This is a genomic window from Alteromonas sp. ABM1_013 (genome assembly GCF_056160505.1).
In genome coordinates, this window is the sequence record NZ_JBSWXH010000001.1 from 634,385 (window position 1) to 865,070 (window position 230,686).

188 protein-coding genes, 5 tRNA genes, 1 other RNA gene and 1 riboswitch (1 of these 195 only partly in view) are annotated in these 230,686 nt (G+C 44.7%); of the genes, 143 read left to right on the plus strand and 51 right to left on the minus strand.

Annotation, left to right across the window (positions count from 1 at the left end; genetic code table 11):
- Positions 1–373 precede the first annotated feature (373 nt).
- Positions 374–739 carry a DUF3192 domain-containing protein gene (locus ACXAGK_RS02710; protein WP_474808349.1) on the plus strand — a complete coding sequence of 122 codons (366 nt, stop codon included), beginning with the start codon at positions 374–376 and terminating at the stop codon, positions 737–739.
- A 215-nt stretch (positions 740–954) separates the two neighbouring features.
- Complete coding sequence (locus ACXAGK_RS02715) at positions 955–1,602, plus strand: GNAT family N-acetyltransferase (protein WP_474808347.1); 648 nt, start codon at positions 955–957, stop codon at positions 1,600–1,602.
- Between the two features lie 981 nt (positions 1,603–2,583).
- Here the strand turns inward: ACXAGK_RS02715 and ACXAGK_RS02720 are convergent.
- Both ACXAGK_RS02720 and ACXAGK_RS02725 read right to left on the minus strand, forming a co-directional pair.
- Positions 2,584–2,886, minus strand: a complete 303-nt coding sequence (locus tag ACXAGK_RS02720) for a DUF3301 domain-containing protein (protein ID WP_474808346.1) — start codon at positions 2,884–2,886, stop codon at positions 2,584–2,586.
- Positions 2,887–3,936: a DUF3549 family protein gene (locus ACXAGK_RS02725; protein ID WP_474853951.1), complete on the minus strand. Its 1,050-nt coding sequence runs from the start codon at positions 3,934–3,936 to the stop codon at positions 2,887–2,889.
- Positions 3,937–4,174: 238 nt separating this feature from the next.
- Between ACXAGK_RS02725 and ACXAGK_RS02730 the strand changes: the two genes are divergently transcribed.
- Genes ACXAGK_RS02730 through ACXAGK_RS02740 form a run of 3 tightly spaced genes read left to right on the plus strand, consistent with a single transcriptional unit; the run spans position 4,175 to position 5,876 of the window.
- Positions 4,175–4,540 carry a YqcC family protein gene (locus ACXAGK_RS02730; protein WP_474853953.1) on the plus strand — a complete coding sequence of 122 codons (366 nt, stop codon included), beginning with the start codon at positions 4,175–4,177 and terminating at the stop codon, positions 4,538–4,540.
- The gene (truC, locus tag ACXAGK_RS02735; protein WP_474853954.1) at positions 4,537–5,373 is read left to right on the plus strand and encodes a tRNA pseudouridine(65) synthase TruC; all 837 of its coding nucleotides are present in this window, start codon (positions 4,537–4,539) and stop codon (positions 5,371–5,373) included. Before ACXAGK_RS02730 ends, truC begins: the two co-directional genes overlap by 4 nt.
- 53 nt (positions 5,374–5,426) lie before the next feature.
- Positions 5,427–5,876 (plus strand): flavodoxin domain-containing protein, encoded by a 450-nt coding sequence (locus tag ACXAGK_RS02740; protein ID WP_474808340.1) that lies wholly within the window; start codon positions 5,427–5,429, stop codon positions 5,874–5,876.
- Between the two features lie 96 nt (positions 5,877–5,972).
- On the opposite strand, the gene dapD is transcribed toward ACXAGK_RS02740, so the two are convergent.
- From dapD to map, 3 genes are all read right to left on the minus strand, one after another.
- Positions 5,973–6,797: a 2,3,4,5-tetrahydropyridine-2,6-dicarboxylate N-succinyltransferase gene (gene dapD / locus ACXAGK_RS02745; RefSeq protein WP_474808338.1), complete on the minus strand. Its 825-nt coding sequence runs from the start codon at positions 6,795–6,797 to the stop codon at positions 5,973–5,975.
- Positions 6,794–9,445: a [protein-PII] uridylyltransferase gene (gene glnD / locus ACXAGK_RS02750; protein ID WP_474853957.1), complete on the minus strand. Its 2,652-nt coding sequence runs from the start codon at positions 9,443–9,445 to the stop codon at positions 6,794–6,796. Before glnD ends, dapD begins: the two co-directional genes overlap by 4 nt.
- 248 nt (positions 9,446–9,693) lie before the next feature.
- A complete protein-coding gene (gene map, locus ACXAGK_RS02755; RefSeq protein ID WP_179982597.1) occupies positions 9,694–10,488 on the minus strand; it encodes a type I methionyl aminopeptidase in 795 nt (264 codons plus the stop codon).
- Between the two features lie 411 nt (positions 10,489–10,899).
- Here map and rpsB point away from each other — a divergent pair, with 411 nt between their 5' ends.
- The 17 genes from rpsB (at position 10,900) to tilS (ending at position 30,784) form a co-directional block, all read left to right on the plus strand.
- A complete protein-coding gene (gene rpsB / locus ACXAGK_RS02760; protein ID WP_015066407.1) occupies positions 10,900–11,631 on the plus strand; it encodes a 30S ribosomal protein S2 in 732 nt (243 codons plus the stop codon).
- Positions 11,632–11,752: 121 nt separating this feature from the next.
- Positions 11,753–12,625, plus strand: coding sequence for a translation elongation factor Ts (tsf, locus tag ACXAGK_RS02765; protein ID WP_012517564.1), 873 nt, complete (start codon positions 11,753–11,755; stop codon positions 12,623–12,625).
- Between the two features lie 238 nt (positions 12,626–12,863).
- Positions 12,864–13,601 carry a UMP kinase gene (gene pyrH, locus ACXAGK_RS02770; protein WP_069943865.1) on the plus strand — a complete coding sequence of 246 codons (738 nt, stop codon included), beginning with the start codon at positions 12,864–12,866 and terminating at the stop codon, positions 13,599–13,601.
- Positions 13,602–13,624: 23 nt separating this feature from the next.
- Positions 13,625–14,182, plus strand: a complete 558-nt coding sequence (gene frr / locus ACXAGK_RS02775; RefSeq protein WP_014948555.1) for a ribosome recycling factor — start codon at positions 13,625–13,627, stop codon at positions 14,180–14,182.
- A 9-nt stretch (positions 14,183–14,191) separates the two neighbouring features.
- Positions 14,192–14,974: a polyprenyl diphosphate synthase gene (gene uppS, locus ACXAGK_RS02780; RefSeq protein ID WP_474830419.1), complete on the plus strand. Its 783-nt coding sequence runs from the start codon at positions 14,192–14,194 to the stop codon at positions 14,972–14,974.
- A 54-nt stretch (positions 14,975–15,028) separates the two neighbouring features.
- The gene (locus ACXAGK_RS02785; protein ID WP_179982600.1) at positions 15,029–15,892 is read left to right on the plus strand and encodes a phosphatidate cytidylyltransferase; all 864 of its coding nucleotides are present in this window, start codon (positions 15,029–15,031) and stop codon (positions 15,890–15,892) included.
- Complete coding sequence (ispC, locus tag ACXAGK_RS02790) at positions 15,892–17,079, plus strand: 1-deoxy-D-xylulose-5-phosphate reductoisomerase (protein WP_474853959.1); 1,188 nt, start codon at positions 15,892–15,894, stop codon at positions 17,077–17,079. Before ACXAGK_RS02785 ends, ispC begins: the two co-directional genes overlap by 1 nt.
- Positions 17,073–18,425: a sigma E protease regulator RseP gene (gene rseP / locus ACXAGK_RS02795; RefSeq protein WP_474853961.1), complete on the plus strand. Its 1,353-nt coding sequence runs from the start codon at positions 17,073–17,075 to the stop codon at positions 18,423–18,425. Before ispC ends, rseP begins: the two co-directional genes overlap by 7 nt.
- Positions 18,426–18,483: 58 nt before the next feature.
- Entirely contained in the window at positions 18,484–20,961 is a 2,478-nt protein-coding gene (gene bamA / locus ACXAGK_RS02800; protein WP_474808324.1) for an outer membrane protein assembly factor BamA, read from the plus strand.
- A 61-nt stretch (positions 20,962–21,022) separates the two neighbouring features.
- On the plus strand, positions 21,023–21,538 hold the full coding sequence (locus ACXAGK_RS02805) for an OmpH family outer membrane protein (RefSeq protein WP_474808322.1): 516 nt from the start codon (positions 21,023–21,025) through the stop codon (positions 21,536–21,538).
- 235 nt (positions 21,539–21,773) lie between these two features.
- Positions 21,774–22,223: a 3-hydroxyacyl-ACP dehydratase FabZ gene (fabZ, locus tag ACXAGK_RS02810; RefSeq protein ID WP_118490056.1), complete on the plus strand. Its 450-nt coding sequence runs from the start codon at positions 21,774–21,776 to the stop codon at positions 22,221–22,223.
- Position 22,224: 1 nt separating this feature from the next.
- Entirely contained in the window at positions 22,225–22,995 is a 771-nt protein-coding gene (gene lpxA / locus ACXAGK_RS02815) for an acyl-ACP--UDP-N-acetylglucosamine O-acyltransferase (RefSeq protein WP_269915916.1), read from the plus strand.
- Between the two features lie 2 nt (positions 22,996–22,997).
- On the plus strand, positions 22,998–24,146 hold the full coding sequence (lpxB, locus tag ACXAGK_RS02820; protein WP_474853964.1) for a lipid-A-disaccharide synthase: 1,149 nt from the start codon (positions 22,998–23,000) through the stop codon (positions 24,144–24,146).
- A complete protein-coding gene (rnhB, locus tag ACXAGK_RS02825) occupies positions 24,139–24,711 on the plus strand; it encodes a ribonuclease HII (RefSeq protein ID WP_474830434.1) in 573 nt (190 codons plus the stop codon). The genes lpxB and rnhB overlap by 8 nt, the downstream gene beginning before the upstream one ends.
- A 4-nt stretch (positions 24,712–24,715) precedes the next feature.
- Positions 24,716–28,180 (plus strand): DNA polymerase III subunit alpha, encoded by a 3,465-nt coding sequence (gene dnaE / locus ACXAGK_RS02830; protein WP_474853966.1) that lies wholly within the window; start codon positions 24,716–24,718, stop codon positions 28,178–28,180.
- A gap of 68 nt (positions 28,181–28,248) precedes the next feature.
- A complete protein-coding gene (gene accA, locus ACXAGK_RS02835) occupies positions 28,249–29,205 on the plus strand; it encodes an acetyl-CoA carboxylase carboxyl transferase subunit alpha (RefSeq protein ID WP_012517579.1) in 957 nt (318 codons plus the stop codon).
- 253 nt (positions 29,206–29,458) lie between these two features.
- Entirely contained in the window at positions 29,459–30,784 is a 1,326-nt protein-coding gene (tilS, locus tag ACXAGK_RS02840; RefSeq protein ID WP_474853968.1) for a tRNA lysidine(34) synthetase TilS, read from the plus strand.
- A 169-nt stretch (positions 30,785–30,953) separates the two neighbouring features.
- Here the strand turns inward: tilS and ACXAGK_RS02845 are convergent, their stop codons facing one another.
- Positions 30,954–31,853 carry a GGDEF domain-containing protein gene (locus ACXAGK_RS02845; protein ID WP_474808311.1) on the minus strand — a complete coding sequence of 300 codons (900 nt, stop codon included), beginning with the start codon at positions 31,851–31,853 and terminating at the stop codon, positions 30,954–30,956.
- A 268-nt stretch (positions 31,854–32,121) separates the two neighbouring features.
- Here ACXAGK_RS02845 and ACXAGK_RS02850 point away from each other — a divergent pair, with 268 nt between their 5' ends.
- On the plus strand, positions 32,122–34,089 hold the full coding sequence (locus ACXAGK_RS02850) for a monovalent cation:proton antiporter family protein (protein ID WP_474853970.1): 1,968 nt from the start codon (positions 32,122–32,124) through the stop codon (positions 34,087–34,089).
- A 70-nt stretch (positions 34,090–34,159) separates the two neighbouring features.
- Here ACXAGK_RS02850 and ACXAGK_RS02855 read toward each other — a convergent pair whose 3' ends face one another.
- Positions 34,160–34,387 carry a hypothetical protein gene (locus tag ACXAGK_RS02855; protein WP_474809319.1) on the minus strand — a complete coding sequence of 76 codons (228 nt, stop codon included), beginning with the start codon at positions 34,385–34,387 and terminating at the stop codon, positions 34,160–34,162.
- A 550-nt stretch (positions 34,388–34,937) separates the two neighbouring features.
- On the opposite strand from ACXAGK_RS02855, the gene tadA reads away from it, so the two are divergent.
- Positions 34,938–35,477, plus strand: coding sequence for a tRNA adenosine(34) deaminase TadA (tadA, locus tag ACXAGK_RS02860; protein WP_474854474.1), 540 nt, complete (start codon positions 34,938–34,940; stop codon positions 35,475–35,477).
- Positions 35,478–36,002: 525 nt separating this feature from the next.
- Here the strand turns inward: tadA and mltF are convergent.
- Positions 36,003–37,406: a membrane-bound lytic murein transglycosylase MltF gene (gene mltF / locus ACXAGK_RS02865; RefSeq protein WP_474808307.1), complete on the minus strand. Its 1,404-nt coding sequence runs from the start codon at positions 37,404–37,406 to the stop codon at positions 36,003–36,005.
- Between the two features lie 176 nt (positions 37,407–37,582).
- On the opposite strand from mltF, the gene purL reads away from it, so the two are divergent.
- Both purL and ACXAGK_RS02875 read left to right on the plus strand, forming a co-directional pair.
- Positions 37,583–41,470, plus strand: coding sequence for a phosphoribosylformylglycinamidine synthase (gene purL / locus ACXAGK_RS02870; RefSeq protein ID WP_474853972.1), 3,888 nt, complete (start codon positions 37,583–37,585; stop codon positions 41,468–41,470).
- Between the two features lie 257 nt (positions 41,471–41,727).
- Positions 41,728–41,868 carry a hypothetical protein gene (locus ACXAGK_RS02875; protein WP_162889815.1) on the plus strand — a complete coding sequence of 47 codons (141 nt, stop codon included), beginning with the start codon at positions 41,728–41,730 and terminating at the stop codon, positions 41,866–41,868.
- Positions 41,869–42,038: 170 nt separating this feature from the next.
- On the opposite strand, the gene smrA is transcribed toward ACXAGK_RS02875, so the two are convergent.
- From smrA to ACXAGK_RS02895, 4 genes are all read right to left on the minus strand, one after another.
- Positions 42,039–42,626 (minus strand): DNA endonuclease SmrA, encoded by a 588-nt coding sequence (gene smrA, locus ACXAGK_RS02880; RefSeq protein WP_334048257.1) that lies wholly within the window; start codon positions 42,624–42,626, stop codon positions 42,039–42,041.
- A gap of 159 nt (positions 42,627–42,785) precedes the next feature.
- Positions 42,786–42,911 (minus strand): hypothetical protein, encoded by a 126-nt coding sequence (locus tag ACXAGK_RS02885; RefSeq protein WP_474853974.1) that lies wholly within the window; start codon positions 42,909–42,911, stop codon positions 42,786–42,788.
- 132 nt (positions 42,912–43,043) lie between these two features.
- Positions 43,044–43,118 (minus strand) — tRNA-Arg (locus ACXAGK_RS02890).
- 192 nt (positions 43,119–43,310) lie between these two features.
- Positions 43,311–63,248 carry a BapA/Bap/LapF family large adhesin gene (locus tag ACXAGK_RS02895; RefSeq protein WP_474853976.1) on the minus strand — a complete coding sequence of 6,646 codons (19,938 nt, stop codon included), beginning with the start codon at positions 63,246–63,248 and terminating at the stop codon, positions 43,311–43,313.
- Positions 63,249–63,495: 247 nt separating this feature from the next.
- Between ACXAGK_RS02895 and ACXAGK_RS02900 the strand changes: the two genes are divergently transcribed.
- From ACXAGK_RS02900 to ACXAGK_RS02915, 4 genes are all read left to right on the plus strand, one after another.
- Positions 63,496–65,442 carry a TolC family outer membrane protein gene (locus ACXAGK_RS02900; protein ID WP_474853978.1) on the plus strand — a complete coding sequence of 649 codons (1,947 nt, stop codon included), beginning with the start codon at positions 63,496–63,498 and terminating at the stop codon, positions 65,440–65,442.
- A gap of 77 nt (positions 65,443–65,519) precedes the next feature.
- Entirely contained in the window at positions 65,520–67,619 is a 2,100-nt protein-coding gene (locus tag ACXAGK_RS02905; protein ID WP_474854476.1) for a type I secretion system permease/ATPase, read from the plus strand.
- The gene (locus ACXAGK_RS02910) at positions 67,616–68,983 is read left to right on the plus strand and encodes an HlyD family type I secretion periplasmic adaptor subunit (protein WP_474853980.1); all 1,368 of its coding nucleotides are present in this window, start codon (positions 67,616–67,618) and stop codon (positions 68,981–68,983) included. The genes ACXAGK_RS02905 and ACXAGK_RS02910 overlap by 4 nt, the downstream gene beginning before the upstream one ends.
- Positions 68,983–69,579 carry a helix-turn-helix transcriptional regulator gene (locus tag ACXAGK_RS02915; protein WP_474808294.1) on the plus strand — a complete coding sequence of 199 codons (597 nt, stop codon included), beginning with the start codon at positions 68,983–68,985 and terminating at the stop codon, positions 69,577–69,579. The genes ACXAGK_RS02910 and ACXAGK_RS02915 overlap by 1 nt, the downstream gene beginning before the upstream one ends.
- Here the strand turns inward: ACXAGK_RS02915 and ACXAGK_RS02920 are convergent.
- The 3 genes from ACXAGK_RS02920 to ACXAGK_RS02930 all read right to left on the minus strand — a co-directional run bounded on the left by ACXAGK_RS02920 (position 69,554) and on the right by ACXAGK_RS02930 (position 73,523).
- Positions 69,554–71,488 carry a bifunctional diguanylate cyclase/phosphodiesterase gene (locus ACXAGK_RS02920; protein WP_474853982.1) on the minus strand — a complete coding sequence of 645 codons (1,935 nt, stop codon included), beginning with the start codon at positions 71,486–71,488 and terminating at the stop codon, positions 69,554–69,556. The genes ACXAGK_RS02915 and ACXAGK_RS02920 overlap by 26 nt on opposite strands.
- 6 nt (positions 71,489–71,494) lie before the next feature.
- Entirely contained in the window at positions 71,495–72,175 is a 681-nt protein-coding gene (locus ACXAGK_RS02925; RefSeq protein ID WP_179982619.1) for a transglutaminase-like cysteine peptidase, read from the minus strand.
- Positions 72,176–72,341: 166 nt separating this feature from the next.
- Positions 72,342–73,523, minus strand: a complete 1,182-nt coding sequence (locus ACXAGK_RS02930; RefSeq protein WP_474853984.1) for a flagellar assembly protein T N-terminal domain-containing protein — start codon at positions 73,521–73,523, stop codon at positions 72,342–72,344.
- A 295-nt stretch (positions 73,524–73,818) separates the two neighbouring features.
- Here ACXAGK_RS02930 and ACXAGK_RS02935 point away from each other — a divergent pair, with 295 nt between their 5' ends.
- On the plus strand, positions 73,819–74,304 hold the full coding sequence (locus tag ACXAGK_RS02935) for an LPP20 family lipoprotein (RefSeq protein ID WP_474808289.1): 486 nt from the start codon (positions 73,819–73,821) through the stop codon (positions 74,302–74,304).
- Between the two features lie 141 nt (positions 74,305–74,445).
- Here ACXAGK_RS02935 and flgN read toward each other — a convergent pair whose 3' ends face one another.
- The 3 genes from flgN to flgA form a co-directional block, all read right to left on the minus strand.
- Positions 74,446–74,877: a flagellar export chaperone FlgN gene (gene flgN / locus ACXAGK_RS02940; RefSeq protein WP_474808288.1), complete on the minus strand. Its 432-nt coding sequence runs from the start codon at positions 74,875–74,877 to the stop codon at positions 74,446–74,448.
- Positions 74,878–74,948: 71 nt separating this feature from the next.
- Positions 74,949–75,278, minus strand: coding sequence for a flagellar biosynthesis anti-sigma factor FlgM (gene flgM / locus ACXAGK_RS02945; RefSeq protein ID WP_474808286.1), 330 nt, complete (start codon positions 75,276–75,278; stop codon positions 74,949–74,951).
- Positions 75,279–75,381: 103 nt separating this feature from the next.
- Complete coding sequence (gene flgA, locus ACXAGK_RS02950; protein ID WP_474853987.1) at positions 75,382–76,113, minus strand: flagellar basal body P-ring formation chaperone FlgA; 732 nt, start codon at positions 76,111–76,113, stop codon at positions 75,382–75,384.
- Positions 76,114–76,382: 269 nt separating this feature from the next.
- Between flgA and ACXAGK_RS02955 the strand changes: the two genes are divergently transcribed.
- From ACXAGK_RS02955 to flgL, 13 genes are all read left to right on the plus strand, one after another.
- Positions 76,383–77,312: a chemotaxis protein CheV gene (locus ACXAGK_RS02955; RefSeq protein WP_179982624.1), complete on the plus strand. Its 930-nt coding sequence runs from the start codon at positions 76,383–76,385 to the stop codon at positions 77,310–77,312.
- Between the two features lie 15 nt (positions 77,313–77,327).
- Complete coding sequence (locus ACXAGK_RS02960; protein WP_179982625.1) at positions 77,328–78,158, plus strand: CheR family methyltransferase; 831 nt, start codon at positions 77,328–77,330, stop codon at positions 78,156–78,158.
- A gap of 203 nt (positions 78,159–78,361) precedes the next feature.
- Positions 78,362–78,796: a flagellar basal body rod protein FlgB gene (flgB, locus tag ACXAGK_RS02965; RefSeq protein ID WP_474808281.1), complete on the plus strand. Its 435-nt coding sequence runs from the start codon at positions 78,362–78,364 to the stop codon at positions 78,794–78,796.
- A gap of 2 nt (positions 78,797–78,798) precedes the next feature.
- Positions 78,799–79,221 (plus strand): flagellar basal body rod protein FlgC, encoded by a 423-nt coding sequence (gene flgC, locus ACXAGK_RS02970; protein WP_118490030.1) that lies wholly within the window; start codon positions 78,799–78,801, stop codon positions 79,219–79,221.
- Positions 79,222–79,252: 31 nt separating this feature from the next.
- Entirely contained in the window at positions 79,253–79,939 is a 687-nt protein-coding gene (locus ACXAGK_RS02975; protein ID WP_474853989.1) for a flagellar hook assembly protein FlgD, read from the plus strand.
- Between the two features lie 14 nt (positions 79,940–79,953).
- Positions 79,954–81,339, plus strand: coding sequence for a flagellar hook protein FlgE (gene flgE, locus ACXAGK_RS02980; RefSeq protein WP_474853991.1), 1,386 nt, complete (start codon positions 79,954–79,956; stop codon positions 81,337–81,339).
- Positions 81,340–81,564: 225 nt separating this feature from the next.
- The gene (locus ACXAGK_RS02985) at positions 81,565–82,308 is read left to right on the plus strand and encodes a flagellar basal body rod protein FlgF (RefSeq protein WP_474853993.1); all 744 of its coding nucleotides are present in this window, start codon (positions 81,565–81,567) and stop codon (positions 82,306–82,308) included.
- 46 nt (positions 82,309–82,354) lie between these two features.
- Entirely contained in the window at positions 82,355–83,143 is a 789-nt protein-coding gene (gene flgG, locus ACXAGK_RS02990; RefSeq protein ID WP_039223165.1) for a flagellar basal-body rod protein FlgG, read from the plus strand.
- Between the two features lie 11 nt (positions 83,144–83,154).
- Complete coding sequence (flgH, locus tag ACXAGK_RS02995) at positions 83,155–83,835, plus strand: flagellar basal body L-ring protein FlgH (RefSeq protein ID WP_474808273.1); 681 nt, start codon at positions 83,155–83,157, stop codon at positions 83,833–83,835.
- 20 nt (positions 83,836–83,855) lie between these two features.
- Positions 83,856–84,968, plus strand: coding sequence for a flagellar basal body P-ring protein FlgI (locus tag ACXAGK_RS03000; RefSeq protein ID WP_474808271.1), 1,113 nt, complete (start codon positions 83,856–83,858; stop codon positions 84,966–84,968).
- Between the two features lie 60 nt (positions 84,969–85,028).
- On the plus strand, positions 85,029–85,979 hold the full coding sequence (gene flgJ, locus ACXAGK_RS03005; RefSeq protein ID WP_474808269.1) for a flagellar assembly peptidoglycan hydrolase FlgJ: 951 nt from the start codon (positions 85,029–85,031) through the stop codon (positions 85,977–85,979).
- Between the two features lie 40 nt (positions 85,980–86,019).
- Entirely contained in the window at positions 86,020–88,062 is a 2,043-nt protein-coding gene (gene flgK, locus ACXAGK_RS03010; protein ID WP_474853997.1) for a flagellar hook-associated protein FlgK, read from the plus strand.
- 7 nt (positions 88,063–88,069) lie between these two features.
- Positions 88,070–89,293, plus strand: a complete 1,224-nt coding sequence (gene flgL, locus ACXAGK_RS03015) for a flagellar hook-associated protein FlgL (RefSeq protein WP_474853999.1) — start codon at positions 88,070–88,072, stop codon at positions 89,291–89,293.
- Positions 89,294–89,307: 14 nt separating this feature from the next.
- Here the strand turns inward: flgL and ACXAGK_RS03020 are convergent, their stop codons facing one another.
- Positions 89,308–90,276 carry a hypothetical protein gene (locus tag ACXAGK_RS03020; protein ID WP_474854000.1) on the minus strand — a complete coding sequence of 323 codons (969 nt, stop codon included), beginning with the start codon at positions 90,274–90,276 and terminating at the stop codon, positions 89,308–89,310.
- A gap of 239 nt (positions 90,277–90,515) precedes the next feature.
- Between ACXAGK_RS03020 and ACXAGK_RS03025 the strand changes: the two genes are divergently transcribed.
- The 17 genes from ACXAGK_RS03025 (at position 90,516) to ACXAGK_RS03105 (ending at position 109,095) form a co-directional block, all read left to right on the plus strand.
- Positions 90,516–91,367, plus strand: a complete 852-nt coding sequence (locus tag ACXAGK_RS03025; RefSeq protein ID WP_474854002.1) for a flagellin N-terminal helical domain-containing protein — start codon at positions 90,516–90,518, stop codon at positions 91,365–91,367.
- Between the two features lie 775 nt (positions 91,368–92,142).
- Positions 92,143–92,988, plus strand: coding sequence for a flagellin N-terminal helical domain-containing protein (locus ACXAGK_RS03030; RefSeq protein WP_071950965.1), 846 nt, complete (start codon positions 92,143–92,145; stop codon positions 92,986–92,988).
- A gap of 710 nt (positions 92,989–93,698) precedes the next feature.
- Positions 93,699–94,538 (plus strand): flagellin N-terminal helical domain-containing protein, encoded by an 840-nt coding sequence (locus tag ACXAGK_RS03035; protein ID WP_474808262.1) that lies wholly within the window; start codon positions 93,699–93,701, stop codon positions 94,536–94,538.
- Between the two features lie 98 nt (positions 94,539–94,636).
- Positions 94,637–95,122 (plus strand): flagellar protein FlaG, encoded by a 486-nt coding sequence (locus ACXAGK_RS03040; RefSeq protein WP_474854004.1) that lies wholly within the window; start codon positions 94,637–94,639, stop codon positions 95,120–95,122.
- Between the two features lie 11 nt (positions 95,123–95,133).
- On the plus strand, positions 95,134–96,564 hold the full coding sequence (gene fliD, locus ACXAGK_RS03045; RefSeq protein WP_474854006.1) for a flagellar filament capping protein FliD: 1,431 nt from the start codon (positions 95,134–95,136) through the stop codon (positions 96,562–96,564).
- Between the two features lie 22 nt (positions 96,565–96,586).
- A complete protein-coding gene (fliS, locus tag ACXAGK_RS03050) occupies positions 96,587–97,015 on the plus strand; it encodes a flagellar export chaperone FliS (RefSeq protein ID WP_474808258.1) in 429 nt (142 codons plus the stop codon).
- Positions 97,012–97,326 (plus strand): hypothetical protein, encoded by a 315-nt coding sequence (locus ACXAGK_RS03055; RefSeq protein ID WP_474854008.1) that lies wholly within the window; start codon positions 97,012–97,014, stop codon positions 97,324–97,326. The genes fliS and ACXAGK_RS03055 overlap by 4 nt, the downstream gene beginning before the upstream one ends.
- Positions 97,327–97,328: 2 nt before the next feature.
- Complete coding sequence (locus tag ACXAGK_RS03060; RefSeq protein ID WP_474854010.1) at positions 97,329–100,715, plus strand: motility associated factor glycosyltransferase family protein; 3,387 nt, start codon at positions 97,329–97,331, stop codon at positions 100,713–100,715.
- Between the two features lie 95 nt (positions 100,716–100,810).
- The gene (locus ACXAGK_RS03065; RefSeq protein WP_474854012.1) at positions 100,811–101,875 is read left to right on the plus strand and encodes a hypothetical protein; all 1,065 of its coding nucleotides are present in this window, start codon (positions 100,811–100,813) and stop codon (positions 101,873–101,875) included.
- A 14-nt stretch (positions 101,876–101,889) separates the two neighbouring features.
- A complete protein-coding gene (gmd, locus tag ACXAGK_RS03070) occupies positions 101,890–103,017 on the plus strand; it encodes a GDP-mannose 4,6-dehydratase (RefSeq protein ID WP_474854014.1) in 1,128 nt (375 codons plus the stop codon).
- Positions 103,010–104,137, plus strand: coding sequence for a DegT/DnrJ/EryC1/StrS family aminotransferase (locus tag ACXAGK_RS03075; RefSeq protein ID WP_474854016.1), 1,128 nt, complete (start codon positions 103,010–103,012; stop codon positions 104,135–104,137). The genes gmd and ACXAGK_RS03075 overlap by 8 nt, the downstream gene beginning before the upstream one ends.
- A 2-nt stretch (positions 104,138–104,139) precedes the next feature.
- A complete protein-coding gene (locus ACXAGK_RS03080) occupies positions 104,140–105,195 on the plus strand; it encodes an N-acetylneuraminate synthase family protein (RefSeq protein ID WP_474854018.1) in 1,056 nt (351 codons plus the stop codon).
- The gene (locus ACXAGK_RS03085; protein ID WP_474854020.1) at positions 105,182–105,805 is read left to right on the plus strand and encodes a NeuD/PglB/VioB family sugar acetyltransferase; all 624 of its coding nucleotides are present in this window, start codon (positions 105,182–105,184) and stop codon (positions 105,803–105,805) included. The genes ACXAGK_RS03080 and ACXAGK_RS03085 overlap by 14 nt, the downstream gene beginning before the upstream one ends.
- Positions 105,795–106,658 (plus strand): sugar phosphate isomerase/epimerase family protein, encoded by an 864-nt coding sequence (locus ACXAGK_RS03090; protein ID WP_474854022.1) that lies wholly within the window; start codon positions 105,795–105,797, stop codon positions 106,656–106,658. Before ACXAGK_RS03085 ends, ACXAGK_RS03090 begins: the two co-directional genes overlap by 11 nt.
- A gap of 10 nt (positions 106,659–106,668) precedes the next feature.
- Positions 106,669–107,373 (plus strand): acylneuraminate cytidylyltransferase family protein, encoded by a 705-nt coding sequence (locus ACXAGK_RS03095; RefSeq protein WP_474854024.1) that lies wholly within the window; start codon positions 106,669–106,671, stop codon positions 107,371–107,373.
- A gap of 170 nt (positions 107,374–107,543) precedes the next feature.
- Positions 107,544–108,368 (plus strand): FkbM family methyltransferase, encoded by an 825-nt coding sequence (locus tag ACXAGK_RS03100; protein WP_474854026.1) that lies wholly within the window; start codon positions 107,544–107,546, stop codon positions 108,366–108,368.
- On the plus strand, positions 108,361–109,095 hold the full coding sequence (locus ACXAGK_RS03105; protein WP_474854028.1) for a phytanoyl-CoA dioxygenase family protein: 735 nt from the start codon (positions 108,361–108,363) through the stop codon (positions 109,093–109,095). The genes ACXAGK_RS03100 and ACXAGK_RS03105 overlap by 8 nt, the downstream gene beginning before the upstream one ends.
- On the opposite strand, the gene ACXAGK_RS03110 is transcribed toward ACXAGK_RS03105, so the two are convergent.
- A complete protein-coding gene (locus ACXAGK_RS03110) occupies positions 109,092–110,135 on the minus strand; it encodes a glycosyltransferase family 2 protein (RefSeq protein WP_474854030.1) in 1,044 nt (347 codons plus the stop codon). The two genes, ACXAGK_RS03105 and ACXAGK_RS03110, sit on opposite strands and share 4 nt — an antisense overlap.
- A gap of 313 nt (positions 110,136–110,448) precedes the next feature.
- Here ACXAGK_RS03110 and ACXAGK_RS03115 point away from each other — a divergent pair, with 313 nt between their 5' ends.
- Positions 110,449–111,477 (plus strand): glycosyltransferase family 2 protein, encoded by a 1,029-nt coding sequence (locus tag ACXAGK_RS03115; protein WP_474854032.1) that lies wholly within the window; start codon positions 110,449–110,451, stop codon positions 111,475–111,477.
- 10 nt (positions 111,478–111,487) lie between these two features.
- Here the strand turns inward: ACXAGK_RS03115 and pseC are convergent, their stop codons facing one another.
- The 10 genes from pseC to ACXAGK_RS03165 all read right to left on the minus strand — a co-directional run bounded on the left by pseC (position 111,488) and on the right by ACXAGK_RS03165 (position 120,875).
- The gene (gene pseC, locus ACXAGK_RS03120; protein WP_474854033.1) at positions 111,488–112,651 is read right to left on the minus strand and encodes a UDP-4-amino-4,6-dideoxy-N-acetyl-beta-L-altrosamine transaminase; all 1,164 of its coding nucleotides are present in this window, start codon (positions 112,649–112,651) and stop codon (positions 111,488–111,490) included.
- A complete protein-coding gene (gene pseB, locus ACXAGK_RS03125) occupies positions 112,651–113,649 on the minus strand; it encodes a UDP-N-acetylglucosamine 4,6-dehydratase (inverting) (protein ID WP_076011762.1) in 999 nt (332 codons plus the stop codon). The genes pseC and pseB overlap by 1 nt, the downstream gene beginning before the upstream one ends.
- A gap of 211 nt (positions 113,650–113,860) precedes the next feature.
- Positions 113,861–114,517 (minus strand): HAD family hydrolase, encoded by a 657-nt coding sequence (locus ACXAGK_RS03130; RefSeq protein ID WP_474854035.1) that lies wholly within the window; start codon positions 114,515–114,517, stop codon positions 113,861–113,863.
- The gene (locus tag ACXAGK_RS03135; protein ID WP_474854036.1) at positions 114,514–115,464 is read right to left on the minus strand and encodes an ATP-grasp domain-containing protein; all 951 of its coding nucleotides are present in this window, start codon (positions 115,462–115,464) and stop codon (positions 114,514–114,516) included. Before ACXAGK_RS03135 ends, ACXAGK_RS03130 begins: the two co-directional genes overlap by 4 nt.
- Before the next feature lie 27 nt (positions 115,465–115,491).
- Positions 115,492–116,400 carry a LicD family protein gene (locus ACXAGK_RS03140; RefSeq protein ID WP_474854038.1) on the minus strand — a complete coding sequence of 303 codons (909 nt, stop codon included), beginning with the start codon at positions 116,398–116,400 and terminating at the stop codon, positions 115,492–115,494.
- A 1-nt stretch (position 116,401) separates the two neighbouring features.
- The gene (pseI, locus tag ACXAGK_RS03145) at positions 116,402–117,451 is read right to left on the minus strand and encodes a pseudaminic acid synthase (RefSeq protein WP_474854040.1); all 1,050 of its coding nucleotides are present in this window, start codon (positions 117,449–117,451) and stop codon (positions 116,402–116,404) included.
- A gap of 2 nt (positions 117,452–117,453) precedes the next feature.
- Positions 117,454–118,536 (minus strand): UDP-2,4-diacetamido-2,4,6-trideoxy-beta-L-altropyranose hydrolase, encoded by a 1,083-nt coding sequence (pseG, locus tag ACXAGK_RS03150; protein WP_474854042.1) that lies wholly within the window; start codon positions 118,534–118,536, stop codon positions 117,454–117,456.
- Positions 118,533–119,237, minus strand: coding sequence for a pseudaminic acid cytidylyltransferase (gene pseF / locus ACXAGK_RS03155; protein WP_474854044.1), 705 nt, complete (start codon positions 119,235–119,237; stop codon positions 118,533–118,535). Before pseF ends, pseG begins: the two co-directional genes overlap by 4 nt.
- Positions 119,238–119,259: 22 nt before the next feature.
- Positions 119,260–120,354 carry a hypothetical protein gene (locus ACXAGK_RS03160; protein ID WP_474854046.1) on the minus strand — a complete coding sequence of 365 codons (1,095 nt, stop codon included), beginning with the start codon at positions 120,352–120,354 and terminating at the stop codon, positions 119,260–119,262.
- Positions 120,355–120,419: 65 nt separating this feature from the next.
- Entirely contained in the window at positions 120,420–120,875 is a 456-nt protein-coding gene (locus tag ACXAGK_RS03165) for an FAD synthase family protein (protein WP_474854047.1), read from the minus strand.
- Positions 120,876–121,049: 174 nt separating this feature from the next.
- Here ACXAGK_RS03165 and ACXAGK_RS03170 point away from each other — a divergent pair, with 174 nt between their 5' ends.
- From ACXAGK_RS03170 to ppnP, 36 genes are all read left to right on the plus strand, one after another.
- Positions 121,050–121,844: a flagellin N-terminal helical domain-containing protein gene (locus ACXAGK_RS03170; RefSeq protein WP_474854049.1), complete on the plus strand. Its 795-nt coding sequence runs from the start codon at positions 121,050–121,052 to the stop codon at positions 121,842–121,844.
- Positions 121,845–122,007: 163 nt separating this feature from the next.
- Entirely contained in the window at positions 122,008–123,471 is a 1,464-nt protein-coding gene (locus ACXAGK_RS03175) for a sigma-54 dependent transcriptional regulator (protein WP_474854050.1), read from the plus strand.
- A gap of 136 nt (positions 123,472–123,607) precedes the next feature.
- Positions 123,608–124,747 (plus strand): sensor histidine kinase, encoded by a 1,140-nt coding sequence (locus ACXAGK_RS03180; protein WP_474854052.1) that lies wholly within the window; start codon positions 123,608–123,610, stop codon positions 124,745–124,747.
- 16 nt (positions 124,748–124,763) lie between these two features.
- Positions 124,764–126,101 carry a sigma-54-dependent transcriptional regulator gene (locus ACXAGK_RS03185; RefSeq protein ID WP_474854054.1) on the plus strand — a complete coding sequence of 446 codons (1,338 nt, stop codon included), beginning with the start codon at positions 124,764–124,766 and terminating at the stop codon, positions 126,099–126,101.
- Positions 126,102–126,344: 243 nt separating this feature from the next.
- Entirely contained in the window at positions 126,345–126,680 is a 336-nt protein-coding gene (fliE, locus tag ACXAGK_RS03190) for a flagellar hook-basal body complex protein FliE (protein WP_474808213.1), read from the plus strand.
- A gap of 12 nt (positions 126,681–126,692) precedes the next feature.
- Complete coding sequence (fliF, locus tag ACXAGK_RS03195; protein WP_474854057.1) at positions 126,693–128,387, plus strand: flagellar basal-body MS-ring/collar protein FliF; 1,695 nt, start codon at positions 126,693–126,695, stop codon at positions 128,385–128,387.
- 12 nt (positions 128,388–128,399) lie between these two features.
- Positions 128,400–129,440 (plus strand): flagellar motor switch protein FliG, encoded by a 1,041-nt coding sequence (gene fliG / locus ACXAGK_RS03200; RefSeq protein WP_025254367.1) that lies wholly within the window; start codon positions 128,400–128,402, stop codon positions 129,438–129,440.
- A 117-nt stretch (positions 129,441–129,557) separates the two neighbouring features.
- Positions 129,558–130,340, plus strand: a complete 783-nt coding sequence (gene fliH, locus ACXAGK_RS03205; RefSeq protein ID WP_474854059.1) for a flagellar assembly protein FliH — start codon at positions 129,558–129,560, stop codon at positions 130,338–130,340.
- A complete protein-coding gene (gene fliI, locus ACXAGK_RS03210) occupies positions 130,333–131,667 on the plus strand; it encodes a flagellar protein export ATPase FliI (protein WP_474835006.1) in 1,335 nt (444 codons plus the stop codon). The genes fliH and fliI overlap by 8 nt, the downstream gene beginning before the upstream one ends.
- Positions 131,668–131,739: 72 nt before the next feature.
- Positions 131,740–132,186, plus strand: a complete 447-nt coding sequence (fliJ, locus tag ACXAGK_RS03215; RefSeq protein WP_474831522.1) for a flagellar export protein FliJ — start codon at positions 131,740–131,742, stop codon at positions 132,184–132,186.
- 350 nt (positions 132,187–132,536) lie between these two features.
- Positions 132,537–134,852 (plus strand): flagellar hook-length control protein FliK, encoded by a 2,316-nt coding sequence (locus ACXAGK_RS03220; protein WP_474854061.1) that lies wholly within the window; start codon positions 132,537–132,539, stop codon positions 134,850–134,852.
- A gap of 227 nt (positions 134,853–135,079) precedes the next feature.
- Positions 135,080–135,619 carry a flagellar basal body-associated protein FliL gene (gene fliL / locus ACXAGK_RS03225; RefSeq protein WP_474854063.1) on the plus strand — a complete coding sequence of 180 codons (540 nt, stop codon included), beginning with the start codon at positions 135,080–135,082 and terminating at the stop codon, positions 135,617–135,619.
- A gap of 27 nt (positions 135,620–135,646) precedes the next feature.
- Positions 135,647–136,705, plus strand: a complete 1,059-nt coding sequence (gene fliM, locus ACXAGK_RS03230; protein WP_014948638.1) for a flagellar motor switch protein FliM — start codon at positions 135,647–135,649, stop codon at positions 136,703–136,705.
- 17 nt (positions 136,706–136,722) lie between these two features.
- Positions 136,723–137,130 carry a flagellar motor switch protein FliN gene (fliN, locus tag ACXAGK_RS03235; RefSeq protein ID WP_014948639.1) on the plus strand — a complete coding sequence of 136 codons (408 nt, stop codon included), beginning with the start codon at positions 136,723–136,725 and terminating at the stop codon, positions 137,128–137,130.
- A 28-nt stretch (positions 137,131–137,158) separates the two neighbouring features.
- A complete protein-coding gene (gene fliO / locus ACXAGK_RS03240) occupies positions 137,159–137,608 on the plus strand; it encodes a flagellar biosynthetic protein FliO (RefSeq protein WP_474854065.1) in 450 nt (149 codons plus the stop codon).
- Positions 137,601–138,356: a flagellar type III secretion system pore protein FliP gene (gene fliP, locus ACXAGK_RS03245; RefSeq protein WP_474854067.1), complete on the plus strand. Its 756-nt coding sequence runs from the start codon at positions 137,601–137,603 to the stop codon at positions 138,354–138,356. Before fliO ends, fliP begins: the two co-directional genes overlap by 8 nt.
- Positions 138,357–138,364: 8 nt before the next feature.
- Positions 138,365–138,634 carry a flagellar biosynthesis protein FliQ gene (gene fliQ, locus ACXAGK_RS03250; protein ID WP_474809266.1) on the plus strand — a complete coding sequence of 90 codons (270 nt, stop codon included), beginning with the start codon at positions 138,365–138,367 and terminating at the stop codon, positions 138,632–138,634.
- Positions 138,635–138,646: 12 nt separating this feature from the next.
- A complete protein-coding gene (gene fliR, locus ACXAGK_RS03255; protein ID WP_474854069.1) occupies positions 138,647–139,426 on the plus strand; it encodes a flagellar biosynthetic protein FliR in 780 nt (259 codons plus the stop codon).
- A gap of 6 nt (positions 139,427–139,432) precedes the next feature.
- Positions 139,433–140,557, plus strand: a complete 1,125-nt coding sequence (gene flhB / locus ACXAGK_RS03260; protein WP_474854071.1) for a flagellar biosynthesis protein FlhB — start codon at positions 139,433–139,435, stop codon at positions 140,555–140,557.
- 166 nt (positions 140,558–140,723) lie between these two features.
- Complete coding sequence (gene flhA, locus ACXAGK_RS03265; protein WP_474854073.1) at positions 140,724–142,823, plus strand: flagellar biosynthesis protein FlhA; 2,100 nt, start codon at positions 140,724–140,726, stop codon at positions 142,821–142,823.
- A gap of 29 nt (positions 142,824–142,852) precedes the next feature.
- On the plus strand, positions 142,853–144,262 hold the full coding sequence (gene flhF / locus ACXAGK_RS03270; protein WP_474854075.1) for a flagellar biosynthesis protein FlhF: 1,410 nt from the start codon (positions 142,853–142,855) through the stop codon (positions 144,260–144,262).
- Between the two features lie 5 nt (positions 144,263–144,267).
- Complete coding sequence (locus ACXAGK_RS03275; RefSeq protein WP_118489983.1) at positions 144,268–145,134, plus strand: MinD/ParA family protein; 867 nt, start codon at positions 144,268–144,270, stop codon at positions 145,132–145,134.
- The gene (locus tag ACXAGK_RS03280; RefSeq protein ID WP_118489982.1) at positions 145,131–145,862 is read left to right on the plus strand and encodes an RNA polymerase sigma factor FliA; all 732 of its coding nucleotides are present in this window, start codon (positions 145,131–145,133) and stop codon (positions 145,860–145,862) included. Before ACXAGK_RS03275 ends, ACXAGK_RS03280 begins: the two co-directional genes overlap by 4 nt.
- Positions 145,863–145,898: 36 nt before the next feature.
- On the plus strand, positions 145,899–146,282 hold the full coding sequence (gene cheY / locus ACXAGK_RS03285; RefSeq protein WP_025254383.1) for a chemotaxis response regulator CheY: 384 nt from the start codon (positions 145,899–145,901) through the stop codon (positions 146,280–146,282).
- Positions 146,283–146,316: 34 nt separating this feature from the next.
- The gene (locus ACXAGK_RS03290; RefSeq protein ID WP_474854077.1) at positions 146,317–147,072 is read left to right on the plus strand and encodes a protein phosphatase CheZ; all 756 of its coding nucleotides are present in this window, start codon (positions 146,317–146,319) and stop codon (positions 147,070–147,072) included.
- Between the two features lie 12 nt (positions 147,073–147,084).
- Positions 147,085–149,361: a chemotaxis protein CheA gene (locus ACXAGK_RS03295; protein ID WP_474854079.1), complete on the plus strand. Its 2,277-nt coding sequence runs from the start codon at positions 147,085–147,087 to the stop codon at positions 149,359–149,361.
- A 28-nt stretch (positions 149,362–149,389) separates the two neighbouring features.
- On the plus strand, positions 149,390–150,520 hold the full coding sequence (locus ACXAGK_RS03300; RefSeq protein ID WP_474854081.1) for a protein-glutamate methylesterase/protein-glutamine glutaminase: 1,131 nt from the start codon (positions 149,390–149,392) through the stop codon (positions 150,518–150,520).
- 28 nt (positions 150,521–150,548) lie between these two features.
- The gene (locus ACXAGK_RS03305; RefSeq protein ID WP_474808183.1) at positions 150,549–151,313 is read left to right on the plus strand and encodes a ParA family protein; all 765 of its coding nucleotides are present in this window, start codon (positions 150,549–150,551) and stop codon (positions 151,311–151,313) included.
- 7 nt (positions 151,314–151,320) lie between these two features.
- A complete protein-coding gene (locus ACXAGK_RS03310; protein WP_474854083.1) occupies positions 151,321–152,127 on the plus strand; it encodes a chemotaxis protein CheW in 807 nt (268 codons plus the stop codon).
- Positions 152,128–152,144: 17 nt separating this feature from the next.
- Positions 152,145–152,636 carry a chemotaxis protein CheW gene (locus ACXAGK_RS03315; protein ID WP_136780770.1) on the plus strand — a complete coding sequence of 164 codons (492 nt, stop codon included), beginning with the start codon at positions 152,145–152,147 and terminating at the stop codon, positions 152,634–152,636.
- A gap of 59 nt (positions 152,637–152,695) precedes the next feature.
- Entirely contained in the window at positions 152,696–153,130 is a 435-nt protein-coding gene (locus ACXAGK_RS03320; RefSeq protein WP_474854085.1) for a DUF2802 domain-containing protein, read from the plus strand.
- Between the two features lie 120 nt (positions 153,131–153,250).
- Positions 153,251–154,189 carry a homoserine O-succinyltransferase MetA gene (gene metA / locus ACXAGK_RS03325; protein ID WP_474854086.1) on the plus strand — a complete coding sequence of 313 codons (939 nt, stop codon included), beginning with the start codon at positions 153,251–153,253 and terminating at the stop codon, positions 154,187–154,189.
- Between the two features lie 3 nt (positions 154,190–154,192).
- Positions 154,193–155,260, plus strand: a complete 1,068-nt coding sequence (locus ACXAGK_RS03330) for a homocysteine S-methyltransferase family protein (protein ID WP_474854088.1) — start codon at positions 154,193–154,195, stop codon at positions 155,258–155,260.
- A 9-nt stretch (positions 155,261–155,269) separates the two neighbouring features.
- Complete coding sequence (gene metH / locus ACXAGK_RS03335; protein ID WP_474854090.1) at positions 155,270–157,894, plus strand: methionine synthase; 2,625 nt, start codon at positions 155,270–155,272, stop codon at positions 157,892–157,894.
- Positions 157,895–157,917: 23 nt separating this feature from the next.
- The gene (locus tag ACXAGK_RS03340; protein ID WP_474854092.1) at positions 157,918–158,508 is read left to right on the plus strand and encodes a DUF938 domain-containing protein; all 591 of its coding nucleotides are present in this window, start codon (positions 157,918–157,920) and stop codon (positions 158,506–158,508) included.
- An 85-nt stretch (positions 158,509–158,593) separates the two neighbouring features.
- Positions 158,594–158,878, plus strand: a complete 285-nt coding sequence (gene ppnP / locus ACXAGK_RS03345) for a pyrimidine/purine nucleoside phosphorylase (RefSeq protein WP_474854094.1) — start codon at positions 158,594–158,596, stop codon at positions 158,876–158,878.
- Between the two features lie 104 nt (positions 158,879–158,982).
- Here the strand turns inward: ppnP and ACXAGK_RS03350 are convergent, their stop codons facing one another.
- A complete protein-coding gene (locus ACXAGK_RS03350; RefSeq protein WP_474854095.1) occupies positions 158,983–159,879 on the minus strand; it encodes a LysR family transcriptional regulator in 897 nt (298 codons plus the stop codon).
- 16 nt (positions 159,880–159,895) lie between these two features.
- On the minus strand, positions 159,896–160,864 hold the full coding sequence (locus tag ACXAGK_RS03355) for a hydrogen peroxide-inducible genes activator (RefSeq protein ID WP_474808162.1): 969 nt from the start codon (positions 160,862–160,864) through the stop codon (positions 159,896–159,898).
- 159 nt (positions 160,865–161,023) lie between these two features.
- Between ACXAGK_RS03355 and ACXAGK_RS03360 the strand changes: the two genes are divergently transcribed.
- From ACXAGK_RS03360 to betI, 4 genes are all read left to right on the plus strand, one after another.
- On the plus strand, positions 161,024–161,677 hold the full coding sequence (locus ACXAGK_RS03360; protein WP_474808160.1) for a carbonic anhydrase: 654 nt from the start codon (positions 161,024–161,026) through the stop codon (positions 161,675–161,677).
- Between the two features lie 11 nt (positions 161,678–161,688).
- Positions 161,689–163,323 carry a SulP family inorganic anion transporter gene (locus ACXAGK_RS03365; RefSeq protein WP_474808159.1) on the plus strand — a complete coding sequence of 545 codons (1,635 nt, stop codon included), beginning with the start codon at positions 161,689–161,691 and terminating at the stop codon, positions 163,321–163,323.
- Between the two features lie 256 nt (positions 163,324–163,579).
- Positions 163,580–166,003, plus strand: coding sequence for a TonB-dependent receptor domain-containing protein (locus ACXAGK_RS03370; protein WP_474854098.1), 2,424 nt, complete (start codon positions 163,580–163,582; stop codon positions 166,001–166,003).
- Positions 166,004–166,075: 72 nt separating this feature from the next.
- Complete coding sequence (gene betI, locus ACXAGK_RS03375; protein ID WP_474808155.1) at positions 166,076–166,651, plus strand: transcriptional regulator BetI; 576 nt, start codon at positions 166,076–166,078, stop codon at positions 166,649–166,651.
- 240 nt (positions 166,652–166,891) lie between these two features.
- On the opposite strand, the gene ACXAGK_RS03380 is transcribed toward betI, so the two are convergent.
- Together ACXAGK_RS03380 and ACXAGK_RS03385 are read right to left on the minus strand one after the other, a co-directional pair.
- Positions 166,892–168,964, minus strand: coding sequence for a M13 family metallopeptidase (locus ACXAGK_RS03380; protein WP_474854478.1), 2,073 nt, complete (start codon positions 168,962–168,964; stop codon positions 166,892–166,894).
- Positions 168,954–170,243, minus strand: coding sequence for a GNAT family N-acetyltransferase (locus tag ACXAGK_RS03385; RefSeq protein ID WP_474854099.1), 1,290 nt, complete (start codon positions 170,241–170,243; stop codon positions 168,954–168,956). Before ACXAGK_RS03385 ends, ACXAGK_RS03380 begins: the two co-directional genes overlap by 11 nt.
- Before the next feature lie 119 nt (positions 170,244–170,362).
- Here ACXAGK_RS03385 and ACXAGK_RS03390 point away from each other — a divergent pair, with 119 nt between their 5' ends.
- The 9 genes from ACXAGK_RS03390 to ACXAGK_RS03430 all read left to right on the plus strand — a co-directional run bounded on the left by ACXAGK_RS03390 (position 170,363) and on the right by ACXAGK_RS03430 (position 178,431).
- A complete protein-coding gene (locus ACXAGK_RS03390; protein WP_474854101.1) occupies positions 170,363–170,812 on the plus strand; it encodes a regulatory protein RecX in 450 nt (149 codons plus the stop codon).
- A gap of 300 nt (positions 170,813–171,112) precedes the next feature.
- On the plus strand, positions 171,113–173,710 hold the full coding sequence (alaS, locus tag ACXAGK_RS03395; RefSeq protein WP_474854103.1) for an alanine--tRNA ligase: 2,598 nt from the start codon (positions 171,113–171,115) through the stop codon (positions 173,708–173,710).
- A 134-nt stretch (positions 173,711–173,844) separates the two neighbouring features.
- Complete coding sequence (gene csrA / locus ACXAGK_RS03400; protein WP_012517705.1) at positions 173,845–174,036, plus strand: carbon storage regulator CsrA; 192 nt, start codon at positions 173,845–173,847, stop codon at positions 174,034–174,036.
- Between the two features lie 556 nt (positions 174,037–174,592).
- Positions 174,593–174,684: transfer RNA gene (locus ACXAGK_RS03405), tRNA-Ser, on the plus strand.
- Between the two features lie 37 nt (positions 174,685–174,721).
- A tRNA-Arg gene (locus tag ACXAGK_RS03410) sits at positions 174,722–174,798 on the plus strand.
- Positions 174,799–174,851: 53 nt separating this feature from the next.
- Positions 174,852–174,928: transfer RNA gene (locus ACXAGK_RS03415), tRNA-Arg, on the plus strand.
- Between the two features lie 260 nt (positions 174,929–175,188).
- A complete protein-coding gene (locus tag ACXAGK_RS03420) occupies positions 175,189–175,464 on the plus strand; it encodes an OadG family protein (protein WP_474808148.1) in 276 nt (91 codons plus the stop codon).
- A gap of 18 nt (positions 175,465–175,482) precedes the next feature.
- Positions 175,483–177,297, plus strand: a complete 1,815-nt coding sequence (gene oadA / locus ACXAGK_RS03425) for a sodium-extruding oxaloacetate decarboxylase subunit alpha (protein ID WP_474854104.1) — start codon at positions 175,483–175,485, stop codon at positions 177,295–177,297.
- 3 nt (positions 177,298–177,300) lie between these two features.
- On the plus strand, positions 177,301–178,431 hold the full coding sequence (locus ACXAGK_RS03430) for a sodium ion-translocating decarboxylase subunit beta (protein WP_214993825.1): 1,131 nt from the start codon (positions 177,301–177,303) through the stop codon (positions 178,429–178,431).
- A gap of 52 nt (positions 178,432–178,483) precedes the next feature.
- On the opposite strand, the gene ACXAGK_RS03435 is transcribed toward ACXAGK_RS03430, so the two are convergent.
- Genes ACXAGK_RS03435 through pspF form a run of 6 tightly spaced genes read right to left on the minus strand, consistent with a single transcriptional unit; the run spans position 178,484 to position 185,020 of the window.
- Positions 178,484–179,287: an ATP-binding cassette domain-containing protein gene (locus tag ACXAGK_RS03435; protein WP_474854106.1), complete on the minus strand. Its 804-nt coding sequence runs from the start codon at positions 179,285–179,287 to the stop codon at positions 178,484–178,486.
- On the minus strand, positions 179,287–180,282 hold the full coding sequence (locus ACXAGK_RS03440; protein ID WP_179982689.1) for a peptide ABC transporter ATP-binding protein: 996 nt from the start codon (positions 180,280–180,282) through the stop codon (positions 179,287–179,289). The genes ACXAGK_RS03435 and ACXAGK_RS03440 overlap by 1 nt, the downstream gene beginning before the upstream one ends.
- Before the next feature lies 1 nt (position 180,283).
- Complete coding sequence (locus tag ACXAGK_RS03445; RefSeq protein ID WP_474854108.1) at positions 180,284–181,177, minus strand: ABC transporter permease subunit; 894 nt, start codon at positions 181,175–181,177, stop codon at positions 180,284–180,286.
- Positions 181,164–182,195, minus strand: a complete 1,032-nt coding sequence (locus tag ACXAGK_RS03450) for an ABC transporter permease subunit (protein WP_474854110.1) — start codon at positions 182,193–182,195, stop codon at positions 181,164–181,166. Before ACXAGK_RS03450 ends, ACXAGK_RS03445 begins: the two co-directional genes overlap by 14 nt.
- Positions 182,192–183,895 (minus strand): ABC transporter substrate-binding protein, encoded by a 1,704-nt coding sequence (locus tag ACXAGK_RS03455; RefSeq protein WP_474854112.1) that lies wholly within the window; start codon positions 183,893–183,895, stop codon positions 182,192–182,194. Before ACXAGK_RS03455 ends, ACXAGK_RS03450 begins: the two co-directional genes overlap by 4 nt.
- Before the next feature lie 3 nt (positions 183,896–183,898).
- The gene (gene pspF, locus ACXAGK_RS03460; RefSeq protein ID WP_474854113.1) at positions 183,899–185,020 is read right to left on the minus strand and encodes a phage shock protein operon transcriptional activator; all 1,122 of its coding nucleotides are present in this window, start codon (positions 185,018–185,020) and stop codon (positions 183,899–183,901) included.
- Positions 185,021–185,241: 221 nt separating this feature from the next.
- Here pspF and pspA point away from each other — a divergent pair, with 221 nt between their 5' ends.
- The 7 genes from pspA (at position 185,242) to maiA (ending at position 191,645) form a co-directional block, all read left to right on the plus strand.
- The gene (gene pspA / locus ACXAGK_RS03465; protein ID WP_474808134.1) at positions 185,242–185,925 is read left to right on the plus strand and encodes a phage shock protein PspA; all 684 of its coding nucleotides are present in this window, start codon (positions 185,242–185,244) and stop codon (positions 185,923–185,925) included.
- 75 nt (positions 185,926–186,000) lie between these two features.
- Entirely contained in the window at positions 186,001–186,240 is a 240-nt protein-coding gene (gene pspB / locus ACXAGK_RS03470) for an envelope stress response membrane protein PspB (RefSeq protein WP_025254416.1), read from the plus strand.
- Positions 186,237–186,683 carry an envelope stress response membrane protein PspC gene (gene pspC / locus ACXAGK_RS03475; protein ID WP_474808132.1) on the plus strand — a complete coding sequence of 149 codons (447 nt, stop codon included), beginning with the start codon at positions 186,237–186,239 and terminating at the stop codon, positions 186,681–186,683. Before pspB ends, pspC begins: the two co-directional genes overlap by 4 nt.
- Before the next feature lie 203 nt (positions 186,684–186,886).
- Complete coding sequence (gene phhA / locus ACXAGK_RS03480) at positions 186,887–187,687, plus strand: phenylalanine 4-monooxygenase (protein ID WP_474831407.1); 801 nt, start codon at positions 186,887–186,889, stop codon at positions 187,685–187,687.
- Between the two features lie 214 nt (positions 187,688–187,901).
- The gene (tyrR, locus tag ACXAGK_RS03485) at positions 187,902–189,458 is read left to right on the plus strand and encodes a transcriptional regulator TyrR (protein WP_474808129.1); all 1,557 of its coding nucleotides are present in this window, start codon (positions 187,902–187,904) and stop codon (positions 189,456–189,458) included.
- Positions 189,459–189,806: 348 nt separating this feature from the next.
- The gene (locus ACXAGK_RS03490; RefSeq protein ID WP_474854115.1) at positions 189,807–190,817 is read left to right on the plus strand and encodes a fumarylacetoacetate hydrolase family protein; all 1,011 of its coding nucleotides are present in this window, start codon (positions 189,807–189,809) and stop codon (positions 190,815–190,817) included.
- Between the two features lie 174 nt (positions 190,818–190,991).
- Positions 190,992–191,645 (plus strand): maleylacetoacetate isomerase, encoded by a 654-nt coding sequence (gene maiA / locus ACXAGK_RS03495; RefSeq protein WP_474854117.1) that lies wholly within the window; start codon positions 190,992–190,994, stop codon positions 191,643–191,645.
- 44 nt (positions 191,646–191,689) lie between these two features.
- On the opposite strand, the gene ACXAGK_RS03500 is transcribed toward maiA, so the two are convergent.
- Complete coding sequence (locus ACXAGK_RS03500; RefSeq protein WP_014948689.1) at positions 191,690–192,157, minus strand: Lrp/AsnC family transcriptional regulator; 468 nt, start codon at positions 192,155–192,157, stop codon at positions 191,690–191,692.
- Between the two features lie 319 nt (positions 192,158–192,476).
- On the opposite strand from ACXAGK_RS03500, the gene ACXAGK_RS03505 reads away from it, so the two are divergent.
- Together ACXAGK_RS03505 and ffs are read left to right on the plus strand one after the other, a co-directional pair.
- A complete protein-coding gene (locus ACXAGK_RS03505; protein ID WP_474854119.1) occupies positions 192,477–193,535 on the plus strand; it encodes a Glu/Leu/Phe/Val dehydrogenase dimerization domain-containing protein in 1,059 nt (352 codons plus the stop codon).
- A gap of 86 nt (positions 193,536–193,621) precedes the next feature.
- An RNA gene (gene ffs, locus ACXAGK_RS03510) (signal recognition particle sRNA small type) lies at positions 193,622–193,718 on the plus strand.
- Between the two features lie 15 nt (positions 193,719–193,733).
- Here ffs and ACXAGK_RS03515 read toward each other — a convergent pair.
- Positions 193,734–194,039 carry a late competence development ComFB family protein gene (locus ACXAGK_RS03515; RefSeq protein ID WP_179982700.1) on the minus strand — a complete coding sequence of 102 codons (306 nt, stop codon included), beginning with the start codon at positions 194,037–194,039 and terminating at the stop codon, positions 193,734–193,736.
- A 323-nt stretch (positions 194,040–194,362) separates the two neighbouring features.
- Here ACXAGK_RS03515 and ACXAGK_RS03520 point away from each other — a divergent pair, with 323 nt between their 5' ends.
- The 9 genes from ACXAGK_RS03520 to ACXAGK_RS03560 all read left to right on the plus strand — a co-directional run bounded on the left by ACXAGK_RS03520 (position 194,363) and on the right by ACXAGK_RS03560 (position 204,879).
- Positions 194,363–195,454 carry a tryptophan 2,3-dioxygenase family protein gene (locus ACXAGK_RS03520; RefSeq protein WP_474854120.1) on the plus strand — a complete coding sequence of 364 codons (1,092 nt, stop codon included), beginning with the start codon at positions 194,363–194,365 and terminating at the stop codon, positions 195,452–195,454.
- Positions 195,455–195,951: 497 nt separating this feature from the next.
- Positions 195,952–198,594, plus strand: coding sequence for a TonB-dependent receptor domain-containing protein (locus ACXAGK_RS03525; protein ID WP_474854122.1), 2,643 nt, complete (start codon positions 195,952–195,954; stop codon positions 198,592–198,594).
- A 104-nt stretch (positions 198,595–198,698) separates the two neighbouring features.
- Positions 198,699–199,613 (plus strand): class I SAM-dependent methyltransferase, encoded by a 915-nt coding sequence (locus ACXAGK_RS03530; RefSeq protein ID WP_474854123.1) that lies wholly within the window; start codon positions 198,699–198,701, stop codon positions 199,611–199,613.
- Between the two features lie 322 nt (positions 199,614–199,935).
- Entirely contained in the window at positions 199,936–200,697 is a 762-nt protein-coding gene (locus ACXAGK_RS03535) for a DUF3450 domain-containing protein (protein WP_118489934.1), read from the plus strand.
- 6 nt (positions 200,698–200,703) lie between these two features.
- Positions 200,704–202,062, plus strand: a complete 1,359-nt coding sequence (locus tag ACXAGK_RS03540; protein ID WP_474808117.1) for a MotA/TolQ/ExbB proton channel family protein — start codon at positions 200,704–200,706, stop codon at positions 202,060–202,062.
- A 1-nt stretch (position 202,063) separates the two neighbouring features.
- Positions 202,064–202,588: a MotA/TolQ/ExbB proton channel family protein gene (locus tag ACXAGK_RS03545; protein WP_012517736.1), complete on the plus strand. Its 525-nt coding sequence runs from the start codon at positions 202,064–202,066 to the stop codon at positions 202,586–202,588.
- A gap of 11 nt (positions 202,589–202,599) precedes the next feature.
- Positions 202,600–202,998, plus strand: a complete 399-nt coding sequence (locus ACXAGK_RS03550) for an ExbD/TolR family protein (protein ID WP_012517737.1) — start codon at positions 202,600–202,602, stop codon at positions 202,996–202,998.
- A 1-nt stretch (position 202,999) separates the two neighbouring features.
- Complete coding sequence (locus tag ACXAGK_RS03555; protein WP_474808114.1) at positions 203,000–203,611, plus strand: energy transducer TonB; 612 nt, start codon at positions 203,000–203,002, stop codon at positions 203,609–203,611.
- A 2-nt stretch (positions 203,612–203,613) separates the two neighbouring features.
- The gene (locus ACXAGK_RS03560; RefSeq protein ID WP_474854126.1) at positions 203,614–204,879 is read left to right on the plus strand and encodes a tetratricopeptide repeat protein; all 1,266 of its coding nucleotides are present in this window, start codon (positions 203,614–203,616) and stop codon (positions 204,877–204,879) included.
- A 153-nt stretch (positions 204,880–205,032) separates the two neighbouring features.
- Here the strand turns inward: ACXAGK_RS03560 and ACXAGK_RS03565 are convergent, their stop codons facing one another.
- Positions 205,033–207,309 carry a GNAT family N-acetyltransferase gene (locus ACXAGK_RS03565; RefSeq protein ID WP_474854128.1) on the minus strand — a complete coding sequence of 759 codons (2,277 nt, stop codon included), beginning with the start codon at positions 207,307–207,309 and terminating at the stop codon, positions 205,033–205,035.
- A gap of 59 nt (positions 207,310–207,368) precedes the next feature.
- On the opposite strand from ACXAGK_RS03565, the gene ACXAGK_RS03570 reads away from it, so the two are divergent.
- The 10 genes from ACXAGK_RS03570 (at position 207,369) to ACXAGK_RS03615 (ending at position 215,305) form a co-directional block, all read left to right on the plus strand.
- Positions 207,369–207,794 (plus strand): acyl-CoA thioesterase, encoded by a 426-nt coding sequence (locus ACXAGK_RS03570; RefSeq protein ID WP_474854129.1) that lies wholly within the window; start codon positions 207,369–207,371, stop codon positions 207,792–207,794.
- Between the two features lie 129 nt (positions 207,795–207,923).
- Positions 207,924–208,027, plus strand: a riboswitch (TPP riboswitch).
- A gap of 55 nt (positions 208,028–208,082) precedes the next feature.
- Complete coding sequence (locus tag ACXAGK_RS03575; RefSeq protein WP_474854130.1) at positions 208,083–210,173, plus strand: TonB-dependent receptor; 2,091 nt, start codon at positions 208,083–208,085, stop codon at positions 210,171–210,173.
- 14 nt (positions 210,174–210,187) lie between these two features.
- A complete protein-coding gene (locus ACXAGK_RS03580; RefSeq protein ID WP_474854132.1) occupies positions 210,188–210,451 on the plus strand; it encodes a hypothetical protein in 264 nt (87 codons plus the stop codon).
- Complete coding sequence (gene pnuC / locus ACXAGK_RS03585) at positions 210,451–211,095, plus strand: nicotinamide riboside transporter PnuC (RefSeq protein ID WP_474854134.1); 645 nt, start codon at positions 210,451–210,453, stop codon at positions 211,093–211,095. The genes ACXAGK_RS03580 and pnuC overlap by 1 nt, the downstream gene beginning before the upstream one ends.
- Complete coding sequence (locus tag ACXAGK_RS03590; RefSeq protein ID WP_474854135.1) at positions 211,061–211,921, plus strand: phosphotransferase; 861 nt, start codon at positions 211,061–211,063, stop codon at positions 211,919–211,921. Before pnuC ends, ACXAGK_RS03590 begins: the two co-directional genes overlap by 35 nt.
- A gap of 184 nt (positions 211,922–212,105) precedes the next feature.
- Positions 212,106–212,182: transfer RNA gene (locus ACXAGK_RS03595), tRNA-Trp, on the plus strand.
- 356 nt (positions 212,183–212,538) lie between these two features.
- A complete protein-coding gene (locus ACXAGK_RS03600; RefSeq protein WP_474854137.1) occupies positions 212,539–213,207 on the plus strand; it encodes an alanine acetyltransferase in 669 nt (222 codons plus the stop codon).
- Between the two features lie 9 nt (positions 213,208–213,216).
- A complete protein-coding gene (gene rimI / locus ACXAGK_RS03605) occupies positions 213,217–213,717 on the plus strand; it encodes a ribosomal protein S18-alanine N-acetyltransferase (RefSeq protein ID WP_474854139.1) in 501 nt (166 codons plus the stop codon).
- Positions 213,718–213,850: 133 nt separating this feature from the next.
- A complete protein-coding gene (locus ACXAGK_RS03610) occupies positions 213,851–214,147 on the plus strand; it encodes a 2OG-Fe(II) oxygenase (RefSeq protein ID WP_474854141.1) in 297 nt (98 codons plus the stop codon).
- Between the two features lie 228 nt (positions 214,148–214,375).
- A complete protein-coding gene (locus ACXAGK_RS03615) occupies positions 214,376–215,305 on the plus strand; it encodes a DMT family transporter (RefSeq protein WP_474854143.1) in 930 nt (309 codons plus the stop codon).
- Positions 215,306–215,312: 7 nt separating this feature from the next.
- On the opposite strand, the gene ACXAGK_RS03620 is transcribed toward ACXAGK_RS03615, so the two are convergent.
- Positions 215,313–216,209, minus strand: coding sequence for a LysR family transcriptional regulator (locus ACXAGK_RS03620; RefSeq protein WP_474854145.1), 897 nt, complete (start codon positions 216,207–216,209; stop codon positions 215,313–215,315).
- Between the two features lie 192 nt (positions 216,210–216,401).
- On the opposite strand from ACXAGK_RS03620, the gene ACXAGK_RS03625 reads away from it, so the two are divergent.
- The 4 genes from ACXAGK_RS03625 to ACXAGK_RS03640 are packed head-to-tail and all read left to right on the plus strand — an operon-like array spanning position 216,402 to position 220,344.
- On the plus strand, positions 216,402–217,601 hold the full coding sequence (locus ACXAGK_RS03625; protein WP_474854147.1) for an MFS transporter: 1,200 nt from the start codon (positions 216,402–216,404) through the stop codon (positions 217,599–217,601).
- A gap of 10 nt (positions 217,602–217,611) precedes the next feature.
- Positions 217,612–218,520 (plus strand): TIGR03571 family LLM class oxidoreductase, encoded by a 909-nt coding sequence (locus ACXAGK_RS03630; RefSeq protein WP_474854149.1) that lies wholly within the window; start codon positions 217,612–217,614, stop codon positions 218,518–218,520.
- Between the two features lie 21 nt (positions 218,521–218,541).
- On the plus strand, positions 218,542–219,378 hold the full coding sequence (gene dkgB, locus ACXAGK_RS03635; RefSeq protein WP_474854151.1) for a 2,5-didehydrogluconate reductase DkgB: 837 nt from the start codon (positions 218,542–218,544) through the stop codon (positions 219,376–219,378).
- Between the two features lie 30 nt (positions 219,379–219,408).
- A complete protein-coding gene (locus tag ACXAGK_RS03640) occupies positions 219,409–220,344 on the plus strand; it encodes an alcohol dehydrogenase catalytic domain-containing protein (protein WP_474854153.1) in 936 nt (311 codons plus the stop codon).
- Here ACXAGK_RS03640 and ACXAGK_RS03645 read toward each other — a convergent pair.
- From ACXAGK_RS03645 to ACXAGK_RS03675, 7 genes are all read right to left on the minus strand, one after another.
- Entirely contained in the window at positions 220,339–222,096 is a 1,758-nt protein-coding gene (locus tag ACXAGK_RS03645; protein WP_474854154.1) for a diguanylate cyclase, read from the minus strand. The two genes, ACXAGK_RS03640 and ACXAGK_RS03645, sit on opposite strands and share 6 nt — an antisense overlap.
- A 162-nt stretch (positions 222,097–222,258) precedes the next feature.
- Positions 222,259–223,290, minus strand: coding sequence for a DUF2955 domain-containing protein (locus ACXAGK_RS03650; RefSeq protein ID WP_474854156.1), 1,032 nt, complete (start codon positions 223,288–223,290; stop codon positions 222,259–222,261).
- A gap of 30 nt (positions 223,291–223,320) precedes the next feature.
- The gene (locus ACXAGK_RS03655; protein WP_474854158.1) at positions 223,321–224,394 is read right to left on the minus strand and encodes an HlyD family secretion protein; all 1,074 of its coding nucleotides are present in this window, start codon (positions 224,392–224,394) and stop codon (positions 223,321–223,323) included.
- On the minus strand, positions 224,391–224,846 hold the full coding sequence (locus ACXAGK_RS03660) for a MarR family winged helix-turn-helix transcriptional regulator (protein ID WP_474854160.1): 456 nt from the start codon (positions 224,844–224,846) through the stop codon (positions 224,391–224,393). The genes ACXAGK_RS03655 and ACXAGK_RS03660 overlap by 4 nt, the downstream gene beginning before the upstream one ends.
- Positions 224,847–225,130: 284 nt before the next feature.
- Positions 225,131–228,115 (minus strand): TonB-dependent receptor plug domain-containing protein, encoded by a 2,985-nt coding sequence (locus tag ACXAGK_RS03665; RefSeq protein ID WP_474854162.1) that lies wholly within the window; start codon positions 228,113–228,115, stop codon positions 225,131–225,133.
- A 527-nt stretch (positions 228,116–228,642) separates the two neighbouring features.
- A complete protein-coding gene (btsR, locus tag ACXAGK_RS03670) occupies positions 228,643–229,371 on the minus strand; it encodes a two-component system response regulator BtsR (RefSeq protein WP_474854163.1) in 729 nt (242 codons plus the stop codon).
- 2 nt (positions 229,372–229,373) lie between these two features.
- A protein-coding gene (locus tag ACXAGK_RS03675; protein ID WP_474854165.1) for a LytS/YhcK type 5TM receptor domain-containing protein crosses the window boundary here: on the minus strand, positions 229,374–230,686 show its 3' portion. The gene runs 376 nt beyond the window's last position; 1,313 of the gene's 1,689 nt are visible here — the last part of the coding sequence; its start codon lies beyond the right edge, outside the window — the gene reads right to left on this strand; its stop codon occupies positions 229,374–229,376.

The following is a 230,686-nucleotide window of genomic DNA, read 5'->3' on the forward strand; positions in this document are numbered from 1 at the left end:
AAGAGTAAAGAGTTTTTAAATCGCGAATATAGCTAGTGTAGCTTGTTCACATAGTCAATTTCACTAATAAGTTGCTGATTTCACTATTTTTCAAATGTGCAAAAGTTGAGTGGTAAATAAAGTTTATAAAAATCAAAAGGATATGCTTTTGGTACTATTCTTGTTTACTTAGTTTTGAACCACGTTTGTTTACACCATTAAGTGGATGAAACATAGACAGAGCATTGCATTCAGTGTCGATTCACATAGTAGGCGTAATACTCTGCATGGTTATATGTTTCGACAATGTTTGCATTTGTAAGGTTTGCAACTGAAAGGCCATCAGGCTCTTAATTTAAAAATAAAAAACAACACACATATTTAAGGAATTCACATGAAAACGGTTCTTCTTTCTGTAGCTTTAGCATCTTCTGTTTTGCTTTCTGGCTGTGTCGTATCTGTAGGGGGCGGGTCAGATAGCCACTATGGCGCAGATTGGGAAGATAGAGAGTTTAATAATCGCAAACATATCGCAAATCTTGAGACGGGCACGAGCTATGAAAGTGTTTTAAGAAAAATGGGCGTTGCAGACTTTAACGAATTGTTTGAAAAGCAAGACGGTACATATCGCGTACTGTATTACCGCACCCAAAAAACAATGGGCGATGGTATAACGACGAAAGATGAGTGTACGCCTCTTGTTTTTAGAAATAGCAGCTTAGTAGGGTGGGGCGATAGCGCATACAGCCTGATGAATTAATTTAATGTGTGATCTGGCAAATGTATAGCGATGGATAATTTGTCAAAAAGCTAAATGTTAATTAAAAGTTAACATGATAGGGGTTTTCAAGTAGGCTAAAGTTTAGACAGGGTGTGTGGGGCGCGAAAATAAAGCGAGTGCCCCACTGCCCACTTTTTCTTATTTTACCGTACTAGGTATGAGTAACTAAACAGCTTTGCGTACATGGAGCCCCTATGAACACCGATGCCCACAACAACGCGTTAGCCCCCTTGCAAGACACTGTCAAAGCGATTTACCTTTCAGTCGACGATCTCAAAGTTGCCGCATCTATACTTTACAATGCGTATGTAGATGACCCCCTATTCATCGATATCTTTCAGGCGGAAAAAGAAGGTTATGAAAGTCGCCTTCGGTCAGCCATTCGCGAGGAACTTAACGCATTTTGGGTAGCAGAGCAGCCCATGATTGGTTTATTTGACGACGATAGATTGATTGCGGTGGCATGCCTTACCGCACCGGATGCGGCTTTTGGTGCAGGGCGTTACTGGCACTGGCGATTGAGAATGCTGCTAACCGCAGGTTTGTTCGGCACCAAACAAATGCTGGAAAAAGAAGAGAAAGTAAGAGCGCTAGTACCTGCAGATAATTTCCATATGCTGAGTTTCATTGCGGTGCATCCTGATTATCAACACCACGGTCTCGGGCATATATTGCTAGGCGCCATCGATAGTGTTGTCGAAGAAGACGACAAAAGCGAAGGCGTTTCGGTATTTGTGACTGTAGATAAACATCGTACTTTTTTTAACGATGATAACTATCAGGTTGTCGGACAACTAAGCCTTTCCCATGTTCAGGGGGAAGTCATGTTCAGACAGAAGTGACGCTTTTTTATTCAAAAAAATGTACCTATCAGAACATCGCCAAAAACAGTTCCAATCTTTACGCCAAATTTACTACAGCGCTTGTAAGACATGTCCTACAAATGCTGTGAGTGATCTTACCTAAATTCTGAAAGAATTAGTCATACTAAAGTATACGACCTTTGTTTTTTAAGGATTTTTTCTTGTTAGCCAAAAGTCGTACAAAAACTTTTCTTAAATCTCTGTAATTCAATATGGCGGTAATATTTGGAAGGGATACTATGAACATGTCACAAGGAAACACGACGAGTCACGGATTGAGTCAGGAATTCATTAAAGGAATGAATTAGGACAACTTAAGGAAGAGATTCTCATAAGGTTGTGAGTAAAAGGAAGGGACGCAGTAGGGAATTGCGAAACAAGGAAGTGACAAAGGACTGAAGGGAACGAACGGATTTCATGGATGGCACGTGTGATAGGAATGTCACAGACAAGACGTAGCATGGATAAGGACAAAGCTAGCAGGGAGCTAGTGGCAAGGAGCCAAGGGCAAGGCGGCCTTTAAGGAATTTCTAGTTTGCATGGACGAGCAAACCAGGGATGAAAGAGGGACATGCTGAAGGATTAGCAAAGCTGTAGCAGGATGTGCAGCGAACAAAGGACGAAGGAAGGGAAGGTCAGCGGAGACTGACAAGGACAGCCTCAGGATGAGGAACACTGCATGAAGGATGTGCAGTAATAAAGGAAAAAAGGAAAGGGACCTACGCATGGAAGTGTAGCTCGCACAGGAAGTCGCGAGAGTAGATGGAAAGGGGTGTATACGGATTTTAATCGGGAAGATTTTAGTCGCAAAGGATCGCGGAGAAGGATACTCAAAATTCCAGGAAAAAGGGGAGCCGTCAGGTTCCCCTTTTTTTTGGTGGTTTTGGGGAACCTAATTTTCAGCTTTCTCAGAATTATTTCTTAGTACTAAAAAGCCTGTAAAACCCCGGGCGTAAGCATTTACACCCTATGCGGCGGCACTTCGGTTCGCATAACTCTCACGCCTATCAACTCGACTTCGCCGGTATACCTGTCTTCACCATTACTTGAAAACTCAAAATTAAATAAGCTGTGCCAGTCCGGTTTGCCAAACTTAAATGAGAACCGAGTTTTTGCCCTAGCCACACTTAACAGCTGCAAACCATGCTTATCGCAATATTGCTTTAGATAAGCGTTTGTTCGTTCTGAAATAGCCCGAATACGCCAAAATTGATAGCCGGTAAAACCAATCGTTAACCATATGACTAATTCAAGTAACGTCATCTACTTTCTCGCCTGCGCAAATAATCGCTGAAATGCCTTGCTGAGAATATCCGAGTTAGCATCCGAGTGCAGCAGCGTAAGTACTTGTCTCCGCAACTTCGGGATTTGGACTAAATCAGAAAAGAAACCAGCAAATAAGGCACCCTGATGACCTTCTTTTTCATCAACTTTTGCAGCTTGTTCTAAAAAGATGCTCAGCAATAGCGGTTCCATTTGCTCGAAATGCCGTGCCGCAATAACACTTAAAATATCGAGGCGCTGCGTTTTCTCATCGTTCAATAAGTCTAGTAGCTGACTATTTATCGTTGGGTTGAAGTTTCCTTCAGAGGAGCCCCTCAAAGCTGCGAGATTGATGTCGTCTCCATCATCAATTTTGCTCAAATATATCGCTAATAAGTTATCTGACAGAGAAACGCTTTCGCTTGTCTCCATTAGCGTATTAACAAACACATCTGAGTAAAGTGCTAAATTGGCTTTAATTGCTTCTTCTAACACATCTCGCTTTGGGTGCATGCTGAAACCATGTATAAAATCGGCCACGCTTTGCATAGATATTTGTTGCCAATCCACAAGCTGCGGGGCTTGAATGTAAGCTTCAACTTTCTGCGCTTCTTCGCTTAAGGGGTGGTTTAAGGTGCTTTTAACTAGCGCATTAAACTGAGCAAGTTGCGATTGGTTCGGAACGAAGGAGTAAGGGTTGTCGGGCAATTGCTGTGCATTTTCGGTATCTTCAGCAATCGACTTCCCTAATGCATCCACAATAATCTCTAGAAAATGATTTCTAGCAGCGGCAACAACCAAGCCTTGCTCATCAAGTGGCAGCTTTACAAACCAAATATAGTGTTGCGAAGATGCATTTTTGTTCCAAAAAACAATACCGAACCACGCATGTTGTTGACGAGGGTAGGGCGCGTAAGCACTGCCATTTTCTATTTCTAGAAACGTTTGATTATCTGTGGGTTCAATACGTCGACCTAAATCAAAAACATGATATTCAGTGCCTGCGTGTAACAAAAACTCACTGATAGAATTGATACTGTTAGCGCTCATAACTCGTTCCAAAATACTGCTTTAATTAAATGTTGCTAGGCCCGTCGGCCGTCGATGTTCAGCAAAGATCAACCGCATTTAAGGTGTACTTATATTTGCTCTGTGCCATCAGCAAACCTCATTAATGGTATCACAGCAGAAGAATTTCAACGATACAACACATTGACTTATGTTGACCTTAAGCCCCTGATATACTGCGCGCTTCAAAATTAAAGCGTTTGTGAATTGGGAAGAGGATGTGATTAAAACGAATAGCACTCATCACATAGCATTAAGTAAAGCATTGTTACAATTAGAAACAGACATGTATCAGGATGGCATTTGGCCAAATGAAGAGCCTGCGGAACACGACCTAAAAAATGCTATGGAAAGTGCGGTTCCTTTTGCGGTCGACTGTTTAGCGTTTGAGAGTTGGTTGGCTTTTATTTTTATTCCAAAAATGCGCGTTTTGTTGACACAGGAACAGCCTCTACCGCCTATGCAAATTACGCCTGCAGCAGAAATATACCTATCATCAGCGAATCAGCGCACCCTGTCTCAGCTACAAAGAATTGATAACATTGCCAGTGGAAACATTGGGTGGGCAAAATACAACGCACTATGAAGAACGATTTAAAAGGCCAATTAACTGTGCATTCAGATGAGCAAATAATAGGAAAGGTAGACATTGGTGAGGAAGACAGTGTTGAGGAAGATAGCGTTAACGCTCTTCATTTACCTGTGTTGTACCAAGATGAACACATTATTGCGATTGAGAAGCCGCCAGGCCTATTAGTGCATAGAAGCCCGATTGATAGACACGAAACTGTGTTTGCGGTGCAGACTCTTCGAGATCAAATAGGTCAGCACGTTTACCCAGCTCACCGATTAGACCGACCCACATCAGGTGTGCTGGTGTTTAGCTTTAGCTCAGAAATTGCAGCAAAGCTTGGCCAGCAGATGATGGACAAGCAGGTGGTTAAGGGTTATCACGCTGTGGTTAGAGGCTTCGTCAACCATACCGGCTTTATTGATTATGCCCTTAAATATCGTTATGACAAAATTGCAGACAAACACAAAAGGCCACAGCAAGCACCTCAGCCAGCGTCCACCATGTATGAGTCGCTCGCAAAGTTTGAAGTGCCCGAGCCTGTAGGTAGATACCAAAGTGCTAGATATTCGTTAGTAAAACTATCTCCCAGCACTGGGCGTAAGCACCAGCTTCGAAGACACATGGTACACATTCGTCACCCCATTATTGGCGATACAACTCACGGTGATGGGAAGCAAAACAAATTCGCTAAGCAGCACTTTAATTTTAATAATTTGGCCTTAAGTTGTACCCATATGGGCTTTTCTCATCCTGTTAGCGGTAAATGGATAACGATTAATGGTGAGATGCACAATGAAATGAAACAATTCGTAAACAGGTTAAAACCGTTTAGTTTGATAAGATAGAAATACTTTCCGCCTGTCGACATGGGCGACGATCATTGGTTTAAGAGGTAAAAATGGCAACATTGAAAATTATTGCGGGTACAGTATACGGTAACGCACAACACGTAGCTGAGCAGGTGGAAGAAAATTTAGCTGAGCAGGGAGTTGATTGCTCACTGGAAAGCGACCCTTCAGTAGCCGATTTTACTGATGCTGACGCACTGTTAATTATTACCTCAACGACAGGTCAGGGCGATGTTCCACCTAACCTAGAGTTTGTGTTTTCAGATTTAAAAGACGAATCACCTATGCTAACGGGCAAGCCGTTCGCTGTTGCAGCGCTAGGTGATAGCAGCTATGGAGAAAGCTTTTGTGGTGCTGGTAAACAATTTCAAGAATTACTTGCTGAACTGCAAGGTAACGCGGTTGCTGATATGTTAGAAGTTGATGCTATTGAAACCCTAGAGCCAGAAAAAGACGTGGTGGAGTGGGTTAACACCATCAAGGACAAGCTTTTGTCTTAAGCGTTGATGGCTTATGGGTTAAAAATGAAAAGAGGCGCTAAGGCGCCTCTTTTTTTATATGCGAACGTCGTTAATTACCTAACGACGCATAAGTTATTACTCAACGCCGCGAAGTAGAGCGTTAATACCTACTTTAGCGCGGGTTTTTGCATCAACTTTTTTCACGATGATTGCTGCGTATAGGCTGTACTTACCATCTGCGCTAGGCAGGTTACCCGCAACAACTACAGAGCCCGCTGGAACGCGGCCGTAGTGAACTTCACCGGTCTCACGGTCATAGATACGCGTGCTCTGACCGATATAAACGCCCATTGAAATTACTGAGCCTTCTTCAACAATGACACCTTCTACGATTTCAGAACGGGCACCGATAAAGCAGTTGTCTTCAATAATGGTGGGGTTTGCTTGAAGTGGCTCTAATACGCCACCGATGCCTACACCACCAGAAAGGTGAACATTTTTACCAATCTGCGCACACGAGCCTACTGTAGCCCACGTATCAACCATAGTGCCTTCATCAACAAATGCACCAATGTTTACGTAAGAAGGCATAACAACTGCGTTTTTGCCCACAAAAGTACCTGTGCGTACTGCTGCAGGAGGAACAATACGAGCGCCATCCGCTGCAAACTGCTCAGCCGTGTAGTCAGTATATTTCAATGGTACTTTGTCATAAAATTTGCTCTCTGCGCCTTCAATAACGTCGTTGTTGTGAAGACGGAAGAAAAGTAGAACCGCTTTTTTCAGCCACTGGTGTACTACCCATTCGCCAGCAATTTTTTCTGCAACGCGGCCTTTTCCACTATTAAGTAAGTCGATAGCTTGCGCTACTGCATCTCTTACTTCATCAGGTGCTGATGACGGGCTAATGCTGTCGCGATTTTCGAAGGCGTCTTCAATAATGGCTTTCAATTCATTCATGGTATTGTGATATCTTCAAGTTGGTCGAGTTTAAACAGGATACGCTTTTTAAGGTTTACCTGTTGTTCTTGGGTTAATGCGATGCCAGCCTCATTGCTGACGATAAAAATATCTTCGGCTCGCTCGCCAATGGTGGCAATTTTTGCAAGCTTTAGTGTCATATTAGTATCAACGAATGCATGACCAATTTTAGCTAAAATGCCCGGTGCGTCTAGGGCTTCTAACTCGATAAGCGTGGCTTCATCGTTGATATTGAAAAAACGAACCTTGGTGGGCACGTCTAACTGTTTCATTTGGCGCGGTAACTTTCGTTTGTTTTCGTGAGAGCGTCCCGGCTTTTCTAATTGGGCAGAAATAGCATTCTCAATAGAAGCAATGCGCGACTCTGAGCTAATACGACTGCCGTCATTTTCAAGAATAAGCATACTGTCAAACACATAGCTATCTTTAGTGACAGTAACGTGGGCGTCGTGAATTGAACAATTACGGCTATCCAGTACAGATGCGACTTGAGCAAACAGGGCTTTTCTATCTTTGCCATATACAAAGACTTCAGTGCCGCCTTTAGCGCTGTTGTCGTTTGCCTTCACTAATAGACCATCGTGTTCTGGCGTAAGCCACTCATCTTGGGCTTTAATAATTTCATCGGTATGCCATGCAATTTGCGTAGGCTTAAAGCGAACAAAGTAATCATCATCAAGTCTTGCCCACAGCGCATCGATGGCAATAGGGTCTATAGCACGCTCTTGCAGGATCTGTCTTGCCTGGTGTTTGTGAGTGGTTACTCGCTCATTGAGTGTAACTTGACACTGTAGTCCATTGTCTAAGGCTTTTTGCGTCATTAAATACAGTTCGCGAAGCAAAGACGCTTTCCAATCATTCCAGAGGTTATCGTTGGTGGCGCGAATATCGGCAAGGGTCAGTGTATAAAGTAAATTAAGGTGATTATGGCTTCTTACCGCACCAGCAAACTCACTAATTACATCAGGATCGTAAATGTCGCGGCGTTGGGCAACCACTGACATAAGCAGGTGGTTTTCTACTAGCCATGCAATCAGTTCTGCATCTTTACTAGGTACGTCGTGTTGTGCACAGAAGTTGGCGACATCTTGCGCGCCTAGGGTTGAGTGGTCGCCATTACGACCTTTCGCGATGTCATGGAAAATTGCAGCAATGTAAAGTATTTCGGGTTTGTCTAGGTTTCGACAAATTCTGCCACAGCGTGGAAAATCTTTGTTCTCTTTCGAGAAAAAGTAGTTTACATGCTTTACTAACCGGTGAGTGTGTTCGTCCACAGTGTAGGCATGAAACAAGTCAAATTGCATCATACCTACAATGGTATCCCATTCTGGAAGGTAGGCTTGTAAAATACCGTACTGGTGCATAATGTCCCAACCAAAATCGAAAAATTCAGGCTGCTTCATTAATCGCATAAATTTATCGCGGCATAGAGGACGTTCTACGTAATATTCGGCCTCAAAGGCCCGGTGCGCGTTACGCAATTGTCGAATACAGATAGTGCTTAAGCCTTTTACTTCTGGCGTGTTTGCCACCAAATGTAAAAAGTCTAAAATTGCCTCTGGTGATGAAAATACGGTTTCGTGACGTGGCGAAATCATATTGTCGAGCAGTTCAAAATCTTCGTTTATGATTACGCTTTTTTGCACGCTTTGATTCAGCATGTCGTACTTGAAGCGCTGAAGCAGCATTTGGTTCAGTTCAGAGACGCGCGCTACGGTGCGGAAAAAGTCACGCATCATTTTTTCCACAGACGCTTTACCTTCTTCACCGTATCCCATCATTTGTGCGACATCCGGTTGATAGTCGAAAAGCAGTCGGTTTTCGCTTCTGCCAGCAACCAAGTGCAGCGCACAACGCATTTTCCACAGGTGCATACGACAGGCGATTAACTCACTGTGTTCTTGCTCGGTGAAGTAACCATGACCCACCAAGTTCCATCCGTCATACTCTTTAAAGTGCTTTTTCGCTACCCAACCGATAGATTGAATGTCTCGCAAACATCCTGGGTTTTCTTTAATGTTTGGTTCAAGGTTGTAAGCGGTGCCGTTAAACTTGGCGTGGCGCTTCTTTTGCTCGTCATATTTAGCCGAGAAGAAAGATTTACTCGACCATGAATTGCGACCGTTTACTTCATCCCACAGTTTGTCGAATGTAGTTTCACTTCCACAAAGCAGACGGCTTTCAACGAGATTCGTCGCAATAGTAATATCGTCTTTCGCCAGTTTAACCGTTTCTTTAATGGTGCGTACCGACTGTCCAACATCTAGCTTGATATCCCATAAAAGGGTGATGAACATGCCAATTTTTTCTTGCACTTCAGGCTTTAGCTTCTTCTTACTGACAATGAGCAAATCGATGTCTGAGTGGGGTTGTAAATGGCCGCGACCGTATCCGCCCACCGCACAAAGAGAAAGCTCGTCCACGGTATCTAAGCCGTAAAGTTGCCAAAGGTGACAAAGTAATGCGTCGACAAACTGTGCACGACCGGTAACGAGCTGATTAACTGGCGTAGCGTCGAAAGACTCTGTTATCCAAGTGTAACTGGCTTCCACGCATGATTTAATGACGGGGATTTCATCAACAGAGTTAATTGTGTCGATATTCTTTATCAGTGATTGCAGCGTCAAAATGCACCTTTGAAATAGACTTCTATTAAAACGCTAAGAACAATAGCATGAATTGATAGTAGTTCGCAGTAGCAAATTTATGCATAAGTTAGGTTGAATTGTGAATATTTATGGTTTTTTGTTATAGGTGTGTAGCCGTTGAATAGGCTGATTGAATGCGGATAAAGAATAAATATTTAGTATGCGGTTTTGAATTAGAAAAAGGGGCAATCAAAGCGGCTGTAAGCTTAACAGCCGCAATATGAAAATTATCCGTGTGAAATAACACGCTCTAAGCTTTCTTCCTCGCGAAGCGTTAGAATTTCAACACCGGTCTCAGTAACTAAAAGAGTGTGCTCCCATTGCGCACTTAAACTTCTGTCTTTAGTCACAACAGTCCATTGATCTGGCAAAACTTTTGAGTAACGTTTGCCTGCGTTAACCATAGGTTCGATGGTAAAGCACATCCCAGGCTCTAAAACGTCGCCTGTACCTGGCTTTCCATAGTGAACAATTTGCGGCTCTTCGTGGAAGCTTGCACCAATGCCGTGACCGCAGTATTCACGTACTATTGAATAGTTATGCGCTTCAGCATGGGTTTGACAAATATGACCAATGTCGCCAAGACGCATACCCGGCTTCACTTGTTCAATCGCTTTATATAGGCACTCTTGAGTAACGCGAATAAGGCGCTCGGCAAGAATAGATGGCTTACCTACAACGAACATCTTCGAAGTATCACCGTGATAACCGTCTTTTATAACAGTTACATCAATGTTGATGATGTCACCGTCTTTTAGCTTCTTGTCAGAAGGAATGCCGTGACATATACAATGGTTCACCGAAGTACAAATAGACTTTGGAAATGGTGGGTGACCATAGTTTAGCGGAGCGGGCACTGCCTTTTGCTCGTTTACTATATAGTCGTGACAAATAGTATTCAGTTCATCGGTGGTTACGCCTTTTTTCACATAAGGCCCGATCATAGTAAGTACTTCGGCAGCCAGTTTACCGGCTACGCGCATTTTTTCGATTTCTTCTGGGGTTTTGATAATAGCTGTCACAGCGCCTCTCAAATCGTTTGAAACTAGTTTGGTGAAGAATTTAAATTACTTACGCAGTATAACACTATTCAGGTCATTCTTAGTAAGGTGCTGATATTCATGGTTTTTAATTGGTGATTTCCAAGGCTGATAGCAATGGGGTGGGTCGTTTTAATAAAGGTTGGCAAAAATACTTAAAAGCCTGGCTTTTTAACGCTAAAACTTGAGGCTGTGGTGGTATTGTGATATAAAGCGCGCGCCCTGACGGAAAGCTCATTTTGCTATGTGCAACAAGCACCGTTTTAGAGGGTAAATTTATTTTATTAAAACACACATATACCGACACTTCGTATCGGGGTGTTCAGTTCAACGTAGGTTGGCCTGAATCGATACAAGGGGTATATGGAGGCCTAACCCCAAGAGGAAAATAAAATGGCTAATGTTTCTATGCGTGACATGCTGAAAGCAGGTGTGCATTTCGGTCACCAAACTCGTTACTGGAACCCAAAGATGAAGCCTTTCATCTTCGGTGCTCGTAATAAAGTTCATATCATCAACCTTGAAAAAACGGTTCCACTTTTCAACAACGCACTTAACTACCTTTCAGGTGTTGCGTCTAAGAAAGGTAAAATCCTTTTCGTTGGTACTAAGCGCGCCGCTGGCGAAGCAGTAAAAGATGCTGCTCTTAAGTGCGACCAGTACTACGTAAACAAGCGTTGGTTAGGTGGTATGCTGACTAACTGGAAAACAGTACGTCAGTCAATCAAGCGTCTTAAAGATCTAGAGCAACAAGCTCAAGACGGTACGTTTGAGAAGCTAACTAAGAAAGAAGCACTTATGCTTCAGCGCGAAATGGACAAGCTTGAAAACAGCCTTGGCGGTATCAAAGACATGGGCGGTCTTCCAGACGCAATCTTTGTTATCGACGCAGATCACGAGCACATTGCTGTAACAGAAGCTCGTAACCTAGGTATTCCTGTTGTTGGTGTTGTTGATACTAACTCTAACCCAGACGGTGTTGATTACATCATCCCTGGTAACGACGATGCTATCCGCGCTATCCAACTTTACTTGGATGCTGCTGCAAACGCTATCAACTCAGGTCGCGAAAGCAACCTTGAAGTACAAGCTGAGCAAGACGACTTCGTAGAAGCGGCAGAGTAATTCTGATTGCTTACTGTCATATCTAGATAATATGGCGGTACTACAATACGAAACGTATTGAGAGGGGCGATATCGCCCCTTTTACCTAACGAATTTATATTTAATGCTGAGGAATTGAAAAATGGCAGTGACTGCAGCACTAGTTAAAGAACTGCGCGAACGTACTGGCGCAGGTATGCTGGATTGTAAAAAAGCCCTGGTTGAAACGGATGGTGACATTGAGTTAGCCATTGAAAATATGCGTAAATCAGGCCAAGCGAAAGCGGCTAAAAAAGCAGGTCGTATCGCAGCTGAAGGTGTTATCCTTACTAAAGTTGAAGGTGGTCGCGCGACCATGCTTGAACTAAACTGTGAAACTGACTTCGTAGCACGTGACGAAGGTTTCCTTAAGTTCGGTAACGAGCTTCTAGAAGTAGCAGCGGCTAACAACATCAACGACATCGACGCACTTAACGATGCAGAACTTAACGGTTCTAAAGTAAGCGAAGTTCGTGACGCACTTGTTGCTAAAATCGGTGAAAACATCTCTCCTCGTCGCGTTATCAACGTTGAAGGCGACACGCTAGGTGCATACGTACACGGCGGCCGTATTGGTGTTATCTCTATCCTTACTGGTGGCGACGAAGAGCTAGCAAAAGACGTAGCAATGCACGTTGCAGCTGCTAGCCCGCAGTTTGTTAAGCCAGAGAATGTTCCGGCTGAAGTTGTAGAGAAAGAGAAAGAAATCCAAATCGAAATCGCTATTCAGTCTGGTAAGCCAGCTGAAATTGCTGAGAAAATGGTTGCAGGCCGCATGAAGAAGTTCACTGGCGAAGTGAGCTTGACTGGTCAGCCTTTCGTTAAAGATCCTTCAATCTCTGTAGCTGAGCTTCTTAAGAACAACAGCGCAGACGTAATCAACTTCGTACGTTTCGAAGTTGGCGAAGGTATCGAGAAGAAGACTGAAGACTTCGCTGCTGAAGTAGCTGCTCAAATGGAAGCTGCTAAGAAATAATTGAGCGTTTATCTTTTGCATTACGCAATAGTTAGATAAACTACAAAGCACCTCTTAGGAGGTGCTTTTTTATAGCTGCATATCTTTAGTATTGCTAATGCAGTGCGCAAGTGTGAAGCTGGGCGAGTTACAAGCGTGCGCCTGCCAAACAAACGAAAGCGCTTTGTCCTATGTTTTTTACGTCAATGCTTTATTGAAAGACATAGGACAAAACGGGTTTACGAGGACAATTCAAACTATGAGTATCACACCAAAATCAGCATATCGACGCATTCTGTTAAAGCTTAGTGGTGAAGCCCTAATGGGCGAAGAAGGCTTTGGCATAGACCCTAAAGTGCTAGATAGAATGGCACAAGAAATAAAAGAGCTGGTTGAACTTGGTGTTCAAGTTGGTCTTGTTATCGGTGGTGGTAACTTGTTCCGTGGCGAAGGCCTAGCAAAAGCGGGAATGAACCGTGTTGTTGGCGACCACATGGGCATGTTGGCTACGGTAATGAACGGCCTAGCTATGCGCGACGCGCTTCATCGTGCATTTGTAAACGCGCGTATGATGTCTGCTATCCCATTAAACGGCGTGTGCGATGCTTACAACTGGGCAGAAGCTATTAGCCTTCTTAAGTCGGGCCGCGTTGTTATCTTTTCTGCCGGTACTGGCAACCCTTTCTTCACTACCGACTCAGCGGCATGCTTACGGGGTATCGAAATTGAAGCCGATGCTGTGCTTAAAGCCACTAAAGTAGACGGCGTATACAGTGATGACCCAGTAAAAAATCCTGAAGCGACATTGTATGATCAATTGTCTTACCAGGAAGTTCTGGAAAAAGAATTAAAAGTAATGGACTTGTCAGCTTTCACTTTAGCACGAGATCACAGCTTACCAATTCGCGTATTCAACATGAATAAGCCGGGTTGCCTTAAGCGTGTTGTGATGGGTGAAAAAGAAGGTACCGTCATTTGCCACGCTGACAACGATTAATTAAGAACAATAGGATACAAAACGTGATTGATGAAATTGAATTAGATGCGCAAGAGCGCATGGAAAAAAGCCTAGTTTCTCTAAAAGGCCAATTCAGCAAAATCCGCACTGGTCGTGCGCATCCAAGCCTTCTAGATGGCATCATGGTACCTTATTACGGTGTAGACACGCCGCTAAAGCAAGTCGCTAACGTCGTTGCGGAAGACAGCCGTACTCTAGCGTTAACTGTTTTCGATAAAAGCGCTATCCAAGCAGTTGAAAAGGCGATTATGCAGTCTGACCTAGGGTTGAACCCAATGAGTGCGGGCGGTTCAATTCGCATTCCTCTTCCGCCGCTTACAGAAGAGCGTCGTAAAGACCTTATCCGCGTTGTACGCAACGAAGCGGAAGGTGGTCGTGTTGCTATCCGCAATATTCGTCGCGACGCTAACGGTGACATCAAAGATCTTCTAAAAGAAAAAGAAATCAGTGAAGATGAGAGCCGCGCAGCGGAAGAGAACATTCAATCTATTACTAACGATTTCATTAAGAAAGTTGACAGCATGCTTGCTGACAAAGAAAAAGAACTAATGGAAGTATAAGTAAGTATTATGATTGGAAAGCGTTTAAGCGCAGCCAAATCGAAAAAAGCCGAGGTGCCAGCAGAGTCTGCTGGCCCGAAGCATGTTGCAATCATTATGGATGGCAATGGTCGATGGGCGCAAAAGAAAGGGAAAATTCGTACCTTCGGTCACAAAGCCGGGGTAGAGTCTGTACGTTCTGTTGTGCGCTTTGCACGTCAAAACGGTATCGAATCACTAACGCTATTCGCGTTTTCAAGTGAAAACTGGAAACGTCCTGAGGAAGAAGTCAGCGTCCTTATGGAGTTGTTTAATCTCGTCCTCAATAGTGAAGCAAAACGCTTACACAAAAATGGTGTACGCTTGCAGGTTATTGGTGATGTTGAGGCTTTCGACGCCAAGCTAGTCGAAAAAATTCGCAAAGCCGAAGACATGACTAAAGACAACAAAGATTTGGTCTTAAATATCGCAGCAAACTATGGCGGTAGATGGGACATCGTAAATGCGGCCAAGCAACTCGCATCGCAGGTGAAAAGCGGCGAGCTTGATGTAGATAACATCAGTGAAGAAGCTCTTGGTTCGCACATTTCTACAGCTAACCTTCCAGAGTTAGATCTTCTTATTCGCACTGGTGGCGAGCACCGAATTAGTAATTTCTTACTATGGCAGTGTGCTTATGCCGAATTGTATTTCACCGATGTACTATGGCCCGACTTCAATGAAGACGTGTTTCAATTAGCCGTAGATGATTTCAATGTTCGTCAACGAAGATTCGGTCTAACCGGTGAACAGGTAGTCACAGCCGATGGTTAATACCATGCAGGCAATTATCAGGCTAGCCCTGGTAACCAAAGCCAAGGGCAAATTATGCTAAAACAACGGATAATAACTGCATTAATTCTCGCGCCGCTGGCGCTCTACGCTATTCTTTTTCTTCCTATTTTCTGGTTTGAAATAGCCATAGCCGGTGTTGTCGGCATTGGTGCCTATGAGTGGGCGAATATGTCAGGCGTGTGCGAGCGTCCTAAAAAACTTATTTACATGGCGGGAGCCTTTGCAATATGTATTGCTCTATCGCTTACCGTTGATGCCAGCACCATTTGGTATCAGGGCCAATTGCATGGCCTGTATCGTGCAATTTTAACCATCGCTGTGTTGTGGTGGATAGCCTCTTTATTTATGGTGCTTGCCTATCCGAAATACTCACGATTCTGGAAAGACAGTCGCAGTGTAAGAACCGTATTTGGCGCACTTACGCTTATACCAACATGGGTAGCCGTAGTTGCACTTCGCACTAGCCTGCATGATGTTGATCCATTTTATGGCGCATCGCTGATTTTTTATGTATTGGGTATCGTTTGGGCGGCTGATATAGGCGCATTCTTCGTAGGCGTTAAATTTGGTCGACACAAGTTACGCCCTAACGTATCGCCAGGTAAAAGTTTAGAAGGTTTGTTAGGCGGTATTGCTGCCTCATTCGCTATTATCGCTTTTGCTGCACTGCACTATCAGGTTGAGCCGTCGCGCATTTGGCTACACCTTGCAATTGGCGGTATAACCGTTGCTGTTTCTGCGCTTGGTGATTTGAACGAGAGCATGCTGAAGCGATGCGCTGGCATTAAAGACAGTGGTAAGATACTGCCTGGCCATGGTGGTGTGCTAGATAGAATTGATAGCCTAACTGCAGCATTTCCAGTATTTGCCTTCTGCTATGTAACTTGGATGGCGTAATGCAAACAGTAACAGTGTTAGGGGCCACAGGCTCCATTGGTTGTAATACACTCGACGTAATAAATCGCCACCCAGACAAATACCGCGTTTTTGCTATTACTGGTAACTCTCAGCTTGAACTGCTTATGGAGCAAGCGCAAAAATGCGCGCCCCGTTATGTAGTGATCGCCAACGATGCTCACTATAAAGCCGCCTGCGAGTTAGCTTCTCAATACGGTGTAGATGCTGAAATTCTTTCAGGCACCAAAGCATTGGAAGAGGTATCAAGCGCACCTGAAGTTGACGCTGTCATGGCTGCAATTGTAGGGGCAGCAGGTCTTTTGCCTACAATGGCGGCGGTAAAAGCAGGGAAACGAGTTTTGCTCGCTAATAAAGAAGCCTTGGTCATGTCTGGCGCTTTATTTATCGAGGCTGCAAACCAAAGCGGCGCTGAAATCCTTCCAATCGACAGCGAACACAATGCCATATTCCAGTGTCTCCCGCACGATTACGAATATGGTAACTTTGCTGCTTCAGGTATTCGCAAAGTCTTATTAACGGGTTCTGGTGGCCCCTTCAGAGAAAGGCCACTTAATAGCTTTTCGTCAATTACCATTGATGAGGCCAGTACTCACCCTAACTGGTCAATGGGCCGAAAAATAACAATCGATTCGGCAACTATGATGAACAAGGGGTTGGAGTTCATAGAAGCATGTTGGCTATTCGGTGCCGGCGCAGAAGACATTGATGTTGTCATCCACCCACAAAGCATAATCCATTCTATGGTGCAGTACATTGATGGCTCTGTAATAGCGCAAATGGGTAACCCAGATATGCGAACACCTATTGCATATGGTTTGGCTCACCCAGATCGTATTGAAGCAGGTGTGAAACCCCTCGACTTTTCGGATATAGCTAATTTCAGTTTCCAGACTCCTTGTTTTGAGCGTTACCCTAATTTGAAGTTGGCTATTGATGCATGTAAGGAAGGGCAATGCGCAACGACAAGAGTCAATGCGTCAAATGAAGTGGCGGTAGACGCTTTCTTAGAGGGCAAAATTCAGTTTTGTGATATTGCTAAAGTAAACGACGCTACGCTCAATGCTATGCCGCACGTATCGGTAAGTTCTATTCAACAAATATTAGAACAAGACGCACTAGCAAGAACCAAAGCTAACGAGATTATTCGAGGTAAATTTCAGTGCTAGCATTTTTATGGAGCCTTGGAGCATTTATTGTCGCCTTAGGTATTTTGGTAGCCGTACACGAATGGGGGCACTTTTATGTTGCTCGCAAATGCGGTGTACAGGTAGAGCGTTTTTCAATTGGATTTGGCAAGCCAATTTGGCGCAAGTTAAGTAAGTCCGGTACAGAATATGTTATCGCTATGATTCCTCTTGGTGGTTACGTTCGCATGCTCGATGGGCGTATTGATGACGTACCGCCTGACTTAGAAGATAAAGCCTTCAATAAAAAACCTGTATTGCAGCGCATGGCGGTAATTGCAGCGGGCCCTGGCGTAAACTTCATATTCGCATTTTTTGCTCTTTGGCTAATGTACCTCGTCGGTTTAGAAACCGTTAAACCTGTTGTTAAAGCTGTCGAGCCACAAAGTGTTGCAGCTGTAGCAGGCGTTCAACCTGGTGATGAAATCATTAAGGTCGGCGACAGAATTACACCGGACTGGGAAGCGGTTAATTTAGAAGTTGTCTCTAACATAGGGTCAGAAAAAACCACTGTTACGGTTAAAAATACATCAAATATCGAAAAAGAACTGACATTTACACTGGGTTCTTGGAACTTTGACCCAGATAGTGAGTCTCCATTAAGCAGCTTAGGCCTAACCCCATACCGACCGGATGCAACGTTAACTGTTGGGTTTGTTGGCGAGGGAAGTGCGGCGCAGGAAGCAGGGTTGAAACCCGGTGATGAACTTGTCGCACTAAATGGCTCTAAGTTGACGTCGTGGGAAGGTTTGGTTGACGTTATCGTTGAAAGCCCCGGTGAAAGTATCTCTCTTGATATACAAAGGGATGGACAGCAACTAACGTTAAATGCCACGATAGCGCGCCGCGATACACCACAAGGGCAAAGTGGTTATTTAGGTGTGAGCCCAACATTCGAGCCTTGGCCTGAAGGGTATGTGTTTACTCATCAATATGGCATTATAGAGGCTATTGGGAAGGCGCTAGACAAAACGTGGCGTCTAATGACACTGAGTGTCGAAATGATAGGAAAGCTTATCACCGGCGATGTATCGGTGAAGAATTTGAGCGGTCCTATCTCAATTGCTCAAGGTGCGGGAACAAGTGCTGGGTATGGACTTGCGTACTTTTTGAGTTTTCTTGCCTTAATAAGCGTAAATTTAGGCATAATAAATTTATTACCCTTGCCCATGCTTGACGGTGGCCACCTCATGTTTTTCATTGTGGAGTGGATCACTGGTAAGCCTGTGCCTGAAGCGGTGCAAGAATGGGGTTACAGAATAGGTGGCGTGCTTCTGTTTATGATCATGGGTATCGCAATTTTTAACGATATCGCTCGCATAACCTGATACAAATCAGGAAGTACAAAACAGCTAATACAAAACGCGGCCAGGAAAAGAAAAATAGATGAAGTTAAAACAGTTAGTAGCAGCCGGAGCCATTTTTTCCAGTGCTAGCTTTGCCAATGCTGCGGCGCAAGACAGTGAATTTGTTGTTGAAGACATTCGCGTAGAGGGTTTGCAACGTGTTGCACTTGGTGCAGCCTTAACCTACTTGCCCGTTCAAGTTGGCGACGAGCTTAATACATTCAGGGTAACGCAGCTTATTCGCTCGCTTTACTCTTCAACTCACTTTGAAAATGTAGAAATTCTTCGCGACGGCAACACCCTTGTGGTTCGTGTGGCGGAGCGTCCAACCATCAGTAATATTATTTTTGACGGCAATGACGATATTAAAGATGAGCAGCTTCAAGAAAGTTTGGATGGCAATGGTGTTCGCATCGGTGAGCCACTTGATAAGACCGTACTAACCTCTATTGAGAATGGCCTTAAAGACTTCTTTTACAGCATAGGTAAGTACAATGCTGACGTAACGGCTATTATTACGCCGTTACCGCGTAACCGTGTCGATTTGAAGCTACTTTTTGAAGAAGGCGATGCCGCTGAAATCGAGCAAATTAATATTGTAGGTAACGAAATCTTCTCAGACGAAGAGCTGATGGAAGCGTTTGAGCTACAATACGATACGCCTTGGTGGGACTTTCTATCAGAGACTCGCTATCAGCAACAAACGTTACAAGGTGACATGGAAACCTTGCGTAACCACTATTTAAATCGTGGTTACCTACGATTTAACGTTGACTCTACTCAAGTGTCGATGACCCCTGAAAAGTCCGGTATCTACATTGCTATGAACGTATCAGAAGGTGAGCAATACACCATTTCTGAAGTAGAACTCGTAGGTGATGTACTTGGCCATGAAGAATACATCGAGCGCGTACTGCCGCTAACAGAAGGCGAGCTATACAACCAAGCGGAAGTCACCTACACAGAAGAGTTTATTAGTAAATATCTAGGTCGCTTCGGCTATGCTTATCCAACGGTAACCACAGTACCTGAAATTAATGACGAAGATAAAACGGTTAAGCTGACGCTATCTGTAGACCCGGGTAAGCGTATTTACGTTAACCGTATTAAGTTTAACGGTAACGTGGTAACCGCCGACAGTGTACTTCGTCAAAACGTAAGTCAGATGGAAGGCACCTGGTTGTCTAATAATTTGCTAGAGTCTTCAAAAAATCAGCTTTCTCGTCTTACCTACATGGAAGAAGTAGAGTTTGAAACTGTACGTATTCCAGGCTCTGAAGATAAGGTTGATGTTAACTATAATGTTAAAGAGCAGCCTTCGGGCTCGTTTAACGCAGGTATCGGTTACGGTGACAGAACCAAGTTAAGCTTACAGGCGGGTATCCAACAAGATAATTTCTTGGGTACAGGTAAACGCGTTGGTCTTAACCTAAGTACGGTTTCGTATCAGCGCAGTGCGCAAATCACCTATAACGACCCTTACTTTACTATTGATGGTATCAGCTTGGGTGGAAGCATTGGTTATAGCGAGTTCGACGGCTCTGACTTTAATGTAATCCAGTACAACTCTAAACGTTGGTCAATTGGTGCGAACATTGGTTACCCAATTAACGAGTTTAATCGTATCAACTTCGGTTTAACCTATAGCAATGTAGAGCTATTTAACCGTGGTTATTATGAGCAAACAGAGCAGTTCTATAACCAGTTTACCAATGGCGAAGATCCGGATGCGGCTATTAAATACGATAGCTATCTAGCAAGCGTAAGCTGGAGTAGAAGCACGCTAAACCGTGGTCTATTCCCTACGGCGGGCTCGTCTCAACGTGCATCCTTTAGCATTACTACGCCAAACTCAGACGTTAACTACTTTAAAACTGTATTCGATGGTAAATGGTATTTCCCATTATCACGTGATCAACGCTGGTCGTTCCTAACACGAATTCGTCTCGGATACGGTAACGGTTACGGTGATATCGATGGCAACGAACAAATATTGCCGTTCACTGAGAACTTTACCGCAGGTGGTTCAGATTCACTGCGTGGATTTGAGAATAATACGGTTGGTCCTCGAGGTATTTTCCTCGGTAACACTGGCACCATTTCTGGTCCTGATGGGGAAGTATTCCCGGCGGACCCAGCTGACGCTGCACTTTCTTGGTCGACGCGAAGCCTAGGTGGTAACGCTATGGCACTCGGTGGTATTGAGCTAATCGTGCCTACGCCGTTTGTTGAAGAAGAAATGGATAACTCTGTTCGCACAAGTTTGTTTGTGGATGTGGGTAACGTATGGGATACTGAGTTTGATTATGACTACTACCGTCAGTTTGATATAGCATCTACTCAAAATGGTGAGCTATTGGACTATTCTGACTGGAGTCTGTATCGTAGTTCGGCAGGTATATCGGTCCAGTGGATTTCACCAATGGGGCCGATGGTATTTAGCTTCTCGAAAGCGATACAGCAACGTGATGGTGATGATGCTAGATTCTTCACTTTCAATATTGGTCAAACTTTCTAAGACATTAAAACGAGCGCGTTTTAATCGCGCTCTATAATAAGATTCACAAAAGGAGTTCCCTTTGAAACAGTTGGTTAAACATATCGTTGCAGGAGCAATGTTGGGTAGCGCTTTAGTAAGTACATCTGTAATGGCAGAACAGAAAGTGGCTGTTGTTGACGTGCAAGGTATTTTTCAAGCGATGCCTCAAGCGGCTGAGATTCAAAATGCTATTCAAGCTGAGTTTAAAGACCAGCTTGAAGAAGTGAATCAACTGCAGCGTGACGGTCAGTTCTACGCAGAGCGTCTTCAGCGTGATGCAGCTACAATGAGCGATACCGAGAAGAAAGAACTAGAACAAAAAATCTTGTCAGTTCGTGAAGAGCTATCTAAGAAAGGTCAGCCTTTACAACAAAACATTCAGCGTCGTAGCAACGAAGAGCGTAACAAACTGCTTGGCCTTATCAAGCAAGCTATCGACTCTGTTGCATCAAAGCAAGGTTACGACTTAGTACTTAATGCGGGTGCAGTTGCTTTTGCTAAAGAAGAGCACGACTTATCTGAGCAGGTACTTCAGCAAGTAAGCAAAACTAACTAATTAACTTAAGACCTGTCGGCCTTCGCTGTTCATCAAAGTTCAGCAGGCGCTGGTCAGTTATAAAATTTGTCAGACCAACCCCTCTAAAGGTGTTGGTCTGATTTGTTTTTCGCGCTTAACAGCGTATGGTTGCCGCCGTTTTTAGTTTTTACGGCGAGTTTGACCCAAGTACCAATGTATCATCTGTATTGGTATGAAATAGCTAAAGGTCATGCTTGTATACAGGAGAAAGTTTTTGGCCAATTCACTAAATACCATCGAAATCCAGGAAATATTGGAACTGCTACCACACAGATATCCTTTCCTACTTGTTGATCGTGTTACTGATTATGTTCTGGGTGAGTCTGTAAAGGCTTACAAAAATATTACGATCAATGAGCCATGTTTCATGGGGCATTTCCCTGGACAGCCAATTTTTCCGGGTGTTTTAATTCTAGAAGCCATGGCGCAAGCTGCCGGTGTTTTAGGTTTTAAGACCATGGGCAACAATGATAAGTTATACTTGTATGCAGGGATTGATAACGCACGCTTTAAACGTCCAGTTGTTCCGGGTGATAAGCTTGAGTTTGATGTTGCTCTGGTAAAAGAGCGCAGAGGGATTTGGAAATTTAAAGGTACTGCAAGTGTCGATGGCGATATTGCTTGTAGTGCAGAGTTTATGTGTGCGATGAGAGAGATAGCGTAACGTGATCCATCCTACTGCGGTAATTTCAGAAAGTGCAACGATTGGTGAAAATGTCACCATAGGTCCATTTTGTGTGGTAGACGACAACGTCACCATAGGCGACGGCTGTATTCTGAAATCACATGTGGTGGTACGCGGCCCGACGCGTATCGGTAAAAACAACAAGTTTTATCAGTTTTCTTCAATTGGTGAAGACTGCCAAGATAAAAAATATGCTGGCGAACCTACTGAACTTGTTATCGGCGATGATAACGAGTTTAGAGAAGGGGTTACCGTTCATCGTGGCACAGTCCAAGACAACGGCATAACGATTATCGGTTCTCGTGGTCTATTTATGGCTAATGCACACGTTGCCCACGACTGCGTTCTTGGCGATGACATCATAATTGCCAACAATGTGGCTGTGGCCGGCCATGTTCATATTGATGATTTCGTTATTATTGGCGGCGCTACAGGCATTCATCAGTTCTGTAAAATCGGCGCTCATGCATTTTTAGGGGCAGGAGGTATTATTCTGCGCGACGTCCCGCCTTTTGTTATGGTGAGTGGTCAGAAGAATATTCCTCAGGGGATCAACTCTGAAGGCTTGAAACGCCGTGGTTTCTCAAAAGAAGAAGTGCTTGAAATCAAGCGCGCCTATAAAGCGATTTATCGTGAAGGTAATACTATTGACGAAGCAGTGGACAAGCTTGCTGAACCAGCACAAAAGTTTGATGGTGTGGCGCTAATGGTTCAATTCTTACAAGACTCCAAGCGAGGCATTATTCGCTAATTATGTCTAAACCAATTCGTATCGGCATGGTTGCCGGAGAGCCCTCTGGTGACATCCTTGCCGCCGGAATGGTCGCAGAGCTAAAACGCCAATATCCTGATGCAATTATTGAAGGTATTGGCGGTCCAAACATGATAAACGCAGGTTTCCACAGTCTCTTTGATATGGAAACCTTGTCGGTTATGGGGCTTGTTGAAGTCCTATCTCACCTTCCTGCCATCTTGAAAGTTAAAAAGCAGCTTCTTACTCACTTTGAGCAAAACCCGCCAGATATTTTTGTAGGCATTGATGCACCTGATTTTAATCTTCGCGTAGAAAAAGCCCTTAAAGCTCGCGGCATTAAAACTATGCACTATGTTAGCCCTACCGTGTGGGCGTGGCGTGAAAAGCGCATCCATAAAATAGCGAAAGCGGCTAATCGCGTATTGGGCTTATTTCCTTTCGAGCAACAGGTATACGACAAATATAACGTTCCCTATACGTTTGTGGGGCATACCATGGCTGACGCTATAGCCATTGAGCCCGACCAAAATGCGGCAAGGCAGGCATTAGGTGTAGATAGCAATGCTCCCATATTGGCTGTACTACCCGGCTCAAGAAGAGGCGAAGTGGATACGTTGCTTCCCGTGTTTCTGAAGACCATAGAAGCAATTCATGCTAAACGCAGCGACATTCAATTTCTTATCCCTGCGGCAAATGAGCATCGCCTTGCGCAAATTAAAGCACTCTTGCTTGAAGCTGATAATGCTGAAGCACGCTTACCCATTCAGGTCACTCAAGGCACTTCTCGTGATGCTATGATAGCAAGCGATGTTATCTTGCTCGCATCAGGTACAGCGACGTTAGAAGCTATGTTGTGTAAGCGCCCAATGGTAGCTGCTTATTTACTCGCGCCGCTTACCTACAAAATCATGCAGCGCTTGTACAAAGCGCCTTACTTTACGTTGCCAAACCTCTTGGCTAACGAGGCAATTATTCCTGAGTTACTCCAAGAAGAGGTAAACGCAGAGAATATGAGCAATCAGCTACTTAACTTCTTCGAAAGTGATAATTCAGCGCTTATTTCCCGTTTCACCGATCTCCACCATACGCTAAAATGCAATGCTGATAAAACAGCAGCAAAAGCTGTCGTGGAGGAATTGTTTGCATAAGTTAATTGCCGGTGTTGATGAAGTAGGGCGTGGCCCTTTAGTTGGAGATGTGGTTACTGCTGCGGTTATACTAGACCCAGAAAACCCCATTGAAGGACTAACCGACTCTAAAAAGTTGAGTGAAAAGAAACGTGTAGCCCTCGCGCAAGAGATTCGTGAGAAGGCGCTTTACTGGAATATCGGTAGAGCAAGCCCTGAAGAAATAGACAAGCTTAATATACTGCACGCTACCATGCTCGCTATGATACGCGCAGTAGAAGGTTTACCTGTAAAACCTGACTTTGTGCGTGTAGACGGCAACCGCGTCCCAGCTTGGAATTTTGACTCTGAAGCGGTAGTGAAAGGTGACAGCCTACACGCTGAAATTTCAGCAGCATCAATCATTGCCAAAGTAGAGCGAGATAACGATATGATTTCGTTGCATGAGGCCTACCCACAATATAACTTTGCCGGGCACAAAGGTTACCCTACAAAAGCACATTTTGAAGCTATCGCCGAATATGGCATCTTAGATTGCTATCGCAAAAGTTTTAAACCCGTAAAAGCGCTACTCGAAGAGAAATAACATCATGTCATCGCCATTTATTCATTTACGTGTTCACAGCGACTTTTCGATGATGGACGGCCTGAATAAGGTTAAGCCTATTTTAGGTAAAGTGGCCGCGCTTGGCATGCCTGCCGTGGCAATCACAGATCAAATGAATATGTGTGGCTTGGTAAAATTCTATTCGGAGGCACATAATTTAGGTATCAAGCCCATAATTGGCACCGATTTTTGGGTGACTAATGAAGCTTTTGGCGATGAACCTTTCAGACTTACCCTCATTGCAATGAACAACGAAGGGTATAAGAATATTACTATTCTTATCTCCAAGGCTTACCTTCGCGGACACTTGGCGCACCGCGCAGTCATTGATCAAGCATGGTTAGCAGAGCATAGCGAAGGCGTTATTGTTTTATCGGGCGCACAGCACGGCGATATCGGCGTAGGTTTAATGAAAAATAACGCCAAGCTTCTTGAAGATGCGCTTGAGTTTTATCAAACCCATTTTCCCGACCGTTTTTATTTAGAGCTGATTAGAACCGGTAGACAAGGCGAAGAAGATTATTTACACCATGCCGTAGAGCTTGCTGAGCAGCGCGGTTTACCCGTGGTTGCCACTAATGAAGTATGCTTTATTGACCGAGAGGGTTTCGACGCGCACGAAATTCGAGTGTGTATTCACGATGGCTATACCTTAGATGATAACCGTCGCCCTAAGCGCTACAGCGACCAGCAATATCTGCGCACAGCAGAGGAAATGGTCGAGCTATTTAGCGATATTCCAGAAGCCATAGAAAATACGGTTGAAATTGCCAAGCGCTGTAACGTTACTGTCCGGCTAAATGAATATTTCTTGCCACAGTTTCCAACCGGCGGTATGACCACCGAAGACTTCTTGGTTAAGGTGTCTGAGGAAGGCTTGGAAGAACGTCTAGAATTTCTATTCCCTGATGAAGAAGTGCGCAAGGCAAAACGCCCAGAGTACGATGACCGACTTCGCATTGAGCTTGAAGTTATCAATCAAATGGGGTTCCCGGGCTATTTCCTTATCGTTATGGAGTTTATCCAGTGGAGTAAAGATAACGGAATTCCGGTAGGGCCAGGGCGTGGTTCAGGTGCGGGCTCATTAGTGGCCTATGCCTTAAAAATTACCGACCTAGACCCGCTAGAATTCGACTTGCTATTCGAACGTTTCTTGAACCCAGAGCGTGTATCTATGCCCGACTTCGACGTCGACTTCTGCATGGATAGACGAGATGAGGTAATTGATCACGTTGCAGAGCTCTACGGGCGACAAGCGGTATCTCAGATCATTACCTTCGGAACTATGGCGGCAAAAGCGGTAGTACGTGATGTGGGTCGAGTACTTGGTCACCCCTACGGTTTTGTAGACAGAATTTCAAAGCTAATACCACCTGACCCTGGCATGACGTTAGAAAAGGCGTTTAAAGCCGAACCTCAGCTGCCAGAAGTTTATGAAAGCGATGAGGAAGTGAAAGACCTTATCGATATGGCGCGTATTCTTGAAGGGGTCACCCGAAACGCGGGTAAACACGCCGGTGGTGTTGTTATTGCGCCAACCACTATTACTGATTTCTCGCCTTTGTATTGTGACGACGAAGGAAATAACCCGGTAACCCAGTTTGACAAAAACGACGTTGAAACCGCTGGGCTTGTAAAATTTGACTTCCTAGGTCTTCGTACGCTGACGATCATTCAGTGGGCGATAGATATGATCAAGGAAGGGAAGAACGTTGATGTCGATATCAGCGCTATTCCTCTTGAAGATCCTAAGAGTTTCAGAACCCTTCAAAACGCCGAGACAACTGCTGTATTTCAGCTGGAATCTCGGGGTATGAAAGAGCTAATTAAGCGCCTTAAACCTGACTGCTTCGAAGATATTATCGCACTGGTGGCCCTGTTCCGTCCGGGCCCGTTGCAATCAGGCATGGTAGATAACTTTATTGATCGTAAGCACGGACGTGAAGAAATTTCCTACCCCGATGCCGAATATCAGCACGAGTGCTTGAAAGAAATTCTAGAGCCTACCTATGGCATTATCTTGTATCAGGAACAGGTAATGCAGATAGCCCAGGAAATGGCGGGCTACTCACTGGGCGGCGCTGACTTGCTTCGTCGTGCTATGGGTAAGAAAAAGCCTGAAGAAATGGCGAAGCAGCGCGGTACCTTTGCTGAGGGTGCGAAGGGCAATAATATTGACCCAGACCTGGCGATGAAAATCTTCGATTTGGTGGAAAAGTTCGCAGGCTACGGCTTTAACAAATCTCACTCGGCAGCCTATGCCTTGGTGTCTTACCAAACCCTTTGGCTGAAAGTACATTATCCAGCGGAATTCATGGCTGCGGTAATGTCGGCGGATATGGACAACACCGATAAAATCGTAACGCTTGTCGATGAATGTGAGCGCATGGGCATTGAAATACTGCCACCAGATTTGAACGCAGGTAAGTATAAGTTTACCGTCGATAGCGAAGGTCGCATTGTTTATGGTATCGGTGCAATTAAAGGGGTAGGTGAAGGCCCGATTGAAGCGATTATTGAAGCGCGGGAAACCCAGGGTGCATTTAAAGATCTTTTTGATTTCTGCGCCAAGATAGACATTAAGCGCGTAAACAAACGGGTACTTGAAAAGCTAGTGTTAGCGGGTGCAATGGATAACTTAGGTCCGCATCGCGCTAGTCTTATGGCGAGCTTACCTGAAGCCCTTGCCGCCGCTGGGCAGCACGCAAAAGCCGAGTCGTTTGGTCAATCTGATATGTTCGGGTTACTGACTACCGAGCCAGAAGACGTGAAGCAAGCGTTTGCTGACGTGCCTGAATGGCCCGAAAAAGTATGGCTAGAAGGTGAAAAAGATACCCTAGGTTTGTATTTAACCGGCCACCCCATCAATCAGTATGCGGAAGAACTGCGTTATTACACAGATGGACGTTTAGTAGATCTAAAACCAACGAACAAAGACCAAATGGCCAGTGCAGTAGGATTGGTACTTGGCGTGCGTGTTATGACTAACAAACGGGGTCGTCGTTGGGCAATAGTGACACTGGATGATAAGAGTGCCAGAATAGACGTACGTTTCTTCCCCGATATGTACGAACAGTTCGAAAGTGTGTTAGAAACTGACAGAATATTGCTTATAAAGGGACAGGTCAGCTTTGATGATTTCTCTGGGGGCAATACAATCACCGCCCGTGATGTAATGGACATTGTTCAGGCACGAGAGAAAAACGCGAGAGCGCTGGCACTTAATATTGATACCCAGTTGCTTGAACCGAAAAAAATGAGTCAGATGCAATCTATCCTGCAGGCATTTAACGGTGGAAGTTGTCCTGTTAAGTTAGCGGTAACTCATCCAGACGCTGAAGTAACCTTGGCGTGTGGCGCAAGATGGTACGTTACCCCTGAAGACCAACTTTTACACGATCTCAAGCAATGTTTGGGAGACAAAGCCGTTTCAATTCTCTACCATTAGGGTTAAGAGTTCGATAGATTGGACATCTCGCGTTTGCATAGACGAGCGTAGTACGAATAGGACATGAAATGAGTATACAGTTTTTGGACTTTGAACAGCCAATAGCCGAACTAGAAGCAAAAATTGAAGAGCTTAGGTTGGTGAATCAAGGTGGCGAGTTTGACGTTGGTATTGAAGAAGAAATCAATAAGCTTCGCGGCAAAAGCGCGGAGCTAACTAAAAAGATCTTTTCTGATCTTGGCGCATGGCAAGTTTCTCAACTTGCACGTCACCCAATGCGTCCATACACGCTAGATTACATTCCTCGTATTTTTACAGAATTCGACGAGCTTGCTGGCGACCGCGCGTTTGCAGACGATAAAGCGATTGTTGGTGGCCCAGCAATGCTAGATGACCAGCCTGTGATGATTATAGGTCATCAAAAAGGCCGTGACACAAACGAAAAAATTAAGCGTAACTTCGGTATGCCTAAACCTGAAGGCTACCGTAAAGCATTACGTCTTATGAAGATGGCTGAGCGCTTTAACATGCCTATTATTACCTTCATCGACACGCCAGGGGCATACCCAGGTGTGGGCGCTGAAGAGCGCGGCCAAAGTGAAGCAATCGCGAAAAATTTATTCGAAATGGCTGAGCTTACTGTTCCAATCGTGTGTACCGTAATTGGTGAAGGTGGTTCAGGTGGTGCATTAGCTATTGGTGTTGGCGACCGCGTTAATATGCTTCAATATTCTACCTACTCGGTTATTTCACCGGAAGGTTGTGCGTCTATTTTGTGGAAAAGTGCAGAAAAAGCACCATTAGCTGCTGAAGCCATGGGTGTAAGTGCGCCACAAATTAAAGAACTGGGTCTAATTAACAGCATTGTTGAAGAGCCATTAGGCGGTGCGCATCGCGATCACAATGGCATGGCGGCTAATTTGAAGGCCGTTATTAAGCAGCAGCTTAATCAACTTAAAGAGCTTGATAAAACAAAGCTAATGGAAGAACGCTACGAGCGTTTAATGTCGTTCGGGTATTGCTAATTCTAGTTAGGGCTACGAGTTCTAAAACTGCGAATAGTCACGTTTTGATGCGAAGCGGTGTACGATTAGCAAAAATGCTTGTTGTAAACGTCTATTAAGTCTTCGCTTAGTGCATGTCGATTCAGATTAGTTCAAGGGGGTTGTTTACCATTGGTAACCAACCCTTTTGCGTTATTAGAAAGCAAGTAATTAGCAGATACAAAGCTGAACCCTAATAAAACATAAAGTTGAAACAATAAGGTATTACTGGTCTGTGACCCCTCTACAATCCCCCACTATTGAACATATCGTTAACCGCATAGCCACGTCACTGACTAATGTAAAGCGACCACTTCAAACGCCACTCGTCGTTGCTTACAGCGGTGGTGTGGACTCCACCGTACTGCTTCAAGCCGTCGTCGCGTATAGGGAGCAGTTTGATAGCCCGATACATGCTGTACATGTACATCACGGTTTAAGTGAAAATGCGGATGACTGGGCCCGCCACTGTGAACTGCAGTGCCGTCTTGAAGATGTTGAGTTTCATCAATATCGTGTTGCCGTTGATACCAGCTCTAGAAAGAGCTTAGAAGCTGAGGCGCGTAAAGTTCGATACAGCGCACTATTAGAAGTGTGCGAACAAATTGGCGGTGTACTGCTTTTGGGGCAACATGCCGAAGATCAGCTTGAAACTGTATTGCTTCAGCTCAAACGCGGTGCTGGCCCTCAGGGATTAGCGGGTATGGGCGAAGTGCAGTACCGCGGCGATACGTTAATAATGCGACCTATGCTAGCTCTTGAGAAAAGCGACATTATCGCTTATGCCGAAGAGGAAATGTTGCAGTGGGTCGAGGATGAATCTAACCAGCAAAACAGCTTTGACAGGAATTTCTTGAGAAACGAGATAATACCTCATTTACTTGAGCGGTGGCCCCAGTTAACTAAGACAGTGGGGCGAAGCGCTGAGCTTTGTGCAGAGCAAAGTGAGCTAGTCAGCGAATCTGCACAGCAATACTTTGAAGACTGTAAACGTGCTGATATCAGGTTAGATGGACAAAAGCTTGCTGCATTGTCTATCCCTTGGCAGGCTATGGTAATTCGCGCTTGGTTTAAAGCGCAGGGGCAGCTTGCACCTTCAAAAGCGCAGACAGACCAAGTACTTGCTATGCTGGGGGCGAAACATGATGCTACCCCTGAAGTAAACTTTAAGTGGGGCAGGGTTATACGTTTTGACCACGACCTTTACTGGGTTGTTAATGATACGTGCGAGATTCCAGAGCGTGTTGCGTTAGTGTTAGACCAGTACAATTCTCTTCCTTGGTTACACGGGCAGGTGAGGGTAACAGTAACGAAAGAAGAAAATAACGATACAGTCTCTTTGCAAACCAATGCGCGTAATTTGCGAATGAAACCTGAAGGCGCCAATGTATCAAAGCTATTGAAAGAGTGGTTTAAAGTATGGCGTGTACCTAGATGGAAACGAAATGGCGTACCTACTATCTTTTTAAATGAAACACCTGTGGCAATCATCATTGATGAGAAAGTTGTTTATCTACAACCAAAAGTTGAGCGTATCAATATAGCCTTTAAACCAATTTAATCGCTAATTAGCCTTACCATTACTATGTACAAGATTTAAAGTGCCAAAAACACTTTATCAGTCGGCGTAGAAAAGCCAGTCATTAGAGTTTTCAATTTTTTTCGGCAGAATGTATTGATAAAGCGGCATCGAATTGCCGCTTTTTTTGGAAACAAGTAAAAGGGATTAGTTAGGCAGCGTCATAGCTGTTTTTGCCTGAGTTTTTCACCCGATATAGCGCGTTATCAGCGCGGTTAAATAAACTATCAACACTGTCACCGTCTCGATAAATCGCGCCACCGAGACTTGCCGATACACCTAATCGTGATAAGTAGGCAGAGCTATTTATACTCATCTGAATTCGCTGAGCAGCACATGCTAATTGCTGCTGTGTTTGGCAGTCTAATAAACAGCAGAATTCATCTCCGCCATAGCGAAATGCTTCGTCTTCATCGCGCAGTACATTTTCAAGATGTGTTGCCACGTGAACCAGTACTTTGTCGCCCTCACCGTGCCCAAAGTTATCGTTCACATATTTGAAGTTGTCTAGGTCGATAACTAAAAGTGCAAATGGTTCATCGTGTCGTTGCGCCCACCCCAGTTGTCTTGTCATAGACTGCTGAAATCCCGCACGATTGCCTAAACTCGTCAACACGTCTTTGGTTGCCATTTGCTGAACACGCATTAAAGATAACGCGTGTTTTACTTGTTTTCCAAATAAATCATGAAGTTGGAATAGGCTCTCCCGTTGCGATAACGACAAGGGTGAACTAATGTAATAATAGACATGGGCTTGCTCGCCATTAACAGAGCGCGCCCCTTGTAGTGGTAAATCAATCAGCGTTGACGATATCTTTGCGTTACCGTAGACCCAACGAGAGTCGAAGTCAGATAAACTGAATCCGACAACAGGCAATAGCATATTAAGCTGCTGAAAATACACGCCTCCTAACTCTTGAAGTTCAAGCGTAGTCAGGAGCTGTGTTACAAAGCCCGATAATTCACTAAAAGAAAGTGATTTACCTGTGCTCTCAGCAGGATAAAAATTGTTGTGTTGTGTGCTATCGTAGACTGACGTTGAAAAATCCACAGTAGTGCCCCTATACAAAATGCGTTGATATGCCGCAGAAATGAAACCAGTGTCAAAGCTCTGACGTTTCTGTGGTCATAAGCGCATTTTCGCGAAATTTATGACGATCACAGCGGCAAAACTTGCCGGATCTGCATTTACATAGGGGATTTAGCAAACTGAATGCCAACAAGATATCTGTCGCATTAGTCTTTAGTTTAAGTGTTAAGCAGAGTTGATTACTGTGCTTATTTAACAATCGTAAGTTGATGTTGCTCTAGGAGGTTATGTGGGGACGAGTTTTTTAAATATTGTGATATTGATGTTCATATCGGTATGCGCAGTCGCCCTATTTAAACGAATTCATCTTCCACCTATCCTTGCTTATCTCTTTGCCGGTGTACTCGCTGGCCCACAGCTGCTATCTGTGTTTGCTCACCCCGAAGAAATGCACTTATTGGCCGAAGTGGGTATTGTTTTTCTACTCTTTTCCCTCGGTCTAGAATTCTCCCTTCCTAAATTGTTGGCTATGCGCTCTTTGGTGTTTGGTGTGGGATTGGGGCAAATGTTGTTTACTACAGCGATATTTACCTGCGTACCGCTTTTTTCGGGGGTCCCAATTAGTGCATCAATCATTATTGGCGGTACGCTGGCGCTAAGCTCTACCGCTATTGTTATAAAGCAAGCAACCGAAATGGGTATCCTCAATAACAGGCGTACACAACTCGCCATCAGTATCTTGCTCTTTCAAGACTTAGCCGTGGTCCCGTTTCTTATCGCTATTCCTCTTTTAGCCCAGACTGGCGAGGTAAGTATCGCGCTGGCTTTAGGCGAAGCATTGCTAAAAGGTGTGTTTGTTATTGCATTCCTTATGTCAGTAGGTAAGTGGTTACTACCTTGGGTGTTTAGAGAAATCGCAAGAACTAGAACTGATGAGCTTTTCGTTCTAACCACTATTTTAATTGCCCTCTTGGCGGGCGGGCTCACTTATTACTTCGGGCTGTCCATGGCGTTAGGTGCCTTTTTGGCGGGAATGATGTTGGGGGAAAGCCAATACAAATATCAACTTGAAGCCGACATCCGCCCGTTTCGCGACATTTTAATGGGCTTGTTCTTTGTAACCGTAGGTATGCAGTTGGAACTTACCGTGCTCTGGAACAGCTTGTTTGAAATCGTATTTGGCGTTTTTGCGTTAATGATAGTTAAAGTTATCTTAGTCAGAGTTGCATCCATGTTAGTAAAAACTGACGCCATTGACGGCTGGTCCGCAGGCGTAAAACTTTGCCAAATAGGAGAGTTTAGTTTCGTTATCGCAGCGCTTGCCACCACCCACGGCGTATTAACCACTGAGCAATCATCGCTAATAGTATGTATGGGTGTGATAAGTATGGCGTTAACGCCTTGGCTTATGAACAACAGTGTGACTATCGCTAAACGCATTGTGAATAATGATATCTCCTTTGATGATAACGCTAGCTTTGGCAATGTCGGGCAGCTGACTAACCATGTCATTATTTGTGGGTTTGGACGGGTGGGACAGTCGGTAGCGCGCATGCTAAAAATGGAAGGTATTCATTTTGTCGCTATAGATATGGACCCTGTCAGGGTGCATGAAAGCCGAAATGCAGGTGAACCCGTAATATTCGGCGATGCCAGTCAAAAAGATATTCTGAGCAGTGCTAATGTAGAAAATGCGAAGCTTGTGCTTGTAACATTTGATCAGGTCGATAAGGCGAAACAAGTGATAACGCAGACACGAAGTATAACGAGCACTACAGATGTTATGGTACGTACCAAACGTGACTACCAGTTAGAAAGCCTGTACAGCGCAGGAGCAAACCAAGTGGTGCCCGAGCTACAAGAAGGCAGTTTGATGCTGGTCTCGCAAGTGTTGCATTACGCCGGTGTACCTATGTCACGTATTTTAAAGCGGGTGCGGGCCGAGCGAAAAGGCCGTTATGATCATATGCACGGCTTTTATCCTGGAGAAACGACAGAAATCACTTACGGGACGGAAGATAAGCTAGAGTTTATTCATGCAGTAGTATTATCTGAACGCGCCTCTTGCATTGGAAAAGCAATAAAAGATATCGACTTCACAAGAATGCGTGTCGCTATTAAAGGTTTAAGACGTAACGGTAATGAAGTGAAAGACCCAGACCAAGACGCTATTCTACAGGCCCATGATGTACTAGTCATCGCAGGTAAACCCCGACGAGTAGAGCGGGCTGAACGCAAACTCTTAGAAGGGAGTTGATGTTTAACTGCCAGCGCAGGTTAAGCTTTAGGCATAGGTTGCACTGGCAGAGGAATTAAGTTCACTAAACTTAAGCAACGCGGTCTTTCTCTAAATCGGCAAACTGCTTTTTTAGGTCGTAGCGTTCATCAGTTACAATTTTTTCGAGTACAGATACGCGCTCTTTCAAATCTGCAATTTCTTGTTTATACGCTTCAGTTTCCTTGTTACTAAGTTTCTTTTTGCTTTTGTCTTTCGCACTTTCGACAATGGTAACTAACGCCCAAGCACAAATGGCTACTATTGCAATCGCTGTCATGTCCACGGTGGTATCCCTCACAAATGGTTTAAAAAGAGTTTAGGTGAAAATGTGGTCAGTTGCCTAATTCACCTAGTATTTAGTTTCCATATCTAATAAACAGAGGCTAAATACTTATTAGTAAAATAACTGCTGCGCTTGGAGTACTATAACGGTTATTACGCTAAGTTTTCTATAAAAAGTGTAACCAGTTAAGCCCTTAACACCAGCAGTGTTATAATGAAAAATTGCAAGTAGGTTGCCAAGTGACAAAAGTCATTACTTTCTAGTAAGTTAGAATGTTTACCTAGGTTTATGCAGAATTGTTGTTAACTAATTTCACTAAATAAAGTAGCAAAATTGACTAATGAGTGACCAAAATAGCGACCATCCGGCACCAAAGATCGACACTGAAAAAACACAGGCTCTGGAGCAAAACACCGAACATGTCGCAGCGCAAGCGTTAGCGCCTGAGGAGCTTACCGCTGAAGAGGAGTTGGCATTAGAAAGCGCTTCAAAAGAAAGCATTCCCCACGAGAACGCAATTAAAGAGAACCCTCTTAAAGAGGGCATTAGCCAGCAAAGTCTTATTAATGAAACGGTTACTCAAGAAGACGTGATGTGGATGAAGCATGCATTAACCCTGGCGGACAAAGCAGAATCCATAGGGGAAGTGCCGGTAGGTGCCTGCGTAGTATTAAACGGTGAGCTTATCGGAGAAGGCTACAATACGCCAATATCGGATAACGACCCGTCTGCCCATGCAGAGTTGCGCGCTGTCAAAGAGGCCGCTTCTAAAGTGCGAAACTACCGGCTTATTGACGCTACCTTGTATGTCACTTTAGAGCCCTGCGCTATGTGTGCAGGTATGCTTGTGCATGCACGAGTAAAGCGGGTGGTGTTTGGTGCTAGAGATGCGAAAACAGGTGCTGCGGGTTCGGTTATGAATCTATTACAACATCCTGCGCTAAATCATCAGGTTGAGATTGGTTCTAATGTGCTAGCAGACGAGTGTGCTAACAAACTGTCAGATTTTTTTCGCAAGCGCAGGAAAGAGATTAAGGCAGCCAAAAAGGCGAAAAAACATCTAGGGGGTGATGCTTCAAGCTAATGCTTATTTTGCTGGCTTGAAGGAAGGGTGTTTTAATCGCCTATTTGGTTTGCTGGGTTGCAAAGAGAGTGCTCAATAAATTGATGCCTATCAATAAAAGCAACCAGCTTGTATGTATTCTAGCTAGGCTTGCGAGTCAACTGAGTAAACATGTCGCTCGTTACAAATAGCTTACGACGTTGAAGTACTTTCTGGTGGCAACGCTTAAGCATAAGTCTGCGTCTGTTGTTGTTTTTCAATTTTATTCCTTTTTTCATAAAGCGATTTTTTTTCATTTATTCTCCTTTCTCACAGCGAGGCTATTTTTCCCCTCGTTGTGACCATTCTTCCAATTAAGAAAAATGCTCTTTCGTTTGAACTAAGCGCTCATTTTCCGAGAGTCACTGTTCTTTTAGAGTTAATAATCTTTTAGAAAAATTAAGGTTCTGAGAAAGCGAGTTAGTTAATCACTAACTCGTTCAAAGGGTACAGAGTAAAGATGACACCGAAATGACAGTTTTCAAGAGAGAAGCAAAGCGAACGAGATTAAATTTTTCCTTGTTCATCTAACCAGACTAGGCTGTCGTAGTAGCGGCGAATATTTTCTACGTATTGCAAAGCCTCATCACCTCTCGCGTAGCCATAGCGGGTGGTACGGTAATACTTTTTTTGCCTTAGCTGTGGCAAGCGTCGTTTAACATCTACCCACAAATCAGGGTTTCCCCCTTGTTGCTCGGTAAGCACCCTTGCATCTTCCAAGTGCCCCATCCCAATATTATATGATGCCATAGCCATCCAGGTTCTATCTGGCTCGCTGATTCGTGCAGGTATGCGACTTAGCAAACTGGCAAAATAACGTGAGCCCCCGCGAATACTTTGCTCTGGATTGGTTCTGTCATCCACATCCCAATCACTTGCTGTATCAAGTGTCAACATCATAAGGCCGCGAACCCCGGTTCTTGAAATAGCATCGCTGTCCCAGTGGCTTTCTTGGTAGCTCATTGCGGCAAGTAGTCGCCAGTCTAAATCACCTGCATACTGTTGGAATAACGGTTTATATTGAGCTAATGCACTTTCAGCTGCGTAGTTAAATGCGCGACTGTCAACGTAATCGAACTGGCGAATATGTCCAAAGTATTTGTCTTCTAACACCGTAAACCAGCCTGATTGATGCACTGTACCAAAATACTCAATGAGCGCTGCTTTCACTGAATCGTCTTGATCTAAAGGAAGGGCCCATGCCATCGGCATATCTTCGTTAAGTGTTTTGGCAACGGCGAGGTTAGGGTAGCGTCTACGTTGTAACGCTAGGCGATTGCTGTCGGCCACCGTATAAGCAATGTCACCATTAGCAACCTGTTGCAACAGTTCTTCAGAATCTGAATCTTCGGTGGTAACTAACTCGGTCTTTATCGCTACTTTTTCAGTATCAGTTGCTTCGTCACCTAAATCGCTTAAAAGATCAGAAAGTAAGTGAGCTTGGCTGCTTTCTGCTACTGCAATTATAGGGGAATCGAGGTCTAAAAGGTCTCTAGGTCTAGATGTGCCTGCTTGAAACACAAGCTGCTGTTTGACATGTTGATAAGCAGGGCCATAAGTGAAGCGGTTTTTTAGTGAAGGTGTCACCGCATCGCCCGTGGCGACAATGTCCAGGTTACCTTCTTCTAATTGTTCGAGCATGACTTCATAGCTGTAAAAAGGGTACAAATCGAGAGTGACGCCAAGGTAATCGGCGAACCCTGCCAGCAACTCATACTCAAACCCCTGGGGCCCTTCAGCGCCGTTATAAAAGGTTCCTGCACCGTATACGGTTCCTACGCGGATGGTTTCTCGTTCTAATAATGAGGAAAGGGCAGTGGGAACTGAGGGCACCCCACAGCTCATAACAGCAATAGATAAAATGATTATTAGCTGGAGTTTTAATCGTTTTTTATAGTCTTGTGACTGCATAGACCTTTACTTGTTGTTATTAAACCGTCTAAGTTTAAAAAAAAGTTCATGTAAGCGCGTTATGAGGTTACTTACTGTGCATAATTGCTCTATAATCCGCGCCGAAATACTCATCAATCCAAGAGGCAACGCGTCGCATTGGTGGTCGTTGTTTCTAACAAACCAGGTAAATCAATATGTTGGTCCTTCGAGGCGCTCCTGCACTATCAGAGTTTAACCAAACTAAACTGATTGCAAAGCTGGGTCAATCCGGCGTTAGGGTTAAAAACCTATATAGCGAATATGTTCACCTAGTCGATTCCCAAGGTGACTTATCTAAGCAGCAAATAGAAATACTCGAGAAGCTGCTCACTTACGGCCCCGCGAGGCAAGCACAAACACCTTCTGGAACCCTCTTCCTTATTACTCCTCGCCCCGGCACTATCTCTCCCTGGTCTTCTAAAGCCACCGACATCGCTCACAACTGTAGTTTAAAAAGTATCAATCGTATAGAGCGTGGATGCGCGTTTTATATCGAAACAGAAGATACAATAAGTGACGATGATTTTGCACTTATCGCTAGCTTCTTACACGATAGAATGACTGAATCAGTGTTTACCGATACTGATGATGCAGCGGTGCTATTTGCTCAAACCGAAGCGAATACTTTCGCTAGTGTAGATGTATTAGGGGAAGGCAAAGAAGCACTGGTTAATGCAAACGTGTCGTTAGGCCTTGCATTAGCTGATGATGAGATTGACTACCTGTTTGATAGCTTTACCAAGCTAGGCAGAAACCCGACCGACGTTGAGCTTTATATGTTTGCACAAGCAAACTCTGAACATTGTCGCCATAAGATTTTCAACGCAAGCTGGACCATTGACGGCGAAGAACAAGAAAAATCGCTGTTCAAAATGATCAAAAACACTTACGAGTTATTACCTGATCACGTTTACTCAGCTTACAAAGATAACGCAGCGGTAATGGAAGGCTGGGAAGCAGGGCGCTTCTTCCCGAACCCTCAGTCCCATCAATACGAATACCATCATGAAAATATCGATATTTTAATGAAGGTAGAAACCCACAACCACCCAACGGCAATTTCACCGTTCCCTGGCGCAGCAACAGGCTCTGGCGGTGAAATTCGTGATGAAGGTGCTACAGGTCGTGGCTCAAAACCTAAGGCAGGTTTAGTTGGTTTTACCGTATCTAACTTACGTATTCCAGGTGCTGAGCAGCCATGGGAAGCCGAATACGGCAAACCACAGCGCATCGTGAGCGCTCTAGATATTATGCTTGAAGGCCCTTTAGGTGGCGCTGCGTTCAATAACGAATTTGGTCGCCCAGCGCTACTTGGTTATTTCCGTACGTACGAGCAAGAAGTTAAGAGTTTTAACGGCGTAGAGGTGAGAGGTTATCACAAACCTATCATGCTAGCCGGTGGTTTAGGCAATATCCGCCGTGACCATATTGAAAAAGGCGAAATCACGGTAGGCGCTAAGCTTATTGTTCTTGGCGGCCCAGCAATGAACATTGGTCTTGGCGGCGGTGCAGCCTCATCAATGGCATCTGGTCAGTCAAACGAAGATTTAGACTTTGCTTCAGTGCAGCGTGACAACCCTGAAATGGAGCGTCGCTGTCAAGAAGTGATAGATGCCTGTTGGCAGTTAGGGGACAACAACCCGATTCAGTTTATCCACGATGTGGGCGCAGGTGGTCTTTCAAACGCGTTGCCTGAGCTAGTTAACGATGGTGGCCGAGGCGGTAACTTTGAACTTAGAAAAGTGCTGTCTGATGAGCCTGGTATGACACCGCTGGAGCTTTGGTGTAACGAATCGCAAGAACGATATGTTATGTCTGTGGCACCGGAAAATATGCCGGTATTTGAAGCAATTTGCGCCCGCGAACGCGCGCCATTTGCGGTAGTGGGGGAAGCGACAGCCGAACAGCACCTAAATCTAAATGACAGTCAGTTTGAGAACAAACCTATTGATATGCCGCTAGATGTACTTTTAGGCAAGCCGCCTAAAATGCATCGCGACGTGAGCTCAACCAAGGTAAGCTCACCCGCATTAGACGACGCAGGCATTACTTTAAGTGATGCTGCGACGCGTATTCTGTCATTGCCTACTGTGGCAGAGAAAACATTTCTTATCACTATAGGCGATCGCTCGGTAACTGGTCTTGTAAGTCGCGACCAAATGGTTGGGCCATGGCAAGTGCCCGTGGCTGATGTAGCAGTAACCGCTTCGGCATTTGACACTTATCACGGTGAAGCGATGACTATGGGTGAGCGCACCCCGGTGGCACTTTTATCTCACGGTGCGTCTGCGCGCCTTGCGGTAGGTGAAGCGCTAACCAACATTGCCGCGGCAAACATTGGTGATATTAAACGTATTAAATTGTCTGCTAACTGGATGGCAGCAGCTGGACATCCAGGTGAAGACGCAGGTCTTTATGAAGCGGTGAAAGCCGTGGGTGAGGAGCTATGCCCAGAGCTGGGTTTGACCATTCCTGTAGGTAAAGACTCTATGTCGATGAAAACCGCATGGAATGAAAACGGTGAAGATAAAGCAGTAACCTCTCCGCTGTCACTGGTTATTTCTGCGTTTGGTGCAGTAAAAGATATTCGCAAAACCCTAACGCCTCAGCTACGTACAGACAAAGGTGCAAGCCGCTTGTTGCTACTAGATTTGGGCGAAGGTAAAAATCGCTTAGGCGCTAGCTGTTTAGCGCAGGTTTATACACAGCTTGGCGATAGCCCAGCCGATGTGGTTTCTGCTACCCGCCTTAAAGCCTTCTTTGACGCTATGCAAACGCTTATCGAAAAAGGTTTGGTTCTTGCTTACCACGACCGTTCGGACGGCGGCCTATTTACGACAGTGGCAGAAATGGCCTTTGCCGGTAAAACAGGTGTGAGCGTTAACCTTGATAGCCTTAAAGGTAATGACATTGCTGTACTATTCAATGAAGAATTAGGTGGCGTAATCCAAGTGCTTGAAAGCGACCTAGACGCCGTGAACGCGGTACTGGCTAAATTCGATTTAACTGAGTTGACTCACGATATCGGTACATTAAATAGTACAGATATGATTGAGTTTAATCGCGATGGTGTAGCTGTACTTGCAGATAGCCGCGTATCAATGCGTACAACGTGGGCACAAACCACGTTTGAAATGCAGAAACTGCGTGATAATCCTGAGTGTGCTGAACAAGAACACGCGGCAAAGCAAGATGCTGCCGACCCTGGTTTGCATGTAGCACTATCTTACGATGTTAACGAAGACGTTGCCGCACCTTACATTGCCAAAGGCGTTAAGCCAAAAGTGGCGATATTAAGAGAGCAGGGTGTAAACTCGCATCTAGAAATGGCGGCAGCATTTACACGCGCAGGTTTCGATGCTATCGACGTACACATGAGTGACGTGCTGGCGGGTCGCATTACCCTTGAACAGTTTGCGGGTCTTGCTGCTTGTGGCGGTTTCTCTTACGGCGACGTATTAGGTGCAGGTGAAGGTTGGGCGAAGTCTATATTGTTCAACAGTATAGCTCGTGATCAGTTCGAAGGCTTCTTTAACCGCAATGACACGTTCAGTTTAGGTGTGTGTAACGGTTGTCAGATGCTATCGAACCTAAAATCATTGATTCCTGGCACTGAACACTGGCCGCACTTTGTTACTAACCAGTCAGCGCGTTTTGAAGCTCGCGTTGCAATGGTTGAAGTGATGGAATCTAAGTCTGTGCTGCTAGATGGTATGGCAGGCTCGCGTATGCCGATTGCTGTATCGCACGGGGAAGGTCAGGCTGAATTTGCAAATGAAAACGCTCTATCGCAGGTTAGCGGTCAGGTAGCCATGCGTTATGTAGACAACTATGGCAAGCCAACAATGCAATACCCGGCTAACCCGAACGGTTCACCGCAAGGTATTACTGGTTTAACGTCTGTAGATGGGCGCAGCACTATTATGATGCCTCACCCTGAACGTGTATTTAGGGCAGTTGCAAACTCATGGTGCCCGGACGATTGGCAAGAAGATGGTGCGTGGATGCGTATCTTTAGAAACGCCCGTAAGTTTGTTGGTTAATATTTCAGTGTGACCTTGATAAACAGGGGGAAACCCCTGTTTATTTTCTATAAAAATACTGTTTAATAAATGCGCATACCTTAAATAGGTGTCAAAGCTTTGGCAAAGTGTCAAAAATCTGATTTTTGCCCTTGTCATCAGTTTGTCACTGATCTATTGTAGTGCAAGCAAGGATTGCAATTAGGTTACAGGAGTTGAGTTAGGGTTGTACCAGTGTTTAGCAATCGCTTACTGGTTTTAATAATAAGAGACGACCAATGAATCGTTCTTCAAAAGGGTTTGGCTTAACCGGAGTGGCTGTAGCTGTAGTGCTGATGTTCGTAACTGCTGTTTTTAGCACATCTGCGAAATCTGCCGAAGCTCCAACAACGCTAAGTGTGCAGTCTTCAGTTAAGTAGTCTGAAAGAAAAATTCTAACGCCCGTATCAAGTTACTTGATACGGGCGTTAATCATTGGGGGACAATAAAAACGTCCAGCATATAGCGCTTCATGAGAAAAGCCTAAAAGCTATACCTAAAGACAAGCCCAAAAAAGCAAAGCTGACTCAACGAGTTCTTGCCTCCCATTTTATCCTTTCTTATTTTTTTCTCTGTTTATTAGTTTTTGCTGAGGGTGCTTTTTCAACAACACATAGGTAGCGCCAAATCCGCCGTGCATAGGCTGTGCTGTATGATAGGCAATCACCTCATCAAGTTCACGTAGCCAATGATTTACGTAGCTTTTTTTCAGCGCAGGAAATGGCTTACTATTTTCACCCGTTCCATGTTTAATGAGCAGGGCACGAACCCCACGTTCGTGACTTGATTTAATGGTGCTATAAATTAGGTCGCGGCTTTGTTCTAGGGTTTTTCCTGATAATGTGACATTGGTTTCCAACGGATATTTGCCAAGACGCAGTTTTTTAAACACACCGTCTTGTATGCCTGGCTGCTGGAAATGTATAAAATCATCAGGCGGTACCGGCTTCACACCTTCCATGCTTAACGGGTTAGCAAGCTTGTCGCGAACACTTACCTTCAAGGCTGCGCGTTTTTGCTTTTCGGCGAGCGCCTTTTCAGGATCGTGTAATAAAGCCTTATCATCTGAAGCAATGGGTTTTACATCTTGCATTTCAGCAAAAAACGAATCGATATCGTCGTTTTCAAATTGGCTCATACTATTCCCCGTATTAACTACTACATCATTATTTATACGTTATTTTTTGCCTGATGGTCTATGCGAATTGTACTTATTGGAAAGCTAAATGCGTAGAAAGACGACGCTTAAAATAGGCAACGGCTATAAAAGTGGGGATTAATTTTGAAATTTCATCGGTTAGAAGATGGCACCGGGCTCAGATAGTGCCTCTATGGCAAACCATTCCTCTTCGGTAAATGTTGAATCGATAGGTGTTTCAACATCATCGCCAGTTTCTTCTTCGGGGGACGAATCGAAAGTCATTGTGCTCTCCTGTTTAGAAGAGTATTGCTTAATACGATTAAATTACAACCAAAGTAGAAGAAATAAACATGATGAAAGGGGAGTGAAATGTATAGGAAGGTTTACTTTATTTTGGGTTTAAGCCAGCTAAAATGGCGTCCCCAGCTGGAATCGAACCAACATCTAAGCCTTAGGAGGGCCTTGTTTTATCCATTAAACTATGGGGACCTAATGCGTAGGAAGCTTTATTATACGTAGTTCCAGAAAATACGAAACCCTTTGATTAATCAACAAGGTGTAGAGGTTTATCACGCTGCGCTTATGCAGCTAAAATATCTTTTTAAATATCTTGTGATACTAGGCACATAATAAAAAAGCCCCCGTTAAAGACGAGGGCTTAAGGCTGACTTCATGAGTTAACTAGATATCCGTTGGTGGAAGTTTATCTATTGCTGTCTTCAGCACTTCAGACTCTGTCGGAGAAGCTGTTGTCACATCAGCGCTACCTTCTTTAGACGAATCGCCCACTAAGTCACTACCGGTATCAGACGATGTATTTTCGTTGCCCGAATCAGTGGATGTAGGCTCAGTTGAAGGTAGAATTAAATCTTCTGGTGGAAGATCTATATCTACAACATCAACTGTTACCTCTGTCACTGGGCCAGCGGTTACAATATCGCCTTCTTCTGGAAGGGTAATTGTGTCTTCTGGTAATGTTCCAGAGGTGATAGGTTCTGGCGCTGTGCTTTCAGGCGTTGAAGCTTCAGGCGAAAGCGGGCTTGTACCCTCGTCCGGCGCGGTGGGTATAGGGCCGCCAATATCAACCGTATCAAGCTTGGTACCAGACAGGTCGATAGTGTCGCCACCGCCAAAACCATCGCCCACATTAGTACCAAGCGTGCTCACTTCCTCTTCAGGTAGCGTAATGATTTCAGGCGTGCTCTCTACAGGTGCAATGCTTTCTACTGGCTCCGTGCTCAATAGGGGCGCAGTAGCCTCGTTTTCTGGCGTTACCAATCGAGTTTCAGCATTCAGATCGACTGTTTGAAGCGTTTGCCCTGTTAGGTCAATCACGTCAGGTGCTGTAGGCTCGTCAGTAACAACGGTGCCGCTGCTATCTGATGCACTTACAGATTCAGATGAAGTGGTTGTTACTACTTCAGGTACACCTTCACCCGATGCCGTCACAAATACATTAAACTCTGCCTGCTCGACAGTACCGTCTGGATATTCGATACGGTAAGTAAATGTATCCGTTAAGGTGCCGCCAAATACGGCTAGCGTGTTGTCCGGGGTATAAGTGTACGCGCCCGTTTGGTCAATTTGCAGCGTACCGTAATCACCAACTAACGTAATGCCGCCAGTGGCATCTTGGAAGTTTGTTCCATCAGCAGATACGGTAACGTCGTACGTTGGGCCAAACAGTATATCGTTTTCGAACAAATTACCTGTAGCTGTTTGAGCGCTGCTAAATTCAAACTGGTCAAGGTAATTGATGGTCGAGGATAGGTCTACACTAATGCTGCCAGCTACGCCAAGGCCAGTCGTACCGTTCATCGACAAACGGTACAAACCTTCAGTTAATCCGTCGACAGTGAGGACGGTATCGCCATCAATGCCTAATAAGCTAATTAGCTCGCCGTTAGGGAAAACCCTGTACGCTTCCCATGCTCCGTTTTCAAACTTTTCTACGGTAACAGTAAGGCTTGAAACCAGTGACAGTAGACTGCCATTGTCAACGTTTAACGTTATATCTTGAGTTGTATTTGACGCTACGGCAAATGTATTGCTGGTATCGTTAAAGCTGCCACCTAGCCCCAATAAATATCCATGAGAAAGCGCATCAGTTTCGTTAAGGCCTGCATCAGTAGCAAAGTCATAAGTTAATTCAGCGCGGGCTGAATCAGCCGATACCCCTTGCCCTGATAAATTGAAATTTAAGTTTGCAGTAGAGGTATTCCTACCATCTGAAATGGTGTAGCTGAAGCTATCTGTATTGCCTAAGCCGTCGCGCACGCCGTTGGCTACATAGGTGTAACTACCGTCTTCAAAGATGGTGAGGTCGCCATAGTCACCTTCAATAGTAATGCCCGATAGCCCAGTGCCCAATACAGTCACCGACTCACCATTGGTATGGGTAACTTGCGTCACTACGCCGCCCTCAGCAATGCTGTCCGCTACGTCGCCAGTATTAGCGGCATCGATAACATTCCCCGATGTTGTCGTGCTACCTTCAAACTGATACTCCGTTAGTGTTGAAGTTATATCGGTAGACTGAAGCAAGGTAAGTGTATTGCTTAGCAGTGCCGCTGCAACAGCATCTAATACGGTATCTACCAGTGCACCTAACCCTAATAGGTTAAGTCCCGTGGTAATGGTACTCACTAAATCGCCGGCGCCAATAGCGTCTGCGGTGCTTAAGGCTGGCTCAAGCACAAGGTTTCGCACAACCGTACCCAAACCAAGTCCATTTAATATACTGGCTTCAGTGCCGTTTAGTGCGTCCTCAACAGCAGTTAGCACCACCTCTTGGTTTTCTTCGCCAAGCACTACGCCGCCATCACCTAATTCTGTTAGCGTAATCGAGCCGTCGCTATTTTGATCGAATAGTGTCTCAAGGGCACTTTCATCATTGCGCACGACCACGGTGTAATCACCCGCAGGTAGCCCAGAGAATTTCGCAACCAGTGTATCGTCACCAGTTACTCCGATTAGGTTTACGCCAGCTACATCACCTATTAACGGATTGTCCGGCGTCATAGCTGAGGCGACCACGTTGCCATCGGCATCTATAATATCAATACGATACGAATCAGCGACGGCGACTAAGGCGGTTTGGCTAACTTCTACAACCACTTCGCCAAAGAAACCAGCATCAACGGTAAGCGTTGTGCTAGCCTCTGGCGAGCCCGCTGCTGGCGAGCCTTCGGTTAAGCCAAGCACTTGGAAGTCACTGTCGCTAACTGGTGCATTTACAATGGCCGTTTGTGCGCCCAACTCCATGTCATTGTTATCGGTTTGAGCTACTACTGGCGGGAAGTCGCTGCCAGATATGGTTATGGTAAGCGCCGCAATATCAGAAGTTTCACCATCTGATAGGGTGTAGTTAAACACTTCGTCCTGGCCAATTGCACTACGATCGCCGTCGGCGGTATAGGTGTATGTGCCGTCTGCGGCAATTTCCAGTACGCCATAGTTACCTTGAATAGTAACGGTGCCGGAAGCAGGTACAGCCACACTATCACCAGAGGCGTTGGTAACCAGTGTTACTTGGGCACCGTCTAAGATAGTGTCGGCACCTACGCCGCTAATATCACCGTCGATTAGGTTGCCTTGGGCCACCAAATCACCCGTATAGGTATATTCGGTTAATGTGGTGGTGATATCAGTGTCTTGCAATAGGGTTAATGTATTGCTGAGCAATGCATCGGCAATGACACTTAGAATGTCATCAAGGAAGCCAGTTAAACCAATTGCATCAAGAGGCGCGGTAAGTAAATTAACAAGCTGTCCTGCGCCAATTACTGTGGTTGTATCTAGAAGTACTTCTAATACGCCCCTTACTTGCGTGCCAACCGTACCAATTGGAATACCTAAAACCCCGGTATTTAACGTTGTTTCAATAGTATCAAGGACGACAGCTTGATTGTCTGGCCCAAGTACAACGCCAGCTGAACCAAGTTCTTGAAGGTTAACATCGTTACTATTGTCGTTGTCTAGCAAGTCTTCTAGTAAGTTCTCATCATTGCGGACCACCACACTGTAGTTGCCAGCATCAAGGCCTGCCAACGTGAACGAAATGGTCTCGTCGCCGGTAACATCAAAAATGTCTAGGCCACCGACATCGGCAAGTTGTGAGTTTGCGCTTACTCCTTTGTAAACAAGTTGACCACTCTCGTCATACACCTCAACAATGTAGGCATCGGCAACAGCAACCAGTGCTATTTGGTCAACTTCTACTAGCACTTCACCTACATGGTTAGGGGAAACGGTAAAGGATGCACTCGCATCAACACCGCCCGTAGCCTCGGCTAAGCCGATAACATCTACGTTGCTCGTAGTTTCCGGTGGGTTGACCGTGACCACAGGTTCGCCCATATCAACGGTGTTACCGTCGTTTATAGCATCAAGAGCCTGTACAACAACATTTTGACTTGCTGTGCTCGCCGAGTTACCTGCTTCGTCGGTGACTGTTGCCACCACCGCGTAGGTTCCCGCTGATAGCAGTATGCCAGTTAAATCGAGGCTCCAGTTGCCGCTGCCATCAATGGTAAGTTCAGGATCGGTGCCAAAAGTATAGGACGTACCGTCAACGGTAACGGTTAGGGTAGTATTATCACCAAGGTCAACCGTACCATTAAAGATAAGTGTGCTATCGCTAGTAATAAAGTCGCCAGCTACGCCAGAGTCGTTTGAGATACTGTCGAACGTTACTGTTTGACCATTATTGTTTTCATCAATAGTGGTATCGATAACGACTGTACCAGTGTCAGTTGCAACATTGCCTACAGCATCTGTGGCGGTAACCACAGCCGTGTAATTGCCTTCAGCAAGCAGGGCGACGATATTATCAGCCAACGTCCACGTGCCATTACCATTGTTGGTAGCGGTATAGTCGTTGCCGTCAATGGTCACCACCACAACCGCATTGGGATCGTTCACCGTACCGGTAAGCTCAGGCGTGGTGTCGTTGGTGGTTAAATCGTTTATTGCAACCGTAGGTGCGGTGACATCAATTATTACCGTACCTGTATTGGTCACCGTGTTGCCCGCGGCGTCTGTCGCGCTTACCGAAGTTGGATAGCTACCTTCTGCTAGCGTGGCGACTACGTCATCGGCCAGTGTCCATGTGCCGTCTCCGTTGTTGGTGGCGGTATAGTCGTTGCCGTCAATCGTTACCACCACAACTGCATTCGGATCGTTCACCGTACCGGTAAGCTCTGGCGTGGTGTCGTTAGTAGTAAGATCGTTTATTGCAACCGTAGGCGCGGTGGTATCAATTATTACCGTACCTGTATTGGTGACAGTATTACCCGCGGCGTCTGTCGCGCTTACCGAAGTCGGGTAGCTGCCTTCTGCAAGCGTAGCAACTGCGTTGTCAGCCAACGTCCACGTGCCGTCACCATTGTTGGTAGCGGTATAGTCAACGCCGTCAATGGTGACCACTACAGTAGCCGTTGGGTCATCAATCGTACCCGTTAGCGCAGGCGTAGTGTCGTTGGTCGTTACATCATTGATGGTTACGACAGGTGCCACTGCGTCTACCGTGTCAGATGCAGGCCCACTGGTGTTACCCGCTTCATCGGTAGCCGTAGCCGTTACTACGACTCCATCTGCTAATGGTGTATCTGGCGTTACGCTCCAATTGCCGTCGCCATCTGCTGTGACGGTGAAATCAGGCGTGCCGTCGCCATCAATATCAACATTAACCACGCTGCCTGCTTCGGCGGTACCGGTAATTTCTGTGCCGTTGCCTGCATTCACGGTAGGCGCTGCTGGCGCAGTGGTGTCAATCACCACAGTACCAGAGTTAGTTCCGGTGTTACCATCGGGGTCAGTAGCAGTAACCGTTGCGGTATAGCTACCTTCAGCCAGCGCGGCAACGATATCGTCAGCCAGTGTCCAGCTGCCATCACCATTGTTTGTAGCGGTATAGTCTGTACCGTTAATGGTAACGACCACAACTGCATTCGGGTCGTTCACCGTACCAGTAAGTTCTGGCGTGGTGTCATTGGTGTTGAGATCGTCAATACCTACCGTAGGTACAGTGGTATCAATTACCACTGTTCCCGAATTGGTGACAGTATTACCCGCGGCGTCTGTTGCGCTTACCGACGTGGGGTAGCTGCCTTCTGCAAGCGTAGCAACTGCGTTATCAGCTAACGTCCAGGTACCGTCACCATTGTTGGTAGCGGTGTAATCATTGCCGTCAATGGTCACCACCACAACCGCATTGGGGTCGTTCACCGTACCGGTAAGTTCTGGCGTGGTGTCGTTGGTGGTCAGATCGTTTATTGCAACCGTAGGTGCGGTGACATCAATTATTACCGTACCTGTATTGGTGACAGTATTGCCCGCGGCGTCTGTCGCGCTTACCGAAGTCGGGTAGCTGCCTTCTGCTAGCGTAGCAACTGCGTTGTCAGCCAACGTCCACGTGCCGTCACCATTGTTGGTAGCGGTGTAATCATTACCGTCAATGGTCACCACCACAACCGCATTCGGATCGTTCACCGTACCGGTAAGCTCTGGCGTGGTGTCGTTGGTGGTCAGATCGTTTATTGCAACGGTAGGCGCGGTGGTATCAATTACCACTGTACCTGTATTGGTTACCGTGTTGCCAGCAGCGTCTGTCGCGCTTACCGATGTAAGGTAGCTGCCTTCTGCAAGCGTTGCGACTACGTTGTCAGCCAGTGTCCATGTACCGTCACCGTTATTGGTAGCGGTATAGTCGTTGCCGTCAATGGTCACCACCACAACCGCATTCGGGTCGTTTACCGTACCGGTAAGCTCAGGCGTGGTGTCGTTGGTGGTCAGATCGTTTATTGCAACCGTAGGCGCGGTGGTATCAATTACTACAGTACCAGTGTCGGTATCGGTATTACCCGCATCGTCAGTTGCAGTAACAGATGTTGGGTAACTACCTTCAGCGAGTGTAGCCACTACGTCATCAGTCAGTGTCCACGTACCGTCGCCATTATTTGTAGCGGTATAGTCGTTGCCATCAATGGTGACTACTACAGTAGCCGTTGGGTCATCAACCGTACCCGTTAGTGCAGGCGTAGTGTCGTTGGTCGTTACATCATTGATGGTTACGACAGGTGCCACGGCGTCTACCGTGTCAGATGCAGGCCCACTGGTATTGCCCGCTTCATCGGTTGCTGTTGCCGTTACTACAACACCATCTGCCAATGGTGTATCTGGCGTTAAGCTCCAATTGCCGTCGCCATCAGCGATCACGGTGAAATCTGGCGTGCCGTCTCCGTCTACATCCACATTTACCGTTGCGCCTGCTTCGGCTGTGCCGGTAATTTCAGTGCCGTTGCCCGCTTCAACGGTAGGCGCAGCTGGTGCTGTGGTATCAATAACCACTGTACCAGTATTCGTACCCACATTACCTTCTGGGTCGGTTGCAGTAACTATTGCGGTATAGCTACCTTCAGCAAGTGCCGCCACCGCATCGTCAGCCAGTGTCCACGTGCCATCACCGTTATTGGTGGCGGTATAGTCGGCACCGTTGATGGTAACAACCACCGTGGCTGTTGGGTCGTCAATTGAACCAGTAAGTGCCGGCGTTGTATCGTTTGTTGTTAAATCGTTAAAGGCAACTACTGGTGCAGCCGCGTCAACCGTGTCTGAGGCTGGGTTGCTGATGTTACCTGCTGCGTCAGTTGCCGTTACGGTCACAATTACGCCATCGGCAAGCGGAGTATCAGGCGTAATACTCCAATTACCGTCGCCATCAGCGATGACGGTGAAATCAGGCGTGCCGTCACCATCAACGTCCACATTTACGGTTGTGCCTGCTTCAGCGGTACCGGTAATTTCGGTGCCGTTGCCTGCATCCACAGTAGGTATGGCAGGTGGAGTAGTATCAATCACTACCGTTCCTGAATTTGAGCCCACATTGCCATCGGCATCCGTGGCAGTAATGGTAGCGGTATAGCTACCATCTGCAAGTGCAGCCACTGCATCGTCAGCCAGGGTCCAGCTTCCATCACCATTGTTAGTTGCGGTGTAGTCCACGCCATCAATAGTCACTACTACGATAGCGTTTGGATCGTCAACCGTACCGATTAGCTCTGGTGTAGCGTCATTAGTGGTTAAGTCATCAATTGCAACGATTGGCGCAACAGCATCTACTGTATCTGACGCTGGTGCACTGACATTGCCAGCTTCATCAACCGCCGTCGCCGTAACAACCACGCCATCGGCCAGCGGTGTAGTGGGTGTTACTGACCAATTTCCATCGCCATCAGCGATGACGGTGAAGTCTGGCGTGCCGTCGCCATCCACGTCTACATTTACAGTTGCGCCTGCTTCCGCAGTACCCGTAATTTCAGTGCCGTTACCTGCATCGACGGTAGGCGCTGCTGGAGCAGTGGTGTCAATAACCACAGTACCAGAGTTAGTTCCGGTGTTACCATCGGCGTCAGTAGCAGTAACCGTAGCGGTATAGCTACCTTCAGCCAGCGCGGCAACGATATCGTCAGCCAATGTCCAGCTGCCATCACCATTGTTTGTCGCGGTATAGTCTGTACCGTTGATGTTAACGACCACCGTGGCCGTTGGATCGTCTACCGAACCGGTAAGTGCAGGCGTGGTGTCGTTAGTCGTTAGGTCATTAAAGACAACGATTGGCGCAACAGCGTCTACTGTGTCAGTCGCTGGGCTACTTGTATTGCCTGCTTCATCGGTAGCTGTTGCCGTCACAACCACGCCATCGGCTAGCGGTGTAGTGGGTGTTACTGACCAGTTACCATCGTTATCAGCAGTCACCGTGAAATCAGGTGTGCCATCACCGTCAACGTCTACGTTTACGACAGCACCTGCTTCGGCAGTGCCGGTAATTTCAGTACCATTGCCCGCATCAATAGTAGGTGCAGCAGGCGCAGTAGTATCGATAATTCCACCATTTTCATTTGCAGTTGCCGTATTGCCCGAGGGATCAGTGGCAGTTGCAGTGACAGAATAATTACCTTCAGATAAGGCCGCTGGCACATCTGCAGAGAAGGTGCCATTAGCTTGAACAATGGCGTCAAAGGTTTGCGTATTACCAGCATTATCAGTAACGCTGATAGACACGATGCTGCCCGGTGCAACATCCGTAGTGCCAGAGATGGTTGGTGTTGTGTCGTTTCCTGTACCAAGCGAGTCCAAGGTTAGGGTTGGCACGGCGGTGTCAATATTTCCGCTGGTAGTATCAGACGCCGAGTTTCCAGCGGCATCAGTGGCGGTTGCAGTAACATCGAAGTTTCCGTCTGCCATTGCATTGGGCACGTCGGCGCTGAAATCACCGTTACTATCGACAATAGCCGTAAATGTCTGTTCTGCTCCTGCGCTGTCGGTGACGGTTATGGTCACTGAACTACCTGGGCTTAAATCGGTGCTGCCAGTAATTGTTGGCGTGGTATCGTTACCTGTGCCTTGTGCATCTAAGTTGATAGTCGGCGCGGTAGTGTCTACGCTACCGTTTGCTTCAGTGACAGTAGTCTCATTGCCTGCTGGGTCTTGGGCCACGGCTGTGACGGTATAACCTCCTTCGGCCATTGGGTTGGGCACATCTGCCGAGAAACTGCCGTCTCCCTGAACGGTTGCATCGAAGGTCTGGCTTACACCTGCGTTATCGACAACCGTAATCGTTACAGTAGCACCTGCAGGCAGGTCAGTATTACCCGATATGGTCGGAGTAGTGTCATTCTCCGAGTTAAGTGCGTCTAACGATAGGGTTGGAGCTGTTGTATCGATGACGCCTGTATTGTCCTCAACACTGGTGCTGTTACCCGCATCATCACTTACGGTGGCCTCAACACTGTATGCACCTTCTGCTAAAGGCGCAGGCACATTCACTGTAAAGTTTCCATTTACATCAACTGTAACTGTGAGGGTTTGTACATTTCCTGCGCTGTCGGTTACCACAAGCGTAACTTCACTGCCTTGCTCTAGGTTAGTGCTACCAGACAGAGTAGGGGTTGTGTCATTGCCTTCCTCAAGTGGCGTTAAGGTTAGAGATGGCGCTGTAGTGTCTACGTTTCCTGTATCACTTGCTGTTGCAGTGTTACCTGCTTCATCACTGACGCTAGCACTTATCGTGAAGTCGCCTTCAGCTAAATCGGTACCAGGGGATATAGAGAAAGTCCCATCTCCCTGCACCACAGCACTTAAGGTCTGGGTTGCACCAGCGCTATCCGTTACCAAAATGGTTACCACAGCGCCTGCAGGCTCATCGGTTGTACCAGTAATGAGTGGCGTCGCGTCGTTAGTGGTATCGGCAACATCTATAGTAAGTGTAGGTACTAGTGTATCAACTACGCCTGCGTCGTTATCGGTTGTACTGTTACCTGCTGTATCAGTGGCGGTTGCTGATACAGTGAAGTTTCCTTCAGCCATCGCCGCTGGTACATCGGCAGAGAATACGCCGCCCGCGGCAACCAACGCAGAGAACACCTGGGTATTACCCGCACTATCAACAACGGTTATCTGCACTGTAGAACCTTGCGGTAAATCTACAGTGCCGCTAATGGTTGGTGTCGAGTCGCTAATTGTGCCTGGGTCGTCCAGCGTAATGACAGGTGAAATTGTGTCGATGACGCCGCTTTCAGCGTCGGACGCTGTATTGCCAGCTTCATCAACAACGGTAGCTTGGACTGTGTAGTTACCCTCAGCCAAAGTGGCAGGTACCTCTACACTAAAAGAGCCGTCGCTTTGTACGGTTGCTGATAAGGTTTGAATATTGCCATCGTTATCGGTGAGGGTAATTGAAACTGTGCTTCCGGCTGGCTGGTCTGTCGTTCCGCTAATGGTTGGTGTAGCATCATTGCCAACACCCGGATCTGCAACATCAATAGCTGGTGATGTGGTATCTACCACACCGCCAGTTTCAGAGTCAGAGCCTGTATTTCCGGCTCCGTCAGTCACCTCTGCGACAACTGTGTAGCTACCTTCGGCCAGGTCTGACGGTACGCTTGCGCTGAAGGTACCATCTCCTTGTACGGTTGTAGTAAAGGTTTGAACTGCTCCAGCACTATCTGTCACTGTTAAAGTGACGGTGGCACCAACTGGCGCGTTAGTTGTGCCCGAAATAAGAGGCGTAGCATCGTTTGTCTGGCCAAGGGCATCTAAGGTAATGTCCGGGGCGCTTGCATTAATATTGCCGCTATCTGACACTGTCGTGCTATTGCCCGCAGCATCGCTCGCACTGGCTGTTACATCGTAATCGCCATCAACAAGCGCGCTGGGTACTTCAACTGAGAAAGTGCCATCCGCGTTTACCGTAGCTGCAAGGTTTTGTACATTACCGCCTGCATCGGTGACAACCAGTGTAATTGTTGCTCCCTCTGGCAAATCGGTAGTACCGCTTAATACTGGTGTTGCGTCATTGCCGCTGGCCACTGGATCTAAGTTGATAACAGGTGGGGTGGTGTCAACTGTACCGTTATTATCAACCGCTGTGTTTTGATTACCTGCATCATCAGTCGCCGTCACTTCTATTGTGTAATCGACTTCTGCAAGGTCAAGGGGCACATCAGCGCTAAAGCTACCATTCGCTTGAACGGTGGCAGTGAAAGTTTGCGTATTGCCCTGGCTGTCGGTCACGCTGATGCTTACAGTGTTGCCCGCAGCCAAGTCGGTGGTTCCCGATATAGTCGGTGTGGCATCGTTAGTTAGGCCTTGTGCATCTAACGCTACGGTGGGGGCTGCAGTATCTATGACACCGTTGTTATCTATTGCCGTTGCAGAATTACCCGCATCGTCATTCGCAGTGACAGTCACGCTGAAACTGCCTTCAGATAAATCGGCAGGAACATCAGCACTGTAAGTGCCATCGTTTTGAACGGTTGCAGTGAATGTTTGGGTATTTCCAGCGTTGTCTGTCACGCTTATGCTAACTGTGTCGCCAGCATTGAGGTCTGTGGTGCCAGAGATAGACGGCGTTGCATCATTGCCAAGCCCTTGTGTATCGATGGTTATTGATGGGGCTGTGGTATCGATGTTACCGCCATTTTCGGTTACCGATGCACTATTGCCGGCGCCGTCTGTGGCGGTCGCAGTAACAGAATAGTCACCTTCAGGTAAGCTTGCAGGAACATCAGCCGTAAAGCTTCCATCACCTTGCACTATGGCACTGAATGTCTGTGTGTTTCCAGCACTGTCAGTCACAGTTAGCGTTACAGTACTACCTGGCGCTAAGTCGGTGCTACCTGAAATGGTCGGCGTCGTGTCGTTGCCCGAACCAAGAGGCTCGAGGGATAGGGTAGGCGCGGCTGAGTTTATGTCGCCGCTCACTGTATCTGTAGCAGTATTGCCTGCAGCATCAGTGGCCGTTGCAGTAACGTCGAAGTTTCCGTCAGCCATAGGATTAGGCACATCTGCACTGAAGTCGCCATTACCATCAACAGTTGCAGTAAACGTCTGCACAGTACCAACGCTGTCAGTTACTGTGATAGTTACTGTGCTGCCTGCATCCAAATCTGTGCTACCGCTAATAGTTGGTGTGTTATCGTTACCTGTACCAAATGGATCTAAGGTAATCACTGGTGCTGTGGTATCGACGCTACCACCCGTTTCAGAGTCAGAGCCTTGGTTGCCCGCCGCGTCTTGAGCCGTTGCGGTAACCGTATAGTCTCCTTCAGCTAGTGGTGAAGGTACGTTGGCGGCAAAACTACCGTCGGTTTGTACCGTTGCGGCAAAGGTTTGCGTATTACCCAAACTGTCGACCACTGTTAGTGTGACAATAGCGCCCGCAGGAAGGTTTGTGGTGCCAGAAATAGTTGGCGTTAGGTTATTCTCTGGTGTTAATTCTTCGAGATTTAGATCAGGTGGCGTGATGTCGATAACGCCTGAATTATCGAGAACCGACGTGCTGTTGCCTGCTTCATCAGTGGCAGTAGCTTCAACACTGTAAGAGCCTTCAGCAAGTGCCGCGGGTACATCAACCGTGAAGTTTCCTGCAGCATCAACTGTTGCTGTAACCGTTTGAATATTGCCTGCACTGTCAGTGATAACCAAAGAGACCACGCTGCCTTCGGCTAGATCTGTACTTCCCGAAATGGTTGGCGTTGTGTCGTTGCCTAATCCTTGAGGGTCTAAGGTTAGGGTAGGCGCTGTGGTGTCTATGGTGCCTGTTGCATTGGCTGACGCACTGTTGCCAGCAGCGTCGGTGGCCGTTGCGGTAACCGTATAGTCACCTTCGGCGAGTGCAGCTGGTACAGCCACAGTAAAGTTGCCGTTTGTATCAACCGTTGCGGTCACAGTTTGTGTATTGCCAGCGTTGTCGGTGACCGACAGCGTTACGCTCTCACCTGCTGCTAAGTCCGTAGTGCCTGAAATGGTAGGCGTAGTATCGTTATTTGAACCCAGCGCATCTAGTGAAATAACGGGGGCGACGGTATCGACATTACCGTTATTGTCGGTGACAGAGGCACTATTTCCGTTGTCGTCAGTAGCGGTAGCGGTTACTGAGTAATCACCTTCGGCAAGAGGCGCGGGGACATCAGCACTAAAGTTACCGCTCGCATCAACAAATGCAGTAAAGGTTTGGGTGTTGCCTGCACTGTCAGTTACAAAAAGCGTCACGGTTGAACCAGCGGGTAGGTCAGTCGTACCCGAAATGGTTGGTGTAGTATCGCTAACCGTAACTTGCGCATCTAATGTCAACGTAGGGGCACTGGTATCTAACGTACCGGTATCAGAAGTGGTGGTTGTATTACCTGCATCGTCTGAGGCACTTGCTGTTACCGTGTAGCTGCCGTCTGGTATAGCGTTTGGAACATCTGCGCTGAAGTCACCATTCGCGTCCACAATGGCGTCAAAGGTTTGTGTATTGCCAGCGCTATCTGTGACGGTTAACGTGACTGTGCTTCCCGGTGCTAAATCAGTGCTGCCCGATATGTTAGGCGTTTCATCGTTACCTGTGCCCTGCGGATTTAGCGTAAGTACAGGGGCGGTGGTGTCAATATTGCCACCGTCCTCAGTGGCAGTTGTTGAATTACCTGCATCATCTGTCGCAGTAACTTCGACGCTGTAGTCTCCTTCAGGCAGTGGAGACAATACCTCTGTTGCAAAGTTGCCGTCTGCATCAACCAATGCGTTAATGGTTTGCGTGTCGCCATTGCTGTCAGTCACGGTGATCACAACGACAGCACCTTCAGGTAAATCTGTATTACCTGAAATAACCGGCGTAGTGTCATTACCTGAATCTAACGGGTTAACGGTAACAATAGGTGCTTGTGTATCAATACTTCCATTTGTTTCGTTTGCCGTCGCGGTGTTGCCTTGTGCATCGCTTACTGTTGCCGTAACGGTAAAGTCGCCTTCAGCCAGGGCGCTAGGCACATCGGCACTGAATGTGCCGTCTGCTTGCACGGCTGCTTGGAAACTCTGCGAGTTACCGTTGGCATCTACCACAGTAATGGTAACCAGTGTGCCAGGTGCCACGTCGGAAGTACCTGTGATAGTTGGGGTAACATCGCTGGTAGCGCCTTGTTTATCAAGGGTTAACAGCGGCGCTTCGCTATCTACATTACCTGTTGTATTGGCATTCGCGGTATTGCCTGCACTGTCGGTTGCACTGGCAGTCACAGTAAAGTCGCCGTCAGCAAGTGCGTTTGGCACATCTACGCTAAAGTTACCATTTGCATCAACCAAAGCATTGATAGTTTGCGTGTTTCCAGCGCTATCTGTAACGACAAGCGTAACCGTGCTTCCTTCAGGAAGGTCAGTGGTGCCTGAAAGTGTAGGTGTGGTGTCACCCGTGCTGTCAGGATTTTCTAGGGTAAGCGTAGGCGCGGTGGTATCTACAACGCCGCCATTGTCGGTTACTGTTGTCGTGTTGCCATCGCCGTCAGTTGCGCTGGCGGTAACGGTGTAAGCGCCATCAGCGAGTGGAGTGGTTACTTCTGCACTAAATGTTCCGTCAGTGCCTACTGTCGCGGTAATCGTTTGCGTGTTCCCTGCGCTATCCGTTACGGTTAAGGTAATCGTACTTCCTTCAGGTAAGCTGGTGGTACCTGAAATAACGGGCGTGCTGTCATTCGTCTCGCCTTGACCATCTAGCACTAACGTGGGGGCATTGGTATCAATATTACCCGTTGCGTTGTCTGTAACTTCATTGCCTGCTTCGTCTTCTGCCGTGGCAGTAACAGTAAAGTCTCCATCAGCCAGTTCTTGAGGGACGTCGACAGAGAAGTTGCCATTAGCATCGACTAAGGTGTTGATAGTTTGGATGTTACCAGCGCTATCAACGACTGTTAGCGAGATAACACTTCCTTCAGGCAGGTCGGTGCTGCCCGATAAAGTTGGTGTGGAATCGTTACCAGAACCCACTGGATTTAAAGATAGCGATGGTGCGGTTGTATCTACTATGCCACCGTTTTCTGTCACGCTAGCGGTATTACCATTTTCATCGACAGCGGTTGCTGTAACGGAGTAGATACCTTCTGCTAATGCGCTAGGTACTTCAGCGCTAAAGTTTCCGTTTTCATCAACAACGGCTTCAATAGTTTGCTGATTACCTAAGCTATCGGTGACGACCAGTGTTACCGTGCTACCTTGGGGTAAATCTGTCGTGCCGCTAATAAGCGGCGTAGTATCGTTGCCCACATCTTGTGGGTCAAGCGATAGCGTTGGTGCTGCGGTATCAATATTGCCCTGTGTCGATGCAGAGTCTTGATTACCCGCATCGTCAGTGACCGTCGCGGTAACGGTAAAGTTGCCGTCGGCAAGCTCTGCCGGCACGTCAACAGAGAAAGTACCGTCATTTTGGACAAGAGCGTCAAAGGTTTGCGTATTGCCTGCACTGTCTGTAACAGTGATTGATACACTGCTACCCGGTGCCTGGTCTGTGTTACCTGAGATGGTTGGCGTAGTATCATTAGTACTGCCTTGAGCATCTAGATTAACCAGCGGCGATGTAATATCGATATTACCGCCAGTTTCCGTTGCCGTTGCAGTATTGCCGTTGGCGTCGGTCGCTGTAGCCGTTACGCTATATTCACCTTCAGCTAATGGATTGGGCACATCGGCACTGAAATTACCAGAACCATCTACCGTTGCCGTAAACGTTTGCGTATTGCCAAGCGCATCGGTAACAGAGAGTGTAACAGTGCTGCCAGCGGGTAAATCGGTAGTACCTGAGATAGTAGGCGTGGTGTCGTTGTCATCACCCAGTGGGTCAAGGGTTAAGCTTGGCGCATTGCTGTCCACGGTGCCAGTTTGTGACGTTGAAGCACTATTTCCCGCAGCATCGGTGGCTGTTGCTTCAACAGTGTAGTCGCCGTCAGCGAGTTCAGCAGGCACGTCTGCGCTAAATTCACCGTTCGCGTCTACTGTGGCAGTAAAGGTTTGGCTGTTTCCAGCACTATCGGTAACGGTAAGTGTAACCGTGCTGCCTGATTCCAAGTTTGTAGAGCCGCTAATTGAAGGTGTCGTGTCGTTACCTGTGCCAAGTGGCTCTAGTGAAATGGTGGGGGCTTGCGTATCAATGTTGCCGCCATTTTCATTGGCAGTCGTTGTATTGCCTGCCTCGTCTGTAGCACTGGCCTCTACAGTATATTCACCCTCAGTAAGCGGCGTTTGCACGTCGACGCTAAAATCACCGTTCTCATCAACGATGGCATCGATAGTTTGTGTGTTGCCCGCGCTGTCGGTCACCGCAATGGTTACTGTTGAACCAGGTGGTAAATCGGTAGAGCCTGAAATCGTTGGCGTGGTGTCGCTGCCGTCAGTTTGCGGGTCTAGAGAAAGCGCTGGTGCGGTAGTGTCTATGTTGCCACTGTTGTCGACAGCGGTAGTTGTATTACCCGCTGCATCAGTTGCTTCGACAGAAACCTCATAGTTGCCTTCTGCTAGCGCGTCTTCGACATCGGCGCTGAAATTACCATTTTCATCAACAACGGCGGTAAAGGTCTGCGTATTACCCTGACTATCAGTGACAGTAATAACGACCTCGCTACCTGCGGGTAAATCTGTGTTACCTGAGATAGTCGGTGTTGTGTCGTTAGTATCCGTTTGCGGGTCGATATTCACAATTGGTGGGGTGGTATCAAGTACAGTAGTGGCCGTGGCGGTAGAGCTATTGCCATTTTCGTCTGTCACCGTCACTTCAATCTCGTATTCGCCCTCTTCAGAGCCAGGAGGGAATGCTACATTGAAGTTGCCATTCTCATCGGTTGTCCCCGTTATTGTCTGGCTGTTGCCGTCGCTATCGGTGATAACAACCACAACCTCTGAATTAGGGGCGTCTGACGACCCCCCTATGCCTTCACTACCGTTGGTAGGAGAGCCGGTTTCAATGACAACATTAGGGCCTTGGGTATTGATAACCGCATCGATTGACGTTGAAGCAGTATTGCCCGCCACATCAGACACAGTAGCGGTTACCGTGAAGTCGCCGTTTGCGAGTGCTTGCGGAACTTCAGCACTGAAGCTGCCGTCTTCTTGCACTGTTGCAGTAATGGTTTGCGTAGTGCCATCTGAATGCACGATATCTAGTGTTACTATCGCACCCGGTTCTGCGTCGGTGTCGCCATTTATCACTGGCGTGTCATCATTGGTTGAGCCAATAGGATCAAGGCTGATTATCGGCGCCGTGGTGTCAATTTCGCCTGTTACTGTAGTAGTCGAGCTGTTACCTGCTGGTGTCGTCACAGTAACATCTACCGTGTACTCACCTTCGCTAAGTTCCGCTGGCACATCTTCGTTGAACGTGCCGTCAGCGCCCACTGTAGTGACGATTGTTTGCTCGTTACCCTCGCTATCTGTAACAACGATGACCACTTCACTGCCTGGAGGGGCATCGGTTTCACCAGAAACGTTTGGCGTAGTATCGTTCGTTGGTGCAGGTTGATTTACGGTCGTCGACGGACTCGTAGAATCGTAATCGCCGCTTGCTGTTGCTTGTGCGGTATTACCCGCACCATCTGTCACCTCGGCAGTTACGCTGTATGTACCTTCTGCCACTGCATTTGGAACTTCAACGGTAAAGGTACCGTCGGCTTGTACGGTGGTAGTAAAGGTTTGAGTAACGCCTGCACTATCGGTAACAGTAAGCGTTATTGTGCTTCCGGGCACGGCATCCGTTAAGCCCGATAGTGTGGGGGTTGCATCGCCATTTATTCCTGGGTCGTTTAATGAGATGGTTGGGGCCGTCACGTCGATAGCACCCTGAGCGTCAGCATTGGCCGTATTGCCCGCTTCGTCGGTAACGCTTGCGTTAACCGTAAATTCACCTTCAGCTAGTTCAGCCGGTACGTCTGCAGTGTATGTGCCGTCAGCCTGCACAATGGCGGTCACAGTTTGTGTGTTACCTGCGCTATCGCTAATGGTTAACGTAACCGTGCTGCCAGGGGCGGCATCAGTGGTACCTGTAAGGGTAGGTGTGGTGTCATTGTCAGTAGCTATCGCGTCAATAGTAATTGATGGCGCAGTAGTATCAATTTCCCCTGTGGTATCAGCGGTTGCTGTGTTGCCCGCTTCGTCGGTCACGCTGGCGTTAACGGTAAATTCACCTTCAGCTAATTCAGCAGGTACATCAACGCTATAGGTGCCGTCTGCTTGCACAATGGCTGTCACGGTTTGAGTAACGCCAGCGCTATCGGTAATGGTTAATGTAACTGTACTACCCGGTGTGGCATCAGTGGTGCCTGAAAGGGTTGGCGTGGTGTCGTTGTCAGTAGCTATGGTGTCGATAGTGATCGACGGTGCTGTAGTATCAATTTCCCCTGTGGTATCAGCGGTTGCGGTATTGCCTGCTTCATCACTAACGCTGGCGTTAACGGTAAATTCGCCTTCGGCTAATTCAGCCGGTACGTCCGCACTATAAGTGCCGTCCGCTTGCACAGTGGCAGTCACGGTTTGCGTATTGCCCGCGCTATCGGTAATGGTTAATGTAACTGTGCTACCCGGTGTAGCATCAGTGGTACCTGAAAGGGTAGGTGTTGTATCGTTACCAGTTGTTATAGCATCAATAGTAATTGACGGTGCTGTAGTATCAATCTCGCCTGTTGTATCCGTAGTTGCGGTATTGCCTGCTTCATCAGTCACGGTGGCGTTAACGGTAAATTCGCCTTCGGCCAATTCAGCCGGTACGTCCGCACTATAGGTGCCGTCCGCTTGCACAATGGCGGTTACAGTTTGTGTGTTGCCTGCACTATCGGTAATGGTTAACGTAACCGTGCTACCCGGTGTAGCATCAGTGGTACCCGAAAGAGTAGGGGTGGTGTCGTTGTCAGTGGCTATGGTGTCGATGGTGATAGACGGCGCTGTGGTATCAATTTCCCCTGTGGTATCAGCGGTTGCTGTATTGCCAGCCTCATCGGCCACGCTGGCGTTAACGGTAAATTCACCTTCGGCTAATTCAGCCGGTACGTCCGCACTATAAGTGCCGTCCGCTTGCACAATAGCGGTCACGGTTTGTGTGTTACCTGCGCTATCGGTAATGGTTAACGTTACCGTGCTGCCGGGGGCGGCATCAGTGGTACCTGAAAGGGTAGGTGTGGTGTCGTTATCAGAGCCTGGCGCATTAATGGTAATGGTTGGGGCGGTAGTATCAATTTCCCCTGTAGTATCAGCGGTTGCTGTATTGCCTGCTTCATCGGTAACGCTGGCGTTAACGGTAAATTCACCTTCAGCTAATTCAGCAGGTACGTCAACGCTGTAGGTGCCGTCGGCTTGCACAATAGCTGTCACAGTTTGAGTAACGCCTGCGCTATCGGTAATGGTCAGCGTAACTGTGCTGCCAGGAGTGGCATCGGTTGTACCTGAAAGGGTAGGCGTGGTGTCGTTATCAGAACCCGGCGCATTAATGGTAATGGTTGGAGCGGTAGCGTCAATTTCACCAGTGGTAGAACTATCAGCAGTATTACCTGTAGGTTCTAACACGGTAGCATCTACCGTGAACTCACCATCAGCCAATGCATTTGGTACGTCTACACTGAATGTACCGTCGTCTTGTACTATGGCGGTAACAACCTGAGTGTTTCCCTCACTATCGGTAACGGTTAGTGTAACTGTACTGCCTGGAATTGCTGAAGTAATGCCTGATAGTGTTGGCGTGGTGTCGCTTGTTAAGCCAATCGCATCTAGGGTAAGTGAAATGTCTTGTGCTTGCTCGCCTGTTCCAGAAAACTCAACTGGCGTAACATCGTCGTTGCCATTTGCACTTTGATCGAACTGGAAACCCACTGGATCGACTTCTTCATTTATGCGATCAACGCGCACAAAATTACTACCGCCGTCAGTACCAGCACCACCATCTAGGCCCGCTGCGGTTGCTTCTAACGATTCTAAAATGTCTCCGTCACCAGCAAGCACATCAAGAAAGTCAGCGTCACCTTCTTGGTTGTTGCCATCAACACCGTCAAGTAATGCGGTTAGCTCATCGACACTCTCATCGAAGACGGCAAATTCATCGTCAGAATTGCTTTCTGTAAAATCTAATTGCAGCGGGAAAGTGACACTTTGTCCGGCTGGAAGTGTGCGAAGTTCGCCATCCACACTAACGGTGACATAACCATCGGATGAGACATCTAATACATCTCCCTCATAAACAGTCATTCCGACAGTAGCAATAACTTGTTCGCCTGTGTCACCACGAACAATAGAAGCTTCACCATTTACTTCTGCAATGATTACTTCAGCCATATTTCCCTCTCAATCAATAAATATCACGCTATACCAAAAAGCGTAGCAGAGGTTTTTAAATCGGTTACCGGACCGTGGTACGGGGGGGCTTTATTCTTTGGTATAAGAACTAGGTAGTTCCCCCTAATTTATTCATTTTTAGATTAAAAAGTGTCGCTTCAGTTTGCAGAAAATCTATTAGCGTCTACTTTTTAAATGTAGGAAACGACACAAATGTCGCCTAGTTTTTATATAGTGAGACGCATATATGAAGTTGATTAATTCAGTGCTTACCAAAGTTGTTATTGGAGTAACTAGCGCTGTGCTTACTCATACTGCTATTGCTCAAGGCAATGGTGTAAATAACTCGCCTGTGAGTTTGGAAGATTATGTTCGCAAGGTAGTAAACGAAAATCCGGAAGTACAAGCCAGCTGGCGTCAACTTCAAGTGGCCATGTCTGATGTCGACATTGCGAGAGGCGGTTTTCGCCCACAGGTCGATGTATTGGCGTCCAGCGCGTACACCGACAGAAATTATGGCTTAGATCGAGAATACATGGGCCATACTGCTCAAATCACCCTTACCCAGATGTTATATGACGGTTTTTTAACAACTAGTGAGGTAAAGCGGTTTAAGCAAGCACAAGTTGTACGATTTTTTGAACTAATGGGTGAAATTGAGCAGAAGTCATTAGATACCGCCCTTGCTTATATGGACGTACAGTTGTTTCGAGAGCTTTTGAAGCTTGCTGAAGAAAACCTGATTACTCATGTTGATGTGTTCAAACAAATTGAAGAAAGCGTTGAAGCTGGAGTAGGTCGTAGAGCTGACTTAGAGCAAATTAGCGGTCGTCTTTCCCTTGCCGAGTCTAACGTGCTTACTGAGCTATCGAATTTGCACGATGTTACCGCACGTTTTTTGCGGTTGGTGGGTGAAAAGCCTGCTCAAAACCTACAGTCAGTATCAATAAACTCTGCTTTCGTTGATGCAAACGTCACAGATATACAATCTTTACTTACTAGCGCGTATGGCACTAATCCACAATTTAATGCTGCTATTTATAACATAGATGCGCAGCGTTATGCGGTCGATAGTGCAAAGAGTCTCTACCATCCTCAGGTTAATTTGACCGCAAGTTATGGTGCGCAAACACGAGACCAAGCTGCATTGAATAACACCATTACCGAGGCGAGTGTCGGCGTTAACTTTTCTTATAACTTGTATAACGGTGGGTCGGATAGCGCGGCTATAAGACAGGCACTGTCACAGGTGGACTTAGCAAAAGACTTAAGAGATAAAGCCTGTATCGATATGAGACAAACGGTACAGATTGCCTACAACGACATCATCAATATTACAGAGCAACTTCCTGCACTAAATGCACATAGACTATCTTCGGACAGGGTGAAATCTGCATATATGGATCAATTCACTATTGGTGAACGCTCTCTATTGGATTTGCTCGATTCAGAAAATGAGTACTACGAATCGAGTCGTGCTTACTTGGAAGCGCAATATACGCTAGAAAAAGCACGGGTAAGACTGCTTGCAGCATCGGGAAGCTTAGCGCAAACGTTAGGTATAACGAAGGAAGGCGTACCTGATGTGCTAAGCAAAGCAGAAGAAAAAATTAGCTACGACCCTAATTACGTATGCCCTGTAGTTCGCACTAACTTTGAAGATGAACTGAATATTCTAAAGCGCGATTCTGATGGTGACGGTATTGTTGATTTATGGGATGACTGTGTAGATTCAACGCCGGGCGCTATGGTCGATGACTTTGGTTGTGAAGCGAAAGAGCCTGAATTGGCGCCAGAACCAAGTGCTGCTGACTTCACCTTGGACAACGCAAATATAATAGAGTCGTTTAACGTAAACATTGAGTTTGCCTCTAATTCTACCGAGGTTTTACCTGAGTATGAGAACTCCCTTCAAGAGGTTATCGATGCGCTTAATAGTGACGCTAATTCTGGGGTAATCATTCACGGTCATGCATCTTTAGATGGAGACGCCGCCTACAATCAGCGTTTGTCTGAACGCAGAGCGAAAGCTGTCGCATCAATGCTTATGACAAAAGCAAACATAGAGGCTAGAAGGATCACCGCTGTCGGTTATGGGGAAACTCGTCCGCTTGTCGATGAAGAGTCAGAAGCGGCTAATGCCCGTAATCGCAGAATTGAGGCGGCTATCATCCAGCTTCCTTCAACGCAATAGTGGTGTGGTAGGCCTATATGAAGGAAAAAAAGGTCGACAGCGACATATCATATCTTGAGAAACAAGGTGGCGTATTGATGGATTGTTTAATAACAATCTGCCATGCCCACCATTTGGATGTATCTCGAGTTAGCCTGCTTAGCGGACTGCCTTTAGACCATGGTGAGTTGTCTCCTACGGGGTTTGAACGCGCAGCAAAACGAGCGGGGCTCGCCAGTAGAACAGTAAAACGCGATCTAGATCATATCAATACTGCAATACTACCCGCTGTTTTAGTGCTCAGTGATAAGCAAGCCTGCGTTCTACATGGGCTTGACAAAACGCATGCCAGAGTCTCATACCCGGAACTCGATGATGCTGTGGTCGAAGTACCAAGAGATGAGCTAAGTACTAGCTATACAGGGTATGTCATTTTCGCTCGCCCCGAGATGAATGCACAAGAAACGAATGCGCAAATTGACAAGTCATCCGTAGGGCATTGGTTGTGGTCATCCATAAGAACGGCAAAAGGTTTGTATCGCGACGTTCTTTTAGCGTCCGTTTTTATCAGTTTGCTTTCTATCGCATTACCCCTGTTCGTGATGAATGTTTACGATAGGGTAGTGCCAAATGCTGCGCTAGAAACCATGTGGGCACTCGCTATTGGTGTTTTACTTGTGCTTGCCGCAGATTTTTTATTGCGCATGCTTAGACAGTATTTTGTAGAGTTGGCGGCGAGTCGATTAGATGTCACGCTATCGGCGAAAATAATGGAAAAAGTGCTGTCTATAAATTTAGCCAGCAAGCCTGCTAAAAGTGGCTCATTCATAAATAGCCTACAGTCTTTTGAAAGTATTCGGCAGTTCTTCGGTTCAGTCACTTTAGTGGCTCTGGTTGATTTACCCTTTGGGCTACTTTTCGTAGTCATTATCGCCATGATTGATTTTTATCTGATCATTCCAATACTCATTGGTGCTACTGCGCTTTTTCTTTATGCGATGAAGGCACAGCGGGTAATGCGTTCTCTTTCTGAAGAATCGATGGAAATCAGCTCTCGTAAAAGCTCCCTTGTGACTGAAAGCGTAACCTCATTAGAGGACGTTAAAGCGTTTGGTTATCAAAGTAGAAATCAAAGTGCGTGGGAAAAGCAGACTATCTTCCTTGCCAAAGTCAACGCCAAACTACGTTTAGTATCAATGTCGGTTAATAACGCTGCGCTCTGGATCCAGCAATCTGTGGGTGTGGTTATTATCCTCACTGGTGTTTACCTCATTATTGAGGGCGTGATAACACAAGGTGGACTAATCGCCGCTTATTTATTATCAAGCCGAGCTATGGGGCCGGTTTCTCAGGCTGCCGCATTGCTTGCGCAATTCCATCACGCTGAAACCGCAAAGAATGCCCTTGATGACATTATGTCTTTACCAAGTGAAACAGGTAGCAACAAACAGATTAAAAACAATGTCGTGCTAAAAGGGAATATTGACGCTAGCCAGCTTTGCTTCAAGTATCCAGATGAAACCGTACTCGCGTTAAAAGACATTAACTTCTCTATTAAACAAGGGGAACACGTTGCTATTTTGGGCAAAAACGGGTGCGGAAAGTCAACGTTAAACAAGCTTCTTATGGCTTTTTATCGCCCTGAATCAGGGCAACTTTTGTTGGATGGGATAGACCTTCAGCAGTATGACCCAACGCTGTTACGTAAACAAATAGGCTATGTACCGCAAGATGTGAGCCTTTTTCACGGCTCATTAAAAGACAATATTTTGCCAGAAGATACACATATTGACGAGGCTGAGTTTTGGGAAGTCATTACTCAATGTGGTTTGGCAAAGTTAGTTAATGGAAGCTCGAGTGGCATAGAGCAAAATGTGGGGGAGCGTGGCTGCTTGCTGTCGGGTGGGCAGCGTCAGGCTGTGGCGATGGCAAGGGCCATAGTGCGAGACCCAGCAATTTACATTATGGATGAACCAACTTCAGCCATGGATTCAACTAATGAAGCGCAGATGAAGGAAACGATTAAGGCGGCAACGGCAGGTAAAACTCTCATCATTAATACTCACAGAACCACATTACTCGACTTGGTAGAACGGGTCATTGTTGTAGAAAACGGAAAAGTGATTGCCGATGGAAAAAAGGAAGAGGTACTAGTGCAGTTTAGACAACCCAGTCAAGTATTGAAGAGGGCGCCATGATTTTGAAAAGTGATGGTGAAAAAAAGGACTGGTTACAGCGGCTAATGCGAGGCTGGCTTGCGCCGCCCCCAGGTCAAGATTGGGTGTTAGAAGCGGAATGGTCGCGCATTATGCAAACGCCGGTAAAAGCCCGTGGTCTGCTCTATGTCGTACTAATAGTGCTATTTTTGTTAGTGGTATGGTCTTATTTCGCCGAGATTGATGAAGTGGCTAAAGGTGATGGGAAGGTGATTCCGTCGCAGCAGCTGCAGGTGCTTCAATCATACGATGGCGGGATAGTACAAAAGATTTTAGTACGTGAAGGACAAACCGTCGAAGTAGGGCAGGTGCTATTAAAAGTTGATCCAACGCGCTTTTTGTCCAGTTTAGAGGAGAATACTACTCAATTTGCAGCACTTGCGGCAAAGGTTCAGCGCTTATCTGCGCTCACCCAGGGCGAGGTGTTGCGGTTTAACCGAGAGCTTCAAGAAGAAGCGCCTACCATCGTTGATAATGAGAGAAAACTCTATAACTCGAATTTAGCTGAGCTTGATGAAATCGCGGCAGGTTCTGACTCTCGCATTTTACAACGCCGACAAGATGTTGAAGAAGAGCGAGCTAATCTATCCCAATATCAAAATGTGCTGACGCTTTCTAAAAAAGAGCTGGCGGTGACTAAACCATTATTAGCATCAGGAGCTGTGTCGGAAATCGAAATTCTTAGATTAGAGCGCCAAATTGTTGAGCTTGAAGGCAACATCAGCAAATCTAAAGTGGCAATAGAGCGTGGGTTAAATGCTATTGAAGAAGAAATTATTAAGAAGGAAGAAGCCCGCCTCAAGCTAGTTAATCGATGGAATCAAGAATTGACCGATGCAACTGGTGAAATGGCTATGCTACAGCAGTCTCAAACAAGTTTAGAAGATGTGGTGTCGCAAGCTGATTTGCGTTCGCCTATCAATGGAACGGTTCAACGGCTACTTATCAACACGGTTGGCGGCGTTATTACACCTGGTAGCGCTGTTGTCGAGCTAGTACCTCAAGACGACCAGCTCATTGTTGAGGCCAAAGTCTCACCGAAAGACATTGCTTTTATTAGAGAAGGGCAGCCGGCCATCCTGAAATTTAGTGCATACGATTTTACTATTTATGGTGGCATGTCGGCTGAGGTTCAGCACATTAGTGCAGATGCCATTACCAATGAAAAAGATGAAACCTATTACCTTGTCAGACTTGAAACAAAGCGAAGCATTGCAGATGAATCCTTAGATATTCTGCCCGGAATGATTGTGCAAGTAGATATTTTAACGGGCAAGAAAACCGTTCTTAATTACATTTTATCGCCTTTGTTTAATGTGACAGCCTCTGCGCTGAGGGAGCGTTAATGAGACATTTCATTGCAGAAAAAGACTTACAAGGGGCACTTACTCAATACTCTTGGTCTAGTTATAGTAGTGTCAATGAACTGAAGTGCGATAGTAGTGACTGCGTATGGATTATGGCAAGCGATAATAACTGGCGTCAGTTACTGATTGAGGCAAAACAAAAAGCTGAAAATCTTGTTTTACTTACCTACAAATATGACCGCCTAGAGATGCAAACAGCACTAATGTTGGGTGCTAGAGCATATTGTCATGCATTAGGAACCCAATCTCTACTATCTTCTGTAGCCCGTGTTATAGAAGCTGGAGGCATGTGGTTGCCCAACGAGTTATTAACAGTGACTACATCAAATGTCGCTGCTAATTTGCAGACGAAACGGAATTTCCCTGTGCTGCGAGAGCTAACCAACCGAGAAAAAGATGTATTAAATGGTATTTTGGAGGGGTTAAGCAACAAGGAGGTAGCAAGGAAGCACGGCATTACTGAGCGTACCGTTAAAGAATATGTTGGTACGCTCCTTCATAAGTTTGAAGCGAAAGACAGGATAAGCTTATTACTTCGTATAGGTGAGTTTAGTCATCTAAAAGATGCTCTATAACTTCAATGTGTGAAACCACACCATCTATCCCTAATTCAATGAATAGTTCTTGATGGTCTGAGCGCTTGACGCCGTCTGCATAAACTTTTATACCAAAAGTATGCGCAAGGGAGCAGAACCCACGTATAAAGGCGTGATTGGCAGGATTGAAATCGATATCTGCCATAAACGCTGAATCGATTTTTACATAATCTAAACCCATTTCCTGCACGTTCAACAGTTGCGAGAAAGATTCTCCAACTCGCTTCAAGCCCACTTCGCTGTCTTTGGCTTTTAGCGTTGTACAAAAGTCTCTAAACTCATCAGGGAAGCGCGTCGCGGTAGATTCTCGCACCTCAAAACACAACTGTTTCGCTGCCTTTTCGTTGGTACCGATTTGATAATAAAGTTGAGCAAGAACCTCTGGGTTGAGCATGAATTGCTCAGAACAGAGAAACGCAAATTTTGAGTTTGTTTTAGTGTTATTGATATAGTTGATCAGGCTAGTAATCGTTGTTAGCTCTAATTGGGGTAGAAGCCCGAGATAGCGAGCCCAATGGGTATAATAACCACTTTTTCTTAGTTCACCATCTATTGTAACGCCCGCCCAACTCTGATAATGAACCAAATTGCGGTCAATATCTAAAACCGGGAAGTTAAAGGTTTCTACACCACATTCGTCAATAGTATTTTGTAACTCTTTTTCCCAGCGTTTTTGCTCTACCAAGCTAATAAATTCTTTAAGGGTCGACTCGATAAAGGGTTCATCCATATCTAGTAGTTCTGCTTCATCAATCATCGCATCTGCACGCATTAGTAAAGCAGAGAAACTATCATCTGGGCGAAGTTTAACAACAGACTGAAATACCTTGGGATCGCCAACTTCGCTGAATGCACTTAGGCAGGCGCCATGAACTGCTTCAGATATAGCTACGGCATCATGGGTTTCAGTAAGCAAAATAGCAAACTCGTTTTTTTGCATTCTAGCAATTCGGCTGTCAGTAAATTGATGATGATGTAACGCAAGGCAATCGTTAATTTCTTCAACAAAATCTCGAATACGCTTTTTTCTGATATTTGCCGGTGAGCGCAAAAAGCCTTTGCCTTCGGTAAATCTGACGAAGAAAAGGCAGTTCACACCTTCAGTATCTCTAAAAGCCAGCTGCCCTTTCAAGATTGAAATGAAGTAATCCCTATTAGCAACGCCAGACTCGTCATCAAATTGGGTTTTATAGCGCATAAGATCAAGGCGCGTATTCTCTTCATCCATGATCTTTCTAGAATTGGTAGCAAGAAAGTTCATAGCGCGCACTACACGCTTAAGCTCTAACGTACGAGGCTCTTTCAGCTGGATAAATTGCATTTGTTGAAATGATTCAGCTTGGCGCACAACACCGTCTAAAGGCCGGATGATGAAACGCAGAGCCCAGCCCCCTAAAAAGCCTGAAAATATGCCAACAAGAGACAAACCAAAAATAAGTCGTTTAGTGGCGCGCCACATTGATGCAACGGCAAAGCTGGTATCTGTTTCGACATAAACCGTACCGTACTGACCCCAACCTTCGCTTACTTGAGCGATACCTGGTTTGACTATGGGAGAAAAGTTATCTGAAAACCACTTTGGAGTATTTTCGTCCAACTGCACTTCATGAGTGTATTCAGAAACTATTTCACCGTTAGATTTTTGAAGTACAATGGAAGCGTAGTGACCAATGTCAAATTGTGACATTATGAAGAGATCGAGCGAAGCAGGGTCTTTATCAAGCCCACTTAGGGTAAGAGCAAGCATACTCGCGTTGTCTAAGTTTTTTGAATATAGCTGTTCTTCTACGTATTGCTTAGTAGTTATTCCATGAATTGTGACACTACCTGCAATTGCAACAAGGACGACGACTACAATGGCTAGCCATAATTCTCTTGTTATTGACATAAACTCCTAAGACCTTCTGCTAATCCCCTCCTGCTTCATGCGCTCAATAACATCACGCCACCTTGATAGTCTGCTGGTAGACGAAGAAACTTGTGCAGTTTTACCCGGCTGCCAAATACCCGAATCATTAAAACTGAATACAGGAATTAAGTCCGTTCGTTGAGAACCTGGCAACACATTAGACACTAAGCTATCTAGCACCAAAGGATCCGATGAAGGGGAATCATAGTATCCTAGTACCATATGTGCTTGCGTTACTCGGCTTCTACCAATTTTCGCTTTTACATAAATTAGGCGAAGTTTAGAACTATCGATACCTAAGTGTAGCAGAGCTACGTATTTTGCAATGGCATAATCCTCACAATCTCCGCGAGAATGACCAAAAAGCTCCGAAGGCGTGGCCCAATAGTCTTTTTGTTTGAATACGATATCGTCGGTAGCGTACTGGATATGCTCGTCAAAGAAAGCGTTTACACCGATAAGCTGTTCTTTAACAGCCTTATTTTCAAGGTCGTGAAGTTTAGTTTCTAGTGCGCTGACATGTAACGCTTTGTCAGCCCCAAAATTATTTTTAACTTCCTGTTCGAGCTTTGGAAACTCGATGACATAGTGATCCCTCAGTTGTTGTCCAGCCAGTAGCAAGGCCACTAATGCTAAGCAGTGCGACGCAAACAGAGAAAGGGTCATATTTTTATTATGCAGGTCATACTAAAGTATAAGAAAGAGTACTTGCCTCTGACTAAAGTTTAAGTATTGAATATTATACGTACTTATAGATATATCACGGCATTGCTGATATTCCAACCCCGTTATTTCTACCCCAGTGACTTACATTGATAAAGTGAAAACTAATTTACTTCTTAACTACAAAATCATTTTCCTGAATGTTAGCAGTAATTCCAGACTCAGCGTTGACTATCACTGATGAATTGCCATAAGCACTATCAACAACAAACGTACCGGGGTAGAGCGTATATTGAAGATATTTTCTACCGCGATTGTCGACCACCTCTTTGGCCTGATAAAGATATAGTTCATCTTTTTCAGAAATGCCATTATCTCGTCCAAGAGATATCGAAATTTTATTGTTCGCAATATTGATAACACGACCCGTTACAGGTTGGCAGGCTGTCGACTCTTTAATATCTTCTATTAATTGGCTGATTGAGCCATCAATCGCCTGACCGTAGCGTGATTGCCAAAAAGTGGACGAAAATTCATCGATGTCTTCAAATCTGTCAAACGTCCACTCTTCATTAGCATTGTAAGAGGAACTGAATAACAGGCCGCCGTTTATTCCGTCATAAACTTGTACAGACATTGCAAAAGCACGGTGTGAAGTGTTGCTTCGCCATGGTGTAAACATGGATGCTTCTTTTTGTGTAACGCTTAAATCATCAATAACGCCGACAATAACGAATTGCGTGTTACTTTGATCTGATAGTGTACGTACGTTTTTGTCGGTATATCGGCTATCAAACTTTGCAGTATGGGGAGCAACGTAAGTAATACTGAGATTGTCTGTCTGTTCTTGCATTGCCTTAGCTAAACGCTGCGTAAACGCCTTATCAAAATGTGGAATATTTCCTTCAGTCAGTTGTGCTCTGTTTCTTATCCTAAAGTGAGTAGTGGCAAAGTGTTTTTCGTCCTGCTGTGCTGAGCATATTTCCCCTTTAGGAAAAATGTCTGCACGTACACTAACAGTGACTACATCACCGTTGTAAGTTTCGCTCACAAGCTCTAGCTGTTCGACTTCGCCCGTTGAACTAATTGTCATCTCTTCGTTTTTCAGAAGCCCATTAGTGAGTTTGGCTACACTTTGCACTGACGCCCCAGCAAATAACATAGCTTGTTTGAGCGCATCCTGTGTTGCTGCGCGCTTTGCTGCTTCCTTGTTACCGTTCATTACCACAGCCTGTCCTGTGGCTTCATACCAAACGGCATGGGCTTGCCCAGCGATTAGGCTAAGTAGGCAAACAGCGGCCATTGCTCTGCTTAAACATGCCATTAGCGTTGTTTTGCTTGCTTGTCGCACGTGACACCTCTGTGGTTGTTTAGTTATTGCGGTTAAATAATGTCGTAATCTATGCGAGACCTACGCGAGTTCTATGCGAAAAAAGTGCCAATTAAAGTGGGAAGCTATCTTTAAAAGCAAACGGGCGCATATATTGCTTATTTCCTTCTAACCAAGGTCTAAAACTGCAAAATGTGTTATGAAAGTTTAGTCGCCTCATAACGCTTTGCTCAAAGGTTATTAGCCTACATAGGTAATGAAAGTAAACAATCAGACGTCACTAAGTCGTTATTAATGCACACAGAGGTTTTAAATTATGTGGTTGAATAGACTAAAAAATTCAAAGCTACTTTTGCGGTCTTCTATGTTTGGCCTGGCAGTTTCTTTGAGTGGATGTGGCATTATCGATAAGCACGTCGAGTGGGAAACCGTTGAGCCTGAAACTTACCCTGTTTTAAAGGCGGTTGGTTACGCGCCAATTTCATCACAAAAAGGCGAGTCTGACAGTATGAAGCTGATAATGGCGATGAAAGCGTCAAAATTAGATGCATACCGCGAGTTAACCGAGCAGGTGTATGGTCAAAAAATCGAAGGTAGTCAATCTGTATCACGTCTTGTTGTTGACAGTGAAACGTTACGCGCGTCTGTGGAAGGAGTAATAAGAGGCGCCGAGGTCGTTAAGACTTATCCGGTGGGTGAGGATACCTACGTTACGGAGCTTTCTTTAGATATGCAGCAAGTCTATGATATTTATTTGTCGACTGCTAAGCCGCGTCGAGTAAAAGATGTAAAGTATTACTAGGAAGTAAGTTAAAGGCGATTCGCGCTAATTACTTTGCAGCGGGATGCTAAAAAATACGCGATAATCGAGTGGGATAACTGGTGATGTGGTTTATGCACAGCGTAGTTAACGCTTTAGGGCGATACAAGGCTATTTAAAAGCCTATGCACTTACTCCAGAGCCTAAGGTTCCGCCTTTCGGCTTCCCTTTTTTGTCGTAAGTAAGTGATTCTTTTGCTCGAACTTCCATCATCAAATTCCGCAAATGTGTGAGGCGTAGCTGTCCTTGCTCTACGGCTTTTTGATTAACCTGTGTTCGATATTTGCAATCTTCCAGAAGCTTCTTGGCGTTAGCCATTAATGCTTCATCGTCTTCCGACATCGCATCTTCGTTAGCAATAGCATCTTCGATACTTGAATCCAGTGATTGAATAGAACCCAGAAGGGCTGTTTTTTCGTCTAACAAATTCATCAATGATTCGGCGTCACGCGAGCTAATAAGCTGCAGTTCTTTTTCAAGCAGCGACGCAAGTGAAGTCATTTGCTCCACTTGACGTGATAATGCTTGTGTTAACTGGCTTACTTGTTCTGTCACTATACTTGTCTCATTGAACGTGTCTGATAAATTCTAACTAGTTATTTGACACCAGATTATTTAGTGCCGAATTATTTAGTACCAAAAATCTCGGATTCTAGCTTCGAGATTTTATTAGCAAGCACTTCAGGATTAACCTTGTACTCACCACTTTGAATCGCTTTTTTAAGGCGATCAACTTTTTCCTGATTCACAGGAGCCTCAGTCCCTTTTTTCTGGACTTGATTCAGCTGCTGAGCAGATTGCGTCAATGAAACCGAATCTTGTCTCGGCGCTGCGGCCGTTTGTGCCGATTGCGCTGAAGCTTGTTGTTGAGATTGCTGCGTCTGGTTCTGCTGCGCTACTTTCCCATTATCAACGGGCGTTTTAGGTAACCCATTGTTTATATTGTTAATTGCCATATCTAGTCCTCACTACTCTCTTGCCTCTGTAATATATATCGGCCTTTAGACTAATATCTTTAGCTAAATTGAGAACAAAATAGTAGATATTTTACGCTCACCTTTATAAGTGTATCACGACTTCTTCAGGGCTTGCGACTCTGGCAATAATGGCCTTCTGGCTACTGGCATTGATAACCTTTATATTATCGCCAACCACACCATCTTGCTGCGCTATTCCAGCAGTCTTAACTTCCATTCCCGCAACCTCGGCGGTAATAGTTATTCTATCGCCTTTGCACACAAAGCATAGCATATTAGACTGTATTGCTTGTCCATCGGTAATGCGGCGTTTCATTCTAGCGCCAATTAACGATTCTAAATCGGTAAACGCGGTATAGCGTAAACGTCTCACATCTACTTTTGCCTTAGTTAAATTTGATGAGGTTAATACAGTTCCAGGGCTAATTGCGCCCAGAGTCACCACAATTTCTTTAGTTCGCGTCACTTGGCCGCTGGTAAACAAATACCACTCGTTATTTTTACAGCTTACACGAACAGATATGTAGGATTGGCTCAACGCTTCCTGTGAAGCATTATATTGGAAACCGGTTGGACAGTCCGGGATATTTATCCGATCGTCTATCTTCACAATATCCACATCAATGTTAGTATCCTGCGCATTATCAGTAAGTTGATTTATCAAATACTGCTTGGCACCGCTTTCAACTTGTTCATGATTGGACGCCGCAGCATAGCAGTGCCTACTTAGTGAGCCGATTAGCAAACCAACTACTAAGCAGGTTAACGAGCGAGAGAATCTGGTACGCATTTTTTCGTTTATCTTTTTCATCATGACATTTCGTGTTCAGTTTGCGATTAATTGACTATGCTTAGTGAAATCTATGTTTGTAAACCGCGGGTTTAACAACAATAGTTAGTTCAAGGTGTAAAAGTACACGCTTCAACATGACATGATTCAATAGGCAGTATTAAAACGTTAGTGAAGCTTAATTAAACCTTCAGTGTCATTTTTCTGTCGTTTGACCTGCAAAAATTTAGTGATATTGTCTATTCTTATCATAAGAGGCAATGATCATGCCCAGTATTACTTAGAGGTGACCTATGTCGGGTATTTTAGATTCGGTAAACCAGCGAACGCAGCTTGTTGGGCAGAACCGCTTAGAGTTGTTGCTGTTTAGACTGAACGGCCGTCAGCGGTTTGGGATTAATGTGTTTAAAGTGCGCGAGGTATTGCAGTGTCCTCCGCTTACGGCAATGCCAAAACTAAATCCACTAGTTCGTGGGGTGGCACACATTCGTGGCCAAACTATTTCGGTTATTGACCTGAGTATGGCTACGCGTGGTCGTAAAATTGAAGACCTCTCTAACGCGTTTATCGTTATTGCTGAATACAACCGCTCGGTGCAAGGTTTTTTGGTTGGCGCTGTTGAGCGCATTATCAATACCAACTGGGATGCCATCATGCCACCACCTCAGGGCACGGGGCGCGCCAGCTATCTGACGGCAGTTACTGAGGTTGAGAACGAACTCATTGAAATACTAGATGTAGAAAAAATTCTCAATGAGATTTCTCCGCTGAACGCTGAAGTGAGTGCTGACGTGGCCGAGGGGCTAACCACAGAAGGCCAAGAAAACAAGATTATTTTCATTGCGGATGACTCGGCGGTAGCGAGAAATCAGGTGAAAAAGGCGCTTACGTCACTAGGCCTTGAAATCGAGCTTGCTAAAAATGGTCTTGAAGCACTTAATCGTCTTAAACAAATTGCTGAAGAGTATGGCGACGTAACCAACCGCGTTGGTGTACTAGTTTCTGATATTGAAATGCCCGAAATGGATGGCTATACCCTGACTGCAGAAATTAAAAATACTCCTGAACTTCAAAAACTCCACGTTGTTCTGCACACGTCATTAAGTGGGGTTTTCAACCAGGCAATGGTACAAAAAGTTGGCGCAGACGACTTTATAGCGAAGTTTCACCCAGACGAATTAGCGACTGCTGTACAGAAGTGGCTGATGACCGAGTGCGAATAACGGAGCAGGAAAGGATTGGCTAATAAAGACGTTTCGCCCGCGAGCTACCAAAAGTTCAGAGAGTTTCTTGAAAAGCAATGCGGCATAGTGTTGGGGGAGAATAAACAATACCTTGTCCGCAGCCGTTTGGCTTCATTGCTTTTTAAGCATAAGTACGAATCTGCAGATGAACTGATAGACGTTGTTGTACGCGGTTTTGATCGCACCTTGCTACAAAGTGTTATCGATGCAATGACGACCAACGAAACATTATGGTTTCGCGATAACTATCCCTTTGATCTTCTTTTAAAGGACCTATTGCCATCCTTATCTACTAAAAATCAGAAGGTTCGCATTTGGAGTGCGGCTTGTTCGTCGGGGCAAGAGCCTTATTCCATCGCAATGTCCGTGCTTGAGTATCAACGTCAACGTCCAGGCGCTTTGAGAGCGGGCGTTGAGATTGTGGCCACCGACTTATCATCAGAAATGCTGCAAAAATGTGAATCAGGTATTTATGACGAACTTTCTCTTGCCAGAGGGTTATCTCCACAGCGAAGACAAGCTTTTTTCCAACAAAACGAAAAGGGACTTATGCAGGTGAAGCCTGAGGTTCGCCGTATGGTAAGCTTCAGAAGTTTGAACCTGCTTACAAGTTATGCCGCGCTCGGTCGGTTTGATATTGTGTTTTGCCGCAACGTGTTGATTTATTTTTCAGCAGAAGTAAAGCAGCGGATCCTGCAACAAATTGCCGGACAACTGCAGCCTAACGGCGTTCTATTTCTTGGCGCGTCAGAGTCTATAAGTGCCGCCAGTGATATCTACAGCATGGTGAAGTGCCACCCTGGTCTTTACTACCAAAAAAAATGATCTAACTTATCGGCTTGATAAATAAAGTTTTTTAAAACTCAAGCCGATTTACCAACCCCTTTACTTTCCGTCAAAATCCCATTGTGGCATCTGCCTTGCTAACTATTTAGACAAACGACAGTAAATCGGCAAAAGTTTAACGCTTATATTTCCGTTTAGCTTGTCTACACGAAACGTTTTTAAAGTATGTCAGAGGTCATGTTATGGCTATTAACCTAGATAAGCTGGTGGGCTTTCACGAGTCAGCACTGAAGATACGCACAGAGCGTATGGAGGTTATTTCGGGGAATCTAGCTAACGCCAATACCCCTGGTTACAAAGCCAGAGATATTGATTTTAACAAAGCCATGCAGTCAGCAATGAGCGAAGCATCTAGTGGAACCAAACAACATGCTTCTTCCGGATTGGTCCGGACAAATGAACGCCACCTAGGCGGCAACTCTTCGTCTGTTGCGGCAAATTTTGACATGCAGTACCGCGTACCCACCCAACCGGATACCGGCGACGGTAATACGGTAGAAGTCCAAGCGGAAAGAAACCGATTTTTAGACAATGGATTGCGCTACCAAGCAAGCCTTGAATTTTTGAATGGAAAAATTAAAGGCATGAAAAAAGCACTTAGCTCAGGAGGTCAATAGTCATGAGTTTATTTAACGTAATGCAAATTTCGAGTACGGGTATGGAGGCGGAAAATGTCCGTCTTAATACAACGGCGAGTAATATTGCTAATGCAAACTCGGTAAGCAGCAGCTATGACGAAACCTATCGAGCTCGCCACCCGGTTTTTGCCACGGCGCTACAAGACGCTATGCGAGATCAGTCGAAGGGCGCAGGTGTTCAAGTTAAAGGCATAGTGGAAAGTGATGCACCACTCCAGGTGGAATACGCGCCTAATAACCCAATGGCAGACGAAGAGGGCTATATCTACAAACCTAACGTCAACATTGTGGAAGAAATGGCGAATATGATGTCAGCGTCTAAAGCGTATGAAACAAACGTACAGGTAGCGGATACCACCAAACGAATCTTCCGCCGCGTACTTCAGTTAGGTCAAGGGCAGTAATTTGCCGCTTGAATAATGTGAGGATTAATCAGTGAACACCATAAATAACACCGGCTTAAATACGGACCTGTACTGGCAGGAAGAAACTGTAAAAGTTGCCGATGGTACCGAGCAGCAGCTAACCCAAGAAGATTTCTTTTCGATGTTGACGGAACAGCTTGCCAATCAGGATCCTACGGCACCGGTTGATAACGATCAGATGGTGGCCCAGATGACGTCATTTACGATGGCTGACGGCATCTCCCAGCTTAACGAGAAATTCGAATCGTTTGCGGCTTCAATGACATCTAATCAAGCACTGCAGGCATCGAGTCTCATCGGACAGAACGTGCTAGTTCAAGGTAATGTCGGTTACATGGCGAACGAAGGGGAAGGGCTCTCAGGCGTTATTGTAAACGAGCAAACGGTTCAAAACATGACGATAAACATTGAGAACCAGTTTGGAGAAGTAATCAAAGCCATTGATGCAGGAACACAAAGTGCCGGCAACATTGAGTTTGAATGGGATGGCAAAGATAAACATGGCAACCAAATGGAACCTGGTGAATATGTTATCAGTGCCACTGGCGAACTAAACGGTGAAGGTGTTCAGCTGAATACTGCCGTCAATCGTCACGTTGGAAGTGTCAGCTTGGCCGGCAGTGGTCAGGGCGTAATTTTGAATTTGGATGGTGATGTCAGTATCAATCTTGATGACGTCATCCAAATCGGCAGTTAGTAGGAGAATCAATAATGTCTTTTAATATTGCACTGAGTGGCGTATCGGCCGCACAAAAAGATTTGGATGTAACCGCCAACAACATCGCAAACGTTAATACGGTTGGCTTTAAAGAATCACGAGCTGAATTTGGCGACGTTTATGCGGCATCACTGCTGTCAGGTGGTAAAACCAAAGTGGGTGACGGTGTTCTTACTCAAGAAGTTGCACAGCAATTTTCCCAAGGTAGCCTTCAGTTTACCAATACATCGCTTGACCTTGCGATTACGGGTAACGGCTTCTTTGCTACCGTACCTGAAATTACTTCTCGTGATTTCTCATTCACTCGTGCTGGGCAGTTTAAGTTAGATAGTGATAACTTTGTGGTAAACAGTAACGGCGACAACCTTCTGGGCTTCCCAGTAAACTCTGACGGTACAAGCGCATCAGTTGCACTAAGTACGACTGAACCAGTGCGAATTCCAGATTCATCAGGTTCACCTGCGCAAACCACAGAAGTTGATATTCGTATGAACTTACCTGCAGGGGATGCTGCGTTAGATCCGCAAGATTTTGACCCGGAAGATCCACTTACCTACAACGCCGCAACATCGGTGACGGTATATGATTCTTTAGGTGATAGTCACGTAATGACGTATTACTTCATTAAAGACAACACGGTAGGGGTTGATAACGAGTGGTACGTTGCGACTGCAATAGACGATACCCTCGTCGATATGACCGATTCGACAGGCGCTGATACTGACCCAACTACCGCCGTCAATTCAGTTGGCGGTAACACGGGTAACGCCGTAACAGCATCTAAACTTATTTTCTCTCAGGGCGGTGATTTCTCTGGGATGGAAACACCAGATGGCTTACCTACGCTAGACTTTAAAATGCAAACTGAAGCACTAGGTGCGGGTATTCTTGCAAATGGTTCGGATCCTACGCAACAGATAAGCATTGATTTCAATCTAGATGTGAATAACGCTACGCCTAATGAGCCAACTCAGTTTGCTTCAGCGTTTGAAGTAACGTCATTAGAACAAGACGGTTTGCCAGTTGGTCGACTGACGGGTATCGATATCGGCCCTGACGGTTTGGTTCGCGCTACCTTCTCTAACGGAACCTCTGAGCCTATTGTTCGTGTTGCGCTAGTTCGTTTCTCTAATGAGCAGGGCCTAACGCAAGAAAGTAGCACGCAGTGGAAAGAAAGTATTCTTTCCGGTGAGGCGCTAGCGGGTGAAGCAACCACCGGTACTTTCGGTGAAATTAATTCATCGGCCCTTGAACAAGCCAACGTTAACCTGACAACCGAGCTTATTGACATGATCATTGCTCAGCGTAACTTCCAGGCTAACTCAAGAGCGCTCGAAGTTAATAACTCACTGAACCAGACTATTCTGAATATACGATAGTTAAGGTAAAGCGCCGTTTATTAGAATATAAAAGCGGCAATACGTTGGCGTGTAAGCCCGCCATTATTGCCGATATATACAAGAGCCGCATAACAGCGGCTCTTTTATTTTCCTTTAAATATCAATTTAATACCTTTCATATTTTCTACCTGAGTTAAAAATCCACAGATTGGCATCGCCTTTGCAAAATCTTGTTTAAGGTTTAATCAGAGTCAAAAGTCAGTCATGGACAAACTTCTCTATATTTCAGCGAGTGGCGCATCCCAAGACCTATTAGGTACGGGGATTAGAGCCAATAACTTAGCCAACGCGCAGACAACCGGGTTTAGAGCTCAATTAGAGCAAGCGAGATCGATGCCGGCTTACGGTGAAGGTTTGCCAACCCGCGTGTTTTCTATGACTGAAAGCCCGTCTAACAATTATGAGTCGGGTCCAATGATTAAAACGGACCGAGATTTAGATGTGGCCATTCAAGGGGATGGTTGGTTTGCGGTACAAGATCAAAATGGTCAAGAAGCTTATTCCCGTGATGGCAACTTCAAACTAGGCGATGACGGAATTTTGACAGACATTCACGACCGTGTGGTGCTAGGTGACAACGGGCCGATTTTTCTTCCAGTACCTTTGGACAACCTTAACATTGCCGCTGATGGCACCTTGTCCATGAGACAGCTAGGAGCCCCAGCCAATGTTATCGAGGAAGTAGGACGTCTCAAGCTAGTTTCTCCAAACTATGCGGATATGGAGCGCGGCACCGATGGCTTATTTAGAATGGAAGATGGCTCAATAGCGCAAGCCAATGCTAACGTCAAAGTAATGTCTGGCATGCTTGAAGGTTCTAACGTAAATGCCGTTGAAGAGATGGTAGACATGATAAGTCTTCAACGTCATTACGAATTACAAGTCAAAATGATGAAGCAAGCGGAAGAGCTTGATACTCGCGGTAACCAGTTACTGCGCATCCTGTAAAAGAATTTTTATCATCGTTGTCCAATAGGCAACGTCGGAGGTTAACATGCATCCAGCACTGTGGATAAGTAAAACCGGACTAGACGCCGCACAAACCGATGTGGCGGTTGTGTCTAACAACCTTGCAAACGCATCAACCGTAGGGTTCAAAAAAGATCGCGCAGTTTTTGAAGATTTGCTCTATCAAAACATCAATCAACCTGGCGGTCGTTCTTCTGCTGATACAGAGTTGCCTTCTGGACTAATGCTTGGTTCAGGTTCAAAAGTGGTCGCTACGCAAAAAGCACATACGCAGGGCAACTTGCTAACCACTGAAAATGCGTTGGATATGTCAATTCAAGGTCGTGGTTATTTTGAAATTTTGCAACCCGACGGAACAATCGCTTATTCGCGAAATGGTCAATTTTCCTTAAACGACCAAGGGCAAATTGTTACCTCTGGCGCTGGTTTCTTGCTTCAGCCTGAAATTGCAGTTCCTGAAGATGCACAGCAAATTACTATTTCTCAAGATGGTGAAATCAGCGTGAGCATCCGCGGTCAAGCTGAACCTCAGGTATTGGGGCAGTTAAATATTTCTGATTTTGTGAATCCGACGGGGCTTCAGCCTACCGGACAAAACCTTTATGTAGAGACAGCGTCAAGCGGCGCGCCTATTCAGGGGATCCCTGGCTTACAAGGTTTGGGTTATATCTCTCAAGGCACGTTAGAGACATCTAACGTGAACGTGACCGAAGAACTAGTAAACCTGATCGAAAGCCAGCGTTTGTATGAGATGAACTCAAAAGTTATCTCGTCAGTTGACCAAATGCTTGGTCAGGTTATTCAGCAACTTTAGTAGGTAGCGTCATGCGTATTTTAGGTTTATCTGTTGCATTACTTTTACTTGGCGGTTGCGCCAGTACAAACGAGCCTCCTGTTCAGGCAAATGATCCCTCGTTTGCGCCAGTAGTGCCAGATTACCCGCGTGAGACAGTGGTAGAAGACGGCTCGCTATTCCGCTCCCACATGGCTAACAGTTTGTATTCGGATGTTACCGCGAGAAGAGTAGGCGACATTATTACTGTCACCCTTAACGAGAGTACTTCCGCGAGTAAATCTGCAGATACTTCTACTGCCAAAGATACCAATGTAAATCTAGATACGATAACGGGGCTTGGCGGCCAAGCGGTAAATATTGGCGGTCAATCTATCCAATTAGGAATTGGCTCGTCACGCGATTTTACCGGTGATGCAGCAGCAAACCAAAGCAACAGCTTAGACGGTGCTATTTCAGTTACGGTGGTGGATGTGCTGCCAAACAGTAACTTAGTTATTCGCGGTGAGAAGTGGCTAACGCTGAATCATGGTGATGAGTATATTCGCCTTACTGGCATTATTCGCCCTGCAGATATCAGCCCGGAAAATGAAATTGTGTCTACGAAGGTAGCCAATGCTCGCATTCAATATTCAGGCACGGGTACTTTTGCAAGAGCACAGGAAAAGGGCTGGTTAACTAAGTTCTTTGATTCAACTTGGTGGCCTCTTTAGGCTTTGGTAGGAGAGTGGACATGCGTTTATTTTCAGTCGTATTAGCCGTATTTGCACTGCTTTTATCTTCGCAAGCAGCGGCGCAGCGTATTAAAGACTTAGCGAGCATACAGGGCGTGCGTAGCAACCAATTAGTGGGGTATGGTCTTGTCGTCGGTTTACCTGGTACTGGGGAGCAAAGCCCATTCACCGAGCAGAGTTTTAGAACTATGCTGAGTAACTTTGGTATTAGTTTAGATGCTAATACTAAACCCAAAATCAAAAATGTTGCGGCGGTGGCTGTTCATGCTGAATTGCCTGCGTTTGCAAAACCAGGTCAAACTATTGATATCACGGTTTCGTCAGTAGGCGAAGCATCAAGCCTTCAAGGTGGAACACTTCTTCAAACGTTTCTTCGTGGTGTAGATGGCAAAGTCTATGCGGTAGCACAAGGAAGCTTAGTGGTTAGTGGATTTGGTGCGCAGGGTGGAGACGGTTCTCGTATTGTTGTGAATACACCTACGGTTGGCAGGATTCCGAACGGCGCCATGGTTGAACAATCGGTTCCTAGCGGGTTTGCCAATGGCGATACCCTAACCCTCAACCTTCATTATCCAGACTTTTCAACGGCAAAAGCGCTAGCTGACACTATTAACGAGCGCTTAGGCGCACAACCTGAAAATGGCTACATCATTGCAAAGCCTATTGATGCCGCATCTGTACGGGTTACAGCCCCGCGGGATGTAGGTCAGCGTGTAGGCTTTTTGGCAACGCTGGAGAACTTTGAATTTACACCAGCTGATGCGCCAGCGCGCGTAGTGATAAACAGCCGAACAGGCACCATTGTGATTGGTAGTGACGTTCGCTTATTACCAGCAGCAATTACCCATGGCGGCTTAACGGTGACTATTTCTGAGAATCAACAGGTGACGCAGCCTAATGCATTTGCAGATGGCCAAACTGCCATAACCACCCAATCTATTGTTGATGTGGACTTGGCTGATAGCAGAATGTTTAAGTTTGAGCCTGGCGTTACCCTCGATCAGTTAGTGCGTGCAGTTAACGAAGTAGGCGCGGCACCGGGCGACTTGATGGCAATTTTAGAGGCACTGCGTCAAGCGGGGGCTTTACGCGGTGAACTTGTAATTATCTAAAGCGAACAGTTTTTAACAGCATCTGGTGGGAATAAAACGGGTTACAACGGAATAAATACGATGGAATCACTTAGCACAAAAAATCAGCTTGATATGGCGCGCAATGTCCATGATATGGGCAGTATTAACAAAATGCGCGAAGCCATTGCGTCAGGCGATGAGACGGTATTGCAAGAAGCTGCCCAGCAGTTTGAAGCGATATTTGTGCAAATGATGTTGAAATCTATGCGTAAAGCGCAAGATGCGCTTGCCGATGAGAATAGCCCGTTCAATTCTCAACAAGTGAAGTTTTACCGCGATATGCACGACCAGCAGCTGGCTACAGATTTAACATCAGGCGGGGGCCTGGGTTTAGCTGATGTAATTGTGAAACAGCTGGGTCAGACCGAAGATAGCTATACGCCAGCGAGTGTCATAAGAAGTGACGGTGATATTTCATCGCTAAATAGGAATCGTGAATACAAGGTTGCTGAGGCACAAGACATAGCGCTTTCCTCTAACTCGATAAAAAGCCAGTCGGCACAAAAAGACGCCATGTTCGAAAGCCCAGAACAGTTTGTTGAGAGCCTTATGCCTATTGCCGAGAAAGTGGCGGAGAAATACGGCATGGATCCAAAAGCAATCATTTCCCAGGCTGCTGTAGAAACAGGCTGGGGAAAATTTGTTATTCACAAATCCGATGGCACTAGTTCGCATAATCTGTTTGGCATAAAGGCCAATAAAGGTTGGCAAGGCGAGCAAGCTGTGGTGGATACATTAGAATTTAACAATGGGCTGCCTCAAAAACAAAAAGCAGCGTTTAGGTCTTACTCATCGGTAGAAGATGCGATGGAAGATTACGGACGTTTTATTACCACACAGCCTCGCTATAGCCATGCTGTGGAAAATGCTTCTGATGCTACGCGCTATACAAGTGCGCTTCAAGAAGCGGGCTACGCTACCGACCCTGACTACGCGAGCAAAATAATGGCCGTGTATAACAGCGAACGTCTTAGTTCGTTGATGCCATAGTTTAAAGCCATAGTTAGGGGTTATAGGTGAGGAGAATACAGTGAGTTCTGTTGATTTATATTCATTAGCTACAAGCGGCGTAAACGCTAGTAGTAAGCTGTTGCAAACGACAAGTAACAATATCGCCAACGTCAACACGCCTGGCTATGTTCGCGAACGCACCGAGCTTCAAAATAGCCAAGTATTTGGTGTTGAGATTGGCAATACTGAACGTATTATCAACGTATTTGCTCAAAATCAGCTACGCCGCGATATCACCGCAGTAGGTGAACTCGAAGCTTTTTCTAATAAAACTACAGCAATTGATAACCTACTAGCCAGTGAAGCGAACTCAATTTCTCAAGGCCTGAGTGAATACTTTTCAGCCCTACAAACCGCCGCTGATGATCCAACAAACCTAGCATCTCGTGAACAGGTACTAAGCAAATCTGAATCCCTCTATAACCGCATGAGAACCTTGTCGGATTACATGCTGGAAAAAGAAGAAGAGCTCAATTTAGAGGTCACTTCAATGGTAAATAGAGCCAATACGCTAATTGGAAATATTGGCGATCTGAATCGCAATATCGTTATTGCAAATGGCAATAATACGAGCGATCAGCCAACCGCTTTACTTAATGAGCGAGATCAGGCCATAGACGAACTTGCCTCAATTATGGGGATTACGGTTAAAGAGAGCACTACACAAAATGGCGCCGTTACTATTAACCTAACATCGGGCGAGTCGCTTGTTCTTGAAAACGGTGCATTTAATCTTTTTGAGTTAAGTTCTAATGCAGACCTAACAACCAAAGAAATCAAGCTGGAAACAAATTTCGGCTCACAAACCAAAAACGATACGTCGATACGTGTAATAGAAGATGACTTAGGCGGGTCCTTAGGTGGCTTGTTCAAGTACCGTAATGAAGTGTTAGGGCCAACAATGCGTGATGTAGGTCAGCTCTCTGTCGCTTTTGCCGATGCAATGAATACGCAAAATAAACTGGGTATGGATTTAGATGGTCAAATTGGCGGTAACATTTCCGACATTCCTTCTTTTAGAGGGCTAGCCTATGAAGACACCAATGGCGACTACGTAGTTACAGCACAGATAACCGAAGGCAAAGGCGCTGAATTAACTGACGCCGATTATAAAATTGAAGTCACCGCCGTTGCTGCCGGTGTACCCAGTGAAATTGAAATTACGTTTTTAAACCCAGACGGCACGCCTAAAAAAGACGGTTCTGGCAATGACATTATTTTCTCTAACTTTGCAGTAACCTCCGGTTTTAATGAACTCCCTGGCGGCATTGAAATAGATTTTTCAGGAAGCGATCCCTACACCGTGGGTAACGAGTTTTTGATTCAGCCAACCAAAGATGTGGCTTCAAATATAAGCTTAGATACAAATCGCCCAGAAGATTTAGCTTTCGCCAACCCAGTACGAGCCGGGGCTGACAGTACAAACTTAGGCAGCGCTAACGTGATAGATGTAACTGTTTCAAATACGGAAGTGGGAACCTCTGCCTTTGATGGAGCGGGTGGCCTTTTAAATTCAGCGCCCGCTCAAATTAGCTTTACGGCTGCGGATACCTATGAAGTGTTAGATGGAAGCGGGACGGTTTTAGCTACTGTAACGGGTACAACGGATTTAACGAACCTTATCAGTCAAGCGGGAATAAGTCCTGATCCCGGTTTTGATCTAAGCTTAGACGGTGTGCCAAAAGCAGGCGATAGCTTTTCTATTAGCTATAATACAGATGGTTTCAACGATAACAGCAATGCGCTTAATTTAGCTGCTCTTCAAAATGAAAACAAAGTTCAGGTGAGTAGTGAAGCAACCAATACGCCAAGAACGTTTCAAGATGCCTATGCGTCTATGGTTGGGCGTATTGGTGAAGATGCATCAATGGCTAGCGTCTCATTGGCTTCGGCTGAAGCGATGAAAGTACAGTCTGAAAATTGGTTTGAGTCAGTGTCGGGCGTTAGCTTAGACGAAGAAGCTGCCAATTTGATAAAATACCAGCAGAGCTATGCAGCTGCAGCACGTATTTTGTCTACGGCCCAAGAATTATTTAATACCATTTTGCAATCAGCAAGGTAGGTGAGCTATGCGTATATCAACGAATCAAATCTATGATCAAAACATGCGCTCGATTATGCAAAATCAGGGCGACTTGGCGAAAACCCAAGAACAGCTAGCTTCAGGTAAACGCATAATCACGCCCAGCGATGACCCTGTCGGGGCAGCGAAAGTACTGCGCTTAACCGAAGAAATCGATGAGCTTACTCAGTTTCAACGCAATAATGATCTGGTAACCGGTTCGCTTGAGCAGCAAGAGGCAGTGCTGACAAACATTACCGATTCTATTAATCGTGCGCGAACACTTATTGTCCAGTCTGGTAATGGTATCTTGTCTGATCCTGATAAGCGCGCAATTGGCGCTGAATTAGAGCAAATTAAACTCGAGGTGTTTGACTTGATGAACACCCAAGATGCAGACGGCAATTACTTATATGCAGGTTACCAATCGGGTAATCAAGCATTCGAATATAACCCCGCTGCAACGGGAAATGCCATTACATTTGCAGGTGATCCGGGTGTGAGCTTTGTTCAGCTATCGAATAGTTCTAAGATTCAATCAACCAGTAACGGATATGAAGTTTTTGAAAACGTGCTATCGCGATTTAAGTTTTCAATTGATGGCACTACTGGAGCTACTGTAAATACAGCTGAGGTGAAGCAGCAAGGAACATTTGATACCTTTTTCGACAAGAATTACGACCCGGTCAATTCGGCAAATAATGATTACCGCATTAATTTTCTTGCTACAGGTCAAGCAGAGTTAGTTAACCAAGGAACCGGTGCCGTTGTCGATTCTGTTGCTTACAGTTCAGGGCAGCCTTTTACTATCAAAGGGATGGAGTTTGATGCTACAGCAGCGCCTGGTGATAGCATAGACTTGTCATTCGATGCGCCAGAAAAGAAAAGCATGGCGCAGTCAATTCACGAAATCCAAACCATTCTAATGGACTCTACTATTGATAATTCAGCGCTTCAGGAGTCAATTGCAGACGCGTTAGTTGGCTTAGATAATGGACTTGAAAAACTTTCCTTAGAGCGGGCTTCCATAGGTAGTCGCTTGAATATTGCTGAAAGTACGTACGAAAGTAATTTAGATATGGAAATAGCAGCGAAAGCACAGCGATCTTCCATTCAAGACGTGGACTACGCTGAAGCATCTACAGAGTTTGCAAAGCAAGAAACAGCTTTGAGTGCTGCATTAGCAACATTCCCTCAAGTAAGTAACTTATCGCTATTTAATTATATCTAGAGGCGTTAATCGGTTTATGCATCAACGCCTGTTAGATGCGCCATGTACACTCTCGCTTCATTGTCGATATGGCAAGAGTAGTAGGAGACATACAGATTGTCGTTTTCTACTATTAGCCCAGGATAACTCGTATCCCCACCACTCGGTAGTGTATGTAGTTCTTTGAGTTCCTTTGACTCTTTGTTAAATAACCATATTTTGGTGGAAAACTTGCGAGTCACCCAGTCGACATGTCTTCCAGCGACAATAAACATGTTAGCGCCAAGTGCTACAGCCGCTGGTCCACCGATATATATCCCTAAATCATGCCATGTCCATTTAGTGTAAGGTGCTTTAGACGTTCCAAACTGCGCGCTAAATGAATCGGCATCTCGTCTTAAAAATACAGAGGCATTACCTTCATTATCAAACAAAATGGTGCTTTCGTTGGGATAGCCTTTGCCTTGCTTGTTCAGGTTGAAAACATCATCTTTATGCAGTTGCATTGTACGTGTAGGATCGCCTTTGTAGAGCGACAACTTATTGGATGGTCGATTATAAGCAAATCCATAGGCTTCATTACCCAACCAATTATGATTCCAAAGCCACCAACCGCTTTTGCCGTAATTATTACTTCCAGACCAAGAGAGGCCCGTGGTGGAAAAATAGGTCCGCATTTTAGACACCATTTTTCCATTATCTAAATAGGTCTTCGCGTAGGTACTTAGTATTAGCCGTTTGCCATCAAATGAAAACTTTGGATCTCTAAGATCAGCATTGTGTTCTTGTATACGAATTCTTGCTAAAACTTGGAAAGTTTTCTTATCGACAGTTAGCACCACCAGCAAACCGTCTGCGCTAATATGATTAGTCGCTTGGCGATAGCAACACAGTAACGTTTTTCTACTTTTGTCGAAGGGATTTTCTATAAGGTCGGTAAAGGCACTATGCGCAGCAGGCTTAGAGATACGTTTTAAATCGAATAATTTCATTTTTTTTTGCACTCTAAATCTCCCTTAAAAATCCGCCACTTATAAATGAACTTTATTCAGTGTAGCGGCAATATCTTACCGCTTATCGGCAAAAAACGTAATTTTTTCTAAAGGGAATTTACATCTTGTCGATACAGTTTCTGAGAGAGCCAGTTCATCAATTACCCCTCAGGTCTTGATGACTACTAAAACAAAACGTCGGCAATGCCGACAGCCAGCGCACGCTGGACTGAGAGTGTAGGAGAGACTTTATGTCTATGTTCGTTAATACCAATGTATCCTCATTGAATGCCCAGCGTCAGCTTTTTGATGTTAGTAATTCTTTGAGTACGTCTTTTGAGCGCCTTTCTTCAGGCTTCCGTATCAACAGCGCTGCTGATGATGCCGCAGGTCTACAGATTACCGACCGAATGACTTCACAAGTCCAAGGACTTAACCAAGCTGTACGTAACGCAAACGATGCGATTTCACTGTCGCAAACTGCTGAAGGTGCGCTTTCTGAAACTACAACTGCGTTACAGCGTATTCGTACGCTAGCGGTACAATCACAAAACGGTATCAACAGCTCTGCTGACCGTGTTGCTCTGCAGAAAGAAGTATCTGCATTACGTACTGAAATCTCACGTATATCCACGACTACTCAGTTTGCAGGCGTAAACATCCTTTCGGGTGATTTCTCTGCTAAATTCCTTGTAGGTGCAAACGCAGGGCAGACGATTTCTGTAAACCTTTCAAGTCAAGCTCTTGGACGAGCCAATGTAGATGGCTTCAGTGCAACTGGTTTAGGGATCACGGGAGCAGGGAATGACGTATTAACTAGTGAGAATGCTTCTTCAATGATGGCGTCTATCGACAACGCTATCTCAGCGATCGGTGGTCTTCGTGCTGATTTGGGTGCTCTTCAAAACCGTTTCCAGTCTACGATACGTAACCTAAGTAACATCTCAGAAAATGTATCTGCTGCACGTTCACAGATTAAAGATACAGATTTCGCCACAGAAACTGCAAACTTAACGCGTAACCAGATTATCCAGCAGGCAAGTACTACGGTATTGTCGCAAGCGAATCAGCGCCCCCAGGCAGCTCTTTCTCTTCTAGGTTAAAAAAGCGAGAATGGAGCCAGGAGGTAGTGCTCTAGTTCAACTTAATTTACTAAAAGCCGACACAATTGTCGGCTTTTTTTTGCCTATCATCATCAGCACAGTGTCTTCCTACTTTTTAGAGGAATTTTCACTTAACGACAGCTTTTATTTTACTAAATTCTTCAAAACCCTTCCAAGTATAGAAACGCTTAGTAACACGCCCCCAGTAATTGAAGAATCCCTCTATCTCATTGAATTGGTTATCTTTTTGTAAAGTTAATAAAACGAACTAAAAATTTTATAAAAAAAGCTAAAGGAAATTTCCCTATGTGACGATAACTATTACAAAGGGGAGGTAAAGTTGTTAATTATCCTCCATCCCTTAAAAAACTTAGTTAACTCAGGTTGTATAAGGGTGAATTTTCTAGATGATTTTATATTGTTTGTTTTTAAAGTGATTAAAATCAATATTTTATCGGTGTAAAAATTAATTTCAAAAATTTATAAAGTAAATTGATTTGAGTGGCGATAAATAGGAAGGTTTGCTAAGGGTGGAGCTGCTGACAGGCGAGAATGAAGCCAGGAGGTAGTGAGAGGTTTGAGGTCTGGAACATCAAACCCGCCAGCCAGCAAAGAGAAGTAACTTCTCTATATAGCAAGTTTCATCGGTTAGTGTGCCGACAAAACGTCAGATTACTCTGACACCTATACAAAGCACAGGTTATGCCAAAATTTTAAACTACCGCGCAGATAATAAAACCAATAGCGCAACACTCGAAACTGTTAGGAGAGACCCATGAGTCTATTTGTAAATACCAATGTGTCATCGTTAAACGCACAACGTCAATTGTTCACTACTGGCAACAACTTAAGCACTGCATTTGAGCGCTTATCATCTGGCTTCAGAATCAACAGCGCTGCTGATGATGCTGCAGGTCTTCAGATTACTGACCGTATGACTTCGCAAGTTCAGGGCTTAAACCAAGCTGTACGAAATGCAAATGACGGTATTTCGCTTGCTCAAACTGCTGAAGGTGCAATGGCGGAAACGACGACAGCACTTCAACGTATTCGCACGCTAGCGATTCAATCGCAAAACGGTATTAATAGCTCTGCAGACCGTTTAGCACTTCAAAAAGAAGTCTCTGCACTGCGTACAGAAATCTCGCGTATTTCTACAACAACGCAATTCGCTGGTGTGGATATTCTAACAGGTGACTTTTCGGCTAAGTTTTTGGTAGGCGCTAATGCCGGTCAAACAATTTCTGTAAACCTATCGAGTTCAGCACTAGCACGTGCCGGCATAAATGGTTTCAGTGCGACTGGCATGGGAATTTTGGATGATAATGTACTTACAGAGCAGGGCGCTTCTCGCCTTCTAACTGCGGTCGATACTGCAATATCTGCTGTCGGCGGTTTACGCGCTGACTTGGGTGCATTACAGAATCGTTTTCAATCTACCATCAGAAACTTAAGTAACATTTCAGAAAACGTTTCAGCGGCAAGATCTCGCATTAAAGATGCTGACTTTGCCACAGAAACGGCAGAGTTAAGCCGTAATCAGATTTTACAACAGGCAAGTACAACAATTTTAGCTCAGGCGAACCAGCGCCCCCAAGCAGCATTGTCTCTACTAGGCTAACGCGTTAAGCATGTTTTAGGCGTAAATTTGGGAAGGAGTTGAGAGGCCATCCCCTGAAGCAAGGAAAGCGGCCAATTAGGCCGCCCCTTAGAGAAAACGCCGACTAACAGAACTGAGAGTGTAGAAGTGTTGGTTGAGAGGCCAGTTTATCCTACTAAACCCTGCCAGCCGACAGAAACTGAATTTGCTCAATCTCCTAACATGAGCAAATTGGCCGAGATTTGAATGTCTCGGCCTTTTTTTATTTTTACCGAAACATCCCGCCAATTTCAAACTACGGTAGAGCAAAGCCGTTGGTTCGATATTCCTAAAGCATTTACAGTGCCAGCTTTTTCATTCTTGCAAATTTGATGGTTCTTTCCTCATATCCTGAATTGCACGTTCGAAATCTTAGTTAACGCTTACCGACATTATTTACAGTATCAATTATCGATATCTTTTAGCTATGTATCGAAAAATTAATAATTTTATTTAAACGCTCTATATGATTTTTTCTTTTTAAAACAATAAATTACTTTTTATTTTGAAAATTAGAGTAAAAAATACAAAAAAAAGCTAAAGAACCTAAAGACTTTGCCGATACCTATTGTTGAGGGGTAATTTACTTTACTTTTAAGAGAGGGGTTAGTTGGGAGTAGTGACCCGGCTAATTTGAACTGGAAGGATTTGATGATAGCAAATTTGCCATCGAATCCCTAGGAGGTAATCTAATGTCTTTATTTGTAAATACTAATGTGTCTTCGCTTAACGCGCAGCGTCAGCTTTTTGACGTAAGCGATCGCTTAAACACGTCGTTCGAAAGACTTTCATCGGGATTCCGTATTAATAGTGCTGCAGATGATGCTGCTGGCTTGCAGATCTCAGATCGTCTAACATCTCAGGTTCAAGGTTTGAACCAAGCCGTTCGTAACGCGAACGATGCTATTTCTTTATCTCAAACGGCTGAAGGTGCCCTAAGTGAGGTAACTACAAGCTTACAGCGTATTCGTACACTGGCAGTTCAATCGCAAAATGGTATTAACAGTTCAGCCGACCGTCAGGCGCTTCAAAAAGAAGTTTCTGCACTTCGTACAGAAATTTCACGTATCGCTACAGACACACAGTTTGGTAACGTGAACATCCTAGACGGTAACTTTTCTGCTAAATTCTTAGTTGGCGCAAACGCGGGCCAAACCATTTCAGTTAATTTGTCTTCAGGCAACCTTGGCTCTATCAGCGGCTTCAGTGCAACAGGCCTTGGAATTACAACTAACGACGTAACGACTGCAGCTGGCGCCTCGTCATTACTTAGTGATATTGATGGTGCTATCTCTGGAATTGGTGCTGTGAGAGCTGATTTGGGTGCGCTGCAAAATCGCTTTCAGTCTACTATTCGTAACCTAAGTAATATTAGTGAAAACCTGTCTTCCGCTCGTTCACAAATTCGTGATACTGATTTTGCGGCAGAAACTGCAGAACTTACCAGAAATCAGATTATTCAGCAGGCATCTGTTTCTGTTCTCAGTCAGGCAAACCAGCGTCCTCAAACAGCGCTGTCTTTGCTTGGATAAGCTATACTTTAATTAGTTACCTTAATTGAGATGTAACGGGTGTTTGCTATGTATGATAGGCAAGTACCCGTTTTGTCGTTTCAGGAAGGAGGTATTAGGTGGAAATTCAAAATACCCAAAGTGGCCAAGCTTTTGCATCTACAGCATCAGTAGTGCCTGTGCAGAGTGACGCGCCTCTGGTCTCTGATCAGAATTCCGAACAAGCGAGGCAAAAGAAGAGCGATGCAAATCAACGTGCCAACCAATCTGAGCAAGCTCTATCGGACCGTGAAACGTTAGATAGAAAAAATATTGCTCAAGCTCCTGACCTGCGGGTCGATAACAATGATGGAGAGAGGAACGGTGCTCAGCTAGATGATGCTGTCGCCAAAGTTGAATCATTCCTTAAAGTTCAGAATAGGGATTTAGCTTTTACTATAGACGATGAAACAAAACGCTCTGTAGTAACGGTGAAAGACTCACAGTCTGGTGATGTTATTAGGCAAATACCTTCAGAAGAAGTGTTAAAACTAGCCGAACGCATTCAAGAGCTGCAACAGGATGTTGGGAACAGTGTAGGGGTGTTTATCAACAACCAGGTTTAACGAGGTAAAGTATGACAATTCAGTCTCTAGGTGTAGGGTCAGGCCTTGCTCTTGACGATCTTGTACAACAACTTCTTACTGCAGAGCGTCAGCCCAAAGAAGAACGGTTAAATGCAAAAGAAGAACGTATAGAGGCTGAAATTTCTGGCCTCGGGCAGATTAAATCTAAGTTGTCTGACTTCAAAGATGCCGTTGATGAATTACGAAGTGATAACGGTATAAATGGTCGTGAGCCAACAATAACTAATCCTTCAGAAGATAATGACGTTCTGTCTGCAGATGCATCAAACTCAGCGCTTCGCGGCAGCTATGAAATAGTTGTTGAACAACTTGCGGCTGGAAGCAGGATTACGACAGATGCAGGTGCATTTACTTCAAGCAGCGACCCAGTACTGACGTCTGGGACGGGATCGCTTACGTTTAATGTTGGTGGAAGCGAGAGTTTCACTGTAGATGTGACCGCAGGTATGTCGCTAACAGCTTTACGTGAGAAGATTAACAGCGCAGATGATAACTTTGGCGTAACGGCTAACATTATTGATACGGGAACCGGCGCAGGTCCTCGCTTAGTATTTTCCTCAGATGAGACAGGCGATGGTAATGACCTTGTCATCACAAATGATACAGGCGCCGCGGAGTTAGATCGACTATCAACAACGGGTGGCACCAACAATATTAGCGCTGCAAATATAGAAAGTGCCCGTAATGCTATTGCCTACGTTGATGGAATCGAAGTTCAAAGCAGTTCTAATGAGTTTGAAAATACTATCCAAAACGTCTCGTTTGATGTTAATGAGGTTTCTCCGAAAGACGCGGCTGGGGAATTTCAAGCAACTAAACTAGACATCGGCTATGACAAAGAAGGTTTAGATAAAAAAATCCGTGACTTTGTCGATAACTATAATGCGCTTATTGATGAAATAGGTACGTTAACTAAATACGGCGAATCTGAGCTAGAAGATGACGGCGCACTGGCTGGTGACTCTTTATTACGAGGAATACAGAGCGGGTTGGCATCAATTGTTGGCGATAGCGTCAGCTCCTCTGCTCTTGGTGGGCTTTTCCAGATTGGTATCGAATTCGATGATGAAGGCAAGTTAGAAATTGGTTCGACTGATTTTGGTTTAGGATCAGGCGAAGATCGTCTAGAAGATGCACTAGAAGATAACTTCGATGAGATTGCCAAATTGTTTACTGATTCTGATGAAGGTATTGCTACTCGCTTATACGAGTTTTCAAAAGAATATACATCTTATAGTGGTTTAATCAGCTTGCGTGAGCGCTCTGTTAAAGATGAGCGAGAAGAGCTGTACGATGAGCGTGAAACACTCGAATTACGCATGCTTAACTATGAAGAGATTCTTCGGGATAAATATTTAAACCTCGACCAAACCGTTGCACAGTTAAACCAAACTGGTTCAGCGTTATTAGCGTCGTTGTAAATAAAGTAGAGTTGGAGTTGTTATGTCACTCAAAGGTATAAACGCCTATCGTAAAGGGAACTTAAAACAGGACGTTGCAAATGCAGATCCGCATAAACTTACCCTTATGCTTTTGCAGGGGGCGCTTGATAGAGTTGCTTACGCAAAAGGGGCGATGGAGCGCAAAGAGCTAGTGGCTAAAGCGGATTTCATTTCTAAAGCAAGCGCAATTATCATGCATTTGCGAGATACGCTTGATGTAGAGGTTGGTGGTGAAGTAGCTGAAAATATGTTTGCATTATACAACTACATGGTAGAACGTTTGAATGAGGCACATTTTAACAACGACTTGAATATGTTGGATGAAGTGTCTAGCCTATTAACACCAATACGCGATGCGTGGGTACAGATTCCTGAAGAAGCGAAACAGGAAGCGTATGAGGCCCAGCGTCAAAAACGACAAGCTGTTTGAAAAATTCAATATTAAACCATTGCGAAACTCCACCTTTTCTTCAGGCAGTTAACACAGAGTTAGCTGCTTGCCTGTCGTCGTCCAGGGAAGAGTTCTCCACAGAACGCTTTCGTTACCTCTCCCAGATACGCCATAAAGTTGTTGTTCGAGCGCTGCGTCGATTAGACGACGACTCAAAATCGAAATTTGCTAATAAAGAACTCGAAATAAATCAAAAGCTTGAAGAGCTGGCGCAAGGTTTGCTTGATAACGCTAAAAAAGAAGCGGTCAAATTTTCCAGAGGCCGCGCAGCCGTTAAGAAATATAAATAATTATGCTACAGCAGATACAGTTTCATGTTCATGAAGATGAACAGACCCAGCAGCAAATCGAACAATCAATGGCGTTAGAGATTAGAGAGAACTATCGTCTGAGTATGGGAGCGTTGGAACGCTTTATCCCTTCACTTGCTGAACTTGCAAAAAAAGCCGACGCTACTGTATCTACCTTGCTGTGCAACAAGTACGCCGAACTTAATATTGTTAACTATAACAGTGGGCAAGTGCTTTATGGGATGTATCCAAAAGCAGAGGTTCTTACTCATTTTCACAAGTACATGTCTGCACCACCAATCCTGGAAGTTAATGTCAGTGATAAAAGTTCATCTGAAGCTTTAGTGTGTTTCGGATTGGGGCTTGGATACCACTTAGAACACATTGTAAATGAAGGACTGTATAAGCATATTGTGGTATATGAACCTAATGTGGATTACTTCATCTGTGCTTTATCATCACTGAACTGGAAAAGCCTTTTACAAAAAGCGAAGGACAAAGGCATTGCGCTATATTTGCAGATTGGTAACGACGGTACCAGCTTCTCAAAGGATATGCAGGAGTTAACGGAAAAGCTGGCTATCAGTGGTCTTGTTTTTTTTAAGCACTTTCACACACCTACTTTCAATAAATTGGAACAATATGCTCTGTCGTCAACATGGAGCGCATTATATACTCTACACCGCACTAAAGTGACTGATGAGGCATTAAGTGCAAGTTATCTTCCCCTATGGACTCCACTAAAATCTCAATACGATTTTAATGATAAACTTTTAGATAACACGCTCAAAGACCGAAACCTAGATGCACTGCAGCATTACTTCCCTGATCTGTATAAAGAGTTTGTAAACTATTCACCTGTATACTGGTGGCCCTGTGCCAGCGCTTCTGGCGAGGTCAATGTGTATCACAAATCCACAGGGGGACTCTTTTCTGTTTCTACTAAAAATGACTCTAAACAAAGCTTGAATGCTTTCTCGAAAAAGCCCAACAAAGATGGGTTATTGTTGAGTTACACTGGCAAAAAACTGAAAGGTTTCTTGCATTATCAGTTGGTAGAGGCTTGTGAAAAAATCATGGAGGGATTGAATGAAGCTCAAAGTGAGCTACCTCACAAGATTAAATCTCTCATATTGTTTGGACTTAATAACGGATACGGTGTTTCTCAGTTAACTAAAGAGCATGACATAGAAATGCTCTTTGTATGTGAACCTAACAAAGATTTTTTCTATGCATCACTTTATGCGATCGACTGGGCAAGTGTTATAAGCGCATTTGATGATGGAAAAAAGCGCCTCTATCTCAATATAGGCGATGATGGATCAAATCTTACCAACGATCTCCTCGTTCAGTTTCAAACTGTCGGCCCGTATGTACTTGCGAATACATATTTCTATCAAAGCTGTGTGAACGACAAGCTGACAGAGGCTATTGCGCGTTTACGAGAACAGTTACTCGTAATCATTGCAATGGGCGATTATTTTGACAATGCTAAGTACGGCATCGCTCACACTAAGTGGGCACTTGAGCACCGAGTACCGTTTTTGTTATCAGATTGTAGACAAAGGCTAAGTGCAGAAGTTTTGGACTTACCTGTTTTTATTGTAGGTAACGGGCCCTCACTTGACGGCTTAATAACCGTCTTGTTGGAAGAACAAGATAATGCATTAATTATTTCATGTGGCACCGCACTTCAGTCTTTGCATAGTCATGGTATCAAACCAGACTTTCACGCAGAGATCGAGACTAACCGCTCAACCTATGATTGGCTCTCAAGAATTGATGATGATGCTTACTTAAAAGATATCACATTATTGAGCTGTAATGGGGTCCACCCTGACACAGCTTCACTGTTTGGTCATGTTCTACTCGCCTTTAAGCAAGGAGAGGCTTCCACAGTGTCATTTACAGAACTGGAACAAAAGCATCCCTTTGCTTTGTTAAGTTATGCTTATCCTACGGTAACTAATTTTGCATGTAATCTCATTGCAGAAATTGGCTTTACTCAAATGTATTTGTTTGGAACAGATATGGGTTTTGTTAGTGATACTTACCATCATTCGAAATCATCTGGTTATTACGATGGCAATGGAAATGAGTTGTACAATTACTCCGATAATCATTCAATGTCGCTTGTCATACCTGGAAATTTTAAACCTTGGGTAAAAACAAAGTACGAATTTAAAATTTCAAAAGAGGTTTTAGAACAAACTTTCGTGGGTTACGGAGGAGAAATTTATAATTTAAATAATGGTGCGAGAATTGCTGGTGCACAACCGCTAGAAAAAGAGCTGATACTGATAAAAAGCTCTGCTAATTCTAAAGCTTATGCGTTGACAGCTCTGTTAACACAGGCGTTTTCTATGGAATATAACGATAAATTTGCATCATTGTTTGAACGTCGATACAGCACTAACAGTTTATTAGAGGAACTTGAAGCACTGAAAAAGGTTTTAGAGTTGGAAATAGTTTCAGTTAAAGATATCGAGACTTTGGTTGCGGATCTACGAGAGTTCATTGTGTCTTCATACTTACGAAAAAAATCTCTCGCGTTCTATTACTTGAACGGCACATTCAACTATATAAACAGTATGTTTAGTAAATTGCTCAATGCCTCAGATGAGTCTCTTGTAACAGAAAATGGAAATTGTCTTTTGAGGCACTGGCAAAGCTTTATCAAAGATGTTGCTCTTGTCATAGAAAATGACCAATTTGGATTAGATAATATCTCTCCTTTTGTCGGGCTTAGACGGACAAAATTTTTCTCAGATATGAAAAAAGTGGAGCGTGTCAACGTAGTTCACATCAATAACGATGAAAGCGTGCAAACTAAGCTAACTGAGTTATTAGCATCTACAAATAGTCTTTCGCGTCAAATGCGAATAAATTGGCTAAAAAGCCCAAGTGACCAAGTTTTGGTTGCTGCTGATGTCTGCAATGTTTCTCGTGAATTTGTTGAAGCACACTTTTCCCGCCCCATCTCTGGGTTACTTGTTGTTTCTAAAGGAGACTATCGCATTAAAAGCCACCCCTCTCAAAGTAATATTGTTACGCTTACTAACACGGCGGTGAACGCATTACTTAGTGGTTTCACAAACGCAATTTTCCTACAAAAAGCGAGCGTACACCCACACATGAGTCTCGATTTTTTCGATGAAGCGGTAGAATTCTGTAAGCATCATGTTTGTTACTCAGGTCCAGATTTTGTTGTTTTACTCAACCGTCATCTAAGAGACGAGGAGCTTCTGCTGCAAACGGGTGACCGTCTGGCTTATCTTCCCTCCGTAAAAAAGGCCGACTTTCGTTATGAACTTATCTCTGAAGCTGAGCAGGCCCGAAGGATAAAACGAGTGAATGAAGCCTGCAGTAACTATAACGAGAAGTACTAAATACTTTCTATCGCTAGCCGATAACCGATATTATCAAGTTAGCTATTGGTAATTTAGCTTCTTTAGAAACCCTTCAGCCTAGCGGTAGAGTAAAAGTGTCGAACAATATCTTAATACTCATAACATCTCCTTTTCAGTACTGGTGTGCTCAAGAGTTTCTTCATCAACACAAACTGCTAGATCGTCGCATCACAGTAATAAATGGTGCTTCTTTTTGCGCAAATTCAATGGTTCAAATTAAGCGCCTTCATAAAAGGTTGATTACTGTAGACGAAAAAATTCTTATTATTCCTTCTAATACAAGCTTAGATGCACGAATAGCGCCTTATGCATCGATTGCTCATGAATTGAATAAACATGTCTTTGAGAAAGTGTTGATCGGCGACCTTAGAGAGATTTGGATGCAAGATATCGCTTGTTTTCTAGATTGTTCAGATATCATTCTTGTTGATGACGGAGCTGCAACAAATGTATTTGTAGAAAAGTTAATTGCTCCATCCAACTTTCAGCTCCCAATAGCTCTGCATTCCCAGTCAGAATCAAGGCGTCACGAAGCAACAAAAATAAAAGAACGGTATGGTCTATTCCTTAAAAGGAAAGAGATTAATTTATTCTCAATATTTCCTTTTCCTCATTATCCCAATACCATCCAGAATGGGCTAAGTGTTCTCAAACAGTTATTTTCAAACACGACCGTTAAAGCTAATAAAGAGTGTCATTTCATAGGCTCACCAGTTGTAGAAAAGGGTATTGTCGCTGAATTGGAATATTATGATATTTTATCCCACGCTCGCACTGAGATAGGAAAAAATACGAAGCTAACATATTTTGCACACAGAGCCGAAGCTTTAGAAGCTAAGCGTGCTTACTTAGAAACTTTAGGTTTCGAGATTGAGCAGCATGAAGAGCCATATGAGCTAGTGTGTGCAACGCAAGGACGAAAACCAAGTATGATTTTTGGCATGCATTCAACAAGTCTTTTCAACATGAAAATCCTGCTCGATGGCAAAATTAGAGCAGTCTGTTACAAGTTGAACAATAGGACGCTCTCTCATCTTGAGGAAATAATTGGAGGCAGTGATAAATTCTCTTTAAGAGAGCACATTGAATCCATTTATAAACGTTTGAATGAATTTAGCATTGAATCGCAGATTGTGTGAGAAGAGATAAAGAAATGAACAAAAAAGTAGCTTTAATAACAGGGGTTACAGGGCAAGATGGTGCTTATTTATCACGATTTCTTTTAGATAAAGGTTATGAAGTCCATGGAATAAGACGAAGAGCATCATTGCCAAACCTAGACCGAGTTCATGACTTAGTAAATCCACCACAGGAAATAAAAAACAATTTTTATCTTCACTATGGTGATATGGGAGATTCACTTTCTCTTGTAAGACTGTTGAACGAACTAAAGCCTACAGAAATATACAATTTAGCCGCACAGAGTCATGTTCATGTCTCTTTCAACGCTCCAGAAAATACCGCAGATGTGAATGCTTTGGGAACACTTCGTTTATTGGATGCGATTAGAACGCTCAAAATGGAAGAGCAGGTAAGGTTTTATCAAGCTTCTACAAGTGAACTTTATGGAAAAATACAATCGCCCAGACAGAATGAATCGACGCCCTTTTATCCGCGTTCTCCATATGCAACGGCAAAGCTTTATGCTTATTGGTCGGTTGTAAACTATCGGGAATCTTACGGCATGTTTGCATGTAACGGTATATTGTTTAATCACGAATCTAAGTATCGTGGGAAAACATTTGTCACCAGAAAGATTACATCGACCACTGCTGCAATAGCTCATGGACTACAGGAATGCTTGTTCTTGGGCAACATCGATGCAGAGAGAGATTGGGGACACGCAAGGGACTATGTAGAAGCACAGTGGCTGATGTTACAACAAGACAAGCCCGATGATTTTGTTATCGCTTCTGGGAAGAAAACCTCCGTGCGTGAGTTCGTTGAAATAAGTTTTGCAAGAATAGGTGTCGAGCTCGAATGGAACGGAAGCGGCATAGATGAAACTGGCGTAATACAAAATATAAACAACGAATTACTCAATGAAATGACGCAGGGAAGAAAGACATTTTTGAATATTGGCGATGTTGTTGTCCGTATTGATCCTTATTATTTTAGGCCTAACGAGGTTGACGTGTTGTGGGGCGATGCCAGCAAAGCGCAAAGGGTCTTGGGCTGGCAACCATCAACAAGTATGGACGAAATGGTGAAGGAAATGATGCTCAACGACCTTGAGCTAGCTCGTGATGAAGCGCTTTTAAGAGAGCATAGAAATGGTTGAGTCTGAATTTATTCCTATTTCACAGCCTTTTTTAGATGAAAAAGCAAAACGATATGTATCTGAGTGTTTAGATACAGGCTGGATTTCGTCACAAGGCGCATACGTAACACAGTTTGAGCAAGCATTCGCGGAATACATTGGTGTTAATTATGCTGTAAGCGTAACAAGTGGAACTGCTGCACTACATCTAGCGCTTTTAGCTATGGGTGTATCGGCAGGTGACGAAGTGATTGTTCCCGATCTCACATTTGCCGCGACAGCAAATGCTGTGCTCTTATGCGGAGCAACGCCTGTTTTATGTTCAGTTGATAAAGCAACTTGGACGCTCGATATTGATGATTGTGCTCAACTTATATCACGCGCTACAAAAGCGATAATTCCAGTTCACTTATATGGAAACCCAGCAGACATGCGTGCGCTTGTTACGCTTTCAAAGGAGCATAATATCGTATTGGTTGAGGACTGTGCCGAGTCACTGGGTGCAACTGTTGACGGTCACCATACTGGAACATTTGGTGATATAGGATGTTTTAGTTTTTTTGCAAACAAACTGCTTTCCACGGGGGAAGGGGGAATGCTAACTACGAATAGTGAGCATATAGCCCAAAAAATTAGAGTGTTACGTGACCACGGAATGTCACCTACGAAGAAATATTGGCACGAGCATGCAGGGCTAAACTACAGAATGACTAACATTCAAGCTGCAATTGGTGTAACCCAGCTCGACAGACTTGATGAGTTTATTTTGGCCCGCCGAGATCAAGAGCTGCAATATCGTAGTCGACTTCAAGGTATTTCAGATATTGTTTTCAAACAAGAGTTACCAGGCGCAATCTCTGTTAATTGGTTATTTTCTTTCTGCGTCTTATCCGATGACAACGGAGAAAAAGTTGAAGCTTTGAGAGCTTGGTTAAGGGAAAACAATGTAGACTCTCGTCCATTTTTCTTTCCATTGCACGAGCAACCTCCCTATAAAGATGAACGTTTTGTATTGTCGCAAACCAAACTACTTTCTAATAGTGGTATGTCTTTACCTACATTCATTGGTTTGAAAGAGAGCCAGATTGACCGCGTTTGCGACCTTGTCGTAGAGTTTATGCATACATACCGTGAAGACTAAATATGAATTCTTTTTCCAAAAAAATCGAAATAGGGCGCAATGTTATAGGGAGTTCATCTCCCGTTTACATTATCGCAGAAGCTGGGGTAAATCATAATGGCGATATTAATCTTGCACGTGAACTCATTGATATAGCAGTGTCTGCAGGCGCCGATGCAGTTAAGTTTCAGTTGTTTAATACAGACGTTCTCATTAAAAATGATGTAAAGAAAGCAACCTATCAAGTTCAAAGCAACGCAGATGACCAAACCCAGTATGATATGTTGAAAGAGCTTGAGATAAGCAAAGAGGATTGTGCTTCATTAGCAGAATACGCCGCAGTTCAAGGCATTGACTTCATTGTGACGCCATTTGATGAACCAAGCTTGTCTTTTTTACTTTCCCTCCCCCTTGCAGCACTGAAAATCTCCTCGACAGACTTGACTAACCTTGCATTCATTGAAAAAGCGGCCGAAGCAAATGTCCCAATAATTCTGTCTACCGGCATGAGTGAGCAATCAGAGGTAGACCAAGCAGTTGCTGCGTTGAAGGGAAAGGTTAATGATTTGATTCTTTTGCAATGTACATCGAGTTATCCAGCACCATTACAGCAGCTGAATCTGAACGTTATGCAAAAATATGCCGATGACTATGGCGTTATCGTCGGATATTCAGACCATACTGCAAATATCGGCGCATCACCGTTTGCTGTTGCTGCCGGTGCTTGTGTTATAGAAAAGCATTTTACTAAGGATAAAACGCTGAAAGGTCCAGATCATCTAGCGTCGTTATCACCTGCTGAACTAGAGGAGCTTGTGCTAAAAATTCGTCAAGTAGAGCAAATGCTCGGAAGCTCTATAAAGCGAGTTGAACTTTGTGAGAGAGAGAACCGACTCGCTTTACAAAAGTGTTTAGTGGCATCACAGCCGATAAGTATGGGTGGTTTTATAACATCTGACAACATTGTTGCCAGAAGAACTGGTGGTGAGGGTATTCCCGCTAAATACCTTCAGGACTTAATAGGAAAAGTAGCTGATAGAGATTATGTGAAGGGCGAAATAATAGATGGATACAGATGATGTCGTGGTCTTAGGGGCAGGTGGACATGCAAGAGCACTCTTGTCTTTAGCTGAACTGAATCAACTGAGAGTTACCGCGTTGATAGACAAGCATGCTGGTGACAACGAAATCATAATGGGTAAGCCCGTTTTTCCCAATACTGAGTTCCTAGATAACTCATCATCTTTTTCCGCTGTTGTGGGTGTAGGTGACAATTTAGTCAGAAAAAAACAGTTGGATGAGTTTCGGGAATTTATCGTTCCGAGGGCCCTTAAACATCCTTCTGCCATTCTAGATCCCACCGCGCAAGTTGGTTACTTTTGTCAAATATTTGCAGGAACATTTATTGGCCCTATGGCAAACATTAGTGACAACGTCATTATAAATACGCACGCCGTTATTGAACATGAAGCACGTGTTGGTAGTCACTCACATATTTCGGTTGGTGCAAAAGTGTTAGGCCGAGCTAACATTGGTGATTTATGTTTTATTGGTGCAGGGGCAGTCATCAAGGATGGTATTCGAGTTTGTAGTAATGTCACCATAGGTGCAAATAGCTTTGTTAATAAAAATATAGACGTTCCAGGCGTTTATGTGGGAACTCCAGTGAGGAAAGTTGATGACAAATAGACAAGTCTTCGTGTCTAGTAGTTGCGTTAATAACACTAAGATTGGTGAAAGTGTTTTGGCACTTGCGAAAGCTGGTTACAAAAATATAGAGCTATCAGGCGGTACCAATTTATATGACCATTGGAAGAAGGATTTATTAGAGCTAAAAAAAGACTTTGAGCTTAACTATAGATGTCATAATTATTTTCCCCCTCCAGCAGAACACTTTGTACTGAATCTTTCAGCGAGTAATGAAGAAATAAGAAAGCGTTCTATAGCGCATGTGAAGGAAGCTATAACTTTATCCCGACAGCTGAGCGCGACTGAGTACGGTATACATGCTGGATTTCGCTTCATGCCGGAACATAAACGACTGGGGAAAAAGTTTGATGCTGTACCTTTACAAAGTGAAGATACCGCGATTGAGCTTTTTGCTTCAGCTTGGGAAGAGCTCTACTCTTATGCATATGATGAAGGGATAAAGCTTTATGTTGAAAACAACGTTTTTTCAAAGGCAAATAGTGTCTCGTTTGACTGTGAGAATCCGTTTTTAGCTACCGATTCAAAGTCGATAAAGAAACTTTCTCAAGTATGCCAACTTAACTTATTGTTGGACATTGCACATCTTAAAGTAAGCTGTAATACCCTTGGAATCTCATTTGAAGAAGAGTTTTCAATACTGATACCGCAATCTGACTATCTACATTTTAGCGACAATAATGGAATTGCTGACACAAACAATGGTCTCCACGAAGATTCAGACATGTTCGAGATGTTAAGACGATATGACTTGCGTGGTAAGACTATTACGTTAGAAGTTTACGATGGCACTCTTGAGGAAAGTAGAACGTCGGTATCTTTGCTTAAGCTATAGTTTAACTATTATGAATAAATCTCAACGCGTTCTCGCAATAGTACCCGCTAGGTCCGGCTCAAAAGGGTTAAAAAACAAAAATATCCTAGAGTTAAATGGTAAACCATTAATAGCATGGTCGATTGAAAGTGCATTGGCTTCAAGTTATATCGACGATGTTATCTTATCGACAGATAGCAAAGAGTATGCGGAAATCGGACAAAAGTATGGAGCATGGGTACCTTTTCTCAGAGAAAGTGCGCTGGCAAGTGATACAAGCTCATTGATGGGAGTAATACAAAGCTCTGTTAAACGTTTATTGAAACTTGGTTACGAGTACGATGTTGTAATAGTTTTACAGCCCACATCTCCATTACGAAACAAAGGCCACATTGATGCGGCACTCAAAACATTTATATCATGGAATGAAACGCCTAAATCGTTGGCATCGGTATATCAAGTAGACTCTAAATACCGCTGGTTACTTGAAGAAGATAATGATGGTTCTTTAGCCTTCATGGATAAAAGGCTCAATGAAGGACGCGGGTTCACACGGCAAAGCAATAAGCCTGTATATATGCCTAACGGCGCAATATTCATCTATCAAACTCAGTTTCTTTCTTCGCAGTACCAACCCACTACCCGGCCTTTTATAATGTCGCAACAATCATCAGAAGATATTGATACAGAAGCCGATTTGGAGCGAGTAAAAGCGTTATTGAGCGCTCGACAATAAGCTCTCTTGGGCATTTTTATCACTAAAGGTGTTAATCTCTAGCTTGCCTAGGCGACAGCAATTAATTTGCGTTAAAGTCCGATAGCTGTGAAGCCGATACACTAATACTGCACAACGTGAATTTTTGTATGAAGTGATGTGCTAGGCACAAAAATTACCGGAAACAACTCATGAATATCGTACAAGGTCTTCAGTATTACTATCAGAAAAATAAGTGGCAAGGTGTCGCATTTTTTATTAAAGCTAGGTTTTATCAGCATGTAACTAAAAAAATTAAGTTCGCTAATTGGCACTATTTTTTGGATCCTTACCGTATAGTGACTAAGCGCTACGAAGAGACTATCCCTTTAATAGACGGTTCTTTTATTGTATTGGGTAACTATGCCGTTAGCAAAAAAGCAAAACTAAATAGCCATAGCGTTGTTTACTCTCTAGGGGTTTTAAACGAAACTAGTTTTGATGAAGCTATCTCAGAGACATTTGGATGCAGTGTTTATCTCTTTGATCCGTCTATTATTGCTACTCGACATATCAATAAACTCAATAATCCGGCGTTTAAATTCCAGCAACTTGGAATTTGGCATGAAGATACAGAATTGACGTTTTCTACGCCGGTTTACGGTGGCTCTCCCTCTACCATATTTAATCACCCTGGCAGACAATTTGTTGCTAAATGCGAGACATTGCCGAACGTGATGAAGTCATTAACCCATCCGAAAATCGATGTGCTGAAACTCGACGTTGAAGGCGCTGAGCGCATCATACTATCGCATGCTTTGGATAATCATATTTATCCTGACCAAGTTGTTGTCGAGTTTGAAAGAAAAAAGGGAACAAAGAACATAAACGATTTTCTTACTTTCTTTAAGGAAGTAGATGAGTTGAGGTCGCGTTTTAAAGAACTCGGATATGGCGAATGGCGTTTACCACGATCCTCAAATAGCTTCTATTCGATAGAGATGGTGTTTGTGAAGGCTGATATTCTCAATGACTAGCACAAGGCGTTTTGTCTTACCAGACTGGAATTGTTTAGAAGAGCCTGAACTTTGTCATCTAATTGAAGCCACTGTTACACAGTGGGGAATATGTATACTCCCTGATTTTTTTTCAAAAGATTTTTGTAAAAAGGCAATTTCTGACATAAAGAGATTGGAGAGAGCTAATAACGTAAAGATTTGGCAAGATCCTCTTGGTTCAGATAAGAGGATCATGGGGATTGGCGCCTTGGCACCTTATCTTGAGTTACGATACGACCGTATTATTGAAAAAGTTATGACTTCGCTCTACGGAAAAGCTCCTAAAGCTGGATTTACAATGTCTGGCCATCTGCAGTATGTGCAGGGCAATCTTGGAAGTGGTCAGGGGTGGCATCGCGACTCAGTGAATATGGATCAATTTAAAACCATTGCATACCTTAGTGACGTAACTTCGACAACAGGGCCGTTTCAATATTATCTTAGAACGGCATCTGAGAGATCTATGCGGGCATGTGAAAAATATTACGGAATACCAAAAGCGAATAATCGTATATCAGTCGACCCTCAAAAGTTCTTACCTCACTCAAGACTCACTGAGGTATTATCGAATGCGGGCGCGCTATTGTTTGCTAATACCAGAGGAATTCATAGAGGTAAACCTATAGAACAAGGCCAGCGTTTTGCGCTTACTACCTATTTTTGGGAGCGACAGATTCCAGAACACATTATGAAATATGTAAATTAAATGTCTGTATCAATGGTTTGACGAGGGCGTTTCAAGCAATCTTTTATAAATGCAGTGCCATATTGTTTGCCTTTGAAAAGCTGTATTATTCCAAAATGGCGGATAAAAAAACAAATACCTAAAAAGCCATGAGTGCAACACATGCGTCTGAAGCTTATCGTCAAATGTTTCGTTAAGTAATCCTGGTCGTACCAATGCTGTTTGCTATTTGCTTCTAATAAACGTTTATATATCAAGGCTACAGCGTTCACCTGCTTCTTTGTTGTTAATTCGCCAGGAAATGTGCGAATTACAGACACTATAGAGTCAGGTACTTCGATACCGTGGTACTCAAATTGTCTGCGCATTAGTGATTTTAGTGAGGCGCGCTGAACGATTCCGTTCGCAGTACTCTCCTGACTAGGATGAATCCGATAAAAATATAACACGTCAGGTAGTGTGGAAAACGTTCCAACTTTATTTAACTCAGTTACAAAAGCGAAGTCCGACGCACTTTTTACACCGCAGTTTAAATAGGTGAAATTAAGAGAGCGCGATATCTCTGTCCGAACCATCATAACGGGGTTGTGAAAAGGGTTACTCACAAGCATTGCCGCTTTTATTTCTTTTGGCTCCGAATAGGGTACTGTGACTTTATTTGTCCCCAAAATTGACCATGCAGCCCCAACAACGTCAACCTTCGGGTTTGACTCAAGGAAGGTGATTTGCTTTCTTAATCGATCAGGTGTTGATATGTCGTCAGCATCCATCCAAGCATAAAATTCAGTATCAACAAGTGATAATAGTTTGTCTCTTGCCGCCAATATTCCTGTTTTTTGAGGGTTTTCATGAATCTCTATTCGACTATCTAGGTCTTTAAACTTACTCAGTATTTTTCCGGTCCCATCGGTCGAACCGTCGTTCAAAATGATTAGCTTAAAGTTAGTGTATTCTTGTGAAAGAATTGATGAGATAGCAGCAATCACATATTGTTCTGCATTGTGTGCTGGCATTAATACTGATACCCGTGTAGATATCTCTATTTTATCTTTAGCTTTCACTAATAGCCTTAGTATGTCTTATACAAACAAGTTTGAGTATTGTGTACAAAATGAAAAACTCAACTAACTTATTGCTGTATATAGCAGTTAAGGAGTTTTGATGTTTTGTTTATCAAGATAACATAGTTTAAGGTTTTTGCGATAAGTTCGAAAAACTACCTGCTTTTGAATATCTTGTTATTTCTTGTTTAATTGTCAGGATACGCTTTTAAAAAACATTGTTGCTGTAACTGACTGGATATATCTAACGTTATTTTTCGTAGGAAAGGAAAAGTATTTCTTAATGGTAGTTGATTAGAATAATGGTGAACTTGTGAAGCCTAAGATAACGGCATTAATGACAACTTATAACGCTGAGGCGTGGGTCGACGAGACTATTGACTCAGTATTAAATCAAACCTATTCAACTTTTGAGTTTTTGATAATTGATGACGGCTCCAGTGATGGCACAGTAGAGCGCATCAAACGTTATTCAGACAAACGCATTAAACTTATCGAAAATCATAAAAATATGGGGGTTGGGGCTTGTCTTGACGCTGCGTTAGACATAATCGATACACAGTATATTGTGAAAGTTGATGCAGACGATATCAGTGAATCAACACGATTCGAAAAACAGCTCTCATTTCTTGAAAGTAATGAATTGGACATTGTTAAGAGCTTTATCACTTATTTTCCCGATAATGAAAAAGTTCGAGATAGCGAGAGATTTAAACAATTTGTTTCTGAAAAACAGGTGCTACATAATCAGGTAAATACACCAGACGACATTTCAGCGACGTTAAATCGTTGGCTTTGTTTTCTACACACTTCGTATTTCGCACGGACCGGTGCTATTAAAAATGTGAGATACCCACATACTCGACTCTACGAGGATTACATCTTATTTCTTCGCTTGAAAAATGCGGGATATAAATTCGGGTGTGTTAATGAACCTCTAGTGCATATTCGATTAAGTGATAGCTCTGCTACCACGTCACTTGGCATAGCCGAATTAGAAAAAGGCTTAAAAGGCATCATTGAAGAGAAGTGGCCAAACTTCGCTTCATTAGTGGGGGAAAAAGACATTTATATTTACGGTACGGGGAATATGGCGAAAGCATGTGCACAGTGTTTATCGTCTTTTAATGTTAAAACTAGAGGTTTTGTAGAAAAGTTAGGGAGTGAGGATACCATATCTGTTGCAGATTATGTCGTCGGCGTTTGTGGTTTAGATGAATACCTTTCGCTTAACACGAAAAGAATTATCATTGTTGCTGCCCAGCCGGTTAGATCTCAAGTAATTCATCAACTCGAGTTTTACGGCAAGACTGAGTTTGAGGATTTCTTGATATTGGCATAGGGATTACACTTTAAAGTTTTTCTACCAGTTGCACAAGTTGATTAACAACTTGGTTTACTTCAACCTCTGTGAGCTCCGAGAATAACGGCAGCGAGATGGCTTGGTGATAATACGTTTCTGCATTTGGATAGTCTCCCCAATTAAATCCTAGTTCTTTGTAGAAAGGCTGAGTGTGAATGGGAATGTAGTGTACATGAGCGAAAATGCCAGCGGACCTTAGCTGAGATACAAGTACTTCGTGTTCAGATTCGTTTATATCAAGTACTCGGATCACGTAGAGATGATAGCTGCTATATTTATTACTAGATTGCTTAAGTGGTGAGATATTTTCTTTCGATGCAAAACGTTTATCATAATGAGCAGCTAGTGTATTCCGCTTTTCTAAAAAGCTCGGCAATTTTTTTAGCTGGCTTAAACCAAGCGCAGCTTCTACGTCAGTCATACGATAATTAAAGCCCAATGCTATCTGTTGATAATACCAAGGACCATGACTGTCCTCAGTCATCTTCTCTGGGTCATTGGTTATGCCGTGACTGCGCAACATACGCATCTTTTCAGCCCATTCACTGTTATTTGTAAGTGCCATTCCCCCCTCCATAGTGGTAATAATTTTTACCGGGTGGAAACTAAACACACAAATATCTGAGAATTCGCAGCTGCCTACAAATTTCTCCTGATATTTTGCGCCTACTGCATGTGATGCATCTTCAATAACAAAGAAGTCATATTTTTTTGAAAGTGCACGAATTTCTTTCATATCGCAGGGCTGACCTGCAAAATGAACGGGAATGACCACCTTCGGTAAGGCGTTGGTGGATTCAGCTGTGGCAAGCTTGTGTCGTAAGGCATCAACGCACATGTTACCGGTGTGAAGGTCAATATCTACAAAATCGACTTTCGCTCCACAGTAGAGCGCGCAATTTGACGAAGCAACAAATGAGTTCGGAGATGTCCATACTATATCGCCTTCACTCACACCTAGTGCAAGGCAAGCAATGTGTAGAGCAGACGTAGCGCTATTAACTGCAACCCCAAAATTAGCGCCACAATAATCAGCAAGAGCGGTTTCAAATTTAGGAATAGCCGGGCCTTGCGTTAACCAATTTGATGTTAAGGTTTCGACAACGGCTTTTACATCATCTTCATCTAGGTGCTGTCGCCCATAAGGAATCACTATTGGGCTTCCTCATTGAACTTCTTTATTTCTTCAATACTAAGGAAATGTTCGTTAGTGTCTGAAACGTACTCGAAACCCGACTCTACAAGTTTTCCCTGCTCGCTAAGTGCGTTGCTAGTAAAGTTATTGCTTCGGTGGAAAAACTTAATAGCTGGGGCAATTACAAAGTGATCATCGAATTCAAATGTGTGCAGAGACATGTCGCCAGGGCACATCATTTCATGAAGCTTTTCACCTGGACGAATCCCTACATATTTGATTGGAATATCCGGTGCCATTGCAGTCGCGAGGTCAGTAATTCGAATTGATGGGATTTTCGGTACGAAAATCTCACCACCTAACATGCGCTCAAAGTTTTTAAGTACAAAGTCGACGCCCTGTTGAAGAGTAATCCAAAATCGGGTCATGTCTTTGTGCGTAACAGGAATATGATCGCTGTTTTCCGCTATCAACTTATTGAAAAAGGGTACAACAGAACCACGAGAGCCAACCACATTGCCGTAACGCACTACAGAAAATCGAGATGCACCAGCGCCAACAATATTATTGGCTGCAACGAACAATTTATCTGAAGCTAATTTGGTAGCACCGTATAAATTAACCGGGTTGGCGGCTTTGTCTGTAGACAACGCAATAACTTTTTCAACGTTATTATCAATGGCGGCGTTAATTACATTTTCGGCACCATCGATATTTGTACGAATACATTCGGTAGGGTTGTACTCAGCGGCAGGGACTTGCTTCATCGCCGCTGCGTGTATTACAAAGTCAACACCTTGCATGGCGCGATTAAGACGTTCTCTATCACGAACATCGCCAATAAAATATCTCATGCACGGCGCGTGAAATTTTTGCTGCATTTCGAACTGTTTGAGTTCGTCGCGTGAGTAGATGATTAAGCGCTTTGGTTTGTATCTCGCTAACAGAGTCTCAGTGTACTTATGGCCAAATGAACCCGTTCCACCTGTTATGAGAATCGATTTTCCATCGAACATAGCTTGCTCGCTGTTTTTATGGTTATAAACACAATATATCATGTGTCGGCATTTTTGCCATAAAGCTTTAGAATCTATGCGCTTAGGTGAGGATTATTAGTCCTAAAGGTGTAGATTTCTTCGTGTTTAGGTAGAACTTGTTGTTTATCAGCAGGTAGGTTAAGCATTGATTTTATTTTATTAAATATGCTGGGATGCCGCCTAATAAAGTTCAAAGACTGAGGGCTGGAAGTTCAGTTAGGTTTTGTATTGTAAACTTTGCATCAAAACCTGGTTTTGCAGGTGCGTTTTTGTGAACCCCAGTTAGCACCCTAACAGTCGGCATTCCAAGTTTATTTAAATTGACGAAGTCTTTTGCTGGGTTGTCACCAATGTAAACCATTTCGTGCCACTGACATTGTTCCGCTTGTTTAATCTTTTCAAAGCAGTAAGTAGAAGGTTTAGCATGTTGCACTCCAAAGCGGTGAGTGACAAACACGCGCTTGAAGTAGTGCGCTATGTTGAGTGCTTCTACTTTCTTACTTTGTACTACTTTATTTCCGTCAGTTACGAGGTAAAGCGGCTTGGGCAAACGTTCTAGCAACGTTAAGTGATTGTCGGGCAAAGTCAAAGTGGGCTGGTGTAAGCGATATGCTGAAACGCAGGCACGTACATTCCGCTTATTGACTGCTATGCCGTGGTTAGCTAAGTAATCATTGAAAATTCGGCCACGACCATTTCGATCAAGCAGAGTAACTAATTCTTGAAAGCCACTTCGCTTATCAACATTCCAGCTTTTTTCCACATATGAGGCAACGGCTGCAAGGCCAGACTCTACGTATTGGCGCTCATCATAAAGGGTATCATCTAGGTCGAAGATATAAATCATAGGTAATAGTCGGTAGCAGCTCTAATCTGCGTTATTTTATGGGATGCGAGATCTACCGGCAACGAGTCAATATCTTCGCCTATACTCTCGCACAAACTCCAATAAAGACTATCAACACCCGCCTTGATACCTAACGTTGAAGCGCCTCCAAATCGCGAATTACATTCAATGATGTGAAGTACTCCATCATTTATGATGCCTTGTAATACAACGGGGCCAGACAGCGCTAGTTTGGAAAGAGTCTGTGTCACCTGTGCTGTAAAAGGGCAATTCGGTAAAGTATAGGTAATTTGGGATTCACCATTAACAACTAGGTCTCGCACTCGGCACACCGCCGCTTTAACCAAATGGTCCTTTGTTAGCCAAGCGTCTACGCTAATTTCTTGACCTGCTTTGTACAGTTGAAAAATAGGTGAGGATAGACCTTTGGCGTGCTGCACTGCGTCGTCTTTGTTTAGATTAAGGCCAACAGCTTTACTACCCGCACCAAAACGTTCTTTGACCACATAGTGCAATGGCGGAGTGCCCTGAATAACCGTTTTCACCTCTTCGATGCTTTCAAATGAAGGGATGATAAAAGGAATACTGCATTGGCCGAATCTTAATTTATCCAAACAAAGCTCTATTGCATTTTCATCAGAAACAAGTACGTGAATGTTAGCGCTTTTTAGGTCGTTTTTTAGCCTTGCCCAAAAAAGCAGTTCGCCGTCTCTACTTGGGAGAATATGAGTAATTCTTCGATGCTTGAGCTGGGCAATAATCTCATCTACGTTGTCTTGATTTGTGGGTGGCATTTGCCAAAATACATCGCAAAAGTGCCGTGTAATTACTTGGCTACTTAAATCGCCTGCCGTAACTATGCCCTTCTTATCGATACGCTTGACGGCACATTGAAGCGCTTTTAATAGTGGAACTTTATTGCTGGCGCTTGAAAGTAATACGTTCACGTTAATTTGACACCTTAGTATAAATGCTCATTGAGAAAGCGTGCGTTTTTGCACGCTTATACCTGTTCTAGGTGCTGACATCGATGCTCTTCTATTTTCGTATTCCGTAATTTGTGTCGTTTTTTTGGGCGTTTGCCAATGTCCGTACATAAATGTGAGAAAGCCTTCTGCATCGAATGGGGCAAGAAAGGTTTCACCTAAAAACTCGATTGGCTCGTAGCTGTCGAAATGTTTAGCGGGGGCAAAAAACAGCCCGCCCGAGGACAAGAGCTCAGATAGACCATTTATCGACTCTCTGCGCTGTATGCTTATATCAAAAGGGACTAATTGGGTGTGTGATGAATTGCTAAACTCTAGGTTGATACAACAGTCTATATCGTTGACCGTGATGATGACGATGTTCCACTTTACGTCATAGTTTGTGTTTAATAATTTATAAAGCTCAGGTAGCGATGCCTGTAACCTTTCGTAATTGTCTTTATCTACAGCTAAATCTATATCGTCATCCCAAGGAATGAGCCCTTTATTTCTCACAGCACCTAGCAAAGTTCCAGAATCTAGACACGCTGAAATGTTGTGGGAAACGAAGTATTGATTTAGCGTACGCATTACGGACTGGGCAAAGGCTAACGTTTCATGGTCTTCGAAAGGCAGGGCAGCTTTTACCGACTGCTTAGTCGGTACAATGATATTCGACTCATCAATACCCATTTCTTCGGTAAGTTGGGAATAGATTTGATCAACCCACTGACTGGTGATAATTATGCTGTCGACATCGTGAGTATTGATATCTGCGGGTGCAATGATGGGATAACCCATAAAACGAGTTCCGTGTTTCGCACTATCGTTATCCGTGAATGCCACGACTTCTATATCTGGGTGATTAGAAATGTAGTTTTCTCCGGCCTTACTAGCACCGAACAGAATGGCTCTCATCTCACAGTAGCTCCCAACTCATAGGGGTACCTTTTGGTGCGTCGCGCTTGATTTGCTTCCCAAGCAAAAGGGGAAGGTATTTGGGAGGCAACCCAAGCCCTGGGCGAACAGAGCGTAAATTCTCCGCATTTAATGTATCGCCGGCTTTCATATCTTTGGCAATGTATAAAGAGCGTCGGTGTACCAACGAGGCCTTTTCTCGCTCGGTGGCGCCATAACTCACCTTGCCAATTGCTACCGCTGCCCGCGCCGTTTCCTCAACAAGCAGCTTAATTTCATGGGGTTCAAGAGAAAATTCTGCATCTACCTCTCCACCGCTTCTGTCTAAAACAAAATGCTTTTCAATTACTGTTGCGCCAAGTGCCACCGCGGCGACAGCTACCCCCACCCCCGGTGTATGGTCGGAAAGTCCAACGTGACAGTCGAAAAGTTCGCTCAAATGAGGAATTGTCTTTAAGTTGGCGTCTACCGGGTTTGCTGGGTAATTACTGGTGCACTTGAGTAATATGATGTCATCACACCCATTGGAACGGAGTACTTCAACAGACTCGGCTATTTCTGCTTGGCTAGCCATGCCTGTAGAGACAATAACGGGTTTCCCTGTCTTTGCTACAGCCGCTAGGATAGCGTGGTCAGTATTTTCAAAAGACGCTACTTTGTAGCAAGGTGGATTCAATGTTTCTAGGAAGTCGACAGCGGTTAAATCGAAGGGCGTGCTAAATGCCAATAGGCCTTTCTCTTTGGCATAGTCGAATAGCTCCTTGTGCCATTCCCAAGGCGTCATCGCCTCTTTGTAGAGGTTATACAAAGAGTTTCCTTTCCAAAGGCTACTTGGGTCTTCAATAAAAAATTCGCCTTCATGACAATCCAAAGTGATCGTGTCTGGCGTATAGGTTTGCAATTTTATGGCATGTGCGCCAGCGTCTGCAGCTGCATCAATGAGTCGGTAGGCTTTTTCCAATGATTGTCCATGATTTCCAGACATTTCTGCGATGATAAAGGGAGTGAGACCCGGACCAATTTGAATATCACCGATTGTGATTGGTTTCATGACTACCTCGTAACAATGTTCAATATAGTATCCATTACAAAAGATGGATTTTTGTTTGCGCTCACCAAAGATACCGCGTTGTTTGCTAGTTTACGCATTTCTTGCGGCGAATTTATCGCAAATTCAACGGCCTTGCTAATATCTTCGTTAGTGACCTCGTCACATGCTCCTAGCCACAAACAGCAATGCCGTTCGTGCAGGCACTGCGTTGTTTCAACTTGATTATCAGCCAATGTAATAATTATGCCTGCTACCCCCGATGCTGCGCGCTCCCAGTGCATCGAACCTCCAGCGCCAAGCATTGTATTGGCCGCTTTCATAAGCTCGGATATGTGACCGCAAGCGACGTGAAGCTTCGCGTTCGGTAGGCAATTAACTTTTGCTTTAAGCGCATTAACGCCGGAATAAGCCGCTCCGACAACAATATCGGCAGAAAAAGTTAAAGACTTTAATTCAATTAAAACATCAACAACGCGCTCCGTTAAATTTATAGGATCGCTGCCGCCAAAGCAGACCAGAATATGGCTGTCATTTCTAGGCATTGCTGGTGGGCGGTAAAACTCATTTCTCAAAATAGCAAACTCGGGTCCTAAGAGTTTTTGGCAATGAGGAGGCACAAGCTGATCGTATCGGAATTCAAAGTCCTCAAAGAGATTTTGGTCCAAAATCACGTCACAGTCGTGTTGGCGGTTTGCTAAATCGTCAATGACAACAATATGTGTGCAGCGACTGCGCATCACTTTACTAAACGAAGCTGATAGCTGATAGTGGTCGACTATAAGCATGTCGATAGGCTCATCGTTAATATCGTCAAGAAGCGCTATACAGTGAGCAGCATGAGAGGCTTGTTCTACTTCATTTAAGACCGCCGAAGCATTACCTTCCCGTTCGCCCTTATGAAGCGGTGGCGTGGTCAATAATGTAATTCCAGCACGCTGTATCTGTTGTTGTAGAGTTAAAGGCAGCGCGCAACACAGGAATGTTATGCTGTGTAAGGGAAGTAATTGTGTGGCCAAGGTTAAGCAACGCATAACGTGGCCGAGTCCTATTTGGGCCGTACCATCGACCCTAAAAACAATCCTCACTTTACGTTTTCGCTCTGCAAAAGCTTGTAAAGCAGTTCAGCTCTAACCCAATCTTCAGGTGTATCAATGTCTTGCACTAAGTGGTCTGGCATTACTACCATTTTAGAGTTGGCACCGAAAATACGTCTGCTAGTATCAAGCCAGGTTTTGTGATGGCCCCAATACAACTGTCCTGCATCATGAAAGGCTGGTGGTAAATCCTGTGAGCGCTGAGTAATACCAAACTCGTCAAAAGGTTTTACGCCGCCATTTTCGGTTTGTAATATCGCCCGTTGAATTGGAAATGAGAATCTTGCCGCTGTAAATACGTAGTCTGTATTGTCAGCGTTCATTAGCATTTCATAGCAAGAATTAATTAATGATGTGGTCAGAAGAGGCGATGTTGCATAAACACAGGCGCAATAGTTTATATCCCAGCCTTTTTCTAACAGGGTGCTCAATGCATGGCGAACCACAGGACTAGTGCCTGTGTAATCATCTGCCAATTCTGCAGGTCTCATGAATGGCACTTCAGCACCATAATTTCTTGCGACGTTTGCAATTGATTCATCATCTGTTGAAACCACGACTTTGTCTACGTAGGGGCTTGCCAACGCATTTTCTATTGCATGGGCAACCATAGGTTTACCGCAAAACGGTTTTATATTTTTTTTAGGAATGCGTTTGCTTCCGCCCCTTGCGGGGATTATGGCTACGTTCATTTCTTTTTCCAATCGTCGAATGTTATTTGGTGTCGGTTAATAACGCAGATAGTCTCTGTGACCACGTATGGTGGTCTAGGACTTCTTGCTTTCCTTTGGTAAGTAACTGAATGTAAGAATCCTCTTTGTTCAACGCATCATAATCGGCAAAATCAATAACCCCTTTGTTGCTCATCGCGCTTAGTACATGAGGATATTTCCATACGACAACGGGAGTCCCACATACAAGCGGGTATACAATACGTTCATGCAATCCTTCCTCGAAACCTGGAGATTGGTGTAAAACCCACCGGGATAAAGACATTTCTTTGAGTAAATCTGAGAAATTGATGGCTTCGTTATAGTCGTGATAATCAGTGAGTGGCTTAAATTTTAGCGAATCACGACCTACTACATTTAGTTTTATTTTTCGTGATGCGCAATAAAGCAAGCACCGTTCTCGTTCACGTGCTCGAAGAAATCGATCAACCAATACGGTAATTCGGCGTATATTTTCGTCAAATTTAGTCCTCGCTGGCGATGTTTCAGTCGGCACAACGCCAATCACTCGTAAAAAGTCTGTTACGGAATTTGATGCATCGATCCCTTCGCCTAATTGCTCCCAGACGGGAGTTAATGCACTTTTAGCGCTTTCACTGCTCATAAAAGATATCGGGAAAAGAATATTTTCGTTTTTATTGTCTATCTCTGGCGCGGGGTAACACTTCTTGCTGTCCATTACTGCATGGGGAAAGTAGGATGACTTGTGTCCAAATTGCCGCATAAGTGCCACGTGCTCTTCTGCTACACATAGCACGGTAACTGGATGCCCATAGAAGCGAGGAATAACGTGAATTGGATTGTCTACACAATAAACGTAGACAGGCTTTAACTTTGCAAATGCAAGCGTGTTGAAAGAATCCGTTATTTTGCCTAAGCCGTTACCATTAAAACTAAATATGTGATCATACGCTTCTATGGGGGCTAATTTTACGAACCCTTTAGCAATTGTATCTGGATTATCGCAATAAAGAATATCGACGGCGTAACCCATGTTTTCTAGGGCGAGTTTAATACCACTAAAAAAATGCGAAACCACTGAATATTGGTTTTGAGTTAGAAGTATTAAGCTTCGCATTGTGCTTTTCCTTTGTAGATTTTATGTCCGTTTGAATAACAATATTGGAGCATTAATTAGAGGTGCTAAAGTCTTTGTACTAATGTGCGTAAATGCTCTGTCAAACTCTGCACTTCGCGAATTTTCTCATTTTGAATTTCGCTGATAACGGTTTTAAGTTCAGTGGTTGAAACATCTTGTGTACGGGGTAAATACACAACTTTAACGATATCTTGCAGATCATCGAACTTTCCAATCCAGTCATCACCCATTGCAAATATATCAGCACCTTCTCGTTCAAGGTCTTCCCGCTTTTGTTCCCAACAGTTTTCTTGAAAGACGTCGTCAACATAACGACAGGAGAGCAAAATTTCCTTTCTGTCTTCATAAGGTATGACTACGTTTTTACCTTTTACCGTATTGAATTCATCAGAGGACAAGCCAACCACTAGCCTATCGCCTAAGCTGTGTAATCGCTTTAAAAGCCTAACATGCCCTATATGGAAAAGATCAAAGGTGCCGTACGTCACCACAATAGTCATAGCATTAATCCCTGAAAATAAACAAATTGTACACTCATAACTTATCGGCAAGTCAAACTATTCCATGAGCGTATAGAGTTGAGGTTGAACGTATCGACTGTTATACAAATGGCTGACTACATTTTGCTCAGCTTTCTGCTACACTTAGTGTGTTACAAATTTTAGGAAATTGTCATGCAAGTTAATAGCTCAACGACCTCACTTCTCAGCCAAGTACAAGAGAAGCAAGAATCCTTGATGGAGAAGCTTGCCAGCGGTAAAAAAGTTAACAATGCATCTGACGGCGCAGCAGCCCAACAAATTATCGATAGGCTGACCTCGGAAGTAGAGGGAAATCGTCAATCATTAAACAACGTCTACGATGGCATCTCTGTCGCGCAGGTGGCAGAAGGCGGACTCGGAAGCATAAACGACGACGTCAACCGTATTCGCGAGCTTACTTTGCAGTCTGGTAATGGTGTGCTTAGCAGTGGCGATCGCCGTGCTATTCAGTCTGAAATAACCCAGCTACAAGAAAATATCTCGCAAACTATCGAGCAAACAAATTTTGCTGGCAAGCCGTTATTATCTGAAAATGGCTCACTTGAATTTCAGTCAGGTTCTAGCCCTGGTCAATCAATTAGTGTTAACACGCAGGATGTTGCGGCGCAGCTAAACGATGTTCTATCTATCGATATTACCTCAGGCACCAGTATTGAAGATGCGCTAGGGGCAGCAGACGCGGCTATAGAAACTCTCGGCAGTGCACGGGGCGATTTAGGCGCTACACAAAATCGCTTTGAAAGTGCTGCGCGTTCACTCACTCAAGCTAACGTAAATACTGCGGAAGCGAGAAGTCGTATTCAAGATTTAGATTTTGCGCAAGCGACTTCGCAACAAGCTTCAAACGACGTATTAGGCCAAGCAGCTCTTACTGTTCAAGCGCAAGCGAATCAGCAGCAAAGCCAAGTTTTATCGTTATTAAGCTAGACTAGATGGTGTAGCTTAGGCTAAATTTAATCGAAAGAAGCAGGGTAACCTGCTTTTTTTATTGATATATTTCCCAAAACAGCGGTTGCGCTCCGATCTTTTGTCGTTACAATTTAGAAATGCGCTAAACTGTAAATAATAACAAAGCGTTCTCGGGGAATTGATGAAGAACATTTTGCTGATTAGTGATAATCAGGAACTTATTCAAAACTTGGAAACTATCGTTACCTTCATGGGAGAGTCGTGCCAGTCACGAGGCTTCAGTGAATGCGAGCGATACCTCCATGAAAGTGGTGCAGACGCCGTGCTTATCGAGTACCGCTCGCCCACTGCTGTAAGTAATCTGGTAGAAAAGTTTCCACACATACCGTTTGTCGCTTTAGTTGAAAGTAATACACAGGCGTCTGCAGGCTGTAATCTGGTTAGTGTTATTGCAACACCGTTAACGTACCCTGTTTTAACGCAGGCTATACATCGTTGCCAAGAATACTCTCGACGTAAACCAGGCTTATCTCGAGCGGCAGGTACAAAAACGCGGTTATTTAGAAGCCTAATTGGTAAAAGTGAGCAAATCCAAATTGTGCGGCGCTTAGTTGAGCAAGTCGCGCCTACCGATGCCACCGTGTTGATTTTAGGTGAGTCTGGAACCGGTAAAGAAGTGGTTGCGCGCAATGTTCACTTCTTATCTGAACGTAAAGACGGTCCATTCATTCCAGTAAATTGCGGCGCTATTCCCGGCGAGCTTTTAGAGAGCGAATTGTTTGGTCACGAGAAAGGCGCTTTCACAGGCGCTATCAGTGCACGTAAAGGCCGCTTTGAGTTAGCCGAGGGCGGCACATTATTTCTCGACGAAATCGGTGATATGCCCCTTCAAATGCAGGTTAAGTTATTACGTGTGTTGCAAGAACGTATGTTTGAGCGCGTAGGCGGGAATAAGCCCCTTCAATGCAACGTGCGTATTATAGCGGCAACGCACCGCAACTTGGAAACCATGATCAGCGAAGACAAGTTTCGAGAAGACTTGTACTACCGACTCAACGTTTTCCCAATCGACAGCCCTGCGCTTCGACAAAGAAAAGACGATATTCCCTTATTACTTCAGGAATTGAATAGCCGAATTCAAGGGGATGGCGTTGAAAGCGTGCGTTTTACCGAGCAAGCCATTGCGTCGCTAATGGAGCATGAGTGGGCGGGGAACGTTCGTGAACTCTCAAATTTAGTTGAGCGATTAACAATTCTTTACCCTGGGCAGATTGTTGATATTGCTGATTTACCGGAAAAGTATCAGTACGGTGATGTTCAGGCTTACGAGCCAGACTACCCCGAAGAAATGCTTGAGCGTGAAGCCTTTAATGAACTATTTGCCGAGGCTGCAGCGCAAGAGCCAGAAGAAGACGTTAGCCAGCAGAGTCACGACGGCCTAAACGGTATGGTGTCGTCCTCGTTACCTGCAGAAGGTGTTAACCTTAAAGAGTACCTTTCTGAGCTCGAAGTGAATCTCATAAAACAAGCCCTGGAAAACCAAGATTGGGTAGTAGCACGTGCCGCCGACAAGCTTGGAATGCGCAGAACCACGCTCGTTGAAAAAATGCGGAAATACGATATCCAGCGTACTGAAGAAGCGTAATGTCAGCTAATTGACGTTACGCTTTTCTTTGAAAATACCATATATCCTACTGATAAATAAGCCAATATAAAGTTGGCATATCTTCTGCTTTATCTAAGCCATAGTTAAACAGCGTCTGCAATTTGACGAGGATAATATGGCTTTCGACAGCACACAACAATCTACAGAGTATTTCGCATCTGCCTATGCACTTAACGGCGGCTCGGCGGTATCTCAAGATGATTATCAAACGTCGCAAAATGATGATATTGAATCACTGAGATTGCAGGCGAGTCGACTCGAACATTTACTTCAAGTGATGCCAGCGGGTGTTATTGTTATTGATGGAAAGGGCATTGTTCGCCAAGCCAACGAGCAGGCAAAAGCATTGTTAGGCGAACCGCTGGAAGAGGAAGTGTGGCGCAGTATTATTACTCGCTCTTTCAAGCCTCGCGCAGACGATGGTCATGAAGTATCGCTGGTTGATGGTAGACGAGTGAAGCTTTCAATTACCCCACTAGACAACGAGCCAGGTCAGCTAATTGTTATCACAGACCTAACTGAAACCCGTCAGCTGCAAGCTCGGGTTAGCCACATGCAACGGTTGTCTTCTCTTGGAAAAATGGTGGCATCCCTGGCCCATCAAATCAGAACTCCACTTTCTGCAGCCATGCTTTATGCGTCAAACTTAACGCGTAAAGGGTTAGGGGAAGAAGCACAAACACAATTTGCGAACAAACTAACAGACAGGCTTAAAGAGCTGGAAAGCCAGGTTAATGACATGCTGCTTTTTGCTAAATCTGGCGAAGAGCAAGTGGTAAGCAAAATTAGTCTCGCTGAATTATTCGGTGCCATTGAGGGGAATGCTCAAAGCATGACGGCTCAAGCGCAGCAAAAGCTAACGTTTTCAGGTTTTGAGCAAAACGCAGCAATAACTGGGAATTTAACTGCTCTTCAGGGGGCATTGTTAAATCTCATACATAATGCAAGCCAAGTCACCCCGAAAGGTGAGTGTGTACATGTCCAGGCATCGGTAAGCGATCAGCGTTTACATGTTTCAGTTATTGATAAAGGCCCAGGTGTACCAGAACGGTTAAAAACCAAAATCTTTGAACCCTTTTTTACAACTAAAACTCACGGTACCGGTTTGGGTCTTGCTGTGGTGAAGTCGGTGGTAAGTGCGCATAGCGGCGCACTCAATGTAATTGACGTACCCGAGGGCGGTGCCTGCTTTAGCGTGTCATTACCGTGCTCAGCGAATGCTAAAACCTCACAAACATTGACTCATGTCGCGTAAGTCATAGGAGAGAATAATGTCTAAAACTACCATACTAATTGTTGAAGATGACGCGGGTTTACGCGAGGCGCTCCTAGACACCCTGTTATTAGGTAACTACAACGTGATTGCAGCTGATTGTGCAGAAGAAGCGTTAATGATGCTGTCGTCTCAGAATGTAGACCTAGTGGTTAGCGATATACAAATGGGCGAAATGAGTGGCTTAACGTTGCTAAAAAGCATTAAAGCTAAATACCCTAATATGCCTGTGCTGTTAATGACGGCCTACGCCACCATTGATGATGCGGTTCAGGCGATGCGCGATGGCGCAACGGACTACCTTTCAAAGCCTTTTGCGCCAGAAGTATTGCTAAACTTAGTGGGGCGCTACGCCCCTGCACAAAAAATTGAATCACGTACGCCAATCGTAGCTGACCCTTCAAGTTTGAAGTTACTTGAGCTTTCGCGGAAAGTTGCGAAGTCTGAAGCTACCGTTATGGTGATGGGGCCAAGCGGGTCGGGTAAAGAAGTGCTGTCTCGCTATATTCACGACCAGTCACCGCGAAGCGATGCGCCTTTTGTTGCCATCAACTGTGCTGCTATTCCAGAAAATATGTTGGAAGCGACTTTGTTTGGTTACGAGAAAGGGGCTTTTACCGGTGCTATTCAGGCCTGTCCGGGTAAGTTCGAACAAGCCCAAGACGGCACCCTGTTACTTGATGAAATAACTGAGATGGATTTGGCACTGCAGGCTAAATTACTGCGTGTGTTACAAGAGCGTGAAGTAGAGCGCCTTGGTGGACGTAAAACCGTTAAACTTAATGTTCGAGTTATTGCCACGAGTAACCGAGATTTAAGAAAAGCAGTAGATGCCGGCGAATTCAGAGAAGACTTATACTACCGCTTAAACGTATTTCCTATTGAATGGCGCCCGCTATCGGAACGCCCAGGAGACATTGTTCCGCTTGCCGAGCATCTTGTTCAGCGTCACGCCAGTTCACAGGGTTTGGGTACCATCAGATTAAGTGCTGCTGCGCGCAATAAATTGTCGCAATATAGCTGGCCAGGAAACGTTCGAGAATTGGAGAACGTGGTTCAACGCGCGCTTATTCTTTGCGAAAACAATGAAATAGATGCCGGCGATTTAATGATTGACGAAGACATGTCGGCCCCGCTTGAAGTTGCACAAGAGCCGGTTGAAGATAACAAATTGGGCTCAGAGCTTCGTTATCAGGAGCACCAAATTATTCTTGATACCTTGGTATCTTGTAATGGTAAGCGCAAAGACGTAGCAGAAAAGCTAGGTATAAGCCCTCGTACCCTTCGTTATAAACTAGCGCGTATGCGTGAAGATGGTATTGAAGTACCAGCATAATACTGCTGTTTTGGATCTCTCGTTTCATCCCCGTTATCCGTCGCCTCTGAAGTAAAGAAGGCGGCGGTTTTTTGTTACTCCCTTCAAATCAAACGCCATAAATTTGGCTTACCCTCTCATTTGGTTGTTATCGTATTGAAATTTAAGGTTTTTTAAAGTTGGCAAGACCTTTGCTAGATCACTCTTATAGATTATGTATTCGCCGGTGTTCAGGCGGTTTTCAAAGAAACGCTAGGAGTGGTTATGGACGTTAAAGCCAATAGTTTGTATCAAGAAATGCAGAACATGATTGGGCAAACTCGTCTTCAAGTTAACGAGCCTCAGCAACAGCCGCTTAGTGAAGTTAATAGCTCGGCAAGCGAATTCTCGACCATGCTTAAGAACGCGGTAGATGGTGTAAACGGTATGCAGCTTGAGTCAAAAGATGCTCAACAGCGCTTTGAAATGGGCGACCCAAGTTTGAGCTTAGCCCAAGTCATGTTGACAAAAGAAAAGGCAGGCATTGCGTTTGAAGCGACTGTTCAGGTACGTAACAAAGTACTTGAAGCCTATAAAACAATAATGAACATGCCGGTCTAGGTGGAGTAGGTTATGGCTGAAGCAACAGGTACAAACCTTACGGTTCCTGATCAAAATCAAACAGCGGACAATGAGCCAGAGAATAAATCTGGTTTCATGGATACGTTAGGTAGCGCAGATATGATGCGCCAAATGGCCCTTGTGGTTGTTTTGGTCATTTGTGTGGCCATTGCTATCTTCATTCTTATTTGGTCACAAGAGCCTGACTATCGTCCCCTTGCTAAGATGGAGACCCAAGAGCTTATCGAAACCCTAGATTATATGGATGCGAATCAAATCGATTATAAGCTTGAAGGCAATACTGTTTATGTAAGAAGTGACGAATTCCAAAACATCCGTTTAGGCATGACCCGCCAAGGGTTAACTAAGGCCTCTGATGCCGGTACCGATATCATTATGCAGGATATGGGTTTTGGTGTAAGCCAGCGTGTTGAAATGGAACGTTTAAAACACGCCCGCGAGCAACAAATTGCGGCTACCATCGAAGATATCGCAAGTATTCAAAAAGCCCGTGTCTTGCTAGCTATGCCTAAAGAGAACGTTTTTGCGCGAAGAGAGAAAAAAGCGTCGGCAACCGTTGTGCTAACGGCTAAGCGCGGTGCCGTTATTGCTGGTGAAGAGGTTGATGCGGTCGTTGATATCGTGGCGTCTGCCGTACAAAACATGGAGCCGTCTAAAGTAACGGTAACTGACAGCAACGGTCGTCTGCTCAACTCAGGCTCGCAAGATTCAATGAGTGCCCGTGCCAGAAAAGAGTACGAAATTGAACGCCAGCGCGAGCAAGAGTATTTAGAAAAAATTGACGCTATATTGATTCCAGTTTTGGGCATAGGTAACTACACGGCGCAAGCTGACGTTACAATGGACTTCACGGCGATGGAGCAAACCCAGCGCAGCTACAACCCAGATTTACCTGCGGTTCGCAGTGAAATGATCGTCGAAGAGAACAGCGTGGGTGGCGGCGTGGGTGGTATTCCAGGTGCATTATCTAATCAGCCTCCGTTAGATTCTAATATTCCAGAAAATGCCGTGGGCGGTAGTCAGCAAACTATGCCTGGCCGCACAGCGAAAGAATCAACACGCAACTACGAACTTGATACCACTATCAGTCATACCAAGAAACAGACAGGGGTTATCCGCAGGTTGAGTGTGTCGGTTGCCGTAGACTACACCCAAGTTGCGGGTGAAGACGGCGCGATGACACCGACGCCGCGTAAACAAGAAGAAATTCTTAATATTCGCAGACTATTGCAGGGCGGTATTGGCTTTGACGTTACCCGCGGCGATTCGCTAGAAGTGGTTAGCGTACCCTTTACTCGTATGGATGCAGGCGAAATTGAAGATGCGCCTTTGTGGGAACAGCCTGGTTTTCTGCCAATTCTTAAGCTAGTTGTTGGTGGCTTGGTTATAATAGTACTTATCATCTTTGTGATTCGACCTATGCTGCGTCGTCTTATCAACCCAGATGAGTCTAACGAGGCAGATGAATTTGATGCTGATGAAGGCTTAGACTTAGGCGATGACACAATTAGCATGTTAACGTCTGACTTTGACGAAGGACAGGTAGGCTTTGCGCCAGATGGCTCACTTATGCTACCTGACTTGCACAAAGACGAAGATGTACTTAAAGCCGTACGTGCCCTAGTGGCCAATGAACCAGAATTATCAGCCCAGGTAGTTAAGGGCTGGTTAATGCAAGACGAGTAGTGAGATAAGATTATGGCTGAAGAACTTGCCAATGTTGAAGAACCGTCATACGACGTCAGTAAATTAGAAGGCGTAGAAAAAGCTGCCATCTTACTACTTAGCTTATCTGAAGAAGATGCGGCGCAGATATTAAAGCACCTTGAACCAAAACAAGTGCAAAAGCTGGGTTCTGAAATGGCGAAAGTGGACGATATGACGCAAACCAAAATTACGTCAGTTCACAAACACTTCATTGAAGAGATTCAGAACTACAGCACTATTGGCTTCCAGAGCCAAGACTTTGTTAAACGAGCGCTAACTGCGGCCTTAGGTGAAGATAAGGCGGCAAACCTAATCGATCAGATCCTAATGGGCAGTGGCGCAAAAGGTCTAGATTCACTGAAATGGATGGACTCTAAGCAGGTGGCGAGCATTATTCGTAACGAACACCCGCAGATCCAAACCATTGTACTGTCTTATCTAGAGCCTGAGCAAAGCGCTGAAATTTTGGCGCAATTCCCAGAAAAAGTACGTCTTGATCTGTTGATGCGTATTGCGAATCTAGAAGAGGTTCAGCCAGCAGCATTGCAAGAACTAAACGAAATTATGGAGAAGCAGTTCGCTGGTCAAGCGGGAACGCAAGCGGCGAAAATGGGCGGCTTGAAGTCTGCGGCGAACATCATGAACTACTTGGATACCGCGATAGAAGGCCAGCTAATGGACGCTATTCGCGAGCAAGACGAAGAGATGAGTCAGCAAATTCAGGACCTTATGTTTGTCTTCGACAATTTGGTCGATGTAGACGACAAAGGCATTCAGGCAATATTGCGCGAAGTGCAGCAAGATGCGCTGCTTAAGGCCATTAAGGGTGCAGACGAAGAGCTTAAAGATAAAATTATGCGCAATATGTCTAAGCGTGCTGCTGAAATGCTTGGCGATGACTTGGAAGCTCTTGGCCCTGTTCGTATCAGTGAAGTGGAAACCGCACAAAAAGAAATTCTTTCTGTTGCCCGTCGACTTTCTGACTCAGGTGAAATCATGCTTGGCGGCGGTGGCGGTGAAGAGTTCTTGTAAGCGCTCTGATGCCCTTAGCGCTGTAGCTGAGGTAGAACCAAGTCTCGTAATAAAGAACTTTGTAATAAAGAGCCTTGTAATAAATAGCCTCGTAATAAAACGTCTCTGGTAAAAAACATGTCTGGTAATAAAAATTTCAGTGAAAACGAAATAAACGAAGCTAAAGCGTGGGATCTACCTTTTGTCGATGATCCAAGGGCATCTAAAAAAGACGAGACAACCAATGCACTGAACATACGGTCAGATTGGAAGTATGAGCCCCCTGAAGTTGAAGAAGAAATCAAGCCTCCTACTGCTGAAGAGATAGAAGCTATTCGCCAGGCTGCCTATGATGAAGGTTTTCAGGAAGGCAAGGAAAAAGGTTTTGAAGAAGGTAAAGCTGAAGGTCTTGAAACAGGCTTGGCCGAAGGTAAAGAGCAAGGTCATAACGAAGGTTTGGAACAAGGTTTAGAAGAAGGTCGCCAGCAAATGGCAACCCAAGCCGAAGTGTGGCAAATGCTTGCTGAAAAATTCCACGACCCACTATCGCAAGCTAACGATGAAACCCGTGACCAGTTGGTTAAACTTGCCGTAACACTTGCAAAAGCTGTGATTAAAACAGAAGTTAGCACTAACCAACAGGTGATACTTCAAGCGTTAAGCGAAGGCATTAAGGCGTTACCCATTAATCAAGCAGACTATCAAATTCACATGAACCCAGACGATATTGAATTGGTAAAAGCGCATTTCGGCGACGAAGAAATTGCCAAAAAAGGGTGGAGTTTGGTTGAAGCCCCAGCAATGGAACGTGGCGGTTGCGATATTACCACTGCACAAAACGCTGTAGATGTGTCTGTTGAGCGCCGGTGTCGTAACGTTATAGATAAATTTTTACTAAACCAAGGTTTGTCAGATGACTAGCCCTTGGCATTCGCATTTTGAATCCCTCACAAAACAGGTTTCTTCTCCGCCGGTTGTTGCTGCCGGCAAGTTAGTTCGTGGTATCGGTTTAACTCTCGAAGCGGTGGGGTGTCAGCTACCCGTTGGTAGTCAGTGTTTAGTGCAAACTATAGAAGGTGAAATAGAAGCTGAAGTGGTTGGTTTTGGCGATGATATAACCTATTTAATGCCCACCGAAGCGGTGCGCGGTATTGTGCCTGGAAGCCGCGTGATGCCGTTAAACCGACAAAGTGGTTTGCCAGTAGGTATGGGGCTTTTAGGGCGTGTGGTAGATGGCAATGGTCAGCCCCTTGACGGTTTAGGTGAGATAAATGCCGAAGCCCGGGCGCCAACAACTAGACCGCCAATGAACCCGCTTATTCGCCGGCCAATAAACGCACCTATGGATGTCGGCGTACGCGCCATTAACGCACTCAATACGGTTGGTGTAGGTCAGCGTATGGGGCTTTTCGCAGGAAGTGGGGTAGGTAAAAGTGTGTTATTGGGCATGATGACCCGGGGCTGTGAAGCCGATGTGGTTGTTGTAGGGCTTGTCGGAGAGCGTGGCCGAGAAGTAAAAGAATTTATTCATGAAATCCTAACAGAAGAAGAGCGCAAACGTGCAGTTGTAGTGGCTGCACCTGCTGATACTTCACCGCTTATGCGCTTAAAGGGTTGTGAAACTGCAGTCACCATTGCTGAATATTTTCGCGATAAAGGCATGAAAGTGCTGTTGCTCATTGATTCCTTAACCCGTTATGCCATGGCGCAGCGCGAAATTGCGCTAGCGGTAGGGGAACCTCCTGCAACAAAAGGCTATCCGCCATCTGTGTTTGCTCGGCTACCTGCATTAGTTGAACGAGCTGGTAATGGCAGCGAGCGTCAAGGCTCTATCACTGCCTTTTATACGGTACTCACCGAAGGGGACGATTTGCAAGACCCCATAGCAGATGCTGCTCGTGCAATTTTAGACGGTCACGTGGTCTTATCTCGAACCCTTGCTGATAGCGGTCATTACCCCGCAATTGATATTGAAGCGTCGATAAGCCGTGTAATGCCTATGGTTGTTAGTGAAGAGCATCAACTTATGGCTCGTCGTATTCGCCAGGTTTACTCAAACTACAAACAAAACCAAGACCTTATTTCTATTGGCGCTTATGCTAAAGGGTCAGACCCACGTATAGATTTAGCCATTCGTGCAGAGCCCGCTATCAATGCTTTGTTGCAGCAAGGAATGAAGCAAGTCATTCCTTATGACGAATGCCTAGAAGGTATGGCAGCCCTCGCCAAAGGGTTAGGGCAGGGATGATGACTTTTTTAGCAAAAAGTAATAGAACGCTCTTGAAGAAGAAGTCAGAATTTTTGAGTAAGGGCGCTAAAAATGTCTAAACAACTAGAGCGTCTAGCCGAGTTTGAGCGAGAAAAAGAGCAGCGAGAAGCCCAGTATTACCAGCAGGCTCAGCAGAACGTTAATCAGCAAAAGCAAAAACTAACTAGCCTTGAGCAGTATCGCATTGATTATATCAAAGGTATTCAACAAACCGGTCAAGCCGGCGTTACGGCTACCTATTATCAACAACACTTATCCTTTGTTGGAAAATTAGATAAAGCGTGTGAACAGCAAATGCAAGTGATTGCTCGCGCACAAATGGCAGCGGACCAGCGCAAGCAAATATGGCTAAAGCAGCAGCAGAAAGTCAAAGCCGTTACCTTGTTGCTTGATAAGAAAAAATTGGCTGAACAGAAAAAAGAAGCCAAAGCCGAGCAGGCCATGATGGATGAATTTGCCACACAACGATTTTTCAGAGCTAAGCGCTCTCCTTTCTAATAAATAGTATGTTCTCAAGCCACTTTGGCTCAACCCTTGCTAAATCAATATGAAATGTAACAGCGCGCCTTAGTTTTAATGCAATGGTTATTACGCTCTAACAGTGTTTGTTTGAAGTTTTACACTTATTACAAAGTATGAAATTCAACGAAAGCGAGCATAAAACCTAATGCCAAACGATAGCCATAAAGGTTATCTGCGTAGAGCTAAGTGATTGAAATTTAGATAAGCGTTGGTGGGTTTGCGATTTACTTCTCTCGGTCTGTATAAAAATAACGCCCAGTGATTGATTCGCATCACATAACGTCTTTTTGGTGAAAGACGAGATAAATGTAGGACGGTAGGACAATATGCAACAAGTTGCCGCACATAAAACAGACATTGCCGCATTACCTTTTTCTGCTTCTAGCACAGCTAAAGCGGTTGAAACAGGTATTGGTACGCAACAGCAAGCGAATAGCGAAAACAACCAAGCATTTAATCGACTTTACCAGGAAGCAAAGTCAAGCAAATCAGATTTTGTTTTAAATGACAAAGAGACATTTAACTCTCAGTCTCGGGATAGAAGCCGTTCGACCAGCTCATCTGCTAATACTTCAGTTACTAATGAAACGGTAAAGAAGGGAAAAGACCGGGATGCGGGCCATACCGATCTTCCTGTTGATAAGAAAGTGACAGACAATCCAGCAGAGTCTGCGCCCAGTACAAAAGAAGAAAATGCTGCGACTGCCCAAAAAGATATTGCCGAAGCTATAGAAGCGCATGGCAACTCAGACGGTGAAGAAAAGACCAGTTTGAAAGCAGATGACGCTGAAGGTGATATTGAGCAAAAAGCGGTAACCGAAGCACAGTTTGTTATTGGAGAAGGTGGCAAAAAAGATGCTGAGGCAGGCGTTATTACCACACCAGGTACGCCTGATGGAAAGCCGGACAAGACTGATGAGGAACCAGACTGGGTAGCTTATGTAGAGACCGTAGCCGATCGTTTTGGAAAGGCTGCTCATAAAGAGCAAACTGAAGGAAGATCGGATAGCAGAACAGTTAATGGTATTTCAGCAGCTTCGGACGAGACGGTTAATGTTCTTTCTGTAAAAGAAAACGGAAAGCTTTGGAAGATCCCAGACGGTGTTGATGCCAGCGACGCGCCCTCGGTGATGGCGCATCTACTTTCTCAGCTTAATGGTGACAGCAAAGAGGGCGAAATCGCCATAGAATCCCTTTCGACTGACGCACAACAAACACTGAGTGCTTTAACCGCACTACTGCTCGGCGCTGAAAGTGAGCAGAGTGGTGCCGGCAGCGAACAAGATAGTGCCGACAGCGAACAAAATAGTGCTAACGGCGAAGCAAACGTTGAGCAATCGCAAATCCTTGCCAATGATAAGTTAGATTCAAATGCCAGTGAACTTTCAGCGCTAATTGCACAACTCATGCAGCAAAAAGAAAGCGATAACAATGTAGTGCGAAGCTTGGGCGAGGATGCAGGGAAAACGCTGACAAATAGTACAAACGCATTAGATGAGTCTGTTGTGTTAAGTCTGTTATCTGATGAGCTTAAAGCGATACAGCAATTATCTTCAGATGAAGCCAGCCCCCAGTTAGAAGCATTGTATTCTGACGCAACCACTGACATAGCCGCTGAAGTAGCCATTGCCGGAGCAGGTATGGAAAATGGTGATGTAAATACTAACGGGGCAGACAAAAATAAGGTAACTGACAAAGCACCAGTGATGAATATCCAAAGTGCTATACCTCCAAACAATGGCTTTGAAATGACCGGTGATCCACAAAGCGACTTATTAACTGCATTAAGTGAACTTTCCCCACAAACTGCACAAAAAGCTACCGAGGCATTTGCTGAACGTGTAGTTACAGTAATGCCAAGTGGTGCACAACAACAAGCTGTGAAGGCAAATATCATTGCCGGTATTAATGAATTTCAGCAACAAGTTCAGCAAGGTAGAGAGCCTGGCATTGATTTGTCGGCTATTGTGACTGATGCCGCCAAAGAGGCAGCAGTAAATACCGAAGTTATTGCTTCGATGACTGCCAGGGTCGATAGCCAGGCGAGTCAGTTTCTTAACTTGATGACGCAAACACAGGCCAGCGCGCAACAAGCTATCGCAGGTTTGGTAGGACAAACCGATACGGTGATGCAAGAAAACTCACAGCTTCGCGCTGAAGCGTCAAAATCTCAGCAGCAGTTTGAAGGCTTTGATAAAGCGGTCAACATTCATAAGCCAGAAGGCCAGCAGCAGCTAAATGAAAAAATTCGCTGGATGGTTAACGCGCGCAATACCATGGCTGAAATTCGACTTGATCCGCCGGAAATGGGCAGTATGCAGGTTCGGGTGAACGTTGCAGGTGACGCAGCAAGCGTAAGCTTTGTTGTGCAATCTCAACAAGCAAAGGAAGCGCTAGCCGATGCCATGCCTAAATTACGAGATATGCTTTCTGATCAAGGCATTGAGTTAGGTGATGCTGAAGTAAGAAAAGATAATTCGTCAGGTAACGAAAATGGCCAGCAACTTGCAAACGATAATAGCAGAGGAAATGGCACCGGAAACCGTGGAGAAAATGACGGTTTAGACGACATGGGTGAAACGCGGATTATTGAGCAATCAGTGACGCGGGCGGCCAAGGGTGGAATTGATTTCTACGCTTAAAATTAAGCATAACTATTATCAATAGGTAGCATGGTGAGATTATTTTAAGACTGCTATGTTTGATGTATTCGGTGGCGTCTGATTAAACAGGACGATGTAACGCCGAACATTAGCAATTGAGGGCTGCTGTTACAGTATCAGACTTGTGTTGATACGAATTATGGCATTGCCATTTGCGATGGAACATTGATAATACGTTTTTTCTTAATATTACTGATGAGTTACACATGGCTGATGAAGAGTTACAGGTAGAAGAAGGCGGTAAGAAGAAAGGCAAAATGATGTTGATCATCATTATCGCTGTGGTTCTTGTAGGCGGCGGGGCTGCCGCTTATTTCTTGCTTTTCGCGGGTGGCGATGAGCCTGCGGCCGAGGAATTGGCAGAAGCTGATGCAGCTGCAGCTGCTGCAAGCGCGCCGGCAGCGAGTTCAGGTAACGCTGAAATAGGTACGGCACTTTATGTTGCTATGCCAAGACCTTTCGTTTTTAACGTGCCGGGTTCGGGAAGAGACCGACTGGTTCAGATAAAAGTGCAGCTGCTTGTGCGTGGTTCGGACAACGAAGAACTGGCCAAAACACATATTCCGCTAATCGAAGGGACATTACTTCAGGCGTTTAGTACGTCAAATGCGGACGACTTGGTCACAGAAGCGGGTAAAATTGAGCTTCGCGAGCAGGCGGTAACCGAAGTGCAGAAAGCATTAAAAGACATTACGGGCAGCGATGTAGTTGAGCGCGTATTGTTTACTGGGTTCGTCATGCAGTAATGCATTGACCAAGTAAGGTAGAAGACGGTGAGTGATTTATTATCTCAAGATGAAATCGATGCCCTATTACACGGGGTAGATGATGTAGAAGAAGAAGAGGTTGGCGGTAGCGACTCTGATGCTTCTACGCTCGAGTACGACTTCTCCTCGCAAGACAGAATTGTGCGTGGGCGTATGCCTACGCTTGAAATCGTTAATGAACGTTTCGCACGTCACATGCGTGTGAGTTTGTTTAACATGATGCGACGATCAGCTGAAGTATCGATTAACGGTATTCAGATGATCAAGTTTGGCGAATACATTCACACGTTATTCGTTCCAACGAGTTTGAACATGGTGCGTTTCCGTCCGCTTAAAGGCACGGGACTTATCACCATGGAAGCCCGCTTGGTATTTATTCTGGTAGACAACTTCTTTGGCGGTGATGGACGTTATCATGCGAAGATTGAGGGCCGAGAGTTTACGCCTACCGAGCGCCGTATTATCCAGATGCTGCTTAAAATAATCTTTGAAGATTATAAAGAAGCCTGGGCACCGGTCATGGATGTGTCGTTTGAATATTTGGACTCAGAAGTTAACCCTGCGATGGCGAACATTGTTAGCCCGACCGAGGTTGTAGTTATTAGCTCGTTTCATATCGAGCTAGATGGTGGCGGTGGCGACTTCCACGTGTCTTTACCATACTCAATGCTAGAGCCAATTCGCGAACTGCTTGATGCGGGTGTTCAAAGCGATAAAGAAGATACAGACTTACGTTGGAGTAAGGCCCTTCGTGATGAAATCATGGACGTTAAAGTAGCGTTAACTACGCATATGCTAGATGTGGATGTACCGCTTCGCGATGTGATGGAGTTTAAACCTGGCGATATCATCCCTGTTGAGATGCCAGAAACTATCACAGTGTTAATTGAAGATTTACCCACGTTCAGGGCTAAGTTAGGTCGCAGTCGCGACAATTTGGCGCTGAAAATTGTAGAGAAGATTGCAAGACCGACTTCAGTGAAGTCTGAGCTACAGTTATTAACCCGCGGTGGGCGCATTATTGATAATGACGCAGAACTGCAAGTACTCGAAGAAGACCTGTAAGGTAAAGGGGAGTTCCCATGAGTGAAGACGGTATGGACGATTGGGCTGCGGCAATGGCCGAACAAGCCGAATCTGAAGCGGAACAAGAGGCTGGCGATAACGAAGACGTACAAGTTGCTGAACTTGACGAGCTAACAGATGATGCGCCAATTACGCAAGAAGAGAAGAAAAAGCTAGATACCATTCTAGATATTCCAGTGACTATTTCGATGGAAGTCGGTCGTAGTCAAATTAGTATCCGAAATCTGCTACAGTTGAACCAGGGTTCTGTGGTGGAACTGGATCGTGTTGCCGGTGAGCCACTAGATGTATTAGTTAATGGCACGTTGATTGCTCATGGCGAAGTAGTAGTGGTCAACGACAAATTCGGTATTCGATTAACGGATGTTATTAGTCAAATTGAGAGAATCAAGAAGCTCAGATAAAACTTCTTATAAAGTAAGGGGTTGCGCAATGCTGCCCCTTTTATTTAGCCAGATAGCTGTCGCACAGTCGACCCAGTCAATCACCAATCCCACGTCGGTACTGTCAATTTTTCTTTCTTTACTTGTCGTTGTTGGCGTCATTTTCGCTCTCGCTTATGTGATGCGTCGATTTAATGTCACTGCGATGGGTGGAAATCAAATGAAAGTCGCGGCCAGCATGGTTGTTGGCACAAAAGAAAAAATCATGGTGATTCAGGTAGGTGAAGAGCAGCACCTCATTGGTGTTACCAGTCACAACATCTCTCATTTAAGCAAATTAGATAAGAATCTAGATGTGCCTGTGAAAGGTGTGAACAAAACCACAGGCGAGCAACAAAATGGTGCCGATGCTTTTAAACAAAAGCTTGTAGCTGCCATGGCTGGAAAGCTTAACCCCAGCTTAGAAAAAGAAAAAAAGGAAGAGTCGAAAGATGCGTAAGTTTGCCTGGCTACTTTTCATACTACCATTATTGCTGCTTGTGGAGCCTGTTTATGCTCAGCAGGGGATTTCTGCAGTAACGGTAACAACCAATCAAGATGGTTCGCAAGATTACACAATGACGCTTCAAGCGCTGTTTATCATGACAGCGCTAAGCCTTATCCCTGCGTTTATCATGATGATGACCTCGTTCACCCGTATTATCGTGGTACTGTCTATTCTGCGCCAAGCTATTGGCTTACAGCAATCACCATCAAATCAGATATTAATTGGCGTTAGTTTGTTTCTATCTATGTTTATTATGGCGCCAGTGTTTGAAGAGGTGAATGAGCGAGCCTTGCAGCCATACCTTAACGAGCAACTCACCAGCTTAGATGCGTTAGAGCAAGCCAAAGGTCCTATGCGCGCATTTATGCTTTCCCAAACACGGGTAAAAGACCTAGAAACATTTGTACGAATAGCCGGAGATGAAGGAAAATACGCCGATACTAATGAAGTACCGCTAACTATCCTCATTCCAGCATTTGTAACCAGTGAGCTTAAAACCGCGTTTCAAATTGGTTTTATGCTGTTTATTCCTTTTCTCATAATTGACTTGGTGGTCGCATCTATATTGATGGCCATGGGTATGATGATGCTCTCTCCCATGATTGTATCTTTGCCGTTTAAACTTATGCTATTCGTATTGGTTGATGGCTGGAACCTAATTTTCGGAACGTTGGCGACCAGCTTCGGTATGGGCGTCTAGGAGGGCTTATGTCACCAGAAGTCTTTGTAGAAATACTGCGAGAAGCCATGTTCATGGTTATTGTGTTGGTATCTGCGGTGATTGTTCCAAGCTTGATCGTAGGTCTAGTTGTTGCTGTTTTTCAAGCAGCCACCAGTATCAACGAACAGACCATGAGTTTCTTGCCCCGCTTGCTTGTTACGCTTCTCGCGCTGAGTTGGGGCGGAAACTGGTTGGTGCAAAAGCTTATGGACTTTACTTTCAGAATGGTTGATATGATCCCTCAAGTTGTGGGATAGAAGGCTAAAGCTGTGGAAGTCGAACTCGCGACCATCAATCAATTTCTTGCGGACATGCTGCTGCCGTTTATGCGTATTAGCGGCTTATTCGTGGCCATGATTGGCTTGAGTGCTAAATCCATTCCGCCGCAGGTAAGAGCCTTGTTGGGTATAATGCTCACGCTCATTATCATGCCGGTAGTGCCCCCGTCACCCATAGAAAATATGGTGGATGTGGGCACATTTTTAATCGTTATTCAGCAGTTGCTAATAGGCATTGCTATTGGTTTTATATCAATGATGGTACTCAATACCTTCGTGCTTGCAGGTCAAATTATAGCAATGCAAACCGGTTTGGGGTTTGCGTCAATCGTTGACCCGGTAAACGGTATTAACGTGCCCGCAGTCGGCCAGTTTTATCTGATACTAGCGACCTTATTGTTTTGGACCTTGGATGGACATTTGTCCATGATACAAATGATCGTCATGAGCTTTGAGGCGTTTCCTATAGGCGAAGCATGGTGGACCGGTGAACAGTTCCGCGATATTGCCCATTGGGCCGGCTGGATGTTTATATCGGCAGTGACCCTCTCCCTTGCGCCAATCGTCTCGCTGCTTATCGTGAACTTGGCGTTTGGCGTAATGACCAAAGCTGCACCACAGCTAAACATTTTTAGTATTGGTTTTTCCATTGCTCAGGTAATGGGATTACTGATTATTTGGATAACACTTGATAACTTTACTGCACACTTCGAAACCCAATGGTTTAGAGCCGAACAGTTTATGTGTGAACTATTGAATATTTGTTCGTAGGAAAACATGGCAGATTCAAGCGAAAAAACAGAAGACCCCACGGGGAAAAAACTCGAAGATGCCCGAAAAAAAGGGCAGCTAGCTCGTTCCCGTGAACTCTCTACGACCCTAGTACTTATCGTCAGTGCTTTTATGTTCTTGTTTGTGGGCGGGTGGATTGCTGAATCTGTTTTTAAACTTACTCAGAGAATGTTCATTCTCTCTCGTGACGAAACCTATGATATTACCCACATGTTTGGCGCATGGGGTGAAGCCTTTTCGGCAGTAGGTCCTGCCGTTGTGCTATACATGGTCGTAGCAATGATCGCGGGTATCTATGGTTCTATTGCGCTTGGCGGTTTTAACTTTACCTGGGAAGGTGCAAAACCTAAGGGTTCAAAAATGAGCCCCATTCAAGGCTTCAAACGCATGTTTGGCACGAATGGCTTGGTAGAGTTACTTAAGTCTATTGCAAAAGTGGTGGTCATAATTGGTATGGCTATCGGAGCGTTACTGTTCTTCGAAGATGAAGCGCTGCATTTAGATATGGAGCTATATCCGGGAAACATCTTTCACGCGCTCGACATGCTTAAGTGGGCGTTTCTTATTTTGGTGTGCGGCATGATCCCTATCGCGCTCATTGATGTGCCTTATCAAATGTATAAGCACAACAAAGAAATGAAAATGACCAAGCAAGAGGTAAAAGACGAAAGGAAAAATGCGGAAGGCGACCCTATGGTTAAAGGCCGAATTCGCCGCTTGCAGTATCAGGCGGCAACCAAGCGCATGATGCAGGAAGTACCTCAGGCAGACGTGGTAGTAACCAACCCGACTCACTTTTCAGTAGCGATTAAGTATGATGAACAGGGCGTAAGAGCACCTGTTGTGGTGGCAAAAGGGGCTGATGAATTGGCCATGCATATCAGAAAAATTGCTACCGCCAATAACGTACCCTTAATACCTTCTCCTGTACTTGCTCGTGCCATCTTTTATTCGACAGAAGTCGACGATGAAATTCCGAACGCCTTATTTATGGCGGTAGCACAGGTGCTAGCACACGTTTATCAGCTTAAAGCGCATAGGGCAGGGAAGGGGAAGCGTCCTAAGCCACTTAAACGGGATTTGCCTATTCCTCCAGAATACCGTCGCTAAGTATCTATATTTCTGGTTTTTTTAGGGGCCTATTTATATCTTCTGCATACTCTTTAGCTCTATTGGTGTACTTAAATGCCGCTTCGTACAAAGCTGGCACGTTAGTTGAAAACTCTAATGAAGATTTACATAAAGCGTCAATTTTCTGATAGAGAGACACCCAGCCATGCAGTTATCCGGTTATCTTCAGCGATTCGATAAAAATCAGCTGCAAAATTTTACCAGTGGTTTAGGCGCGCCTATTGTCCTTTTGGCAATCATGGGAATGGTAATACTACCCATGCCGCCGTTTTTACTCGACGTATTGTTCAGCTTTAATATTGCGCTCTCTCTCGTCATTATTTTGGTGGCAGTATTAACTCAAAAGCCTGTCGATTTCGGCATATTTCCTCTAGTACTATTGATAGCGACGGTTTTGCGACTTGCATTGAATGTCGCCTCTACTCGCGTTGTATTACTGTACGGCCACGAAGGGGGAGATGCGGCAGGTAAAGTGATTGAAGCCTTCGGTGCGGTTGTTATCGGTGGTAACTATGCTGTAGGTATTGTTGTCTTCGCTATCCTTCTTATTATTAACTTCAAGGTAGTAACCGCAGGTGCGGGACGTATTTCAGAAGTAAGTGCTCGCTTTACCTTGGATGCTATGCCAGGTAAGCAAATGGCAATTGACGCTGATTTAAATGCAGGCTATATCGATCAAGACCAGGCGCGTCAGCGTCGCGAAGAAATAACCGCAGAGGCTGACTTTTACGGGTCGATGGACGGTGCATCAAAGTTTGTAAAAGGCGATGCGGTTGCTGGCCTTTTTATTATGCTTATCAATATTGTTGGCGGCTTATTCATAGGCATGATTCAGCACGGTCTTTCATTTGGAAATGCGATAGAAATTTACACTATTTTGACCATTGGTGATGGTTTGGTGGCGCAGATACCTTCATTGCTACTTTCGGTAGCAACGGCGATTATCGTTACTCGAGAAAACGAAACCCAAGAAATGGGTAAAGAGATCCGTGGTCAGCTAGGAAATAATCAAGCGCTTTATATTGCATCAGGCGTGCTTTTCGTCATGGGTATCATCCCGGGTATGCCTCATATCGCATTCTTGGGTTTTTCATTTTTGATTGCGGGCTTTGCATATTGGCAGACAGTTCAAGCTAAGAAGAAAGCTGAAGAACCTCAATTGCCAGAGAACATTTCAAAAGATGAAACTGTTGCACCTGAAGTTAAAGAGCTGGGATGGGACGACGTTCAGCAGGTGGATACCATTGGTTTAGAAGTGGGCTATCGCTTAATTCCGCTTGTTGATAAAACTCAAGGTGGTGAGTTGTTGACACGAATTAAAGGCGTACGTAAGAAACTATCGCAAGAGCTGGGTTTCCTTATTCCACCTGTTCATATACGCGACAATTTAGACTTAGAGCCTAACACTTATACCATCGCTATGCTCGGCGTCACAATTGGCGATTCCGTTATAAGTCACGACGAAGAGCTTGCCATTAACCCAGGGCAAGTGTTTGGCAAGCTAGAGGGGCGGGCTACTAAAGACCCTGCTTTCGGGCTAGATGCGGTTTGGATTAAACCTAATAAGCGCGAGCACGCGCAAACGCTTGGATACACGGTTGTTGATGCCGCTACGGTTGTTGCGACTCATCTAAGTCAGTTACTTTCAAATAACGCCTATCAGTTACTTGGGCATGAAGAAGCGCAACAGCTTCTAGATATGCTGGCCAAACAGCACCCTAAATTGGTCGAAGGTTTGGTGCCCGATATTCTGCCGCTTAGTACCGTTGTGAAAGTGCTGCAAACCTTACTATTTGAAGGCGTGCCTATTCGCGATATGCGCACCATCGTGCAAACGCTTAGCGAGTACGGCACACGGAGCCAAGACCCAGATGTATTGGTGTCTGCGGTGCGTATAGCACTCAAACGTTTAATCGTTCAGGAAATTACTCAGGGGGCAAAAGAGATACCTGTCATAACCTTGGCGCCAGAGTTGGAACAGATGTTGCACCAGTCTCTTCAAGCAGGTGGCGAAGACGGTGCTGGTATAGAGCCAGGTCTGGCAGACAAGCTGCAGAAATCATTGCAGCAAGCCAGTCAGCAGCAAGAGTTAGAGGGAGAACCTGCAGTACTCCTTACCTCAGGCATGCTACGACCCGTTCTGTCTCGCTTCTTAAAGTATTCTGTTGTTGGGCTGCATGTTCTTTCATACCAAGAAGTGCCTGACGACAAACAAATAAAAATAGTCAGTTCGGTCGGTCAATAATCTGACACTGGGTGATTGGAGAGGTTGCAATGAAAATTAGACGTTTCTTCGGCAAAGATATGCGTGAGGCGCTAAGCCAAGTTAAAGCTGAGTTGGGCAGTGATGCAGTGATCATGTCAAATCGCAAAGTTGCTGACGGTATCGAGCTTGTAGCAGCCTACGACAAAGAGCCTGAAGCCAAGCTTTTCACGCCTAAGGCGACACCACAGACCGCTGCCAAAACGCCTGGCCAAAAGGCTGTGCCTAGCTTAAGTGAAATTATTGGCGACGATGGCCCTGATAGCTTAAAAGCCTTGCTGGAAAAGCAGCATGGTGGAAACACAGTGGCAGGTAGTTCTGCACAACCAGCACAGCCAATGTCAGCGAACGCTAAGCACGCCAACGAAATTGCATCTCACTTAGATTTTTCAGAAGCGTTTATCGACGACCTTGAAACACAGTCACCAGCACAAGATGCTATCGAGCAACAGACTTTTCCTGAGCATCAAGCGTCAAGTATGGGTGAAACTCCTGTATCCCAGTCTGCTGAACTAGCTCAAATCAAAGAAGAGTTAGCTTCACTTCGCGACGTATTGCAGTATCAAGTTGCAGACCTAATGGAAGCGAAGAACAAGCGTCAAAAACCTGTTCATCAATACTTGGTCACGCGATTAACCGATATGGGTTTGAGTAGTGCACTAGCAACTCAGCTGATTAGCTATACACCGGCTCATTACAACGAACGTGACGCGTGGGTATATCTTCTTAACCTATTGGCTAATCGCATAAATGTTACCGGAAACGATATACTAAGCTCACAAGGTGCCGTTGCATTAGTCGGGCCTACTGGTACAGGTAAAACAACCACGGTTGCAAAGTTGGCCGCCCGCTACGCGCAAAAATACGGTGCAGAATCGGTAGCTATGATAACTATTGATACGTATAGAATTGCAGCCTATGAGCAACTAGCGACATACGGAAAAATTATTGGCTGTACTGTGCGAAAAGCGCAAACTAGTGAAGAACTCGCAGATTTATTGTTCCAACTTCGTCATAAGCGACTAGTATTGATTGATACAGCAGGTTTTAGTCAGCGTGATAGTCGATTAATTAAGCAAATTAAGCAGTTCGACAATGGCCAAATGCCAAAAGTTAAAAAATATTTGGTAGCGCAAGCCAATACGCAATATCCGGCTTTGCAGAGAATCATTCAAGCGTATGACGATATTGAACTAAGTGGCTGTATTTTCACAAAGTTAGATGAGTGCTACTCTTTAGGAGAGGTACTTAGTGCAGCGGTTGAATACCAACTACCGGTTAGTTATGTCACCGATGGTCAAAAAGTGCCTGAAGACATTAAGATTGCAGAAGCGAAATCTTTAGTTTCCGCTGCTGCAAAGCTTTATAAAAAGTACGGTTTGAATCATACTAGTGGTAACAACGCAATTAAAACAGCATAAGCAGTATGATTGACGATCAAGCGAGTAGCTTAAGAAAAATGAAGCAATCACGGTTAATCAAAGTAATCGCCGTCACCGGTGGTAAAGGTGGCGTCGGTAAAACAAACATTACGCTTAACACTGCTATCGCCATGGCGAAGCAGGGCAAGCGTGTAATGGTTCTTGACGCGGACCTTGGTCTTGCAAACGTAGATGTGATGCTAGGCCTGCGAGTTGAGAAAAACCTATCTCACGTACTCTCTGGCGAGTGCACGTTGGACGAGGTTTTAGTAACCGGCCCCCACGGTATTAAGATTGCGCCCGCCACATCTGGTACGCAGTCAATGGCGGAACTCTCACCCACACAGCACGCTGGCTTGATAAGAGCGTTTAGCGAGCTGCGTTCTCAAATAGACGTATTAATAGTCGACACCGCTGCTGGCATTTCAGATATGGTATTAAGCTTTTCTAAAGCCTCCCAAGATATCATGGTGGTGGTTTGCGATGAGCCAACATCACTAACTGATGCGTATGCGCTGATAAAAATCCTTAACCGTGAGCACGGTGTTTTTCGCTTTAAAGTTGTGGCCAATATGGTTCGCGATGTGCGAGAAGGTCAGGAATTATTTAGCAAATTAAGCAAAGTGACAGGGCGTTTTCTTGATGTTGCACTAGAATTAGTGGCGACGGTGCCATTTGACGAAAATATTCGCAAAGCTGTGCGTAAGCAAACAGCTATTGTTGATGCTTTTCCAGGCTCTCCTGCAGCCGTAGCGATAACCAAGCTAGCAAACAGGGCGCTTACTTGGCCTATTCCAGCGCAGCCTGGAGGTCACTTAGAATTTTTCATTGAACAATTAGTTGCAGAAAAAGCCGTAGGAAGTCAACGTTGAACAGCAAGGCAGCCGCTTATCAACAGCAAACAGATAAATCGCAGTTAGTCGAAAGACATGCGCCTCTGGTTAAGCGTATTGCGCACCATTTGATGGCGCGCCTGCCTGCGAGTGTACTTGTTGATGACCTTATCCAATCAGGCATGATTGGTTTGTTAGAGGCCGCTCGAAACTTTGATGGGTCAAAAGGCGCAAGCTTTGAAACCTTCGCAGGTATCCGCATTCGCGGTGCCATGCTGGACGAAATACGCAAAGGTGATTGGACGCCACGTTCTGTTCACCGAAATGGTCGCGCAATAACAGAAGCGATATCTCAGGTAGAAAGTGAAACTGGGCGCGACGCACGAGATTCTGATATTGCTGACAAGCTTAATGTGAGCTTGCAGGATTATCACCAGATGCTCAATGAAGTAAATGCCGGGAAGTTGGTCGGCATTGAAGATTTAGGTGTGTCGGAAGATGTGATCACTACCGAGCAAAGTCGAGGCAGTGATGCACCGTTAGAAGATTTAATGCAGGGCGCATTTCAAAAAGCGCTGGCCCATGCAATAACGACATTACCCGAGCGAGAAGCGATTGTTCTTTCACTTTACTATGATGAAGAACTAAACTTAAGAGAAATAGGCGAGGTTCTCGACGTAAGTGAGTCGAGAGTCAGTCAAATTCATAGTCAAGCCATGTTAAAACTCAAATCACGAATGAAATCGTGGCAAGCTGACGAAGAATAGAAATTAAAAACAATTAACCCCTCAGTGGAGGCTATTTTGGACAAAAGCATGAAAATTCTCGTGGTCGATGACTTTTCAACCATGAGACGTATCATCAAAAACCTACTCAAAGACTTGGGTTTTGCCAACATTCAGGAAGCGGATGACGGAAGCACTGCATTACCTATGTTACAACAAGGCGATTTCGACTTTGTTGTTACTGATTGGAACATGCCTGGTATGCAGGGTATAGATTTGCTCCGCGCGATTAGAGCCGATGACAAACTTAAGCATTTGCCAGTACTTATGGTGACCGCCGAAGCGAAGAAGGAACAGATCGTTGCCGCCGCCCAAGCGGGTGTGAATGGTTACGTCGTTAAACCTTTCACCGCGGCAACGCTTAAAGAAAAATTAGATAAAATATTCGAACGTTTAGGTTGATCCAGACGCTCACCAGATAAATGAGGTTTACTGGATGTCAACGAATGTAAACGTTCCAATATCGTTAGAAGAAGCAAAGCAGCTTGTCACTTTTCTCGAAGAAGGTGACAAGGCTTCAGCTAACGCACTACTTGAAGCCGTCTCAATGAAAGAAAACGTTGAGCTATTCGCTGAAGTAGGCAAGTTAACGCGTCAACTCCACGACGCATTAAACAACTTTCAAATAGACGACCGCATCAAAAATCTAGCTACAGACGATATCCCTGATGCCCAGTCCCGCCTTACCTACGTAATTGAAGAAACCGAAAAAGCTGCTAATACTACTATGGATGCCGTTGAGGCGAGTATGCCCATCGCTGAACTGCTATCGGAGCGGATCGAAAAGGTTATGCCAGAGTGGAAAAAGCTGATGAACCGCCAAATCGAGTTGGGTGAGTTTAAGGTTTTATGTGCAGACTTAGACGAATTGTTGGAAGACGGTTCGAATCAGTCGGCTAAACTTACACAGTTACTTACAGAAGTTTTGATGGCACAAGGTTATCAAGACTTGACTGGACAGGTTATTCGTCGCGTTATCGACTTGGTTAAAGAAGTCGAAGATAGCCTTGTAAACATGCTTACTATGTTTGGCGAACGGGACGGTGCAGAACAAACTAAACCTTCCAGCGTTAAGGCCGATAAGGTTGATGGTGTAGAGGCAGAAGGCCCAATTATTGATGCTGACAAACGAGATGACGTCGTTTCAGGTCAAGATGATGTAGATGATCTTCTGTCTAGCTTAGGTTTTTAGGGGAGCGGGTGCATGTCGTTTGATGTTGACGAGGAAATATTACAGGACTTTCTAGTTGAGGCTGGAGAGATACTTGAACAATTACAAGAACAGCTCGTTGATCTTGAGAACAATCCTGAAGACGCGGACTTGCTTAACGCAATTTTTCGCGGCTATCACACAGTAAAAGGGGGAGCGGGCTTCCTTTCTCTTACTGAGTTAGTTGAAATTTGTCACGGTGCTGAAAACGTCTTTGACGTTATGCGCAATGGCCAACGAACGCTAACGCCTGAGTTAATGGATATCATTTTGCAAGCCACTGATGTGGTAGTTGAAATGTTTGAACGAGTAAAAGCACAAGAGCCGCTAGAGCCGGCAGATGCACACCTCGTCGACCTGTTACACAAACTCAGTCGCCCAGAATCTCCAGATGAAAACATCTTCGACAATGCAAGTGCGCCTGCGGCGGAGCCAGAAGTTGTCGCGGCTGAGCCCGCGGTCGTTGCAGAAGAGCCCGAGCTAGCTATAGATGAACCAGTGCCAGCAGCGTCAGGTACCAGTGAAAATAGCGGGGGTATAGAAGAAATTACCGAAGATGAGTTTGAAGCTCTTCTTGATGAGCTTCATGGAGGTGGTGCTACAGGACAAGCTGCATCAACCAATACAGAACCCGCCAAACCGGAGCCTGCGCAAACGTCAGCACCAGCGGCGAGCACTGACAGTGATGACATTACTGATGAAGAGTTCGAAGCACTGTTAGATGATCTGCACGGAAAAGGTCAGTTTGGTGGGGACGAAAAAAGTGCTCCAGAACCAGTATCAGCAACTGCTCCGGCAAGTAGTGCCGGAGATGAAGAAATTACCGACGATGAATTTGAAGCACTGCTTGATCAGCTTCACGGCTCTGGTCAAGGTCCAACTAAACAAGGCTCTGCTCCAGCGGCCCCTGAACCTCCGGTAGACAAAGCGGCTACCGAAGCTGTTCAAAAAGCAAAGCAAGCCGCGTCGAGTGCCCCGGCTGCGCCTAAGGCGAAGCCAGAACCTAGTGCAGCGAGCCCAGCTAAAACGAGCAAAGCAGCTGCGCCAAAAGCGCCTGCCAAGAAAGATGATAAAAAAGGGGCTCCTGCTCCACCACCTGCTGAGACAACAGTACGTGTAGACACTAAGCGTTTAGACCAAATTATGAATATGGTCGGCGAACTCGTACTCGTTAGAAACCGACTGATAAGTTTGGGGATCAACAGCAACGATGAGAGCATGTCAAAGGCCATTGCTAATCTAGATGTAGTGACTGGAGACTTGCAAGGTGCGGTAATGAAAACCCGCATGCAGCCTATCAAGAAAGTGTTTGGCCGTTTTCCTCGCGTTGTACGTGACCTGGCTAGAAGCTTAAAGAAAGAAATTACCTTAGATCTTGTAGGTGAAGAGACAGACTTAGATAAAAACTTGGTTGAAGCATTGGCCGACCCGCTCGTGCATTTGGTGCGAAACTCTGTCGACCACGGGATAGAAATGCCTGATGATCGTGCAGCGGCAGGTAAGCCTCGCATGGGTACGGTTCAGCTATCAGCATCTCAAGAGGGCGACCATATTCTTCTTACTATCGAAGACGACGGTAAAGGTATGGACGCCGAAAAGCTAAAAGAGATCGCAATTAGCCGCGGCGTATTGGACGTAGACGCAGCAGCACGCATGTCTGATGTTGAAGCGTTTAATCTTATTTTTGCACCTGGCTTCTCTACTAAAACCGAAATCAGCGATATTTCAGGTCGTGGTGTGGGCATGGACGTGGTTAAAACTAAGATTAACCAGCTCAACGGTACCATCAATATCGACTCGCAGTTAGGAAAAGGTACACGATTAGATATCAAGGTACCGCTAACGCTCGCGATTCTACCTACGTTAATGATTGTTGTAGGAAAACAGACCTTTGCGTTACCATTAGGTGCGGTGAACGAAATAATAAACATGGACATCAAGAAGACCAATACGGTAGATGGCCAGCTAACAATGATAGTTCGTTCAAAAGCAATTCCGTTGTTCTTCCTTGGTGAATGGTTAATCCGAGGCCCCAAAAATATAAATAAAGAAAAGGGGCATGTTGTTGTGGTGCAAATTGGTACTCAACAAGTAGGGTTTGTCGTAGACGCGCTGATAGGCCAGGAAGAAGTGGTTATTAAACCACTCGATGCATTGTTGCAAGGTACGCCTGGTATGGCTGGCGCAACAATTACTTCAGACGGTGGTATTGCATTAATTTTAGATGTTCCTAGCCTGCTCAAACGGTACGCGCGTAAACCTATAAAGTAAGGCGATGAATTAACAGGAATGATAATCCATGGTCTTTAAAGTCCTAGTCGTGGACGACTCGACTTTCTATCGCCGTCGAGTAAGAGAAATTCTCGAAGGAGATAGAGAGCTTGAGGTTGTAGGTGAAGCAAGAAACGGACGTGATGCATTAGACAAGGCGGAAGCTCTTAAGCCTGATGTAATAACAATGGACGTTGAAATGCCTGTTATGGATGGTATTTCCGCCGTTAAGGCAATTATGGATAAACGTCCTACACCAATTTTAATGTTTTCATCGTTAACGCATCATGGCGCTCAGGCAACGCTAGATGCGTTAGAAGCAGGCGCACTCGATTTCTTACCCAAGAAATTCGAAGATATAGCCCAAGATAGAAAAGATGCTTCGCGGTTACTTTGCACTAAAGTCAGGTTGATCGCGCGAAGAGGGTTAGGCGTTAAGCGCCCATCTCTTCGCACCGCCGAGACGAGAAAACTCCCTGACAATGCGCCCAAACAGGCTTTTTTCAAAACATCGGGTTTACTTTCAGGCCATAAAGGCGCCGACAAACAGCCTACCGTTTCCTCAGTGAGGGCAACGGGTAAGCAATACAGGTGTTTAGCTATTGGGGCGTCCACAGGTGGGCCTGTTGCACTTCAAAAAGTGCTTTCTCCACTACCTGCAGATTTTCCTTATCCTATTTTACTTGTGCAGCATATGCCTGGGACTTTCACTACTGCATTTGCACAGCGTTTAGATAGCAACTGTAAAATTAAAGTGAAAGAAGCAGAGCATGGCGATATTTTAGCACCAGGGCACGCTTATCTTGCCCCGGGAGGAAAGCAAATGTTGCTTGAATTTATCGGTAGCAACAAGCGAATTTCCATCGTTGATGCAAGCCAGTCTGATAAGGTGAATTATAAGCCAAGCGTAGACCTGACCTTTAGCTCGTTGGCTAAAGTTTATGGTGGCGACGTGCTTGGTATCATCTTAACGGGTATGGGCGCAGACGGTAGAGAGGGCTGTCGGATACTCAAGGATAAGGGGGCGACTATTTGGGCGCAAGACCAAGACTCCTGTGTGGTTTACGGTATGCCTCAAGCTGTCGCTGTGGCTAATATATCGAGTAAAAATATTAATATCGATGATATAAGCAGTTGCGTTCAAACCGAAATGCGATAGCAGTTTGAACAGTAATGGAACAGTAATTATGAAAGTGTGGACTGTGGCAAATCAAAAAGGCGGGGTAGGTAAAACTACCACAACCGTAAGCCTTGGCGGCTTGCTAGCTCAAAAGGGCAAGCGAGTGCTCATGATAGATACCGATCCCCACGCATCGCTTAGTTACTATTTTGGTATTGATGCAGAAGCGACAAGCCATTCTGTTTACGACATTTTTATTAAGTCTAACGAGATTACTGCCGATAATGTTATGGACTGTCTCAGTCCTACAAAACTCGACAATTTATATGTGCTACCCGCAACCATGGCATTGGCGACGTTAGACCGAACCATGGGAAGCGAGCAGGGGATGGGCTTAGTGCTAAAAAAAGCACTTGCTAAAATAGCCGATGAGTTCGACTTTGCTATCATCGACTGCCCGCCTGTATTGGGCGTGTTAATGGTTAATGCCTTAGCGGCATGCGATAAGGTTATTGTTCCGACTCAGACAGAATATTTGGCACTTAAAGGCTTAGATAGAATGATACGCACTATGGAAATAATGGGGCGTTCATTAAATAAGTCTTTTGATACTCTGATCATTCCTACTTTGTTCGATAAACGAACAAACGCCGCATTAGCGTCGAGAAAGCGCTTAATGAGTGATTACGGTGAACGTGTGTGGGAAGGTGTTATCCCGGTGGATACTCATTTTAGGGATGCGAGTTTGGTGCAGCTTCCTATCTCTGCTGCGTATCCAAAGACAAGGGGTGTAAATGCCTACAATAAACTGTTAGCCGTATTGGAGAAATAACAAAACCATGAGCAAGCAATCGCCATTTGCCCGTGAAGAAGTGATGGAGGCATACCTAGACAGTCTTCTGAAAGAGCCCGAAACTCCGGAAGATGTGACTGCGCGCACGGCAAAATTGCTTGAGCAGGCCTCTCAGCAGATGGCTGAGTCAGCCCTTGTCTCAACGGCTAGCGATAGCGAAGCGCACGTCGACAAAGAAGAAGTGTTAGCTGAAGAGGTTTCTTCGTTAATTGAAAGTCAAAATTTAAAGACGATTGATACCGAAAAGCCGCATTCATACGTTGACGTACCTGTTCAGGCAGAAAAAGAAAGTGAGGTTAGTACTCCTGAGAGTTTAAAAACGCCACTAAAGGATACTCTCGGTTTCCGCTTTCAGGCGCTATTCTTTGAGGTTGCAGGGCTAACACTTGCGGTTCCCTTAACTTCGCTAGGGGGGATCCACCAAATTGAAAAAATAGGCCCTTTATTTGGAAAACCTGACTGGTTTATGGGTGTAATGTTGCACAGAGAGTCTAAACTAAGTGTTGTTGACTCTGCAAAATGGGTAATGCCAGAAAAATACGACGAAAATCTCGCACAATCGCTCAACTACCGATATCTTATAATGTTAGGAGAGAGTGCGTGGGGACTAGCAAGCGAAAAGCTTGTAAACACGGTCAATTTGACTACCGATGACGTAAAATGGCGCGAGTCCACAGGTAAACGTCCCTGGTTAGCAGGGATGGTTAAAGAAAAAATGTGTGCGCTAATTGACGTTGAAGAATTAATATCTATGCTTAACAAAGGCTTAGGCAGTAACGACCAGACGCCATAGTATTGGGAGCCAGGTTCATGAGCGATGAAAGAATGAATAATAACGCTAGCGACAGTAACGATGAAGTCCTTCAATGGGTGACGTATCGCTTAGGTGAAGAAACGTACGGTATTAACGTAATGCAAGTACAAGAAGTACTGCGTTATACCGAAATAGCCCCTGTACCCGGTGCGCCTGATTATGTGCTTGGTATTATTAACTTGCGTGGTAACGTGGTAACCGTCATTGATACCCGTGCGCGTTTTGGGCTACCACCAACGGAAATCACAGACAACACTCGTATAGTGATCATAGAGTCGGACGAACAGGTTGTCGGTATCTTAGTGGATAGTGTCGCAGAAGTGGTGTACTTAAAATCTTCAGAAATCGACAGCGCCCCTAACGTTGGTACTGAAGAAAGCGCTAAATTTATCCAAGGGGTTAGCAATCGTGATGGCGAACTGCTTATTCTTGTTGATTTAAATAAATTGCTCAGCGACGAAGAGTGGGATGAGCTTAGCAATATCTAAATAATGATTAGGCGGCATGTATTGTCTATGTCGCCTCCATTTCCCCAAGGGTTATGTCCATGGAATGGCAGCTTGCTGCACCTACCTTAATTGAACTTATTTTGTGCGGCTTTATCGTTGTGCTTGCTGTTACGGTAAGTACTCTATATTCGCACGTTAAGCAGTTACGTACAGCTTTAAGCGATAGTGAGCAAAATAGTGCTTCTGCAATTGCGCGAGCAGAAGCGCTCGCTAAAGATGCAAATAACCAACAAACCGAGGCGCAAGCACGCACATTGGTCATTACTCGCCACATTCAAGAGCTAGACGAAAAACAAACTGATATTGAAAATCAGCTTCGAGAGCTCAAACTTCAAGATCCTTCCCTACGCCTATATCAACGTGCTGCAGACTTAGTTAAGCAAGGTGCCAGCATCGACGAAATTATTGAGGCTTGTGACATTCCTCGCGCTGAAGCTGAGATGTTAGTGATGGTGCATAAGCAAAACGGCTAGTTGTTTGTATCGATAGGCTCGCCTTTAAAAGAAACGTTTAGACGTCTAGACGTAAAGATGTTGACATATTGCCAGTTATAGACACAATACAGGTATTGTAATTTATCACTGGAGCCCTCTATGCCAATTCGTATTCCTGAGCAGTTACCCGCGCAGAACGTACTACAAGGTGAAAACATTTTTACCATGGACATGGACAGGGCTGCCAATCAGGATATTCGTCCTCTTGAAGTCGGCATTCTTAATTTGATGCCGAACAAGATAGAAACAGAAGTGCAGTTGCTTCGCCTGCTATCGAATACGCCGCTGCAAATAAACGTAGACTTGATTCGCATTGATAATCAAGCACCCAAAAATACTCCCCAGTCACACATGGATGCTTTCTATCACGACTTTTCAGCAGTCGCGAATAAGAAATACGACGGCCTTATTGTTACTGGTGCGCCTCTAGCGCTTATCGACTATGAGGAAGTGAAGTATTGGGACACCATGACCACCATATTGGAGTGGGCACAGCGACACGTTAACTCTACTCTATATTTATGTTGGGCTGCCCACGCGGCTATGTATCACTTCTATGGCATAACCCGAGAGATCAGAGACGAAAAGTTTTCTGGTGTTTTTCAACATAAAGTGAACGACCCTAACAATGAATTATTAAGGGGCTTCGACCCAACTTTTCACGCTCCCCATTCTCGCTACGGGCATATCGATACTTCGCTGTATAACAGTGTTGAAGGCCTTAGCGTTGTGGCAGAATCTGAGGACGTGGGTGCCTATATAGTAGCGTCAGAAGACAAGCGAATGGTGTTTGTAACAGGTCATCCAGAATATGACCCTGATACGCTCAAAGACGAATACTTACGGGATATTGCCGCGGGTCAAACGCCGGTAATGCCAAAAAACTATTTTGAAGGGGATGATCCAGCCAAGTCTCCTATTGTACAGTGGCGCTCGCATGGCAGCCTATTGTTTACAAACTGGCTGAATTATTATGTCTATCAGACCACGCCTTACGATTTAAGTCAGCTTGCTGAAAAGTCACAGCCAAAGAGGTAGCACGTGAGCCAAAGACCAATTTCTAGCGCGCAGGCAACGCTTACAGAAGCCGCTAAAAAACGCATTCTTATATTAGACGGTGCGATGGGCACCATGATCCAACGCCACAAGTTGGAAGAAGAAGATTACCGCGGGACACAGTTTGCAGACTGGCACTGCGACGTAAAGGGTAATAACGACCTATTAGTACTTACCCAGCCAGACATTATTTATCAGATTCACTGTGATTATTTTGAAGCTGGCGCAGATATTATAGAAACCAATACGTTTAACGCCACGACTATCGCTATGGCCGATTATGATATGCAGGCTCAATCACGGGATATCAATGTGGCTGCGGCTAAATTAGCGCGTAAAGCTGCCGATGAATTCACAGCTAAAACCCCCGAGAAGCCCCGTTTCGTTGCCGGTGTACTAGGTCCAACAAACCGCACCGCTTCAATCTCACCGGATGTTAATGACCCAGGTAAGCGCAACGTCACGTTTGACGAACTAGTGGAGGCGTATAGCGAATCTACCGAAGCCCTTATTGAAGGCGGTGCTGATTTAATCATGCTTGAAACTATTTTCGATACATTAAACGCGAAAGCGGCAGCGTTTGCCGTAGAGTCGGTATTTGAAAAGCTCGGTAAGTCTTTCCCCGTGATGGTATCAGGTACTATCACAGATGCTTCAGGGCGTACGCTCTCTGGTCAAACCGCAGAAGCGTTTTATTACTCAATGCGACACATTAGCCCGTTTTCCTTCGGCTTAAACTGTGCACTTGGACCGGATCTTTTGCGCCAGTACGTAGATGAAGTGGCTAATGTGAGTGAGTGCTTCATATCCGCACACCCTAATGCTGGCTTACCAAACGAATTTGGTGAATACGATATGGAAGGGCCAGAGATGGCCGAACACATCAAAGAATGGGCGCAGTCAGGGCTAGTGAACATCGTAGGGGGCTGTTGTGGCAGTACCCCAGAGCATATTCGCGATATTGCTAACGCGGTTGAAGGAATCGCGCCACGCAAGATTCCCGAATTTAAACCTAAAATGCGTTTGTCAGGCCTAGAGCCGTTTGTACACTAGGAGGGCATTATGAGCGCAGAATTTTCTACATTTATTAATATCGGTGAGCGCACCAACGTTACAGGCTCTGCTCGCTTTAAACGTCTGATTCTTGAAGGTGATTATGAAACCGCGCTTGATGTCGCAAGACAGCAGGTAGAAAACGGTGCCCAAATCATTGATATCAATATGGATGAGGCCATGCTTGATTCAAAGCAGGCCATGATCACTTTTCTAAATCTGATTGCCTCTGAGCCAGATATTAGCCGAGTTCCCATTATGATCGACTCGTCTAAATGGGAAATTATCGAAGCCGGGCTTAAGTGTGTACAAGGTAAAGCGATAGTTAACTCGATTAGCTTAAAAGAAGGTGAAGAACTCTTCTTAAATCAAGCTAAGCTAATAAAGCGCTATGGTGCTGCAACCGTAGTGATGGCCTTTGACGAAACTGGCCAGGCCGACACACAAGCCCGCAAGGTTGAAATTTGTCAGCGTAGCTACAAGCTTTTGACTGAAGAAGTTGGTTTTTCGCCTGAAGATATTATCTTCGACCCCAATATTTTTGCCGTAGCGACGGGGATTGAAGAACACGATAATTACGCGGTTGATTTTATCGAAGCTACCCGTGAGATACGTAAAACCTGTCCGTATTCCCATATTTCTGGTGGCCTTTCTAACATCTCTTTCTCTTTCAGGGGCAACAACCCAGTGCGCGAGGCTATGCACTCGGTGTTTCTGTACCACGCTATTCGCGCCGGTATGGATATGGCTATTGTGAATGCAGGTCAGCTAGAGGTATATGACGAAATACCAGCAGAGCTTCGCGATGCAGTGGAAGACGTTATTTTAAACCGCAGAAGCGATGCCACCGAACGTCTGCTTGATATAGCCCCTAATTATCAAGGTGATGGTAAGGCTGCCGCGAAAGAAGATTTAAGCTGGCGCGAGCAAGAAGTGAATAAGCGCTTAGAGCATGCGCTTGTTAAGGGCATCACCGATTATATTATTGAAGACACTGAAGAAGCGCGTCAGCAAGCTGAGCGTCCTTTACACGTTATCGAAGGGCCATTAATGGATGGCATGAACGTAGTTGGGGATTTATTCGGTGAAGGTAAGATGTTCCTTCCGCAGGTAGTAAAGTCGGCTCGTGTAATGAAAAAGGCGGTAGCCCATTTACAGCCATACATTGAAGAAGAAAAGTCAGACGATGCTAAAAGCAACGGTAAAATTCTTCTCGCTACGGTAAAAGGTGATGTTCACGATATCGGTAAAAATATCGTAGGCGTGGTACTTCAGTGTAATAACTTTGAAGTGATTGATCTTGGCGTGATGGTTCCAGCGGCAACAATTTTACAAACCGCTAAAGATGAAAACGTTGATATGATTGGTTTGTCAGGCCTTATTACGCCATCACTTGATGAGATGGTTCACGTAGCCAAAGAAATGGAACGTCAAGGCTTTGATATTCCTTTACTTATTGGTGGGGCGACGACGTCTAAAGCGCATACCGCAGTAAAAATTGAACAAAATTACCATGCGCCTGTGGCTTATGTTCCAAATGCAAGTAGAGCAGTAGGCGTATGTCAGCGTCTTCTAAACAAAGCGTCTCGCGATATTTATGCAGAAGAACTGGCAAAAGAATACGATACGGTACGTGAACAGCACGCCCGTAAAAAGCCGCGCAGCAAGCCGGTGACGTTAACTCAGGCCAGAGAAAACGCTTTTAAGCCAGATTATACGACTTTGCCTGTAAAACCTGCGAACTTAGGTGTAACACCGGTAACCGCCGATTTAGCTACGCTACGCAACTACATTGATTGGACGCCATTTTTCTTAACTTGGTCTTTAGCAGGAAAATACCCGCGTATACTCGAGGATGAAGTAGTAGGAGAGCAGGCACAGTCACTGTTTAACGACGCCAACGCCATGTTAGATAAAGTTATCGAAGAGAACAGTCTTCAGGCGAAAGGCGTTATCGGTTTGTTTCCTGCTAACCGCGTTGATGACGATGTTGAGATTTATACCGATGAATCTAGAAGTGAGGTTCAAGGCGTTGCCCATCATCTGCGTCAGCAAACGCTAAAAGACAAATTCGCCAACTATTGCCTGGCAGACTTTGTTGCCGAGAAATCCAGCGGCATAAACGACTATGTAGGTGCTTTTGCGGTCACCGGTGGTATAGGTGAAGACGAGTTAGCAGATAGTTATATTCAGGCTGGCGACGACTACAACGGTATTATGGTCAAAGCCGTGGCAGACAGATTAGCCGAAGCGTTTGCAGAATATCTACACGAACAAGTACGTAAGCACTACTGGGGCTACGCCGCTGACGAATCATTAAGTAACGAAGAACTGATACGAGAAAAGTATCGGGGCATTCGACCTGCACCCGGTTATGCAGCGTGTCCAGAACACACTGAAAAGCAGCTCATTTGGGATCTGCTATCAGCAGAGCAGCACACAGGTATGAAGCTAACCGAAAGCTATGCTATGTGGCCGGGAGCTTCGGTATCCGGATGGTATTTTGCTCACCCTGATTCGAAATATTTTGCTGTTGCTAAAATTCAAGCCGACCAGGTAGAAGATTACGCCACACGTAAAGGCTGGACGCTAGAAGAAGCTGAAAAGTGGTTAGGGCCTAACCTAAGTGATTAATACTAATAAGGCAGGGAAGGTATATGCAAATCGAAAAGCCTTTTAGTCAGGCCTGTGAAAACAACAAGCGCGCTATTTTGAGCGTGCTTGAACGTACATTTGCTAACTGCCGACAAGTTTTAGAGATAGGAAGCGGTACGGGGCAACACGCCGTATTTTTGGCTGAACACTTGCCCCATCTTATTTGGCACACAAGCGATCAACCACACTACCACGAGGGTATTGCCGCTTGGCTGAGTGATGCAAGTGTGGGTAATGTGAAACCTCCCATTGCATTCACTGTGGGGCAAGATGTATTTCCCAACCTCGACGTAGACGGCATTTTTACGGCAAACACCGCACACATCATGCAGAAAGAAGAGGCAAAGCTACTCATGGAATCAGTAGCGTTGCACTTACCTAAAGGGGGCATATTTTGTCAGTATGGCCCTTTTACACACAGCGGTAAATTTACCTCTGAAAGTAACCAAGCCTTCCACGCTTCGCTCTTAGCGCGTGGCTGTGGTGGTTACCGCGATATCAACGAGCTTACTGCTTGGGCAGGCGAGTTAAGCTTGCAAGATATTATCGATATGCCCGCCAACAACCATATGCTTATTTGGAAAAAGCGCTAAATAAGTACCAGGGCTGTGGTGATTTGCCTTACGAATAGTTAAAGCAAAGAGCAACAGCAACAGCCCTCACATCAAAGGAGTAACTATGAGCTTTAAAGTAAACCATTATTTCGACAACAAAGTGAGCTCAATTGGGTTTGAATCTGCAAACGGCCCTTGTACGTCAGGGGTAATGTCACCAGGTGAATATTCTTTCTCTACCTCTCATAAAGAGTTAATGAAAGTGGTAGAAGGTGAGCTAGTGGTTAAGTTACCGAGAAGTGACGATTGGCAATCTTTCGCAACGGGTACCAGTTTCAATGTGCCTGCCGATGCATCTTTTGACGTAAAAGTGTCTACGCCTACCGCTTATCTTTGCTTTTACAGCTAGACGTTGAAGACCTAATAGCTACGCAACTTGACCTTCTATATCATTATTGCGTAGCATTTTAGTTACCTAATTTATCTTTAATAAAACACGAAGCGCGAAATAACCTACTTATTACCTAGCGAAAGTGTTTGGGACATTGCGATAAAGTCATCTACAAATCCCAACACGTCAGTAGCGGTGCGATGGCCCAGATAAAGGGTTTTAGTCACACCCGCTTCACCCATAGATTTCGTGCATAGCAGTTCACTTTCCTTTGCTTCTTCAACAAGCCACTTAGGCAAAGCAGTAACACCACGTCCCGCAGCAACCATTTGCAAAATAATTTCAGTAGTTTCAATGGTTTTGTGCTGTTTTGCCGTGCAGTTGGCGGGAGTAAGAAAGTGCGTGAATATGTCTAGGCGACTATGCTCAACCGGATAAGTTATAAGGGTTTCATTACTTAAGTCTTTTGGCGTTACAAATGACTTTTCTGCTAAGTTATGATGTTTATCCATAACCAGTACTTGCTCGTATTCAAATACGGGGGTGTAGGTAATAGTGTCTAGATGCAGTGGGTCTGGCGTAAGTAAAATGTCTATATCGTACCCGTGTAGTGCTTGTAATCCGCCAAACGAAAATGCACGGCGTACATCAACATCAACATCGGGGAAGGCCTTTAAAAACGGCGCGACAACTTTTAACAGCCATTCGAAGCATGGGTAGCATTCCATCCCAATACGCAATATGCCTTGTTTTCCGTCGGCAAACTTTTGAAGCTGGGCTTCGGTGTGTTCAAACTGTGGTAAGACCCTGTGGGCAAGACCTAAAACACTTTGACCGGCTTGGGTGAGCGTTAGCCTTCTGCCTTCTTTTTTCCAAAGCGGCACGTCAAAATGCGCTTCTAATTTCTTCATCGCGTGACTTAACGCTGATTGGGTAAGAAAAAGCGATTTTGCTGCTTCCGTCATGGTACCTTCAGCGTCAATCGCTCGTACTATTTTTAAATGGTGTCTATCAATCATAGTGGCTATATTTAGATTAACGTTTCTGAGGTGAACTAGACGCGGAGCTAACAATAGTGACTGCGTCAGAAAGACGAGATTCGATGATCTCCTTTATGATAATAGAGATCTCTCTAAAGGTTTTCCTGCCTGGCGCCGTGTTTCTCCATGCCAAAGAGTGCTGACGCTCTATGGGCATATCTGCGATTTCACACACATGCAGTGCTTCAGGTTTGTGTAGCTCTGAATGTATGTAAAGACCAGGCAAAAAAGCCACACCCATCCCCATTACTACCATTTGGCGCAAAGTATCTAGGCTGGTTCCTTCGTAATCACGCTGTAAATCGGCACCAATTTCATCGCAAATACGCTGTACTTGATGGTGAAAATGATGACGGTCTTCTAGCGTTAGTACTTTTTCACCACTTAATTCTTCTGGTTTAACATAGGCCTCACCCGCTAATTTATGATCGGATGGTGTGACAAATTTCAACGGCTCTTTGAAAAGTGGCTGGGTTATCAACTGTGAGTTCTCGCCCGAAAGTGGCGATAAAATTAAGTCATACTCGCCCCGCAAAAGACCATGCTGTAGGGCATTAGGCGCGCCTTCACGTACGTAAAAACGCAAGCCAGGTTTACGTTTGTGTAAATCGGGCAAAACGAAAGGGAGCAAATAAGGGCCAAGTGTTGGGGGAATACCCAATCGGAATGTCACCGTTTCCCCCTGAGACAAGTCACGAGCAATTTCGCCGAACCTCTGAGAGGCCTGTAATACTTCTTCAGCCGCATCTAGCAGCGCTTTACCTTGTGGTGATAAAAGCGTGCCGGTGCGTGAGCGCTCAAATAAAGTTAAGCCTAAAAGGTTTTCCAGTGCACTAATTTGACTGGTCAGAGTAGGCTGACTAATTCCTAGTATTCCCGCAGCCTGTCTGAAGCTCAAGTACTTAGCCACAGCTACAAAATAGCGGATTTGGTTTATTGACGGGGTCTTTCCGTTAAATTGCATGGTGAAAATAGCCTTCTCTTACTAGACTTATAATTGATGATGTTTTGGTTGTGATAGTATTTAGCTATCGCGAGTTAGTATATTAAACTATTAATCTATCAGGTGAAACTGGCGTAATTACATAATCATTACAATTATTAAAAAAATTGGGAGTTATATATGGATCACGTTATCTCTGGTGTGGCTAAATTTCAGAAAGAAGTTTATCCGAACAAAAAGGCTACGTTTCAAAAGTTAGCAAACGGCCAAAACCCAGAAGTGCTTTTCATTACGTGTTCAGACTCACGTATCGACCCTAACCTCGTAACACAAACTGACCCAGGCGAACTTTTCATTTGCCGTAACGCAGGCAATATCGTTCCTCCTCACAGTAATCAAACCGGTGGCATGACAGCATCTATCGAATTTGCAGTTGCTGCACTGGGCGTTTCTCACATTGTTATTTGTGGTCACACCGACTGTGGTGCGATGAAAGGTGCGATTAACCCAGAAGGTTTGAGTTCGTTGCCACACGTTAAAGAGTGGCTAGGCCATTGTCGTGTGGCAACTGACGTAGTTAAAGAACGCTGCGGTCATTCAGATTTGTCGCTAGAAGATTTAGAAGCGGTAACAAAAGAAAATGTTGTTCAACAAATTCAGCATCTTCGTACTCACCCGTCTGTTGCTGCGAAAATCGCTACAGGCCAGGTTAAGCTACACGGATGGGTTTACAACATCGGCGAAGGTGATGTGCTTTGCTACAACGCTGAAAGCGGTGAGTTTGAAGCCATGGACCAGAGCGCTGCTGAAGCACAGCTTTCGCGTGGTGAATAAGGTCAAACACTATGGTTAAAATTAATCTCTCTAATTTACGAGGCGATTTTACCGGCGGTTTAACAGCCGGTATCGTTGCTTTGCCACTGGCGCTTGCGCTGGGTGTAGCGTCAGGTCTTGGCCCAATGGCTGGTCTTTACGGTGCTATCGCCGTTGGCTTTTTTGCTGCACTGTTTGGTGGAACGCCTGCGCAAATTTCAGGTCCTACAGGGCCAATGGTGGTGGTACTTGCAGGCCTATTTGCAAGCCTTTCTGGCGATGCCAGTCTTATATTCACAGCGGTGATATTGGCGGGTATATTCCAAATTGTTTTTGGTGTGCTTGGCGTAGGTCAATATATCCGCTTGGTTCCCTATCCGGTAATCTCAGGCTTTATGTCGGGCATTGGTGCTATAATCATCATCCTCCAATTGGGCAGACTGTTGGGTCATGAGCCTCCAGGTGGGACGATTGGCGCACTGTCTTACCTACCTACAGCCCTTGCTGACATTGACTTTGCTACCCTTGCATTAGGTTTAGGTACATTAGTCATTGCCTACAAATGGCCACCTCAATTAGGCAAGTATGTGCCAGGTGCACTTGCTGCGTTAATCATAGGCACGCTAGTAAGTTTGGCGCTTTCAGTACCAATTCTTGGCGATATTCCTACAGGTTTACCAAGTCTTCACCTACCAGTTTTTGACCAAAGTAAGGCACTGCTAATTCTTGAAGCAGCGTTCATTCTTGCTGTACTGGGCGCTATCGATAGTCTATTAACGTCACTTGTTGCTGATAACATGACACGTACTCGTCACGACAGTAATAAAGAGTTAATCGGTCAAGGTATTGGTAACACCTTTGCTGGTCTTATTGGCGGTATCGCGGGCGCGGGCGCGACCATGCGTACGGTTGTTAATATCCGCAGCGGTGGTAAATACAACATTTCAGGTATGGTCCACGCGCTTGTTTTGCTTGCAATCGTATTAGGACTTAGCCCGTTAGCAGCGCAAATTCCTCACGCAGTACTTGCTGGTATTCTGGTTAAAGTTGGTTTAGATATCATCGACTGGAGCTACCTGAAACGTGCACACAAAGGACCGCGCTGGGACTTCGGCCTAATGATTATGGTGCTTGCACTAACGGTATTTGTAGACTTGATTACAGCGGTTGGCGTGGGCGTTGTATTTGCTGCACTTGCATACGTTAAGCAAATTGCGCAGCTTCAAATTGAAGAACTTAAAAAGATCCCTGAGTCGCTAAACGACCCTAAAGAGAATGAGCTTTTAGAGTCACTTAAAGACAAAGTTTCAATCTTTAGCTTTGGTGGACCACTAAGCTTTGGCGCTGCCGCCGATTTAGGTCACCACGTTCGTGAGCGCGTGAAGCCGGGTTCTAAAGTCACCATACTAGACTTCTCGCGTGTTCCACTTATGGATGTATCGGCAGCAATGGCAGTTGATACGGTAACATCAGACGCACTTGCAGCTGGACGACAGCTTGTAATTTGCGGTGCTAATGCTGAAGTTAACAAAGTGCTTGAGGGCGTAAATGAAGCCCATCCAGGTATACCTAACTTCGAGACTCTTCACGACGCTTTGCTTTATGCAAAAAAGCAAGTAGCCGGGACTGAAAGCAACACGAGTTTTCAAGCCGCAACGCAATCGTAATAAGAGTTTGATGTAAACAAAACCTTTCCCTTTTTTAGCCCTCCTCTGGAGGGCTTTTTTATACCCGCAGCTTAATTTTTCCTGTAGCACGGCGATTTATTGAGGAAAGTTTACAACTTCCAAGTCGAATTGAGCACAGCCTTCCAGGAAGAATTTAGTAATTTAATTAATTGATTGTTCAATTAAACTTAACCTAAGTGTAACAATATCCACCTAAAGTAGTGTGCAAACAATACACAACTACTTTGGGAAACACATGAAATCACACAATAAATTATCTATAGCAATACTTGCTGCCCTTTCATCTATGGCTGCATCGTCACAAGTTTTGGCGGAAGAGGCGGAACGTGCAGAGGAAGAGCGTATAGAAGAAATTACGGTTGTCGGACGTAGCGTTTCTTACGCAAATAACGCAACCAGCGACGATATGTTTAAACAGCAGGCAAATCTTAGCAGTGTTTTAGCCGCGGTGGACAATTTACCCGGCGTACTCATTAACGAAGGCGATACCTTTGGGGCTGATGATTGGTCAACCTCTATCGTCATTCGTGGGTTTCAGGTAAACCTAAACGAACAGCAAATAGGTATGACGGTAGATGGCATTGCCAACGGTAACTCAAATTACGGCGGTGGCGCTAAAGCAAATCGCTATATCGATACTGAAAACGTAAATGGTGTAGAAGTGTCACAGGGTACTGCAGACATCGCTTCTCGTTCTCATGAAGCATTAGGCGGCACACTAAACTTCACCACCATAGACCCGTCGATGGAGCAAGGCTTGGTCACTAGCGTAACCGCTGGTGAATTTGATGCATCTAAATACTATGTTCGTTATGAAACGGGTGAAATATTCAAAGACACTTACGCTTGGATAAGCCTTTCAAGTCAAGAAAGCTCTGACTTTATGCAGCAGGCGGCGGAAAATACCCGTGACCATTTAGCGATGAAGTTTATCTCTACCGTCAATGACGTGTCTCTTACAGGTTACCTGTCTTACGATGATACTCACGAAGACAACTATCAGCGCATCTATGGATTAGCGCAATATGAACAAAACCCAGATTGGGATCAGTTAACTGACGAGTGGACAGGCGTGCCGTATCAGGATCAGGCATATCGCCGCGGTTGGTCTACGCTACGCGAAAATTTATTCGCCTATTTACAGGCAGAGTTTACGATTGGTCAGGTCGACTTTATGACCAACGTGTATTATCACGACAATGAAGGGCGTGGTGAGTGGGTGCCTCCATATATCGTTGATGTTACTGATGACGGCGCAGAAGGCCATTCAGAACTTGTTGTTGGCAACACGGTATTTGGCGGGCAAGAACTCGGACAAATTTACTTTGTGGATAGACAAGGCAATCAGTTAAGCCCTATTGAAGGTTGTCAAAGTTCACTAACTTTCCCTTATGGCGGTGCAGGTGCACAGTACGATCCTGGCTGTCACGAGCAAGGGGCTATCCCAGTGGGCTCTTATCGTCATACCCACTATAACAAACAGCGTATAGGTCTTAACGCTGATGCCGTTTGGTACACAAAGATTGGTGATTTTGATAATACGGTTCGATTTGGTATTTGGTGGGAAGATTACGATCGTGATGAATCACGTGACTGGCACAAAATTACCAACTCATCTATCAGTGTAGATTATGACAACGTACCTTATTGGGTGCAGTACGACAGAACATTCCCGGTTGATACTCTGATGTACTATGTGGAAGACGAGCTAGATTTAGGTTTTGCGCGCATCCGCGCGGGTGCGAAGAAATTTAACGTCGATATTGAAAAAACGGACAACTTTGATTCAGCTAACAATTTATCGGTGAATACTGATTCAGATACGCTGTTTTCAGCCGGTATTGTCGCACCATTGCCATTTGAAGGATTAGAAGTCTTTGCTGGTTACGGTGAAAACTTTGCGGCAATTAAAGACGCGCAGCTAGAGCGCAACGATACCGACCTCCGTTTTATAAAGCCAGAAACCGCTGACAACATCGACGTGGGTTTCCGCTATGCATCACCAGGCTTCAATGCCAGTGTGACCTACTACAATATTGAGTTTAACGACCGTATCCAATTTACCAGTAACGAAACTTCAGAGGGAATAGACTTTCTTGAAGCGGCCGCTGGTGGTTACAAAAACGTGGGTGGTATAGAGTCTAGCGGTTTTGAAATTTCAGCAGACGTTATGCTAACCGATGAGTTCTCATTGTTTACCTCCATCACTCTAAGCGATTCTGAATACGTTGCTACGGTAGGAAGTTCAGGCACGGAGTACGATACGCTTGACGATGCGCTGGCAGCCATTGCTGACCCTGAAAACCCAGAAGTGTCACTGGTAGCTATTGAAGGTAATACGGTTATCGGTACACCTGATACTATGGCTGTAGTGAGCCTTGATTGGGCACGCGATAACTACTTTGCTGGTTTGTCTACAAAGTACGTTGATAGTCGCTACTTGGATATTGATAATGCCGCACAAGTTGATGACTACATAGTTAGCGACTTCTATATTGGCGGTTTTATCGAAAACATTGGCCCAGGTGTTGAAGAGTTGGAAGTGCGTTTAACAGTAAACAATCTTTTTGATGAAGACTATGCGTCTACTATCGCCCCAGGTGCATTTTGGATTGGCGCACCTCGCGCTGTTGCAGTCAACGCACGCTTAACCTTTTAATCGTGATATCATACCTGCGACAGCATAGCGCTGTTGCAGGTTATTTTTAGATTTAAGGTTTGGAGTTGTAGCATGCCCAAGGTGGGAATGGAGCCAGTTCGTAAGAAGCAATTAATTGAAGCAACGCTAGAAGTGATGGCAGAAGTGGGCTATCACGGAACAACGATTAGCTTAATTAGTAAAAGAGCTGGGCTTTCTTCAGGGATAATCAGTCACTATTTCGGTGATAAGCAAGGGTTAATTGAAGCAACCATGCGTCACCTTCTTGATGCGCTTAAAATCTCGCAGCGCATTAATGATCCGCTAGAGCGTATTGACTTCATCATTGAGAACAACTTTTCGCAAACGCAAGGGGCAAGTTCAGCCACCAATACTTGGTTTAACTTTTGGGCGCTATCGCTACACAATGAAGGCCTGCACCGTTTGCAAACTATTAACCATAAACGCTTAGAACGTAACTTAGCGTTTAGCTACCGCATGTTACTTCAACCGGAACAGGTTAAAAATGCTGCTGCGTCCACCGCCGCACTCATTGATGGGTATTGGCTGCGCTATTCTATGGGAAGCGTAGGGAACGGGGATTTTTCGGAAGCTGTGGTGCGCTGTAAGCAGTACGTTCGCGATTTAGTGGCTCAATACGGAAAATAAACACGTATAGAGAAGATAAAAAGTAACCGCAAGATAAATAAGCACTTGCTGTTACTTTAGAAAAACCACTGAGCGAATACTGAGTAGAAAATCTAAAAAAGGGCGGTTCGAGATAAATAGAACCGCCCTTTTAAATTATCTACACTTTTTCAATGAACTTTAGCGTAATTGGCGCCAGACACAAGCCGCTATCCGGCGCGAGAATCTAGCATGAGCTCACTAAGTGATTAACTCAACGAATTACCAAATTCTTACACGCTCTTCTGGCGCAAGATAAAGTGCATCGCCTGGCTTCACATCAAACGCCTCATACCATGCATCGTGGTTTCTTGGCGCTTGAGCACGATAACGGCCTGGTGCGTGTGTACCTGCACGTAGTTGGTTAAGCATGCTTTCTTCGGTGCGCTTTTCTTTCCACACTTGTGCCCAAGCTAGGAAGAAACGCTGGTCGCCTGTTAGGCCGTCAATGACCGGCGCCTCTTTGCCGTTAAGGCTAAGCTTATAGGCGTGGTAGGCCATAGCTAGACCGCCTACATCGCCAATGTTCTCACCCAAGCTGTTGCGACCGTTTACGAAGTTACCCTCGATAGGCTCGTATTGGCTGTATTGCTCGGCTAGCATGTCTGCTTTTTCTTCAAATGCTGCACGGTCGGCATCTGTCCACCAGTTGCGCTGAATACCGTTTGCATCAGATTTTGAACCTTGGTCGTCAAAACCGTGGCCCATCTCATGACCAATTACCGCACCAATAGCACCGTAGTTTACAGCAGCATCGGCATTAGGGTCGAAGAATGGCGGTTGTAAAATAGCCGCTGGGAATACAATTTCATTGAACGAACTATTGTAGTAGGCGTTAACGCGCTGCGGTGTCATACCCCAGCGGTTGCGGTCAGTTTTTTCTAGCTCGCGCTCTACCGACTGGTCTTGGAAGAAAGTACGCAGGTTGCGCACGTTGCCCACTAAGTCTTTGTTGCTAATGGTTACGCCGTCGAAAGACTGCCACTCGTCTGGGTAGCCAATTTTAGGGTTAAACGCCATTAGCTTTTCTTTGGCGTTAACCTTGGTTTCTTCGCTCATCCAGTCTAGGTTTTCAATACGCTCACCTAGCGCGGTACGCAAGTTCTCAACCAATTCCGCCATTTGCTCTTTTGAGCTCTCTGGGAAGTATTCATTAACGTAAATCTTACCAATAGCAAAACCTAGAGATTCAGTGCCAGACATTTGGCTAACTGCGCGCTTCCAGCGAGGGCGTGGCTCTTGCTGGCCGCTTAGCGTGCGACCGAAAAAGTCAAAATTAGCTAGGTAGATATCTTCAGAAAGGAAGCCAGCGTTATTTGAAATAGTGTGATACTTCAAATAGGATTTCCAATCGGCTAAGTCAGCTTCGTTAATAATTTTAATAACGTCTTTTACAGGCTCTGGCTGTGAAATATTCAGCTCAGGCACTTTGTAGCCGGTTTGAGCAAAATACGTGTCCCAATCAAAACCTGGGTATGCGTCAGACAATTTACTACGCTCAATTTGGTTAAGCGTTAGGTCGCGGTCACGGCGTTTTTCGCGAGGCCACTGAATGTCTGCAATTTGTGTTTCAAGAGCAAGAATGTTCGCTGCTTTTTCTGCTGCGTTTTCTTCGCCTGCAAAATTAAGCATTTCCTCAATATGTGCTACATAAGCTTCGCGGATCTTAACAAAGCGTTCGCTATCGCTTAAGTAATAGTCACGATCAGGAAGGCCTAAACCACCTACACCAACGCTTAGCTGGTATTCGTTCGGATCAAGGCGGTTGTACCACATGCCACCATAAATAGGAGTACTTGAACCCACCAGCCAGCTATTACCAAACGCTTTGGTTAGGTCAGTTCTATTTTCGATGCTTTCTATCGAAGTTAGTACGTCCTGAATTGGCTCAATACCTTTTTCATTAATGGTATCGGTGTCCATATAGGCAACAAAGAAGTCATGAACAAGCTGCTCTTCTTCATTTAGAGACGTTTTCTCCATAAGCCCATCGATGATGTTTTTAACCTGCTCTTCACTGCGTTCCGCTAGACCAGTAAACGCGCCATAGCGGGTTTTATCTGCAGGAAGTTCATAGTTGTCGTACCATGTTCCGCTGGCGTACATAAAGAAGTCGTCACCAGGTTTTACTGCTTCGTTGCGCGCGCTTAAATCAACGCCGAAAGAACCTAGCTCTGCTTCACCTTTCGCCTCAACAGTGCTTTCCTGAGTTTGTTCTTTTGCTTGCTCAGGCTGACCGCAGCCTGCAAGGCCTAAAGATGCCGCAATCGCTACGGCTAAAAGTTTATGTTTCATCATTTTTCTCGTTGTGATTATAAGTGTCTTCGTTAGGTGCAGTGACACTCGTTGTTTTTAAAGTAGGCACAAATTCCTTGTTAAACGGTAAAGCATTCCGTGCCTGATTAAAATAGCTTGCGATATGCGGCGTTTCGCGCTGTAAAAAGTCTGCTACAGCACTGTGGAACGATGCATGTCTTAATTTGTGGTGTGAACGGCAATAAATAGGCTCGAAACCTCGAAGTATTTTATGTTCACCCTGGGTTCCGGGGTTGAATAACTCTAGCTTTTTCGAAATCGCAAATTCGATGCCTTCAAAATAACAGCAGGCAAAGTGTAACCCGTCTATTTCTTTAAGTGCTCCCCAGTATCTGCCATACAGCCCTGTTTCATCATAGAAAAATAGGGCGCTGGCTACCGCAACTTCATTTTCTATTGCAGTCACGATAAGCATGTTGTCACTCATGGTGTCGACAAGTTGCTCAAAGAACGCATCATTTAAATATCCCACGTGACCGCTGCGTTTTAAATAGGTTGCTTTGTAACACTTTGTGAAAAACTGCAGAGTTTCTGGGCTAATTTCACTTCCCGTATGGTGGGTAAATCGAACGCATCGGTCACTGAGTTTACGGCGACTTTTCTTTATGTCTTTCCTTTTGCGGGATGTCAGTGCGTTAAGAAAATCGTCGAAGTCACCATACCCGTAGTTATGCCACTGAAACTGAACGGCGTAACGGGTTAAATATCGCCTTGCAGCATGGATTAAATCCGAAGCTTGCGTTTCACTGCTAACTGAAAGTTGTGCCGATGTTCTCTCATTGGGGAACAGGTAGTGAAAAGAAGAAAGCTCTTCCCCAAACACTGATGCTACATACTCTGTCAAAGCATGCTCCAGTTTCTCCATAAGAGCGTGCGTTAGGGTTGCGCTATCATCGCAAAGTATCCTTGGGCCTGTAACCGGGGTGAAAGGAATTGCTGATATCCATTTAGGATAATAGTCGAGCCCGTGCTGCGCATATGCGTTGGCCCATGCATGGTCAAATACATACTCGCCATAGCTATGCGTTTTTAGAAAACCAGGAATAATGATGCTGACTTCTTCTTGGTGATCATGACTTAAAGCAATATGGCAAGGTTGCCAACCCGATTCATTTTTACACGAACCGCTGCTTTCCAATGCATGCAAAAACTCATAGGAAAGAAAAGGGCCCGCATTTTTTGCAAGTTGTTGCCAACGCTCTTTCGAAAGCTTTTCGATAGAATCTATTATTGTTATGCGATAGTCAGGTGCTGTCATGCAGTTAATATCATGTAGAGGTTTTGTGCGTAAAACGCTTAGATAGTCGCAATATACGAGTATTTAGCGCTAAAATAACGCGGTTTCTACGTTTAATACAGAAGAGTAAGTTCACAAAAATGTCAGAGTTCGATCGAAAAATCATTACCGACGCGATTACTCGCATGCTGGCACGACGAGAGCATAGCTTTAACGAGGTAGTGCGTAAGCTACAGCAAAAAGGAATAGCGAGTGAGGCTTTCATGCCTATTCTGGAGGAATTTAAAGACGCTGATATTCAAAGTGACGCTAGGTTTGCTGAAAGCCGAGCGCGCGCACTGTATCTAAAAGGAAAGGGGCCTCGTGCAATAAAACTAGACTTACAGCAATATGGTGTAGACGAGAGTACTGCTGAGCATGCAATGGCAGAGATTGATGCTGACTGGTTTGAAAGTGCGAAAAAAGTAAAAGAAAAAAAGTTTGGCGAGTTTTATGAAACAGAATTCGCCTTAAGGCAAAAGCAGAAACAATTTTTGCAATACCGTGGTTTTTACCAGGAACACATCGATTATGCGGTTAATGCTAATTAAACTAAACGTTTCTTTTCGGCCAGTTTTGCCACGCTCCGCACCTTCATACTAATCACCCAAACGAATATCCGCTATTTTTTACTAAATTAAGGTAAAATTTGGCGGTATCTCGTGCCCTTGCCACTTAACAAAATTGCGCTTTCCGTGGTATTGTTGCGCAAATTTGTGCGCATTTTTACTATTCAAAGAATGGTAATAAGGTGTGGCACATTGAGTAATGACGAAATGTCCCGATTATAAGTCTTATCAAACAGGCAATTCGCACGTTTCAAAAATAGAATAAAGGAAGTTAGGTTTTCAATGACATTATCAACTGCTGACTTACGTAACAAGTTTATCGATTATTTTAAAAGCCATGGCCATCAGGCAGTGGCAAGCTCGTCACTGGTGCCGGCAGATGATCCCACGCTTCTTTTTACTAATGCGGGCATGAACCAGTTTAAAGACTGCTTCTTAGGTGCAGAAAAGCGTAGTTATACTCGAGCAGTCTCTTCGCAGCGCTGTGTGCGCGCCGGTGGTAAACACAACGACCTTGAAAACGTAGGTTATACCGCCCGTCACCATACTTTTTTCGAAATGATGGGTAACTTTAGTTTCGGCGATTATTTCAAAAAAGAAGCGATCGAATTTGCATGGAACTTTCTAACTAAAGAAGTCGGTTTACCAAAAGAAAAGTTACTCGTTACCGTTTACTCTGACGACGACGAAGCGTTCGATATTTGGGAAAACCACATCGGTGTGCCTAAAGAAAAAATCATCCGTATCAGCACATCAGATAACTTCTGGTCAATGGGTGATACTGGTCCTTGTGGTCCATGTTCTGAGATCTTTTATGACCACGGTGCACACATCTGGGGGGGCCCTCCGGGAACGCCTGAAGAAGACGGCGACCGTTTCATTGAGATTTGGAACTTGGTATTTATGCAGTTTAATAAGCAAGCTGACGGTACCATGGAGCCGCTGCCAAAACCGTCTATCGATACGGGAATGGGCCTTGAGCGTATTTCAGCTATTTTGCAAAACGTGCACAGTAACTACGAGATTGACCTGTTCCAAAACTTGATCAAGTCAGCGGCATCAATTGTTGGTACTGACGACCTAGAAAATAAGTCTTTGCGTGTTATTGCCGATCATATCCGTTCGTGCAGCTTCTTGATTTGTGATGGTGTAATGCCTACCAATGAAGGGCGAGGCTATGTGTTGCGCCGTATTATTCGTCGTGCGGTTCGACATGGCTACCAGCTAGGCGCAAACGATATCTTTTTCTATAAGCTGGTGGCATCACTGGCTAAAGAAATGGGCGAGGCGTATCCGGAACTTGTCGATCAGCTGCCTGTTATTGAAAAAGTACTGCGCGTTGAAGAAGAGCAATTTAGCAAAACCCTAGCTCGTGGTATGGCTATTCTAAACGACACTCTGGAAACCCTAGAAGGCGATACAGTACCAGGTGATGTAGTGTTTAAGCTTTACGACACTTACGGTTTCCCTACAGATTTAACAAACGATGTGGCTCGTGAGCATGACCTTAAGATTGACGAAGAAGGTTTTGAGGCTGCAATGCAAGCACAGCGTGCCCGTGCCCAGCAGGCAAGTAACTTTGGTGCAGACTACAACAGCAAGCTTGCCATTGACCACACAACCTCATTCACAGGTTATACCGATGTAGAGGGGCAGGCTAATGTGGTTGAGCTTATTGCCGACAATGCATTCGTAGAAAAGCTAGAAGACGGTCAGGAAGGCGTTGTGGTATTAGATAGCACACCGTTCTACGCTGAAAGCGGTGGTCAAGCAGGTGATAAAGGTGTGCTTCGCGTGGCAAACGGTGAATTCATTGTTACTGACACCCAAAAAATGGGTAATGCATTTGCGCACAAAGGTATAGCTAAAGGCTCGGTGTCTAAAGGTGATACGGCAACGGCGGCAATTGATTCTGCAAATCGTGAAGCCATCAAAAAGAACCACAGTGCTACCCACTTACTTCACGCCGCGCTGCGTGAAATTCTTGGTGAGCACGTAACGCAAAAAGGCTCATTGGTTGAAGCGTCTCGTATGCGTTTTGATTTTTCGCATTTTGAGGCAGTTACCGCTGAGCAAATTACAGAGATTGAAAAGCGCGTTAACCAAGAGATACGCGCAAACCATACCCTAGCCACTGAGCTTATGGACCTAGAAGAAGCGAAAGCATCAGGGGCTATGGCGCTATTTGGCGAAAAGTACGATGAAAAAGTTCGCGTTGTAACCATGGGCCCATTCTCAGTAGAGCTATGTGGCGGTACACACGTTGCGCGCACAGGTGACATTGGGTTATTTAAAATTACCAGTGAGGCGGGTATTGCATCGGGCGTTCGACGTATCGAAGCGGTTACAGGTGAGCAAGCCCTTGAAGTTGTGCAAGCACAACAGGCTACCTTGGCTTCGTTGTCTGGTTTACTGAAAACTGACAGCCAAAATGTACTTGATCGTGTAGTTTCTCTACAAAATCAGACTAAAGAACTAGAAAAAGCGCTCAATTCTGCGAAACAAAAACTGGCGAGTCAGCAAGGTGCTGATATGCTTAGTAATGCAGTAGAGATAAATGGCGTTAAAGTTCTTGTTGCGAATTTGGAAGGTGTTGAAGCGAAGTCATTGCGTTCAATGATGGATGACATTAAAAACCGAATTGGCGAAGGGATCGTAGTACTAGGTGTGGCCAACGATGCGAAAGTGAATCTTATTGCTGGCGTTACTAAAAACCTCACCGGTAAAGTAAAGGCAGGCGAGCTGGTTAACTTTGTTGCATCTCAAGTAGGTGGCAAAGGAGGCGGACGTCCTGACATGGCACAGGCAGGTGGAGATCAGCCTGAAAACTTGAACCAGGCACTAGATTCGGTTAACGCTTGGTTACAAGATAAGCTATAATTATTTTTGTGTATAACAGTGAGTTTTTGAAGTGACACAGAAACAGGGAATCACTGTCGCTACCATCGGGTCGTGCCGTTGGGTTGGCAAATATTAATGGATGATGTTCAGTATTAAGGAACAGGAGCAAGCGAATGCTTATTTTGACTCGTCGAGTTGGTGAAACGCTTATGGTAGGTGACGATGTAACCGTTACCGTACTAGGCGTAAAAGGGAATCAGGTACGTATAGGTGTTAACGCACCAAAAGAAGTTTCTGTGCACCGTGAAGAAATATATATGCGCATTCAGGCAGAAAAAGGCGGTCAGCCAGGCTCTGCAGAATAATTGCATAATACGCTTCATAGGAAAAGGTCAGCTATTGCTGGCCTTTTTTGTTTTTCTAGCACTCCCCGCTAACAAAAACTTTGAAGCGATTGAAAAACATAAAATCATTAAGTAAGCGTTTTAGGCATAAAGGTAGCAACTTGGTACAGTCCACTTTGCATGGCCTGCTTTTTAACCTATACCCTTTACTATAAGCGATACAGAAAACCTGCTAAAGCTTATTATCAGCGGCCTTAAAGCGCGTAAGTAGAACTCAAGCGAGCAATACACAGCAGTGCAGCTGAATTGAGGCGAGAAAATTTAAAAATTACTGACATTATTTTTGATAATTTGAGCACATTAACAGAGAAAAAGTGGTGATAAAGGTAAAGGCACCGTGTAGTTTCAAATACAAATTGGTAAATAGTGACAAATGAAATCTGTTTTAATTGTTTGTATTGCGAACAAATTACTGGTTTTTTGTTCGAATCGTTTAAAATGGCAGCGAGCGAACAATTTCTTTATAAAAAAGGTTTGACTCAGGCCAATGAATCCGTAAAATGCACCCCGCAGTCAAGGAGAGGTGGGTGAGTGGCTGAAACCAGTTCCCTGCTAAGGAACCATACGCATATACGCGTATCGAGGGTTCGAATCCCTCCCTCTCCGCCATTATTCGTTGGCAGTGGCGGTCAACAACAAGTTTTGCGCGTGTGTAGCTCAGCTGGATAGAGTACCTGGCTACGAACCAGGCGGTCGGAGGTTCGAATCCTTCCACACGCGCCACTTATTTTAAAGCGTCACCTTTTGAGGTAATATTCAAAAGTAAACAAGTTAACGCGTGTGTAGCTCAGCTGGATAGAGTACCTGGCTACGAACCAGGCGGTCGGAGGTTCGAATCCTTCCACACGCGCCATATTGATAAGCCCACCTTTTTAGGTGGGCTTTTTCATTTCTTGAATCCTTCAATTCTTCTTCTCTTTCTACGCTACTTTCGCATAAAGCCCCAGCTTCATATAAATACAATGAATATGTTGCAAATTTATTAAGTAATAATGCATTAAGTTTCATATTGTGGGGTTTTATTCAATTTTAAGCGGTTTTTTATGCTGTTTTGTTGTGTTTTGAAAAACCTCGTGATACTTATTCAGGTACAAAATAACAACAGGATTGAATATGAATTCGGAATCCGTCGCTAGTTTGCTCATTGAAGCAGGCTCTCTTATGCTCATAGGAATGGTATTTGTCTTTTCATTCTTGGGACTGCTTATTGTCGGCATTCATTTGATTGCACGTTTTTGTGAAGCATTTCCAGGTGAAACATCAGAGCCTTTAGCTACTTCAGCTAAGTTGAGCCGAAACGATCAAGCGGTACAACCAGGAATAGACGGTAATGTCATCGCTGCTATTTCTGCTGCAATTCATACCCATCGCCAAAATTCTAAAAAATAATCCATATCAGGAGTTACCATGTCTAAGCCTCTGGCCCTTACCGAGCTGGTCCTGCGTGATGCCCATCAATCGCTTCTTGCTACGCGTATGCGTATTGAGGACATGCTTCCCATTGCTGAAAAGTTAGATAAGGCAGGCTTTTGGTCTGTTGAATCTTGGGGCGGTGCGACCTTTGACGCCTGTATCCGTTACTTGGGAGAAGACCCATGGGAGCGCATTCGTAAGTTAAAGGCAGCCATGCCCAATACCAAACAGCAAATGTTATTGCGTGGTCAAAACTTATTGGGTTATCGCCACTATGCTGACGATGTCGTTACTCGCTTTGTAGAGCGCGCCCACGAAAGCGGTGTAGACGTATTTAGGATTTTTGATGCCATGAATGACATCAGAAATTTGAAAACTGCTATTAAAGCTACCATAGATAGCGGCGCTCACGCGCAAGGCACGATTTCTTACACAGTAAGTCCTGTGCATAATCTAGAGCTGTGGCTAGATATGGCTAAACAACTTGAAGACCTCGGCGTACATTCTATCTGTGTAAAAGACATGGCCGGGCTTTTGAAGCCCTATGAATGCGAAGCATTAATTACAGGGTTAAAAGAGACCGTCGATGTGCCTATCGCCATGCAGTGCCACGCCACAACAGGGTTGAGCACGGCAACTTACCAAAAGGCCATTGATGCCGGTATTGATATGCTCGATACAGCTATCTCATCAATGAGCATGACCTACGGTCACAGCGCAACTGAAACTATGGTCTCAATCGTTGAAGGCACAGAACGCGACACGGGTATTGCGTTACCTGAACTGGAAGACATTGCGAGTTATTTTAGAGAAGTCAGAAAGAAATACAGCAAATTTGAAGGCAGCCTTAAAGGTGTAGATGCACGTATTCTGCTGGCCCAAGTGCCAGGTGGCATGCTAACCAACATGGAAAGTCAGCTAAAAGAGCAGGGTGCTGAAGATAAGTTTGAAGAGGTGTTAAAAGAAATCCCTCGGGTACGTGAAGATCTTGGGTTTATCCCTCTTGTAACGCCCACCTCGCAAATTGTCGGTACGCAGTCGGTACTTAATGTGCTAACAGGCGAGCGCTATAAGAGTATCACTAAAGAAACTGCTGGTGTACTTAAAGGCGAGTATGGCGCTACTGCAGCGCCAGTAAACAAGGAACTGCAAGAGCGTGTGCTAGATGGTGCAGAGCCTGTAACATGCAGGCCTGCTGATAACATTGCGCCTGAGCTTGATGCGCTGAGCAAAGAGCTAGATGAACTGGCTGAGAAAAAACAACTTTCTCTGTCAGATGACAAAATTGATGATGTGCTGACTTATGCGCTATTTCCCCAGATCGGCCTTAAGTTTATCGAAAATCGCGGCAATCCTGATGCGTTTGAACCTGCACCGGGCGCTCAAGAGGCTAGTGATACCCTTGCGCCAGAACCAGTTAGCACAGCGTCGAACGCGCAAAGTGCAACCTCGGCTGAATCATATGATGTAAACGTAGATGGCAAGGTGTATCGCGTAGAAGTGGCACCCTCAGGTACGCTAACAAGCGTTACGCCAGCCAATACGTCTCAACCCCAGCCACAAACTGTTAGCACAGCTTCACCTGCCGCTGCGTCGTCACAGTCGATTGATGCGCCACTAGCGGGTAACGTATTCAAAGTATTAGTACGAACTGGCGATAGTGTATCTGAAGGTGATGTAGTGATGATCCTCGAAGCCATGAAAATGGAAACAGAGATCCGTTCGGCGTATACCGGTACGGTCACTGACATTTCCGTGGGTGAAGGCGATGCTGTAACTAGCGGTCAACCGTTAATCTTATTGGGGTAATACATGGATAAGTTAATGGTGCTTTGGGATAGTACCGCACTTGCGCATTTTGAAGCAGGCCAGCTCATCATGATGGCGGTAGGCTTCGGTTTACTCTATTTAGCCATTGTTAAGAAGTTTGAGCCACTGCTCTTATTACCCATTGGTTTTGGAGCACTGCTTACGAACATTCCAATTGCTGGTTTTTCAGAAGCGGGTGGCTTACTGCACTACATCTATAAAATTGGCATTGATACAGGCGTCTTCCCATTGCTTATTTTTATGGGAGTAGGCGCAATGACAGACTTCAGCGCGCTTATTGCAAACCCTAGAATGTTGCTGCTTGGCGCAGCCGCACAGTTCGGTATTTTTGCGACCCTATTTGGCGCTATTGCGTTAAACCTTATTCCTGGTTTCGAATTTACGCTAAAAGATGCAAGTGCTATTGCCATTATAGGGGGCGCAGATGGGCCCACGGCTATCTTCCTTGCTTCACGTTTAGCTCCTGACTTACTAGGTGCTATTGCGGTTGCCGCTTATTCTTACATGGCACTGGTACCTATTATCCAGCCGCCCATTATGAAAGCGCTGACCACAAAAGAGGAACGCGAAATTAAAATGGGCCAACTTCGGCCTGTATCAAAGCGTGAAAAAATTATCTTTCCGCTCGCCGTGTTGTTTATGACCATTTTGTTTTTACCAGCCGCTACGCCGCTCGTAGGTATGTTCTGCTTTGGTAATTTGATGAAGGAATGTGGCGTAGTAGACAGGTTAAGTAAAACAGCCCAAAACGAACTTATCAATACCGTGACCATATTCCTCGGTTTAGCCGTGGGTTCTAAGCTATCAGCTGAGGCATTCCTTACAGTGGAAACCTTGGGTATTCTGGGCCTAGGCGCAATTGCATTTGGTATAGGAACCGCTGCTGGCGTGTTAATGGCTAAGTTAATGAGTAAGCTATCGGGCGGGAGTATAAACCCGCTCATTGGTGCTGCGGGTGTATCTGCCGTGCCTATGGCGGCGCGAGTCGTGAATAAGGTTGGCTTAGAAGCAAACCCTCATAACTTCCTGTTGATGCATGCAATGGGGCCTAATGTAGCCGGTGTTTTAGGAAGTGCGGTCGCTGCAGGTATTTTGCTAGCACTGGTTGGCTAACTAGGGTAATACAATTTTGATATTGAGAGGGCAGTTTACTGCCCTCAGCGCTTTAACGGATTGTATTTTGCGGCACTAGCGACTGGTAAGCGGTAACCAGTTTCTTTGTGCGGGTGTGCTGCGGCCACCTGAAAATAGTTTCAGTTTTACCTTCCTCTACAATTTCGCCGCCTTCCATCACCACAACTCTATCTGCAATATGCCGGACAATCCCTAAATTATGGCTGATGAAGATAAATGCTAAGCCCAGCTCTTGCTGTAGTTGCAATATTAGGTTCACCGTCTGCGAGCGAATAGTAGGGTCTAATGCAGCAAAGGGTTCATCTGCAACAAGCACTTTGGGTTTTAGTACTATAGCCCTAGCCAACGCAACGCGCTGCTGTTGGCCGTCAGAAAGCATGTGCCGGTAAAAGTAATAGTGCTCGCGAAGTAACCCTACTTTTACCAACATATCTTCGATAATAGGTTTGCGTTCAGCTTCGCTAAGACCCGTATTTAAACGCAAGGGTTCATCTAGGATTTTGCCTACTGGAACCGATGGATTCATCGATTCCGAACTGTGTTGCAGAATCATTCGAATATCGTGGGTACGCTTGCGTTGTCCGTCTTTCGACTGGTACTTGGCTAAATACTTATGAGTGTTTATTTCAATTTCACCCGCATCGGCAGGTAGGGCGCCAACTAATAATTTAGCAAGGAGGGATTTACCCGAACGGTTTTCCCCTATAATGGCAATAGTTTCACCGCGTTTAACGTTCATATTCACCGGGCCGAGTTGAAACACCTCAGGTCGCTTTAACCAGCGCTTCTTTTCGTTATGTATAAACGTAAGATCTTTTACCTGCAAAATATCCATCACAGCTTCTCCATATGAAGAGGATAATGACAGCTGTAGCTATGATCGTGAATTTTTCGTACGGCTGGCGTTTGTACACATGCGCGCTGAGCTCGTGGACAGCGTGGCCCTAATCGGCAGCCAATAGGCAAATGTTGCAGCGTTGGTATAGAGCCGCTTAACGTTGGTAATGCAGACTTAGGCGGTAAGTCTTTTCTGAAGCTTGGCGCACTGTCTAATAGCGCTTTAGTGTACGGGTGAAGAGGGCGCTTCTTAATGTGCTTCATCTTTCCCGATTCCACAGTCTGCCCGGCGTAAAGCACTGTCATTGAATGTGACATACTCGCAATGGCAAGCAAATCATGGCTGACAAACAAAATCGATAGTGAGCGAGTTTGATTAAGACGCGTAAAGAGTTTTAGGATCTGCGTCTTGGTTGTGGGCTCCATGCCTCGGGTGGGATCATCTGCGATAAGTAATTTGGGTTGAGACACCAGCGCCATTGCTATCATGAACTTTTGCCCAATATCAGCGGGAATTTGGTGAGGGAATGCACTTAGGTAATGCTTGTGGTGCTTTATCCCCACTTTGTGTACAGTGCTTATGGCTATTTTTTTTCTGTGCTGCGCACGTTGCCAAAACCAGCTTCCTTCAACAAATTCATCAGGAATACTTTCTTCAAGCTGTTCACCAAGCGTGGCCGACGGGTCAAGCGCCGCTTGCGGGTTTTGAAAAACCACCGCGATTTCACGACGCATCACTTCGCGACGTTGTTGAACCGACATACCTAGTAGGTTTTCTCCATTCCAGCTCATACGGTCGGCGGTTAAATTCCACTGATTTGGCAGCGCTCCACAGATTGCCGATACAATAAGACTCTTACCAGAACCCGATTCGCCCACAAGTGCACGGATCTCGCCTGAACTCACTGACAAATTTACTTTATCCAACGCTTTTATAGTGCTGTCACCGTTCTGCATTTCTAAGGTGAGGTTTTTGATATCAAGCATCGGCATATTAGTGACTCACTCTTTTTCTTAGTGAAGAACGCAAGCCGTCACCCACGATATTGATGGACAATACAACAAAAAATATTGCCATACCGGGAACCGCTACGTTCCAAGGTGCTAAATAAGTAACGTCTAGTCCGTCGGCGAGAATTACACCTAATTCGGGTAACGGTGATTGTGCGCCCAAGTTTAAGAAGCCAAGAGCCGAAATATCTATAACCGCGATTGAAAGGGCCAGCGTTCCTTGAACCACAAGCATTTCCGTCATATTAGGTAGAATAGAGTGAACAAAGAGCTGCCATTTGCTTGCACCGTCAAGCGTTGACGCAACAATATAGTCTTTCTTCATTTCTGCGCGCACGAAACTGCGCGTGTGGTGCACAAATTGAGGAATAAGGGCTAGGGTAATAGCCCACATACTGTTGACCAAGCCCGTACCAAGTATTGCAACTATGATAATAGCAATCAGTAGTGTAGGGATCGCCATAAGCGCATCGAGTAAGTGATTCGCAACACTTGAGCGAACCCCGCGTAACATACCAGCAAGCGTACCTAAACTTACACCAACTAGCATCGCAAGTACTACGGTTAAGAAGGCCGAGCCCAGCGTTGTTCTGCAGCCGTAAATAATACGGGTAAATAAGTCTCTTCCTAACGCGTCTGTGCCGAACAAATGGGTAATAGAGCCATTCGCCAACCAGCTAGGCGGAATCAACAATCCGTCAATGTTCTGTTCCACAGCGTCATAAGGGGTGATAAGAGGGGCGAATACGGCACATACCACAAATAGCGCTAGCAGAATTAAACCCAGCATAGAAATGTGGCTAGCCTTGAACGAAGCCCAGGTCCGTTGCCAAGGGGAGGGATGGAATTCTTCTTCGTACAAACTAAACTGTGGCACGCTCGTATTTCTCTCTACTTGGGTCAATCATACGGTTTAATACATCGACCAGAATCGTCAGGGTAATTACTACCGTGGATACCGCCATCATACCAATACGTAAAGCAGGGTAATCCCGTTGATAGATGGCTTGAATTAGCCAGTTGCCAATGCCTGGCCATGAAAACAAGGTTTCAACAATCATTGCATTGGTTATAAGCGTAGTAATCTGAATTGCCATCAGCGGCAAAATGGGAAGTAGTGCATTACGTAGTATATGGCGAAAGAATATTTGCCAACTAGAAAGCCCGCGCGACAAGGCTGCAGCAATATAGGGGCGATGTTTTACATCTATAACTGAGCGCCGAGTTATGCGTACCATCGAGGCCGTGGTTATGGCGCCAATAGCAAATGTAGGTAGCGCTAAGTGTGATAGTGCATCTTTAAATGCTAAGGATTTGTTTTCGATATCCGATAGTAAAACATCAAATAGAATAAAGCCGGTTACTGGCTCTATGTCGTAAATTAAACTTATTCGACCAGACAATGGGGCCACGTCTAATTCCAAACTAAATACCAGAATAAGCAGCAGAGCGAACCAGAAAACAGGGAAAGAATAGGTAGTAATGCTCGCACTATTTATTAAGTGGTCAGACGTTGAATAACAGCGAATGCCGGCGTAATAGCCTAAGGGGATGCCAATAAATAAGGCCATTAGCATTGCGTAGGTTGCCAGTTCTATAGTAGCTGGCATCGCAATACCGACTTCCTCTCTTAAGGGCAGACCAGACGTGAAACTATAGCCCCAATCACCGGTCAGCAAATTACCTACGTAGTAAATAAACTGAAAAATATAGGACTGGTCTAGCTTAAACTGTTTCTCTAACGCGGCGCGCTGCATCTCATTTTGTGGCACAAGCCCGGTCAGGTTTTCTAACGTATCGCCTGGAAAAAGGTAGGCCAGCGAGAACGAAATAATCGTCAACACTAAAAGCGTTAATATGAATAATGTGCAATATCTAAGGAAAATTTGGATCACAGTGCTTTCTCTACCCCGCCAAAACGCACACCGCCAAAGGGATTAATAGTCATGCCTTCTAACTCATTTCTATATGCTTGATAGCGATAGGCATGTGCAATGGGGACCACAGGAAGACGTTCGTATAATAGCCTATTTACTTGCTTGTAAATAGCCGTTCTCTCGTCAATGTCATCGGTTTGAAGCGCCTCGTTAAGTAGATTGTCATAACTATCATTGCACCACATTGCCCGGTTCGTTCCAGATGGGATTGCTCCGCAGCTCAACAAGGGGCGATAAAAGTTGTCAGGGTCGCCGTTATCGGCAGACCAGCCGATTAATACGGAGTCGTGCAGACCTTCTTGTAGATGACGTCTAAATGTAGCCCAATCGTAACTAACGATAGTTGCATCTACGCCCACATCGCGAAGGTATCGCTGAATCAGTTCGGCCATCTTCGTTGCGTTGGGGTTGTAAGCGCGCTCGACCGGCATGGCCCATATTGTCATTGAAAACCCAGGGGCTATTCCTGCATCGGCCAATAACTTACGCGCTAGAACAGGGTTGTAAGCTGTGTCATCGGCATCGTTTTGAAATGCCCAGCTAGCCGCAGGCAACAGGGTCTTAGCCCGTGTTGCACTGTCGAAATAAACTGCTTCTAATAAGGTGTTTTTATCAATAGCCGCGGCGAGCGCTCGCCTTACATCGGGGTTATCAAACGGCGGGCGCTGAGTATTAAAGGCCCAAAAGCCTACATTTAGCCCTGGTTTTTCCGCTAATGTCAGATCGTCCTCTGTTCGAATCACTTCAAGTTCCGTTTGGGCCGGGAATGCAGTTGCATCACATTCCCCAGTCATCAGCTTAGCTAGTCGTAATGAACTTCTTGGAGTGATGTCAAAAATGAGCTGCTCAACCAAGGGCGTTTCTAGCTTTCTTTGTTGGCTTAAACTTTGTAGCTCTGATGTTATGTTGCTATCGCTGTTGTCACCTTCTCCAAATGACTGTGTGCGCCAATAGTTGTCATGGCGTAAATATTTAATAAAGTGGTCTTTGCGATAGCTGCTGAATTTAAACGGTCCTGTGCCAACGGGAAGTTCATCAATTTTGCTAGGTGTTCCAGCTTCAGCAAGTTGTTCGGCATATTCTTCTGACAGAATAACGGCGAAGTCTGTGGCTAAATTAGACAAAAATGAGCTGTCACGACGCTTGAGCGTAATTTCAACGCGATAACCGTTTACTCGCTTAACCGACGCAATATTTTGAGCAAGACCAATACTTTCAAAATACGGATAACGCCCCCCCGACACATAATGGTAGGGATGCGAGCGCAAACGCCATCGGTTGATGCTAAAAATAACATCGTCTGCGTTGAAGTTTCGTGTTGGCTTGAAATAGTCCGTTGTGTGAAACCAAACATCTTTGCGAAGTTGAAAGGCGTAGGTGAGCCCGTCATCACTAACTAGCCAGCTACTAGCAAGACTCGGCACAATGCGACCAGAATCGGGGTCGAAATCAAGTAGTCTATCGTACAGTTGGTGAGATGATGCATCAGAGGTTGTGCTCGATGTATCAAGCTGCGGATTAAAAGTTACTGGGTTGCTTTCAGAACAATAAATAATACCCGTATTATAAAACGCTTGTTTATTCTGTTTAGCACAGGATGCAACAAGAAGCGCTGTACATAAACATAATGACAAACGCTTCACCAAACCATGGGACATGCTCTACGCCTCGACGTTTTCAGCGGAAGAATCTAGTAAGTTATATTTTTTGAGATAGCCTCGCAGCTGATGATAAGTCAGGCTCAATTTTTCAGCGGTTTTCTTTTGATTAAACTGACTGTCAGCAAGTGCCTGTTTTATCATATCTATCTCATGTTGTTGAGAGCGTTCTTTCAAATCTATGGGATATTCGACAATTTCCTGCGTTTTAGCAGGGGGAAGTGGTGTAACGTCAGCACTTTCAACACGTTCACCTACCATTGGCGTGTCTGGCTGCCCAACATGGTTAGGCGAATCTGTGGCGCTCACTCTATCATTTGTTTTAACTCTACCTTTCGGACGGTAGGCTGACTCGAAGGGGTCTAACACTATTTCATGGACGGGAAGGTGGGGGTTATTCGTTCTGTATACTGCACGTTCGACCACATTTTTAAGCTCACGGATATTACCAGGCCAATCATAATCAAGCAGAGTGCGTTTTGCTTTTTCAGTGAAGCCGCTAAACAGTTCCATTTCCATTTCACGGGCCATATTAATAGCGAAGTTTTCAGCTAACATCATGATATCTTCTCGACGCTCGCGAAGGGGCGGGATGGTGATAACGTCAAAAGCAAGACGATCGAGAAGGTCTGCGCGAAATTCACCGGCATCGGCAAGCGCTGGCAAATCTTCGTTGGTAGCTGCGATAAGGCGTACATCGGTTTTTACTGACTTACTGCCACCTACGCGCTCAAATTCGCCATATTCCACTACCCGCAGTAGCTTTTCCTGAATAAGACCCGATGTGTTAGCGAGTTCGTCAAGGAATAGGGTACCGTTGTGCGCCACTTCAAAGCGACCTTCGCGACGTTTCGAAGCGCCGGTAAAGGCACCAGCTTCGTAACCGAAAAGCTCACTTTCTAATAAACTTTCACTTAGAGCCGCGCAATTCAACTTAATGTAGTTTTGATCCCAGCGCTTTGATAAGAAATGCAGGCGCGCAGCAATCAGCTCTTTACCAGTGCCTCGTTCGCCAATGACGAGAACGGGTTTGTCTAGTGGTGCAATCTGTGAAATTTGCTCTAAAACTTCTAGAAAACTATTTGCTTGGCCAAGTAAATTGTCTTGCTGTCGATACCTACTCATTAAATCCCTCAAAAATTAGTCATTTCGACCAATTAATAGTGTAGAACAAAAGATATTGATAAACGAGCATTATTTGAGCGCATGGAAAATGTATAGAAAATAATAGGTTAGCATCTGAACAAAGTTGGCAAGTATATTGAATACTACCTATACCAAGAGTAACCTATTTATCAAGTGTGGTGTTTTCTAACACTTACCATTTTTAGCAAGAGGTAATTATTATGGGTATCTTCTCGCGTTTTACAGATATTGTGAATTCGAATATTAATGCGATTTTAGACAAAGCCGAAGATCCTGAGAAAATGGTTAGATTAATCATTCAGGAAATGGAAGACACATTGGTTGAGGTGCGCTCTGCATCTGCAAAGACGCTAGCCAATAAAAAGGAAATTGCTAATCAAATTGCAAAGTATGAAAGCGATGCAAATGATTGGGAAGCAAAAGCAGAACTAGCGTTAAGCAAAGATAGAGAAGACTTAGCCCGAGCTGCGCTACAAGAAAAGAAAAAGTCTGCAGAAGCTGCAGAAGCGCTAAGTAAAGAATTGGCCGTTGTTGAAGAACAAATCAGCAAGCTTCAGGATGAAATTGGTCAGCTTCAAGAAAAGCTTGCCGATGCTAAGAGCCGTCAGAAAGCCATTATTATGCGTCAGAAAACCGCAAGCTCTCGTCTAGAAGTCAAAAAGACACTAGATAGTACGAAAGTAGATAATGCAATGGGGCGCTTTGAGCAATACGAGCGTAAAATCGATGACCTTGAATCACAGGTGGAAGCTTATGATTTGGGTAAAAAGACGCTGCAAGATGAGTTTGCAGAGCTAGAAGCCAGCGACAAAGTGGAAGACGAACTAGCTGCGCTTAAAGCCAAGGTAAAAGGTGCAAATAAAAGCACTGAAAAATCAGAATAATAAAAATAAGGTATACCCTCTTGATGGAAAACCGTGAAGAGGGTAGTTACATCAGAGTTTGTAGGAGACATTGAGATGGACGAAGGTACAATTGCAGTGTTGGTTATGCCCCTTGTGGTGTTCTCAATATTTGTTGCTCCCATTTGGCTAATTTTACACTATCGAAGCAAAAAGCAGGTCAATCAAGGATTGAGTGTTGAGGAGCACGCCTCTTTACAAGATCTTGCTGAAAAGGCAGAAAAAATGAGTGAGCGTATTGAAACATTAGAGGCCATTCTAGATAGTGAGGCGCCAGAGTGGAGGAATAGAGCATGAGAAATGGTAAGCAGCTCTATCGCAACCCCGAAAATGCACGCATTGCAGGTGTGTGTTCAGGTATAGCCGAATACTTTGGGTTGGAAACCTGGTTAGTGAGAATCTTAGTCGTTACCGGTTTCTTTCTACTTGCAGGTCCGTTTATCTTTGTCGCCTACATAGCCGCTTGGTTCATTTTAGATAAGAAGCCTGCTGGCCTTGATGATAAGCCTACAACACCGGTTTTTTCAAAAGGTAAAGGCTGGACGAATCCAAACGCTGGACAGGTAAAAAGCCCTAAAGTTGAGGTGAAGACCAAAGTTTGGCAGGCTGGAGAGCCACCGAAACAGGCGTTTCACGATATTCGCAATCGCTTTGAAAAAGCAGAAGTTCGTCTACGTAAAATGGAAACCTATGTGACGTCTCGTGAATATCAGCTAAATAAAGAAATTAGCCGTCTATAGCTGGCCTTACAGCTCACAAGAATCTAAAAGAAAGCCGCTCGCAATGGGCGGTTTTTTATTATCTAAATCAAGCGCTTTAGTTGCCTATGTAAAATTCCTGTTACAGCAAATATGAAGGTGCCATGAGGTCATCCACTTTTCGGCGCCGTGAATTTCATTAGACTAAAAGGTAAGTTATTTCACACCTATTGGTTACAGAAGTTATGCCAAAATCAACGCAATACCAGTCGAGACATTCTGATGAGAATGGCATTATTCATTGGTCTGATGAAGAAAACCAAATTTGGTCAGAGCTGTATGCGAGACAAATTCCACTGGTAAAAGAAAGAGCGTGCCAAGAATATTTGGACGGGCTTGATTTGTTGAAATTGAACGAAAAAGAAATTCCTCAGTTGCCAGACATCAACAAAGTTCTGATGGAGAAAACGGGGTGGCAAACTGCTGAAGTGCCTGCGCTAATAAATTTTGGTGAATTTTTTAGGTTGCTGGCAAACAAGCAATTTCCTGTCGCTACTTTTATTCGTACTCGAGAAGAGTTTGATTATCTTCAAGAGCCCGATATTTTTCATGAGGTATTTGGACACTGTCCGCTTTTAACAAATCCAGCTTTTGCTCATTTTACCCATACATATGGTAAGTTGGGCCTAGCGGCCAGTAAGGAAGACCGGGTTTACTTAGCGCGCCTTTATTGGTTCACGGTAGAATTCGGACTAGTGCGAGCCAAAGATAAGTTAAAAATATATGGCGGGGGTATCTTGTCCTCACCAGGCGAAACTATCTACGCGTTAGACAGCGACACACCGTTACGCAATCCACTAACTGCTATCGACGCTCTGCGAACACCTTATCGTATCGATATTATGCAGCCTCTTTATTATATCCTGCCGGAATTCGACCATTTGTTCGAATTAGCAGAAATGGACATTATGGCACTAGTGGAAAAAGCAAAATCGTTAGGGTTGTTTTCCCCACTTTTCCCACCGAAAGAGAAAAAAGCCAGCTAACGCTATTGTTAATTAAATGTGTTTTATATAGGATGCCGCTCATCGAAGCGGCATTTTTTTGTCTCTGGGGGTTAGTCCTTTGTCCTTGTGTAGTTTGTGCCTCAAACTAAGCTGCTTATCGCAATTTTAAAGTTCTGTAACATTTATCTTGTTATCTTTTTGTAAAAGTGTGATATCCTGTACATATATGTTTACAATAAAGCTATAACACCCTATGCGTCTAGAAATAAGCTGTCAGGACCGTCTAGGTATCACTCAAGATGTTTTAGATATCCTAGTTACCAAAGAAATAGATTTGCGTGGTATTGAAATTGATCCCGCAGGTAAAATTTTCCTCAATTTTCCCAACATTGAGTTTGCTGATTTTCAGCATCTTATGCCTCAGATACGCCGGATCGACGGTATCGATGATGTAAAAACAACTTTATTCATGCCGGGAGAGCGAGAGAAAAACCAACTCTCTGCGATTTTAAGAACATTACCTGATCCCGTTTTCTCTATAGATGCAAAAGGCAATATTTTATTGTGTAACGAAGCGGTGAGCGCAGGGCTTGAAATGCCAAGCACTGAAATCATCGGTACCGAAGTTAGTGAAATTGTTAAGGGGTTCAACTTTACTAAATGGATGGATGGAAAGTCACCAGGCCCACAGTCTTCAAAAGTGAAGTTTATTCAGCAGGATTATCTTGCCGATATGCTGCCGATCACCGTACCAGATGGTGAACAAAATATGATTATGGCAGGTGCCGTAGTTATATTGAAATCGGAAATGCGCCTAGGACAGCAGTTTACTGCTTTCCATCAATCGCCAACTGACAGTTTCGACCGCTTTATTGCTCAGTCACCTTTTATGAAGCGAGTGGTTCACGAAGCCAAGCGCATAGCAGATTTAGACGCACCTATTTTAATTTTCGGCGAGACAGGTACGGGTAAAGAGATGATTGCCAGAGCATGTCATCAGTCTAGCCGCCGCAGTGAAGGGGCGTTTTTAGCACTCAATTGCGCATCGCTACCCGACAGTGTGGCAGAGACTGAGTTGTTTGGTTACGCTGCTGGTTCGTTTAACCAGCCAAGCGCTAAGGTGGGGCTATTAGAACAGGCAAAAGGCGGTACGCTTTTACTTGATGAAATCGCCGACATGTCTTCACAACTTCAGGCCAAATTGCTTCGGGTTTTAGAGGACGGTGAGTTTAGACGCGTGGGAGACTCGGAACCGGTTAAAGTCGACGTGCGATTTATTTGTACTACGTGCCGAGACTTAGGTCAGCTGGTGGAAGAGGGGCGATTTAGAAAAGAGCTGTATTATCGCCTAAACGTGTTGAGCTTAGTAATGCCGTCTTTAAAAGACAGAAGGCAGGACATTGTGCCGCTGGCCGAATCTTTTATTGTACAGCACAGTACTAAACTGGGTCGCCGTCCCGCAAAACTTAGCAAGTCTTGCGTAGATTTCCTTCAGCAGTATCCATGGCCTGGTAATGTAAGACAGCTTCAAAATGCCCTTTACCGTGCATTATCACTGCTAGATGGAAAGGAAATTACCAAAGAAGATATTCAACTGCCAAGCTGTGCACCTAGTGTTACCTATATAGATGAGAACTTCGAGGGAACACTAGATGAGGAAGTGAAGAAGTTTGAAAAGGACCTGCTCAAGCGCTTATACCCTTCCTATCCAAGTACACGCCAATTAGCGAAAAAGCTAGGATTGAGCCACACTGCCATCGCCAATAAGTTGCGAGAGTATGGCATCAACAAAGCGACTGTTAAACTATAACAAACTAAAAAGTATTGCCCTTTGGTTCACGCATAATGGCAAAGGGCAATACGGTTTGAACCTTTCTAGTAACCCTACGCATCCGTTACGATTAATTTACATTGCTTGCAGAGCAGACTATCCGCGCCTTTCGTTACCGATTAACAACTTTGTGCGTACACCCTTTCTTACAGCCAAACAAAACTTCGTAGCTCAAACACTTCTCAAGTTGTACCAACTAGTGGCATAACAGTATTCACATAATGCTTACAATCTGCTGGCGCTTTAAGACTACTCTCATTTCAAATTATACAAATCGAGAGCTTAGGCAAATGGGCCAAGCAAAAGAGATATGTCGAGGAACGAACAATGAAACTAGCGACCTATAAAAATGAAACCCGCGATGGCTGCCTGATGGTAGTGTCAAAAGATCTTTCTCGCGCTTGCAGTGCAAAGGACATTGCAAAAACAATGCAGCACGCACTGGATAATTGGAAAGAGATAGCGCCTCAGCTTCAAATGAAATACCAAGCACTTAATGACGACACCTGTGAAAGCGTTCCGTTCGACGCTTCTCGCTGCGAGTCTCCTTTACCACGTGCGTATCAATGGGCTGACGGTAGTGCTTACGTAAACCACGTTGAATTGGTAAGAAAGGCACGAAATGCAGAAATGCCCGAAAGTTTTTGGACCGATCCACTCATGTATCAAGGTGGTTCAGACGATTTTATTGGGCCTTTTGATGACATTATCCTGCCAAGTGACGACTGGGGCATTGATTTTGAAGGCGAAGTTGCCGTTGTTACCGATGATGTGCCAATGGCATGTTCACCAGAACAAGCGTCAGAGCGTATCCGCCTTATAATGCTGGTTAACGATGTATCCCTCCGTGGCTTGATTCCTGGTGAACTAGCAAAAGGGTTCGGTTTCTTTCAGTCTAAACCTGCTTCTAGCTTCTCGCCAGTTGCGGTAACTCCAGACGAGTTAGGTGATGCTTGGAAAGAGAGTAAAGTTCACCTACCGTTACGCTCTACTTATAACGGAGAATTGTTTGGCAAGCCCGAAGCGGGTCAAGACATGACCTTCGATTTTGGTCAGCTAGTTGCACATGCAGCGAAGAGCAGAAACTTGGGCGCGGGAGCAATTATTGGCTCTGGTACGGTGTCAAATAAGCAAGGTACAGATTATGGTTCGGCTATTTCTGAGGGTGGGGTAGGTTATTCATGTATTGCCGAAGTACGTATGATTGAAACGATACGGGATGGCAAACCTTCTACGCCTTTCATGCAGTTTGGTGACCGTATTCGAATTGAGATGCTAGATACAGAGGGTAAATCAGTATTCGGTGCTATCGAGCAGCAGGTAAAGCCGCTGAGCTAAAGAATAAGCATCGATAAGGGGCGAAAGGGGCAACGGCTTTTTGTTCACTGACAGGCTTTTATATGTGGAGCTGGTCGTTGTGTTTCGTCCAATCAATAATAGAAGGTAAAGCGTTGTTGCATAGCAACAATTAGCGTTTTCCTCGGCTGCATGTTTGACTGATGGAGTATTACCATGAGCATCAAGCTTTACGGTTATTGGCGTTCAACCGCCACGTATCGAACACGAATTGCACTTAATTTAAAAGGTGTTGAGTACGAGTATGTGCCAGTGCATCTTGTCAATAACGGCGGGGAGCAGCATAGCGGTGAGTATTCACGGCTGAACCCCGCACATCTTGTCCCCACTTTTGTTGATGAAGACGAAGATATCATTCTTAATCAATCGCTAGCTATCATTGAATATCTCGATGAGAGATACGAGAGTGAGCACAGGCTAGTGCCAGAGCACTTAACAGAGCGTGCTAGAGTAAGAGCGTTAGCGCAAGATATTGCCTGTGACATTCAACCCATAGGCAACCTTCGAGTGTTAAATGCACTTAAAGGTAATTTTGAGGCCTCTCAGGATGATGTGGCTAAGTGGGCTGCGCATTGGATCACATTGGGGTTTAATGGAATTGAAAAGCGCCTGCAAACCCAAGCGGGTAAGTATTGTTTCGACTTCGACGTTACCCTTGCTGATATCTGTTTAGTACCGCAAGTGTACAACGCACAGCGCTTTAATGTGGATATGACTCGCTATCCGCTAATTAGTAAAATAGCGAACAACTGTAATGAGTTGACTGCATTTGAAAAGGCGAGACCTGAGAATCAAACCGACGCAGTTTGAATGGTATGGGGTCAGAGTCGTGACTCTGACCCCATAACTTTTTGCTATTGGCGTTTTATTGGTAGCTCGGTGGTGTTTTTCACTTGCTTCAATGCGAAGGTTGAACTTAAGTGGTCCACAAGAGGAAGGTGGGTTAATTTCGTTTTAAGTAAAAATTCGTATTCTTCAATACTTTCCACTATCACTTTCAGCAAATAGTCTTTTTCACCGCTTGTGGTGTGGCACTCTACTATTTCATCGATGTTTTGAACCGCATTTTCAAAGTCGGTCAGCGAGTCACCGTCATGGTTTTTGAGCGTGACATAGATAAAAACTGATACACCTAAATTAAGCTTCTTACTGTTTAGCAGAGTAACTTTACCTAGGATGATTCCATCGGCTTCCATTCTCTTTACGCGACGCCAACATGGTGTATGCGACAAACCAACACGTTGACTTAAATCTGCCATTGATACCGTGGCGTCTTGCTGAAGGACGCGCAAAATTTCACGGTCAAACTTATCCAATTTCATTAACACTGTTTCCGTCGTCTTTATGATGTTTATTATATATCAAAAAAAATTCTAGGATAGCTATCCTAGAAAAATAGTATTCAATTCTATTGCGTTTCAGTTTGTAAAATTCATTAACAAACTTTGCAAGGCATGTCCTCAGAACTATCAGATACACTTTTCAAAATGTCGATGATCTTTGCAGTACCGCCGCTAGACCAATAAGTGTATCGCAAATTGTTATCAGACTCTCACATCATTCCAAATGAGCACCGTCTAGAATTCGTGACAGCTCAGACTTGGATAAGTTTTAATTCATCACAGTATTAATAGGGAAAATATGTCAGTTTTTGATCACCCAGAGTTCGATAAACACGAACACGTTGCGTTTTATCACGACGAAAAAGCGGGCCTGAGTGCCATTATTGCTGTACACAACACTAACCTCGGCCCAGCCCTTGGCGGCTGTAGGATGTGGCCCTATGTTAACAGTGGTGAGGCGTTGACTGACGTATTGAGACTATCTAAAGGGATGACATATAAAGCTGCAATGGCAAATTTAGAACTTGGCGGTGGCAAGTCGGTAATAATCGGTGACCCTCGAAAAGCAAAATCGCCGGAAATGATGAAAGCGATGGGTAAATTTGTCGAGTCACTGGGTGGAAAATACTTCACCGCTGAAGACTCGGGTATTTCGGTAACAGATTTACAAACCATGGCAACTGAGTCTGATTACATAGCGGGGGTCAAAGCACAGTATCACTATGCGGGTGAAGTTCCTGATGGAAACCCAGCACCATCCACGGCGTATGGCGTTTTCGTAGGTTTAAAGGCTACCGTAGAATATGGTTTGAAGCGCAGCTTGGATGGGGTCAGTGTGGCCATTCAAGGAATGGGGCACGTTGGCTATCGTCTTGCTAAGCATTTACATGAACATGGCGCTAAACTTTACGTGGCAGATATTTATCCTGAAGGCGTGGAGAAAGCGGTGAGTGAGTTCGGCGCAACTGCGGTAGCGCCAGAGGAAATTTTAAGTTTAGATGTGGATGTACTTGCTCCTTGTGCATTAGGGGCAGCAATAAACGACCAAACGCTACCGGCAATTAAAGCTAAAGTGATTGCAGGCGCAGCTAACAACCAGCTTGCCCGTGAAGACATCGGAGAGCTGCTTCAACAGCGCGGCATATTGTATGCGCCAGATTATGTGATCAATGCAGGCGGTGTTATTGATATCTTCCATCAGCGTATGGAATCGAGTTCGAACGAAGCATTACGCGCACATATTGAACAAATTGGCGAAACGCTGAAAGAAATTTATACCCGCGCTGAGCAAGAGGGGGCGGCAACTAACCGTGTCGCAAACGTAATTGCAGAAGAGAGATTTTCTATAAAGGGTTGAAAACTCTTGGCCAAATAGTCATAATGCGCCCCGCACTCAGGCAGGGGCGAATGACTTTGCTTTGAATGCGATTTTCTATGGTGGGCTTTTGGTCCTCCCGCAATGATACTCTGTGAACCCGGTCAGGCCTGGAAGGGAGCAGCCGCAGCAGACGACTCATGTGCCGGGATGTGGCTGGAGGCCCGCCACCCAAACCTCTTATTCTACTTCTTCTATACCTTCTTCCGTATTTTCTTTCTTACTTTTATCTGCTTCGTCTAAATATTTCAGTGCTTTGCTAATCGCGTGCTCAACATTCATTTCCATTTGGTTGCGTTCACTTTGCGGCAGGTAAAATGCCATATCAACTTCGTATCGAATATAACGCGGCGGCACCTGATTGAGCGCAAGACAGCACAAATCTGCCAAATAATCGGGGCTTTTGGTCGTATCAAGACCAAGTTTGCTAATTCTTTCTAAGACCAAGTGCTCGTAATAATTGTGAATATCGTCGTCTAGTTTCACCTTCGTTCCCCTTATAGTTTTTGTAAGCATCGTGCTTTAGCGTTTTGAATAGTATGCAAGCAATACGTTACACAAGTAGCCTTAAGCTTAAAAGAGCCCCAGATCAAGAAAGCCTTTGAGCTTTTAAGAAACCCTTAGCTTAATTAAAACCTCTAGCTCAGATAAAGCCTTTACACTTGTAATGGATACATTCGTTTACGCCCACAGCGATACGACATTACCTTCAGCTATGTCGCCTTATAATGTATAGCTTGTATTCTGGGGATGTCGAGGTGACAGTGTTAGTATTACACGGTTCAAATCAGTAATAAGGCAATAATAAAATGAAGAAAAATATAGAGCCCTGCTACTACGGCGATTACTTGCATTTAGATAAGGTACTAGGCGCGCAAGAATTGCAAAGTGAGAAATACGGCGATGCGGCCCACGAAGAGATGTTGTTCATTGTCGTACATCAGGTTTACGAACTTTGGTTTAAACAGGTCCTTCACGAACTCAATGCCGTTATTGATACGTTTAACCAAGAAACGGTGAAAGATCAGCAGTTAACGTTAGTTGTACACAGACTGCAGCGAATCATACAAATTCAAAAACTTATGAACGACCAAATTGCCATTATGGAAACCATGACACCGCAGCAATTTCTGTCGTTTCGAGATTATCTTGTGCCCGCATCGGGCTTTCAGAGTATCCAGTTCAAACGTTTAGAAATTTCTCTCGGCTTAAAACGTGACTTTAGGATCGATTTTGACAAGCAAAGCTTTTATAACCGGCTTACTGACAAGGACCGAGCACTGCTCGAAAGTTTAGAAAGCAAACCAAGCTTGTTTGAATTGGTCGATGATTGGCTTTCTCGCATGCCCCTTTTAAAAACTGAAGGGTTCGATTTTTGGCAATACTATAAAAATGCTGCCGACGAGATGTTGAAAGATGATCATAGCACTATTTCTACTAGTGATATGTTGTCGCAGACAGAAAAGCGTCAGGAGCTTAAAGACCTCCAAACCACTACGGAAAATTTCGACGCCCTGTTTGATGAAGCTAAATTCGAAAAGCTTCGAGGTGAAGATAAGTTTCGTTTAAGCCATAAGGCCATGCTCTCAGCTTTATTTATTAAGCAATACTCGGAAGAGCCGATATTCAATCTTCCTTTTCAACTTATCACAGCACTTACTGAAGTAGATGAACAATTAACGATATGGCGCTATCGGCATGCAATGATGGTCCAGCGCATGCTAGGTACTAAAATAGGGACGGGCGGCTCTTCTGGTCACCACTATTTAAAGAAAACCACCGAGTCCAATCGTATCTTTCTAGATTTCTTCAACATGGCAACATTTTTATTACCTAAAAGTGCGTTGCCTGAATTGCCTGAAGCGGTACGTAAATACTTGGGGTTTTATTTACAGCAATGAGCAAACTTAATTTATTAACTTTATCTTATGATTTCTTCAGCATTTTTCTGTTCGTGTAGGGACCAAGTAAAAAGAAGTATCTGGGGTTGTCTAGCCTAATAAATTTGAATTTAAGTTTTTAAGTAAAAATAAAGTGTCCTTTCAATTGTCTTGTGGATTTAAATTTCGGTACGAAATTTAACCTTATGAAGGTTAAATAATAACCAGTTTGGGTGGGCGGTATGAAAAATAATCAGAAATAAATTGGGTGCATTTTTTACATTTTATCTAATTGTAATAAAAGACTTTATTTCGTTTTTGTAGCTATTTTGTTACAACTTTCTTTATGGCCTCGAAAAAAAAATTGAACTTTTCAGAACCGTTTATCTGATCCTTATTGACCCTGAATTGAGCTTATGTTTATTATCTTTATGAGGTCCAAACCTTACTAATAATAAATCGTTATAAAGACGATGCTGAAATGCTAAAACGTATTTTCAAGTCCAGGGAGACAATACATGTTTACAAATTCTAAGCTGGCTAAATCAGTCAAGCTAGCGTGCGCGTTTGGTGCTGCGTCCGCTTTTTCATTCTCAGGTGCTGTTAATGCACAAGAAGAGCAAGAAGCTGTTGCTGTTGAAAAAATCGAAGTAACAGGTTCACGCATCAAGCGTAGTGACCTAGAAGGCGCTGCTCCTGTTGTATCTATTACAGCCGCTGATATTAAACTTGAAGGTGACTTTACTGTTGCTGACGCGCTTCGCTCAAGCTCACTGAACTCTTTCGGCTCGTTCTCAGAGCGTTCAGGTAGTTCTGCACAGTCTCAAGCAACTATCAACCTTCGCGGTGCTGGTTCTCGTCGTACGCTAGTACTTCTTAACGGTCGTCGCTTCCCAGGTTCACCTACACTAGGCGGTGCTTCTGCAAACCTTAACGCTATCCCAATGGCTGCGGTTGAGCGTATCGATATCATGACTGAAGGTGCTTCTTCAATCTATGGTTCTGACGCAATGGCTGGTGTTGTAAACATCATTCTTAAAGACAACTTCGAAGGCCTGACTTTCAATATCGGCGCAGGTATGCGTGAGCAGGACGAAGGTACAACTTCTGCTGAGTTCTCAGTAGTTGGTGGTATTTCTAACGACAAAGGTAACGTAACATTCTCGTTCGATCACCAGCGTCGTGAAGGTATTTCTGATGCAGACCGTGATTACACCAAAGCAAAAATTGGTGATTTCGACGGCGACGGCGATATCCAAGCATACACTGCTGATACTGTAGGTTGGTCTTACTTCGGTGCTACTGTATTGTCTCCAGACTTCGCAGAAGCTCAAGCTTCACCTCTTTGTGATAGCCTAATCTCTGAGTACGGTGAAGATACATTCCGCCGTGTAGACGCTGATGAAGATTGGGGCGAAGGTTCTGAGTACTGTATGTATGCGTACGCTAACGTATCTTACAACACTGCATCAATTGACCGTAATACACTATATGTAAGTGCTGATTACGAAGTAATGGAAGATGTTGAGTGGTTTGGTCAAGCAATGGTTGTTCAAAACTCATCATTTGGTCGTTACGCTCCACCTGCTGCTGCATGGACTGACATGGATGCTGACAACCCTCACAACCCTTACGGTGTTGACGGTGCATACGGTCTATTCCGCTGGGTTGGTATCGGTACTCGTGACGGTAACGTAGACGACTACAACCAAGACTACACAACTGGTCTTCGCGGCATGCTAGACTGGAACAATGCTGAGTGGGAAGTTTACTACCACTTTAACATGGCTGATAACAAATCAGTTGGTCAGTACTACCTTTCTTACTCAGGCCTTGCATATAACGAACAAAACGGTATCGACCTAGGTTCAGACGAAGGTGTTGCAAACATGAAAGCAACAACCCTTCAAGAGTCTAGCTCACGCTTCCACCAATACTACGCGGGTATCGGTTTCGACATGTTCGAACTACCTGGTGGTATGGTTGCTCACTACTTCGGTGCTGAGTTCTTTGAACAAACTTATGCTGACATCTATGACGGTCAGTCTGAAGCTGGTCTAATCGGTGGTTCTGCAGGTAACTCATCTCAAGGTGACCGTGACGTAACAGCAATCTTCTTCGAATCTGTTCTTCCAGTATCTGATACTGTAGAAGTAAACATTAAAGCGCGTTACGATGACTACTCTGACTTCGGTAGCAAGCTGTCACCAGCAGTGTCTGCTCGTTGGGAAGTTGCTGATGGCCTAGTACTTCGTGGTTCATACTCTGAGTCTTTCCGTGCACCAGGTCTTGACCTTCTAAACGCTGCTCGTACGTTCTCTGCAGAAGATGCGATTGACTATAACAACGGTTCAACTGTTGAGCGTCAGTACGACACTTATTACACAGCTAACGCTGACCTAGATGCTGAAACGTCTGATTACCTAAACTTTGGTGTTGCATATGACGTGAACGATAACGTTAGTGTTAAACTTGACTACTTCAATCTATCGATTGACAACGTAATTCAAGCGAAAACGCTTCAGAATCTACTTTCTGACGAAGCTGCAGGTCTAATCACTGCGGTTTCTGTAGATACAGACACCTCAGACGAGACTTTCTACCTTAAGCGTGCAGCATCTGGTGTTCTAGTTGAAGCTGGTACTTCATACTTCAACGGTGCAGGTTTTGAAATTGAAGGTATCGATTTCACCCTTAATGCGAACCTAGAAACTGAATTCGGTAACTTCCGCTTCCAGAATGTTAACTCTTTTGTACTTTCTTACGATCAGGAAGTTGGTGGCATCGTTCAGGATATTGCTGGTTGGTCTGGTAGCCCAGACTTTAAGTCAGTTGCAACTGCAGTTTGGAGCTTTGAAGAGCATACACTTGCTTGGAACATGACTTACACAGACAGCACGTCTGAGTTCCAGACAGCGCCTGTAGATGCGGACGGCAACACTATCGTAGGTCCATACGACATCAACGGTAAGCTTGATAGCTGGTTAATCCATAACGTAACTTATACGTTCGATATGGCTGACTACGGTTCAATCACGCTAGCTGTTAACAACGTAACTGATGAAGATCCAGTATTCTCATCAAGCGGTACATGGGATAACCAAGACCTGTACAACAACTTTGGTCGTGACTACCGTCTTAACTACCAAGTTAGCTTCTAAGCATAGAATCTAGTTTAAAAAAGGCCGAGCAATCGGCCTTTTTTTATTTTGGTGGAAGAAAATTAGCTTTATCCTGTCTTTAATATGATTAAAGAGTACTTCTCATGAGTAGTTATTGGAGTGAATACTGGCAGCAAGGTCACGTTAATTCGTTTGCCGATTCAACAAGTCAAAATTATGAAGGCGAGCTTGCTGAACAATGGCTGAGGTTTTTTGATGAGACAAACGTTCAAGGTGGTAGAGTCGTAGACCTTGCAACAGGCAATGGCGCGCTTATCGATCTTGCCGTAAATATAGGTAATTTCCGCGAACCCGAATATATCGGTGTTGATTACGCAACCTTAAAAATAGGCGATAGTCTTAAACACACTAATATCACCTTCCTGCAAGAACAGAATATTGAGTCACTCCCATTTTCAGATAATGAAGTGACAGCTGTCGTTTCCCAATTTGGTATCGAATACAGCAATTTGGATCTTACATTAAATGAGGTAAGTCGGGTATTACGGCCGGGTGGGAAATTAAGAGTAGTGGTTCACCGAAAAGAAAGTGCTATTGTTGAGCCAAATTTTCAAATTCTTAAAGTTATACAAACACTTCAAGAAAAGGGTAGCCCTTTAGAGGCACTAAAGCGATTAGTGGCTGCGTTAAACGAATCTTCTAAGCCAAGTCAGGATAAAGAAGCTATTCGGTTGGAGTTAAATGAAAAAGTGGGAAAACTCGTCAGTGAATATAAACAAGCATTGTACGATACAAATTTCCCGAAGCTTTTAAAGACGGTTTTAAATCCGAAAGATTCAATTGCACAAAAAGAGAAGATTTTTGTCGAGTACGATAAAGAATTAGCATCTCATGGTGTAAGACTATCGGATTTAATCGACGCTGCGAGCGATTCCGAAGAAATTACGTTACTCAAAAGTAAATTAATGTGTAACGATTTTGTTGATATAAGTGTTTCAGACATATCCGATAAAAGAGGTTTAATAGGCACAGTTATTAGTGCTATAAAAAGGCAGTAACTTGTTGTATTTTTAACCGCTAGCTGTGCATGTTAATGTGCATTATGTCCTTCAGGTTAATTTATTAACAAACAGATTGCATAAAAGGTGATTAATTGGACGCTGAGTGAACAATTAATCTCCACTTCTCGGCTGCAAGTACTTTGCTAGCTTGACTCTACCGAGCAATCCATGTGAATATAACACGTTCGTAGTACTGACTATTAATGTCAGAGCTACATTCCTGAAACAAAATTGTGAAAGTTTTATACGCCCCTTGCCCGAATATTTTCCTTATCGGCGAGGATTCAAATAAGAAATTTGGTTGGGAACTATGTCCAAAATGAGCAAGAGAACTCTTATTGCTTCTACTGTTATGGGTGCTTTCGCACTAACAGGTAGTGCAGTCTCTGCAGATACGCTTGAAGATCTTCATAAAGAAGAAGCGAAAATCCACGCGGCTGCAGCGAAATCTCAAGAAAAAATCAACACGTTGTTTGAACAGTCTCAAGAACTACTTGTTGAGTATCGTCAAACAGTAGATGAGACAGAAAACCTTAAAATCTACAACGATTACATCGCTAGCCTTGTTGCAGACCAGCAGCGTGGAATCGACTCTCTACAGCGTCAAATCGACAGCATCGAACAAACTAAGCAGGGCATCGTTCCTCTTATGTTCCGTATGATTGACAGCTTAGAGCAGTTCATCAAGCTAGACCGTCCAATTCGTTTGGAAGAGCGTCTGCAGCGCGTTGAGCGTCTTCGTGACCTAATGGCTAACTCTAACGTTACTGTTTCTGAGCAGTTCCGTCAGGTACTAGAAGCTTACCTAGTAGAAGTTGAGTACGGCACTAAGATCAATTCTTACCAAGGTACTATCGATGATGCGGGTACTGAAGTAACTGTTGACTTCTTTAACCTAGGTCGTACAGCTTTACTAGCTCTTTCTCTTGACCAAACGCACGCATGGGTTTGGAACAATGAAAGCCGCACTTGGGAGAAGCTAGGTGATGAGTACCTTTCTTCAACTATTGACGCAGTAAAAATGGCTAACGGCACCATTCCTGCGGCTCTTGTTAAACTACCAATTAGCGCAGCGGAGTAATTGTTAATGAAACCAGTATTCAAATCTCTTTTAGCCGCTGCGACAGTTGCAGTTGCGGCAACCGGAGCGCAAGCTCAGGAAGCAAAGAGCCTGAAAGATCTTTTAGACCAGGTTCAACAGAACCGTGTTTCTGAAGCTCGTCTAGACAAAAAGCGTGAAGCTGAGTTCCAATCAGCACGTGCTGATAAGCAAGCGCTTCTACGCAAAGCTCAAGCAAACCTTAAAGCTGAGCAAGACCGTGGCGATCGTCTACAGAAGCAATTCTCAGACAACGAAGTAGCACTAAACGAAAAAGCCGCTGAGCTTGACCAAGCTACTGGTACACTTGGCGAAATGTTTGGTGTGGTACGTCAAGCATCTTCTGAAGCTTACGGTCGTATCTCTACATCAATCGTTAGTGCACAGTTCCCTGGCCGCAGCCAGTTCCTAGCGGAAATGTCAGAAGACTCTAAAGGTCTTCCTAACATTAAAGAACTAGAAGACCTATGGTTCGCACTTCAAAAAGAAATGACTGAAGGTGGTGAAGTTGTTAAGTTTACTACTGAAGTAGTTAACCTAGACGGCGGTTCTTCACAGCAAGAAGTTGTTCGTATCGGTACTTTCAACCTTGTTGGTGAAGATGGTTACTTAGCATACGACGCCGAGTCTGAAGTTGTTCAGCCTCTAGGTCGTCAACCAGACGGTCACTTCGTAGCGTCTGCTGAAGATCTAATCGACGCGACTTCAGGTTTCACACCTTTCTACGCTGACCCTTCTCAAGGCGGTATCCTTGGTCTATTGAAGCAAAAAGCGACAATGTCTGAGCGTTATCACGCGGGTGGTCCAGTAGGTTACACAATTACGCTAATGCTAGCTGTTGGTCTACTAATTGGTCTTTATAAGATGATCACGCTTACCATCACTGGTGGTAAAATGCGTTCACAGCTTAAAAACGTGAACAGCCCATCTGAAGGTAACCCTCTAGGTCGTATTCTTAAAGTTTACCAAGAGAACAAAACTGCTGATGCAGAAAACCTTGAACTTAAACTTGATGAAGCGATTCTTCGCGAGCTTCCTAAAATTGAAAGCGGCATCAACGTAATCAAGATTTTCGCAGCGATTGCTCCTCTACTAGGTCTACTAGGTACAGTACTAGGTATGATCGAGACGTTCCAAACTATCACACTATTCGGTACTGGTGACCCACGTATGATGGCAGGAAGTATCTCAATGGCTCTTGTAACTACTGCTCAAGGTATTATCGCGGCTCTGCCTCTAATCCTTACTCACAGCATCGTAGCTTCTCGTAGCAAGTCAATCATCCACATTCTTGATGAGCAAACTGCGGGTATCGTAGCTGCTCACTCAGAGTCGGAGAAAGCGTAATATGAATTACCTGATTGGATTATTCGAATCGGTCAGGGACTTTATCGCTACCGGCGGTGACGTACTTTACTTCGTTGCTGCCGCGCTCTTTCTCATGTGGGTTTTAATGATTGAGCGTTACTGGTATTTAACCTCGGTCTTCCCAAAGGTGAAGAAAAACATCATCGCGAATTGGGATGCCCGAGCAGATACCACATCATGGTATGCGCATAGAATCCGTGACGCGTGGATTTCTCAAGCGTCAGACGATCTAAACGCTAGAATGCTGATTATCAGAACCATTATTGCAATGTGTCCACTAATCGGTCTACTTGGAACAGTAACCGGTATGATCAGTGTTTTCGAGACAATGGCAACACAGGGCACCAGCAACGCACGTCTAATGGCGGCTGGTATCTCTATGGCGACTATCCCGACAATGGCGGGAATGGTAGCCGCGCTATCTGGACTGTTCATCAGTTCGCGTCTTGAAGCGAAAGTGAAGCTGGCAAGAGAAGGGCTAGTTGATAGCCTGCCACATCATTAGAGAGAGAGATTATGGCTCGAAAAGTCAGAACCGAGGAAGAAGATGCACAGATCGACATGACACCCATGTTGGATATCGTGTTTATCATGCTGATCTTCTTTATCGTTACCACTGTTTTCGTTAAAGAAGCAGGGATCGAAGTCAACAAGCCAGATGCGAGCCAGGCGATTCTTCACAAAAATGCAAACATTTTCATCGCCGTAACTGAAGACGGAAATGTATGGCTAGATAAGCGTGAAGTAGCGCCGGACAGCGTAAGAGCGAATATTGAAAGACTGCTTACCGAGCAGCCAACTGACTACGTAATCATTCAAGCTGACGTTAAAGCAAAGCATGGTTTAGTAGTTGAGATTATGGATCAGGTTAAAGCCGCTGGCGTTAACCGAGTCTCGGTAGCGGCAAGGGGATAAGATGTTACGTATAATTGTATCTATACTTTTAGGTGCTGGTGTTGCATTTGCCCTTTTCGTTCTAATGGCTAAGTTGATTGAAAACTCATCTAGACCAGCAGACGAAGTTCCGCCTGCACCGGTTATCGATATTGTAATGCAGGAACCAGACGACCAGACGCAAACGCGTACTCGTGTTCCACCACCACCACCGCCTCCGCCTCCACAGCCTCCTAAAATGGAGCAAGTAGAGCCGGAAACAGCGGAACCTGATGCAGATGGCTTTAGCTTAGCTATTCCAGCTATCGACACAGGTGGTGTTGGTGTAAACATCGGTGGTGTTGGTGCAATGCAACGTGACGGTGAAGCTACACCTATCGTTCGTATCGACCCGAAATATCCACCTGATGCAGCCCGTGATGGCCGTGAAGGTTGGGTAAGACTGTCTTTCACTATCAACGAAGTTGGTGGTGTTGAAGATATCGAAGTTATCGAAGCTGAACCTAAGCGCGTATTCGACCGTGAAGCACGTCGTGCTCTACGTAAGTGGAAATACAAGCCTAAGATCGTTGATGGCAAGCCAGTTAGACAGACAGGCATGTTCGTACAGCTAGACTTTAAACTGGAGCAATGATCATGATGAAACGTACATTCAAAATGTCAGCCGTTGCTTTAGTGCTAGGCGCAGGTGCGGTGCTTTCAGCACCCGCTGCTCTAGCGCAGTCGGCACCTGTTGTTTGCCCTGGATATGAAAAGGGCAAAACAACGCTAGTAGGTGAGCGTACCGGTAAAAAAGTTCAAAAAGCTTTTGAATTCTATAATGAAGACCAGCTTACCGAAGCGTTAAATGTACTTTATGAAATCGACCCTTCAGACGATTTTGATAAAGCTTACGTTAAACGTTTCATCGGTAACTTATTGGCTTCACAAGAAGGTCAGGGCGTTAAGGCGTTAAACTATTTGGTTGACTCTGTTGAGCCAAAAGTACTTAACGACACAGAGCACTCTCAAACACTTAAATTGATAGGTGATTTGAGCATGCAGGAAGAGAAGTACACTGATGCCATCAAATGGTATAACAAGTGGATGGAATTTACCTGTAAGGAAGATGCTGATGTGTACACTCGCCTAGCGCAAGCTTACTTTGAGTCTAAGCAGTTAGCTAAAATGATTGAGCCAGCAGACAAGGCAATTGCTTTGTATGAAGAGCCAAACAAGAACCCTTATGTTCTTAAGCTAACTTCTTACTACGAGCGTAAGATGTACCCTGAAACGGTTTCTGTAGCGGAAGATCTTGTTAGTACTTTCCCTCAGGAAAAGACTTGGTGGTCGCGTCTTGGCTTTTTCTATATCTTGGTTGAAGACTACAAAAAGGGTCTTTCAACGCTAGAACTTGCATACATGCAGGGTTATCTAGAAAAAGATTCAGAAATCAAAACGCTTGCTCAGCTTTATCAAAGTAACGGTATGCCTTATAAGGCTGCTAAGCTTCTTGAAAAGCACATGAAAGAAGGCTTGTTGAAGAACGATGCTGATATGATTGCAAACATTGCTAATGCATATCACCAGGCTAAAAACTTTAAAACAGCGGCAAACTTGTATGCACAAGCTGCGGCTAAGAGTTCAGACCCTGAGCATTATCGTAAACAAGGTACGCTTTTACTTGTAGCAGAAGACTATAAAGGCGCTATCAAAGCACTAGAGAATGCTCTAGAGCGTGGCGCTGAAAACCCTGAGAAGATTCACTTCACACTTATGGAAGCGAATTTCTACGCGGGCAACTTTAGATCTGCATACAAGCATGTACAAGAAGCTAAGAAAGATCGCTCGCTACGCCGTAACGCGGCAGCGTGGGAACCTTACATCAAGGAAAAAGCTAAAAACCGCGGTATTAATATCTAATATTCGGATTTAGCCAAAAGCCTCCCTCGGGAGGCTTTTTTTTTGCCTAGTAATTTGTAGTGTTTAAAAGATAAGTAAGACGAGAGTTAAGGTAAAAGGCTACAGGATAGTAAAAAACACGCCTGTAAAAACTAATAGCTAGGCTTAGTGTTTTTACTGTAACTGGTCAAAAGCAGGGCGCAACTCAGTTCTTATTAATGAGGTAGCTTCTTTCAACCCATTTACGTTAATGCCATTATTTATTAAAACACCCTCGATTCGCTTTATATCTATGAACGAATTGCTGAATAGGGTTGTTAGGTAGCTTTTTGCATTTACCACCTCTATCAGTAGGTCTAACTTTTCCTGCGTATCCCCAGTTATTCTAGGCATATTGCGGCAATCTCGGGCATTACTTTGCGCTTTAAACTGAGCGTCAGATTGCGCTTCTTTCGACAACTTATGCAAAATTGGCCAAACATCTTCTAACGTTCTTGTACCCTGAATAAAATGACTCAGCTTTGCTATATAGATTTCGATCACGGTTTTGGAAAGTTCATGCACATTGGTGGCGTCAAAGCTTGCTTTTAATGACATAAGGTTAGCTACAAGTTCAGTTGTTTTAGGGGAAAGGGGCAGCACAGCTAACGCGCTCGTCTCACCACTGGCCTTGTTAGGTTTTCGGCCATAATCAACTATGTCAAAACCATTTTGAGTCCAAAAGTTATCTAGCTTCAATGTTGTCCCGTAGGACGTGCAAGTTGCATCTATGGACTGTTCACGGGCTGCGTTAACGACTTTATTAACTACATAACTACCCAAGCCTCTCCCCTGAAGTTTCGGATGTACAGCAATACGGTTAATTCTCCAATAATTATACGTGGCAGCTTTAGGAGTACTAGAAAGCAGGGTAAGCCTTTGCGCGGCTAAATGGCCTTTAGGACGGCGCTGTCCCGCAGCAATACCAGTTGATACATGGGTTAATCTAATCCCACCTTCAATATTTATAATTGCGGCTGCTAACACAAGAGTGCCCAACTTCAGTGTGGCAACCATTACGTCAGGACTATCCAGTAAACGCATAAAATCGTCTGGCGTGGTTTGGTAGTGCGCCAGTGCAAGCAGAGTCATGACTTGCTGAAGCGTGCTTTCGTTTAAGTTTTCAAAAGAACTTATACAGAATTTGCATCTCTCTATTAATTCAAGGTTGTCTTCTGACTCAATACCTGTGATGTTATCGTCGGCATAGCTGCCCTCAAATAAACATGCGCTGTCAAAGAATGCTTCAACAGGGTCGTTCTCAAACCATCGCAGGGGGGTCGACAGGGTTAAATGAATGCTGTCGTTAGGCAAGTTAGGAACGAGTTTATGAATAAACCCGTTTCCTGAACCCTCATAGCCTTGCAGCGTGGTGCTCAAAATCCACTGAGGGTTTGTTGCTATGATACGGTTTATGGCTGGAAGGGGCATTGAGGCGGCCTCATCGACTACAACAAGGTCATACGCTGTATGGTTTTTGTTGTATAGCAGTTCGCTGTCAGGCGGTACCCATTTTACAGAGCCTAAGGACCTTCTTCCGTTTTCAACTGCTCGGTGTTCTTGATTCACAGAGTCGGTATGATGAAACTGACTGCCTGTTTTCTTGCTGTCATCAAAGTGGTGAAAATGAGACATTACGTTAGCAACGTTTTCACGCTGCTCGCTGGTAAGTAACACGTTTTTACCCTTCCTCACTAAGCTGTCAATAAATATACCTAACAAAGAAGATTTACCTCTCCCCCTCGGAGCAGTGAGCAAGGTGTTCAACTTATTTAACGAGTAAGACTGGTACAAACGGCCGTATGTGCTTTCTTGTTCTTTGGAACGAAATAGAGAACCTCTATAGGCATTATCTAAGGAAAGCTTCTCTACTCGATAGGTTGCTAAATCCGGTAGTCTAGCTGTGGATTCAGTAATTATTGCTATTCTAGTTTCGGCATGCAGGCAGTCAATAAAGCGTGCCAGGTATCGGCTATGGGCGAGTGTAAAGCCTTCTGAAAGAAAAGAAACTGAAGCATTGCTGCTCCACTGTTCCAACTCAGGACAGATAAGTATTAAACACCCGTGGTGTTTTACTATGCCTGCCACTGCCATTGCATCACCAGGCTTAAAAGAATCCCTACAATCCAATGTCGCAATATCGTACTCGCTGCCAAGCACTTTTTTCCGTCTCTTTCCTTTTAGCTCTGCACTAGTAAAGGTCGCTACGCTCAAAGTGGAAGTGTCATCAGCTAAAGTCTGAATAATGGATAGTGCGGCTTCACAGAGCGTATCATGACCAGAAATTACCAGCATTCTTCGGTGAAGTGGGTAAGTTACGTCTGATAAGAGTGAGCTGTTTTCGCAGCCATTGTCGCAGCTTTTTTTACTATAGGGGGCAAGAAGCCATTCGCGTAATTGATTTAGCGCCATGAATCAGTTTTTTCGGTATAATCTAACGCTATAGTAGCGATTTATTGTGAGGAATTCGAATGCGCTTTCTTTCTCGGCGTTTAGTTATGCCAAATGATCTTAATTACGCCAATTCTTTATTCGGTGGCCGCGCGTTAGAATGGATAGACGAAGAGGCTGCCATTTGGGCAATCTGTCAGTTAGAGACCAATTGTTTAGTGACTAAGCATATTGGCGAAATTAGTTTTGAATCACCAGCGATGCAAGGTGATATTGTAGAGTTTGGTCTGGAAACCAAAGCCGTAGGCCGGTCATCTATTACCGTAAGTTGTCTAGTGCGCAACAAGGCCACTAAGAAAACTATCTGCTTTGCAGATGACATTGTATTCGTAAAGGTTGACCCAGATACTCGCCAACCAACGGCTCACGGCAAAACGCTAGAAGGGTTAAAAGCACAGACTGACGATGAAGTACGTCGTCTTAATATGAATATTGACACTGAATAGCCTCGGGCTTTCAATACCTTATATCATATAAAAATTATAACCTTAGCTTGATGTCTTATCTGCTTGACGGCGTGTATCTAACTGGTAGACTCCGTCGCATACGTTGAGGTTGCTATTTGCGTAGCCCAACACTATACCAAGGGGTGTCCGTTTACGGTCTGAGATCCACACACGTGGGAACCCTTACACCTGATCCGGATAATACCGGCGTAGGGATGGTTCACAGCATAGCCTTATCACCTGCCGTTAGACCCGGATCTTTTTTCTTAAATAAGAACAAGAGATCCCATGTATAAAACACTTTTCACACTATCATTGCTAGCAAGTTCTGTTGCTGCCTTTGCGCAAGAATCTGCAGTGAACAACACGTCAAAAAACACGCCTTCTGATATTGAACGAGTCGTCGTATCTGGTGACTTTCGACAAACTACACTTGACCAGCTAAGTGCTAGCGCGACGATTTTAGATCAGGAGCGTCTTCTCAGCAGGCAGCCAAGTCACATCGACAGTGTGTTAAACAGTATTCCAAATGTTAACTTTGCTGCGGGTGCATCGCGCGGCCGCTTCGTGCAAATTCGCGGTATTGGTGAGCGTAGCCAGTTCGCTGAACCAATCAACCCTTCCGTAAGCTTTATTGTCGATGATTTTGATTTTTCAGGCCTTGCTGCAGCAGGTATCATTTTTGATACAAAGCAACTAGAAGTCTATCGCGGACCTCAGGCTACGCTTTACGGCACAGGCGCACTCGCTGGTGCGGTTAAGCTTTCTAGTAATAACGTAGGTGGCGACGCGCCAGACTACGTAGAAGCCCGCATTGGTAACAAAGAGAGCTACCGTATTGAAGGGGCAACGGGTGATGAAATTAATTCGGATTGGGGATATCGCGTTGCACTTGTTCATAACCGTAGCGATGGCTTTGTAGAAAACACCTTTCTAGATAGAAGCGACACTAACAATATCGATGAGACCGCATTGCGCTTTGCCGTTGAAGGCAGCGTAGACGAACGAACCACGCTTGCACTTACCTACCGCTGGTATGATATTGACAACGGTTACGATGCATTTTCGCTCGATAACGATAACAAAACACTGTCTGACGAGCCAGGTTTTGACGAACACCAAACGCATGCAGTAAGCGCACGCTCAACTACCAGTACAGCCGCGGGCGACTTCATCCTTATTGCCACTCATGCGTCTCATAACATCGCGTATGGATACGATGAAGATTGGACATTCGATGGCTTCCACCCGTGGGGTTATACGTATTTTGATGCGTACTACCGAGATGTCGAAACCCAAACCGGTGAGGTGCGTTTTGTGTCGTCTGACAGTGCTGCGCTTTTCGACGGTATGACAGACTGGACGTTAGGCGTATTTTATAAAAACACAGAAGAAAAGTTACTTCGTCAGTACACATACCTTGATAGTGACTTTGCCAGTGAGTATACCCCAACGACTACTGCTATCTATGCTCAGACGGAAAGCCGTTTGAAGGACAACTTAGTGCTTGTAGCCGGAGTGAGAGTAGAAAACTATGACTTCGATTACGCCGATAACAACCAACTTACACGCGCGTTTGACACCACCATGGTTGGCGGAAAGGTAGCGCTTCAGTATACGCAAGGCGACCACTTCTACTACGGCAGCATTTCACGGGGTTTTAAAGGCGCAGGCTTTAATCCCGACAGCCGAGTAAACGATAATCAACGTTTCTTTGATGAAGAATACAACTGGAACTATGAAGTGGGTGTAAAAGGCCCCTTGCTAACGCCTGACTTAGTTGCTCGCGCTGCTATTTTCTACATGGATAGAACAGATACGCAGGTAAGTGATTTTGACGTTATCACTCGCGATGACGGCACGGCAGGTTTTGTAGATATTATCGATAATGCTGATTTGGGTACAAACAAAGGGGCCGAGCTAGAACTGAGTTGGTTTGCTAGCGATGCATGGCAGTTAGATGCAAGTGTTGGTTATCTAAGCGCTACATTTGAAGGGTATACACTAGCAGACGGTACTGAAGTATCTGAGCAAAGACAGGCTCAGTCACCAAAGTGGACCGCAAACATTTACAGTGAGTACGCACTTACAGACACCATGCTATGGCGCTTAGATATAGACTATAAAAGCGAATACCGTTTTTCTGACGGCCATGATGTAACCGCGCCAAGCACAACACTGATTAATTCTGAAATTGTAGTGTTACACGGTGATTGGCAGACCTCACTGTGGGTTCAAAATGCATTTGACCGCGAGTATTACACTCGAGGTTTTGGTGGTTTCAGCAACGACCCTCGCGATGAGTATGCGTTTAACGAACCATATTACCAAATAGGTAACGGTCGCCAGTTTGGTATCACTGTTAAATACGCGTTTTAAAAAAGGAAAAAGACATGCAAGTTATGGTTGAACTGTCGTTGTACCCTTTGGTTAACGAATATATTCCACCTATTCAAGATTTTATCGATAGGTTAAATAGCTATAGTGATATCACGGTGACAACATGTTCTACCAGCACGCAGGTTACAGGTGACTATGGCGTTGTTATGAAAGTACTCGGCGATGAAATGCAGAGAACTCACGAAGAAGTGGGGCAGGCTATTTTCGTTGCTAAGTTTTTAAACTTCGATGCTATGCAAGCAAGAAAGTCATCTTAATGGCTAACTTCTTTTCTGAGTTCACTTCTCAAATTGCCGCTACTTCACTGCTAGAGTGGGTAGCGGTTGCTCTTGCCATCGCCTATGTATTATTAGCGGCTAAACAAAATAGCTGGTGCTGGCTCTGTGCCTTTGTAAGCACAGCTATTTATACTTGGTTATTCTGGCAGGTGACGTTGCCATTTCAGTCTGCGCTTAATTTCTTTTACATGGTAATGGCGGGATACGGTTATTATCAGTGGTCTAAAGGGGCGGAAGATGGCGAGGTAAAGCCAGTACTTTATTGGCCGCTGTGGTTGCACTCGCTCATTGTCCCAAGCATGTTATTACTCGCATGGGTTCTCTCTGAAGTGGCTGGTTCGCAATTTAATAGTGAGTACCTACTATTAGATGCGAGTATCAATTTATTGAGTGTGGTTACCACATTTATGGTGGCCCATAAGATACTGCAAAATTGGGTTTACTGGTTTTTCATAAATTTAGCTTCGGCATATTTATACCTGCAAGTGGGCTATGCATTGTCTGCCTGCCTGTTCCTAGGCTACGTAGGGTTCGCAGTATTCGGCCATTATCAATGGTTGGCGCAATATAAAAAACAAGGTGAACAGGTTGGATATCATCGCCACGCTGCAAAAGGCGCTTAATCTCAGCGACAGTGCAAATGTTTCGGTACATCCTGCTGGCGCGGTAAACCGTGTTTATCGCCTTCAAGACCCAGCGAATAACCTGTTAAGTTTGGCTGAAGGTAACCCTCAAATTAACGTTCGTCAAAAGTGTGAAGATGTGCCCATAGATTTAGCCGTTAAGTGGTTGGGTGATGATGATTTCAGTGGTGTGGAACGTAAACATCAGTTTGCTCTACAGCAACGGCTATATGAAGAGGGAATAGCGCCGCAACCAATTTGGTTAAGCGATGATGAAACAATCTGGATTGAACAGTGGGAAAGTCATAGTGCAAGCGCTAAGCTTTCTTCAACTAGACATCCTTCACACATGTTAGCTGAAACCTTAGTGCGCATTCATTCGTTGTCTATTACCGCAAGGCCGTTAAATTTAGTTTCAAGGTGGCAGCATTATTGTGATGTCGCAAAACTTGATACGGGCAGTGAACTTTATTTAAAGGCGCAGGCGCTTCAAAAGAGCGTAATCAAAAGTGAGCAAGACGATGAAGACTGCGTGTTGTGCCACAACGACTTGTTGATTAATCACCTATTGCTTGGTACCAACAACTCGATAAAAGTCATTGATTGGGAGTATGCTGCAATGGGAAATCGTTACTTCGACTTAGCAAGCTGTTGCCTTATCAATAAACTTAACAAGAATGAAAGCGAAGAATTAGTTGCTCACTATGCAAATGTCATGAATATTGACGAAGGCGATGCATTGAACAAGTTCAAGCTACATTCTGACATTGTCCATATAACAAACGACCTGTGGTTTGCTGCGCTCAATGCGAATAAAAGTAATTAAACGCAAAGCGTGAAGCGCTTTAGGCTTGCCTTTGCTTAAGGTTAGTTCAATGGTTAGAAACAGACATATTTGACGTTATTCGATTGAAAAAACAGCGCATTGCGTGTTAATTAAGCATGCAGTGCATGGTAGTGATAAAAAGGCTTTACCTTTTTAATGTCATCCGTATAATGCACAGCGCGCTAGGGGTGTAGTTCGAATTGGTAGAACAGCGGTCTCCAAAACCGATGGTTGGGGGTTCGAGTCCCTCCACCCCTGCCACTTTCTCTTCTTGTGAACGATTCAGTTCAAATAAACAAACTTCTTTGTAAACTACTTATCTCGTTTTTTCTACAAGCCTATTTTTCATAGTTTTTATTCATAGTGCTTACTATTAGTGTTTTGCCACGTGAGTTTAAATACTCAATAGCCTAAGCGTTAGCTAATGCTTTAAGTCGTAATGCTTGTAAAGTAAAAGATTCCAATGCCTCTCTGGCTGATGGGTAGTATTTATTATTCTTTGTGTGCATACGGCATAGCGCACTTTAGGTAAAAGAATGCGATAGTTATTCATTCAGCTCAGCAACTTTAGTAAACTTGGGCAAACAACGGTTTATTTACTTTAGGTCTTTTACGCAATGTCTCTTACTTCATATCAGCAGGCGGTATTACAGGAAATGGGGATCCCAGTGTGGATCACTAAAGACGCCCATGCGAAGATGAAAAAGCAGGAAGGCTTAAAAGAAGGCAGTACCTCAGCGTCAACGCATGGTGCGGCTGTTAGTACATCGCCACAAACACCTTTTAGCCAAAACGGTCAGGAAAATAAGCCGCCGTCAACGGCAATCTCGCAAGAAGAAAAACAGTCACGCCTTGCCCAATTAAGGGCAAATGTAGGCAGTGGAGCAAAAGATAAACCTAAGCCTAAAGTTGCTGTCACAGCCGAAATGCCTACTCGTCGCGCGCTATCAAATGAAGCAACTGAGCAAAATGTCGCGAATAAATCAGAAGTCGCGCAAAGCGAAGCTAAAGGACCTTTATCGCCAGAAGGTATCCCGTTAAGTGCCGAACAGAAAGCGAAGTCTCAGCAATGGCTTAAAGACTTGCAGCTAGCCTGTGTTCAGTTAGGTATTCCGTCACATTGGGCTAGCACCATAATGATTGGGCGTACGCTATCAGTAACTGAAACTGCCATTATATTGCCAGCCACACCGCTTAAACTCACCGCCACGCAGAAACGGGCGTTATGGGCACAGCTCGTCAGCGCGGGTAAAGCGTTAAACAACGCTTCCGTTGCGCCCCAATAGTCTAAACCTATGAAGTTAGTCATCGTAACGCCTGAAAGCTTTGATAAGCATATTGAAAGTGCACATGTTATCCATCAGCACTCGCAAGTCGCACCTTGGAAGTTAAGCACCTTTGCGGATTGCTTTACTAAACCCTATTACGGAGTGTTTGCCTTTGAAGGTGACGAGGTAATCGGCTATGCCATTATGCTTGAAGTTGTTGATGAAGCAACGCTAATGGATATAGCTGTAGATAAAAACGCTAGAGGCAATGGAGTAGGGCGGGCTTTAGTTGATTTTGTCATTGAGACTTCAGTGAAAAATGCAATGCGTGAGATGTGGCTAGAAGTACGTGAAAGTAACTACACGGCTATTTCTCTGTACGAGAGTTCAGGTTTTGAACATATCGAAACTCGTAAAAACTATTACACCGTAGAAAGTAGCGATAACGACAAAAGCGGTATTAATGGAAATATCGCACAAAAAGAAAACGCTAAAATCATGAAGTGGACGAACCCAAAACTAATCTAGTCTGCGGCTCCACCGTTAGGCATATGCGTTTCATGTATATTAAAGCACTATCCGAACTCAGCATATGCTTCCCAGCACTTAGCCCTGCGTGTTTAAATTGCACCATGTTCTCGCTATCCAAGGTGAAATTAGCATGGCCAAAGTGCTCAACAAGGCAATAGTTTCGTCAAAACGTTTTGCCATAAATGTGGTTACCTATAAAGAGGGACATCGTGTGTTAGAACATAACGACCCTATGGGAAGCGGGCGTTATTTTAAATTTAACGTAGTGCTAAAAAAGCCTGAGCTGGGTGGTCAGTTTTGGGCGGAGAAAGTGATTTTTAATTTATTCAATCGAATCTATTTCTTTCGACCCGACAAATACATGCACAGTGTCAGTAAAATAGAGAAGGGAGAGCGTAAGCTGCTCTCCATTGCCTTGTACCTGTAAATCATATTTTTACGTTGCGGCGAAAGACCCGTATAGCAAAGTTTCCACGGGGTTTTAAAAAGCTGACCATTTGGTCGACAAAATAACGTCATTACACGGCAGGCTAGGTTTCAATTCACCGCCATTTCACTTATATTTGCGCCCTTAAAATTCTCCGCCTACATTCAGCTTACTCGGCGGTAGAAACTTTTCTTAACGCATTTCGTGTAATTGGATTTTTAAAAACGCATGTCTTCATTATCGGTGGCGGAAAAAGAGCAATCAAAAGGTATTAAAATGCTTTTGGTTGCGGTGTTGTGCTTAGGACTTAACTGGCCAGGTATGAAACTAGGGCTAGAGATCGTTGGCCCTGTGTGGATGGTGTGCTTACGCTTCTTGTTAAGCCTTCCCGTACTTGCGCTGTTTGTACTTATCACAAAAAAACGTTTACCGGTGCTCAATCGTAAAGATCGCTCGGTAGTTTTTGTCGTTGCGTTTTTCCAGTTTATCCTATCTATGGGGCTTATTACTGTCTCCCTGCAGTTTATCCCCGCGGGCACGGCCAGTATTCTTATTTATACCACCCCTCTTTGGATGCTGCTTATAGATACATTATGGTATCGGCAACGCCCGCCTTCTAAGCGATTAATCCTTACCGGTATTTCTACTATTGGTTGCGCAATGATCCTATTCGCCTCGGGGCAACCGGGAGCATGGCTACCCCTGTTTGGGATGCTGTTAGCGTCTGCATTGTGGGCGATCGCTATTCGTCGAGTGTCTTTTCATAAATGGAAAGGTAGCGTTATTGAGGCGGTATTCTGGCAATTCACCATTGCTGGTTTCGCCATGCTTGCTATTGCTCTGATAGTAGAGCCAACGCCAAATTTTGGGGCCTACGATCTAAGTGACTGGCTGTTACTTGCCTACATTGGCCCTGTGGCAACGGGTCTTGGTTTTGGCCTTATGGTTGCGGCTGGACCTAAATTACCGCCAGATAAAATCGTACTTATTAGTACACTTACCCCGATTGTGGGCTATGTAAGTTCTGTGATATTGCTTAAAGAAACGCTGCTGCCTATGGTTATGGCCGGCGCAATATTGATGATTGCAGCGCTAATCGTAAACGGCCTTTCACCAAGTATGCTTAAGAAAATACTAGGCAAAGGACGCACAAAGTAATCTCTGTTTAAAGCGTTAAGCGAGGTTGGATAAAGTCTAAAAACGCAGAGATACGAGACGATACGGCGCTATTTTTGTAGTACACCGCTTGCACTGATTCTCTGCGATTTGGGCTCACAATATCCTCGCTAAACAAATCGACAAGCGTGCCCTCGCTAATATCCTTATGAACCATAAAGTGGGAAAGTAACGCGATACCTTGCCCTGCAATGCATAGTTGTCGAATGGTTTCACCGCTTGACGCATGAAGGCTGTATTGCAAGTTGATATCTTGCTTAAGTGGCCACTTATTCAAATTTGGTGAGCCGCTAAAACCAATTAGTTTGTGGTTACTCAATGAACTTGCGTTACCGCCATCTTCAGGTAAAGGATACTTTTCAAGGTACTGCGGACTTGCCACAATATGCAGCTTACTTTTTCCTAAACGTCTAGCGTGCAAGTTAGAGTCGCTTAAATCACCAATACGTATTGCGATGTCGGTTTTGTGTTCTAACAAATCGATAATGCTATCGTGACTCGTAATATCGAGCGTAATGTCAGGAAATGCTTCTTGAAACTCGCCTACTAACGGCGCAAGCTGGTGCAGTACGAAAGGGCTTGCTGCATCTACACGAAGCTTGCCTGATGGGGCGCGCTTTAACAGTCGCAATGCTTCTTCGCCTTTTTCCAATACGTTTAGCCCGTCTCTGGCATATTGGAGAAAAAGCTCACCTTCTTCTGTTAGCTCCAACCGTCTGGTAGTGCGATTCAATAGAGTTACATCTAAGCTATCTTCAAGGCGGGTAACCGCTCTGCTGACTTTCGCAACCTGCTGATTAAGCAAATTTGCAGCACTGGAAAAACTACCTGTATCCACAACGGTTAGGAAGGCTTCTAAATCTTCAGTTTTTGATGAGACTGGCATTATACACCTTATATTTTCATATATCGCAAAAGTATTTTGTCATTAGTGCTGTTTTTTGCAAATAAATTTATCGTCAAACTGTACGCACTTTATTAATGGCTTTCAAAGAACAGAGTAGATGTTCGTTCTAGAAGCCAGCAGTGGCGATGTAAATCACGCCATCTCGTTAATTACTTTTTGAGGATAACTAAAATGCCTATTGCATTATTTGCGTTAACGTTAAGTGCGTTTGCTATTGGCACAACAGAGTTCGTGATAGTGGGGCTTGTGCCTACCATTGCAACAGACCTTGGCGTTACGTTACCGAGCGCAGGCTTACTAGTAAGTTTGTACGCCGTTGGTGTTGCCGTTGGCGCACCGGTTCTTACCGCTCTTACGGGTAAGTGGAATAGAAAGCACGTTCTGCTTAGCTTAATGGCGCTTTTTGTGGCAGGTAACATTCTTGCCTGGCAAGCCCCTAGCTACGAGAGCTTAATTTTAGCCCGCATACTGACAGGCCTTGCCCACGGAGTGTTCTTCTCCATAGGGTCCACTATTGCTACTGGGCTTGTGGCGAAAGAAAAAGAGGCCAGTGCTATTGCCATTATGTTTACGGGTTTAACCGTAGCTCTTGTGACCGGTGTACCCTTGGGAACTTGGATTGGTCAAAATTTTGGGTGGCGAGCAACCTTCCTTGTGGTGTCTGCGCTAGGTACGTTAGCGCTAATCGGCAGTGCACTGTTGGTACCGAGTAATCTTAAACAAAGCAAGCCTGCCACCTTAGGTGAACAAATGAAAGTATTGGTTCAGCCTCGTCTGGTATTAGTGTATCTAATGACGATTTTGGGCTATGGCGGCACATTTACAGCATTCACCTATCTAGCGCCTATATTGCAGGAAGTGGCGGGTTTTGCGCCCTCAGCCATAAGCTTAATTATGCTGCTTTACGGGGTATCCGTCGCGGTAGGCAATATTTATGGCGGCAAACTTGCTGACAAAAAAGGCCCAATCCACGCGCTAACAATCATCTTTTCAGCCCTTGCCATCATCTTGTTTGCGCTGACGTTTACCATGGGCAGTAAAGTTGCCGCAGTGATTACTGTTTTAGTGTGGGGGGCATTTGCCTTTGGCAATGTTCCAGGGCTACAGGTTTACGTTGTTCAATTAGCAGAGAAGTTTACTCCTAATGCTGTTGATGTGGCATCAGGCTTAAATATCGCGGCATTTAACATAGGTATAGCGATGGGCTCAATTCTAGGCGGAGCAATTGTTGATGGTATGCAGCTATCAGATACCGCATGGATTGGTGCGCTTATTTCTGTCTCAGCTTTGGTTGTTACTCGCTACAGCGGCTATTTAGACAAGCGTGCACTCAGTACTGCGAATACGGCGAATAACACAACGAGCGCGTAGGGAGGTCATAATGACGACAAATACCTTTGATAAGCTTGCACAACACACGTTCTCAGTAGGTGTAGAGCTTCCGCTAGATAACGACTGGGCGCATTTCGACGCCACAAAAGGTACGCCATTCGGCGTACCTGATATGACCGAGCATCACAGCCGTATTCAACTAGCCGACAAACTAGGGTTTAAAGCAGCGTGGGTACGAGATGTGCCAGTTTATGACCCTAGCTTTGGTGATGCAGCTCAGGTTTTCGAAACCTTCACTTACTTGGGCTATTTAGCAGGTATCACAGACAATATTCTATTAGGCACAGCCGCTGTTGTTTTACCTCTTAGGCAGCCATGGCTTGTTAAAAAGGCGGCAGCAACGGTGCAGCAGCTAAGTAACGACCGCCTAATACTCGGTGTAGCCAGTGGGGATAGACCAGTGGAATATCCGTTGTTCGATGTTGATTTTGACAGTCGCGGAGAGCAATTCAGGCAGTCACTTGAAATTGTAAAGGACGGTGAGAATTCCCTTAAGTCTGGCATGTCGCTGTTACCGCGCTCAACCACGCCGCCTTTGTACGTTGCTGGGCTCGCTCAGCAAAGCCCTCTGTGGGTTGGAGAAAATATGGACGGTTGGTTGGCGTATCCAGGTACACCAAACGACCATGCAAAGCGCGTAGAACTATGGCGAAATGTCGCGGGCAATAAGCCTTACGTTAGTTTTATTCATCTTAATTTGGTTGAAGACGACGAAGCGCCCATAAAACGCCACCGATTCGGGGTTGAAACTGGTGTAAAGGGGCTTATCAAAGAACTCAATGCAATGAAAGATGCGGGGGTTGATCATATTGGCCTGCACTTCAGACGTAATACGCAACCAGTAGAAGGCGCGATGCAGCGCATTGCTGACAAGGTGTTACCTCACTTTCATAAATAACGGAACCAACAAGGAGGCATCATGCCGAATGTAAATCAGTCACAATCTAAAATTCCTTCGCTAGGTGTAGGCACGTTTCGCTTAAAAGACGATGAAGCCTATAACAGCGTGACAATGGCACTTGAAGTGGGTTTCCGTCACATTGATACGGCGCAAATTTACGGCAATGAAGAAGCGGTAGGTCGCGCTATTGCAGACGCTATTGCAAACAATCTTGTTGCACGTGAAGACCTATACGTCACCACTAAGGTGTGGAATGACAAGCTGAATAAAGCAAGCTTTGTGGATAGCGTAAAAGAGAGTTTGGAAAAGCTTCAACTGTCGTACGTTGACCTGCTACTTATTCATTGGCCGTCACCGGAAAATGGCGAAAGCATGGAAGAGTACCTAGGTGAATTGCTGCGCGTTAAGGAGCTAGGCCTGACAAAAGAAATTGGTATTTCTAACTTTACCGTGGCACAAATTGAAGAAGCGGTGAGTATCTTAGGCTACGGCGTTATCGCAACGAATCAGGTAGAGGTGCACCCTTATCTTACTAATGGAAAAGTGCGTGCAGCGTGCGAGAAACACGGTATCACAGTGACAGGATATATGCCGTTTGCTGTGGGCAAAGTGTTAAAAGACGAGACCATCATTGCCATTGCAGATAAGCACGGCGTGAGCACTGCTGAGGTAGTGGTAGCCTGGGAGCTGGCCCATGGTTTAGTCACTATTCCATCGTCGACTAAGCGTAAAAACCTGGAAACCAATTTCAAAGCGCTTGAACTTACCTTAGATGCAGAGGATATAGCAAAAATTGATGCGCTAGATTGTGGCGACCGTCAAGCCAACCCAGATTTCTCACCTGCGTGGGACTAATTGGAAAAATCACCGTGTTAAGGAGCTTTTATGCAAGCTAACGTTTGGCAATTTGAACAGGCCGGCGCTGCACTGGTACAAGATGTACGGGAATTTTCTGAGCCAGAAGCAGGGCGTATTGTTGTGCGCAACTATGCTATTGGCATTAACCCAGTTGACTGGAAATTTATCGATGATAACCCGCGCGACTGGGAAAAAGGGCATATTCCCGGTGTGGACGGTGCGGGAGTTGTTGTAGCTGTAGGTGAGGGCGTTGATAACAGCATTCTGGGTAAGCGGGTGGCTTACCATCATAGCCTAGGTGAAAACGGAAGCTTTGCCGATCACAGTGAGGTGTACGCTAGTCGCGTAATGGTGGTGCCAGAAAGTGTTGATTTTGCGCTAGCTGCTGCGTTGCCATGTCCTATGCTTACTGCCTGGCAAGCGTTCAGTAAAGTGCCGGTCAGGAAGGGGGCTGACGTGTTAGTCAGCGGTATGGGCGCAGTTAACAAATTGCTGGCGCAAATGCTTTCACAAGCAGGTTTTAGTGTGCATGTTATCTCAGGTAGCTTTACGCAAGAGCAAGCCGATGAGGTGGGAGTAAAAGCCATTCATCGCAATAAGCCTGAAGGGCAAACCTTTTACGCGCTTTTCGATGCAAATGGTCCAGACTATGCGGCGTCATTCGTGCCGCTTCTCGAAGCTAATGGGCACGTGGTAAGTATTTTAGGTCGTATTGAAGAGCCTATTGATGCGCCTTTTACGCGCACTATTTCTTATCATGAGATAGCCCTAGGCGCGCTGCATGATTATGGCGATTTATCACAGTGGCAGCGCTTGGTGAAAAACGGAGAGGCGCTACTTGAGCAAGTCGCTGAGCAATCTTTAGTGGTTGAGATCCCCAATCTTTTCGAATTTGATAATTTGAACAAGGCGCTGCAATTTTCAAAAGAAGGTAAGCGAAAGGCGGTGGTTACGGTGTCATAAAGCCGGAACGATTAGGTTTCTTCCTTTATCTTTGGCTACATAAAGGGCTTTATCAGCTCGCCTAAAGGCTTCGACAATATCGTCGGAGCCTTTACATAATGTCCAACCTATACATGCTCCCAGTTTCCTGTCATCTATAGATGCAATCGCTAACTGATTTATGGCACGGTGGACGATTTCCAATTGTTTTGCAAATTCCTCGGCTTCGCTAAACTGACTATCATTAGGCTTTGTAATGCGCTTTGCAATGGCAAACTCTTCACCACCATAGCGCGCTGCTACTTGTCCCTCATCATTAAGCGGCGCAAGAATGTTAGCAATGCCCTTTAGTACTTCGTCACCTACATCGTGCCCAAATGTATCGTTGATACTTTTGAAGTGATCTAAGTCGATTAGCGCAATGGCTAGCGCGTCATGATCGTGTAAGCTTTTATCAAACGTATTGTCTACGAACATATCCAGCGTACGACGATTGGGCAACTCCGTTAAACTATCTTTGGAAGCCAGTTCTGCTAGAGTGCTATTCGTTTGTTCGAGCGCAAGGGTACGTTCTTTTACCAGTGCTTCTAATTTAGATGCCTGTTCACTTTTTAACTGTGCAGCTTCTTTCTGTGCGTCTCGTTCTCTTTGAACAACTTTCACCATATAGCTGGCAGTAAGTGCGACCATAAATAGGCATGTCATAACTAGCCCAGACATAAAAGTGGCGATGGGCTCTAAATAAAGCTCGACCTCAAAAAGTGCAATAATAGTAAGGACTAGGGTACTAAATGTTACTGGAAGCATAGCGGCAGCTAGCCACTTGGCTCTATCAGAGCCCCGCTTGTGCTCTACGACGATAACAATACCCGCTATCAGTATATAAGGGAAAAAGAGGACAACAGGAAGCTTTAAGGCAATATCTAATCCCACCGTTTGCCAAAGTAAAATACCCATAAAGGGCAACACTATGCAGAATCGTTTCACCGTCTTTGCCCCGTACACTTCGTGGTTGTCTCTGGCAAGAGTTTGAAACAATACCCAAAAGGCAGTAATCAATACCGAATAAATACTGATGGCATAGCTAATGTCATTCAAGCTTGGTGTATTTGGCCACAGTAGTTCAAATGCGTAACCGAACACGCGGAAAAACCAAAATGTTGTCGCAAAAATAAATGATGCAAAGCTCAAAAAAACTAAGTTACGGCTAGCAATATAGCCTAATGCACAAAGTAGGGTAAGCAGCCCCATTGCGCCGAAAAATGCCATATCCCGCTGCAAGGTTTTCATATACAAGTTACTGTAATACTCAGGTGTGGCGACCGAGAAACTGTATCTTAAAATCTCACCAGACATAGTGCCGGTAAACTCAGTATAAGAAGACGGCTGCAATACAGAGGGGAAATGATAGTTGGGCGTATTCACCGCTCGAGTACTGTAAGGTTTACTGTCGCCGGTTTCCCATTGATAATTGCCATCGGTGACAACTAACGTTTTCATTGCAGGGAAACTTATTGAAAACCAAACGGGAACTTGTGTATCTAACTGATTGTAAATACGAACTTTGAAATGCAAATACTGTGACGGCGACCTATCAATAACATCAGCGCTATACAACCACTCTTCTTCGCCGGTTATAATTGCTGAGTCACTTACCGCAAAAACTACATCGTTATCTAAAGACAACATAGTTTGTGAGTTATTGAAATTAGCTGCGTTGGCCGTCTGGCAACAGCATGCTATTACAAGCCATGCGAGCAATATTCGCAGCATTCATCGTCCTTGTTTTATTGGTTTTTTTATCTACAACTCAATATAGCACATAGTTTCAAAAATTTAGTACGCATCAAATAAAACATAAGTATAGGTAAATTGCCTATTTCTTGTTGCGTTTTTAGCGTGGATAACTAATTAAAGTCGTTAGAGAACTCGAAGCTAATAAAATGTGTGATGTCGTGTCACTTGATAGGCGTTGAGAGCGCGATGTACAACGTAAATAACACACAGGCTAAGTGCAATGGCAACCACTACCGATGAAAAGCGATACAGCGCACTATAAATAATATCCTGCTCAGGTGAGAGTGACTGGCCGTACAAAATGCCAAAGGTCGTTAGCACACCGAAGCCAGTACCAGCACCACCTCCGCCTAAGACATGTTGGCGGCTAATGAAAAACACCAATATCCACAAGCTAAAGCTAGCAAAAAATAACGTATCACTATAATTGAGCAAAATGAGCTGGGCGAGCAGGGCAAGATTACAACCAATGAGTGTACCCAGTGCCCGTTGCCATCCACTCATCGTTGCGCCTTTCCAACAAAGTGGAAATAGTATCAAGACGCTCGCAGCTTGTGCTGATATCGAATCTACTAAGTCAAAGGTTTGAAACACAGCAAAGGATAATGTGGCGACTGTCGTACATAAGATAACTTCGTGACGAATACTCGTTTTATCTTTTGTCGCTTTGGGCAAAGGCGTGCGCGGCGCTTCATCGGGAAAAACAATATGCAAGGCGAATGCAATTATCAATGCCAACAGAGTTGCACCTATGTTTGATATGACCAATGCATAGATATCTATTCCATCACTACTGTAGCTGGCAAAATGAAGTTGCAGCGATAGTCCTACAAGAGAAAAGGCCCCGAATAAATACAGTGTACCTTTACTCATCTGCCAAAACAAAAAAGCAAAAGTGGCGGCAATTAGCGGTGTGATCAGCAATGGGTGGCTGCCGAACAAGCCGTAGATCACTAAAACAGTAGCCGCAGGAAAGGTTGTTGCGGCAAGAAATTGTCGAACAATGTGACCGTTTATAACGGCCACCAGTCCAAGCAATAGAATTGGATACAAAGTGAAAAATATCGGATTAGGCCAATCCAACGCTTTCGATATAGCAAACCCTAACGTGGCACCTGACGCGATCCGAAGCATCTGCTGAACATCATTTTTACTTAGCTGTGATTCCATATTTTATGTCTAGTAAACCATAATTTAAGTTTAATAAATAAAGTGCAGTAAGCTTATAAAGTGAATTTGAATATTTGCTGCCGCCCTTTCAACAGGATTGTCTGGCACAATTTGTACGGTAGCGCGAGCACCACTGGTGAGATGTTTTAACGATATTTTTTGTTCATCAAGCTTAATATGGACTCTTTGGCGCTGCGCATCGCGTACCCATCGGTTCGATTTTTCAACGCTTGCAAGGGTGCCGTTGGCAGCGAGTTGACCGTCACTTACACCAGCTTCAAACTCAGCCACTTTCGCTTTAAACACTATGCCAGGTAGCGCATCAAAAACCACATTAGCTTGAATCCCTTCCTTTACATTGGTTAGCGATTTCTCTCGAAAGTCTGCAACCACATCTAACGTGTTATCAACTACCGAGGCAAGCGGCGTACTTTGCTTAGCATAAGTACCCTGAGTTACCTGCATGTTTGCCATGACGCCGTTATGCGGTGCTTTAATTTTTGTATAGGCTAAGTTTAATTCTGCCCGTTTGACCGCATTTACCGCGTCTAAATATTTCAGGTTTTTGTCGCCTTGCTTACCTCTAGCAACAACTTGCTGGTTTAGTTCGGCTTCAAGCGTACTGATTTCAGCTTCGGCGCTTTTAAGCTGAGCGTAGGCTTTATCTACGTTTTGTTGAGATACCACTTTGGTCTGCTTTAGGGAACGCAGCCGTTGAAATTCATTGTTACGCTCGTCGTAAATTGCGGATGCTGCCTCTAATTTGGCTCTTATCGCTTCTGCTTTGGCATCAATTTGAGCATTTTCTAGTTCCACATTTGCCAAAGCAATCTGCGCCTTCTCAAGCGCAATTAGGTAAGGTGTTTCGTCAATAGTGAACAAAACCTGTCCTTCTTTTACGGTTTGATTATTTTTGACAAGCACCTCATTAATCGGCCCATTTATCTGGGGTGAGATTTGTGTGACCTGATGATAAACCCTCGCCTGTGGTGTCATAGGCATGCGTATATCTGCAATAATGAAGTAGACAAAACAGATGGCGAAACCGACCAAAGACAGTTTTATATACCTAGCAAATTCCTGATCTGGTGTTCGTTGACTCACTTAAATGACTCCAACAATTTTGCTGCATTGGCTTCAATTTTCTGAACACATCTAGCCATAGTGCGTAATTCCTCGTCCGATACTCCTGCGTACACTTCATCTCGAAGTGCCATTAACGTACTTTCGATATCATTCATTCGGCCTTTGCCCTTATCTGTGAAATAAAGCAAGCGACTTCGTTTGTCGTTATCACCTGTAACGCGTTTGATTAAACCCGTAGTTTCGAGCTGCTTGATGGTGCGCGTTAAACTAGGCATTTCTATTTCCAAGCTTTCTGCCACCATCTGCTGTGTACAGCCTTCACCAAGTAACGACATATGAATCATTACGCGCCATCTAGACTCTGTAAGGTCGAGGTGTGCGACAGATTCAGTAACAGCTCTTCTGCACTTTTGCGCTGTACGGGCAAAAAGCGCAATAAGATGAAGTGGCATGGGTTCTGAAAATGACATATCGGCATCCTTGATTTTACTTAGCATGCTAACTAGTTTAATTGTTTAGCATGCTAAGTAAATAATATTGAGATGAGGATGATATTTTGTAAGCTGAGCGCTTATTAGGAAAAGCGTAAATGGATAATTATATAGAGCTGTGTTTGTAACAGATGTATAGGCTTTAACTAAGTGCTGTTGAGCACTGAGCAAGTACAGGGTGAAGTGGAATATTCATAAAAAATAAAAAAGCCGTTTATTAAGAATAAACGGCTTTTGGCTTAGGTCCAAAGGGAGATTTGGATTTAGAATTTACCTCTAAACGAAGCAAACCAGTTTGTGCTAGTGTCGTAAACTGTTGGATACGTATTACCGTTACCAAGAGCTGGACCTGCGCCAGAGTAAACTGGAGGTTGCTCGCCAAGAAGGTTTAGAACACCTAGCGTGAACTCTAAATTGTCGTTCATGAAATAAGTGGCAGAGATATCAAGATAGTTGATAGCTTTGAATCCAGTCTCAAGTGTATCACCGTCATCATCGTTATCAGTTGTACCAAAGTGTCTCCAAGTCGCAGTAATATCAACGTCTAGGTTGGTATTCCATGTTGCCATAAATCTATGACGATACTCAGGGTTAGGTGCGCCACACGCGTTTCCGAAGAAGCCAGCACACTCAACAGTGTCACCACCAGGGAATGGTACTGTGCTTAGTTCATCTAGTAGCGTAGCTGCATAGTCGAATCTTACATCACCAAGCTCTGTGTCGAAGTTATAGCCTACCTGAACATCCACACCCGAAGTTTTAAGCGTAGCAATGTTTAGGTTTGTTTGTTGGAAACCAACACCAAATGTGCCTGCTGCAAGTGAACCCGCAGAAGAACGGGTAATTAGGTTACAGAAGGTTGGGTCACCTGAATCAAGACAGTTGTCGAAGATAGTTTGAGCTGGAATACCAGCAGAAATCGCATCTTCTACTTCGATGTCGAAATAATCCACAGTAATCGAAAGACCTTCAATACTTGCTGGCGTAATTACAACACCAAAGGTTACAGTATCTGCAGTCTCAGGAGATAGTTGTGGGTTACCACCTGTTAAAGATTGTGTTTGACCCGAGATAACGTCAAGAATATTGCCGTATTGCGCAGCTGTAACGCCGGTACGCGCACAAGTTTCAAGTGACGCGATTGGGTTGGCGCCGGCACATGGATCATATAGCTGTTCGCCGCTAGCATCGGTACCCGCTGGGCTTAGGTTAGGTAGACCTGTGTTTTGACCTGTAAATAAGTCAATTACGTTTGGCGCTCGAACAGCGCGCTGGTATTGCGCACGTAGTTTAACGTCATCTACTGGTGTCCACGCTAACTGGTACCCGTAAGCATTCGTGTCAAAGCTGTTTGTCGTGCCGTTACCGTCTGCGTCATAGTCGGAGAAACGATATTGTGCACTTAACACTAACTCTTCAGCTAACTCTGCACCAGAAATAAGAGGTATTTGAACCTCGGTGAAAAATTCACGAACTTCAATTTTACCTGCTACTGCTAGCGTTGCACCGCCTACACCAGTGAAACCACCACCTTGAACTTGGCTAATTTCATCTGGTGACGAAGCAAGTTCGTCTTTACGGTATTCAATACCAAATAACACGCCAATACCATCATCAGCAGTTGGGATCTTAATGCCGTAATCGCCTAAGTTAGCTTGGATATCGGCACCAAATACTTTTTGTGACGTTTCACCGTTTACAATACCAATACCTTGGATGAAGTCTAATTGATCTTGCGTTACAGAGCTTTCACCGCCAGGGCGTTGGAAGATGTTGTAAGGTACACAGCCGCCAGACTGGTCAAGACAGACTACGTTACCATCTTCGTCAGTGGTTGCTAACAGCGCTTGCTGTAGGTTAGCGACGACGAAATCGTTCGTAGCTGAGCTTTGGTCACGAGTTTCTGAGATTTGACCAAATACGTTCCACGCCCAGATATCATCGATGAAACCATTTAGACCACCAACGAAGCGCCATGCGCTGTTCTCAAGACGAGAGTTACGCGAGCCACCTTCAACGTTACGGTGAGATGCTGTGATTCCGCTTACGATTACATCGTTTGCAATATCGTCAGCCGAACAACCAAAAATATCAGTGAACGCTAAACCGCTGTTACCTTGGATGAATGGGTTTCCGCAGTTGATGTCGTATGCGCCGATACCAAACGAGGCACTTGGAGCAATCTGAGCATCACTGGTGTTGTTGATGTAGGAAAAGTCAGCGTAGGCTTCTAAATCGTCTGCAAGCTCGTAGTTACCTTTCGCATAGAAATGATAACGCTCAGAAGGGCGTTGGAAAAAGTTGGTTGCACCAAAGTTATAGGTTTGAGTCGGGCCGCCCGCGTAAGGAATAATATTTCCATCTTCTTCCTGGAACGCAAAGCCACCAGGGCCACCAAACAAGCGGAAGTTAGCTGAACCTACACAACCAAACCCTTCGAAACTTGCTGAGCCGCTGCTTTGGCCCAGTGTACACGCTGAAAAAATTCTATCAGCTTGGACGATCTCTTCGCGGTCTTCATATGACGCATAAATGGTTACGTTACCTTTACCGTCGGCGGAAGATGCGCCAAACATTGTGTAGATAAGTGTTTCGTCGCCGTCCATGGTTGAACCAGGGATAGGCTGCTGGGCTGCGTTAAGCACGCCTTCATACAAGCCATTGTCGTTGTCAGCGTAGTTTGTGCTGAACTGACCGCCAAACTCTACGCCTTCGAAATCATCGCGAAGAATGAAGTTTGCAACACCACCAACAGCATCAGAGCCGTATACCGCTGATGCACCACCCGTTAGGATGTCTACACGTTCCAACATTTGCGTTGGAACTAGGTCGACGTTAGCTGCGCTGGTTCCCGAAGAACCATATGGGAGACGTTTGCCGTCAATCAATACCAACGTTCTGTTCGCACCTAAACCACGGAGGTTTAGTGTTGCAGTACCTGTTGAACCGTTGGAAACTTCTGATGCTTGTCCCGCGAATACTTGTGGAAGCACGTTAACGAAGTCTTCTACACGTAAGTTACCGCGAGCGGCTGCTTCAGCGCCTGATACACTCAGTACAGGTGTTGCTGCTGCAACATTGGGGTTTGAAAGTAAACGTGAACCAGTGACTTCGATTTTCTCGACCGGTTCTTCCTCTGACTCAACTTCTTCTTGGGCGTAGACACTACCAGAAAATGCCAACGATGCGGCAGCGCCAAAGGCGCAGGCAAGTCTCACCGACTTTGCCAGTTTGTGGTTTTTAAACATTGTAGTCTCCCTAGACTTTAATTTTATTGCTTTAATTATTTTTAGTGTGTTTTTTAGACACTTATTATGTATTGCACAACTTTTGAATATTATCAATAGCATATATGCGTAAAATCTAAGAAGCGGCTCTTTTTAATGAATATTTATTGTTATTTTATAAAAAGTTTAACTTTCAGTAATATTTTGCGCTTTTTTATACAGCAATATGATCAGGATAAGTCGAGGATATCTAAACAAATAATCGGATTTGGCGGTTAGAAATCAGCAGTAGAACTCTATTTTTTTATACTTTAGTTTAATTTTTTCTCTGTTTTGCGTAGCAGCTTCAAAAATAAAATAAGCGCAAATTTAGAGAAAATGACGAATAAATTAAGACAAATGGCGTCAAAAATCGGAATGTTCAAAAATTCGTTTTGGGGTTGCTTTTGGGGGAAAGGTCAGCCCCATCGGACCGACTTTTATAGTTTCATGGTTTTAAAGCATCAGGTAATAGCTTAACTGACTTTTGGAAGCTCTGTTTGCAGAGATTATAGTTCCAACAACGATTTCAGCTTTTTGAGGTATCGACGGCTAACGGGTATCGAATCTCCCGTCGCCATTAGAAGCGTAGCAAGGCCATTATCCAAGAGTTTAATTTCCGCCACACAGGATAACCTCACTAAGTATTGCCGGTGACATCTTACAAGCGCGGTTCTCTCTTCTAAGGTCTTTAATGTGAGTTGCGTGTCTGCTAGTTGCTCTAAAGTTTTAACATGTACTCCCGCCACATCACTATATGCAAAATGAATATCAGATTCGGGTAGCAGTAATATGCGCTGATGGCCCACGCAGGGAATATGTATCAACGTAGGTGAGGCGATTGTGTCGATACCAGTCTGGGGAAAACTTCTCTTTTTCAGCCTTGTAAGTGTTTTATTGAGCCGCTCTGGTTCTACTGGTTTTAGTAAGTAATCAAACGCATTATCCTCAAATGCTTGAAGAGCATACTGCTCAAACGCGGTAACCAATACAACATAAGGCATGGTGTCTATGTCAAGCATAGCTAACATATCTAGCCCCGAGAGCTGAGGCATTTCTATATCTAGAAAAATAACGTCTGGATTGTATTGTTTTATTAAAGCCAACCCTTCTATTGCGTTTGCAGCCTCGGCTAAGACTTGAACCTCATTGGTTTCGTTTAGCAACTGGCAAAGCTCATCTCTGGCGAGAGGTTCGTCATCAATAACAATTGCCCGAAATACTGAATTCTTGGTCATGGTTAGCTCTGATAAGAATGAAGGGTATGTGGGATAGAGAAAGACATACGGGTGAAGTGGTTAGTCCGACACTCGATTACCAGGCCTGCTTGTTGGCCAAACTGATGAATAAGCCGTTTATCTACAATATCTATTCCTAAACCCGCGTTTTGCTCTTTCTTGGGTTTATATAAGCCAGCATTATCTTCGACAAGAATGTGAATATGGTCATCTGCTGTACATCGTATATTTAAAGATAGGTGCCCCCCCTCTATGCACTGAGCGATGCCGTGCTTGACCGCATTTTCAACTAATGGCTGTAGCGTAAAACTAGGTAAAAGTGCTGACATTGCTGCTTCGTCGTATTTTACAGTGACTTGCAGGCGCTCCGCAAAACGCGCTTTCTCAATCGCCAGATAAGCATTAACGTGGTCAATCTCTTCTTTTAGGGTAACAATTGCTGTATTTTGCTTGAGGTTTATTCTAAAAAAGCGCGATAAGCTTAGCACGAGCTCCCTGGCCTTTTTGGGGTCGCGGCGGATAATAGCGCTAATGGTATTGAGCGCGTTAAAAAGAAAATGCGGGTTTACCTGTGCATGTAGCAACTTTATCTCTGATTGTGAAAGTAGATCTTTTTGTTGTTGATATTCGCCGTAAACTATCTGACTAGACAATAATTGAGCGATACCTTCTGCCATAGATAGCGTAACCGTCGACATAAACTTCCGTTTGGGTTCATAAAGCTTGATGGTACCCACAACTTCAGAACCAGAGTGGAGCGGTATAATTAACACTGAACCCAGCGGGCAGTTTTTGTCTAGGGTGCATTGATAAGGAAGCTTAGCGCCGTCTAAATGCACTATCTTGTTATTGTTCAAAGATTCCATGGTACTTGATGATGAGATGGGCGTATTTGGGAGGTGATGATCCGCTCCCGTTCCGATAAACGCCAAAATCTTCTCTTTATCAGTAATCGCTACCGCACCCACATTCGTTTCTTCATAAATAATGCGCGCAATTTTTTCTGCGTTTACCGGAGTAAATCCAGACGTAAGTATACCCACTGAGCGGTCTGCGATGGACAGTGCCCTACGTGAAAAAGTAGCAGAGTACTTTTCAAATATCGTTTTCTTGTCAGATAAGATACTGATAAAAAGTGCGGCCCCCACAGTATTTGCAATTATCATAGGTGCGGCAATAGCACTGACCAGGGCGTAAGACTTTTCAAAAGGTTGTGCAACGGTAAGTAGAATAGCCATCTGAAATAGCTCTGCGACAAAGGTAACCACACCCACTTTCCATGGATTAAACAGATCTAAGCTCTTATTCTTTTTGA

What these genes read in the sequence shown, in the direction of transcription:
- ACXAGK_RS03610 (WP_474854141.1), top strand. Translation starts at nt 213,851, where the DNA reads ATGGCCAAAGTGCTCAACAAGGCAATAGTTTCGTCAAAACGTTTTGCC.
- pspC (WP_474808132.1), top strand. Translation starts at nt 186,237, where the DNA reads ATGAGAAATGGTAAGCAGCTCTATCGCAACCCCGAAAATGCACGCATT.
- tsf (WP_012517564.1), top strand. Translation starts at nt 11,753, where the DNA reads ATGGCAGTGACTGCAGCACTAGTTAAAGAACTGCGCGAACGTACTGGC.
- flgL (WP_474853999.1), top strand. Translation starts at nt 88,070, where the DNA reads ATGCGTATATCAACGAATCAAATCTATGATCAAAACATGCGCTCGATT.
- ACXAGK_RS03525 (WP_474854122.1), top strand. Translation starts at nt 195,952, where the DNA reads ATGTTTACAAATTCTAAGCTGGCTAAATCAGTCAAGCTAGCGTGCGCG.
- ACXAGK_RS02900 (WP_474853978.1), top strand. Translation starts at nt 63,496, where the DNA reads ATGAAGTTGATTAATTCAGTGCTTACCAAAGTTGTTATTGGAGTAACT.
- bamA (WP_474808324.1), top strand. Translation starts at nt 18,484, where the DNA reads ATGAAGTTAAAACAGTTAGTAGCAGCCGGAGCCATTTTTTCCAGTGCT.
- fliH (WP_474854059.1), top strand. Translation starts at nt 129,558, where the DNA reads ATGTCTGGTAATAAAAATTTCAGTGAAAACGAAATAAACGAAGCTAAA.
- fliG (WP_025254367.1), top strand. Translation starts at nt 128,400, where the DNA reads ATGGCTGAAGAACTTGCCAATGTTGAAGAACCGTCATACGACGTCAGT.
- ACXAGK_RS03560 (WP_474854126.1), top strand. Translation starts at nt 203,614, where the DNA reads ATGATGAAACGTACATTCAAAATGTCAGCCGTTGCTTTAGTGCTAGGC.
- flgG (WP_039223165.1), top strand. Translation starts at nt 82,355, where the DNA reads ATGCATCCAGCACTGTGGATAAGTAAAACCGGACTAGACGCCGCACAA.
- ACXAGK_RS03615 (WP_474854143.1), top strand. Translation starts at nt 214,376, where the DNA reads ATGTCTTCATTATCGGTGGCGGAAAAAGAGCAATCAAAAGGTATTAAA.
- ACXAGK_RS03360 (WP_474808160.1), top strand. Translation starts at nt 161,024, where the DNA reads ATGGATCACGTTATCTCTGGTGTGGCTAAATTTCAGAAAGAAGTTTAT.
- ACXAGK_RS03180 (WP_474854052.1), top strand. Translation starts at nt 123,608, where the DNA reads ATGGCTTTCGACAGCACACAACAATCTACAGAGTATTTCGCATCTGCC.
- oadA (WP_474854104.1), top strand. Translation starts at nt 175,483, where the DNA reads ATGTCTAAGCCTCTGGCCCTTACCGAGCTGGTCCTGCGTGATGCCCAT.
- ACXAGK_RS03625 (WP_474854147.1), top strand. Translation starts at nt 216,402, where the DNA reads ATGCCTATTGCATTATTTGCGTTAACGTTAAGTGCGTTTGCTATTGGC.
- fliD (WP_474854006.1), top strand. Translation starts at nt 95,134, where the DNA reads ATGACAATTCAGTCTCTAGGTGTAGGGTCAGGCCTTGCTCTTGACGAT.
- ACXAGK_RS03090 (WP_474854022.1), top strand. Translation starts at nt 105,795, where the DNA reads ATGACAAATAGACAAGTCTTCGTGTCTAGTAGTTGCGTTAATAACACT.
- flgE (WP_474853991.1), top strand. Translation starts at nt 79,954, where the DNA reads ATGTCTTTTAATATTGCACTGAGTGGCGTATCGGCCGCACAAAAAGAT.
- accA (WP_012517579.1), top strand. Translation starts at nt 28,249, where the DNA reads ATGAGTATACAGTTTTTGGACTTTGAACAGCCAATAGCCGAACTAGAA.
- ACXAGK_RS03530 (WP_474854123.1), top strand. Translation starts at nt 198,699, where the DNA reads ATGAGTAGTTATTGGAGTGAATACTGGCAGCAAGGTCACGTTAATTCG.
- ACXAGK_RS03105 (WP_474854028.1), top strand. Translation starts at nt 108,361, where the DNA reads ATGACTAGCACAAGGCGTTTTGTCTTACCAGACTGGAATTGTTTAGAA.
- fliQ (WP_474809266.1), top strand. Translation starts at nt 138,365, where the DNA reads ATGTCACCAGAAGTCTTTGTAGAAATACTGCGAGAAGCCATGTTCATG.
- fliI (WP_474835006.1), top strand. Translation starts at nt 130,333, where the DNA reads ATGACTAGCCCTTGGCATTCGCATTTTGAATCCCTCACAAAACAGGTT.
- ACXAGK_RS03440 (WP_179982689.1), bottom strand. Translation starts at nt 180,282, where the DNA reads ATGCCGATGCTTGATATCAAAAACCTCACCTTAGAAATGCAGAACGGT.
- flgH (WP_474808273.1), top strand. Translation starts at nt 83,155, where the DNA reads ATGCGTATTTTAGGTTTATCTGTTGCATTACTTTTACTTGGCGGTTGC.
- ACXAGK_RS03175 (WP_474854050.1), top strand. Translation starts at nt 122,008, where the DNA reads ATGAAGAACATTTTGCTGATTAGTGATAATCAGGAACTTATTCAAAAC.
- ACXAGK_RS03665 (WP_474854162.1), bottom strand. Translation starts at nt 228,115, where the DNA reads ATGTTTAAAAACCACAAACTGGCAAAGTCGGTGAGACTTGCCTGCGCC.
- ispC (WP_474853959.1), top strand. Translation starts at nt 15,892, where the DNA reads ATGCAAACAGTAACAGTGTTAGGGGCCACAGGCTCCATTGGTTGTAAT.
- ACXAGK_RS03095 (WP_474854024.1), top strand. Translation starts at nt 106,669, where the DNA reads ATGAATAAATCTCAACGCGTTCTCGCAATAGTACCCGCTAGGTCCGGC.
- ACXAGK_RS03085 (WP_474854020.1), top strand. Translation starts at nt 105,182, where the DNA reads ATGGATACAGATGATGTCGTGGTCTTAGGGGCAGGTGGACATGCAAGA.
- ACXAGK_RS03305 (WP_474808183.1), top strand. Translation starts at nt 150,549, where the DNA reads ATGAAAGTGTGGACTGTGGCAAATCAAAAAGGCGGGGTAGGTAAAACT.
- ACXAGK_RS03035 (WP_474808262.1), top strand. Translation starts at nt 93,699, where the DNA reads ATGTCTTTATTTGTAAATACTAATGTGTCTTCGCTTAACGCGCAGCGT.
- fliS (WP_474808258.1), top strand. Translation starts at nt 96,587, where the DNA reads ATGTCACTCAAAGGTATAAACGCCTATCGTAAAGGGAACTTAAAACAG.
- pspB (WP_025254416.1), top strand. Translation starts at nt 186,001, where the DNA reads ATGGACGAAGGTACAATTGCAGTGTTGGTTATGCCCCTTGTGGTGTTC.
- gmd (WP_474854014.1), top strand. Translation starts at nt 101,890, where the DNA reads ATGAACAAAAAAGTAGCTTTAATAACAGGGGTTACAGGGCAAGATGGT.
- tyrR (WP_474808129.1), top strand. Translation starts at nt 187,902, where the DNA reads ATGCGTCTAGAAATAAGCTGTCAGGACCGTCTAGGTATCACTCAAGAT.
- ACXAGK_RS03140 (WP_474854038.1), bottom strand. Translation starts at nt 116,400, where the DNA reads ATGAGAGCCATTCTGTTCGGTGCTAGTAAGGCCGGAGAAAACTACATT.
- ACXAGK_RS02905 (WP_474854476.1), top strand. Translation starts at nt 65,520, where the DNA reads ATGGATTGTTTAATAACAATCTGCCATGCCCACCATTTGGATGTATCT.
- ACXAGK_RS03320 (WP_474854085.1), top strand. Translation starts at nt 152,696, where the DNA reads ATGGAATGGCAGCTTGCTGCACCTACCTTAATTGAACTTATTTTGTGC.
- ACXAGK_RS03075 (WP_474854016.1), top strand. Translation starts at nt 103,010, where the DNA reads ATGGTTGAGTCTGAATTTATTCCTATTTCACAGCCTTTTTTAGATGAA.
- ACXAGK_RS03540 (WP_474808117.1), top strand. Translation starts at nt 200,704, where the DNA reads ATGAAACCAGTATTCAAATCTCTTTTAGCCGCTGCGACAGTTGCAGTT.
- ACXAGK_RS03500 (WP_014948689.1), bottom strand. Translation starts at nt 192,157, where the DNA reads ATGAAATTGGATAAGTTTGACCGTGAAATTTTGCGCGTCCTTCAGCAA.
- pseB (WP_076011762.1), bottom strand. Translation starts at nt 113,649, where the DNA reads ATGTTCGATGGAAAATCGATTCTCATAACAGGTGGAACGGGTTCATTT.
- purL (WP_474853972.1), top strand. Translation starts at nt 37,583, where the DNA reads ATGTTGGTCCTTCGAGGCGCTCCTGCACTATCAGAGTTTAACCAAACT.
- fliN (WP_014948639.1), top strand. Translation starts at nt 136,723, where the DNA reads ATGAGTGAAGACGGTATGGACGATTGGGCTGCGGCAATGGCCGAACAA.
- ACXAGK_RS03640 (WP_474854153.1), top strand. Translation starts at nt 219,409, where the DNA reads ATGCAAGCTAACGTTTGGCAATTTGAACAGGCCGGCGCTGCACTGGTA.
- ACXAGK_RS03365 (WP_474808159.1), top strand. Translation starts at nt 161,689, where the DNA reads ATGGTTAAAATTAATCTCTCTAATTTACGAGGCGATTTTACCGGCGGT.
- ACXAGK_RS03160 (WP_474854046.1), bottom strand. Translation starts at nt 120,354, where the DNA reads ATGCGAAGCTTAATACTTCTAACTCAAAACCAATATTCAGTGGTTTCG.
- flhA (WP_474854073.1), top strand. Translation starts at nt 140,724, where the DNA reads ATGCAGTTATCCGGTTATCTTCAGCGATTCGATAAAAATCAGCTGCAA.
- ACXAGK_RS03220 (WP_474854061.1), top strand. Translation starts at nt 132,537, where the DNA reads ATGCAACAAGTTGCCGCACATAAAACAGACATTGCCGCATTACCTTTT.
- ACXAGK_RS03370 (WP_474854098.1), top strand. Translation starts at nt 163,580, where the DNA reads ATGAAATCACACAATAAATTATCTATAGCAATACTTGCTGCCCTTTCA.
- rpsB (WP_015066407.1), top strand. Translation starts at nt 10,900, where the DNA reads ATGGCTAATGTTTCTATGCGTGACATGCTGAAAGCAGGTGTGCATTTC.
- phhA (WP_474831407.1), top strand. Translation starts at nt 186,887, where the DNA reads ATGCCAAAATCAACGCAATACCAGTCGAGACATTCTGATGAGAATGGC.
- ACXAGK_RS03490 (WP_474854115.1), top strand. Translation starts at nt 189,807, where the DNA reads ATGAAACTAGCGACCTATAAAAATGAAACCCGCGATGGCTGCCTGATG.
- dapD (WP_474808338.1), bottom strand. Translation starts at nt 6,797, where the DNA reads ATGAATGAATTGAAAGCCATTATTGAAGACGCCTTCGAAAATCGCGAC.
- ACXAGK_RS02885 (WP_474853974.1), bottom strand. Translation starts at nt 42,911, where the DNA reads ATGACTTTCGATTCGTCCCCCGAAGAAGAAACTGGCGATGATGTTGAA.
- ACXAGK_RS03380 (WP_474854478.1), bottom strand. Translation starts at nt 168,964, where the DNA reads ATGAAACATAAACTTTTAGCCGTAGCGATTGCGGCATCTTTAGGCCTT.
- ACXAGK_RS03660 (WP_474854160.1), bottom strand. Translation starts at nt 224,846, where the DNA reads ATGTCATTTTCAGAACCCATGCCACTTCATCTTATTGCGCTTTTTGCC.
- ACXAGK_RS02875 (WP_162889815.1), top strand. Translation starts at nt 41,728, where the DNA reads ATGAATCGTTCTTCAAAAGGGTTTGGCTTAACCGGAGTGGCTGTAGCT.
- fliL (WP_474854063.1), top strand. Translation starts at nt 135,080, where the DNA reads ATGGCTGATGAAGAGTTACAGGTAGAAGAAGGCGGTAAGAAGAAAGGC.
- metA (WP_474854086.1), top strand. Translation starts at nt 153,251, where the DNA reads ATGCCAATTCGTATTCCTGAGCAGTTACCCGCGCAGAACGTACTACAA.
- ACXAGK_RS02920 (WP_474853982.1), bottom strand. Translation starts at nt 71,488, where the DNA reads ATGTCAATAACAAGAGAATTATGGCTAGCCATTGTAGTCGTCGTCCTT.
- alaS (WP_474854103.1), top strand. Translation starts at nt 171,113, where the DNA reads ATGACATTATCAACTGCTGACTTACGTAACAAGTTTATCGATTATTTT.
- ACXAGK_RS02895 (WP_474853976.1), bottom strand. Translation starts at nt 63,248, where the DNA reads ATGGCTGAAGTAATCATTGCAGAAGTAAATGGTGAAGCTTCTATTGTT.
- ACXAGK_RS02710 (WP_474808349.1), top strand. Translation starts at nt 374, where the DNA reads ATGAAAACGGTTCTTCTTTCTGTAGCTTTAGCATCTTCTGTTTTGCTT.
- ACXAGK_RS03080 (WP_474854018.1), top strand. Translation starts at nt 104,140, where the DNA reads ATGAATTCTTTTTCCAAAAAAATCGAAATAGGGCGCAATGTTATAGGG.
- ACXAGK_RS03565 (WP_474854128.1), bottom strand. Translation starts at nt 207,309, where the DNA reads ATGGCGCTAAATCAATTACGCGAATGGCTTCTTGCCCCCTATAGTAAA.
- fliO (WP_474854065.1), top strand. Translation starts at nt 137,159, where the DNA reads ATGCTGCCCCTTTTATTTAGCCAGATAGCTGTCGCACAGTCGACCCAG.
- truC (WP_474853954.1), top strand. Translation starts at nt 4,537, where the DNA reads ATGAAGAACGATTTAAAAGGCCAATTAACTGTGCATTCAGATGAGCAA.
- ACXAGK_RS03315 (WP_136780770.1), top strand. Translation starts at nt 152,145, where the DNA reads ATGAGCGATGAAAGAATGAATAATAACGCTAGCGACAGTAACGATGAA.
- ACXAGK_RS03310 (WP_474854083.1), top strand. Translation starts at nt 151,321, where the DNA reads ATGAGCAAGCAATCGCCATTTGCCCGTGAAGAAGTGATGGAGGCATAC.
- ACXAGK_RS03505 (WP_474854119.1), top strand. Translation starts at nt 192,477, where the DNA reads ATGTCAGTTTTTGATCACCCAGAGTTCGATAAACACGAACACGTTGCG.
- csrA (WP_012517705.1), top strand. Translation starts at nt 173,845, where the DNA reads ATGCTTATTTTGACTCGTCGAGTTGGTGAAACGCTTATGGTAGGTGAC.
- ACXAGK_RS03030 (WP_071950965.1), top strand. Translation starts at nt 92,143, where the DNA reads ATGAGTCTATTTGTAAATACCAATGTGTCATCGTTAAACGCACAACGT.
- flgA (WP_474853987.1), bottom strand. Translation starts at nt 76,113, where the DNA reads ATGATGAAAAAGATAAACGAAAAAATGCGTACCAGATTCTCTCGCTCG.
- ACXAGK_RS03060 (WP_474854010.1), top strand. Translation starts at nt 97,329, where the DNA reads ATGCTACAGCAGATACAGTTTCATGTTCATGAAGATGAACAGACCCAG.
- flgM (WP_474808286.1), bottom strand. Translation starts at nt 75,278, where the DNA reads ATGGCAATTAACAATATAAACAATGGGTTACCTAAAACGCCCGTTGAT.
- ACXAGK_RS03430 (WP_214993825.1), top strand. Translation starts at nt 177,301, where the DNA reads ATGGATAAGTTAATGGTGCTTTGGGATAGTACCGCACTTGCGCATTTT.
- smrA (WP_334048257.1), bottom strand. Translation starts at nt 42,626, where the DNA reads ATGAGCCAATTTGAAAACGACGATATCGATTCGTTTTTTGCTGAAATG.
- ACXAGK_RS03355 (WP_474808162.1), bottom strand. Translation starts at nt 160,864, where the DNA reads ATGCAATTTAACGGAAAGACCCCGTCAATAAACCAAATCCGCTATTTT.
- ACXAGK_RS03580 (WP_474854132.1), top strand. Translation starts at nt 210,188, where the DNA reads ATGCAAGTTATGGTTGAACTGTCGTTGTACCCTTTGGTTAACGAATAT.
- ACXAGK_RS02925 (WP_179982619.1), bottom strand. Translation starts at nt 72,175, where the DNA reads ATGACCCTTTCTCTGTTTGCGTCGCACTGCTTAGCATTAGTGGCCTTG.
- ACXAGK_RS03645 (WP_474854154.1), bottom strand. Translation starts at nt 222,096, where the DNA reads ATGCTGCGAATATTGCTCGCATGGCTTGTAATAGCATGCTGTTGCCAG.
- fliF (WP_474854057.1), top strand. Translation starts at nt 126,693, where the DNA reads ATGGCTGAAGCAACAGGTACAAACCTTACGGTTCCTGATCAAAATCAA.
- ACXAGK_RS02720 (WP_474808346.1), bottom strand. Translation starts at nt 2,886, where the DNA reads ATGACGTTACTTGAATTAGTCATATGGTTAACGATTGGTTTTACCGGC.
- ACXAGK_RS03300 (WP_474854081.1), top strand. Translation starts at nt 149,390, where the DNA reads ATGGTCTTTAAAGTCCTAGTCGTGGACGACTCGACTTTCTATCGCCGT.
- ACXAGK_RS03385 (WP_474854099.1), bottom strand. Translation starts at nt 170,243, where the DNA reads ATGACAGCACCTGACTATCGCATAACAATAATAGATTCTATCGAAAAG.
- flhF (WP_474854075.1), top strand. Translation starts at nt 142,853, where the DNA reads ATGAAAATTAGACGTTTCTTCGGCAAAGATATGCGTGAGGCGCTAAGC.
- ACXAGK_RS03290 (WP_474854077.1), top strand. Translation starts at nt 146,317, where the DNA reads ATGTCAACGAATGTAAACGTTCCAATATCGTTAGAAGAAGCAAAGCAG.
- mltF (WP_474808307.1), bottom strand. Translation starts at nt 37,406, where the DNA reads ATGCAGTCACAAGACTATAAAAAACGATTAAAACTCCAGCTAATAATC.
- ACXAGK_RS03570 (WP_474854129.1), top strand. Translation starts at nt 207,369, where the DNA reads ATGCGCTTTCTTTCTCGGCGTTTAGTTATGCCAAATGATCTTAATTAC.
- ACXAGK_RS02715 (WP_474808347.1), top strand. Translation starts at nt 955, where the DNA reads ATGAACACCGATGCCCACAACAACGCGTTAGCCCCCTTGCAAGACACT.
- ACXAGK_RS02955 (WP_179982624.1), top strand. Translation starts at nt 76,383, where the DNA reads ATGTCGGGTATTTTAGATTCGGTAAACCAGCGAACGCAGCTTGTTGGG.
- dkgB (WP_474854151.1), top strand. Translation starts at nt 218,542, where the DNA reads ATGCCGAATGTAAATCAGTCACAATCTAAAATTCCTTCGCTAGGTGTA.
- ACXAGK_RS02915 (WP_474808294.1), top strand. Translation starts at nt 68,983, where the DNA reads ATGAGACATTTCATTGCAGAAAAAGACTTACAAGGGGCACTTACTCAA.
- ACXAGK_RS03390 (WP_474854101.1), top strand. Translation starts at nt 170,363, where the DNA reads ATGTCAGAGTTCGATCGAAAAATCATTACCGACGCGATTACTCGCATG.
- ACXAGK_RS03555 (WP_474808114.1), top strand. Translation starts at nt 203,000, where the DNA reads ATGTTACGTATAATTGTATCTATACTTTTAGGTGCTGGTGTTGCATTT.
- ACXAGK_RS03170 (WP_474854049.1), top strand. Translation starts at nt 121,050, where the DNA reads ATGCAAGTTAATAGCTCAACGACCTCACTTCTCAGCCAAGTACAAGAG.
- ACXAGK_RS03650 (WP_474854156.1), bottom strand. Translation starts at nt 223,290, where the DNA reads ATGGAATCACAGCTAAGTAAAAATGATGTTCAGCAGATGCTTCGGATC.
- ACXAGK_RS03620 (WP_474854145.1), bottom strand. Translation starts at nt 216,209, where the DNA reads ATGCCAGTCTCATCAAAAACTGAAGATTTAGAAGCCTTCCTAACCGTT.
- btsR (WP_474854163.1), bottom strand. Translation starts at nt 229,371, where the DNA reads ATGACCAAGAATTCAGTATTTCGGGCAATTGTTATTGATGACGAACCT.
- ACXAGK_RS03420 (WP_474808148.1), top strand. Translation starts at nt 175,189, where the DNA reads ATGAATTCGGAATCCGTCGCTAGTTTGCTCATTGAAGCAGGCTCTCTT.
- ACXAGK_RS03550 (WP_012517737.1), top strand. Translation starts at nt 202,600, where the DNA reads ATGGCTCGAAAAGTCAGAACCGAGGAAGAAGATGCACAGATCGACATG.
- ACXAGK_RS03275 (WP_118489983.1), top strand. Translation starts at nt 144,268, where the DNA reads ATGATTGACGATCAAGCGAGTAGCTTAAGAAAAATGAAGCAATCACGG.
- pspF (WP_474854113.1), bottom strand. Translation starts at nt 185,020, where the DNA reads ATGAGTAGGTATCGACAGCAAGACAATTTACTTGGCCAAGCAAATAGT.
- dnaE (WP_474853966.1), top strand. Translation starts at nt 24,716, where the DNA reads ATGTCATCGCCATTTATTCATTTACGTGTTCACAGCGACTTTTCGATG.
- pspA (WP_474808134.1), top strand. Translation starts at nt 185,242, where the DNA reads ATGGGTATCTTCTCGCGTTTTACAGATATTGTGAATTCGAATATTAAT.
- ACXAGK_RS03295 (WP_474854079.1), top strand. Translation starts at nt 147,085, where the DNA reads ATGTCGTTTGATGTTGACGAGGAAATATTACAGGACTTTCTAGTTGAG.
- ACXAGK_RS03600 (WP_474854137.1), top strand. Translation starts at nt 212,539, where the DNA reads ATGTCTCTTACTTCATATCAGCAGGCGGTATTACAGGAAATGGGGATC.
- ACXAGK_RS03340 (WP_474854092.1), top strand. Translation starts at nt 157,918, where the DNA reads ATGCAAATCGAAAAGCCTTTTAGTCAGGCCTGTGAAAACAACAAGCGC.
- ACXAGK_RS03630 (WP_474854149.1), top strand. Translation starts at nt 217,612, where the DNA reads ATGACGACAAATACCTTTGATAAGCTTGCACAACACACGTTCTCAGTA.
- ACXAGK_RS02985 (WP_474853993.1), top strand. Translation starts at nt 81,565, where the DNA reads ATGGACAAACTTCTCTATATTTCAGCGAGTGGCGCATCCCAAGACCTA.
- pseF (WP_474854044.1), bottom strand. Translation starts at nt 119,237, where the DNA reads ATGAACGTAGCCATAATCCCCGCAAGGGGCGGAAGCAAACGCATTCCT.
- ACXAGK_RS03025 (WP_474854002.1), top strand. Translation starts at nt 90,516, where the DNA reads ATGTCTATGTTCGTTAATACCAATGTATCCTCATTGAATGCCCAGCGT.
- ppnP (WP_474854094.1), top strand. Translation starts at nt 158,594, where the DNA reads ATGAGCTTTAAAGTAAACCATTATTTCGACAACAAAGTGAGCTCAATT.
- ACXAGK_RS03455 (WP_474854112.1), bottom strand. Translation starts at nt 183,895, where the DNA reads ATGTCCCATGGTTTGGTGAAGCGTTTGTCATTATGTTTATGTACAGCG.
- ACXAGK_RS03520 (WP_474854120.1), top strand. Translation starts at nt 194,363, where the DNA reads ATGAAGAAAAATATAGAGCCCTGCTACTACGGCGATTACTTGCATTTA.
- ACXAGK_RS03130 (WP_474854035.1), bottom strand. Translation starts at nt 114,517, where the DNA reads ATGATTTATATCTTCGACCTAGATGATACCCTTTATGATGAGCGCCAA.
- rimI (WP_474854139.1), top strand. Translation starts at nt 213,217, where the DNA reads ATGAAGTTAGTCATCGTAACGCCTGAAAGCTTTGATAAGCATATTGAA.
- ACXAGK_RS03000 (WP_474808271.1), top strand. Translation starts at nt 83,856, where the DNA reads ATGCGTTTATTTTCAGTCGTATTAGCCGTATTTGCACTGCTTTTATCT.
- pseI (WP_474854040.1), bottom strand. Translation starts at nt 117,451, where the DNA reads ATGAAACCAATCACAATCGGTGATATTCAAATTGGTCCGGGTCTCACT.
- ACXAGK_RS03575 (WP_474854130.1), top strand. Translation starts at nt 208,083, where the DNA reads ATGTATAAAACACTTTTCACACTATCATTGCTAGCAAGTTCTGTTGCT.
- uppS (WP_474830419.1), top strand. Translation starts at nt 14,192, where the DNA reads ATGATTGGAAAGCGTTTAAGCGCAGCCAAATCGAAAAAAGCCGAGGTG.
- maiA (WP_474854117.1), top strand. Translation starts at nt 190,992, where the DNA reads ATGAGCATCAAGCTTTACGGTTATTGGCGTTCAACCGCCACGTATCGA.
- ACXAGK_RS02725 (WP_474853951.1), bottom strand. Translation starts at nt 3,936, where the DNA reads ATGAGCGCTAACAGTATCAATTCTATCAGTGAGTTTTTGTTACACGCA.
- ACXAGK_RS03165 (WP_474854047.1), bottom strand. Translation starts at nt 120,875, where the DNA reads ATGACTATTGTGGTGACGTACGGCACCTTTGATCTTTTCCATATAGGG.
- flhB (WP_474854071.1), top strand. Translation starts at nt 139,433, where the DNA reads ATGGCAGATTCAAGCGAAAAAACAGAAGACCCCACGGGGAAAAAACTC.
- ACXAGK_RS02855 (WP_474809319.1), bottom strand. Translation starts at nt 34,387, where the DNA reads ATGACAGCGATTGCAATAGTAGCCATTTGTGCTTGGGCGTTAGTTACC.
- fliE (WP_474808213.1), top strand. Translation starts at nt 126,345, where the DNA reads ATGGACGTTAAAGCCAATAGTTTGTATCAAGAAATGCAGAACATGATT.
- lpxB (WP_474853964.1), top strand. Translation starts at nt 22,998, where the DNA reads ATGTCTAAACCAATTCGTATCGGCATGGTTGCCGGAGAGCCCTCTGGT.
- fliJ (WP_474831522.1), top strand. Translation starts at nt 131,740, where the DNA reads ATGTCTAAACAACTAGAGCGTCTAGCCGAGTTTGAGCGAGAAAAAGAG.
- fliP (WP_474854067.1), top strand. Translation starts at nt 137,601, where the DNA reads ATGCGTAAGTTTGCCTGGCTACTTTTCATACTACCATTATTGCTGCTT.
- betI (WP_474808155.1), top strand. Translation starts at nt 166,076, where the DNA reads ATGCCCAAGGTGGGAATGGAGCCAGTTCGTAAGAAGCAATTAATTGAA.
- metH (WP_474854090.1), top strand. Translation starts at nt 155,270, where the DNA reads ATGAGCGCAGAATTTTCTACATTTATTAATATCGGTGAGCGCACCAAC.
- ACXAGK_RS02740 (WP_474808340.1), top strand. Translation starts at nt 5,427, where the DNA reads ATGGCAACATTGAAAATTATTGCGGGTACAGTATACGGTAACGCACAA.
- flgB (WP_474808281.1), top strand. Translation starts at nt 78,362, where the DNA reads ATGGCTATTAACCTAGATAAGCTGGTGGGCTTTCACGAGTCAGCACTG.
- ACXAGK_RS02785 (WP_179982600.1), top strand. Translation starts at nt 15,029, where the DNA reads ATGCTAAAACAACGGATAATAACTGCATTAATTCTCGCGCCGCTGGCG.
- ACXAGK_RS03100 (WP_474854026.1), top strand. Translation starts at nt 107,544, where the DNA reads ATGAATATCGTACAAGGTCTTCAGTATTACTATCAGAAAAATAAGTGG.
- pyrH (WP_069943865.1), top strand. Translation starts at nt 12,864, where the DNA reads ATGAGTATCACACCAAAATCAGCATATCGACGCATTCTGTTAAAGCTT.
- ACXAGK_RS02910 (WP_474853980.1), top strand. Translation starts at nt 67,616, where the DNA reads ATGATTTTGAAAAGTGATGGTGAAAAAAAGGACTGGTTACAGCGGCTA.
- ACXAGK_RS03535 (WP_118489934.1), top strand. Translation starts at nt 199,936, where the DNA reads ATGAGCAAGAGAACTCTTATTGCTTCTACTGTTATGGGTGCTTTCGCA.
- flgC (WP_118490030.1), top strand. Translation starts at nt 78,799, where the DNA reads ATGAGTTTATTTAACGTAATGCAAATTTCGAGTACGGGTATGGAGGCG.
- pnuC (WP_474854134.1), top strand. Translation starts at nt 210,451, where the DNA reads ATGGCTAACTTCTTTTCTGAGTTCACTTCTCAAATTGCCGCTACTTCA.
- ACXAGK_RS03350 (WP_474854095.1), bottom strand. Translation starts at nt 159,879, where the DNA reads ATGATTGATAGACACCATTTAAAAATAGTACGAGCGATTGACGCTGAA.
- ACXAGK_RS03545 (WP_012517736.1), top strand. Translation starts at nt 202,064, where the DNA reads ATGAATTACCTGATTGGATTATTCGAATCGGTCAGGGACTTTATCGCT.
- ACXAGK_RS02935 (WP_474808289.1), top strand. Translation starts at nt 73,819, where the DNA reads ATGTGGTTGAATAGACTAAAAAATTCAAAGCTACTTTTGCGGTCTTCT.
- ACXAGK_RS03435 (WP_474854106.1), bottom strand. Translation starts at nt 179,287, where the DNA reads ATGGATATTTTGCAGGTAAAAGATCTTACGTTTATACATAACGAAAAG.
- flgJ (WP_474808269.1), top strand. Translation starts at nt 85,029, where the DNA reads ATGGAATCACTTAGCACAAAAAATCAGCTTGATATGGCGCGCAATGTC.
- ACXAGK_RS03185 (WP_474854054.1), top strand. Translation starts at nt 124,764, where the DNA reads ATGTCTAAAACTACCATACTAATTGTTGAAGATGACGCGGGTTTACGC.